186 protein-coding genes, 9 tRNA genes and 1 pseudogene (2 of these 196 running past the window's edge) are annotated in these 226,864 nt (G+C 69.2%); 93 read left to right on the forward strand and 103 right to left on the reverse strand.

Features of this window, described 5'->3' with window-relative positions; genetic code table 11:
• The 4 genes from BHS09_RS06925 to BHS09_RS06940 form a co-directional block, all read right to left on the reverse strand.
• On the reverse strand, nt 1–232 hold the 5' end (the start) of the coding sequence (locus BHS09_RS06925) for an ABC transporter ATP-binding protein (RefSeq protein ID WP_140788375.1). Its footprint begins 590 nt before the window's first position; the window shows 232 of its 822 coding nt (coding positions 1–232); it begins with the start codon at nt 230–232; its stop codon lies off the left edge, out of view.
• 90 nt (nt 233–322) lie between these two features.
• On the reverse strand, nt 323–700 hold the full coding sequence (locus BHS09_RS06930; protein ID WP_140788377.1) for a response regulator: 378 nt from the start codon (nt 698–700) through the stop codon (nt 323–325).
• A gap of 159 nt (nt 701–859) precedes the next feature.
• Entirely contained in the window at nt 860–1,807 is a 948-nt protein-coding gene (locus BHS09_RS06935; RefSeq protein WP_140797489.1) for an amidohydrolase family protein, read from the reverse strand.
• A gap of 14 nt (nt 1,808–1,821) precedes the next feature.
• Nucleotides 1,822–2,049: a hypothetical protein gene (locus BHS09_RS06940; RefSeq protein ID WP_140796366.1), complete on the reverse strand. Its 228-nt coding sequence runs from the start codon at nt 2,047–2,049 to the stop codon at nt 1,822–1,824.
• A 250-nt stretch (nt 2,050–2,299) separates the two neighbouring features.
• Between BHS09_RS06940 and BHS09_RS06945 the strand changes: the two genes are divergently transcribed.
• A complete protein-coding gene (locus tag BHS09_RS06945; RefSeq protein WP_140788381.1) occupies nt 2,300–2,578 on the forward strand; it encodes a hypothetical protein in 279 nt (92 codons plus the stop codon).
• Nucleotides 2,579–2,689: 111 nt separating this feature from the next.
• Here BHS09_RS06945 and BHS09_RS06950 read toward each other — a convergent pair whose 3' ends face one another.
• The 3 genes from BHS09_RS06950 to ggt form a co-directional block, all read right to left on the reverse strand.
• Complete coding sequence (locus BHS09_RS06950) at nt 2,690–4,747, reverse strand: M3 family metallopeptidase (protein ID WP_140797490.1); 2,058 nt, start codon at nt 4,745–4,747, stop codon at nt 2,690–2,692.
• Between the two features lie 177 nt (nt 4,748–4,924).
• Nucleotides 4,925–5,707, reverse strand: a complete 783-nt coding sequence (locus BHS09_RS06955; RefSeq protein ID WP_140788385.1) for a TatD family hydrolase — start codon at nt 5,705–5,707, stop codon at nt 4,925–4,927.
• Nucleotides 5,708–5,710: 3 nt separating this feature from the next.
• Complete coding sequence (ggt, locus tag BHS09_RS06960) at nt 5,711–7,519, reverse strand: gamma-glutamyltransferase (protein ID WP_140797491.1); 1,809 nt, start codon at nt 7,517–7,519, stop codon at nt 5,711–5,713.
• 420 nt (nt 7,520–7,939) lie between these two features.
• On the opposite strand from ggt, the gene glmU reads away from it, so the two are divergent.
• From glmU to BHS09_RS07005, 7 genes are all read left to right on the forward strand, one after another.
• Nucleotides 7,940–9,352 carry a bifunctional UDP-N-acetylglucosamine diphosphorylase/glucosamine-1-phosphate N-acetyltransferase GlmU gene (glmU, locus tag BHS09_RS06970; protein ID WP_418764036.1) on the forward strand — a complete coding sequence of 471 codons (1,413 nt, stop codon included), beginning with the start codon at nt 7,940–7,942 and terminating at the stop codon, nt 9,350–9,352.
• Nucleotides 9,353–9,459: 107 nt separating this feature from the next.
• A complete protein-coding gene (gene glmS / locus BHS09_RS06975) occupies nt 9,460–11,295 on the forward strand; it encodes a glutamine--fructose-6-phosphate transaminase (isomerizing) (RefSeq protein ID WP_140788393.1) in 1,836 nt (611 codons plus the stop codon).
• A 276-nt stretch (nt 11,296–11,571) separates the two neighbouring features.
• Entirely contained in the window at nt 11,572–12,285 is a 714-nt protein-coding gene (locus tag BHS09_RS06985) for a hypothetical protein (RefSeq protein WP_237080218.1), read from the forward strand.
• A 112-nt stretch (nt 12,286–12,397) separates the two neighbouring features.
• Entirely contained in the window at nt 12,398–13,489 is a 1,092-nt protein-coding gene (gene recA / locus BHS09_RS06990; protein WP_140788397.1) for a recombinase RecA, read from the forward strand.
• A 164-nt stretch (nt 13,490–13,653) separates the two neighbouring features.
• Entirely contained in the window at nt 13,654–15,882 is a 2,229-nt protein-coding gene (locus BHS09_RS06995; RefSeq protein WP_140797494.1) for an alkaline phosphatase D family protein, read from the forward strand.
• Between the two features lie 121 nt (nt 15,883–16,003).
• Entirely contained in the window at nt 16,004–16,561 is a 558-nt protein-coding gene (locus BHS09_RS07000; protein WP_140788401.1) for a GNAT family N-acetyltransferase, read from the forward strand.
• A 59-nt stretch (nt 16,562–16,620) separates the two neighbouring features.
• Nucleotides 16,621–18,975, forward strand: a complete 2,355-nt coding sequence (locus BHS09_RS07005) for a Tex family protein (protein WP_140797495.1) — start codon at nt 16,621–16,623, stop codon at nt 18,973–18,975.
• 12 nt (nt 18,976–18,987) lie between these two features.
• Here BHS09_RS07005 and BHS09_RS07010 read toward each other — a convergent pair whose 3' ends face one another.
• Nucleotides 18,988–20,112: a hypothetical protein gene (locus BHS09_RS07010; RefSeq protein WP_140797496.1), complete on the reverse strand. Its 1,125-nt coding sequence runs from the start codon at nt 20,110–20,112 to the stop codon at nt 18,988–18,990.
• A complete protein-coding gene (locus BHS09_RS07015) occupies nt 20,112–21,968 on the reverse strand; it encodes an HSP90 family protein (RefSeq protein ID WP_140797497.1) in 1,857 nt (618 codons plus the stop codon). The genes BHS09_RS07010 and BHS09_RS07015 overlap by 1 nt, the downstream gene beginning before the upstream one ends.
• Nucleotides 21,969–22,154: 186 nt before the next feature.
• Here BHS09_RS07015 and BHS09_RS07020 point away from each other — a divergent pair, with 186 nt between their 5' ends.
• The 3 genes from BHS09_RS07020 to BHS09_RS07030 all read left to right on the forward strand — a co-directional run bounded on the left by BHS09_RS07020 (nt 22,155) and on the right by BHS09_RS07030 (nt 26,870).
• Nucleotides 22,155–22,994: a metal-dependent hydrolase gene (locus BHS09_RS07020; RefSeq protein ID WP_140797498.1), complete on the forward strand. Its 840-nt coding sequence runs from the start codon at nt 22,155–22,157 to the stop codon at nt 22,992–22,994.
• A 166-nt stretch (nt 22,995–23,160) separates the two neighbouring features.
• On the forward strand, nt 23,161–24,537 hold the full coding sequence (locus BHS09_RS07025; RefSeq protein ID WP_174260501.1) for an LETM1/MDM38 family protein: 1,377 nt from the start codon (nt 23,161–23,163) through the stop codon (nt 24,535–24,537).
• A gap of 155 nt (nt 24,538–24,692) precedes the next feature.
• Nucleotides 24,693–26,870 (forward strand): FUSC family protein, encoded by a 2,178-nt coding sequence (locus BHS09_RS07030; RefSeq protein WP_140797500.1) that lies wholly within the window; start codon nt 24,693–24,695, stop codon nt 26,868–26,870.
• Here BHS09_RS07030 and BHS09_RS07035 read toward each other — a convergent pair.
• Nucleotides 26,824–28,419, reverse strand: a complete 1,596-nt coding sequence (locus BHS09_RS07035) for a HEAT repeat domain-containing protein (RefSeq protein ID WP_140797501.1) — start codon at nt 28,417–28,419, stop codon at nt 26,824–26,826. The two genes, BHS09_RS07030 and BHS09_RS07035, sit on opposite strands and share 47 nt — an antisense overlap.
• A gap of 103 nt (nt 28,420–28,522) precedes the next feature.
• On the opposite strand from BHS09_RS07035, the gene BHS09_RS07040 reads away from it, so the two are divergent.
• The 4 genes from BHS09_RS07040 to rsmB are packed head-to-tail and all read left to right on the forward strand — an operon-like array spanning nt 28,523 to nt 32,329.
• Nucleotides 28,523–29,104, forward strand: a complete 582-nt coding sequence (locus BHS09_RS07040; protein ID WP_237080219.1) for a sensor histidine kinase family protein — start codon at nt 28,523–28,525, stop codon at nt 29,102–29,104.
• Nucleotides 29,105–29,133: 29 nt separating this feature from the next.
• A complete protein-coding gene (gene fmt, locus BHS09_RS07045) occupies nt 29,134–30,072 on the forward strand; it encodes a methionyl-tRNA formyltransferase (RefSeq protein WP_140788417.1) in 939 nt (312 codons plus the stop codon).
• Between the two features lie 20 nt (nt 30,073–30,092).
• Nucleotides 30,093–31,016: a type II 3-dehydroquinate dehydratase gene (locus BHS09_RS07050; RefSeq protein ID WP_140788418.1), complete on the forward strand. Its 924-nt coding sequence runs from the start codon at nt 30,093–30,095 to the stop codon at nt 31,014–31,016.
• The gene (gene rsmB / locus BHS09_RS07055) at nt 31,013–32,329 is read left to right on the forward strand and encodes a 16S rRNA (cytosine(967)-C(5))-methyltransferase RsmB (protein ID WP_140788420.1); all 1,317 of its coding nucleotides are present in this window, start codon (nt 31,013–31,015) and stop codon (nt 32,327–32,329) included. The genes BHS09_RS07050 and rsmB overlap by 4 nt, the downstream gene beginning before the upstream one ends.
• Nucleotides 32,330–32,332: 3 nt before the next feature.
• On the opposite strand, the gene BHS09_RS07060 is transcribed toward rsmB, so the two are convergent.
• Together BHS09_RS07060 and BHS09_RS07065 are read right to left on the reverse strand one after the other, a co-directional pair.
• Entirely contained in the window at nt 32,333–33,238 is a 906-nt protein-coding gene (locus BHS09_RS07060; protein ID WP_140788422.1) for a LysR family transcriptional regulator, read from the reverse strand.
• Between the two features lie 136 nt (nt 33,239–33,374).
• A complete protein-coding gene (locus tag BHS09_RS07065; RefSeq protein WP_140788424.1) occupies nt 33,375–33,683 on the reverse strand; it encodes a hypothetical protein in 309 nt (102 codons plus the stop codon).
• 57 nt (nt 33,684–33,740) lie between these two features.
• On the opposite strand from BHS09_RS07065, the gene BHS09_RS07070 reads away from it, so the two are divergent.
• Nucleotides 33,741–34,850 (forward strand): MJ1255/VC2487 family glycosyltransferase, encoded by a 1,110-nt coding sequence (locus BHS09_RS07070; protein WP_140797503.1) that lies wholly within the window; start codon nt 33,741–33,743, stop codon nt 34,848–34,850.
• A gap of 25 nt (nt 34,851–34,875) precedes the next feature.
• Here BHS09_RS07070 and BHS09_RS07075 read toward each other — a convergent pair whose 3' ends face one another.
• Both BHS09_RS07075 and BHS09_RS07080 read right to left on the reverse strand, forming a co-directional pair.
• Nucleotides 34,876–35,922: an SDR family NAD(P)-dependent oxidoreductase gene (locus BHS09_RS07075; protein WP_140788428.1), complete on the reverse strand. Its 1,047-nt coding sequence runs from the start codon at nt 35,920–35,922 to the stop codon at nt 34,876–34,878.
• Between the two features lie 15 nt (nt 35,923–35,937).
• Complete coding sequence (locus BHS09_RS07080; RefSeq protein ID WP_140797504.1) at nt 35,938–36,411, reverse strand: peroxiredoxin family protein; 474 nt, start codon at nt 36,409–36,411, stop codon at nt 35,938–35,940.
• A gap of 112 nt (nt 36,412–36,523) precedes the next feature.
• Between BHS09_RS07080 and BHS09_RS07085 the strand changes: the two genes are divergently transcribed.
• From BHS09_RS07085 to BHS09_RS07095, 3 genes are all read left to right on the forward strand, one after another.
• A complete protein-coding gene (locus BHS09_RS07085; protein ID WP_140797505.1) occupies nt 36,524–37,645 on the forward strand; it encodes an aminotransferase class I/II-fold pyridoxal phosphate-dependent enzyme in 1,122 nt (373 codons plus the stop codon).
• A 184-nt stretch (nt 37,646–37,829) separates the two neighbouring features.
• Nucleotides 37,830–38,717 carry a hypothetical protein gene (locus tag BHS09_RS07090; RefSeq protein ID WP_174260502.1) on the forward strand — a complete coding sequence of 296 codons (888 nt, stop codon included), beginning with the start codon at nt 37,830–37,832 and terminating at the stop codon, nt 38,715–38,717.
• A gap of 24 nt (nt 38,718–38,741) precedes the next feature.
• Entirely contained in the window at nt 38,742–40,034 is a 1,293-nt protein-coding gene (locus tag BHS09_RS07095) for a choice-of-anchor X domain-containing protein (protein WP_140788435.1), read from the forward strand.
• Nucleotides 40,035–40,039: 5 nt separating this feature from the next.
• Here the strand turns inward: BHS09_RS07095 and BHS09_RS07100 are convergent, their stop codons facing one another.
• Nucleotides 40,040–41,185, reverse strand: coding sequence for a hypothetical protein (locus BHS09_RS07100; protein ID WP_140788436.1), 1,146 nt, complete (start codon nt 41,183–41,185; stop codon nt 40,040–40,042).
• Nucleotides 41,186–41,585: 400 nt separating this feature from the next.
• Between BHS09_RS07100 and BHS09_RS07105 the strand changes: the two genes are divergently transcribed.
• Nucleotides 41,586–42,329 carry a PP2C family protein-serine/threonine phosphatase gene (locus tag BHS09_RS07105; protein WP_140788438.1) on the forward strand — a complete coding sequence of 248 codons (744 nt, stop codon included), beginning with the start codon at nt 41,586–41,588 and terminating at the stop codon, nt 42,327–42,329.
• Between the two features lie 6 nt (nt 42,330–42,335).
• Here the strand turns inward: BHS09_RS07105 and BHS09_RS07110 are convergent, their stop codons facing one another.
• Nucleotides 42,336–42,935, reverse strand: coding sequence for a hypothetical protein (locus BHS09_RS07110; protein WP_237078101.1), 600 nt, complete (start codon nt 42,933–42,935; stop codon nt 42,336–42,338).
• Between the two features lie 251 nt (nt 42,936–43,186).
• On the opposite strand from BHS09_RS07110, the gene BHS09_RS07115 reads away from it, so the two are divergent.
• Complete coding sequence (locus tag BHS09_RS07115) at nt 43,187–45,013, forward strand: methyl-accepting chemotaxis protein (protein WP_140788441.1); 1,827 nt, start codon at nt 43,187–43,189, stop codon at nt 45,011–45,013.
• A gap of 5 nt (nt 45,014–45,018) precedes the next feature.
• Here BHS09_RS07115 and BHS09_RS07120 read toward each other — a convergent pair whose 3' ends face one another.
• The 3 genes from BHS09_RS07120 to BHS09_RS07130 all read right to left on the reverse strand — a co-directional run bounded on the left by BHS09_RS07120 (nt 45,019) and on the right by BHS09_RS07130 (nt 48,510).
• Nucleotides 45,019–46,578 (reverse strand): outer membrane protein assembly factor BamB family protein, encoded by a 1,560-nt coding sequence (locus BHS09_RS07120; protein WP_237078102.1) that lies wholly within the window; start codon nt 46,576–46,578, stop codon nt 45,019–45,021.
• A 139-nt stretch (nt 46,579–46,717) separates the two neighbouring features.
• Nucleotides 46,718–47,479: an SDR family NAD(P)-dependent oxidoreductase gene (locus BHS09_RS07125; RefSeq protein WP_140788445.1), complete on the reverse strand. Its 762-nt coding sequence runs from the start codon at nt 47,477–47,479 to the stop codon at nt 46,718–46,720.
• A 137-nt stretch (nt 47,480–47,616) separates the two neighbouring features.
• Nucleotides 47,617–48,510: a DUF2058 family protein gene (locus tag BHS09_RS07130; RefSeq protein ID WP_140788447.1), complete on the reverse strand. Its 894-nt coding sequence runs from the start codon at nt 48,508–48,510 to the stop codon at nt 47,617–47,619.
• Between the two features lie 105 nt (nt 48,511–48,615).
• Here BHS09_RS07130 and BHS09_RS07135 point away from each other — a divergent pair, with 105 nt between their 5' ends.
• Together BHS09_RS07135 and BHS09_RS07140 are read left to right on the forward strand one after the other, a co-directional pair.
• Nucleotides 48,616–49,650, forward strand: coding sequence for a hypothetical protein (locus BHS09_RS07135; protein WP_174260503.1), 1,035 nt, complete (start codon nt 48,616–48,618; stop codon nt 49,648–49,650).
• Nucleotides 49,651–49,875: 225 nt separating this feature from the next.
• Nucleotides 49,876–50,223 carry a hypothetical protein gene (locus tag BHS09_RS07140; RefSeq protein ID WP_020477748.1) on the forward strand — a complete coding sequence of 116 codons (348 nt, stop codon included), beginning with the start codon at nt 49,876–49,878 and terminating at the stop codon, nt 50,221–50,223.
• 18 nt (nt 50,224–50,241) lie between these two features.
• Here the strand turns inward: BHS09_RS07140 and BHS09_RS07145 are convergent, their stop codons facing one another.
• Nucleotides 50,242–51,762, reverse strand: a complete 1,521-nt coding sequence (locus tag BHS09_RS07145) for a gluzincin family metallopeptidase (protein WP_174259211.1) — start codon at nt 51,760–51,762, stop codon at nt 50,242–50,244.
• A gap of 173 nt (nt 51,763–51,935) precedes the next feature.
• Here BHS09_RS07145 and BHS09_RS07150 point away from each other — a divergent pair, with 173 nt between their 5' ends.
• The gene (locus BHS09_RS07150) at nt 51,936–52,880 is read left to right on the forward strand and encodes an RluA family pseudouridine synthase (protein ID WP_140788453.1); all 945 of its coding nucleotides are present in this window, start codon (nt 51,936–51,938) and stop codon (nt 52,878–52,880) included.
• 4 nt (nt 52,881–52,884) lie between these two features.
• Here the strand turns inward: BHS09_RS07150 and BHS09_RS07155 are convergent, their stop codons facing one another.
• The gene (locus tag BHS09_RS07155) at nt 52,885–53,904 is read right to left on the reverse strand and encodes a glycosyltransferase family 2 protein (RefSeq protein ID WP_140788455.1); all 1,020 of its coding nucleotides are present in this window, start codon (nt 53,902–53,904) and stop codon (nt 52,885–52,887) included.
• Nucleotides 53,905–53,928: 24 nt separating this feature from the next.
• Here BHS09_RS07155 and BHS09_RS07160 point away from each other — a divergent pair, with 24 nt between their 5' ends.
• Complete coding sequence (locus BHS09_RS07160) at nt 53,929–58,935, forward strand: hypothetical protein (protein WP_140797508.1); 5,007 nt, start codon at nt 53,929–53,931, stop codon at nt 58,933–58,935.
• A gap of 1 nt (nt 58,936) precedes the next feature.
• Here the strand turns inward: BHS09_RS07160 and BHS09_RS07165 are convergent, their stop codons facing one another.
• Nucleotides 58,937–59,785 carry a PorV/PorQ family protein gene (locus BHS09_RS07165; RefSeq protein WP_140788459.1) on the reverse strand — a complete coding sequence of 283 codons (849 nt, stop codon included), beginning with the start codon at nt 59,783–59,785 and terminating at the stop codon, nt 58,937–58,939.
• A 60-nt stretch (nt 59,786–59,845) separates the two neighbouring features.
• Between BHS09_RS07165 and galU the strand changes: the two genes are divergently transcribed.
• The 6 genes from galU (at nt 59,846) to def (ending at nt 70,901) form a co-directional block, all read left to right on the forward strand.
• Nucleotides 59,846–60,748 (forward strand): UTP--glucose-1-phosphate uridylyltransferase GalU, encoded by a 903-nt coding sequence (gene galU, locus BHS09_RS07170; protein WP_140788461.1) that lies wholly within the window; start codon nt 59,846–59,848, stop codon nt 60,746–60,748.
• On the forward strand, nt 60,745–61,500 hold the full coding sequence (locus BHS09_RS07175; protein ID WP_140788463.1) for a hypothetical protein: 756 nt from the start codon (nt 60,745–60,747) through the stop codon (nt 61,498–61,500). Before galU ends, BHS09_RS07175 begins: the two co-directional genes overlap by 4 nt.
• A 108-nt stretch (nt 61,501–61,608) precedes the next feature.
• Nucleotides 61,609–62,235, forward strand: coding sequence for a glutathione S-transferase family protein (locus BHS09_RS07180; protein ID WP_140797509.1), 627 nt, complete (start codon nt 61,609–61,611; stop codon nt 62,233–62,235).
• 135 nt (nt 62,236–62,370) lie between these two features.
• Nucleotides 62,371–64,758 carry a replication restart helicase PriA gene (gene priA / locus BHS09_RS07185; RefSeq protein WP_140797510.1) on the forward strand — a complete coding sequence of 796 codons (2,388 nt, stop codon included), beginning with the start codon at nt 62,371–62,373 and terminating at the stop codon, nt 64,756–64,758.
• Between the two features lie 15 nt (nt 64,759–64,773).
• Nucleotides 64,774–70,278, forward strand: a complete 5,505-nt coding sequence (locus BHS09_RS07190) for a response regulator receiver protein (protein ID WP_140797511.1) — start codon at nt 64,774–64,776, stop codon at nt 70,276–70,278.
• A gap of 89 nt (nt 70,279–70,367) precedes the next feature.
• The gene (def, locus tag BHS09_RS07195; protein WP_140788471.1) at nt 70,368–70,901 is read left to right on the forward strand and encodes a peptide deformylase; all 534 of its coding nucleotides are present in this window, start codon (nt 70,368–70,370) and stop codon (nt 70,899–70,901) included.
• On the opposite strand, the gene nth is transcribed toward def, so the two are convergent.
• The gene (nth, locus tag BHS09_RS07200; protein ID WP_257792134.1) at nt 70,855–71,571 is read right to left on the reverse strand and encodes an endonuclease III; all 717 of its coding nucleotides are present in this window, start codon (nt 71,569–71,571) and stop codon (nt 70,855–70,857) included. The genes def and nth overlap by 47 nt on opposite strands.
• A gap of 68 nt (nt 71,572–71,639) precedes the next feature.
• Between nth and ltaE the strand changes: the two genes are divergently transcribed.
• Together ltaE and BHS09_RS07210 are read left to right on the forward strand one after the other, a co-directional pair.
• Nucleotides 71,640–72,665: a low-specificity L-threonine aldolase gene (ltaE, locus tag BHS09_RS07205; RefSeq protein WP_140797513.1), complete on the forward strand. Its 1,026-nt coding sequence runs from the start codon at nt 71,640–71,642 to the stop codon at nt 72,663–72,665.
• 101 nt (nt 72,666–72,766) lie between these two features.
• On the forward strand, nt 72,767–73,729 hold the full coding sequence (locus tag BHS09_RS07210) for a M23 family metallopeptidase (protein WP_140788477.1): 963 nt from the start codon (nt 72,767–72,769) through the stop codon (nt 73,727–73,729).
• 66 nt (nt 73,730–73,795) lie between these two features.
• On the opposite strand, the gene BHS09_RS07215 is transcribed toward BHS09_RS07210, so the two are convergent.
• Complete coding sequence (locus tag BHS09_RS07215) at nt 73,796–74,065, reverse strand: HU family DNA-binding protein (RefSeq protein WP_002635502.1); 270 nt, start codon at nt 74,063–74,065, stop codon at nt 73,796–73,798.
• Between the two features lie 325 nt (nt 74,066–74,390).
• Here BHS09_RS07215 and BHS09_RS07220 point away from each other — a divergent pair, with 325 nt between their 5' ends.
• The gene (locus tag BHS09_RS07220) at nt 74,391–76,007 is read left to right on the forward strand and encodes a right-handed parallel beta-helix repeat-containing protein (protein ID WP_237080220.1); all 1,617 of its coding nucleotides are present in this window, start codon (nt 74,391–74,393) and stop codon (nt 76,005–76,007) included.
• Nucleotides 76,008–76,047: 40 nt separating this feature from the next.
• Here the strand turns inward: BHS09_RS07220 and BHS09_RS07225 are convergent, their stop codons facing one another.
• The gene (locus BHS09_RS07225) at nt 76,048–77,211 is read right to left on the reverse strand and encodes an alpha/beta fold hydrolase (RefSeq protein WP_140788480.1); all 1,164 of its coding nucleotides are present in this window, start codon (nt 77,209–77,211) and stop codon (nt 76,048–76,050) included.
• 93 nt (nt 77,212–77,304) lie between these two features.
• Between BHS09_RS07225 and pssA the strand changes: the two genes are divergently transcribed.
• The 4 genes from pssA to BHS09_RS07245 all read left to right on the forward strand — a co-directional run bounded on the left by pssA (nt 77,305) and on the right by BHS09_RS07245 (nt 81,641).
• Entirely contained in the window at nt 77,305–78,171 is an 867-nt protein-coding gene (pssA, locus tag BHS09_RS07230) for a CDP-diacylglycerol--serine O-phosphatidyltransferase (RefSeq protein ID WP_140788481.1), read from the forward strand.
• 111 nt (nt 78,172–78,282) lie between these two features.
• The gene (locus BHS09_RS07235) at nt 78,283–79,548 is read left to right on the forward strand and encodes a CinA family nicotinamide mononucleotide deamidase-related protein (protein WP_140788482.1); all 1,266 of its coding nucleotides are present in this window, start codon (nt 78,283–78,285) and stop codon (nt 79,546–79,548) included.
• Complete coding sequence (locus BHS09_RS07240; protein ID WP_140788484.1) at nt 79,545–81,074, forward strand: hypothetical protein; 1,530 nt, start codon at nt 79,545–79,547, stop codon at nt 81,072–81,074. Before BHS09_RS07235 ends, BHS09_RS07240 begins: the two co-directional genes overlap by 4 nt.
• Before the next feature lie 57 nt (nt 81,075–81,131).
• Nucleotides 81,132–81,641, forward strand: a complete 510-nt coding sequence (locus BHS09_RS07245) for a DUF1285 domain-containing protein (protein WP_174259994.1) — start codon at nt 81,132–81,134, stop codon at nt 81,639–81,641.
• Here the strand turns inward: BHS09_RS07245 and recA (BHS09_RS07250) are convergent.
• Nucleotides 81,638–82,666: a recombinase RecA gene (gene recA / locus BHS09_RS07250; RefSeq protein WP_140788487.1), complete on the reverse strand. Its 1,029-nt coding sequence runs from the start codon at nt 82,664–82,666 to the stop codon at nt 81,638–81,640. The two genes, BHS09_RS07245 and recA (BHS09_RS07250), sit on opposite strands and share 4 nt — an antisense overlap.
• A 292-nt stretch (nt 82,667–82,958) precedes the next feature.
• Here recA (BHS09_RS07250) and BHS09_RS07255 point away from each other — a divergent pair, with 292 nt between their 5' ends.
• Entirely contained in the window at nt 82,959–84,335 is a 1,377-nt protein-coding gene (locus BHS09_RS07255; protein WP_140788488.1) for an NAD(P)/FAD-dependent oxidoreductase, read from the forward strand.
• Nucleotides 84,336–84,350: 15 nt separating this feature from the next.
• On the opposite strand, the gene BHS09_RS07260 is transcribed toward BHS09_RS07255, so the two are convergent.
• Entirely contained in the window at nt 84,351–85,994 is a 1,644-nt protein-coding gene (locus BHS09_RS07260) for a YifB family Mg chelatase-like AAA ATPase (RefSeq protein WP_140788490.1), read from the reverse strand.
• Nucleotides 85,995–86,192: 198 nt separating this feature from the next.
• On the opposite strand from BHS09_RS07260, the gene BHS09_RS07265 reads away from it, so the two are divergent.
• Nucleotides 86,193–86,867, forward strand: coding sequence for a hypothetical protein (locus tag BHS09_RS07265; RefSeq protein ID WP_140788492.1), 675 nt, complete (start codon nt 86,193–86,195; stop codon nt 86,865–86,867).
• Here the strand turns inward: BHS09_RS07265 and BHS09_RS07270 are convergent.
• The 5 genes from BHS09_RS07270 to BHS09_RS07290 form a co-directional block, all read right to left on the reverse strand.
• Nucleotides 86,768–87,391 carry a DUF2378 family protein gene (locus BHS09_RS07270; RefSeq protein ID WP_140788493.1) on the reverse strand — a complete coding sequence of 208 codons (624 nt, stop codon included), beginning with the start codon at nt 87,389–87,391 and terminating at the stop codon, nt 86,768–86,770. The two genes, BHS09_RS07265 and BHS09_RS07270, sit on opposite strands and share 100 nt — an antisense overlap.
• 78 nt (nt 87,392–87,469) lie before the next feature.
• Nucleotides 87,470–87,970, reverse strand: a complete 501-nt coding sequence (locus BHS09_RS07275) for an ExbD/TolR family protein (protein WP_140788495.1) — start codon at nt 87,968–87,970, stop codon at nt 87,470–87,472.
• Nucleotides 87,970–88,386, reverse strand: a complete 417-nt coding sequence (locus tag BHS09_RS07280; RefSeq protein ID WP_140788496.1) for an ExbD/TolR family protein — start codon at nt 88,384–88,386, stop codon at nt 87,970–87,972. Before BHS09_RS07280 ends, BHS09_RS07275 begins: the two co-directional genes overlap by 1 nt.
• 125 nt (nt 88,387–88,511) lie before the next feature.
• Complete coding sequence (locus tag BHS09_RS07285) at nt 88,512–89,195, reverse strand: MotA/TolQ/ExbB proton channel family protein (RefSeq protein WP_140788498.1); 684 nt, start codon at nt 89,193–89,195, stop codon at nt 88,512–88,514.
• Nucleotides 89,196–89,266: 71 nt separating this feature from the next.
• Entirely contained in the window at nt 89,267–90,019 is a 753-nt protein-coding gene (locus BHS09_RS07290; RefSeq protein ID WP_140788500.1) for an energy transducer TonB, read from the reverse strand.
• 234 nt (nt 90,020–90,253) lie between these two features.
• Between BHS09_RS07290 and BHS09_RS07295 the strand changes: the two genes are divergently transcribed.
• The 4 genes from BHS09_RS07295 to BHS09_RS07310 all read left to right on the forward strand — a co-directional run bounded on the left by BHS09_RS07295 (nt 90,254) and on the right by BHS09_RS07310 (nt 96,882).
• Nucleotides 90,254–93,445 (forward strand): TonB-dependent receptor domain-containing protein, encoded by a 3,192-nt coding sequence (locus BHS09_RS07295; protein ID WP_472796507.1) that lies wholly within the window; start codon nt 90,254–90,256, stop codon nt 93,443–93,445.
• 36 nt (nt 93,446–93,481) lie between these two features.
• Nucleotides 93,482–94,192: a hypothetical protein gene (locus BHS09_RS07300; RefSeq protein ID WP_140788504.1), complete on the forward strand. Its 711-nt coding sequence runs from the start codon at nt 93,482–93,484 to the stop codon at nt 94,190–94,192.
• A 131-nt stretch (nt 94,193–94,323) separates the two neighbouring features.
• Nucleotides 94,324–95,868: a radical SAM protein gene (locus BHS09_RS07305; protein ID WP_140788506.1), complete on the forward strand. Its 1,545-nt coding sequence runs from the start codon at nt 94,324–94,326 to the stop codon at nt 95,866–95,868.
• 96 nt (nt 95,869–95,964) lie between these two features.
• Nucleotides 95,965–96,882, forward strand: a complete 918-nt coding sequence (locus BHS09_RS07310; protein ID WP_237078106.1) for a hypothetical protein — start codon at nt 95,965–95,967, stop codon at nt 96,880–96,882.
• Nucleotides 96,883–97,000: 118 nt separating this feature from the next.
• On the opposite strand, the gene BHS09_RS07315 is transcribed toward BHS09_RS07310, so the two are convergent.
• Entirely contained in the window at nt 97,001–97,582 is a 582-nt protein-coding gene (locus BHS09_RS07315; RefSeq protein WP_140788510.1) for a hypothetical protein, read from the reverse strand.
• 6 nt (nt 97,583–97,588) lie between these two features.
• Nucleotides 97,589–98,170 (reverse strand): DUF4920 domain-containing protein, encoded by a 582-nt coding sequence (locus BHS09_RS07320; protein ID WP_174258676.1) that lies wholly within the window; start codon nt 98,168–98,170, stop codon nt 97,589–97,591.
• 88 nt (nt 98,171–98,258) lie between these two features.
• On the opposite strand from BHS09_RS07320, the gene BHS09_RS07325 reads away from it, so the two are divergent.
• Together BHS09_RS07325 and plsY are read left to right on the forward strand one after the other, a co-directional pair.
• On the forward strand, nt 98,259–98,690 hold the full coding sequence (locus tag BHS09_RS07325) for a DUF2752 domain-containing protein (protein ID WP_163884329.1): 432 nt from the start codon (nt 98,259–98,261) through the stop codon (nt 98,688–98,690).
• Nucleotides 98,691–98,700: 10 nt separating this feature from the next.
• Nucleotides 98,701–99,279 (forward strand): glycerol-3-phosphate 1-O-acyltransferase PlsY, encoded by a 579-nt coding sequence (gene plsY / locus BHS09_RS07330; protein ID WP_140788514.1) that lies wholly within the window; start codon nt 98,701–98,703, stop codon nt 99,277–99,279.
• Here plsY and BHS09_RS07335 read toward each other — a convergent pair.
• From BHS09_RS07335 to BHS09_RS07345, 3 genes are all read right to left on the reverse strand, one after another.
• The gene (locus BHS09_RS07335) at nt 99,196–100,497 is read right to left on the reverse strand and encodes a THUMP domain-containing class I SAM-dependent RNA methyltransferase (protein ID WP_140788516.1); all 1,302 of its coding nucleotides are present in this window, start codon (nt 100,495–100,497) and stop codon (nt 99,196–99,198) included. The two genes, plsY and BHS09_RS07335, sit on opposite strands and share 84 nt — an antisense overlap.
• A 6-nt stretch (nt 100,498–100,503) precedes the next feature.
• Complete coding sequence (locus tag BHS09_RS07340) at nt 100,504–100,788, reverse strand: antibiotic biosynthesis monooxygenase family protein (protein WP_163884327.1); 285 nt, start codon at nt 100,786–100,788, stop codon at nt 100,504–100,506.
• A gap of 119 nt (nt 100,789–100,907) precedes the next feature.
• Nucleotides 100,908–103,973, reverse strand: a complete 3,066-nt coding sequence (locus BHS09_RS07345; protein ID WP_174258677.1) for an FtsK/SpoIIIE family DNA translocase — start codon at nt 103,971–103,973, stop codon at nt 100,908–100,910.
• Between the two features lie 214 nt (nt 103,974–104,187).
• Here BHS09_RS07345 and BHS09_RS07350 point away from each other — a divergent pair, with 214 nt between their 5' ends.
• From BHS09_RS07350 to gatB, 4 genes are read left to right on the forward strand one after another with little or no spacing between them, the layout of a single operon-like run.
• Complete coding sequence (locus BHS09_RS07350) at nt 104,188–104,523, forward strand: TFIIB-type zinc ribbon-containing protein (RefSeq protein ID WP_140788520.1); 336 nt, start codon at nt 104,188–104,190, stop codon at nt 104,521–104,523.
• Nucleotides 104,524–104,529: 6 nt separating this feature from the next.
• Nucleotides 104,530–104,817 (forward strand): Asp-tRNA(Asn)/Glu-tRNA(Gln) amidotransferase subunit GatC, encoded by a 288-nt coding sequence (gene gatC / locus BHS09_RS07355; protein WP_140788522.1) that lies wholly within the window; start codon nt 104,530–104,532, stop codon nt 104,815–104,817.
• An 18-nt stretch (nt 104,818–104,835) separates the two neighbouring features.
• A complete protein-coding gene (gene gatA / locus BHS09_RS07360) occupies nt 104,836–106,296 on the forward strand; it encodes an Asp-tRNA(Asn)/Glu-tRNA(Gln) amidotransferase subunit GatA (RefSeq protein WP_140797515.1) in 1,461 nt (486 codons plus the stop codon).
• A 32-nt stretch (nt 106,297–106,328) separates the two neighbouring features.
• Nucleotides 106,329–107,768: an Asp-tRNA(Asn)/Glu-tRNA(Gln) amidotransferase subunit GatB gene (gene gatB / locus BHS09_RS07365; protein ID WP_140788526.1), complete on the forward strand. Its 1,440-nt coding sequence runs from the start codon at nt 106,329–106,331 to the stop codon at nt 107,766–107,768.
• Here the strand turns inward: gatB and BHS09_RS07370 are convergent.
• Nucleotides 107,765–108,799 carry a carbon-nitrogen hydrolase family protein gene (locus tag BHS09_RS07370; RefSeq protein WP_140797516.1) on the reverse strand — a complete coding sequence of 345 codons (1,035 nt, stop codon included), beginning with the start codon at nt 108,797–108,799 and terminating at the stop codon, nt 107,765–107,767. The genes gatB and BHS09_RS07370 overlap by 4 nt on opposite strands.
• Before the next feature lie 6 nt (nt 108,800–108,805).
• Nucleotides 108,806–109,768, reverse strand: a complete 963-nt coding sequence (locus BHS09_RS07375) for an isopenicillin N synthase family dioxygenase (RefSeq protein ID WP_140797517.1) — start codon at nt 109,766–109,768, stop codon at nt 108,806–108,808.
• A gap of 174 nt (nt 109,769–109,942) precedes the next feature.
• On the opposite strand from BHS09_RS07375, the gene BHS09_RS07380 reads away from it, so the two are divergent.
• Complete coding sequence (locus BHS09_RS07380; protein WP_174260504.1) at nt 109,943–112,024, forward strand: serine/threonine-protein kinase; 2,082 nt, start codon at nt 109,943–109,945, stop codon at nt 112,022–112,024.
• A 50-nt stretch (nt 112,025–112,074) separates the two neighbouring features.
• Here BHS09_RS07380 and BHS09_RS07385 read toward each other — a convergent pair whose 3' ends face one another.
• Entirely contained in the window at nt 112,075–112,464 is a 390-nt protein-coding gene (locus BHS09_RS07385) for a hypothetical protein (RefSeq protein ID WP_140788531.1), read from the reverse strand.
• A gap of 254 nt (nt 112,465–112,718) precedes the next feature.
• Between BHS09_RS07385 and rplU the strand changes: the two genes are divergently transcribed.
• From rplU to BHS09_RS07420, 7 genes are all read left to right on the forward strand, one after another.
• Nucleotides 112,719–113,027: a 50S ribosomal protein L21 gene (gene rplU, locus BHS09_RS07390; RefSeq protein WP_026113820.1), complete on the forward strand. Its 309-nt coding sequence runs from the start codon at nt 112,719–112,721 to the stop codon at nt 113,025–113,027.
• A gap of 39 nt (nt 113,028–113,066) precedes the next feature.
• Complete coding sequence (gene rpmA / locus BHS09_RS07395; RefSeq protein WP_140797518.1) at nt 113,067–113,342, forward strand: 50S ribosomal protein L27; 276 nt, start codon at nt 113,067–113,069, stop codon at nt 113,340–113,342.
• Between the two features lie 126 nt (nt 113,343–113,468).
• Nucleotides 113,469–114,989, forward strand: coding sequence for a GTPase ObgE (gene obgE, locus BHS09_RS07400; RefSeq protein ID WP_140788533.1), 1,521 nt, complete (start codon nt 113,469–113,471; stop codon nt 114,987–114,989).
• 4 nt (nt 114,990–114,993) lie between these two features.
• Nucleotides 114,994–115,671, forward strand: a complete 678-nt coding sequence (locus tag BHS09_RS07405; protein WP_090484423.1) for a TrmH family RNA methyltransferase — start codon at nt 114,994–114,996, stop codon at nt 115,669–115,671.
• Nucleotides 115,672–115,718: 47 nt separating this feature from the next.
• Complete coding sequence (gene lolA, locus BHS09_RS07410; RefSeq protein ID WP_140788535.1) at nt 115,719–116,438, forward strand: outer membrane lipoprotein periplasmic chaperone LolA; 720 nt, start codon at nt 115,719–115,721, stop codon at nt 116,436–116,438.
• A gap of 10 nt (nt 116,439–116,448) precedes the next feature.
• Entirely contained in the window at nt 116,449–117,873 is a 1,425-nt protein-coding gene (locus tag BHS09_RS07415) for a hypothetical protein (RefSeq protein WP_237078108.1), read from the forward strand.
• A gap of 22 nt (nt 117,874–117,895) precedes the next feature.
• Nucleotides 117,896–118,885 carry a hypothetical protein gene (locus BHS09_RS07420; protein WP_140788539.1) on the forward strand — a complete coding sequence of 330 codons (990 nt, stop codon included), beginning with the start codon at nt 117,896–117,898 and terminating at the stop codon, nt 118,883–118,885.
• Between the two features lie 30 nt (nt 118,886–118,915).
• Here the strand turns inward: BHS09_RS07420 and rimO are convergent, their stop codons facing one another.
• The 5 genes from rimO to BHS09_RS07445 form a co-directional block, all read right to left on the reverse strand.
• On the reverse strand, nt 118,916–120,313 hold the full coding sequence (gene rimO, locus BHS09_RS07425) for a 30S ribosomal protein S12 methylthiotransferase RimO (RefSeq protein ID WP_418764037.1): 1,398 nt from the start codon (nt 120,311–120,313) through the stop codon (nt 118,916–118,918).
• A 32-nt stretch (nt 120,314–120,345) separates the two neighbouring features.
• Nucleotides 120,346–121,449 carry a hypothetical protein gene (locus BHS09_RS07430; RefSeq protein WP_174259213.1) on the reverse strand — a complete coding sequence of 368 codons (1,104 nt, stop codon included), beginning with the start codon at nt 121,447–121,449 and terminating at the stop codon, nt 120,346–120,348.
• Nucleotides 121,450–121,457: 8 nt separating this feature from the next.
• A complete protein-coding gene (locus BHS09_RS07435) occupies nt 121,458–121,955 on the reverse strand; it encodes a YajQ family cyclic di-GMP-binding protein (protein WP_140788545.1) in 498 nt (165 codons plus the stop codon).
• Between the two features lie 21 nt (nt 121,956–121,976).
• Nucleotides 121,977–123,617 carry a ribonuclease J gene (locus tag BHS09_RS07440; protein WP_140797520.1) on the reverse strand — a complete coding sequence of 547 codons (1,641 nt, stop codon included), beginning with the start codon at nt 123,615–123,617 and terminating at the stop codon, nt 121,977–121,979.
• A gap of 369 nt (nt 123,618–123,986) precedes the next feature.
• Nucleotides 123,987–127,457 carry a serine/threonine-protein kinase gene (locus BHS09_RS07445; protein WP_237080221.1) on the reverse strand — a complete coding sequence of 1,157 codons (3,471 nt, stop codon included), beginning with the start codon at nt 127,455–127,457 and terminating at the stop codon, nt 123,987–123,989.
• A gap of 146 nt (nt 127,458–127,603) precedes the next feature.
• On the opposite strand from BHS09_RS07445, the gene BHS09_RS07450 reads away from it, so the two are divergent.
• Entirely contained in the window at nt 127,604–128,503 is a 900-nt protein-coding gene (locus BHS09_RS07450) for a MaoC/PaaZ C-terminal domain-containing protein (protein WP_140797522.1), read from the forward strand.
• A 28-nt stretch (nt 128,504–128,531) separates the two neighbouring features.
• Here BHS09_RS07450 and BHS09_RS07455 read toward each other — a convergent pair whose 3' ends face one another.
• Complete coding sequence (locus BHS09_RS07455) at nt 128,532–129,746, reverse strand: polysaccharide deacetylase family protein (protein WP_174260505.1); 1,215 nt, start codon at nt 129,744–129,746, stop codon at nt 128,532–128,534.
• A 194-nt stretch (nt 129,747–129,940) separates the two neighbouring features.
• Here BHS09_RS07455 and BHS09_RS07460 point away from each other — a divergent pair, with 194 nt between their 5' ends.
• Nucleotides 129,941–130,513: a hypothetical protein gene (locus BHS09_RS07460; protein ID WP_140788554.1), complete on the forward strand. Its 573-nt coding sequence runs from the start codon at nt 129,941–129,943 to the stop codon at nt 130,511–130,513.
• Between the two features lie 15 nt (nt 130,514–130,528).
• On the opposite strand, the gene BHS09_RS07465 is transcribed toward BHS09_RS07460, so the two are convergent.
• From BHS09_RS07465 to BHS09_RS07515, 12 genes are all read right to left on the reverse strand, one after another.
• Nucleotides 130,529–133,354 carry an AAA family ATPase gene (locus BHS09_RS07465; protein ID WP_140788556.1) on the reverse strand — a complete coding sequence of 942 codons (2,826 nt, stop codon included), beginning with the start codon at nt 133,352–133,354 and terminating at the stop codon, nt 130,529–130,531.
• Between the two features lie 117 nt (nt 133,355–133,471).
• Nucleotides 133,472–134,080, reverse strand: a complete 609-nt coding sequence (locus tag BHS09_RS07470) for a cytochrome C (RefSeq protein ID WP_140797523.1) — start codon at nt 134,078–134,080, stop codon at nt 133,472–133,474.
• A 396-nt stretch (nt 134,081–134,476) separates the two neighbouring features.
• A complete protein-coding gene (locus BHS09_RS07475; RefSeq protein ID WP_090484395.1) occupies nt 134,477–135,019 on the reverse strand; it encodes an HNH endonuclease in 543 nt (180 codons plus the stop codon).
• Between the two features lie 21 nt (nt 135,020–135,040).
• Nucleotides 135,041–135,114, reverse strand: a tRNA-Leu gene (locus BHS09_RS07480).
• A gap of 10 nt (nt 135,115–135,124) precedes the next feature.
• Nucleotides 135,125–135,195 (reverse strand) — tRNA-Ala (locus BHS09_RS07485).
• Nucleotides 135,196–135,328: 133 nt separating this feature from the next.
• A tRNA-Gln gene (locus tag BHS09_RS07490) sits at nt 135,329–135,404 on the reverse strand.
• A gap of 18 nt (nt 135,405–135,422) precedes the next feature.
• Nucleotides 135,423–135,493: transfer RNA gene (locus tag BHS09_RS07495), tRNA-Met, on the reverse strand.
• A gap of 76 nt (nt 135,494–135,569) precedes the next feature.
• Nucleotides 135,570–135,640 (reverse strand) — tRNA-Ile (locus tag BHS09_RS07500).
• A gap of 44 nt (nt 135,641–135,684) precedes the next feature.
• Nucleotides 135,685–135,770: transfer RNA gene (locus tag BHS09_RS38470), tRNA-Tyr, on the reverse strand.
• A 95-nt stretch (nt 135,771–135,865) separates the two neighbouring features.
• The gene (locus BHS09_RS38815; RefSeq protein ID WP_174258681.1) at nt 135,866–136,024 is read right to left on the reverse strand and encodes a hypothetical protein; all 159 of its coding nucleotides are present in this window, start codon (nt 136,022–136,024) and stop codon (nt 135,866–135,868) included.
• A gap of 1,122 nt (nt 136,025–137,146) precedes the next feature.
• Nucleotides 137,147–138,637 (reverse strand): Ig-like domain-containing protein, encoded by a 1,491-nt coding sequence (locus tag BHS09_RS07510; protein ID WP_174260506.1) that lies wholly within the window; start codon nt 138,635–138,637, stop codon nt 137,147–137,149.
• Nucleotides 138,638–138,769: 132 nt separating this feature from the next.
• The gene (locus BHS09_RS07515) at nt 138,770–139,642 is read right to left on the reverse strand and encodes a helix-turn-helix transcriptional regulator (RefSeq protein WP_140797524.1); all 873 of its coding nucleotides are present in this window, start codon (nt 139,640–139,642) and stop codon (nt 138,770–138,772) included.
• A gap of 181 nt (nt 139,643–139,823) precedes the next feature.
• Between BHS09_RS07515 and BHS09_RS07520 the strand changes: the two are divergent.
• Nucleotides 139,824–140,171: pseudogene (locus BHS09_RS07520) on the forward strand (DUF6444 domain-containing protein); the annotation flags it as partial.
• Nucleotides 140,172–140,839: 668 nt separating this feature from the next.
• Here BHS09_RS07520 and BHS09_RS07525 read toward each other — a convergent pair.
• From BHS09_RS07525 to BHS09_RS07555, 7 genes are all read right to left on the reverse strand, one after another.
• A tRNA-Asn gene (locus tag BHS09_RS07525) sits at nt 140,840–140,912 on the reverse strand.
• Nucleotides 140,913–140,918: 6 nt separating this feature from the next.
• Nucleotides 140,919–140,989, reverse strand: a tRNA-Lys gene (locus BHS09_RS07530).
• A gap of 6 nt (nt 140,990–140,995) precedes the next feature.
• Nucleotides 140,996–141,070: transfer RNA gene (locus tag BHS09_RS07535), tRNA-Pro, on the reverse strand.
• A gap of 642 nt (nt 141,071–141,712) precedes the next feature.
• A complete protein-coding gene (locus tag BHS09_RS07540) occupies nt 141,713–142,285 on the reverse strand; it encodes a HesA/MoeB/ThiF family protein (protein ID WP_140797525.1) in 573 nt (190 codons plus the stop codon).
• A gap of 9 nt (nt 142,286–142,294) precedes the next feature.
• Nucleotides 142,295–142,543 (reverse strand): hypothetical protein, encoded by a 249-nt coding sequence (locus tag BHS09_RS07545; protein WP_026113817.1) that lies wholly within the window; start codon nt 142,541–142,543, stop codon nt 142,295–142,297.
• A 162-nt stretch (nt 142,544–142,705) separates the two neighbouring features.
• Nucleotides 142,706–144,013 carry a S8 family peptidase gene (locus tag BHS09_RS07550; protein ID WP_140788568.1) on the reverse strand — a complete coding sequence of 436 codons (1,308 nt, stop codon included), beginning with the start codon at nt 144,011–144,013 and terminating at the stop codon, nt 142,706–142,708.
• A gap of 144 nt (nt 144,014–144,157) precedes the next feature.
• Nucleotides 144,158–145,312 (reverse strand): hypothetical protein, encoded by a 1,155-nt coding sequence (locus BHS09_RS07555; protein WP_237078110.1) that lies wholly within the window; start codon nt 145,310–145,312, stop codon nt 144,158–144,160.
• A gap of 199 nt (nt 145,313–145,511) precedes the next feature.
• Here BHS09_RS07555 and nfi point away from each other — a divergent pair, with 199 nt between their 5' ends.
• The 3 genes from nfi to BHS09_RS07570 all read left to right on the forward strand — a co-directional run bounded on the left by nfi (nt 145,512) and on the right by BHS09_RS07570 (nt 149,376).
• On the forward strand, nt 145,512–146,219 hold the full coding sequence (nfi, locus tag BHS09_RS07560; protein ID WP_140788570.1) for a deoxyribonuclease V: 708 nt from the start codon (nt 145,512–145,514) through the stop codon (nt 146,217–146,219).
• A gap of 197 nt (nt 146,220–146,416) precedes the next feature.
• The gene (locus tag BHS09_RS07565; RefSeq protein ID WP_140797526.1) at nt 146,417–148,762 is read left to right on the forward strand and encodes a GMC oxidoreductase; all 2,346 of its coding nucleotides are present in this window, start codon (nt 146,417–146,419) and stop codon (nt 148,760–148,762) included.
• A 107-nt stretch (nt 148,763–148,869) separates the two neighbouring features.
• Complete coding sequence (locus BHS09_RS07570; protein WP_174259216.1) at nt 148,870–149,376, forward strand: DUF2267 domain-containing protein; 507 nt, start codon at nt 148,870–148,872, stop codon at nt 149,374–149,376.
• A 4-nt stretch (nt 149,377–149,380) separates the two neighbouring features.
• Here the strand turns inward: BHS09_RS07570 and BHS09_RS07575 are convergent, their stop codons facing one another.
• The 4 genes from BHS09_RS07575 to BHS09_RS07590 all read right to left on the reverse strand — a co-directional run bounded on the left by BHS09_RS07575 (nt 149,381) and on the right by BHS09_RS07590 (nt 153,549).
• Nucleotides 149,381–149,752: an MPN domain-containing protein gene (locus BHS09_RS07575; RefSeq protein WP_225888602.1), complete on the reverse strand. Its 372-nt coding sequence runs from the start codon at nt 149,750–149,752 to the stop codon at nt 149,381–149,383.
• Between the two features lie 10 nt (nt 149,753–149,762).
• Nucleotides 149,763–150,752 (reverse strand): hypothetical protein, encoded by a 990-nt coding sequence (locus BHS09_RS07580; RefSeq protein WP_140797528.1) that lies wholly within the window; start codon nt 150,750–150,752, stop codon nt 149,763–149,765.
• A 30-nt stretch (nt 150,753–150,782) separates the two neighbouring features.
• Entirely contained in the window at nt 150,783–152,552 is a 1,770-nt protein-coding gene (locus BHS09_RS07585) for a vWA domain-containing protein (RefSeq protein WP_140797529.1), read from the reverse strand.
• 289 nt (nt 152,553–152,841) lie between these two features.
• Nucleotides 152,842–153,549, reverse strand: coding sequence for a metallophosphoesterase (locus BHS09_RS07590; protein WP_140797530.1), 708 nt, complete (start codon nt 153,547–153,549; stop codon nt 152,842–152,844).
• 432 nt (nt 153,550–153,981) lie between these two features.
• Between BHS09_RS07590 and BHS09_RS07595 the strand changes: the two genes are divergently transcribed.
• Together BHS09_RS07595 and BHS09_RS07600 are read left to right on the forward strand one after the other, a co-directional pair.
• Complete coding sequence (locus BHS09_RS07595; RefSeq protein WP_140788585.1) at nt 153,982–154,650, forward strand: RNA polymerase sigma factor; 669 nt, start codon at nt 153,982–153,984, stop codon at nt 154,648–154,650.
• Between the two features lie 48 nt (nt 154,651–154,698).
• Nucleotides 154,699–155,886 (forward strand): hypothetical protein, encoded by a 1,188-nt coding sequence (locus BHS09_RS07600; RefSeq protein WP_140797531.1) that lies wholly within the window; start codon nt 154,699–154,701, stop codon nt 155,884–155,886.
• A gap of 50 nt (nt 155,887–155,936) precedes the next feature.
• Here BHS09_RS07600 and BHS09_RS07605 read toward each other — a convergent pair whose 3' ends face one another.
• Genes BHS09_RS07605 through BHS09_RS07620 form a run of 4 tightly spaced genes read right to left on the reverse strand, consistent with a single transcriptional unit; the run spans nt 155,937 to nt 158,924 of the window.
• On the reverse strand, nt 155,937–157,109 hold the full coding sequence (locus BHS09_RS07605) for an AraC family transcriptional regulator (RefSeq protein ID WP_140788589.1): 1,173 nt from the start codon (nt 157,107–157,109) through the stop codon (nt 155,937–155,939).
• Between the two features lie 11 nt (nt 157,110–157,120).
• A complete protein-coding gene (locus BHS09_RS07610; protein ID WP_140797532.1) occupies nt 157,121–157,675 on the reverse strand; it encodes an anti-sigma factor in 555 nt (184 codons plus the stop codon).
• Nucleotides 157,668–158,435, reverse strand: coding sequence for an RNA polymerase sigma factor (locus tag BHS09_RS07615; protein ID WP_140788593.1), 768 nt, complete (start codon nt 158,433–158,435; stop codon nt 157,668–157,670). The genes BHS09_RS07610 and BHS09_RS07615 overlap by 8 nt, the downstream gene beginning before the upstream one ends.
• 3 nt (nt 158,436–158,438) lie before the next feature.
• Nucleotides 158,439–158,924, reverse strand: coding sequence for a PaaI family thioesterase (locus tag BHS09_RS07620; RefSeq protein ID WP_140788595.1), 486 nt, complete (start codon nt 158,922–158,924; stop codon nt 158,439–158,441).
• Nucleotides 158,925–159,041: 117 nt separating this feature from the next.
• Here BHS09_RS07620 and BHS09_RS07625 point away from each other — a divergent pair, with 117 nt between their 5' ends.
• Entirely contained in the window at nt 159,042–161,390 is a 2,349-nt protein-coding gene (locus BHS09_RS07625) for an ATP-dependent helicase (RefSeq protein ID WP_140788598.1), read from the forward strand.
• 215 nt (nt 161,391–161,605) lie between these two features.
• Nucleotides 161,606–162,067 (forward strand): hypothetical protein, encoded by a 462-nt coding sequence (locus tag BHS09_RS07630; RefSeq protein ID WP_140797533.1) that lies wholly within the window; start codon nt 161,606–161,608, stop codon nt 162,065–162,067.
• Nucleotides 162,068–162,098: 31 nt separating this feature from the next.
• Here the strand turns inward: BHS09_RS07630 and BHS09_RS07635 are convergent, their stop codons facing one another.
• On the reverse strand, nt 162,099–163,190 hold the full coding sequence (locus BHS09_RS07635) for an outer membrane protein assembly factor BamB family protein (RefSeq protein ID WP_140797534.1): 1,092 nt from the start codon (nt 163,188–163,190) through the stop codon (nt 162,099–162,101).
• 35 nt (nt 163,191–163,225) lie between these two features.
• On the opposite strand from BHS09_RS07635, the gene add reads away from it, so the two are divergent.
• The 4 genes from add to BHS09_RS07655 all read left to right on the forward strand — a co-directional run bounded on the left by add (nt 163,226) and on the right by BHS09_RS07655 (nt 167,404).
• On the forward strand, nt 163,226–164,386 hold the full coding sequence (gene add, locus BHS09_RS07640; RefSeq protein WP_090484346.1) for an adenosine deaminase: 1,161 nt from the start codon (nt 163,226–163,228) through the stop codon (nt 164,384–164,386).
• A gap of 80 nt (nt 164,387–164,466) precedes the next feature.
• On the forward strand, nt 164,467–165,246 hold the full coding sequence (locus BHS09_RS07645; RefSeq protein ID WP_140788604.1) for an SDR family oxidoreductase: 780 nt from the start codon (nt 164,467–164,469) through the stop codon (nt 165,244–165,246).
• 161 nt (nt 165,247–165,407) lie between these two features.
• Entirely contained in the window at nt 165,408–166,832 is a 1,425-nt protein-coding gene (locus BHS09_RS07650) for an RtcB family protein (protein WP_140797535.1), read from the forward strand.
• 122 nt (nt 166,833–166,954) lie between these two features.
• Nucleotides 166,955–167,404, forward strand: coding sequence for a hypothetical protein (locus BHS09_RS07655; protein WP_237078112.1), 450 nt, complete (start codon nt 166,955–166,957; stop codon nt 167,402–167,404).
• Here BHS09_RS07655 and BHS09_RS07660 read toward each other — a convergent pair.
• On the reverse strand, nt 167,401–167,922 hold the full coding sequence (locus tag BHS09_RS07660; protein ID WP_140788610.1) for a GNAT family N-acetyltransferase: 522 nt from the start codon (nt 167,920–167,922) through the stop codon (nt 167,401–167,403). The genes BHS09_RS07655 and BHS09_RS07660 overlap by 4 nt on opposite strands.
• 7 nt (nt 167,923–167,929) lie before the next feature.
• On the reverse strand, nt 167,930–169,159 hold the full coding sequence (gene glgC, locus BHS09_RS07665; protein ID WP_140788611.1) for a glucose-1-phosphate adenylyltransferase: 1,230 nt from the start codon (nt 169,157–169,159) through the stop codon (nt 167,930–167,932).
• 260 nt (nt 169,160–169,419) lie between these two features.
• Between glgC and BHS09_RS07670 the strand changes: the two genes are divergently transcribed.
• On the forward strand, nt 169,420–170,301 hold the full coding sequence (locus BHS09_RS07670) for a GGDEF domain-containing protein (protein ID WP_140788612.1): 882 nt from the start codon (nt 169,420–169,422) through the stop codon (nt 170,299–170,301).
• 3 nt (nt 170,302–170,304) lie between these two features.
• Nucleotides 170,305–170,475: a hypothetical protein gene (locus BHS09_RS38820; protein WP_174258684.1), complete on the forward strand. Its 171-nt coding sequence runs from the start codon at nt 170,305–170,307 to the stop codon at nt 170,473–170,475.
• 198 nt (nt 170,476–170,673) lie between these two features.
• Here BHS09_RS38820 and BHS09_RS07675 read toward each other — a convergent pair whose 3' ends face one another.
• The 5 genes from BHS09_RS07675 to BHS09_RS07695 all read right to left on the reverse strand — a co-directional run bounded on the left by BHS09_RS07675 (nt 170,674) and on the right by BHS09_RS07695 (nt 179,481).
• Entirely contained in the window at nt 170,674–171,702 is a 1,029-nt protein-coding gene (locus BHS09_RS07675; RefSeq protein WP_140788614.1) for an NAD-dependent epimerase/dehydratase family protein, read from the reverse strand.
• A complete protein-coding gene (locus BHS09_RS07680; RefSeq protein WP_140797536.1) occupies nt 171,699–176,111 on the reverse strand; it encodes an AMP-binding protein in 4,413 nt (1,470 codons plus the stop codon). The genes BHS09_RS07675 and BHS09_RS07680 overlap by 4 nt, the downstream gene beginning before the upstream one ends.
• 8 nt (nt 176,112–176,119) lie before the next feature.
• Entirely contained in the window at nt 176,120–177,730 is a 1,611-nt protein-coding gene (larAH, locus tag BHS09_RS07685) for an NPN-dependent hydroxyacid isomerase, LarAH14/15/16 family (RefSeq protein WP_140788616.1), read from the reverse strand.
• Nucleotides 177,731–177,743: 13 nt separating this feature from the next.
• Nucleotides 177,744–178,409 carry an HAD family hydrolase gene (locus BHS09_RS07690; protein WP_011551641.1) on the reverse strand — a complete coding sequence of 222 codons (666 nt, stop codon included), beginning with the start codon at nt 178,407–178,409 and terminating at the stop codon, nt 177,744–177,746.
• Nucleotides 178,410–178,500: 91 nt separating this feature from the next.
• On the reverse strand, nt 178,501–179,481 hold the full coding sequence (locus BHS09_RS07695) for an NAD-dependent epimerase/dehydratase family protein (RefSeq protein WP_140797537.1): 981 nt from the start codon (nt 179,479–179,481) through the stop codon (nt 178,501–178,503).
• A gap of 346 nt (nt 179,482–179,827) precedes the next feature.
• Between BHS09_RS07695 and BHS09_RS07700 the strand changes: the two genes are divergently transcribed.
• The 6 genes from BHS09_RS07700 to hemH all read left to right on the forward strand — a co-directional run bounded on the left by BHS09_RS07700 (nt 179,828) and on the right by hemH (nt 188,173).
• The gene (locus tag BHS09_RS07700; RefSeq protein WP_011551643.1) at nt 179,828–180,145 is read left to right on the forward strand and encodes an SWIB/MDM2 domain-containing protein; all 318 of its coding nucleotides are present in this window, start codon (nt 179,828–179,830) and stop codon (nt 180,143–180,145) included.
• A 165-nt stretch (nt 180,146–180,310) separates the two neighbouring features.
• The gene (gene treY / locus BHS09_RS07705; protein ID WP_140797538.1) at nt 180,311–183,412 is read left to right on the forward strand and encodes a malto-oligosyltrehalose synthase; all 3,102 of its coding nucleotides are present in this window, start codon (nt 180,311–180,313) and stop codon (nt 183,410–183,412) included.
• Nucleotides 183,409–185,550 carry a glycogen debranching protein GlgX gene (gene glgX / locus BHS09_RS07710; protein WP_140797539.1) on the forward strand — a complete coding sequence of 714 codons (2,142 nt, stop codon included), beginning with the start codon at nt 183,409–183,411 and terminating at the stop codon, nt 185,548–185,550. Before treY ends, glgX begins: the two co-directional genes overlap by 4 nt.
• Nucleotides 185,551–185,678: 128 nt before the next feature.
• A complete protein-coding gene (locus BHS09_RS07715) occupies nt 185,679–186,629 on the forward strand; it encodes a TerC family protein (RefSeq protein WP_140788621.1) in 951 nt (316 codons plus the stop codon).
• Between the two features lie 69 nt (nt 186,630–186,698).
• Complete coding sequence (apaG, locus tag BHS09_RS07720; RefSeq protein WP_140788622.1) at nt 186,699–187,085, forward strand: Co2+/Mg2+ efflux protein ApaG; 387 nt, start codon at nt 186,699–186,701, stop codon at nt 187,083–187,085.
• Nucleotides 187,085–188,173 (forward strand): ferrochelatase, encoded by a 1,089-nt coding sequence (gene hemH / locus BHS09_RS07725; protein WP_140797540.1) that lies wholly within the window; start codon nt 187,085–187,087, stop codon nt 188,171–188,173. The genes apaG and hemH overlap by 1 nt, the downstream gene beginning before the upstream one ends.
• Here the strand turns inward: hemH and BHS09_RS07730 are convergent.
• Together BHS09_RS07730 and BHS09_RS07735 are read right to left on the reverse strand one after the other, a co-directional pair.
• On the reverse strand, nt 188,124–189,143 hold the full coding sequence (locus BHS09_RS07730) for a hypothetical protein (RefSeq protein ID WP_140788625.1): 1,020 nt from the start codon (nt 189,141–189,143) through the stop codon (nt 188,124–188,126). The two genes, hemH and BHS09_RS07730, sit on opposite strands and share 50 nt — an antisense overlap.
• 48 nt (nt 189,144–189,191) lie before the next feature.
• On the reverse strand, nt 189,192–189,782 hold the full coding sequence (locus BHS09_RS07735) for a hypothetical protein (protein WP_237078113.1): 591 nt from the start codon (nt 189,780–189,782) through the stop codon (nt 189,192–189,194).
• A gap of 184 nt (nt 189,783–189,966) precedes the next feature.
• Here BHS09_RS07735 and BHS09_RS07740 point away from each other — a divergent pair, with 184 nt between their 5' ends.
• Nucleotides 189,967–193,512 (forward strand): DEAD/DEAH box helicase, encoded by a 3,546-nt coding sequence (locus tag BHS09_RS07740; RefSeq protein WP_174260507.1) that lies wholly within the window; start codon nt 189,967–189,969, stop codon nt 193,510–193,512.
• 75 nt (nt 193,513–193,587) lie between these two features.
• Here BHS09_RS07740 and BHS09_RS07745 read toward each other — a convergent pair whose 3' ends face one another.
• The 4 genes from BHS09_RS07745 to BHS09_RS07760 all read right to left on the reverse strand — a co-directional run bounded on the left by BHS09_RS07745 (nt 193,588) and on the right by BHS09_RS07760 (nt 197,842).
• Nucleotides 193,588–194,019 carry a hypothetical protein gene (locus tag BHS09_RS07745; protein WP_140797542.1) on the reverse strand — a complete coding sequence of 144 codons (432 nt, stop codon included), beginning with the start codon at nt 194,017–194,019 and terminating at the stop codon, nt 193,588–193,590.
• Nucleotides 194,020–194,271: 252 nt separating this feature from the next.
• A complete protein-coding gene (locus BHS09_RS07750) occupies nt 194,272–194,778 on the reverse strand; it encodes a HEAT repeat domain-containing protein (RefSeq protein ID WP_140797543.1) in 507 nt (168 codons plus the stop codon).
• A 660-nt stretch (nt 194,779–195,438) separates the two neighbouring features.
• Nucleotides 195,439–196,182 (reverse strand): SitI6 family double-CXXCG motif immunity protein, encoded by a 744-nt coding sequence (gene sitI6, locus BHS09_RS07755; protein WP_140797544.1) that lies wholly within the window; start codon nt 196,180–196,182, stop codon nt 195,439–195,441.
• Between the two features lie 697 nt (nt 196,183–196,879).
• Nucleotides 196,880–197,842 carry an L-threonylcarbamoyladenylate synthase gene (locus BHS09_RS07760; RefSeq protein ID WP_140797545.1) on the reverse strand — a complete coding sequence of 321 codons (963 nt, stop codon included), beginning with the start codon at nt 197,840–197,842 and terminating at the stop codon, nt 196,880–196,882.
• 31 nt (nt 197,843–197,873) lie between these two features.
• Between BHS09_RS07760 and BHS09_RS07765 the strand changes: the two genes are divergently transcribed.
• The 5 genes from BHS09_RS07765 (at nt 197,874) to BHS09_RS07785 (ending at nt 203,966) form a co-directional block, all read left to right on the forward strand.
• A complete protein-coding gene (locus BHS09_RS07765) occupies nt 197,874–199,295 on the forward strand; it encodes a TIGR01777 family oxidoreductase (RefSeq protein ID WP_140797546.1) in 1,422 nt (473 codons plus the stop codon).
• A gap of 72 nt (nt 199,296–199,367) precedes the next feature.
• On the forward strand, nt 199,368–200,297 hold the full coding sequence (locus tag BHS09_RS07770; RefSeq protein WP_140797547.1) for an ABC transporter ATP-binding protein: 930 nt from the start codon (nt 199,368–199,370) through the stop codon (nt 200,295–200,297).
• On the forward strand, nt 200,294–201,016 hold the full coding sequence (locus BHS09_RS07775) for an ABC transporter permease (RefSeq protein ID WP_140788636.1): 723 nt from the start codon (nt 200,294–200,296) through the stop codon (nt 201,014–201,016). Before BHS09_RS07770 ends, BHS09_RS07775 begins: the two co-directional genes overlap by 4 nt.
• Nucleotides 201,013–202,881 (forward strand): motility-associated ABC transporter substrate-binding family protein, encoded by a 1,869-nt coding sequence (locus BHS09_RS07780; protein WP_140797548.1) that lies wholly within the window; start codon nt 201,013–201,015, stop codon nt 202,879–202,881. Before BHS09_RS07775 ends, BHS09_RS07780 begins: the two co-directional genes overlap by 4 nt.
• A complete protein-coding gene (locus BHS09_RS07785) occupies nt 202,878–203,966 on the forward strand; it encodes a hypothetical protein (protein WP_140797549.1) in 1,089 nt (362 codons plus the stop codon). Before BHS09_RS07780 ends, BHS09_RS07785 begins: the two co-directional genes overlap by 4 nt.
• Before the next feature lie 17 nt (nt 203,967–203,983).
• Here the strand turns inward: BHS09_RS07785 and BHS09_RS07790 are convergent, their stop codons facing one another.
• From BHS09_RS07790 to BHS09_RS07805, 4 genes are read right to left on the reverse strand one after another with little or no spacing between them, the layout of a single operon-like run.
• Complete coding sequence (locus tag BHS09_RS07790; RefSeq protein ID WP_174259218.1) at nt 203,984–204,817, reverse strand: GvpL/GvpF family gas vesicle protein; 834 nt, start codon at nt 204,815–204,817, stop codon at nt 203,984–203,986.
• Nucleotides 204,818–204,825: 8 nt separating this feature from the next.
• Nucleotides 204,826–205,236 (reverse strand): response regulator, encoded by a 411-nt coding sequence (locus BHS09_RS07795; protein WP_140788644.1) that lies wholly within the window; start codon nt 205,234–205,236, stop codon nt 204,826–204,828.
• Nucleotides 205,233–207,338, reverse strand: a complete 2,106-nt coding sequence (locus BHS09_RS07800; RefSeq protein ID WP_174258687.1) for a PAS domain-containing sensor histidine kinase — start codon at nt 207,336–207,338, stop codon at nt 205,233–205,235. The genes BHS09_RS07795 and BHS09_RS07800 overlap by 4 nt, the downstream gene beginning before the upstream one ends.
• Before the next feature lie 4 nt (nt 207,339–207,342).
• Nucleotides 207,343–207,534, reverse strand: coding sequence for a hypothetical protein (locus tag BHS09_RS07805; protein WP_140797552.1), 192 nt, complete (start codon nt 207,532–207,534; stop codon nt 207,343–207,345).
• Between the two features lie 215 nt (nt 207,535–207,749).
• Between BHS09_RS07805 and BHS09_RS07810 the strand changes: the two genes are divergently transcribed.
• The 3 genes from BHS09_RS07810 to BHS09_RS07820 all read left to right on the forward strand — a co-directional run bounded on the left by BHS09_RS07810 (nt 207,750) and on the right by BHS09_RS07820 (nt 210,555).
• Entirely contained in the window at nt 207,750–209,264 is a 1,515-nt protein-coding gene (locus tag BHS09_RS07810; RefSeq protein ID WP_140797553.1) for an FAD-dependent oxidoreductase, read from the forward strand.
• Between the two features lie 57 nt (nt 209,265–209,321).
• Nucleotides 209,322–209,810 (forward strand): hemerythrin domain-containing protein, encoded by a 489-nt coding sequence (locus BHS09_RS07815; protein WP_140788653.1) that lies wholly within the window; start codon nt 209,322–209,324, stop codon nt 209,808–209,810.
• 70 nt (nt 209,811–209,880) lie between these two features.
• Nucleotides 209,881–210,555 carry a DNA-3-methyladenine glycosylase family protein gene (locus BHS09_RS07820; protein WP_140788655.1) on the forward strand — a complete coding sequence of 225 codons (675 nt, stop codon included), beginning with the start codon at nt 209,881–209,883 and terminating at the stop codon, nt 210,553–210,555.
• Nucleotides 210,556–210,576: 21 nt separating this feature from the next.
• Here BHS09_RS07820 and BHS09_RS07825 read toward each other — a convergent pair whose 3' ends face one another.
• Nucleotides 210,577–211,842, reverse strand: coding sequence for an MFS transporter (locus tag BHS09_RS07825; protein ID WP_140797554.1), 1,266 nt, complete (start codon nt 211,840–211,842; stop codon nt 210,577–210,579).
• A gap of 240 nt (nt 211,843–212,082) precedes the next feature.
• Between BHS09_RS07825 and BHS09_RS07830 the strand changes: the two genes are divergently transcribed.
• Nucleotides 212,083–213,480, forward strand: coding sequence for an APC family permease (locus BHS09_RS07830; protein WP_237080222.1), 1,398 nt, complete (start codon nt 212,083–212,085; stop codon nt 213,478–213,480).
• Nucleotides 213,477–214,082: an SAM-dependent methyltransferase gene (locus BHS09_RS07835; RefSeq protein ID WP_140788661.1), complete on the forward strand. Its 606-nt coding sequence runs from the start codon at nt 213,477–213,479 to the stop codon at nt 214,080–214,082. The genes BHS09_RS07830 and BHS09_RS07835 overlap by 4 nt, the downstream gene beginning before the upstream one ends.
• A gap of 59 nt (nt 214,083–214,141) precedes the next feature.
• Here the strand turns inward: BHS09_RS07835 and BHS09_RS07840 are convergent, their stop codons facing one another.
• The 6 genes from BHS09_RS07840 to BHS09_RS07865 form a co-directional block, all read right to left on the reverse strand.
• Complete coding sequence (locus tag BHS09_RS07840; RefSeq protein ID WP_140797556.1) at nt 214,142–215,431, reverse strand: pyridoxal phosphate-dependent aminotransferase; 1,290 nt, start codon at nt 215,429–215,431, stop codon at nt 214,142–214,144.
• Between the two features lie 54 nt (nt 215,432–215,485).
• Complete coding sequence (locus BHS09_RS07845) at nt 215,486–216,292, reverse strand: hypothetical protein (RefSeq protein WP_237080223.1); 807 nt, start codon at nt 216,290–216,292, stop codon at nt 215,486–215,488.
• Between the two features lie 176 nt (nt 216,293–216,468).
• Nucleotides 216,469–216,945, reverse strand: a complete 477-nt coding sequence (dps, locus tag BHS09_RS07850) for a DNA starvation/stationary phase protection protein Dps (RefSeq protein WP_140797558.1) — start codon at nt 216,943–216,945, stop codon at nt 216,469–216,471.
• Nucleotides 216,946–217,076: 131 nt separating this feature from the next.
• Entirely contained in the window at nt 217,077–217,601 is a 525-nt protein-coding gene (locus BHS09_RS07855) for a carboxymuconolactone decarboxylase family protein (protein WP_140788667.1), read from the reverse strand.
• Nucleotides 217,602–217,607: 6 nt separating this feature from the next.
• Entirely contained in the window at nt 217,608–218,162 is a 555-nt protein-coding gene (locus BHS09_RS07860) for a peroxiredoxin (RefSeq protein ID WP_140788669.1), read from the reverse strand.
• Nucleotides 218,163–218,596: 434 nt separating this feature from the next.
• Nucleotides 218,597–218,791 (reverse strand): hypothetical protein, encoded by a 195-nt coding sequence (locus tag BHS09_RS07865; RefSeq protein ID WP_140797559.1) that lies wholly within the window; start codon nt 218,789–218,791, stop codon nt 218,597–218,599.
• Nucleotides 218,792–218,999: 208 nt separating this feature from the next.
• Here BHS09_RS07865 and BHS09_RS07870 point away from each other — a divergent pair, with 208 nt between their 5' ends.
• Nucleotides 219,000–220,595, forward strand: coding sequence for a sigma 54-interacting transcriptional regulator (locus BHS09_RS07870; protein ID WP_140800625.1), 1,596 nt, complete (start codon nt 219,000–219,002; stop codon nt 220,593–220,595).
• A gap of 17 nt (nt 220,596–220,612) precedes the next feature.
• Here BHS09_RS07870 and BHS09_RS07875 read toward each other — a convergent pair whose 3' ends face one another.
• Together BHS09_RS07875 and BHS09_RS07880 are read right to left on the reverse strand one after the other, a co-directional pair.
• Nucleotides 220,613–221,977 (reverse strand): hypothetical protein, encoded by a 1,365-nt coding sequence (locus BHS09_RS07875; RefSeq protein ID WP_140797560.1) that lies wholly within the window; start codon nt 221,975–221,977, stop codon nt 220,613–220,615.
• A 5-nt stretch (nt 221,978–221,982) separates the two neighbouring features.
• Nucleotides 221,983–223,368, reverse strand: coding sequence for a hypothetical protein (locus BHS09_RS07880; protein WP_237078117.1), 1,386 nt, complete (start codon nt 223,366–223,368; stop codon nt 221,983–221,985).
• 169 nt (nt 223,369–223,537) lie between these two features.
• On the opposite strand from BHS09_RS07880, the gene BHS09_RS07885 reads away from it, so the two are divergent.
• A complete protein-coding gene (locus BHS09_RS07885) occupies nt 223,538–224,113 on the forward strand; it encodes a Uma2 family endonuclease (RefSeq protein ID WP_174260508.1) in 576 nt (191 codons plus the stop codon).
• 27 nt (nt 224,114–224,140) lie between these two features.
• Here the strand turns inward: BHS09_RS07885 and BHS09_RS07890 are convergent, their stop codons facing one another.
• The 3 genes from BHS09_RS07890 to BHS09_RS07900 all read right to left on the reverse strand — a co-directional run.
• Nucleotides 224,141–225,019 (reverse strand): 5-oxoprolinase subunit C family protein, encoded by an 879-nt coding sequence (locus tag BHS09_RS07890; protein WP_140797562.1) that lies wholly within the window; start codon nt 225,017–225,019, stop codon nt 224,141–224,143.
• Complete coding sequence (locus BHS09_RS07895; protein WP_174260509.1) at nt 225,016–226,305, reverse strand: LamB/YcsF family protein; 1,290 nt, start codon at nt 226,303–226,305, stop codon at nt 225,016–225,018. The genes BHS09_RS07890 and BHS09_RS07895 overlap by 4 nt, the downstream gene beginning before the upstream one ends.
• A gap of 252 nt (nt 226,306–226,557) precedes the next feature.
• Nucleotides 226,558–226,864: the 3' end of a c-type cytochrome gene (locus BHS09_RS07900; RefSeq protein WP_140797564.1), read on the reverse strand. 1,235 nt of this gene lie beyond the right edge of the window; the window shows 307 of its 1,542 coding nt (coding positions 1,236–1,542); the start codon falls outside the window, past its right edge; the stop codon is at nt 226,558–226,560.

Below are 226,864 nucleotides of genomic sequence, written 5' to 3' on the forward strand. Positions count from 1 at the left end.
GCCTGGCCACCGCGTCCACCCCGAGCATCCGGATGGAGCCCGCGTCGGGGCCGTACACCCCCGTCAGCAAGGCGATGCTGGTGGACTTCCCGGCCCCGTTGGGGCCCAGGTACGCGTAGAAGGCGCCGCGGGGAATCTGCAAGTCCAGGCCGTTGAGCGCGCTGAAGCCGCCAAAGCGCTTCTGCAGTCCGCGGGCGTCGACCGCCAGGTCATCAGTGGGAGAGGGCGTCATGGAATGCCCTCCATCTCACCCGAGCCCGGCACCAGGGGACAATCCCCACCCGTCAACAGGGGGATGCCCGCCGGCTCCTACGGTGCCGTCTCAGTGGACGAACGACATCTCCGGCGGACCGGCAATCTGCTGCACCGTCATCCGCACCTTGTCCAGGTCCACGGGCTTGGAGATGTAGCCCGCGGCGCCCACGAGCTCGGCCTCCCATTCGAAGCCGTAGCCGGAGATGATGATGATGGGCAGACCCCGCGCACGGGGCATCTTCTTGAGTGCGTCGAGCAATCCCCAACCGCTCATGACTGGCATCCTCAAGTCGAGCAGCACGGCGGAGGGCATGTCTCCCTCCAGCAGGTCCAGCGCCTCACGACCGTTGGCCGCTTGAACCGTGGGATAGCCCATTTCCTCGAGGGCATCGCAGATGAGCGTGCGGTGGCTCGCGTCGTCATCGACGACCAGGATGTGGGACATGGCAGGGCCTCGGAAGCTGCGGCTGGGTGTGTCGCCGCGAAATTCTATGGGCAGGATGATGGGAACTCCTCTTCCATTCCGGAAGGGGCCCCGATGCTTTTCAACAGCGAACGGCCCGTGAGGACGAGGCATGCATCCGGGGCCGGATGCCCACGGGGCTCACGCTCCGTAAAGCTGGAGCGCATTCTGCCCCAGGATGCCCGCGAGTACCGCGTCATCCAACTTCATCCCCAGCATCGTCCGCAGCTCACGGTCCCACGCATAGGGGATGTTGGGAAAGTCCGTGCCGTAGAGGATGCGCTCGGGCCGGACCTCCAGCGCGCGGCGGGGGATGGGAACGGGGAAGTAGCCGGCCAGGGCCATGGTGGTGTCCAGCCAGAGGTTGTCGTGCCGCTCGAGCAGCCGCGCATAGGCGTCGAACTCGTCCGCGCCCAGGTGGGGCACGCACAGCTTCAGCGTGGGATGGTCCTTCAGCACACGCTCCACCCGCTCCGCGGCGCAGAGCGCGTAGGTGTCGCAGTTGTAGTGGGGACTGGAGGGCTCCCGTCCCGCGTGCATGACGAGCGGACGGCCCGCCTTCGCGCACGCGGCATACACCTCGTGAAGGTGCGGCGCGTCAGGGGAGAAACATTGGACGTGGCAATGAATCTTCACCCCACGCAGGCCCGCGTCGAACGCCTCTTCCAACACGACCGTGGCATCGGGTTCGCCCGGGAGCACGGTGGCGAGCCCCAGCACACGAGGCTCTTCCCGGGCCACCTCCGCCACGTAGGCGTTGAGCGCGCGGGCCATGCCTGGCCGGTGGGCGTAATGCAGCGCCACCACCCGGTGGACCCCCCGCGACAGGAGGAAGGACACGACCTGCCGCGTGTGCAGCTTGTAGCGGATGGGCCAGCCGTACTGGTCGAACCAGCGCCACACCGCCTCGAACACCCGGTCCGGGAAGAGGTGGACGTGCGCGTCCACCACGGGAGGCAGTCCTTTGGGCAGGCGAGGGCCCTCCGTGTCCTGGAGGGCGGGCATGGGCATGCGGATGCCGGAATCCCGCCACGTGGGCGCGGAGGCCAGACAAGGGACGGGCACGTCAGCGTCGGAGTCGGTGGCCATGGCGAGCCACCCGTCTACGCCTTCTTGACGGTGTCGTCCTCGTCCCCGTCGGTCCGTCGCAGGTAGGTGTTGTGCGGGTACCCCTGGCGGGACAGCCGCTGCGCCTCGATGGCGTCGGCGACCTTGGCGCAGACCTGGCCCAGCATGCGCAGCGACTCGGCGAGGAGCCGCTCGGCATGGTCCTGCGCGTCGGCGGCCTGGATGGTGGTGCGCTCTTTGCGAAACAGCCCGGGCAGCTTCATCTCCCCCAAAGCATAGGTGACGCACTGCTTCCGTGCCACCGCCCCGCGAGGCCGGCCTTAACCACGTTGACGGCCCGCTCAATTTACATTTTTGAGCAGTTGCCCCTGGCTCCTCGCCTGGATGCCTGCCATTTGTGCTTGTAACCCCTTGGACTTCTAGGGTTTTGACGAATTTTCAAGTGGGGGGATGACACGGAGTTAATCCGGCCCTACATTGGATTCCGTTGGATTTACGGCAGAGGAGCTGCGCATGGCTTACGACGGCGAGCTGGTGAAGATGGAGAACGGTCGCTGGGCGCGGTTCCAGCGGTGCCAGGTGTACCGCCCGGGCGTCGAGGACGCGGGCGAGACGATGCTGCTGATCGCCGTGGAGCTCGAGGAGCGCTATCAGCGCCAGCTCGACGAGGCGGCTGACTCCCTGGCCCAGTACCGCTATCAGGGCGTCCCCGTGCAGGTCCGTTTCGATGCGGGCTCCCAGGGCATCACCCTGCAGCCCGAGCAGACGGTGGCCGCACCCTCGGTGCACTGAGCGCTGCCTCCGCGTGAGCGGAGTGTCAACGGGTTGACGGATTCACAACACAAGGGGCCTCGCGATTCACATCGCGGGGCCCTTGGTTTTTACAGGCCCTGACGAGCAGCGTCAGGCGTCGTCCAGCCAACGGGTATACGCCTCGAAGCCGTAGTCCCTGCCCAGGAATGACCGGACCAGGTCCGCCGCGTCGCGAGAGCCGCCCGGACCCAGCACGGTGTCCCGGTAGCGCTGGGCGGTGGAGGCGTCCATCAGCCTGTGCTCCAGGAAGGGTGTGAGCAGGTCCCGGGCGATGACGAGCGACCAGAGGTAGGCGTAGTACGCGGAGGAGTAGTAGCCGTCGAGCTGGACGAAGGAGAGATGGGGGTAAGTGTCGTCCAGTGCGGGGAAGGGCATGTAGCGCTCCTGGAGCGCCTTCACCCGCGCGGTGGTGTCCACGCCGGCGGGGTCGCTCGCGTGGAGCTGGAGGCTGACGGCCGCGTAGAAGAGCTGTTGGCGCAGCCACAGTCCCTTGCCGAAGGCGTCCGCGCGCCGCATCCGGAGGATGGTCTCCGTGGGCAGCGGCTCGCCGGTGACGACGTGCCGGGCGAACGTCTGGAGTGACTCCGGGCGCCAGGCCCACTCCTCCAGCACCTGGGCGGGGGCCTCCACGAAGTCGCGCTCCGTGCGCGAGCCGGACAGGCCGGCCCAGCGCGCCCGGCCGCCGAGGACGTGGTGCAGCAGGTGGCCGAACTCGTGGAAGAACGTCTGCACCTGGGAGTGCTGGAGCAGCGCGGGGTGGGCGCCGGGACGCGGGAAGTTGCCCGTCAGCACGCCCTCGGGAAGCGTCCTCCCCGCGCGGCCGGTGGCCAGGTCCCACTGCGCCGGATGGGCGTACTTGTTCGGGCGCGGGTGCATGTCCAGGTAGAAGCGCCCCAGGCGCGTGGGGCCCTCGTAGATGTCCCAGGCCTCGATGTCTGGGTGCCACACCTGCGCATCCCGGACGCGGCGGTAGGTGAGCCCGAAGAGCCGCGAGGTGATGTCCAGCACGCCCTGCTTCACCCGCGTGTATTCGAAGTAGGGCCGCAGCTCGCGCGAGTCGAAGTGGTAGCGCTCCGCGCGCACCTGTTCCTTGAGGTATGTCTGCTCCCACGGCTCCACGCGGGACGCGCCGGGCACGTCGCGCCGCTTGCGCTCCAGCAGCGCGGCGTAGTCGTCCTGCACGCGCGTGGTGGTGGCGGTGGCGAGCTGTTCGATGAAGTCCTCGGCCACGTGCTGGTGCCGGACCATCTTGTCCTCGGACGCGTAGGCGGCCCAGCTCGGATAGCCCAGGAGCGTGGCCAGGTCGTGACGCGTCTGGAGCAGGCGTGACAGCGTCTCCAGGTTGCGGGGATGGCCGCGCTGCTGGCTCGCGCGCCAGAGCGCCTCGCGGGCGCTGCTGTCGCGCGCGTATGTCAGGACGGGCAGGGCGTCGGAGGCGTCGGTGGTGATGCGCACCCGGCCGTCGGGTCCCGGCGGATGGTCCCGGAGGTAGTCGTCGGGGAGGCCCTCCAGCGCTTCGGGGGCCACGTCCACGTGCCGGACGTCTTCGCGGATGTGCTGGCTGAACGTCTGGCCCAGCCGCGTGAGCGCATCGTTCAGCTCGCGCAGCCGCGCGCGGGTGGCCGCGTCCCGATTCACCCCCGCGCGCCGGAAGTTTCGCAGCACCAGGTCCACCCAGCGCTGGGTGGCGGTGTCCTGTCCGCGCAGGTCCAACGCGGCGAGGGCCGCGTAGACGTGGGGGTTGAGCGACACGTCCGTGCGCATGCCATCCGCGGCCTGGCCGCAGCGCGCCGCCGCCGCGCGGAACGCGGCGTCCGGGTGGGTGTTGGCACCGATGCCCGCGCGGCCGTTGGCATCATCCAGCAACGCGATGGCGTCGTCGTAGGCGGTGAGGGCCGCCTCCACGTTCCGGGGCTCGGGCAGTGACAGCAAGGCGTTGATGCGCGCCGAGGCCCGTTGCACGTCGCACAGGCAGGTCGCCAGGAAGCGCCCGGATGTGGCGGTCAGTTGGCGGCCCGCGTCAGGCTCCAGGGCGCGCGGCGCGCAATGCACCGGCGTTTCGGTGGATGACGCAGGGCGCTGAGCGGAGGACAGGCCAGCGCAGCCCGCGAGCGCGAGGCTGACGACGAAGACGACCAAGCGATGCAAGTGCCACTCCCAGCGCGGGTGATGGGGCAACGTGCGGGGGACCGGCCTATTTCCGCTGCGTGCTCCCGATGGGAATGACGAAGAGCGCGCCGTTTCATCGAAAGATTCCGCCACGGAGGATGGCGGACCCGGGTCAACGGGCGCTGGCCACGGTGGCGGAGCTGCGTCGCGCGAGTGTCAGTTGCCCACCTGGAAGAAGCGGGCGGCGTTCTCGTGGGTGATGCGGCGGACGATGCGCTGGGACAGGCTGGCCTTGGCCAGCAGGTTGGCGGCGCGCGCCAGGCCGAGGATGTCCCCGGCGCCGTCGCCCGCGTCGGAGTTGAGCATCAGCCGCTCACTGCCCAGCCGCCGCACCAGCACCACCGCGCGCTCGGCCTTGAGCGCCTCGGGGTGCAGCGTCAGCCCGGCCCAGTGGCCCACCTCCAGGATGGTGCGCACCGTCCGGGCGTTGGCGTGGTCCACCAGCGCGCGCGAGGGCAGCAGGCCCGACTGCCGCAGGAGCGTGAGGATGCGCCGCGTGTGACGCTCCTTGTCCGTGGTGGGGGTGTGCACCACCACGCGCAGCTTGAGGCTGCGGGCCAGCGCGAGCTGCTCCAGGAAGGCTTCTTCTTCCTCCTCGCCACCCGTGTGCAGGCCCGTCTCGCCCAGTGCCACCACGCGCCCGCCCTGGAAGTAGTCGGGCAGCGCGGACAGCACCTCGCTCAAGCCGCGCCGGGGGATGCAGCGCGGGTGGACGCCCAGGGCCGCGTAGGCGCGGATGCCCAGGCGCTCCAGCCGGGGAAGCTGGCGCTCCACCAGGTCATCGAAGTGCCGCAGCAGCGCCTTGGACGTGGGCTCCGGGAAGTGGTGCGCCACCACCAGCGCCCGCTCCACGCCGAAGAAGCGCATGGACTCCAGATCCTGGTCGCTCAGGCTCTCCGGATGGAGGTGCGCGTCGAAGATGGGCGGTGGGGTGGGCACTGCTCAGTCCTGTCCCAGGGCGGCGCCCTCGTTGCGCGGGTCGCTCGCGGAGAAGCGCAGCCCCGTCTTCGGGTCGCTGTAGACGGCCTCCGCGTCGCCCCACTGCTCCACGCGGCGCACCTTGTGGCCCTTGGCCTCCAGCACGGACAGCGTCGCCGGCTCCAGGCCCCACTTGTCCACCCACAGCTCGTCGGGCAGGTACTGGTGATGCACGCGGCCTTCGTTCACCGCGCGCGCCACGTCCATGCCGTGGTCCACCACGTTGCTGATGACCTGGATGACGGTGGTGGGGATGGTGGAGCCGCCAGGGCTGCCCACCGCGAGCATGACGCGCCGGGGGTCTTCCTTGGAGAACACCAGCGTGGGGGACATGGAGGACAGCGGCACCTTGCCCGGCGCAATCGCGTTGGGCTCGCCCGTCACCAGGCCGTACGCGTTGGGCACGCCCGGCTGCGCGGCGAAGTCATCCATCTCATCGTTGAGCAGCACGCCGGTGCCCGTGGCCACCACGCACGAGCCGAAGCCGTAGTTCACCGTGGTCGTCATCGCCACCGCGTTGCCGTCCTTGTCGATGACGGAGATGTGCGTGGTGTTCTTCTTCTCCGGCTCGGGCGTCAGGGTGGCGGGCTCGTCCGTCAGCGTGGAGCCCCGCACGCCTTCCTTCGGCGCCAGCAGCGACGCGCTGGGCGTGGCCTTCTTCGGGTCGATGGAGCCCGCCAGGTCCGCGACGTGGCCGGGCGACACCAGCCGCGCCAGGGGCACGTCCACGAAGGCCGGGTCCCCCAGGTACTTCGCGCGGTCCACATAGGCCCGCCGCACGGCTTCCGCGTAGAGGTGCAGCGCCTCCGCGTCGCGGAACGTCACCCCCTGGGGACGCAGTTGCTCCATCGCGGTCAGCACCTGGATGACGGCCACGCCCCCCGCGCTCGGCGGCGGCATGGTGAGGATGCGGTGGCCGCGGTACGTGCCCTCCAGGGGCGTGGCGCTCCGCGTCTTATAGGCCGCGAGGTCCTCCTGGGTGAGGATGCCGCCGCCAGCCTGGACCGACGTGGCGATGGCCTTCGCCACCGGCCCCGCATAGAAGGCCTTGGCGCCTCCCTTCGCGATGGAGGACAGCGTGCGGGCCAGGTCGGGCTGGCGGATGACGTGCCCCACGGGCGGGGCTTCCCACTGACCCTGCGCGTTCTTCACCAGGAACACGCGTGAGGCCTCCGCGTCCCGGCTCAGACAGGCCAGCCGGCCCTCCGCCATGGTGCGGTAGCGCGGCGTCACCCACATGCCCTTGCGCGCCGCCGCGATGGCCGGCGCCAGCACCACCGCCGGCTTCAGCTTCCCGTGCGCCTTGAGCAGCTCCAGGTAGCCCGCGACGGCGCCCGGCACCGCCACGCTCAGCGCGCCGTCCGTGGACAGGCCCGGCACCACCTTGCCGTCCTTCACGTACATGTCGCGCGTGGCCGCCTTGGGGGCCACCTCGCGGAAATCCAGCACCTTCGTGTCGCCGCTCTTGGCGTCGTGCACCAGCGCGAAGCCGCCGCCGCCAATGCCGGAGTGGTAGGGACCCACCACCGCCGCCACGAAGGCCGCCGCCACCGCCGCGTCCGTGGCGTTGCCACCCTTCTCCAGCATCTCCAACGCCGCCGCGCTCGCCTGCGGGTAGGCCGTGGCCACCGCGCCACCCCGGTAGGGCCGCGCCGCCTGCGCCACACACGCCACCATCATCACCGCGGCCAGCAGCCCTCGCCTCAGCACCGCACCGCGGAAGCTCGTGTCCTTCACGGGTTCAGCCCTCCTCGCGCTGTCTGAACAGTCCATCGCTGGCTTTCGTCCTGGGTGGTGTGTTACCCGGGCGACAAAAGCCTACCCTCCAGTCCGGCGACGCCAGGGGACCAGACGGACTACATGTGTCCCGGTATGCACGAACCGTGTGGTCAGGACCAGGATTTCAGCCTGACAACATTTTTCCTCTTGGATTGTTCTCCGGTGGCGTGCATCCTGGTCCCATCATGAATCGCGTCCGGGGGAGCGTATGAGCACGCCAGCCATACCCGAGAAAAAGGCCCTACCTGGCGCCGCGCCTACCGCGGCCGAGGTGACGGTCTTCTTGAAGCCCAGCTTCGGCATCACGATTCAGCGCAACACCCTGTGCGTCTCGGTCAGTGCGAAGGCACGGCCGGTGGACACCGTCCCGCCTTCTGATCCGCGCGCGGTTGACGACTCGATTGGCTGTCCCTAATTCTCCGCCGCATGAGCGTTCTGGCGGCGGTGGTGCTGTGCGCGGGCAAGGGCACGCGGATGAAGTCGGAGAAGGCGAAGGTCCTTCACCCCATCCTCGGTCGGCCCATTTGCGCCTATCCCCTCAAGCGGGCCCTTGAACTGGGCGCCACGTCGGTGGTCCCCGTGGTGGGCCACCAGGCGGAAGCGGTGGAGAAGGCCGTCCGAGGCCTCTTCCCGGATGCCCCCCTGCGCTTCGCGCTCCAGCGCGAGCAGCGCGGGACGGCGGACGCGGTGCGCTCCGCCGAGGAGGCCCTGAAGGGGTACTCCGGACGGGTCCTCATTCTTTACGGCGATGTGCCGCTGCTGCGCCGCGAGACGCTGGAGGCGCTGTTGGCCGCCCATGACCAGGCGGGCGGCAAGCTGGCCATGGTGTCCACCACCCTGGAGGACCCCACGGGCTACGGCCGGGTCATCCGCGAGGGTGGCAAGGTGACGCGCATCGTGGAGCACAAGGACTGCACCCCGGAGCAGCGCGCGGTGCGCGAGTGCAACGCCGGCATCTACTCCGTGGACGCGGACTTCCTCTGGAAGGCGCTGGCTGAAATCAAGCCCCAGAACGCCCAGGGCGAGTACTACCTCACCGACCTGGTGGAGATGGCCGCGAAGCGGGGCCCGGTGGGCTCGGTGGAGGCGGACGCCACGGAGACGGCTGGCGTGAATGACCGGGTGGAGCTGGCCGCCCGCGCGCGCGTGCTGCAGCAGCGCATCAACGAGGCGCACATGCGCGCCGGCGTCTCGCTACAGGACCCCGCCACCGCCTACATCGAGGAAGGCGTCACCGTGGGGCCCGACACCGAAATCGGTCCCTCCGTCACGCTGGCCGCCGGCACCGTGGTGGGCAAGGGCTGCACTATTGGTCAGGGCAGCGTGCTGCATGCCTCCACCGTGGCGGACGGCACCATCATCAAGCCTTACTCCGTGCTGGAAGAGGCCCGGGTGGGGGAGCGCAACGTCATTGGCCCCTTCTCGCGGCTGCGCCCCGGGACGGAGCTGGCCGAGGACGTGCATCTGGGCAACTTCGTGGAGACGAAGAAGGCCCGCATCGGAAAAGGTTCGAAGGCCAACCACCTCACGTACCTGGGGGACGCTGTCATTGGTTCCGGGTGCAACGTGGGGGCGGGCACCATCACCTGTAACTATGACGGGGTGAACAAGCACCTCACTGAGCTGGGTGATGGGGTGTTCATCGGCTCCGACACGCAGCTCGTCGCGCCCGTGAAGGTCGGCGACGGCTCGTATGTCGGCGCGGGCACCACGGTGACGAAAAATGTGCCTCCTGGGAGCCTCGCTGTGTCCCGGACGCCACAGGTGACCAAGGAGGGCTGGGTGGCCACCAAGAAGGCGCGGCAGGCGAAAGCGCGGGCGGGATAGGCGGCGCGGCTCTTGCTTGGGTACCAGGCAGAGCGCTGCCCGGCAGGGATGTAGGGGAATCCCGCGGATTGCTCCGGCGGGCGTGGGCGTGAGAGAGAGGTGCAACTATGTGCGGGATTGTTGGTTACGTCGGTGACAAGGAATCAGCCCCCATCCTGGTGTCGGGCCTGAAGCGGCTCGAATACCGTGGCTATGACTCGGCGGGCGTTGCGGTGCTGAATCAGCGCAAGCTCAACGTCGTGCGGGCCACGGGCAAGCTCCGCAACCTGGAGAACCGGGTGGTGGCGGACCAGCCGCCGGGCAACATCGGCATCGGGCACACCCGCTGGGCGACCCACGGGCGGCCCTCCGATGAGAACGCGCACCCGCACACGTACAAGGACGTGGCGGTGGTGCACAACGGCATCATCGAGAACCACCTGGCGCTCAAGGTGCAGCTGCGCTCGCGTGGGCACGTCTTCTCCTCGGAGACGGACTCGGAGGTGTTCGCGCACCTCATCTCCGAAGAGCTGGAGCGCGGCCTGGAGCTGCCGGACGCGGTGCGCGCGGCCATTGCCCAGGTGAAGGGCACCTACGCGCTGGCCGTGCTGACGGCCAGCGACCCCAGCCGCATCGTCTGCACCAAGGACGCCTCGCCCATGGTGCTGGGCCTGGGCCAGGGGCAGAACTTCCTGGCCAGCGACGTGCCGGCGCTGCTCGAGCACACGCGCGACTTCGTCTACATGGAAGAGGGTGACCTGGCCGTCATCACCGCGGCGGCCGTGGACATCTTCAACCGCCAGGGCCAGAAGGTGAACCGGCCCACCCGCCGCATCGACTGGACGCCGATGATGGCGGAGAAGGGCGGCCACAAGCACTTCATGCACAAGGAAATCTGGGAGCAGCCCCGCGCCGTCGCGGACACGCTGCGCGGCCGGATGCTCCTGTCGGAAGGCGATGTCCACTTCGAGGGCTGGAACCTGTCGGCGGAGAAGGTCCGCTCGCTGACCAAGATCACCATCCTCGCGTGCGGCACGTCGTGGCACTCCGGTGTCGCGGGCAAGCACATGATTGAGTCGCTGGCGCGCCTGCCGGTCGAGGTGGAGCTGGCGAGCGAGTTCCGCTACCGCGACCCCATCGTCGACGGCACGCACCTGGCCATCGCCATCAGCCAGTCGGGCGAGACGGCGGACACGCTGGCGGCCTTCAAGGAGGCCAAGGCCCGCGGCGCCACGGCCATGGCCATCTGCAACGTCATTGGCAGCGCGATGACGCGCGAGGCCGACTTCTCCGTGCTCACCAACGCGGGCCCGGAGATTGGCGTGGCGTCCACCAAGGCGTTCACCACGCAGCTGGTGGCCCTGTACCTGCTGGCCGTCAAGCTGGGCCGCATGCGTGGCACCCTGTCCGTGCCGGCGGCACAGGAGCACCTGACGCAGCTGACGAAGGTGCCGAAGATGATTGAGGACGTCCTCAAGTGCGAGCCGGCCGTGACGCGCGTGTCGCGTGAGTACATGGACTCGCAGGACTTCCTCTTCCTCGGCCGCGGCCCCATGCACCCGGTGGCGCTGGAGGGCGCGCTCAAGCTGAAGGAAATCTCGTACATCCACGCGGAGGGCTACGCGGGCGGTGAGATGAAGCACGGCCCCATCGCGCTCATCGACGAGAAGATGCCGGTGGTGGTCATCGCGCCGAAGCAGCCGCACGTCGCGTACGAGAAGATCATCGGCAACATCGAGGAGGTCCGCGCGCGCGGTGGCAAGGTGATTGCCATCATCGACGAGGACGACGAGCACGTGGCCTCGCTGGCCGACCAGGTCATCCGGATTCCGGCGGCCTGCGCGCTGCTGGCGCCGGTGGTGGCCACCATCCCCCTGCAGCTGCTCGCCTACCACGTGGCGGACCTGCGCGGGAACGACGTGGACCAGCCGCGCAACCTGGCCAAGAGCGTGACGGTGGAGTAGCCGCCGCGCGTCTTCGGACCTGAAGCGCCAGAAGCCCGGGCTCCCGCGAAGGGGGCTCGGGCTTCGTCGTTTCCGCGTGAGGCAAAGGCCCGCCGGTCTCCCGCCGCCACCCTCCGCATTGCCTGTGCGTCCGAATCCGCGCCGTCCACTCCGACATCAACCCCGTTGCCCGGTGAAAGTTGCGGGGGCACTTCGCTTTGAACCTCCCCGGGAGCCGTGGCTACAGTTTCCTCCGTGCCCGACGCGCCTCGCATACATCCGCCCACGCAGCGGTCCATGGAGGACGAGGACGAGGCGCCGCCCGAGCCCGTGCTGACGGAAGCCACTCCGGTTCCCCTGCTCCGGGGTAGGCCCACGCCGCCGCTGGACCTCCCCCTGCCGGTGCTGGTGCTGACCGAGCAGGCCCGGCGGGTGCCGGAGGCGGAGCGTCCCCTGGTGGCGGCGCGGCTGAACCTCCAGCTGTCCCGGATGGCCAGGACGGGCGGAGACCGGCTGGTGGCGGACACCTTCCTGCGGCTGCTGGAGAGCGGGCGGCTCACCGGACTGGCGGATGCGAAGGGACGCACCTGCCGCGCGGCCGCGGTGGAGGCCCTGCTGTCCCTGGGCTTTCCCTACGCCCTGGAAGTCCAGCCCGAGGACCTGGCGCACCTGCGCGCCAACACCCTGCAGCGCAAGACGCAGCGCCTGAAGCCAGGTACGTGCATGGCGGTGTTGGTGGGAGGCATTGGGGCGCAAGTCGTCCATGAAGCGCTGTTCCCCAAAGGGGACGCCAGCCTGCTCACCTCGCAGGTGGGGCTGTCCCTGCTGGCGATGGCCGCCTTGTGGCTTGCTCCGCCCCGGACGCCCGTGTACCGCGTGGGGATGGTGATGCTGACCCTGGTCTCCCTGGTCGGGGCGGTGCTGGCGCTCCTGGGCATGGCGCACACGGGGCTGTGGGTGGGATTGGCGGGGCTGGTGGCCGCCTTCCTGGCTGCCCTCCGCGAGGGCTGACCGGCAGGATGCAGCACGGATGTCAGAGGGGTGGACTAGGGTCTACCCATCGCGTACTAAAAGCGCGTTCAGGTGAGCCGGGGTGGCTCGCCAATACAAGGAGCTACGAGCAATGGCCGTGAATCAGGAGAAGGAAAAGGCGATCGAACTGGCGATGTCCGCGGTGGAGCGCCAGTTCGGCAAGGGGTCCATCATGCGGCTCGGCAACGACGAGCCGCTGATGCGAGACGTTCAGGCCATCCCGACGGGCTCCATCTCGCTGGACATCGCCCTGGGCGTGGGTGGCGTGCCCAAGGGCCGCATCATCGAAATCTTCGGGCCGGAGTCGTCCGGTAAGACGACGCTGTGTCTCCACATCGTCGCCGAGGCGCAGAAGCGCGGCGGCATCTGCGGCTACGTGGACGCGGAGCACGCGCTGGACGTGGGCTACGCGCGCAAGCTGGGCGTGCGCACCGATGACCTGCTGCTGAGCCAGCCGGACACCGGTGAGCAGGCGCTGGAAATCGCGGAGATGCTGGTGCGCTCGGGCGCCATCGACGTGCTGGTGGTGGACTCGGTGGCCGCGCTCGTGCCGAAGGCGGAACTCGAGGGTGAGATGGGCGACGCGCACATGGGTGTGCAGGCCCGCCTCATGAGCCAGGCGCTCCGCAAGCTGACGGGCACCATCTCCAAGAGCCAGACGTGCGTCATCTTCATCAACCAGATCCGCATGAAGATTGGCGTGATGTTCGGCAACCCGGAGACGACCACGGGCGGTAACGCGCTGAAGTTCTACGCGTCGCAGCGCCTGGACATCCGCCGCATCGGCGCCATCAAGAATGGCGACAACGTGGTGGGCAGCCGCACCCGCGTGAAGGTGGTGAAGAACAAGGTCGCGCCGCCGTTCAAGGAAGTCGAGTTCGACATCATGTACGGCACGGGCATCTCCCGTGAGGGCGACCTCATCGACCTCGCCTCCAACGAGAACATCGTGGAGAAGAGCGGCAGCTGGTTCTCCTTCAATGGTGAGCGCATCGGCCAGGGCCGGGAGAACGTGAAGGACTACCTGCGCGAGCACCCGGAGATTGCCAAGGACATCGAAGGCCGCGTGCTGGAGAAGTACGGCATCGGCAAGTCGGGTGCGCCCGTCGCCGCGGTGCCGGACGAGTCCGCGCCGGCCGAAGGTGGCAGCGAGAAGCGCGGCCGCGTGAAGGCCGTGAAGTAGTCCGGTCTCCGGGGCGTTTTCCCCGGATGGTGGCAATCCACCATGAAAGTCAGAGGGCCGTCCGCCGCGAGGTGGGCGGCCCTTTTGCTTGGCGTCCGGCGTCCCTCGCGTGGGGTCGCACCGGGCGTGGGTGACACGACGCGTTGTCATTTCATTCCGTGGGGATGTTTCCTGCTGAGTGGAAGAGCGCTCTAGACTCGCGGCCCTGTTACCCAACCCGCGCAACCCGGAGTCCCGCCTTGTTCGACCGATTCAAACGCCGCAGTTTCCTCCAGGCCGTCGTCGCCGTTGCAGCGACCACTGCGTTCGGATGTTCCGACGACGAGACGACGTCGGATGCGGGCGAGAAGTACTTCCCGCAGTCCGTGTGCTCGGGTGATCCGCGTCCGGACAGCGTGGTGCTGTGGGTGCGGGCGGTGGACCCGGACAACGCGAGCGCGAACACGCAGGTGCGGCTGGAGGTCTCCACCAGCGAGTCGTTCAGCAGCCTGGTGCTGGACCAGCAGTTCACCGCGCAGGCGCAGTTCGACCATGCGCTGAAGGTGAAGGTCACCAACCTGTCGGCGCGCACGACGTACTACTACCGCTTCACCATCGACGCGAACGGTCAGAAGCACTCCACGGTGACGGGCCGCACCCGCACCGCGCCGGCCGCGGGCGACGACGTGCCGGTGAAGTTCGTCTTCGCCAGCTGCCAGGACTACATCGGCCGTTACTACAACGCGTGGCAGCACCTGCTGCAGCTCAACGAGGACCTCGACTTCGTCGTGTTCCTGGGCGACTACGTCTACGAGACGACGGGCGACGCGTCGTTCCAGTCCGTGGACGGGCGCGGCATCGTCTTCAGCGAGCCGGAGAAGGCGCTCCGCCAGGGCACGGGCCTGACGGCGTTCTACGCGGCCAACTCGCTGTCCAACTACCGCGACCTCTACAAGACCCTGCGCACGGACAAGGTCATCCAGCAGGTGCACGAGCGCTACCCGTTCATCATCACGTGGGATGACCACGAGTTCTCCGACGACTGCTGGGGCGACGTCGCCACGTACACGGACGAGCGCACCAACGAGAAGCAGACCGAGCGCCGCCGCAACGCGGAGCAGGCCTTCTTCGAGTACATCCCCATGGACCACGGCGCGAGCAACGCGGGCGCCATCGACATCAACGCCGTGGTGTCCCAGCCGACGCGCATCTACCGCGACTTCGAGTTCGGCCGGAACCTGAAGCTGCTGGTGACGGACACGCGTACCTACCGTCCGGACCACCTCATCCCCGAGGACGCGTACCCGGGCAAGGTGGCGGTGCCGGCCGAGCAGCTGGCCATGGTGCTGCCGACGCTGCCGGAGGCCGTCCAGGCGCAGCTGCAGTCCGACATGTTCGCCTACGTGGACATCGACGCCGCGGAGCTGGCGCCCTACAAGCAGATCCTCACGGGCGTGTACGTGCAGCAGGCCGTCGCCGCCGGGCTCACGCCGGAAGAGGCGTCCGTGAAGGCCGCCTCCTGGGTCTCCGGTGGGCTGGCGCTGTTCTACGTCAACCAGGTGCTGAACGCCGTCAACCAGGCGCGCGTGGCGGCGGGTGAGTCGGCCGTGCCGCTCATCCCCGTGACGGGCACGCCGCGCGGCCTGGCCTTCGCGCACATGGGCAAGACGGGCCTCTTCGGCATCCAGGGCTCGCGCTACGTCGTGGTGAAGCCCATCTTCGACCTGTACGCGGCCATCAAGTACATGGGCTCGGCGGGGGCCTCGGAGGGCATCTTCGGCAACGAGCAGCAGGCGTGGCTCCAGGAGTCGGTGGCGGAGGCGACCAACGCGTGGAAGATCATCGTCTCCTCGATTTCGCTCACCTCCATGGTGTTCAAGCTGAGCGACAAGGCGGACGTCCCGGACCCCACGCTGCGCCAGGACTTCTACTTCAACGTCGACCAGTGGGACGGCTTCCCCACGAAGAAGCAGGAGTTCTTGAAGTTCCTGCGCGACAACCAGGTGCGGAACGCGATGTTCATCTCCGGCGACATCCACGCGTCCTTCGCGTCCGTGGAGTCCGGCATCCCCGCGCTGACGACGCCGGCCATCTCCTCCGGCTCCATCAAGGAGCTGGCGGGCCTGGCCGTCATCGGCGCGGGCTTCTCCACCGGCAGCACGGTGTACCGGTACATCGTGGCGGAGCTGGACAAGTCGCTGAAGGAAGCGCACCCCGGCATGGCGTTCGTGGACGGTGATGCCCACGGCTTCGTGGTGCTGGAGGTCGGCGGCACCGAGGCGAAGGCGGCCTTCCACCTCATCCCGGGCACGGAAATCGCCAAGGACTACTCGCTGCGCCAGCCCTCCGAGCTGACGGCGAAGTTCACCCGCCGCGACTTCGTCATCAAGGACGGCACCATCACCTCCGCCTGAGTGGAGAACGCCTCACCTGCCCGGTGAGGAGCGAGGGCCGCGCCGGGAGCCAGGTGCTCCGGGCCGCGGCCCTCGGCCGTTGATTGCTGCGCCGCGGCGTGGGGCGCGCTAGAAGCGAGGCATGTTGCCCGGTGCTCCCGTTTCCGATGTCCGACTCGTTCCCGCCCGGCCGGAGCACGTGGACTTCTGGCTGGACATGCGGGCGGCCCCCGGCGCGCGGCGCTTCGTCGACACGGAGGACGACACGCGGGAGCTGCTCCTGCGGCGCATCCTGGAGGCGGGCGCGCTGGGTGAGCCGCGGGCGCGGAGCTTCCGGTGGTTCGTGGAGTCGGACGGAGAGCTCGTGGGGACGGTGTCCGCGCGGGATTTGTCGCGCGCGCACGGCCGCATCGAGCTGGGCTACATGATGGCGGATTCGCACCACGGCCGGGGCCTAGGCTCACGCGCGGTGGGGCTGATGCTGGAGCAGTTGTTCACGTTGCCCTACCTCCAGCGAGTGTGGCTGCTGACGCTGGCGGAGAACACGGGCTCTCAGGGCGTGGCGCGCAAGCTGGGCTTCACGATGGAAGGCACCCTGCGTGGGCACTGCCTGTTCCAGGGTCAACGCAGGGACCAGCAACTCTGGGGCCTGCTGCGCCCGGAGTGGGACGCCCGGCGCGCCGCGTTCGTCGCGGGCTGAGCGCTTCGGACGGCCGGTCTCTGGGAGCAGTGTGGGGCCCGGGTTATAGAAGCGGCGCCATGCACCCCTACGCCGCTGAGCTTTCCCAGGAGCTGGGCCTCAGGCCCGAGCAGGTGGACCGGACCCTCGCGCTGCAAGAGGACGGAGCCACGGTCCCCTTCATCGCGCGCTACCGCAAGGAGGTCACGGGCGGCCTGGACGAGGTCCAGATTCAAACCATCTTCGACCGGGCCACGGAGCGCGCCGAGCTGGACTCCCGGCGCGACACCATCCTCCGCACCATTGAGGAGCAGGGGAAGCTGACGCCGGAGCTGGCGAAGGCGCTCAAGGGCGCGAAGACACGCACGGAGCTGGAGGACCTCTACCTCCCCTACAAGCCCAAGCGCCGCACGCGCGCCGCCATTGCCCGGGAGCGCGGGCTGGAGCCGCTGGCGGACCTGGTGTGGAAGCAGGACGGCCGCCGCGGCGAGGACGTGGCCGCGCGCGTGCGCCCCTACATCAACTCGGAGAAGGATGTGCCGGACCAGGCCGCGGCGCTCGCGGGCGCGCGAGACATCTGCGCCGAGCGCGTGGCCGAAGATGCCGGTCTGCGCCGTGAGGCCCGTGAGGTGAGCGCGCGCCGGGGCACGCTGTGCTCGAACGTGGTGCCCGCGAAGAAGGGCGAGACGACCAAGTTCGAGAACTACTACGGCCACGAGGAGCCCCTGTCCCAGGCCCCCTCGCACCGCGTGCTGGCGCTGCTGCGCGGCGAGGAAGAGGGCGTGCTGAAGGTGAAGCTCTCCCTGCCCGACGACGAGGTGAAGGGCCTGCTGGCCGGGCGCGTGGTGACGAAGCCGCAGTCCCTGTTCGCGCAGGAGTTGCGCTCCGCCGTGGAGGACAGCTGGGACCGGTTGATGGGCCCCTCGTTGGAGGCGGAGCTGCGCGCGGAGCTGAAGGAGCGCGCGGACCGGCAGGCCATTGGCGTCTTCGGGGAGAACCTGCGCCACCTGCTGCTCACGCCGCCCGCAGGCGCCCGCGCGGTGCTGGCCCTGGACCCGGGCCTGCGCACGGGCACCAAGCTGGCGATGATGGACGTCACTGGCAAGGTGGTGGAGACGGTGACGCTCTACTCGGAGCGCGGCGCGGACGAACGCGCCCGGGCGGCGAAGCTGCTGGCCGCGGTGGTGCAGAAGCACAAGCCGGAGCTCGTGGCCGTGGGCAACGGCACGGGCAGCCGCGAGGCGGAAGTCTTCGTACGCGACACGCTGAAGGCGATGGGCTCGCAGGTCCCCGTGGTGTCGGTGAGCGAGCAGGGTGCGTCCATCTACTCTGCCTCCGAGGTGGCCCGGGACGAGTTCCCGGACCTGGACGTCAGCCTGCGCGGCGCGGTGTCCATTGGCCGGCGCCTCCAGGACCCGCTGGCGGAGCTGGTGAAGATCGACCCCAAGAGCATCGGCGTGGGGCAGTACCAACACGACGTGGACCAGGGGCTGCTCAAGAAGAAGCTGGGCGAGGTGGTGGACTCGTGCGTCAACGCGGTGGGCGTGGACGTCAACACCGCGTCTCCGCAGTTGTTGGAGCACGTGTCCGGCGTGGGGCCGTCCCTGGCGAAGAAGCTGGTGGCGCACCGCGCGTCGAAGGGCCGCTTCACCACGCGGCGCGAACTACTGAAGGTGAGCGGCCTGGGGCCGAAGACGTTCGAACAGGCGGCGGGCTTCCTGCGCGTGCGCGGGACGGAGCCGCTGGACGCCAGCGCCGTCCACCCGGAGCGCTACGGCGTCGTGGAGCGCATGGCCAAGGATTTGGGCGTGGCCGTGAGCGCGCTGGTGGGCAACGCCGAGCTGGTGCGCAAGATTGACCCGAAGCGCTATCTGGGCCCGGACCTGGGCGAGATGACGCTCAAGGACATCCTGGCGGAGCTGGAGAAGCCCAGCCGCGACCCGCGCGGCGACTTCACCGCGCCCCAGCACCGCGAGGACCTGCGCTCGCTGGAGGACGTGAAGGAGGGCATGGTGCTCCAGGGCGTGGTGACGAACGTCACCGCGTTCGGCGCCTTCGTGGACGTGGGCGTGCACCAGGACGGCCTCGTCCACGTGTCGCAAATCTCCACGCGCTTCGTGAAGGACCCCTCCGAGGTGGTGAAGGTGGGGGACCGGCTGACGGTGCGCGTGCTCACCGTGGACCTGGCGCGCAAGCGGCTGGCGCTCTCCGTGCGAGCGGTGCAGGAGGGTGGGGCGCCGCAGCCGTCGGGCCGCCCCCCCGTCGGTGGGGCCACGGGGCCGGGCCGCATGACGGAGCGCGGCGGCGGAAGCGGCGGGCCTCCTCGTCAGGGCGCCCGGCCTGCCTCCGGCCCGGGGCCGAAGCCGCCGTCGGGGCCCGGTGAGAAGAAGGGCCCGGAGCCGTTCAACAACCCGTTCAGCAAGCTCAAGCGCTGACGGGGCGTCGCCTCACTTCGCGTCGATGAGGAAGGGACGGACTTCCCCCGCGAGCACCTGGTTGCGCGCCAGCAGCTTCGCGAACCGGTCCGTCCCATTGCGTGTGTCGAAGCGGGTCGCGATGTCCCGGGCTTGCCCCAGCGTCCAGGCGTGCAGGGCCCGGACGTCGTAGCCGCCATCCGCCTGGTGATTGGGGAACATTTTCGGCAGCCGCAGGCTCACCACGTCCCTGTCTCCGGCGGCCAGCACCCGCTCCAGCAGGAAGGCGGCGGCGGCGTAGAAGGTGAAGCGGTCCCGGTAGCTCGGGTGGTCCAGCGCCCAGCCCAGGTGCTTCTCCAGCAGCGTCAGCCCGCGCGACAGGTTGTCCGTCAGGGCGAGGAACTCCATGTGCTCGCCCACGGTGGAGAGGAACTCGCGGTTCTTCGTCACCATGGCGTAGCCGCGGCGGTGGATTTCGCGCGCCTGCTCCAGCTCACCCAGCTTGAACAGCGGGTAGAGCACCGTGCCCAGCGTCAGGTGCGGAATCTCCGCGCAGGACTTGCGGCCGTCCAGGATGGGCTTCGCCTTGCGCAGCACCTGCTGCCATTCGCCCTTGTCGGCGTGGTGGTCCAGTTCGTCGTCCAGCTCGCACACGCGGCAGTCGGTGAGGTGGTCGCGGCGCGCCTCCAGCCACCCGTTCCACAGCCGCTCCACTTCCTCGGCGGCGTCACCCATCTCCCGCGCGGCCTGGTAGCGCATCTTCAGCACCGCGCGCACCCCGGAGTCCGTGGCCTTGAAGCACTGCTCCACGTCGTCCAGCGCGTCCTGAATCTGCTTGCGGGTGATGTGAGGGAACTCCTTGATGCGCCCCACCACCCACTTCTGCTTCCAGAACATCTCCTCCGGGTCGAAGCGCTTCGGGTCCTTCTTCTGCTGTCCCCGGCACCACGCGAAGGCCACCAGCGCCTTGTCCGGGAAGCCGCCGAAGGTCGCCGCGTCGATGAGGGCGTCCCGCATCCGGTAGCCCAGGCCCACGTCCTTGTGCGTGTCCGCCAGGCGCACCGCCTCTTCCAGCAGCCGCACCTTGCTCTCGCCTTCCGCCAGGCCGTCCGCCTGTTCGAAGAGCGACTCCGCCTGCTCGCGCCAGTCACCGCTCATCAGTGCAGCCCCCGGGGACCCGCGCCGCCGCTGCCTTCGCCGCCGCGCTCGCCATCCCCGCCCAACTGCGCGGAGATGAGGCCCAGCAGGCCCTGGTTCAGCAGCACCATCTCCTGTGCGTTCAACGGATGGTGTCCCAAGAGCAGTGCTTGCACGTAGAGCATCTCCACCGACAGCTTCAGCATGTCCCGGTCCGCCACCGCCGCCAGCCGCCGCACCACCGGGTTGTGGAGGTTGAAGCACAGCTGCGCCGGCTCGCTGCCCGATGCCGCCATGACGCTGTCCAACACTCCGGCGTACAGGTCATCCGACTCCTCGCGGGCCCGCTCGGCGTCGCGCCGGAACGCGCCCTCCGCGTCCGAGCTGTAGAGCGTGGGCACCTCCGCCGGGTAGAACTTCTTCACCACCGCGCCGCAGCGGAACGGCGCCAGCACGCGCTCCGCCATGCGCAGCAGCGGGAAGGTGGCCTCGCGCTCGTCCAGGGTGAGCTCCTCGAAGCTCTGCGGCAGGTCCGCGGAGGAGAAGGGCTCCACCTGCACGTCCGGCACCGCGTGCGGCAGCTTCTCCAGCAGTGACGTGTCGTGCGTGTACGCCGCGTTGATGATGCACAGACCTTGGGCACTGGCCACCTGGGCAATCTGCCGGAAGCCGTCCACTGTGGACGTGTAGCGCACCACGGGGTGCGCGCGCCGGTAGTCCGCCAGCGTCATCATCCCCATCGACGTCTCGAAGGGCAGCCAGTGGATGATGAGGCGGTAGAAGTCATCGTCATCCAGCGCCAGCGCCTTCACGCTCAGCCCGTGCAGGGCAATCAACCGCTGGAGCGCGCGCGGGTCCTCACGCGCCAGCTCCATCAGGTAGCCGCGCAGGGACTGCCCCAGGGACTCGCGCGCCGCGGCGAGTGCGTCGTCCTCGTAGAAGGACTCCCGGCTGGCGGTGGGCCGCAGCGCGTTGGCGTTCACCACGCACTTCACGAAGAAGGCCCAGTCCGGCAGCAGGTTCTCCGCGCTCTCCGACAGCAGCATGTGCTTGAGGTACACGCGGTGCTTCTGCCGTGAGTTGAAGTTCGGCGACGCGGGCAGCACGTAGGCCACCCCGTCCACGTCTCCGGCGGTGGAGCGCAGGGGGATGCAGTCGACGAAGTCCGTGTCGAACAGCTCGCGCCCGTAGGCGAGCAGCGCCTTGCGCCGCTCCGAGGCGCTGTCGTACTGGCGGCGCCAGGGGGCGCCGGAGGTGTCCAGCCGCTCGGTGCCCTGGTCCGTGGTGAGGTGGATGGGGAAGGGCAGCAGGCCGCCGTAGTGGCTGGCGAGGTTTCGCAGCCGCGTGGCGGTGAACCAATGGGCCATGTCCGGGCGGGCCACCAGGAACACCTGGGTGCCGGGCTGGGCGAGCGGGTGCTCGGAGGGCCGCACGGCGTACGTGCCGTCGTGCCGGCCCCGCCATTCCAGGGTGCGCCCGTCGCCGCGCGCCGAGCGCGTCACCACCAGCAGCTCGTCACACACCATGAAACAGGACAGCAGGCCGATGCCGAACTGGCCGATGAAGTCGTTGCGGCGGGCTTCCAGGGCTTCCCGCTTGGAGGACTCACCGATGGTGGCCAGGAAGCGGTGGATTTCGTCCTCGGTCAGCCCCACGCCATCGTCGGTGAAGAGCAGGGTGGGCGGGCTGCCGTCCTGCTTCTCCATCAGCTCCAGCCGGACGGTGCCCGCATGGCCGGGCTCCACGAGCTGGCGGGCGCGGATGGCATCGGTGGCGTTCTGGAGCAGCTCGCGTACGTAGACGCCCGGGGAGCTGTACAGGTGGTGAGACAGGAGGTCGATGACCCCGCGGAGGCTGACTTGAAATCGGTGGTCCACGTGCCGCCGACGTTAGCGCACGCCCCCCGTCGTATCGACAGCCGAATCGAGCTTGAGACGCGGCGCGCACTTGGGCATCCATGGCAGGCCCTTGAATGGCCGCCCGGTCAGTGTCAGGTGGCAATCCGGCCGTGGGGGACGTGTCACCACGGTGGCGGCAGGTCTTCACCTCGAAAGCAGGAGTGGATGGATATGCGGACGAAGCTCATGGCAGTGGTGGCGGGCGCGGCAATGGCCTTCGGCGGAACGGCGGCGGCGCAGGGCACCCCGGCGCCCGCCAAGGTCGCGGCCACCAAGGCCCCGGCGGCGGCCACCCGCGGCAAGACGGAGGTGACGTGGTGGGGGCACGCGGCCTTCGTGATTCGCAGCCCGGGCGGCGCGGTGATTGCCATCGACCCCTGGCTCACCAACCCCAAGGCCCCGCGGGGCGCCGCGCAGCCGGAGGCGCTGGACGCCATCCTCCTCACCCACGGCCACTTCGACCACGTGGGCGAGGCCAAGGCGCTGGCCGAGAAGACGGGCGCGAAGGTCTACGGCTCCTTCGAGCTCATCAACCTGCTGGGCCTTCCGGAGGCCCAGGCCGTGGGCGCCAACGCGGGCGGCACCTTCCAGGTGAAGGACGTCACGCTCCACCTGGTGGAGGCGGTCCACTCCAGCAGCTACGCCGCGGACCCGAAGTCGCCGGCGCAGTACGCGGGCGCGCCCCTGGGCTACGTGCTGGAAATCGACAAGGGCCCTACGTTGTACCACGCGGGTGACACCGGACCCTTCGAGGGCATGTCGCTCATCGCCACCCAGTTCAAGCCCACCGTGGCCCTGCTCCCCATTGGCGGCCACTTCACCATGGGCCCCGCGGAGGCGGCCCAGGCGGTGCGGCTCTTGAAGGTCAAGAGCGTGATTCCCATGCACTACGGCACCTTCCCGCTGCTCCAGGGCACCCCGGACGCGCTGACCGGCGAGCTGAAGAAGCTGCGTAGCACGGCCAAGGTGGTGGTCCCGGAGCCCGGCGCGACGACCGCGCTGTAGGCACCGGGAGCAGATGGTTGGGCCCGGTAGAAGTGGCGGTTCTATGCCCGCTGACTTCCGGGCCTTGACCCTGTCCCGTGGCCGAGTGGCAACCGGGATGCCCCTGGGTTACATCCTGCTCTTTTCTCCGCGTGTGGGTCTTTCCCCGCGGTCCAGGGGTGTTCCGGTGTTGGACTTCACCAAGGCGGGGTGGCTCTTGCCACTCCTGACGGAGACGGTCGCCTTCGAAGCGGGCGCGCCGGTTCCGTCCGCGCCGCCGCTGGGCTCCGGGCGGGCCCGCGCCCGCGCGTACCTGCGGCGGACGCTGCGCGCCAGTGGCCTGCTGTACGGCACGCCCGCGGACGCACCCGCCGCGGCGGACGTGGCCCAGCCCACCGAGTTCCAGGCGCGCGTGCTGGAGGACCAGCTCTTTCACGCCGTGGTGCGGACGCTGGCGCTGATGGCGCTGGAGTTGGGCCGGCTCGTGGGGGCTCCGACGGCCGTTCGCACCGAGCATCTCCTGGTCCTGTTCGCGGTGCTCACCGGAGAGCTGGAGCTGGCGGAGACGGTGGACGCGGCGATTGCCTCGGGGCGTCCGGTGTCCCGGCGGCTGGTGGCGAAGGTGGAAGCGTCGCTGGTGAAGCGCTCGCCCGTGCTGGCGGGGGACCCGGTGTACGGGCTGGTGCTGCACAACGGCGCGCAGTACGCGGACGCGCAGCTGTTCTGCCGACAGGCCATTGACTACTTCTCGCGCGGCGCGCTGCACCGCGAGCGGGCGCAGCGGCGGCTGGACTTCGCGGCGCGGCAGAAGGCGCTGCTGGTGGACGTGCTGACGGGGCTGGCGTGTGTGGACCGGGTGCCGGGCGCGCCCGCGCGCCGCGCCATCCTGCGGCAGGTGGAGTACCTGCGGCTGCCGGCGGCGATGACGTCCGAGCTCAAGGCCGCGGTGAAGCAGTCCTTCGCCCGCCGCCGCCCGGTGCGGGACGTGGTGCGCCAGGTGCGCAGCGTGGACGTGCGCCACTTCCTGCTGGAGCAGACGTTGCTGGCGGCGCTGGTGGATGGCCGCAAGACGCGGCGCGAGCGCGTCTTCATCCGCGAATTGGCGCAGGCGCTCCAGGTCCCGGACGCGGAGCTGCACCGGCTGGAGCTGGAGATGGCGGAGTTCTACGCCCGCCACCGCGCCATCGTGGACGTCTTCACCGTGTCGGACGCCGCGGGCGCCATGGGCGATGACCTGGTGGCCGGCATCCAGGAGACGCTGGAGAAGAACTTCTACCGGCTGATGCAGGAGGTCCGCGAGACGGGCGACCTGGCGGTGCTGCTGACGAAGGCGGCCCGGCGTCAGGCGCTCACGGGCGACGAGCGCCGGCGCATGCGCGCGCAGCTCGTCGACGTGGCCAAGGCGATTCCCGCGCTGGCCATCTTCGCGGCGCCCGGCGGCATCCTGCTGCTCGCGGCGTTGGGGAAGGTGCTGCCCTTCAGCCTGCTGCCCAGCGCCTTCCAGGAGGCCGCGCCCGTCGAGGAGGACTTCGAGTACGTGGGACCGGAGCGCGAGGCCGGCTGACGCGGGCCCCTGGCCGCTCGCCCTCCATCCATCCGGTGGAACGGGCCCGGCCGCGTTCACGCCTGGACATCACCTTCGTGGGGTGGTTCCACGGAAGCGTCGATGCGCGCGCGGACCTGTGACATAGGACGGAGTGGTTTGGGATTGCTCGCGCGATGAGTCGGCTCCGTCATCACCTCCAGGCCTTCCTCCGCGTGGAGCCGGGCCGCCCCGCGTATGGCGCGGGGTTGCGCGCCGCGCTCGCGGTGGGTGGCCCCATGGCCGTCGCGGCCCTGCTGCACCTTCCCGCGGCCACGTGGGTCGGTCTGGCCGCCCTCTTCGTTGCCCTGGTGGACCGGGGCGGCCCCTACCGGGACCGCGCGCTCACCATGGGCGCCATGACGCTCCTGGGCTCCGTGGTGGGCCTGGCCGCGGCGCTGCACCTGCCCGCGTGGGCCGCCGTCATCGCCACGTTGTTCTGGGTGACGGCGTGTGGCTTCGCCCGCTCGTATGGGGACACGCCCGGGTTGATGGGCGTGGTGCTCGCCAACTACTTCGTGGTGTCGCTCGCGCTTCCCGCCAAGGACGTGGCTGACGCATTGCTGCGCTCCGGCCTGTTCCTGGTGGGCGGCGCGTGGGCCATGTTCCTCGCGCTGATGCTGTGGCCGCTGGTGCCCTACCGGCCCGCGCGCCTGGCCATCGCGCTGTGTTACGACGCGCTGGCGGACCACGCGGAAGAGGTGGGGCGCTGGCCGCTCGAAGGGGTGTCGTCCGCCGCCGCGGGTGTCCTGCCGGAGGCGCCCTGGCAGGCCCGCATGCGTCAGCTCATCGAACAGGCGCGCACCGTGCTGGCCTCCACGCGCATGGGCCGGGCGGGGGAGAGCGGCCGGGGCGAACACCTGCTGGTGTTGGCCGAAGGCGCGGATTCAATGATGGTGACGCTCATCGCGCTGACGGAGATGCTGGAGGTGGCGCCCGCCGCGCCCCGCTATCACGCGCTCCGAGCGGAGGTGCAGCGCGCGCTGGCGGAGCTGGCCGCGGACCTGCGCCGCGTCCGGTTGGCCTTGGAGAAGGGGACGGAGGTGAGCGCCCAGCCGGTGTGGAACGCCGAGCGGGTGAAGCGGGCCCTGGAGGCGCTGGACAAGGCGGGCGACGTGCCGGAGCCGGTGCGCGCCGGCTATCAATACGTGCACACGCTGCTGGACCGCCTGCGGGACTATTCCCACGCGACGGTGGAGGTGGCGGCGCGGCTGGAGGGCCGCGCGCCCGTGCCGGACGCCCTGGCGTTGCCCGCGCGGCGGGTGGAGGCGGCGCCGCGACAGGCCCTCCTGGAGCCGCTGCGGGAGAATCTCAACGTCCGCTCCGTCATCTTCCGTCACGCGCTGCGGCTGGGCGTCGCGGCCGCGCTGGCCACCGCGCTCGTCGGGGCGCTGGGACTGAATCACGGCTACTGGGTCATCATCACCGTCACCGTCGTCCTGCAGCCCTACGCGGGCCTCACGTTCCAGCGGAGCCTGCAGCGCATCGCGGGCACGCTGCTGGGTGCGGCGCTGGCCGCGGGACTGGTGGCGTTGGTGAGGGAGCCGGCCATCATCCTGCTGGCCATCGGGGTGCTGTTCGCGGTGGCGATGAGCATCCAGCCGCTCAGCCTGTCCGCGTTCCAGGTGCTGCTGACGCCAGCCCTGGTGCTGCTGGCGGAGCTCCAGACAGGGGACTGGGAGCTGGCAGGGGTGCGCATCGTCAACACGTTGCTGGGGGGGCTGATTGCGCTGACGGTGACGCGGCTGTTGTGGCCCAGCCCGGAGCACCTGCGCCTGCCGGAGCAGGTGGCCTTCGCGTTGCGCGCGGACCGCGAATACCTGATGTCGGTGGCCGCCGCGCACTCGGACGCGGAGCCCGCGGTGCGCGAGGCCCGGCGGAAGATGGGCCTGGCACTGCTGGCGGCGGAGGCGTCCTTCCAGCGGCTGCTGAGTGAGTGGAGCGGACCCGCCAAGGACCTGGAGCCGGTGATGGCGCTGCTCGTCTACGCGCGGCGCTTCACGTCGGCGGTGACGACGCTGGCCGCCAGTCGCGCGGACCCGGCGTCCCCTCGGGAACTCTCCGAGGTGGTGCGCTTCGCCGGGGGCGTGTTGGACGAACTGGCGGCGGCCATGGAGCAACAGCGCCGGCCCGCGCCCATGCCCGCCACGGTTCCGGCGGGTGGGGCGGATGCGCTGTCGCGCGCGCACGTGGAGCGGCTCGTGCGACAGCTCACCGTGCTGCACCACGCGGCGGAGCGTGTCCCGGCGCTGCGGCTCAAGGAGGGCGTCAGGGCCGGTCGAGCGTCGTCACCAGGCGCCGCAGGTCCTCGTTGACGCTGACGAGCCGGGTGTTGCCCTGTTCGTCCGCGAGCTGCTTTCGCATCGTGGGCAGGGAAGCCTCGCGCAGCTTCTTCGCGGCGTCCTGCGAGCCTTCCACCAGCCAGCCCACCGCGAGGACGAGCGCGAGCCGGGCCTCGGTGTCGCGCTCCCCCAGCCGCGAGGCCAGCGCGCCCGCGTGCTCGGCCGCGCCCGAACGGCCGACCTCCAGCGCCGCGCGCTCCATCATCCGCGGCTCCGCCTTCTCCATGCGCTGCACCCAGCAGCCCGCGTTGCCCGCGCACGCCTGCGCGGCCTCCAGCAGCTTGGACTGGCCCGCAATCTGGTCCGCGCGCCGCTTGCCCAGCGCGGCCGCGTCATCACAGCCTTCGTCCTCCGCCTGCTTGCAGTCCGCCGCCGTCCGCGCCGGCTCGGCCGCGGCAAGCTTCTGCAGCAAGGGCAGCTCGCGCGCGTCGCCCAGCATGGCGATGCCCTTCACCGCCGACTCACGCGCGTACCAGTCTCCGGTGCCCGCGGCCTTCTCCAGCGCGGGCAGCGCGTCGCGTCCGCCCAGGCGCACCAGGGCGCTCACGTAGGAATCCCTCACGGTGGCGTCCGTCTCCGACACGAGCCCGGCCAGCGGCTTCACCGCCTCCTGTGAGCGCATGCGCGCTAGCGCGTCCGCGGCCTGCATCCGCACCAGCGCCTGAATCTGCGGGTCCGTGTTGGTGAAGGCCAGCTGCTTCATCAGCGCGGCCACCGCCCGCTTCTCCCGCAGGTCGCCCAGCACCGTCGCCGCCTTCATCGCGTAGCTGGCGGGGTTGACGCCGTTCGACCGCGCCCACTTCAGCAGGTCCGCGTCCTGGCCCTCCAGCGCCTGCAGCAGCGCGTCCGCGGCGGGTGCGCCCAGCTGGTACAGCGCGAAGGAGCTCTCCACGTAGAAGGACTTGCCCTTGCGCTCCTTGGTCAGCATCCGCACCAGCGCGGGCGCCGCGCGGCCGTCACCGATGTCACCCAGGGCCTCAATGGCCTTCTTGTTGAGGAAGGGCTCCACGGTGTCGTCCGTGGCCAGGGTGATGAGCGGCTCCACCGCTTCCTTCGCCTTCATGTCGCCCAGCACCTGTACCGCCTCGATGCGCGTGTAGTTGTCCTTCGCGCGCAGCAGCGGCACCAGCGCGGGGATGGCGCGGCGGTCACCAATGGCCCCCAGCGTCGCGACAATGGCCTTGTTCGCCAGCTGCGCGGGCATGTCGCCCGCCGCCGGGTCCAGGGCCTTCGTCAGCGGCTCCACCGAAGAGGCATGCTTCAAGTCTCCCAACGCGCGGGCCAGCGCGGCGCGCACCTCCGGCTTGCGCTCGGTGTCGAGCTGCCCGTGGAGCATGGGCAGGAAGCGCTCGTCCATCTTCCCGGACGAACGCATGGCCTCCACCATGCGGATGCGGTCCTCCGCTCTGCGGCTCTGCTGAATGCCTGACTCCCAGTACTCCGGGGTCGCTGGGTCCCCCTTGCACCCAGCCAACACCAGGAAAGAGAGCGCAATACACAACGCGGTCAGAGAGCGGGTCATGCGGTCTCCATTGCGTCTGCGAGGTTGTCCTGTCTTCCGTGTAAACCTCACGCGAGGAAGGAAGCAAACCGCCCCCGGCACCTGGGGTACGCTGGTCAACGACATGTCCGATGGGAATCAAAAGACGGTGCGCCCGAGCCACGTCCGCCGGACGTACATCCTGGACCGGCCTTTCCAGCTCAAATACATCCTGCTGCTGGCGGGGATTGGTGCCGGCAGCATCCTCGTGTTCGGGCTGTTGGCGCACCGCGTCCACGTGTCGTCCACGGCCCTGGGGCTGGACGGCGGGCAGACGCTGCTGTGGTTGACGGCGGTGGGCGCGCTGGGCACGGCGGTGGCGATGGGCCTCTTTGGCCTCGTCTTCACCCACCGGGTGGCGGGCCCCGTCCACGTCATGAGCCTGTACGTGGCGTCGCTGGCGGCCGGCCGCTATCCCCGGATGCGACCGCTGCGGCGCGGGGACGAGCTCAAGCAATTCTTCGACCGCTTCACCGAAGCGGTGACGCGCATCCGGGAGCGTGAGGCGGATGAGGCCTACGCGCTGGAGACCGTGCTGGAGGCCCTGCGGCCGGTGGCCACCACGCCCGAGGCACTGGAGGCGCTGGGCACCCTGAGCGCCCTGCACACGCGCAAACGTCAGGCGGTGGACACTCCCACCGGGAGCACCTTCAAGTCCGTGGCCTGAGTCGCCCGGCGCAGGAGAAGCGCAACACCATGAGCAGACCCCGCATCGTTTTCATGGGCACCCCCGAGTTCGCGGTGTCCTCACTGGCCGCCTGCTTCGAACTGGGAGACGTGGTGGCTGTCGTCACCCAGCCCGACAAGCCGAAGGGCCGCGGCAACACGGTGACGGCGCCGCCGGTGAAGGAGCTGGCCCTGTCGCGCGGCGTGCCCGTGCTCCAGCCCACCAAGCTGCGCACGCCGCCCTTCGCGGAGGAGCTGCGCCAGTACGCGCCCGACATCTGCGTGGTGACGGCCTATGGCCGCATCCTCCCCAAGGATTTGCTGGAGCTGCCCACCCACGGCTGCGTCAACGTGCACGGCTCGCTGTTGCCGCGCTTCCGGGGCGCCGCGCCCATCCAGTGGGCCATTGCCCACGGCGACACGGAGACGGGGGTGTCGCTGATGGTGATGGATGAAGGATTGGACACCGGTCCGGTGTTGGCGATGAAGCGCATGGCCATTGCCCCGGACGAGACGAGCGCCTCGCTGTACCCGAAGCTGGCCGCGCTGGGCGGCGAGGTGCTGCGCGAGTTCCTGCCGGCCTACCTGAGCGGGGAGCTGAAGCCGGTGCCGCAGCCTTCCGAGGGCATGGTGCTGGCCCCCATCATCGAGAAGGACCAGGGCCGGTTGGATTTCACGAAGCCCGCCATTGAGCTGGAGCGGCGCCTGCGGGCCTTCACGCCGTGGCCCGGGGCCTTCACCACGCTGGGCGGAAAGCTGCTGAAGGTCCACCGCGCGCAGGCCAGTGGTGGTAGTGGGGCTCCCGGCACGGTGCTGGCGTCCGGTCCGGACGGCATCGAGGTGGCATGCGGCGAAGGCTCGCTGGTGCTGCTGGACCTCCAGCCGGAAGGCAAGCGGGTGATGCGCGCCGCGGACTTCCTGCAGGGGCACAAGCTGGCGCCGGGCAGCCAGCCCTTCGTCGCGGGCTGACGGGAGAACGGGTGATGGTCATGAGATTGCTGGTACTGCACGGACCCAACCTGAACCTGCTGGGCGTGCGGGATGGCTCGTCCGGGGGGCGGCTGGAGGACCTGGACGCGGCGCTGCACGCGCGGGCGGAGGAGCTGGGGCAGGAGCTGACGGTAGTGCAGTCCAACCACGAAGGCGACCTGCTGGACACGCTCGGCGCGGAGCTGGAGGAGCTGGACGGCATCATCATCAACCCGGCCGGGCTGTTCGGCTCCTACTGCCTCAAGGAGGGGCTGGAGGCCGCCGGGCTGCCCGCCATCGAGGTGCTGCTCAAGCCCCCGGCCCGCGAATCCGTGGTGGGGGAGGCCTGCGTGCTCCAGATTCACGGAGGGCCCGGCTTCGAGCCCTACCTGCAGGCCCTGGAGACCTTCGGCAGCGGCGTCTTCACGACGGAGAAGCCGGAGTCGAAGAATGCCCTGGGGAAGAAGAAGGGGAGCAGCCCCAAGGGCGCGAAGGTCACCCCCATCACCGTGCTCAAGCGCGCCGCGCGCAAGGAGGGCTCGTCGGAGACGGCCAGGTCCCTGGCCCGCGCGGTGAAGACGGCGGGGCCCACGAAGACGCTGGGCCGCAAGCTGGCGCCCGTGGAGGACCTGCGCGCGGCCCGTCAGGCGAAGACGCTGGGGCGCGGCGGCGGCAAGGGGCTCACTCCCGCGGCGGACCTGCTCACGCGCGCGCTGGTGCGCCAGAAGATTTCAGACCGGCTTTCCGGAAGGCTTTCCGCCGCCGAGCTGGCCGCCTGGGCGCGTTCCCAGTATCAGGCGGTGCAGCGTGGCGCTCCGGCGGAGAATGGCCACCGTGAGCTGCTGGAGGAGAGCCTCCAGCGCCTCACCCTCTCCAACCTGCCCGCGACGCGGCTCTCGGATGAGCAGCTCGTGGACCTCTTGACCCGGCTCGACGAAGGATGAACGCCCGCGCACTCGCCATCCAGGTCCTCGCGCGTGTCCGCGCGACGGATGCCTACCTCAACGTCGTGTTGGACACGCAGCTGTCCGAGTCGCCGCCGAAGGACCCGCGCGACGCGGCGCTCGTCACCGAGCTGACCTACGGCGCCACCCGGCGGCAGCTCGCGCTGGACTACGCGATTACCCGCTTCGCCGACCGCAAGCTGGACGCGCTGGAGGACAAGGTGCTGGCGGCCCTCCGCATCGGCGCCTACCAGATATTCCACACCCGTGTGCCCGCGCGCGCCGCGGTGGCGGAGACGGTGCAGGCCCTGAAGGAAGTAGGGCTGACGCGCGCGGCGGGCTTCACCAACGCCATCCTCCGCAAGCTGGCGGCCCTGCCCGCGCCGCCGCTGCCGTCCGCGTCCGACGTGGCGCTGCACCTGTCGGTGCGGGAGAGCCATCCCCAGTGGCTGGTGGAGCGTTGGCTGCGCCAGTTCGGCCGCGAGCGCGCCGAAGCCATGTTGGTGGCCGACAACCAGGCGCCCGCGGTGGTGGTGCGCGCCAACACCGCGAAGGTGACGCGCGACGCGCTGCTCGCCCAGCTCCAGGAGATGGGCGTGGACGCGAAGGCGACCACCGTGTCGCCGGTGGGCATCACGCTGCCGTCCGTGGGCCGCGTGGAGGACGTGTACGGCTACGCGGAGGGCCTGTGGCAGGTGCAGGACGAGGCCGCGCAGCTCGTGGGCGTCTACGGGGCGATTCCGGAGACGGCGCGCGTGCTGGACGCGTGCGCCGCGCCGGGCGGCAAGTCCTGCCACCAGGCGCAGTCACATGACGTGGTGGCGGTGGACCTCCACGCGCACAAGCTGCGCAAGATTGACGCGGAGGCCCGGCGCCTGGGCCTGCAGCCGCGCCTGAAGGCCTACGCGCACGACGCCGCGGAGCCCTTCCCGGAGGAGTGGGGAGAGTTCCACGCGTTCCTGGTGGATGCGCCGTGTTCGGGGCTGGGCACGCTGCGCCGCCACCCGGAGCTGCGCTACCGCCGCAAGGAGGAGGACATCTCCCGGCTGGCCACGCTCCAGCGGCGCATCCTGGAGAACTGCCAGGAGGCGGTGCCGCCCGGGGGCCTGCTGGTGTACGCGGTGTGCACCATGGAGCCGCAGGAGGGGCAGGACCAGGTGGAGATGTTCCTGCGCAGCCACCCGGAGTGGACGGCCGAGCCGCCCGTGCTGCCCGGCCTCAAGCTGCCGTTGTCCCAGGCGTACCTGCGCACGCTCCCGGGACCGGAGGGCTTCGACGGGTTCTTCGCCGCGCGCCTCCGGAAGCTCTACTGACGCTCAGGCGTCGTCGGAGGACGGCAGGTTGGCGGCGGCCTTGAACGCCTCCAACACCGCGGCGGACGCGCGGTCCAGGTACTTGCCCTTGCGGATGAGCAGGCCAATGGGGCGCGACACCGGCCCCTCCGCGAAGGGCTTGGCCACCAGGGAGCCACCCTTCACCTCGCCCTGTGCCGTAGACAAGGGGAGGATGGCCACGCCCAGGCCCATCTCCACCGCCCGCTTGATGGTCTCCACGTTGTCCATCTCCATCACCGGGGTGATGTCGATGCTCTTCTCGCGGAAGAGCCGGTCCAGCGCCTTGCGCGTGGGCGCCTCGCGGTCGAACGCGATGAAGGGCACGCCCGACAGCGCGGTGAGGCTCACCTTCTGCTTCGTGGCGAAGGGGTGGCCGGGGGCACAGACGACCGACAGCTTGTCGTCGCGGAAGGGGAGGATGTCCACGCCCGCGCGGGGCTGCGGATAGGCGACGATGCCAATCTCCGCCGCGCCCAGAATCACGTCGTCGTACACCTGGTCGTTGCGCCGGTAGTTCAGGCGCATGTTCACCTTGGGGTGCGACTTGAGCAGCTGCTTCTGCACCGAGTTCAGCTCGTGCAGCCCCACCGAGTAGATGGTGGAGACCGTGGTGGTGCCCGCCACCTCGGTGGCCTGCTCACGAATCTCCTGCTCCACTTCGGAGAAGCGGGCGAGGATCTCCTTGCACCCACGGAACAGCCGCTCCCCGGCCGGCGTCGGCGTCACCTGGCGCGCGCTGCGCGACAGCAGCTTCTGCTCGTACCGGTTCTCCAGCGCGCGAATTTGCTGGCTCACCGCGGATTGCGTGACGTGGTTGAGCTGCGCGGCGCGGGAGAATGAGCCAGTCTCGACCACGTCGCAGAACATCTTCAAGGATTCGAGCTGCATAAGGTCATCTCCTACCCTCAAATCCAATGATTAGGCCAGAGATAATTAGAATGCCTTTCCTTGGCCGCCAAACTACCTAACTCGCCAGGGCGGCCTCCGGCCGCTCATCGGACGACAGGAGGATTGCGGACGGGGCTCAGGACGGCTCAGGCCCCTCGGGTGGGGCCGGAGGGCGCGGGCGGAACAGGACGAAGAGGGAGGCGGCGAGCGCGGTGAGGGCGCCCCCGGCGAGCAGCTGGGTGCGACCGACCTCCCGAGTGGCGTCCGTCAGCAGCTGGCATTCGGGGCCGGTGAGGCCATCGCAGCTCAGGGCGGCGAAGCTGTTGCTCAGGCCCACGGCGAGCAGGCCCAGGCCGCCCAGGAAGAAGCCGCCCAACAGGCCCGTCGCCGCAGAGCGGCCCAGGGACGGCCGCTGGGGTGAAGAGGGCTCCGGAGAGGAGGGCATGCGGGCAGCTATAGCCGCGAGGGTGGGGCGGGCTCAACGGGAGCGTGGCGGGCGCGTATGCTGCCGGGCATGCGAATCCTCTACGGTGTCGTCGGCGAAGGCATGGGCCATGCGACGCGCTCCCGCGTCCTCCTCGAGGAACTGACGAAGGAGCACGAGGTCCACATCGTCGTCTCCGGCCGGGCCCAGGACTACCTGGCCAAACGCTTCCAGAACGTGCACGGCATCTGGGGGCTGACGCTCGCGTACGAGGGCAACTCGGTGAAGAAGTGGCAGACGGTGCTGCAGAACCTCACGGGCGCCGTGAAGGGCTGGCCGCAGAACATCCGCCAGTACTTCGAGCTGGTGGACGACTTCCGCCCGGACGTGGTGGTGAGCGACTTCGAGTCGTTCAGCTACATGTTCGCCCGGAATCACCGGCTGCCCGTCATCAGCGTGGACAACATGCAGGTCATCAACCGGTGCAAGCACGAGCCGGCGTTGCTGGCGGGCCACGAGGACAGCTTCGAGACGTCGCGCGCCATCGTGAAGGCGAAGCTGCCGGGGGCCTTCCACTACCTGGTCACCAGTTTCTTCTACCCGGAGCTCCGCAAGCGGCGCACCACGCTGGCCCCGTCGATTCTGCGCCCCGAAATCCTGGAGGCGAAGTCCGAGCCCGGTGAGCACCTGCTCGTGTACCAGACGTCGACGACGAACACGGCGCTGCCGGACATCCTCAAGGCCGCGGGCATCCCCTGCCGCGTGTACGGGCTGCGCCGCGACATCACCGAGGACCTGGTGGACGGCAACCTCACGTACCGGCCCTTCAGTGAAAAGGGCTTCATCGATGATTTGCGCACCGCGCGAGGCGTGGTGGCCAGCGGCGGCTACACGCTGATGAGCGAGGCGGTGTACCTGCGCAAGCCGGTGCTGAGCGTGCCGCTGGAGGGACAGTTCGAGCAGGTCATCAACGCGCTGTACCTGGAGCAGCTGGGGTACGGCATGTACGTGAAGACGCTGACGGTGGACGCGGTGAAGGAGTTCCTCACGCGCGTGCCCCGCTGCCAGCAGGCGCTCCAGGGCTACGAGCAGGACGGCAACACGCGGATGCTGGCCGCCCTGCGCGAGCAGCTGTCCCTGGCCTACGAGCACCGTGGCCACTGGGCCATGGAGATGGCGCAGGACTAGCGCCCGCGTTCGCCGCCAGGGGCCGTCAGTGCAGCGGCACCCCGGTCTCGTTGTTGCGCTCGGCCGCGCGCCGCGTCAGCTCGGTGAGCCAGGACTGGGTCAGCGGCGTCTCGCTCTGACTGCCGCTGTAGCGGTCCTGGCTGCTGTCCTGGGGCATGAAGCGGTTGGCCCAGGCGGTGAGGGCGGCCGTCAGGCTGGGCGCGAGCGCGCGGACCACGGCGGCCAGCTTCGCCGGTGCGCCCAGCAGCGCCTCGGCGTCGCCTCGCCGGCACGCGTCCAGAATCTTGCGCGCGGACTGCTCGGCGCTCAGCGAGGTGATGGGCAGGGAGTCCCCGGTGGCGAACCACGCGTACTCCGCCTCGTGGTGGCCCTTGAAGTACGCGTTGCGTGGGCTGCCCGTGCGCATCAGTCCCGGGCACACCGTGGTGACGACGATGCCGTCCTGGCGCAGCTCCGCGCGAAGGCCGTCCGACAGGCCCACCAGCGCGAACTTGCTGGCCGAATACGGCACCAGGTGGGGGATGCTCACCTTGCCGCCCACGGAGGCGATGTTGACGATGCGCCCCTTTCCGCGCCGCTTCATCTCCGGCAGCACGGCCAGCGTGGTGTACAGCGGCGCCCACAGGTGTGTGTCGATGGCCTCCTGGAAGTCCTCCAGCGTCATGGACTCCAGCGGCCCCACCTGGATGACGCCGGCGTTGTTGATGAGCACGTCCACCGTGCCCCAGCGCTCGTGGATGGCGGAGACCATGGCCTCCACCTGCACCGGATCTCGCACGTCGCAGGGGATGGCGTAGACCTCGCCGCCGGTGCGCTCCAGTTCCTCGCGGGCCCGCTCCAGCGTCTGTTCGTCCCGGCCGCAGATGGCCACCCGGGCCTCCTCCTTCAGGAGCTGCCGCGCCAGCACCAGTCCCAGGCCGCGAGAGCCGCCGGTGATGAGGACGGTGCTGTCCTTGAATTGGAAGCGGGAGCGGAGGATGCGGCGCAGGCCCAGCGCCGCGCCGATGCCGGCCGCGGCCACGGTGCCGAGCGAGAAGCGGGACGAGTCAGAATCCTTGCGGCGAGCTGGCATGGTGGGCTCCTGGAGTCAGGGGGCGGGAGAGGGGGCCGCGGCGCTGGCCTGGACGAAGCGCTCCAGCACCTGCCGCATGTGGTTGGACGCATTCCTTCCGGAGAAGTGGTGGCGCAGCCGGCCGGAGTCCGCGTCGAACACGAGCCACGCGGGCGTGTCCGCCACGTCGTAGGCCCGCGCCATGGAGCCGTCGTCCACGGCGATGGGGTGGTGGAGCCCGTGCTTTCGCGCGAAGGACTCCACCGCGTTGGTGTCCCGCAGCTCCTTGTCGGAGTGGGTGACATCCACGCTGATGACCTTCAGCCCACGCGAGCCGTACTCCGCGAGGATGCGCTTCACCGCGTCGATGTCCTCGTCAGCGCCGCGCTGCTTGACGGAGAAGAAGTGGAGGAGGACGGGGAGCTCATCCAGCTCCGAGACGTGGACGGGCATGTTGATCCACCCACCGTCCGGGTCCAGCAGGGTGATGGGAATGTCGAGCGTGGGCATAGGGGCTCCAGCAAGGCCTGGGTTCGGAAAGGACGCGACTCAAGCTAGGCACGCGTGGCCGCTTCCGGGCGTCGCTGGACGGCAGGCCGCGAAGCAGGCAGACACTCTCGGCATGCGCATCCCCGACTTCAAGTTGGAGCGGTACTTCGCGCGCTGGGAGTTCGCGGCGCCGTACCTGCTGTGTTCCTCGGACATCGAGGGCTGGCGGATGGGCGACTTGCTGGCGCTCGCCGGCCCGGACGAGCGGGCCCGCTGGGACGGGCTGACGCTGGGCTACACCGAATCCACCGGCCTGCCCGCGCTGCGCGAGGAGATTGCCGCCCTGTACCCCGGGCTCTCTCCGGAGCAGGTGCTCACCTTCGCCGGCGCGGAGGAGGCGCTCTTCGTCCTGGTCAACGTGCTGCTGGGCCCCGGGGACCACGCCGTCGTCACCTGGCCGGGCTACCAGTCCCTGCACGAGGTGGCGCGCGCCACGGGCGCGGACGTGACGCTGCTGCGCCTGCGCGAGGAGGACGGGTGGGCGTTGGATTTGGATGCGCTGCGCCGCGCGCTGACGCCCCAGACGCGGCTGCTGGTGGTGAACTTCCCCCACAACCCCACGGGCGCGTTGTTGGACCGGGCCACCTTCGACGCGCTGTGCGAGCTGTCGCGCGAGCGTGGCATCCACCTGCTGTCCGACGAGGTGTACCGGTTGCTGGAGTACGACACGCGCGACACGTTGCCGCCCGCGGCCAGCCACACGCCGCACGGCATCAGCCTGGGGGTGATGTCCAAGGCCTTCGGACTGGCGGGGCTGCGCGTGGGGTGGCTGGCCTGCCGTGACGTGGAGCTCTTGCGGCGCTGCGCGGCCTACAAGGACTACACGACCATCTGCAACAGCGCGCCCAGCGAGGTGCTGTCACTCATCGCGCTGCGCGCGAAGGCGCGGGTGCTGGCGCGCAGCCGGGAGTTGCTCGCGGCGAACCTCGCCCTGTTGGATGGCTTCTTCGCGCGGCACCCGGACACCTTCCAGTGGGTACGCCCGCGCGCGGGCAGCGTGGCTTTTCCCAGGCTGCTGCGTGAGACGCCCGTGGCCCGCTTCACCGAGGAATTGCGCGAGCGCGAAGGCGTGCTGCTGCTGCCCGGAGACGTCTACGACTTCCCCGGCAACCACTTCCGCCTGGGGCTGGGCCGCACGAATCTGCCCGACGCGCTGGAACGACTGGAGCGCTACGTGGTCGACACATCGCGTTGACGCGGCCGTCTCGAATGTCACCTCCCCGCGGGAATCCACAGGGGTGATGCGTTGCGTCAGTTCTCGCACGCACTTCAAGGTTTCCGTGACCTCGACCTTTTACACACCGCGCCTCTACAGTACGCCCCGCCGCCTGGTCCCCCGCCGGGCTGGTACCCCCTATGCAGCGCTGGAGGCGCTCAACATGAAGAAGCTCTTCTGTACGGTCATTGCCGCCGCAACGATGCTGGCGGGCACGGAGGCCGCCGCAGCCAACTACACGCTGTGGATTCATGGCCGCAACGGCGGCACGACGCAGCCCGGCAACTACAATGACTTCAGTTATTGGGGCTCCGCGAGCGTCGAGGCGGGCGTGAACAAGAAGGCCGTCAACTGGGACGGCCGTCAGCGCATCGGCTCGCAGAACTACCGCATCCGCGACGCGCTGGACTGCTTCTGCACGGGGGACAACTGGTGCTACGTCGCCGCGCACAGCGCGGGGAACCTCCAGATTGGCTACGCGCTGTCGATGTATGGCGGCTCGCAGCGCGAGGTGAAGAACGCGTCCCCCAACGCCAACGGCGTGTGTGGCAACGTGAGCGGCGGCGCGAAGCAGACGGGCTGGAACATCCGCTGGGTGAACGTGGCGTCGGGCGCGGGCGGCGGCAGCGAGCTGGCCGACATTGGCGAGTGGGCGGTGAATGAGCCGCTGGTGCGCGACCTGGTCACCACCACCGCGCGCGCCATGTACAACCACAACACCACGCGCAACGTGTGGTTCTACATGTTCGCGGGTGCCAAGGGCACGCTGTACTCCGGCGTGCTCCCCGGCCAGGACGATGAGGCGGTGTCGTACCACTCGACGGGGGGCGTGTCGGGCAGCGCGGGCAGCTCGCAGTGCAACCCCGGTGACTGGTTCTGTGGCGGCACCCTGAACCTGGGCACGGCCGCGACCAGCGACGGGCGCGCGAAGTGGAGCTACCACACGGTGGAGCTGCGTGACGACCGGGAGGCGTACAACCACTACGCCGGAGGCAACTGGGGTGGCATCATCGCGCCGGTCCGCCAGGACGTGGTCAATTACGCGTACTGAGCCCCCTCCACCGCAAGAAGCGACATGACTCCGACTGGCACCGTTTCCGCCCCCGCGTCCCGGATGCGCCGCGCCCTGTGGGCCATTCCCCTCATCCCGCTGGTACTGGGGGGCGTGGGGTGGTGGTGGATGGAAGCAGGTGCCGGCTCGGAGTCCCCCATCGAGGACGGCGCGTGGCAGGCGTCGTCGCCGTCTGCAATGCCCAGCCCGGCGCCGCGGAAGTCGGGAGGCGGCATGGGCGGGCCGACGGGGAGCGTGCCAGGAGTGGCAGTGCAGGACCCGGCTCGCAGCCCGGAGGAAGCGGAGCGGGACGCGCGGCGCCAGCTGTGGGAGCAGAGGCTGGCGCGCGCGAAGCAGACGCTGGAGTCGTACATGAAGGCGACGCGCTATCCGCCGGAGTCGCGTCCCGCCAGTGAGCACCCGGACCAGATGGAGATGGCGGAACCGGAGCGCACGCGCCCGCTGAACAAGGACGGCTCCGACATCCAGCTCCGGCTGAAGCAGGACCGCATCTTCGTCGTCGGCGACGAGGTGGTGCACTTCTTCGTCGGCTGCGAGGACGCGCGCCGCATGCCCAGGCCCTGCCAGGTGGTGTCCGCCTCCGCGCACGAGGCCGAGCACATGCCCGGCGCGGGTGTCATGCCGGCGGTTCCCCTCGTCTTCTCGGACGACGGCGCCGCGGGCGACGCGCTCTCCGGAGATGGCACCTTCACCGGGCGCTTCCAGCCGTCGAAGCAGGGGTTCCCCATCTACTCGGGCACGCTGCGCGTGGACGTGCAGGTGCGCTCGGGGGGCGAGGAGGGCACCGCGTTCTTCGACATCATGTACACGCCGTCGCCTCCGGCGCTCTTCACGGGCCGGGTGCGGGAGGTGCTGGAGCAAGGCTCGCTTCAGCTCTACCTCGGGATTCAGGTCCAGAAGGCCGGACGGTACGTGGTGGCGGGCCGCGTGGATGATGAGAGCGGCATGCCCTTCGCGCACGTGTCCTTCAACGAGGAGCTGAAGCGCGGCGAGCAGGAGGTGAAGCTCACCATCGCCGGCAACCTGGTGCTGGACGAAGTGCCCACCTTCCCCCTGAAGCTGCGCGACGTGGAGGGCTTCCTCCTCAAGGAGCGGGGGGATCCGGATCGCGAGCTGATGACGAGCTTGCGCGGGTACGTGCACACCACGAATGACTATCCCCCCGCGTCCTTCTCCGCCGCGGAGTGGCAGAGTGCGGAGCGGCGGCGCTATCTGGACGAGCTGAACCGGGACGTCATCGAGGCGCGGACGCACCTCGACGGCATCGACCTGGAAGAAGCGCCGCCCAAGCCGTGAGGGGCTCAGGCCCGCGGATGCTCGGGCGCAGGTGTCTCGGTGGTGCTGGGGTTCGCCTCGGGCCGCAGCTCCGGCTCCAACGCCTCCGCGACCACTTCCACGCCCTGTGAGGCGAAGGTGGCAGCCACCGGCGCGCTGGCCGCCGCGGGGTTGGCGGAGATGGAGCCCAGGACGCCTGCCACGGCGGCGTCGTCCAGGGACGGCTCATCCGGCAGCAGCATGTTCAAGTCATTCGGGTCCGCGAGGAACTCGTCCGGGCCCGCGGGGCTGACCGCCGGGTCCAGCGCCTGCCTCACGGCGAACTGCTGCCCGTAGGTGGCCGCGTAGGCGCTGCCCAGCGCGTAGCCCGCGGGCGCATCATCCACGCGCGCGTCACCGGCCGCGGCCGTCACCAGGTCGGCGGGAACGGCATCGATGCCCGCGGCCTCGGTCGCGAAGTTCACCGGCGCGCCGGAGCGAGCGGCGGCGAGGCCCGGCTGCTGGGTCTCCGTGGCGCCGGAGATGGCCGCTGAAGCGTCATCGGCTCCAGCCATGAAGAGCGCGTCTTCCGCGGCGTGCAGTCGCGGGGCTTCCTCGAAGATGTCCTCGAGTCCCAGCTCCAGCGGCGGCTCCAGGTCGGCCGCGGCGCCGGGGCCATTCAGCATGAACAGCACGTCCTCCGCTTCCATGGGCGTGGGCGCGGTGGAGGTGTCCCGGTTCTGCAGCTCCCACGCGGCGGCCTCCGGTGAGAGCAGGTCGCTGCCCATGTCCTGGGCGCTGGCACCTCGGAATGCGGGCCGGTGCGCCGCGCCGCTCACCGACTCCCGGGGCGCGCCGAGCGCGGTGGGAAGCTGCGAGCCCAGCAGCTGCGAATACCGCGGGGGGGCCGCTTCGAAGGAGCTCTCGCCGGCGAACACGCGCAGGTGTTCGGGCGCTTCCGCATTCGCGGCGTCCACGCCCGCCAGCATCGGCGCATGCGCGGCGAGCGACGTGTCCAGGTCATCCACCTCCGCCTGGAACTCGCTCTCGTCGGCATAGCCACGCCGCACCGCGGGGATCGGCTGCAGCGGCTCGCGGGGCGCGAGCGGTGACACCGACTCCAGACGGGTGTCGAGCCGGGCGCGGGAGATGGCGCTGGAGATGCTCGCGGTGATGCGGCGGATGGACGACATCAAGGGCTCCCTGCGGCGCACACTTCGGGCCGCATCGGAATTGTCGCCTCGTCACCGGAGAAGTTGCCAGGGAACGGGCCCGGGCATGCCGGGTTCCTCGTTTCGTTGTCATGGCATTCGCGCACCCTGACGGGAGCGTCCTGGCGGACAAGCGCCTCCCTCGGGGAGCGGGGCCCGGGTGCCAGGAGGAGGTGTGGGGTCGCGACCCCACGTTCTGGGGGCTGTTGACGGATGGAGGGCACTTGCAGCGTCTGCCAGTGGACGGGTGAGGGGTGGTTGTCACGGCGCCGTGGCGGTCCCTCCCCAGGAATCCCCAGAACCGGAGTATCCGTTCCTTGCGTCCGTCGGGGGGAAGGACGCTGGCCTCCCACTTGCTGGTGGAAGGCCCGAGGAGGCAGTCATGAGAATGGACAGCGCGGGACAGACCCACATCGGTCGGCGGCCGCACAACGAGGATGCGTTCTGCGTCGCGCCGGAGCTGGGGCTGTTCGTCGTGGCGGATGGGCTGGGCGGACAAGAGGGGGGAGAAGTCGCCAGCCGGTGTGTCGTGGACACCTTCGTGGGCTTTGGCCTGCGCCTGGGACAGGACCGGGATTCGACGTGGCCCACGGTGCCGGACCCTCGTCGTACCCGTGAAGAGAACCTGTTGGCGGCGTGCTCGGCGCTGGCGCAGCGCAACCTCCAGGCGCAGCGCGTGGGCCGGCTGCGGGAGATGGCGTCCACCGTGGTGGCGTTGGCGGTGAGCGAGCACGGCGCGGCGGTGGCGCACGTGGGCGACAGCCGCCTGTACCGGCTGCGTGGCGGAAAGCTGGAGTCGCTCACGCGCGACCACTCGCTCATCGAGGAGCTGCGGGACGCGGGCATGGAGCCGCCGGGAGGCTCGGGCAACTTGCGCCACCTCATCACCCGCGCGCTGGGCACGGAGAACGCGGAGCCCACCGTGCAGCGGCTTCAGACGGAGCCGGGCGATGTGTTCCTGCTGTGTTCGGACGGGCTCTATGAGCCGCTGGGCGTGGAGGGTCTGATGAAGCGCCTGACGATGTCCTCCGCGCGCGAGGTCTGCGACGCGCTGGTCGCGGACGCCTACGAGGCGGGCGGCAAGGACAACATCACCGCGGTGGTGCTGCGCGTCGCGGAAGCGTGAGGCGCGTCAGAAGCCCACGCCGAAGGAGAGGCTGGCGGACGGCAGCCACGTGTTCCCGGGCTGGATGAGCTCGGGAGCGTGGGGCATCCACGCCAGGCTGAAGTTGAAGTCGCCCACCAGTTCGAAGCCCGCGGCCAGCGGGCGGAGGAAGCGCAGCCCGAGTCCCCCCTCGGGCCCTGCCGTGGCCACGCGGCGTCGATCGGTCCCCTTGAACTGGAACCCTGGGTCGTCGCGGCCCACCTGCGCCTCCGCGAAGCCCCCGGCGAGGAAGGGCTGGAAGGTGCCCCAGCGCTCCACGTCGAAGCTGGCCAGCCGCAGCTTGGCGCGGAAGTGCGCCACTTCGGGTTCGGGGTCGCCGTGCAGGAAACCACTGCCCGTGCCACAGCTCTCCACGGACAGGAACGCCACGGGGGACAACTCCAGACACAGGTCCGGCCGGCCATTGCCGTTCGCCGTGGAGCCGCCCACGCGCAGGTTGCCGAAGTTGCGCGTCGTGCGAGGCGGCTCGGCCTTCGCGCGCGCCTCTCCGGCGGCCTCCTCCGCGCGAAGTCCGCTGGGCGTGAGGGCAAGCAGGGCCAGTGCCGCTGGAATGGAGGTCGAGCGCATGCCAAGCACGCAATCGCGCCGCTTCCACACCGGTCAATGCAACGCCAGGGTGAGTGTCCATGGCCCCGCGCGCGCCGCCGCCGAGGACGTAGGTGCATGACATCGGTGTAGGTCTCGATTTGTGTCATGTGAGACATGCTGCCGGGTCATTCCTGCCACCTGTTGTTCCTCGCTCAACAGCAGGGCGCTGTCGCGGTAGGCTGGCCATCCCCCACTGGGTTCCCCCCGCCCATCCCCTGGCCTTGTAGCGAATGACGCACAGCCTTGCCGCGCGCCTGACCGCAGCGCTCTCCCTCGTCATCCTCTGCCTCTCCGCGCTGAGCGTCGCGCTCACGGGCGTGTCGCTTCGGACGTGGTCGCACGAAGCCGTCACGTCCCGTCTGGCGCAAGACGAAGCTGCGTGGAGCCGCGTCCAGTCCCAGGAGGTGCGCGCGCTGACGGCCCTGGCACGCGTCGCCGCGGCGGGCACGTCCTTGCAGACCGTGCTGTCGAGCGGCTCCGTGGTCGGGGAGCATCTCGAACCCTCGCTGCGTGCGCAGCAGTCGCTCCTGGGCGTGGACCTGCTGCTCGCGGTGGACACCGCGGCGGGTGTGCGCGTGGGCACGCCACCCGGTGCACTGTCGGGGATGGAGGCCCTGGTGAAGGAGGGCGGCGCGCGCATCATCCTGGTGGATGAGGTGCCCCATCAGGCCGTGGCGCAGCCCGTGACGGCCGAGGGCCGCACCGTGGGGTACGTGGTGTTGGGGCGGGTCCTGGGCGAGGTGGAGCTCCAGGCGCTGCGTGACGAGCGCGGTGTGGAGGGCGTGTTGACCGTGGGCGGGAGGCCGGTGGCGCACGCGCTGAGTGCGGTGCCTGACGATGCCTTGCTCTCGGCACTGGAAGGGAAGGGCCGGCCGGACGAGGTGTCGGTGAATGGCGTGTCGTTGCAGCTGCGCCGGGTGGAGATGGGGCCGGGCGTGGAGCTGCTGCTCACGCGTGATGGTGGGAAGGAAGCGGAGCAGTTCCGCGCGTCGATGCTGCTCGTCGTGCTGCTGGGCATCATCGTCACGGCGGCGGCGGGCACGGCCATCTTCCTGCTGGTGCGGCGGATGATGGAGCCGCTGCGCGAGCTGACCGTGGCCACCACGCGGATGGTGTCGGAGGGTGATTTCCGAGGGGCGCTGGCGGTGCGCTCGAAGGATGAGATTGGTCAGCTGGCCAGTTCGTTCTCGGAGTTGATGTCGCAGCTGCGCGAGCTGTTGATGGCGCTGCGCCATTCGGCCGAGCAGCTCGAGACGGCGTCCACGCACCTCACCGAGTCCGCGTCCGTCCAGAACGAGGCGGTGTCGCAGCAGGCCGTGGCGCTGCATGAGACGCAGATTGCGGCGCAGCAGCTCCAGGAAGCCTCGCGCGCGGCGGCGCGGCGCGTGGAGGTCATCCTGCGTGAGGCGGACAAGGCCAGTGGCTTTGGTGAGGCGGGCGAGGCCGCGGTGTCCGGCAGCGTGGGCGGGCTCACGCACATCCGGTCGCACGTGGAGCAGATTGGCCGCACCGTCGCGGAGCTGCACCAGCGCACGCGGCAGGTGGGCGACATCACCCGCACGGTGAAGGACCTGGCGGACCAGTCGAACGTGCTGGCGCTCAATGCTTCCATCGAGGCGGCGCGCAGTGGTGATTCGGGCCGTTCCTTCGCGGTGGTGGCACGGCAGATGCGGTCGCTGGCGGACCAGTCCGCGGGGGCGACCACGCGCGTGCAGTCCATCCTGAGTGACATCGGCCGGGCCATCTCGCAGACGGTGAGCACGAGTGAGGGCGGGGCGCGCGAGGTGGAAGGTGGCCTGGAGCAGGTGCGCGCGGCGGGCGAGAGCCTCCGCTCGCTGGCGGGCATCATCCAGAGCAACGGCAAGACGGTGCGCAGCATCGCCGATGCCGTGAGCCAGCAGGACGCGGGCATCGCGGAGTTGTTCGCCGCGCTCAGCTCGATGGCCGACCTGGCGGACCAGATTGTCGACCGGATGGCCGCGAGCGAGCAGTCCGCCATCCAGCTCTCCGCGGCGTCCGCCGAGCTGAGCGCTATCGTCGGTCGGTACCAGCTCTAGCGCGCTTATCGGTCCGTGGCTCGCGCCTGAGCCGCCGCGCCAGTGGGCTTCGTCTGGCCCGAGCGGGCATTGCCGCCGCCCGCGCTCACCCAGCCGTTGGAGGCGGGCTCTTCGGGCGCTGTCATGTCGAAGGCGCGGATGCTCATCCGCTGCGTCCAGTCATTGCTGGCATTCCAGTTCGTCCATGCCCCCAGCACCACGCGTCCCCGGTGCAGCGCGGGCGGGGTGATGTACGGCGCCTTTCCCAGCAGCGCGCAGGCGGACAGCTCGTTCCCGTCATGGTCCAGCTCCCGCAGGAATGAACCGAACGCGGCATCATCACCGGTGCAGGCGTGCTCGCCGCACGTCTCGCCCACTGGTCGGTCCACCAGTAGCAGCGAGCCACGCTGGGTGAGGAGCGGTGACATCGGCCAGGTGCCCACGGCCCGGTGCCAGCGCACCGCGCCGCTCGAGGGATCCAGCCCATAGAGGAACGTGCCTCCCGGATGCGTGGTGGTGGGGCAGCCCTCGGTGGTGCACCGCATGTCGGGCAGGACCAGGAGCCGGTCCGCCTGCATCGCCGCGCGGCCGAAGGTCGAGCTGGAATGGCCCAGCGAGTAATAGAAGGACTCAGCGGAAGCAGTCGCCAGCGTGGCAACCGGTGCTCCCGTGGCCGCGTCCACCAGCTCCGCGCGGCCCAGCATCAACGTCCCTCCGTCCACGGCCGTGGGCTCGAGCACGCCCGTGCGCTGCGTCCGCCAGCGGAGCTGCCCATCCGCCGCGTACGAGAAGAGCTCCGTCCGCTGCTCCAGGACGTTGGCTGCGCCGCCATAGACGTTGCCCTCCGTATCCACCACCAGTGGCGCATGGACGGGCGGCACGGGTGCCTTCCACGCCACCGCGCCGGTCTCCGCGTGCACCGCGACGAGCAAGTCCTCGGCGCCCACGTCTCCAAACGTGTCGTGCACCAGCGCGAGCAGATAGGGCGGGCTGAGCACGAGCGATTCGATGCGAAGCGCATGGTGCGCCTGCGGGTCTTCGTCCTTCACGGCCCCCAGCGACACGCTCCAGCGCTCCTGTCCGGTGGCGCTGTCCCGAGCGGAGAGCAGGGCGAGCCGGCCCGTGACGAAGAGCTGTCTCCCCGCCACCGTGTGAACGCCCCAGGCTCCCGGGGGCGGAAGGTCGCGCCGGTAGCGCTCAGTCCCTTCAGACGTGACGGAGACGAGCTGACACGCCAGCTGGCTCGGGTCCTTGTCCACCCAATAGCTGCTCTCGCACTCCGTCCAGTAGGTGTGCCCGTCCGCGTCCATGGTCCCCCGGAAGTCCACCGTGAGGTTCCACGCAGCGTCGTAGCTCCACGCGAGTCGCGCCGTGCCATCCGCTCCGGAGCACGTCGCCGATGTCGCCGGCGGCGGCACCTGAGGCTCCGGTGTGGGCGCCTGCGGAGCGGGCGTCTCACCACCAGGGGTGGGCGTTTGCGTCACATCCGCGGGTGTCTCGACGGTGGGCGCCGCTCCGTCCTCCACAGAGGACGCACAGCCCACCCACAGACACGCGCCCAGCACCATGCTTCGCAGTCCACTCACGCCCACCTCCCGATTGCTGGCCACCGCGCGGCTTGTCACCGGGGTGGTCGCGCACAGTGGGGATGGGATTCCCGGTGCGCAACGCACCCGGCCACGGGTGGCGGCCGGGCAGGCAGTCAGGCGGAATGGGAGTGAAGTCTCAGCCCAGCTCGCCGCCGTCGATGGCGTACGCCGTGCCGGTGATGCCGCCCGCCGCGTCCGACGCGAGGAACAGGCACAGCGCGGCGACTTCCTCCGGCGTGATGATGCGGCCCATGGCGTTCATGGACGCCAGGGCTTCGCGCGCCTGCTCCTCGCTGCGGCCCGTGGAGGCGCTGATGGCCGAGGTCGCGCCGGCGAACATGTCCGTCTCCACCCAGCCCGGATTCACGATGTTCACCGTGACTTGCTTCTTCGCGTACTCCACCGCGAGTGCGCGCGTCAGGCCCAGCAGCGCATGCTTCGACGCGCAATACGCGGACGTGTACTTCACGCCCCGCACCGCGGCCATGGAGCCGATGTTGATGACGCGTCCGCCGCCCGCCTGGGCCATGGCCGGCATCAGCTCGCGGCAGAGGAGGAAGGGCGCCGTCACGTTGACGGCCATGACGCGGGCCAGGTCCTCGGTGCGCGTCTTCGTCAGGGGCGCGGAGACGGTGATGCCCGCGTTGTTCACGAGCACGCGCGGAGGCCCCTCGGCGAGGATTCGCTGGCTCGTGGCAACCAGCGCCGCTTCGTCGGCCACGTCCACCGCGTGCGGCCGGATGCGCTCACCGCCGTCCTGCCGGAGCGACTCCAGCGCTTCCGTCGAACGCGCCAGGGCCCACACGTCATGGCCCGCCTTCGCGAAGGCCAGCGCCACCGCGCGGCCAATGCCTCGGCTCGCGCCCGTTACCACCACCGTCTTGGAGGTCGTCGTCATGAGGCCAGCCTAGCGCCGGGCCCTCATGCTGGCAGCAAGACGTGCCAGGGCCGCGTGGCGCTGCCGGCACGGGCCACATGGCCACCCTCCCCACATCCACGAGGGACGGGGAGGGTGGGAAGACGCCGGTGTCCAGCTCAGCCGTTCTGGGCTTCTTCGTTGCTGGCCTTCGGCTCGGTCGGGGCCGCCTCGCCCTCGGACGCGGTCTCAGCAGAAGCCTCGGCCGAATCCTCCGACGTGGTCTCGGCCGAAGCCTCGGACCCGCCTTCGGGCTCGTCGGGCAGCTCGGGCGCGGTGCCCGCCGCCTCGGCGGCCTGCTGGGCCTTGAGCTCCTCGTCGTTCATGAAGCCGACGGGGTTCTCCTTGCGGTTGAGGAAGCGCACCGACTTCTTCGACAGCGCGAACATCTGCTCCGCCGCCGACGAAGGCACCAGCGAGTGCTCGATTTGCGCGGGCTCGGGGCGCTCGACCACGCCCAGCTCGCCCTCCTCGAGCTGCTTCGCCTGCGCCGGGCTCAGCTCCAACCGGCGCAGCTTGCCCTTGCGGGTCATGAAGTAGAACGCCGTCTCCCCCGCCTCGACGGGCACCTGGGAGCCCAGCACCAGCTCGCGCAGGGCGCGGTCCAGCTCCACCTGCCGCTTGGACTCGGCGCGCTGGTAGGCCTTGGAGCCCGGCATGGGGGGCAGCTTGGGGATGGCCCGCTCCGGCGCCGCCGCGGCCGGCCGCCCGTGCTGGGGACCTCCGCCGTGCCGGGGGGCACCCCCGAAGCCGCCGCCAGGACGTCCGCCGCCCTCACGACGGCCGGCGTCACGGCCGCCACTCGGACGGCCTCCGCCTTCGCCTCGGGGGGGCGGGCCACCTTGTGTCCGGTTGTCATCACGGCGGGGGGGAGGACGGTTGCCGCCTGAACGGCCGCCCTCCTGGGGTCCGGGCCGCCGGGCTTCCGCCTGGCTGGGCTTCGACTCCACCTTCTTGGCCTGGTCCTCGGTGACGAGGCCCGCCTTCAATAGCTTGTCGCGCAGGTTCTGCATGAGTTGGGCGTTCTATCCCTTGCACGGCCGCACGCAAGCCACTGCTTGCTGCTCGTGTATGCCCCACGTAACTTGCCGGCCTTGTCGTACCCTTCCGGAGGAGTCGTGAGCCGTCTGAAGAAGTCCGCCTTCACCCTCGCCGTGGCGTTGGCCGCCGCCGGCTGCTCGGACCCGGTCGACAAGGCGGCCAAGGCACGCATCTTCTCGCCGGAGGACCCGCCCAAGGTGGTGGCGTCCGCGAAGGAAAAGCTGCCCCCCGAGGACGTCGCGGACAACCCCCAGGTGGCGCGCCGCATCCTGGGCATGGACGCCGCCGAGGTGACCGAGCGTCTGGGCCCCCACCGCTACCAGGCGACGCTGGGGTACGAGTGGACCTCCGAGGCCTCCATCCCCGTGAAGCTCACCGAGACGCGCACCTTCCGTGCCGGCCCGGGCGGGGTCAGCGGGGATTTCCACGGCGTGCTGGAGAACTCCCGGGACCAGGGCCTGGAGGTGATGCGTGTGGGTGGGCAGGTGTTCGCCCGCAACCGGTACGGCCCCTTCCGCCAGCGCCTGCGCGACCGAGGCATGGCCGAGCGCACCCGCGCGGAGCTGACCGGCGCCATCCGCGACTTCGACAGCCTCTTCCTGGGGCGCATCAAGCTGACGCCCGAGGGCACCGTCACCCATGAGGGCCGCACGGCCTGGCGCTACGTGGTGACGCTGGCCCCCGCCACCCAGGTGGACGCATCCCGGCCCCTGCCGCCCATGCCCCAGGCCAAGAAGGGGGGCGCGGACGAGACGACGGTCCGCCGGGCCAACTTCTTCGCCCACCGCCTGCCGCGCTCGCTGGACGGTGAGGTGCTGGTGGATTCCGCCACCTCCGTGGTCCTCAAGGCCCGGCTGGACGGGCGCATGGGCGTGCCCGGGGACAAGACGCCCGAGGCGGCCGAGCTGCGCCTGACGTTGGAGGCCGCCCTCACCGAGGTAGGCAAGGACCCACGGCTCCAGCCGCCCGAGGATTTCCTCCCGGACGCGGACAAGCCCCAGGGCATCGCCGACGCGCTCGACACCTTCGGTATCCAGCGCAAGAAGCCCTCGGACTCGGATTCGGCCAGCCCGGAGGCGGTCCCGGAGCCCGAGGACGAAGAGGGCACCTGACGTGGTTCCGGCGCCCTTTCCGGGCGCCGTTTCCCGGTGAACAGCTGGCCGGGACTCCAGGGTATCCCGGACGGGGGTGGAGGGGGCTGCGCTACATCTCGGCAGCGAGATGTTGGAAGAAAATTTGCGCTGACTCTTGCGTCCTCTACAATCCTCGACGGTTGCGGCCCGGACGCGTCCGACATGCTCGGATGTTCAGCGGGGCTTCACAGCAAGGGAGCGGCGATGGAGCGCAAGGTCGGAAGTAGCACGGTGACGGCCAAGGAGGTCAAAGCGGCGCTGGAGAAGGCGCGTACGCTGTCGGCCGAAGAGGAGAAGGTTCTGCGCATGCGCCACGGTGCTGGCGCTTCCAGCACCCGTGCACCGCTGCCCCGTGCCGCCGGTGACAACCAGGAGCTGGGCGACGAGCTGCTCCTCATCGAGATGCAGCTGATGAAGGCGATGCGCGCTCGCGCGGGTGGCAAGCCCGCGGCCACCGCCAGCAGCAAGCCCGTCGCCGCCACGCGCGCGCGGGATGCCGCCGCCAATCCCACCAAGGACAAGATTGTCCGGGCGCTCCGCAAGAAGAAGTAGTCGTCTCGCGGGTGTCCCCTACCGGTTGAGGATGGCCACGAGGCGCTCCCCGGCCTCGGGCAACGCCAACGGCGTGCCTGACGTCTCCGTGGCCAGTCCTTCCGCATCGTCAGTGCCCCCACGCGCGTACAGCCCCTTCAACCAGGCGGCGGCCGCGGGGTTCCTCCAATAGTCCTCGTTGAACCGCTCCGTGAGGCGCGCGGTGAGCTGGGTCTCCAGGGCCCAGGACCGCAGGTAGTGCGCCACGTACAGCTGCGGGTCCACGTCGTGGAGGAAGAAGCCAGGGTGTGGCTCGACGAAGAGCGCATGGCGCTGCCCGTCGGCGTATTCGTCCGCGCGTTCCGTGGAGGCGCCCCGCTGCGTCAGGGACAGCTCGTAGGTCAGCTTGGCCGCGTGACGCCGCAGCAGCGTGAGGGCCTGGAAGGCGGCCAGTCGCACCGTGTCCCGCGCGGCCACGGTGGGCAGTCCCAGGTAGCGCTTGAGCCACTCGGGGGACAGGAGCAGCCGTTCGAAGACGGCGGCGTGGGCCTCCGTCACGGACGCGTCGCCCAGCCGGCGCAGCTCCATGGGCAGCGTGTCGGAGACGTGGGCGCGGTGCTGCGCGTGGCCCATCTCATGGAGCAGGCTGGCCAGCCCGTCGATGCCGCCGCGAGGCTGGAGCACCAGGCGGATGTCGTCCGGCACGCGCACCACGGCGACGAAGGGGCGCGGTGACTTGCCGGGCCGGGCCTCGTCGTCGATGCGGATGCGGCCTCCGGCGTTGGGCGTCAGGCCCCACTCGCCCAGCCAGCGCACCACGGCGGGGAAGGCGTCCTCGCGCCGGAAGAGGCCGTCCATCCACGGGGCCTGGAGCGCGGCCTGCAAGTCATGCCTGCGGGCCTCTCCGCCGGGCAATGGACGCAGCAGCGGGTCCACCTTCTTGAGGACGTAGGCGAGCACGTCGCGGTAGGCGTCCTCCGTGCGCGCGAGCAGCTTCGCGGCGGACTCGGCCAGCTTGGCGAAGTCGATGCCGGTGACGTCCTGGCGCAGGGCGGGGTAGTTCTTCGCGCCCAACTGCTCCGCGGTGTGCAGGGCCGCATCGCGCCGGTCGCCGTAACGGGTGCGGTTCTGCCAGAGGAACTCGCCGGTGGCACGCTCCAGCAGGGCGCGGCGGCCCCGGGCGGACTCGTGGGGAATGCGGCCCAGCGCCTCGCCGAAGGAGTAGGTCTGGTCGTCCACCATCAGCCGAGCCTGGGCCTCCAGCGAGGCAATGGCCTCCACGTGACGGCCGGCGAGCGCGTCCTCGACGTGCGAGGCCACCAGCTCACGCACCAGTCGGATGCGGCGGACGGTGAGGGGCTCGTTCTTCGATTGGGCCTTGGCGAGCGCCTCGTTGGCGGCGGCGAAGGTGTCCGGAGACGACAGCTCGGGGAAGGAGGCGTGGAGCTGGCTGGGGGAAACATCCAGCGCGAGCCCGGCGCCTTGCCGGTAGTTCAGCGTGGCGAGCTCGGCGAGGAAGTCGTCCAGCCGCGTACGGACGGAGTGCAGGGGACGGTCCATGGGGGCGCGGAAGGTAACAGGAAGCGGGCGGCGCGAAAGGGCGATGCGCGCGTAGAGTGCCGCCGCATGACATCTGCGGTGGACACAGGGATGGGGGGCGGCGTGCCGGAGCACGTGGCGCATGGCGCGGGCTCGTACGCTGAGGCTGTCCGCCCGGTGGGCGAGGTGGCGGCATGAAGCGCCGGACGTTCCGGGTGGAAGGGGCGCTGGTGGGGAAGGCCGTGGCCCGCGCGGTCGCGGATGAATTGGGGCTGCCCGAGCCGGGGGCCCGGGGGCTGGTGGAGGTGGGCGCCGTCTACGTGGCGGGCAAGCGGAGCCGGGATGCGAATGCGCGGCTGACGGCCGGGCAGGTGGTGACGGTGGTGCTGGAGGAGGGCGGGCAGAGCCCTCTATCCGAGGCGCCCCCCGCGCCCGAGCTGCGTGTGCTGTATGAGGACGCGGACGTCATCGCCGTGGACAAGCCGGCCGGTGTGTCCGCGCAGCCCACCGAGGGGCGCGTGGGAGACAGCCTGGTGGACCTGGTGGGGGCGAAGCTGGGACGCCCCGCGGGGTTGGTGCACCGCCTGGACCGGGAGACGTCCGGCGTGACGGTGTTCGGGAAGACGGCGGAGGCCACGTCGGCGCTGGCGGCCGAGTTCCGGGAGGGACGGGCGCGAAAGCGCTACGTCGCGGCCACCGGGCCGGGTTTGCCCCCGTCGGGCACGGTGGACCTGCCGTTGTCCAAGGACCCGTCGCGCCCTGGCCGCTGGCGGGCGACTCGGGCGGCCAATGGCGTGCCCGCGCTGACGGACTTCCACACGCTGTCTTCGGGGCCTGCGTTCTGTGTCGTCGAGCTGCTGCCGCACACGGGCCGCACGCATCAGCTCCGCGCGCACCTGACGGCGCTGGGCGCTCCGATTCTGGGGGACGCGCGCTACGGCGGCGCGGCCCGGGCGGAAGGCGTGGAGGCCGCGCGGTGCTTGCTGCATGCCCAGGCGCTGGAGCTGGGACATCCGCGCACGGGCACGCTGCTGCGCATCGAGGCGCCGGTGCCGGAGGACTTGATGCGGTTCTTCCTGGCCGCCGGCGTCCTGGCGCCCTCGGGAGCCATTCGCGGCGCGGGCTCCAGGGCGGAGTGAGTTCTCACGCCGCGCAGGTGAAGTCGCGGCCCTCCACCCAGCCCCAGCCGATGAGGTCCTCGCGAATCTCCGCGCGGGCCCAGCGGACGCCCACGCACACCAGCAGGTGTCCATCTCCAGGAGCGCCGAGCTCCTGGGGAGAGATGACCGGGATGCCATGGATGTGCGTGCCCACCTTGCGAGGGTGGACCTCCACGTAGCGCCGCACGCGGGCGCCTTCCTGGTGGAGGAAGTACGTCAGCGTCTTGCCGCTCGGGCCCGCGCCCCACACCGTGCAGGGGCGCCCGTCCGCCAGGGGACCGCGGCCTCGTGTCAGGTAGCGGGCCTTCGTCCACATGAAGCGCTTGCGGGCATAGCGCGGGTCCGTGCGCGTCATCCGTCCGTCGCTGTCGCGCCATCGGAGCAATACCTCGGGCAGGTTGCGCAGGGCGAAGCCTTGGTCCAGCAGCTCCAGCCACAGCGCGTAGTCCTCCGGGAAGTCGCCGTCCTTCCAGCCTCCCGCGGCCATCAGGGCGTCCCGGCGCAGGCAGACGGAGGGGTGGCACAGGGGGCTTTCGATGAAGCGCTCCCGGTCGAGTTGCTCGGCGGAGGTCAGCCCGTTGATCCACGTGGCGTAGGTCTGGAGCGAGGGGCTCACGGGGTGGTCATCCCGGAACACCTCCACGGCCGTGCCCACGCCGGCCAGCTTGGGTTCCGCCTCCAGGGTGGTGAGGCTCGCCTCCAGGCGTTGGGGCAGGGCTTCGTCATCCGCGTCCATCCGGGCCACGTAGGGAGAGGTGGCTTCCCCCAGCGCCAGGTTCAGCGCCGCCACCAGGCCTCGGCCCCGGCCGTCAAGGACTTCCACGCGGGAGTCGCTCGCCGCCAGGTCGGTCAGCACTTCGCGCGTACCGTCCGTGGAGCCGTCATCCACCGCGAGCACACGGAGGTCGCGGAAGGTGCCCGTCAAGAGGCTGCGGACGGCGCGGGCCACGGTGGCTTCGGCGTTTCGCGCGGGGAGGAGGACAGTAACAGCCGGAACGGGCATCGTTGTGTGTAGACTGCCGCACCCATGGGTGGCGTGAGAAACGGCAAGAACGCCGGCACGCCGGAGCCCGCAGCGGTCCGACAGGAGGCGCTGCAGCCCGGCGCGTCCGACGTCAAGCCCGCGGAGGATGTCAGCGACGTGGTGGACCGGCACTTCCGGTCCGCGGCCCGGCAGTTGCGAGAGGGCTCCGCCGCGCGCGCGTTCGGAGAGCTTGCGCGCGCCAGCCGGACCCTCCCGATGACGCCGCGCCTGGCCGCCGGGATTGTGCGCATGGCGCTGCTGGCGGGCACCGAGGCGGCGGCCATCACCCTGCTGGAGGTGGCGCCTACGGTGGTCTCCAGCAGGCGCGCGGTCCGGCGTCAGCTCGCGCGGGTACTGCGACGGGTGGACCAACTGCCGCGTGCCGCCGCCGCGCTCGAAGCCCTCCTGGTGGAATGGCCCGAGGACCGGCGTGCCCAGCGCGTGCTCCAGGTGCTGCGTGCGCGCATCGAGGGCAAGGTGTTGCCCGACGCTGGTGCGAGCGCCCCGAAGGTTGATGAGGACGAGCAGGGTGTGCTGGCACAGCTCCCCGCGCGGAAGGAAGGCGCGCAGGCCGCGGCCTCTTGGGAGAACGACGACGGCGTCTACCTCATCGAAACGGTGGTGGGGCCGCCGCTTTCTGCCAGGACGGCCTCGGCGTCGGCTTCCACGGTAGGTGCGACGGAGGCACGTTCGCAGTCGTTGGCGTCGCAGCGCCCGGAGACTGGTGGAGGAGCGCCAGCGGCCGCGTCACCCGAGCGCGGCGCGGAAGGGCTTCAGGCGGAGGTTCCGCCCGTCTCGGAACAACGTGGGCCCGTGTCGAGTTCGGTCCCGCCGCCTGGGCCTGACGTGAGCGCGACGACTTCGTCCAAGGTGGGCGAGGCGCCGCCCGATGCCGATGCGCGTATGCCTCAAATAGCCACGATGGATGCCGAGGCGCCTGTCGCGTCTGTCGTGAGCTCGCTCTCGCACGTGGCGGAGTTGTCCCCCGTGGTGCCTGCCGCGAGCCCGCAGAAGCGCGCGGCGGAGCTGCCTGCAACAGCCCCGTCGCCAGTGGCGCCCCGTACCAAGGGGCGCAAGAGCGCGACGGAACTGCCCGCAGTGACGTCACCCGTGAAGACGCCACCCACTGAATCGCTCAAGACGGTGTTGGAGATGCCGGCGGTGGAGTTGCCAGCGGTGACTCCTCGCGGTGCCTCTGCTCCCGAAGCACCCAGGACCGTCGTGGAAATGCCGGCGGTGGTTGTGCCACCGGGGGGATTTGACTTCGAGGCGCGCAAGACAGAAGTGGAGATGCCCGCCCTGGGGGACGCCGCCGTGCCCCCGTCTTCAGGTGCGGTCAAAACGTTCGTCCCGGGGCGCGCGCCACTGTCCGTGCCTTGGGCCGATGCCCCAGACGACGACGCTGCCGCACCCGCGTCGGTCGCCCGCGAAGTACCGCCGGCACCGCGTCCTGCCAGAGCCACCTTCGACGACGCCGACGAAAGTGAAGTCACTTCGGAGGCACAGCCCTTTCTCGGCGGCGCTGCCGCATCGAGTCCGCCACCGCGCCAGCAGGCTCCTGCCTCCTCGAAGAGCGAGCGACGGAAGCCCCCGCCTCCGTCAGAGGTTCTGCCACCTCCAGCCCCCCCCAGTGCCGCACCCGCGCCGGATGCCCGCTCCGGCACCATGGAGGTGTCGTTGGCGGAGCTGGAGGCCGCGCTCGCCTCGGCTTCTGGCGATGCACCGAACAAGAAAGGCCGCGCTTTCGAGGCGAGCGCGGGGCTTCCTGGAGAAGACACCGAGGAGCTGACCCGCTCGCAGAAGGTCGAGGCCCAGCTCATCGCTCGACGGGCCTGGGCCGAACTGGCTCAGCTCTACCTCAAGCGGGCGGACCGGGCGAAGGACGCGTCCCTGCGCGCCGATGCGTTGGCGCGTCTCGCGGAGCTGATGGAGAACGAGCTCCACGACCCCGCGGGCGCCGCGCGCATGTACCGGGAAATCGTGGAGCTGACGGGGGACCGCGCCGCGCTTCGAGATCAGGTGCGGTTGCTCGCCGCGAGAGGGGACGCGTCCCTTGTGCGCCGTGCGTTGGACGAGGCCATCCGGCGCGCGCCCGCTGGCCGCGCACGCGCGGGGGCTCTGCTCACGCGGGGCGAGCGCTGGCTCCACATGGGCGAGCTGAAGAAGGCTCGCGCGGACTTCGAGGCGGCGGAGTCCTCCTCGCCAGGCCTGCTTCCCGTGCTCGCGGGGATGCTCTGCTGCGTGTCGGACGCGGAACGGCCCGCCATCGCGGAACGGCTCCGGGTGGCACTGGCGGGGGCACCTCGCCGCGCGCCGGACCGTGTGGAAGCGCTGCGCGTCCTGGCCCAGGTCGCGGAGGAGTCGCTGAGCGATTTGCGGCTCGCGCAGTGGGCCTGGAGTGAGGTGCTCACGGAGAGTCCCGACAGTGAGCAGGCACGCGTACAGCTCACGATACTGACGCGAAAGCTCGGCGACACGACGGTGCTCAGCCGGCTTCTGCGTGCTCAGCTCGCCCGCGAATCCCGAGGGCCCGCCGCGCGTCAGGCCCGGCTGGAGCTGGTCGCCACGTTGGATGCCCAGGGCGACGCCGATGCCGCGCTCGATGAGTTGCGTCAGGCCGTGCGCTACGAGCCGGGCCACAAGGAAGCGTGGCTGATGCTCGTGGAGCGTCTCCTCGAACGCGACCACTTGGGCGAGGCGGCTTGGGCCCTGGAGCACGCGGCCACCGCCATGGACGACGAGGCGGAGCGGGAGCGCACCTGGGACCGGCTCGCGCGTTTGTGGCGCGAGGTGATGGGCAATCCCGAGCGCGCGCAAGTCTACGCCCGTCGGGCGGAGGGAATCCGGCAGGCACGAGCAGAGCGTGAAGAGCCGCCTCCCGAGCCGCCGCGCTCCGCGGTCCCTCGCCGTGAGTCGAGCGGCCCCCGTGCGCCACTCATCGCGGCGCCCCCGGTGCTGACGCAAGCATCCGCGAACCTCCAGAGCCTGGCCAAGGAGGAGACGCCCACCACGGACATCGGGGTTGCCCCATCCGCGCCTGAAAGCGTGGTGCCGGCCCTCGATGAAGCTGGGAGAGATTCTCCGGGCGCCGCGGTGGAGCAGGGCCGCAAGGCCTCGCCGGAGCCCGTTTCTTCGAAGCGGAAGGGGAAGCGGGAGGCCCGTTCCGACCGCGAGGCCCTGTCTGGAATGGACGCCGGGGCGCAAGGCGAGCGGTCCACGGAAGCGCCAGTGCGAGGTGAGTCGCGTGCGCTGGCCCCGGATGCATCGCTTCCCAAGGGCGCGGCGCGCACTGCCGCAGCTTCCGTGCGAGGGGAGGGACGTTCCGCGGCCTCACCCTCGCGGGGGTCCCCCGCTTTGGCGGATGCTTCCTCGGCTCCCCAGCCCAAGGCGGCGGCCCGCGCCGCTGTGGCCCCGGCGGATGCTTCCGCTGCGCCTCAGCCCAGGGGTGACGCTCGCGCCGCTGCAACCTCCGCTGACGTGCTTCCCAAGGGCGAGGCACGCGCCACCGTCTCGCCAGCGCAAAGTGAACCGCGCGTTCCAGTGGAAGCCTTCGCCGCATCGCCACCCAAGGCAGAAGCACGTGCGCCCGCGTCGTCCCCCAGGGGCGAGGCCCGTAACCCGCCTTCATCCCCGGGCAACACAGCGGCCCCGCAGCCACGCGCTCCCGCTGAGTCCGCGGACGCCGCCGTCTCCCCCAAGGCGCCGGCTGCTCAACGCTCCCCCGCGTCCTCGCGCGGAGACAAGGCCGCGCCACGCGTCGCCGCGTCCGGAAGCGAAGCGGAGCAAGGGCCCGCTTCTCGCGACGCGGAGGCCCGAGCACGTCGTCCGCGGGCCACCGACCTCATCACGGGCGAGGTCGTGGACCTCGGTGACGCTCCCGTTCCGGAGACCCGCGTCATCTCCTGGGAAGCGCCACCCGGCCGGATGGACCCGGTGCGCCGCGTCGTCCGCGCGCGTCCGGAGGGCACGGTTTCCGCCCCGGCGCCGGGCCGCACGTTCATCGCGAAGCCTCCCGCGGCGCCCGAGCCTCCTCGGCCTGTCCCCGGCGTCATGGACCCGCGCGAATCACCCGCGCCCGCCTATGCGCCATCACCGGACACCGAGCCCGATGCCTTCCGGCACATCCGAGAGCGCCCACTCGACGCGCAGCCCTATCGACTCCTCGCCGAGTACTTCGACCAGCGAGGAGACCCGGCGCGTGCCTCGCTCATGCGCGAAATCGCCGACGCGCTCGATGGGCTCGAAACTCCCGCGCCGCGCGGCCAGCGTCCACCGCTGACCTCCGACGAGCGCGCCGGCCTGCGTCACCCCGGTCTGCGCACGCCCTCGGGCGAGCTGCTGGCCTGCACCGGAATCGCGCTCTGCCGCCTGTTCCCAGCGGAGGGCCGCGCCGCTGGTTCCTCGGAGCTGCTGCGCGCCACCGCGGGCCCCTGTGCGCCCTCCGTGCTCGACGCGCTGCACACCGCCGCGCGGATGCTGGACGTCCACCTGCCCGAGCTCGTGCTCGCCGAGGACGACGGCCCGCCCTTCACCGCCGTGCACGCGGGCCATCCGCGCCTCCTCGTGGGCCGGCTCCTGCTGCGTGAGCCCATGCCGCTCCCGGAGCTGCGCTTCCACGTGGGCCGCGCCTTGCTGTCCCTGTCGCCGGACCTGCTCGCGCTCCGGGCCCTCAAGGGGGGCCAGCTCCTCCGCGCCCTGGCGCTGCTGGCCACCGTGCTGAAGGACCCGCGTGCCTCCGGAGCCGAGGCCCGCGTGGTGCGCGAGTCCCTCTCGCCGCGCGCCCTGGAGCGCGCCATGGCCTTGCTGGAGCCCGGCACCCAGAACTTCAAGGCTTCGGCGCTCGCAGATGCCGCGCGGGATTCCGCCAACCGCGCGGGCCTGGTGGCCTGCGGAAGCATTGGCCCCGCGCTGTCCGTCCTGCGGACCCGCCGGGGCAACGAGGCGGAGCTGGTGGAGCTGCTGCGCTTCGCCGCGTCGGAGCGCTACCTGCCGCTCCGGGCGCCGCGCTGACTCAGTTCGTGTTCAGCTTGATGGTGAGCGCCAGCATGCGCCCCTTGGGGCCGCCCAGGTCGTGGCGGTAGCCGAAGTCCAGGCCGCCTCCGCCCTCGGACATGAAGCCGAGCCCCGTGCTGATTTGCGACGTCCGCGTGAAGCCGTCGTAGGAGTAGCCCGCGCGCACCGGGAACAGCTCGCCCAGGATGTACTCCAGACCGCCGTGGTACGTGAACGTCTTGGTGTCGTTTGTCGTGAAGTCCGCGCGCACGTCGCCTGCGAGCGTCAGCAGCCCCGTCATCACCCCGACGTGCGCCGAGTAGTAGCGCGTCAGCTCCTCATTGCCAGTGTCCACGATGTTGTGCGCGGAGAAGCCCGCCATCAGTGACGGCGATAGCCGGAGTATCAGGCCCGCGTCGCCGGTGACGGAGTTGGCGAACCGCGACTGGCCGCTCATGCGCAGATAACGCACCGTGGCGCCGAGCATGAGCGCCTGACTGATGGGCAGTCCCACGCCCATCGAGCTGAGGTGGGCGCTGGCACGCGCGCCGCCGCGCCCCACGCTCACCCAGTGGTAGTCCACGCCCATCCCCAGGCGGCTCGTGGCGGCGTCGATGACGGAGACGCCCAGCAACCCTTCCTTCTGCCGCGTATCCCACGCGCCGGTGCCTTCAACCCGGTAGGACGGGTAGAGGACCATCGCCGCTGGATTGCCCATGATGGCATCCGTGCCCAGCCCCAGGGCCCGGTAGGCGCCGCCCATGCCATAGGCGCGTGCGCTCATGACATCGCGAAGGTCCTCGGCGGGCTGCGCCAGAGCGGTAGTGGACACACAAAGGGCAATCAGCACCAGGGCGCGGAGCAACATGACAAGTCCATCCTATCCGGCTTGATGGGGTCAGGGGCCATCAATAGATTCCCAGCCCTCATGGCCTCCAAAACCTCGAAGGTAGAGCCCCTCATCCGCAAGTGTGTCATCCCGGCAGCCGGCTTGGGCACGCGCTTCCTGCCGGCGACCAAGGCGGTTCCCAAGGAGATGCTGCCTATCGTCGATACTCCGACGCTCCAGTACATCGTGGAAGAGGCGGTATCCGCCGGCATCGAGGATGTCGTCCTCATCAATGGCCGCGGCAAGAGCGCCATCGAGGACCACTTCGACATCGGCTTCGAACTGGAGACGACGCTGCGTGCGCGCGGCAAGGAGTCCGAGGCCGACAAGCTGCGCGCCATCGCGGACCTCGTGCGCGTCGTCAGCATCCGTCAGAAGGAGCCCAAGGGACTGGGCCACGCGGTGCTGTGCGCCAAGAGCGTCATCGGCGACGAGCCCTTCGGCGTGTTGCTGGGCGACGACATGATTGACGCCGAGGAGCCGGGAATCCGCCAGCTCGCTCGCGTGTACCGCCAGTACAACCAGGCGGTCATCGCGCTCATGGAAGTGCCGGAGAGTGAGACGCACATGTACGGCATCGCCGCGGGCACGGACCTGGGTGATGGCGTCATGCGCATCGACCGCATCGTGGAGAAGCCGAAGAAGGGCACCGCGCCCTCCAACCTCGCCGTCATCGGCCGCTACGTGCTGCCGCCCGACATCTTCCCCATCCTGGAGAACCAGACGCCGGGTGTGGGCGGCGAAATCCAGCTCACCGACGGCCTGGCCACGCTCCAGCAGTCGAAGGGGCTGCTCGGCTACCGCTTCAAGGGTCAGCGCTATGACGCGGGCGACAAGGTGGGGTACCTGAAGGCCAACATCGCCTACGCGCTCAAGCGTCCGGACCTGCGTGCCGGGCTGCTCGAGTACATGCGTGAAGTCGTGAAGACGGAGAAGCCGTGAAGCGCACCGTTGCACTCCTCGCTGTCCTGGTCTCCTTCGCCGCGGCGGCCTACGTGCTGCCCGGCAGCTCCATCATCCGCCGCATGTCGGCGGAGCGCGCCGAGCTGAGGCTGTCCACGTTGCGCGTGGAAGGCTCCCTCAGCTTCGGAGGCCCGGCCGTCAAGGAGGCCGGCGCCGCGCTGGGGACGCCCACGGACCGCCCGGAGGTGCAGGGTGACGGCGTGCTGTCCATCCGCGTTCCCGGCCGCTGCCGCTTCGAGGCCTCCGTGCCCGACGGCAACGCCCAGTCCGCGGTGGTCCAGTCGGGTGGCCGCCGTCGCGTGCAGGGGACCGAGATTCCCTCCATGTCGGCGCTCGTCTCGCAGGTGTGCCCGCTGCTCGCCACGGGCAGCGGCAACGTGCAGGAGCTGAAGGAGGCGGTGATTCGCCACCTCCAGAACCTGGGCATCGAGACGGGGCGCACCGGACTGGCGCGCTTCGGCGGCGAGGTGGCCTACGTCATCGGCGACATGGCCGAGGGCCGCCCTCAGTTCTGGGTCTACAAGGATTCCTTCCGCCCGGCCCGGTTGCGTTACTCGGACGCGTCGGGGACGGCTTGGGATGTCCGCTTCCTGGACTACAACTCGCCCGCCACGGGGGAGTGGCTGCCCCGCACCATCGAGGTGTGGCGCGGCGGTCAGCGCAACCTGCGCTTCACCGCCTTGAAGGGGGACAACCGGGCCAACCTGCCCGACTCGCTCTTCGCCCTGTAGTCAAAGCCGGCACTTTCCTGAAGTCCTTGCGGCGCTGGCGGCGGCCATGAAGAGTCTGGCCCCGCCTGGCCGGGACTTTCCCCGGCCCGCCACGCAGAGGAATGTCCCATGAAGGTGTACGGCCTCCCGATGAGCACTGCCACGCGTTCGGTCCTCACCACCCTGGCGGAGAAGGGCCAGGAGGCGGAGCTCGTCCTCGTCGACCTCACGAAGGGGGAGCAGAAGAGCCCCGCGCACATGGAGCGCCACCCCTTCGGCGTCATCCCCGCCTTCGAGGACGATGACGGCTTCCGGCTCTACGAGTCGCGCGCCATCATCCGCTATCTGGACCGCAAGCTGCCGGGGACCTCGCTGACGCCGTCCGACGTGCATGCGTACGCGCGCATGGAGCAGTTCATCAGCGTGGAGCAGTGTTACTTCTCGCCCTCCGCGATGAAGGTCATCTGGGAGCGCCTCTTCAAGAAGTTGATGGGCGGCGGCGCGCCGGACGAGGCGCGCATCAGCGACGGCCTGCAGGGCGTCGAGCGCGTCTTCGGCATCATCGAGCCGGTGCTGGGCAAGCAGCAGTACCTGGCGGGAGACGGCTTCTCGCTCGCCGAGGTGACGTGGATGCCCTACATGGACTTCTTCGTCGCCGCGGGCGGCGCGGAGCTCGTCGGCAAGTACCCGAACGTGGCGGCCTGGTGGGAGCGCGTCCGGAGCCGTCCTTCGTGGAAGAAGGTCACCGGGGCCTGAGCCCCGAAGTGGCCTGCTGACACCCCCGGGTTTCCGTCCCACGGCGGGACCCGGCGGGGAATGTCAGACCCTTCGCGCACTGTGGACCCCGGTAGCAGGACGGATGGGGCCGGGGTGGTGGTTGAAGGGAGTGTCATGGAACAGCGACCCTTGTGGAGCGGGGCGGACGCGGCGCCCGCGAAGGCCCCCACGACGCGGGGTTCCAGGGCGGTGCGCACCTCCGGTGTGAAAAGCCGCCGGGAACTGTCCGAGCCCGCCGCCGCCGCTACAGTGCGCGCCGAAGTGAGCACTCCCGTCCTGGCCTCCATCGCCGTTGGCCGCCCCGTCCGGGGCGAGTTCACCTACACCCTGCCGGACGAGCTGGCGGGCCGCCTGGAGCCGGGGCAGCGCGTGCTGGTGCCCTTCGGCCGGGGCACGGCGCTGGGCTTCTACCTGGGGCCCGCGTCTCCGCCGACTGGCGAGAAGGTGAGGCTCAAGGCCGTCCAGCGCGTGCTGGAGGACTCGCCGTCGCTGCCCAAGGACCTCATCGCGCTGCTGCGCTTCGCGGCCGTGCACTACCGCTACCCGCTGGGTGAGGTGATTCGCGGCGCGCTGCCGCCCGGCCTGTCGAAGGCCGTGGATGAGAAGGAAGCCAGGCCGGAGGTGCAGCACTTCGCGGTGGCGCTCGTCAACGAGGTGCCGCCGGAGCTGTCGCGCGCGCCCGCCCAGTCCGCCGCGCTCGCGTACCTGCTGGCGGTGGGAGGCCGCGCGCCGCTGGAAGAGGTCGCCCACGCGATTCCGGGCGCGCGAGAGACGCTGAAGAAGCTGGCCACGCGCGGCTTCGCCCGTCTGGAGGAGAAGACGGTGGAGGCCAGCGTGAAGGAGGGTCTGATTCAGGGCCGTCCGGACCACCTCACGCCGGAGCAGGACGCGGCGGGCGTGGTGCTGCGCGCGGCCCTGGACGCGGCGGCCTTCCAACCCTTCCTCCTGCACGGCGTCACCGGCAGCGGGAAGACGGAGGTGTACCTGCGCGCGGCCGAGCATGCGCTGTCGCTGGGGAAGGGCAGCCTCATCCTGGTGCCGGAAATCGCGCTGACGCCGCAGCTGGTGGGCCGCTTCCGCAGCCGCTTCGGCGCGGAGGTGGCGGTGCTGCACTCGGCGCTGAAGGACCGGGAGCGGCTCTTCCACTGGCAGGCGCTGCGCCGGGGCGACGTGAAGATCGCCGTGGGCGTGCGCTCGGCGGTGTTCGCGCCGGTGGACAACCTGGGGCTCATCGTCGTGGACGAGGAGCACGACCCGTCCTTCAAGCAGGAGGAGAAGCTGCGCTACCAGGCGCGCGACCTGGCCGTCGTGCGCGGCAAGCAGGCCGGCGCGGTGGTGGTGCTGGGCTCGGCCACGCCCGCGCTGGAGACGCTGGAGAACGTGAAGCGCGGGCGCTACCAGCTGCTGGAGCTGAAGCGCCGCGTGGATGACCGGCCCATGCCCACCATCGAGCTGGTGGACCTGCGCGTGGAGCGTCCGCGCGAGGGCGTGGTGACGGAAGAGGCGCCCATCCTCAGCCCGCCGCTGTTGGAGGCGATGGCGGAGACGATTGGCCGCGGCCAGCAGGTCATCCTCTTCCTCAACCGCCGGGGCCACAGCACCGTCCTCCTGTGCGAGGTGTGCGGCCTGTCGCTCAAGTGCAGCGAGTGTGACGTGTGCCTCACGCACCACCGCTCGCAGAACCGGGTGGTGTGCCACTACTGCGGCTTGGCCATGCCGGTGCCGGAGCAGTGCCTGGAGTGCACGGGCCCCCTGCTCAAGCTGGGCATCGGCACCGAGCGCGTGGAAGCGGAGGTGCTGGAGCGCATCCCCACCGCGCGTGTCGCCCGGTTGGACCGGGACTCGGCCAGCAGCGCCGAGCGGCTGACGGAGATGCTGGCCTCGTTCGCGCGCCGGGAGCTGGACGTCCTGGTAGGCACGCAGATGGTGGCCAAGGGGCACGACTTCCCGGGCGTGACGTTGGTGTGTGTCGTCATGGCGGACACGTCGCTGTCCATTCCGGACTTCCGTGCCGCCGAGCGCACCTTCCATTTGCTCACCCAGGTGTCCGGCCGCGCGGGCCGGGGCAAGGACCCGGGGCGGGTGCTGGTGCAGACCTACAATCCGGACGCGGAGCCGGTGCGGCGCGTGCTGGCCCATGACTTCGACGGCTTCGCCAATCAAGAACTGGAGTGGCGCAAGGCGCTGGCCTACCCTCCCTATTCGCGCATGGCCGCCGTCCGCCTGGAGGGGGAGCATCCCGAACAGACGGCCAGTGTGGCGCGCTCCCTGGGGAACATCGTCTCCCGGCACATGCCCCCTGCGTCCGCCGGGGTCCGCATGCTGGGGCCAGCCTTGGCGCCCATCTCCCGCATCCGTGGCAAGACGCGCTGGCAACTCCTCTTGAAGGGGCCAACGCATACGGCGCTCGCCCCGCTGCTCGCCCGGGTGGAAGCGGCCCTGGTCGATGTTCCTTCCGCGGTGAAGGTCGTGATCGACGTGGATCCGGGGGCCATGCTGTAGACTCGGTGCCCCCCCATGGGCGCACCGGTCCTTCTCGTCCACGACGACATCGCCAATATCGCCGCCGTGCGGCGCCTGCTCACGCGTGAAGGGTACGAGGTCATCCTCGCCACCTCCGCCGCGGATGCCCTCATTGCGTACGGGCACCACCTGCCCGTGCTGCTCGTGCTCGCGCCCGGCGTGGAGAGTGGCCGGGGCCACCTCGTGCTGGAGGAGTTGCTCCAGCACCCGGATGGCAAGTCGGCCCGGGTGTTGCTCCTGGGCGAGTCCATCCCCGGCTTCAGCGCCCCCGTGGCCCAGCTGCCCCTGGAAGGGGCGGCCTTCGTCGAACTGGTGGATTCGCTGGTCAAGGCCCCCGCGGATGCGGACGCCTGGCACGTGGTGGAGAACCGGGAGCTGCCTCCGTCTGGTGGTGGTGTCTCGGCGGCCACGGGTGTGGAGTCGGAGTCCTGGCACGCAACCCCGCCGCCCTCGGTGGCGGGCGACCCCGCGCTGGCGAATGCGCTCTTCGGGGACCTGGCGCCGCTGCACCAGACGGACTGGGAGCTGGCGGCCATGACGGACGCGGAGCGCTCCGCCCACGAGGCGGCGCAGCAACGCGAGCGTCAGAGCACGCGCGACTTGGACACCGCCATGGAGCGGGCGCACCTGGAGGTGGAAGCCCAGGCGATGGCCTCCATCGACTCGGCACTTGCTCCGGACGCGGCGGATGGGTGGGGCGAGCCTTCGCAGGGGCAGGACTGGGGCTCGGCGGTGGACGCTGAGACGGCCGCCGAGGTGCCCGGAGACGACGCGCAGGGAGCGTCCGTGGGGCTTGAGGGAGAGGACGCCGCGCCGGCTGAGGATGCGCCGCCGGTGGGACAGCTGGCATGGACGGAGGAGGCTGTTTCTCAGCCTTCGATGCGCACGGCGGCCCTGGCGCCTCGGTTGGGCGATGAGGGGTTCTTCGACGTCGACACGCCGGAGGGCCCGACGGGAGACGCCCTCTCCGCGGCGGAGGCGGAGCTGGCCGCCATGCGTGGGGGGCCTTCTTTCGACTCCGTGAGCGCGGAGGGCTCGCCCTGGACGGAGCTGCCTCCGGACCCCGAGATGGCGCACGCTGGGCGTGTGGGCCCGAGGGGGGATGGGGCGGGCGATGTACCCGGTGAGGCGCCGTCCACGGAGCCCGAGCCCGAGCAGGCGGTGGACGCCGAGCCGCAATCGCCGTCATCGGAGACGGAAGACACGTGGGGCACGGAGGCGGCGCTCGGTGAGCCCGCGGGCACGCCGGAGCCGGAACAGGCCGCTGAGGAGCCGGACGCGGCGGCGGTCTCCGCGTCCAACTGGGAGTTGCTGGAGGCGGAGCTGCAATCCGCGTCAGCCCAGTCCCAGGATGACGAGGCGCCGCAGGCGTCGGGCGTGGGGGATGACTGGTTCGACGGGGAGTCCACCGAGACGCCGAAGGAGGAGCCTCGCAGCATCGGGGAGGATTGGTTCGACTCGGATGCGGAGGCGTCGAGCCCCGCGCCAGAGGCGCCGCCCGTCGCCGAGACGCCCGCCCCGGGCGCCGGTGGTTTCGCGGTCCCCGCGCTGATGGCGCAGTGGCAGGCTCAGCAGGAGGAGGCGGAGCGCCAGCTCGAGGAAGCTCACGCGCGTGTGAGCGCCGTCACCGAGGCGCTGGAGCGGGAAGCCGCGCTGCGCCGCGAACTCGCGCAGCAGGTCCAGGGGCTCCAGGAGCGGCTCGCGGCGGAAGAAGAGGAGCACTCGCGGGAGTCCTTGCTGCGGGCGGAAGCCGAGGCGGAGCTGGAAGGGCTCCGTCAGCGGGAGTCGCCTTCGTCCATGGACGCCGCCACAAGGGCGGCCCTGGCGCGCGACGCGCAGGAGACTGGCGACCTGTCGGCGCTGCGCGAGGAGCTGGAAGCGCAAGTCCGGCTCCGTGAGGAAGCGGAGACGCTCACCGCCGAGGTCGAGGCCCAGGTCCGCCAGTTCGAGGATGCCTGCGCGGAGGCGGAGCTGCGGGCCATCGACGCGGAGGCCCGCGCGGAGGCCGAGACGCAGGCCCGTGAGGCAGCGGAGCTTCGCGCAGCGGCGAGCACGCAGGCGTTGCAGGCGCTCGAAGCGCGCCTGGAGTCAGAGGCCGCGGGGCGTGTCGTTTCGGAGGCCCGCGCCGAGTCGGAGTCCAAGGCCCGTCAGGCCGCGGAGAGCCGGGTCGAGTCCGCCGAGGACCTGACCTCGGTGTCGGAAGCGCGTATCGACGCGGAAGCCCGTGCCCGCGAGGCCGCGGAGGCCCGTGCTGATGTGGAAGCACAGGCCCGGCTCGAAGCGGATACGCGTGCGCGGAGCCTGTCGCGAGCCCTTGAGGAAGCAGAGACGCGTGCGGAGCTGGCGGCGCGTGCACAGGCGGAGGCCGAGGCGCGCGCGGAGCTGGCTGCGCGTGCGTTGGCGGAAGCGGAAGCCCAATCGGAACTGGTTGCTCGGGCCCTGGCGGACGCCGAGGCGCGTGTGCAGGCGGAAGTCGGTGCGGACGCCCGTGTGGAGTCCGTGGCCACTGCGCTAGCCGAAGCGGAGGCCCGAGCGGAGATTGAATCCACGGCCCGCGTGGATGCCGAAGCACGGCTTGCGTCCGCGGAGGCAGCGCGTGCCGAAGCCTCGGCGCGGTCGGAGATTGAGGCCACGGCGCGCGCCGAGGCCGACGCCCGGGTTGAATCGGTCGCGACGGCCCTGGCTGAGGCGGATGCGCGGGCAGAGATTGAGTCCGCGGCCCGTGTGGATGCTGAGGCGCGTCTGGAGTCCATTGCCACGGCGCGTGCGGAGGCAGAGGCGCGAGCCGAGATTGAGGCAACGGCGCGAGTGGAAGCTGAGGCGCGTGCTGAAGCCGAGGCGCTGGCTCGCCAGGCGGCGGATGCCCGAGCCGACGCCGAGGCACGCGCACGTGAGGAAGTGGAAGCCCGCGTCACCTCCGAGTCTGATGCGCGCACCGGACAGGAAGCGGAGGCCCGTGCGAACGAGGAGGCTCGCGCGAAGAAGGCGGAAGCCCGGGCTCAGCAAGAAGCGGAGCGACGTGCAAACGCGGAGGCCCAGGCTAACAGCGAGGCTGCGGCCCGGACGGAGGCCGAAGCCCGTGCGGAGCAAGAAGCCGCTGCACGACTTGAGGCCGAAGCCCGCGCTGAGCGAGCGACAGCTGCGCTGAAAGACGCCGAGGCCCGAGCCGAGACTGCGGCAGCCGCACTGAAGGACGCCGAGGCCCGAGCCGAGAGCGCATCGGCCGCGTTGCATGAAGCGGAGGCCCGAACCGAGAGTGCTGTCGCTGCGCAGCAAGCGGCCGAAGCCCGAGTTGAGAGCACAGTAGCCGCATTGCAAGCCGCGGAGGCCCGCGCCGAGGCAGCGGCGGTCGCAAGACAAGCCGCGGAGGCCCAAACCGAAATTGAGGCCGTCGCGCGACGCGAAGCCGAAGCCCGCGCGGAAATCGAGGCCGAGGCCCGAGCCGCAGCCGAGACCCGAGCAGAAGCCGAGGTGGCCGCACGGTCCGAAATCGAGGCCCGCGCCGAGCGCGAGGCGAAGCTGCGTGCGGCAATCGAGGTCCGTGCGGAAAGCGAGGCGTCCTCGCGAACCGATGCGGACACGCGTGCTTCCCGTGAGGCCGAGGCTCGAGCAGAAGCCGAGGCACGTGCCGAGCACGAAGCCACGTTGCGCGCCGAAGCCGAGGTGCTAGCGAAGGCGGAGACCCAGGCACGCGCGGAGGCTGAAGCCCAGGCCACCGCGGAGGCGGAGCGGCGCGCGGAAGCCGAAGCCCGTGCCGAACGTGAAGCGCAGGCCCGTGCCGAAGCCGAAGCCCGCGCCGAACGCGAAGCGCAGGCCCGTGCCGAAGCGGAAGCTCGCGCCGAGCAGGAGGCCCAGCAGCGCGCCGAAGCGGAAGCACAGGCCAGGCGAGAAGGAGAGTCCCTCGCCGCCGAGAAGGCACGCGCCCGAACGGAAGAAGAACACCGCGTCACCCAGGCCGAAGCCGAGTCCCAGGCCCGTGCCGAAGCGGAAGCCCGCGCCGATGCCGAGGCGAAGCGCCGTGCCGAGGCCGAAGCCCGCGTCCAGCAGTCCGCCCAGGCCGAAGCCGAAGCGACCGCCCGTGCGAAGGCCGAAGGCCGCCACCGAACGGCCCTCGAAGTCCGCCTGGACGCGGAGGCAAAGCAGCGCACGACGCTGGAATCCAGGCTCGAAGAAGAGTCCCGTGCCCGCAACCAATCCGAGTCCCGGCTCCTCGCGGAGAACGCCAGAATCTCCGAGGAACTCGCCGCGCTCCGCCTCGAGCACCAGCAGTCCCGAGAGAACCTGGCGAAGGAGCGCGAAGCACGCGAGTCCCTCGAGCAAGCCTTGGAGACACTGCGCACCGAGTCCGCCGAACAGCGGGCCCGCTCCGAGCGCGAGCGCCTGGAACTGGAGGAGCGCGCGCTCCGAGACGCGGAGGAGGCCGCCGCACAGGCCCGAGCATCCATGCTTCCCCTGGAAGCACCTCCCGGCAGACCCGAGCTGGCCGTGGCCCGCAGTGGCAGCGTCACCCAGGATGGCCTGACGAAGCTGGTGCTCCGGCTCTGCGAGGCCCGCATGGAGATGCGGCTGGAGCTGAAGGTGATGAACGCCCTGCGCGTCCTCTGGCTGCGGGATGGAGCGCTCGTGGGAGCCGTCTCCTCCGCGCAGGGGGAGTCGTTGGTCGACCGGGCCCGCGCGGACGGACTCATCGACGCGCGACAGGAAGGGGAGCTGCGGCTGGTGCGCAGCGCCACCACGGCCGCGCTGCTGGACGCGCTGCGGGGCCGGGGCTACCTGCGGGAATCCGAAGCCGTGCCCCTGGTCCAGCGCTACACCGAGCAGGTCTTCCTGGACGCGCTGGCGGAGCCCTCGACGCTCTACCGCCTGGTGCCGGAGCCAGCGCCGCACGAGGTGGCGCTCGCCGCCGCCACGCGTCCGCCGCTGCACCTGTTGGCCGAGGCACTGCGCAACACCCTCACCTCCGAATCCCTGCTGGAGGCCGCCGGAAGCCTGCGCGCGCGCGTCACTCGCGGCGACATCCACCTGGCCCCGGATGACTTCGGCCTGCCTTCGCGGGACCTCCAGCTCCTGTCCCAGGTGGATGGAGAGCACACGCTGGAGGCGCTGCTCCTGGGGGCGGGGCTGCCGCAGGACTCGGCCTTGAAGTCGCTCGCGGTGGCGCGGACGCTGGGGCTCGTCTCGCTGGCGCCCGCCACGGACGAAGACGCCGGGGACCTGCCGCCGGAGCTGGACGTCCGGCGCCTGGAATCCAAGTTCGAGGAGATCCAGGACGCGGACTACTTCACGGTGCTGGGGCTGGCCCGCTCGGCGGGGGGCGAGGAGGTCAAACGCGCCTACGAGCTGCTGGCCGCCGAGTTCCACCCGCTGCGCTTCGCGGGGCACCCCGACCCGGCGCTCCAGCACCGCGCGCAGCAGATTCGCACCGTGCTCGCCGAGGCCGCTCAGGCCCTGGGAGACGACCGGCTGCGCGCGGAGTACGCCCGAAGCCTGCTCGACTGACGCCCGTCGGACGGACGGCCTCCCGGGAGTGCAGGGAGGCCCACCCGGAGCGGTTGCCCGTCCGCTCCGGGGAGATTAAGACGGCGTCCATGGTCCGCGAGATCCTCATCTGGCCCGACCCTGTCCTGAAGCAGAAGGCCAAGCCGGTGGCGAAGGTGGATGACTCCACCCGCACGCTGGTGAAGGACATGTTCGAAACGATGTACTCCGCTGAAGGCGTGGGCCTGGCCGCCCCGCAAATCGGCGTGCTCCAGCGCGTCATCGTGCTGGACACCACGCACAGCCAGCCGGAGCTGAAGCCCATTGCGATGATCAATCCGGAGATCATCGCCATGGAAGGCGACACGACCTACAACGAAGGCTGCCTGTCCATCCCCGGCGAGGCCGCGGATGTCGACCGGGCCGCCGTGGTCACCGTGAAGTTCCTGGACCCGGACGGCCAGGAGCAGACGCTGCGCTGTGACGGGCTGCTGTCCATCGCGGTGCAGCACGAGACGGACCACCTCGACGGCACCGTCTTCGTGGACCACATCTCGTCCCTGAAGCGCGAGTTCATCCGCAAGCGGATGAAGCGCCTCAAGACTTCGCGCGAGCGCGAGGCGAGCGCGCCGGCGTCTCCGTAGCGCCCGCGTCCTTCTGGACCTTCACGCCCTTCTTCGGGCACAGGTCCGCGACGACGCAGCGCTCACACGCGGGCGAGCGGGCAAAGCAGGTCCGCCGCCCGTGCCACACCAGGAGCTGGTGGCCCAGGGTCCACCGCTCCGACGGCAGCACGACCTGCATGTCGGCTTCCACCTTGTCCGGGTCCGCCTTCGTGGTGAACCCGAGCCGGAAGGCGAGCCGCTTCACGTGCGTATCCACGGGGAAGGCCGCGTCGCCTCCCAGGTGGATGCACACCACGCCCGCTGTCTTGCGGCCCACGCCTGGCAGCTTCTCCAGCGCGTCCCGCTGCAAGGGAATCTGCCCGGCGTGCTCCTGCACCAGCGACCGGGCGGCCGCGACGATGTTCTTCGCCTTGGCGCGGTACAGGCCGCAGGTGCGGATGAAGGGCTCCACGTCCGACGGTTCTGCTTCCGCATAGGCCTGGGCGTCGGAGAAGCGCTGGAAGAGGGCAGGCGTCACCATGTTGACGCGCTTGTCCGTGCACTGCGCGGAGAGGATGACGGCCACCAGCAATTCCAGGGGCGTCCGGTAGTCCAGCTCGATGCGGGCATCCGGCATGTCCGCGGCCAGGCGGTCCATCACCAGCAACGCGCGCTTTCGCTTCTCCGCGACCGTCTCACGTCCAGGCACGGCGCCGTTGTATGTCACACCGGCTGCGAGCCCAAGCACCGGTTGGACGCACCCATTCGGGGAGATTCATGAAGCGCATCGACTTCCGTTCCGACACCGTCACCCAGCCCACGGCCGCCATGCGGCGCGCCATCGCCGAAGCGGAAGTGGGGGATGACGTCTATGGCGAAGACCCCACCGTGCTCCGTCTGGAGGCACTGGTGGCCGAGCGGCTCGGCTTGGAGGCCGCCGTCTTCGTGCCCTCGGGTACGCAGGCCAACCAGCTGGCCATCGGCGCGCATTGCCGGGCGGGCGACGAGGTGCTCACCGAAGCAGGCAGCCACATCCTCCACTACGAAGGAGGCGCGGTGCCCGCCTTGTGGGGCGTGCAGCCGCAGCCGCTGCCAGGACAGCGCGGTCTGCTGTCGCCGGAGGACGTGAGCGCGGCCGTGCGCGAGGACAACATCCACAACCCGCGCACGCGCCTGCTGTCGCTGGAGAACACGCACAACCGGGGGGGTGGTTCGGTATGGCCGGTGGAGCGCTTCCGAGCCGTCGTGGAAGCGGCGCGCAAGGCGGGGCTGGCCGTCCACCTGGATGGCGCCAGGCTCTTCAACGCCGGTGTCGCCCTGGGCGTGCCGGTGTCCGCCTGGGCCGCGCTGACGGACACGACGTCCGTGTGTTTCTCGAAGGGCCTGGGCGCTCCGGTGGGCTCGGCCCTGGCGGGGCGCGCGGACGTCATTCGCGAGGCGCGCCGGCTGCGCAAGCGGCTGGGCGGTGGCATGCGGCAGGCAGGCATCCTGGCGGCGGCCGCGCTGCATGCACTGGAGCACCATGTGGAGCGGCTGGCGGACGACCATGCGAACGCCCGCAGGCTGGCCGCAGGGCTGGCGGAGCTGCCTGGCGTGAAGGTGGACACTTCGCGGGTGGAGACCAACATGGTCTTCGCGGAGTTCTCCCGGTCCGCTCTGGAGATGGTGGCGCAACTGGAGCAGCACGGGGTCTTGACGAACCCCGCGGGCGCTCCGCGGACGCTGCGCCTCGTCACCCACCTGGATGTGTCCGCTGCCGACATCGACGAAGCCCTGCAGCGCATCCGCCGCGCCGTGGGCTGAGCACGGCCTTGGGGTGAAACGCGCGCCCGTGGACATCCCTGGGCGCGCACACGGGGTGGGGAAGGAGCGCTCCGGGCGGGCCATGGTAGGCTCGCGCCGCCGTGCGCCGCCTCAGCCTCCTCGCCTTCGCTACAGCTTGTGCCTGCGCTACCCGTGGCGCGGAGCCGAAGATGAGTTTCGAGGAACTCTACGCCACCTCGGCTTCACGGTCGCGCGCGCCAGATGCAGCGCCAGCGCCCCTCCGAGTGCGACCGCCCGCGCCTGAGACTGCTCCGGAGCTGCATGCCGTGCTCGCCGCCTTCGCGTCGCGAGCACAGGGCCTTCGTCAGCAGGTGGCGCGAGGCGGGACGATGCCCGCCGCCCAGGTGGAGAACTGGGAGCAGGTGACCTTCGCATTGGACGGCTTCCTGTCGCGTCCCTCGGCGCCGCGCGTCGGCTCGGGTGATTTGCTGCAGGCCCAGAGCGTCCTGGAAGCCGAGCTGGAGCGGGACGGCTTCACCTATGGCGACATGCCGGCCCCGCTGGCCGAGGCGGTGGTGTTGCGCGTGGGCCGACTGGCGCTGCGCACCGCCGAGCTGCGCCGCCTGGAGCAGCCGCCCGAGCCGGCCGAGGATGCGCTTCCGCGCTTCTCCTGGCCGGTGGCGCCGGTGTCCGTCACCAGCCTCTTCGGCTACCGCTGGCACCCCGTGACAGGCGTGCACCGGCGCCACCTGGGCGTCGACCTGGCCGCGACGCAAGGCCAGCCCATCTACACGGCGGACAAGGGCGTGGTGCTGCGTGCGGGCCACAATGGCGACCATGGCCTCCAGGTGGAGGTCCAGCATGAGGGTCGCTGGGTGACGCGCTACAGCCACTTGTCCCGCGTGCTGGTGGACCCTGGCGAGGTGCTGGAGCGAGGCAACGCCGTGGGGCTGGCCGGGGAGACAGGGCTGGCCACCGGCGTCCACCTCCACTTCGAGCTGTGGCGTGACGGCCAGCCCATGGACCCGCTGGAGGCGCTGGGTGACGCGGAGCCGCCTCCGGAGCCCGTGCCGTCGGTAGCCCGTGGGCCCGTAAGCCGCTAGCCCGCAATGCAACAGGGGCGCCCCCTTTCGGGTGAGCGCCCCTGCGCGAAATCCCTCAGCGGTGGCCTAGAGGGAGTTCTTCAACTCCTTGGCGGGCCGGAAGCCGATCGTCTTCGACGCCTTGAGCTTCATCATCTCGTTGGTCTGGGGGTTGCGAATCTTGCGAGCCTTGCGCGACCGAACCGACCAGGTTCCAAAGCCGGGGTAGCTGAAGCGGGCGTCCTTCTTCACCGCCTTACCGATATTGGTGAAGACGATGTCGAGGATCTGCGCCGCCGACTTCTTGGTGAGACGTGTCTGCGCCGCCACCACCTCGACGAGTTCTGCCTTGGTCATTACGCCCCTCCGTCCGTTGTCTGGCCTTGAAGTGCTTTAACCCGGCCGGTGGTAACAAATCGCTCTTTTCCCTGTCAATGCCGGCCGCGGTTTGGAGCCGGAAAATCGGCCTCCAGACGAAAAGTTGGCCCTCTGAAACACCGGGCGTAGGAAGAGCGTGGAGAGTCGATTCCGATACATCAGCGCGACCCACTCGCGGTGAATTGGAAAAAAGCTGTGTGTGATCGTGTTTTGAAGAAAGTCTTTGGAATATTGATCACTTGCGAAGGGGGTCTGATCGCGTTCGCGTGAGCCCCGGCGGGAAGGCGCTAGGATGCTTGCTTGCGTGCGTTTTCGAACCTTCCTGCCCTTGATCCTGCTGCTCGCCAGCGCCTGTCGGATCCCTTCGCATCGCGAGGCGCAACCAACCGCGTCGTCCACGGCCCCCGGCACCCTCTGGGTGGACGCGGCTGGCGCGGAGCCTGGCGACGGCTCGCGTGAGCGCCCGCTGCGCCAGCTCGGCGAGGCACTGGCGCGGCCCGGAGCCCTGACCGTGCGGGTAGCCCCTGGGCGCTACACAGGGCCGTTCCTGATCCCACCCGGAGTTCGGGTGGAGGGGCAGGGGCCGGGGGTGGTGCTGCAAGCGGAGGGCGCTGCCCGCACGGTCATTCAGGTGAGTGAGGGTGCGGATCTGTCGGATTTTGTCGTCCGAGGTGGGCTCTGGGGGTTGGAGCTCACGGACGGCGGCCATGTCCGGCTGGCGCGAGTGGGCTTCAGCGGGCAGGTGACGGGAGCGGTGCGAGTGGAGGCCGGGCGGCTGGACGTGGAGGACAGCCGGTTCGAGGCGGCGCCAGCAGCCACGGTGGGGGTGCTGCTCGAAAGCGGACGGGCCGCGTCTCCGGATAGCGGCGAGCAATCGTCCCCACACGACGCCTCGTCCAAGCCCGAGGTGCTGTCGAACACGGACGGATCCATGCAGGCGCCTCACGACAGCGAGGCCGCCACGGGCGCTGGAGGGCAGCAGGAAGGCCCGAAACATGCCGGAGCCATCGTGGAGGCCCACATCCGAGCGAGCACCTTCACCGGCCCCTATCGTCGAGCCGTGCGGCTGCGCGGCGCGGACGTGCGGGCCACGTTGGAGGACCTCCAGTTCACTGGTGCCGCGACAGCGGTCGGCGTGGACGGTGCGTACGCTGAGGTGCGGCGCTCCACCGCGGAAGGTGGGCAGGCGGCGGCTTTCTCGGTGATGGACGGCACCCTCATCCTGGATGACGTCTCCGTGACGGGGCACGAGTACGGCGTGTCCTCCATGCAAGCACGCAGGCTCGACGTGCACCGCTTCACGTCGGTGCGGGCCATTCGGGCCGGAATGGGACTGCTGATGTCACGCGTCCGGCTCCGGGACATCGTGGTGCGGGACAGCGGCGCCTATGGCGGGCTTCAGTTCTCGGGAGGGGACCTGGACGTCCAGGGCGTTCGGGTGGACGGCGCCGCCGAGTACGGGGTGATGGCGCTGCGTGGGAAGCTGCGGCTCCGTGACGTGGACATCCGCCGGGTGCACACAGCGGACGGTGTCACCGGGGATGGCCTGCACCTTCGCCAGGTCGAAGCGGACGTGGAGGGCGTCGTGGTGCGCGATGCGCAGGGCGCGTGTGTCCTCGCGGCGCAGAATGCCCGCGTGTCACTGCGGGGCGCGAAGCTGGAGACCTGCGGGTACGTGGGCCTGCTGACGGACACCCTGGCGCGCATGAACGCCGCCAACGTGGACATTCAAGGGGCGGCGACGGCGCTGGGCGCTCTGGGAAACGGTGAGCTGCGTGTGGAATCCCTCTCCGCGAGTGGCCTGGAGACGGGGTTCGTCCATGCGGAGTGCGAGGGTGCCACTCAGGTGCACCTGAAGGCGTTCCGCTCCGAGGACACGCGGGGCCTGTCGGCGCGCTGTGTCCACGCCAGTCCGAAGTGAACCGGCACGACAGCAACGGTTGCTCCATCCCGCTGGATGCTCAGGGGACGGAGCGCTCCGGCTCGCGAGGCTCCTCTTCCACTGGGTCGGGAGCGGGGTCGGTGATGGCGGCGGGCAGGGCGGAGGCATGTCGCTCCAGCCACTCGCGGATGACGGGGTAGACTTCGGTCGGCGCGCCGGTGCCGAAGATGAGGTCCCCGTGCCCGTAGTTCATCTTGTCGCCGTGGTCCGTGCCGAAGATGTGGAGCGTGCGGTCGGGCGCGGTGGCGAGCGCGAACTGCGACTCCACGTTGGTCGGCGTGGCCAGTCGGTCCGAACTGCCGCCCATGACGAGCAGCGGAAGCTGGAGCTGTGCGATACCGGCGCGCCAGTCCTTCGTGCGGTCGAAGGAGCGGAACATGTCGTGCTCAATCCAGTCCTGGAACTGAAGCAGCACCTTGCGGCTCATCGACGACATCATGTTCGCGTAGACCTGCCGCTGGATGCGCGGAGGGATGTGCTCGGGGTTCACCAGCAGGTCCGACAGGGGCAGGGTGACGTAGCCCAGGAAGGGCGCGAGGCTGGCGCTCATCCACTCCTGCCGGAAGCGTGCGGGCCAGGCGGCACGGACGCCCATGGAGATGAGCGTGCGCAGGAAGGGCTCCGACTTGAAGTGCACGGGAGCGCCCAGCGCGAGCAACCCCGCAAGCTTCTCCCCGTGCGGGCCTTGCGCGACGCCGTAGCCCACCAGCCCGCCCAGGGAATGGCCGAGCCAGAAGGCGCGTTTCGCACCCGTCTCCTTCAACGCCAGCTCCAACAGCGCGGGTCCATCCTGGAGGATGTGGTCGTCGATGGTGAAGTCCGTGTACCTCCGGCCTCGAGGCGGCCGGCGTGAGTGCCCGGTGCCGCGCCACTCGACGCTGAAGCAGTCGAAACCCGCTTCGGTCAGGTAGTGCGCGACGGAGTAGGGGGGCTCGAAGTCGAAGGTGAACCGGTTCGCCGCGAGCCCGTGGCACAGCAGCACGGGTTCCTCGAACCGGCGCACGGCCGCGCGTCGCGCGTGAATCACCAGCTCCCATCCGTCCTCGCAGCGGGCGCGGAGGACCTGGGGCAACTCCGCCCTGGGTCGGTACCATCGTCGCACGGCCACGACCCAAAGGACGTTCCACAGAACGAGTGCGACCCCAGCGACCAGTACCCACACCACCCACTGCGAAGAGTCCATGCATCCTCCTTTTCAAAAATAAAACCCTGCTAAGGTCGGTTCACCCGCCGTCCTGCCGCCGGGAAGTCACGGCCATCAGAGGAAGTCGAGGGAATGATGAAGTTGCGGAAACTGATGTTCGTGCTGCCGAATCTCTTCACCGTCACGTCCATTTTCTGCGGCTTCTACGCCATCACCTTGTGCACGGGGGACGCCGAACCGGTGCAGCTGTACCAGGCGGCCCTGGCCATCTTCTTCGCCATGTTCTTCGACGGCTTCGATGGCCGGGTGGCCCGGTTGACGAAGACGCAGAGCGACTTCGGCGTGCAGCTCGACAGTCTGGCGGACGTCATCTCCTTCGGGGCGGCGCCCTCCCTCCTGGTGTACAAGTGGGCGCTCGAGCCCCTGGGCTTCATGGGGCTGTTCATCGCGTTCTCCTTCGCGGCCTGTGGCGCATTGCGTCTGGCGCGCTTCAACGTGCTGGCGGCGCGCAACCCGCACGGAGGCGGTGGCAGCTTCTTCGTGGGCCTGCCCATCCCCGTAGCGGCCGGAATGCTGGTCTCCGTCATCATCTCCCACCATGCGGCGACGCAGGGGGAGCCCCTGGCCGAGAGCGCCGTGGTGCCCATGGCGGTGGCGGTGGCGGGCCTGGCGCTGCTGATGGTGTCGACGGTGCGCTACCGCACCTTCAAGGACACGCGGCCCAACCGGAAGAGCGCGCTGGCCTTCATGCTCGTGGTGGTGGGCGGCACGGTGATCGCCACGCAGCTGCACCCGGCCTGGGTGCTGGTGGCGTGCTGCGGCGCCTACCTCGCGCTGGGGCTGGTGGAGTCGGCGGTGCTGGTCCGCAGCCGGCTGGTCGCTCGCAAGGTGGCGGACCCCTGCGCGGTGGCCGCGGTCGCGGTGGCCACGGTCATCGACGACGAGGAAGAAGAGGACGCGGAGTCCACCCAGGGCAACGACGGGCCCGCGTACCTCTGACCTGGAGGACGCTGTTTCCCGCTCGGCCCCCTTCCAGACCAGGGGGCGTTGCGGCTTGGGTGCGCTTCGGTCCGTGCCCAGCCGTCCGGCTGCCGCTAGGATGCGCGGCCCATGCGCGTCGAGCTGCTGTGCACCGGTGACGAGCTCGTCACCGGCCTCATTACGGACACGAACAGCACGTACCTGGAGGCCCGCCTCTTCGACCTTGGCGTCAAGGTGGAGCGCGTGGTCCTGGTGGGAGACGTGCGGCCGGACATCACCCAGGCGCTGAAGGAAGCCGCTTCGCGCGCGGACGTGGTGGTGGTGTCGGGAGGACTGGGGCCCACGGCGGACGACTTCACCCTCGAATGTGCCGCGGAGGCCGCGGGTGTGCCGCTGGAGGAGGATGCCCAGGTCCTCGACTGGCTGCACCAGCGCTACGCCGCGCGAGGTCTGTCTCCCAACCCGAGCGCCCTGCGCATGGCCCGCGTCCCCCGGGGCTCCGAACCCGTGAGGAACCCCGAGGGCTCCGCCCCGCTCGTCGTGATGAAGCTGGGTGGCGCCCAGTTGTTCTTCCTTCCAGGGGTGCCCCGTGAGTTCAAGGCGCTCCTGGAGGGCGAGGTGCTGCCGCGAATCCGCGCGACGCTGGACGCCCGCCCCGAGCGCACCTACCGGGCCTTCCGGCTGCTGCGCACGGTGGGTATCCCGGAGTCGGAGCTCGACATGGCGGTTGCCCCCATGGGACCCCGGCATCCCCGCATCGTGTTCGGCTTCCGCACCCACGCCCCCGAAAACCACCTGAAGCTGATGGCGGAGGCCTCCTCCCAGTCGGAGGCGGATGCCGCGCTCGCCGCCGTGGAGGTGGAGTGCCGCCAGATGCTGGGCACGAAGCTCTTCGGTGTGGACTCGGAAGCGTACGCCGCGGTGGTCCTCGAAACGCTTCGTCGGGCGGGCGCCACGCTGGCGGTGGCGGAGAGCTGCACCGGCGGCCTCATCGCCCAGCAGCTCACGGCCGTGCCGGGCTCCAGCGAGGTCTTCGTCGGCGGCGCGGTGGTGTATTCGGAGAAGATGAAATCCGCATGGGTGGGCGTTCCTCCCGACGTGCTCGCACGGCACACGGCTGTCTCGCGCGAGACGGCCGAAGCCATGGCGGAGGGCGTGCGCGATGCCTGCGGCACGACCTACGGCCTGTCGGTGACGGGATACGCGGGCCCTGGTGGCGGCACGCCGGAGGACCCCGTCGGCACCGTGTACTGCGCGCTGTCGGCGCCTGGCGTGCCCACCCGCTGTGAGCGCATCTCTGTCACCGGCGACCGCGACCGCGTGCGCCTGTTCGCCGCTTCCCACACGCTTGAAATGCTGCGGCAGCACCTGCTCGCCGCGCCCGCCACCCCATGAGCCGTTCCAAGTCCAAGCGCCCCCGTCCGTCCTCCTCCGAACCGGGAGCTTCCAATCCGGCCACGTCAGGAGCGGTCGCGCCCATCGCTCCGCACCAGGAGGCGGGGCTCGCAGCCGCCAGCGCGCCAGCCCCTTCCGCCGAGCCTGACGCCGCCTCGCCTTCGGTGTCACCCGAGCCCGCGTCCGCACCGGGCACCCCCGTGTCGGGAGGCCTGCCGCTGAACGTCGCGCGCGTGTGGCTGTCCGCCTACCGCGTCGAGGTGGTGCTGTTCGTGGTCGCCTTCGTGGTGCTCGCCAGCTTCAGCTCCCAGCGCTTCCTGCGCCAGAGCGCCGCGCCTCACTTCGTCTACCAGGCCCAGGCGTGGATGGAGGGACGGCTGGATGTGGACCCGCAGGTGCTGCCCAACATGGAGGACTGGGCCTGCGTCCGCATGGTGAACGGCGACAAGGTCCGTTGCACCGGACGCCCGCTCCCAACGGACCGCTGGTTCGTGAGCTTCCCGTCCTTCCCCGCGGTGGCGATGTTGCCCTTCGTCGCACTGCACGGCTACCAGTTCAACGACACTTCGTTCGGCGTCATCGTCGGTGCGCTGGCGGTGGCGCTCTTCTTCTCGCTGCTGCGCTTCCTGGCGAAGGAAGGGGAGACGGAGCGCAACCGCAATGAGAACGTGGCCCTGGCGCTCATCCTCGCCTTCGGCACCCTGTTCTTCTACTGCGCCATCCGGGGAGAGGTCTGGTTCAGCGCCGAGGTGATGGGCGTGGCGCTCACCTGTCTCTACGTGCGCAACTCCGTCCGGGCGCATCGTCCGCTGCTCGCGGGCCTGTTCTTCTCCATGGCGACGCTCACGCGGACGCCCTTGCTCTTCACGGGGCTCTTCTTCGTGCTGGAGGCGCTGTGTCCCGGGCCGGAGCCTCGCCTGGCGCAGCTCAAGGCCCTGGCGCGGAACTGGAAGCCCGCCGCGAAGAAGCTGGGCCTCTTCACGTTGGGCGCCGCGCCGCTGGCGGGGCTCGCGGCCGCGTACAACGTCTACCGCTACGGCCGGCTGAGCGAGTTCGGGCACGCGTATCTCTTCAACAACCGCGTCAACGCGGACATCGACCGCACGGGGCTCTTCAATTGGGAGTACCTGCCACGAAACCTGGAGGCGGCCTTCTTCAAGCTGCCCTCGGTGTCCTTGTCTCCGCTGAAGCTGGGATATGACCCGCACGGGCTGACGCTGCTGCTGACGCTGCCGCTGCTCGTCTTCCTGTTGGTGCCGAAGACGCGCCCGCGCCTGCATTGGCCGGTGTGGCTCACCGTGGCGGTGTGTGCGCTGCCTGGGCTCTTCTATCAGAACACCGGTTACATGCAGTTCGGCTTCCGGTTCAGCCTCGACTACACGCCCTACCTCCTCCTGCTCTTCGCATTGGGTGGTTGGTCCCTGCGGAATCGGGCGGTGCTGGCCGCGGTGGCGCTTGGCGTGCTGGTGAACTTCTGGGGGGCCGTGGCCTTCCGCGGCTACACGGAACTTGTCCGGAACTGGTAGCGCCCCACGCTTCATGAGCTTGAATCCTTCGCGCTCCACGCGCAGATGAGAGACGTCATGCAACCACCCACTGGACAGCCGCCCCCCGGCAAGCGCTGGCATACCCGTGAGGACAGCGGCATCCGCCTCGACGCCAGGATGCGCTGGTGGCACGACGACGAGCCCATCCTCCATCCCAAGATCATCGAGCTCTTCAACGCCTCGCTCGTGCTGGACGACACGGACCGCTACCAGCTCCGCATTGGCAACGACTGGTGCTTCATCCAGGTGGAAGGCGCCGCCTACGAGGTTCGGACGGTGGACGTCACCCCCGACGAGCGGGTGTCTGTGCGTCTGAGCGACCGCACCGCCGAGGCGCTGGACGTCGCCAGCCTGTATCTGGACGCGGACGGCGTGTTGTCCTGCCGAGTGAAGCAGGGGCGGGCCCAGGCGCGCCTCTCGCGCGACGCGCAGTACCAGCTCGGACAGCTCCTGGAGGAAGGGCCCGACGGCGGGCTCGTGCTGAATGTCGGTCAGCGCAAGCTCGCCGTCCCGGTCGAGTTGGACGCGTTGGCGTCCTCCGTCTAGGCCGCGACCTCCACAGGCGCGGGCGAGGAGGGCAGGGCGGAAGTCCCCGTAATCTCCTTGCCCAGCGCTTCCAGCACGTCTGGATGTTCGCGCAGCCACTCGGCGGCGCGCTCCCGGCCCTGGCCGATGCGCTCTCCGCGCAGGCTGAAGTGGCTCCCCGACTTCTCGATGAGGCCCGTGGCCACGCCGAGGTCGAGCACTTCCCCCACGCGGTGGATGCCGCTGCCGTACATGAGGTCGAACTCCGCTTCCTGGAAGGGCGGGGCGACCTTGTTCTTCACCACCTTCACTCGGGCCTTCGAGCCCACGACGGCATCACCGTCCTTGATGTTGCCCGTGCGGCGAATCTCCATCCGCACGGATGCGTAGAACTTCAGCGCATTGCCACCGGTGGTGGTTTCCGGATTGCCGAACATCACGCCAATCTTCATCCGAATCTGGTTGATGAAGATGATGCACGTGCCCGAGCGGCTCACCGCGCCTGTCAGCTTGCGCAGCGCCTGACTCATCAGCCTCGCCTGGACGCCCATGTGCGCGTCCCCCATCTCGCCCTCGATTTCGGCCCGCGGCACCAGGGCCGCCACCGAGTCGACGACGATGAGGTCCACCGCGCCGGAGCGCACCAGGTGCTCGGTGATTTCCAGCGCCTGTTCGCCGGTGTCGGGCTGCGACACGAGCAATTCCTCCACACGGACGCCCAGCTTTCGCGCGTAGGACACGTCCAGCGCGTGCTCCGCGTCGATGAAGGCCGCCACGCCTCCCGCCGCCTGCACCTGGGCAATCGCATGCAGGGTGAGCGTCGTCTTGCCCGAGGACTCGTTCCCGAAGACCTCCACCACGCGGCCCCGCGGATAGCCGCCCACGCCCAGCGCGCGGTCCACTCCCACCGAGCCGGAGGGGATGACGGCGACCTTTTGTTCGCGCGCTTCCCCGCCCAACGTCATCACCGAGCCTCGTCCGAACTGCTTCTCGATGCTCGCTACCGCCGCCGCCACCGCCTTCAGCTTCTCCGCCAGCTTGCTCATCGCGTCTGTCACTCCCTCGCCGCCCTTGCTGTGTTGGGTGCCGCATCCAGGGACGCCGTCATGGCGCCGTCAGCGCGGCGGGCAGACAGGTGAGCAACGCCTGTGCCGCCCGCTCCTCCCTGAGAGACGGGAGTTCAGGCGTCCGGGTACGTGGCTGTGTGTCCAGTAGTGTGGAGTGTGCGCACGCCATCCCGGGAGTCGCATGAGAAACAAGTATGGGAGCCCACGCTTGGCGGCATAGCGGATGGCGCTTTGCGTTGAAGATGGGCTGGGCAGGCATGACCTTCCCTGCGTGAGCCCGAAATCAAAGCGCGAAGACCTGCCCCACGTGGTCATCCTCGGCGGTGGTTTTGCCGGCCTCTACGCCGCCCGCCATCTCTACAAGGCACCCGTGCGTGTCACGATGGTGGACCGGCAGAATCATCACCTGTTCCAGCCCCTGCTCTACCAGGTGGCCACGGCGACGCTGAGTCCCAGCGAGATTGCGGCGCCGCTCCGGGCGGTGGTGGGGCCCCATCAGGTGGCGGTGGTGCTGGCGGAAGTGACGGGGGTGGATACCGCCGGCAAGCGCGTGCTGCTCTCTGACGGAGAGCTGAAGTACGACTACCTCATCATCGCCACGGGAGCCACGCACTCCTACTTCGGCAATGACGCCTGGGCTCAGTTCGCCCCCGGCCTGAAGTCCATTGAGGACGCGGTGGAGATTCGCCGGCGGATCCTGGTGGCTTTCGAGCTGGCGGAGCGGGAGACGGACCCGGAGATTCGCCGCTCGCTGCTCAACTTCGTCATCATCGGAGCCGGCCCCACGGGGGTGGAGCTCGCGGGCTCGTTGGCGGAAATCAGCCGGCATTCGCTTCCAGGCGACTTCCGGAACATCGACCCGCGGGATGCGCGCATCATCCTCATCGAGGGCGTGGACAGGGTCCTCCCCGTCTATCCGGATGACCTGTCACAGAAGGCCTGCCGCACGCTCGAGAAGCTGGGGGTGGAGGTCCGCACGGGGGCTCGGGTCACGAACATCACCGAGCAAGGGGTCTTCATCGGCAAGGAGTTCATCCCCGCGCGGACGGTGTTGTGGGCCGCGGGCGTGGCGGCGTCGCCGGTGGCACGGTCGCTGGGTGTCGAACTCGACCGAGCTGGGCGCGTCCTGGTCACGCCCGAGCTGACCGTGCCGGGCCACAACGACGTCTTCGTCGTAGGCGACCTGGCGTCGCTCAATGATGCGGAGGGCAAGCCGGTGCCAGGCCTTGCTCCCGTGGCCATGCAGGAAGGCAAGCAGGCCGCCCACAACATCCGCCGCCAGTTGCAGGGCAAGCCGATGGAGCCCTTCTCGTACTGGGACCGTGGCTCCTACGCGGTGATTGGCCGAGGCCACGCGGTGGGCATTGCCTTCCGTCGCTTCAAGCAAACGGGCTTCGTCGCCTGGCTGGCCTGGCTGCTCATCCACATCACCTTCCTCATCGGCTTCCGCAGCAGGCTGGCGGTGCTGCTCAACTGGGCCTACTCGTACCTGACGTTTGGCAAGTCGGCGCGCATCATCACCGGCCCTGCGCCTCGCCTGGACCGGCTCCAGCCCGCTCACGCGTTGCCGGAGGGTGGAGAGACACCGTCCATTCCGGAGACCCACTTCCAGACGACGGCGTCTCATGCGACGCCCGTGACGCACTGACGCGCGCGGTGGCCCTCAGCCATCCAGGTCCTCCAGCGGGCTGGCCCTGCCGGAGGGCCCGGTGTTCCGCCAGGCGGCGTCCTCGGGCGGAGGGGCAGGGCGGGCTCCGTGAAGCTTGCCTTGCATCGCCCCTCGCCGGTCCAGCATGCGGCAATTGATGGCGAGCTGCATGTCGGTCTGGTCGATGCGGTCGCGTCCCTCGAGGTCTGCCCGCGTGAGCGCCAGTTTCATGATGCGGTCATGGGCTCGCGCGGACAGGCCGAACATTCGCACCGCTTGCTGCAGCATGTGCTCGGCCCGTTCGCTCATGGCGCAGTACCGGCGCAGCAGGTGCGCGGGAAGCTGCGCGTTGCAGTGGATTCCCGGCTCATCGCGATAGCGGGCGCGTTGACGCTCGCGCGCGACCTGGGCCCGCTCGCGGTAGTAGCGGCTCGAGGGCTCTTGGACCGTCGAGCGGGCCATGTGGTGATACTCCACCGGGCGCGTCTGCAGGCTGATGTCGATGCGGTCCAACAGGGGCCCGCTCACGCGCGTCATGTAGTCGAAGACGCGCTGCTCGCCGCAAGTGCAGGAGCGGCTGGGGACGTTGTAGTAGCCGCAGGGGCAGGGGTTCATCGCGGCCACCAACATGACCCGGCAGGGATAGGTGATGTTCTGGTTGGCGCGTGCCAGGTGGATGACGCCTTCCTCCATGGGCTGGCGCAGAACCTCCAGCACGTTCTTCCGGAACTCCGGAAGCTCGTCGAGGAAGAGCACGCCATTGTGCGCCAACGAGAGTTCGCCAGGCCTCGCCGAGAGGCCGCCGCCCACCAGGCCCGCGTCGGAGAGGGTGTGGTGGGGCGCGCGGAAGGGGCGCTCGCGCATCAATGCGTGGCCTTCGCCCAGCAAACCCAGCACCGAGTAGACCTTCGTCACCTCCATGGCCTCGGTGAACGTCATCTCCGGAAGGATGCCGGGCAGGCGCCGCGCCAGCATCGTCTTCCCCGAGCCCGGTGGCCCGGACATCAAGACGTTGTGGCCTCCCGCCGCGGCGATTTCGAGGGCGAGCTTCAGGTCGGCCTGCCCACGGACATCGGACATGTCAGGTGCCTGGCCCGTGGGCGCCTGAAGACTGGGTTCACGCTGCCGCGTGTACGGCGTGATGCTGCAGGCCCCCGTCAGGTGGTCCACCGCCTCCCGCAGGGTCTTCACGGGAAAGACGCGCAGTTCTTCGACGAGCGCGGCCTCCGCGGCATTGGCCCAGGGCACCATGACGCCTTCGAAGCCGCCGTTGAGCGCCGCCACCGCCAACGGAAGCACTCCTTTGATGGGGCGGAGCGTGCCGTCCAGGGACAGCTCGCCTCCGAAGAGAAGCCGTCCCAGCGGGGCTTCATCCATCAGCTTCGCCGCCGCTAGGACGCCCAATGCAATCGGCAGCTCGAACGCCGCGCCTTCCTTCTTCAAATCCGCGGGCGCCAGATTCACGGTGATTCGCTTCTGAGGAAGCTCGAAGCCCGTGTTCTTCAGCGCGGAGATGACGCGCACTTTCGATTCCCGGACCGCGCCCTCCGCCTGCCCCACGACGTTGAAGTAGGGGAGGCCGAGCGCCATGTCGACCTCACACTCCACCACCACCACGTCGATACCCATCAACGCCCCCGACCGCACCCTCGCCAACATGACCCGTCCTCTCGCCGTTCCGCGCGGAGTCCTTCAGCAACGCACGTACCGAGAGCCACCCCAGGCGTAGACCCGCGCTCGCCAATCCGCGGCGGCGGATGCCCATCCCAGCCTCGGGAGGTTTGAGTTTCAGTGTCCTGGTATTTGTGAAGCCGGGACTAGCCATGCCCTGATGAGTCCGGTAGCGTTTCACCCACCTTGGGGGACGCGATGGGGGCAAAGGCCGCAGTGGAATCGGGGGTCGTTCGTCAGCGCCGGCAGGTTCGTATCCGCAGGGCGGACATCAAGCGGGGCCAACGGATGAAGGTGGCGTTCGGGGTGTTCCGCTTCTGCCTCTACGGCATGGTGGGGCTCAGCGCCGAAATCTTCTTCTACAACCTGGTGCGGATTGCCCAGCACGTGCCGCTGCTGGAGGCGCTCTTCCGCTTCCAATGGCGCGTGGACGACCGGTTGGGACTCAACGCCATCTGGGATACGCCCATCTCCACGGCGTATGGACAGTGCTCGTTGTGGATGTTCGTCATCTATGGCGTGGCGTGCTTCTGTTTCATCGAGCCGCTCTACCGCTGGATGCTGTACCAGCACACGGGCCTGCGAGCCGCTGTGTACGGCGTGGTCATCCTGCTCTTTGAAGGCTTCTCCGGGGTCCTGCTGGAGCGGCTCACGGGATACCGCATCTGGTACTACGCGGATGCCGGCGCCATTCTCTGGCAGATGACCTCGCTCTACATCCTGCCCATCTGGATGGTGACGGGCCTGCTGGCGGAGTTCATCTACAGGGAGCTGATGGACCCCGACCTCCTGGCGGCCTTGGAGTCTCCGCTGCCCGCCACGCCGGAAGAGACCGAGGCCTCGTTCCAGTTGATTCGGTAGACGCAGGCGTGGCCGTCGTAGCCGGACATCTCGATGACGATGTCCTGCGCACCGGCCACCCGCAGCCCCGCGTGGATGATGCCCGCGGTGAAGGCAGGGTAGGGGCCTACCTCGTTCATCCAGAGCTCGAACTGGGTGGGCCCCAGCTCACGCAGCTTGGATTCCGTGTAGTTGTTGCCAGCCCGGAAGTTCTGCGTGGCCCGCATCAGCGTCCTGCGGGGCCCCAGCACGCGAAGCAATGAGAGGACGGCGCGTCCCAGCATCGTCTCGCGGAAGCCTTCGATATAGGCCTCACCCAGCTTCCAGGTTCCCTGCTCGAGCGAGAGTTGGGGAAAGAGCTCCTCCGACGTGATGCGAAGGAACGTCATCCACGCATCGAAGGTGTAGGCTGGCCGGAGCTTCTGGTCCACATCGAGCCCTGCCTGACGCAGGCGTGCCTTGCACTCAGGCGTCAGGCGCCCGTGCAGTGCCCGCAGGAACAGGGCTTCGATGGTCTGCTCGAAAATGAGAAGCTCGTCGGCCATGAGGAGTGAACTCTAGCCGACGAGCTTCTCGATGTGAACCACGTACCCACCCGGAGCGTAGGCTCCGGAAGAGGAGTCTCAGGGCGTGGGTGCGGGGGGCGGGGTCGGCGTATCGACCGAGGTGCCCTGGATGATGGCGTTCTGCGGCAGCTCCGTGGCCATGCCCAGCACCTTCGCGCCAGCGGCCTTCGCGCCGTCCAGCGCGGTGATGAGCCGCCCGTAGTTGGTGGCGTCATCCGCCATGAAGAAGACGACCTTGTCGTCCGCCTTCTTGGCCGCCAGCATGCGCTTGAGCCGCGTCACGTAGTCGGCGGGGGCAATCTTCTCCGTGTTGATGGAGTAGCCACCGTCCTTGTCGAGCTGGACCACCAACTGCTGGTCGTTCGGGTCGGGAGGCGTCGGCTCCTGTTCGACCTCGGTGTCCGGCACGCGCACCACGATGTCCTTCTCGAGGAGCGGCGTGACGACCATGAAGATGATGAGGAGCACCAGCACCACGTCGACCAGCGGCGTGACGTTGATCTCCGAGTTCGGCTGCGCCTGGGGCTTGACCCACTGTCGTTGCTTGCGGCCGGCCATTACTTCTTCTCCTCGACGCCCAGGGAGATCTGCTTGGCCTTGGACTTGCGGGCCACGTCCAGCACCTTGCGCACGTCACCGACGCTGAGCGCGTTGTCGCCCTTGAGCAGGATCTTCTTGCCTGGATCCTTCAACATCTCCTCGGTGAGCTTCTCCTGGAGCCCCTTCTCATCCACCTGGTCATTCTCCACGAACACCTTCTTGTCCGGGGTGATGGAGAGGATGAGCGGGTCGGCTTCCTTCCCTTTTCCTTCCTTCTCGATCTCGGTGGCCTTCGGGAGCTCCACGGACTTGCCACGCTGGAGCATCGGGGTGACGACCATGAAGATGATGAGGAGCACGAGCACCACGTCGACCAGCGGCGTGACGTTGATGTCGCTCTTGACGCCCCCCTTGGGGCCTGCTGACATTCCCATGTCTTTACCTGTTTCCTGGTAAGGAGGTGCCCGCCTTCACGGTGGGCCTCCAGCTCCCCGAAGAAGAGCTGGAGACAGAGTCACCGTGAAGGGCATCGGGTCGTCCCCGGCTCGCCCGGGACGTCTCAGGCGGCGTTCGAGGAGTGCGCGCCACCACCCAGGTGGCGGGCAACCACGTCCAGGAACTCGTTGGACGACTCGGAGATGTCCACCGAGCGCGCGTCCACCCAGCCCTGCAGGAAGTTGTACGCCATCACCGCGGGGATGGCCACGAGCAGACCGAAGGCCGTGGTGATGAGCGCCTCGGCGATACCGGCGGAGATGGTGCCGAGACCGCCGGAGCCCGCCTGCGCCATCAGCTGGAAGGCGTTGACGATACCCATCGTGGTGCCGAGCAGACCGACGAACGGCGCCGTGGAGCCGACCGTGGCCAGCAGGCCCAGACCGCGCTTCATGCTCTGGACCTCACGCTGCGCCTGACGCTCCAGCGCGCGCGCCACCGACTCCACCGCCACGTCCTTGTTGTTCGGGCTGATCCGGTACGCCGTCAGTCCGGAGTTGATCACCCGGCCCAGGTGGCCCACGTCCTTGCCCAGGTTGGTGTTGGCGGCCGTGTTCAGGTCGCCTTTGGCCAGGATGGCACCCATCTTCGCGGCGAAGTTGCGGCTGTCGGACCGCGTCTTGCGGAAGACGATCATGCGCTCCGCCATCACGACCAGCGAGGCGATGGACATGATGCCCAAGGTGAAGATGATCATTCGGGCGAAGAGGCCCGTGTGCGCCCAGATTTCTGCGAGAGTGAATTGCATGGTTGGGTTGAGCGCTCCTCCTCACGAGCGCGGGGTAGTCGGCAATACGCCTCTAAACGACGCGCCCTGACTCAGCGCGGCAGCTTGAAGTTCAGGGTGAAGGTGTAGTCCACCTGCACAGGACGGCCCTGGAACGTGACCGGCTTGTAGCGCGACGATGCCAGCGCGTCCAGGACGGCCCGGTCCATGTGGGGCAGGGGCTTGATGATCCGGCAGTTCTCCACTCGACCTTCCACGGTGACGATGCACTTCACGATCATCGTTCCCTGGACGCGAGCCTCGAGCGCCTCACGAGAGTACTCGGGCTGAGGACCGGAAAGCTTCTCTGGACGCGTCATGCCCGCGCCGAACGGAAGCACGTCGGTTCCCGTCCCGCCCAACTGGCCGCCGACCACGCCGCCAATCACACCACCGACCACGCCACCGACGACGCCGCCGACCACGCCACCCTCCACGCCGCCCTCGACGACTTCTTCGCTCGCCTCTTCTTCAGCGGGAGGCTCGTCGGAGGGCTCCACTTCCTTCGGGACCTCCTTCGGAATCTCCTTCGGCTGGACGATGGCGTCCGGCTTCTTGGGCTTCTTCGGCTCCGTCTTCGGCTTGCTCGAAGAGGCAGGAGGAGGCGGAGGCGGAGGGGGCGGCGGAGGCGGTGCCATGGTCGCCTTCAGCGTGACCTCAATCTCCTTCTCCTCTTCGACGGGCGGCCGCGTCGACAGCCAGACGGCGAGGCCGAACAGCGCCACATGGAGGATAACCGAGACAGTAGCCCCGACGCCGAATCGCGACTTGGGCCCCTGACCACGGTCAAGGACTGAATCGAACATGCACTAGACTCCTCTTCACCAATGGACACCCATCGGCGACGCTCCGCCCGGATGAAAGGGCGCGCTACCATACAGAAACGCGTTCCGGGTTCAAGCAAGCATGGTCGACGGTTGTGGCGTGATCGGGCAATTGCCCCACTGGTTACCAAAAAGCAACGGTCTATTGACAACTGCTCGACCTCGGATATTTTCCCGGGTCATTTTCACTTGCAGCCCACCTTGGAGGGGTCTGGTATGCACTTGAACCGAGTGCTCCGGGAAACCGGAGTTGTTGTCGCCGCAGGTCTGCTGTACGGATCCGCGGCTTTCGCACAGTCGAGCACGATCATCGGTACGGTGATCGACGCTCAGAGTCGGCAGCCTGCCGCTGACGTCGTTGTGACCGCCACCTCGCCCAACCTTCAGGGTGAGCAGACGGTCGTCACCGACGCGCAGGGTAACTACCGCATCCCCCAGTTGCCCCCCGGCGACTATACCCTGCGGTTCGAGAAGGAGCAGTTCAAGCCGTACGCTCGTTCGGCCATCCAGCTGCGCCTCAACCGCACCATCCGTGTCAACGTGGAGCTGCTCCCCGAGGCGCTCGGTGAGGTGGTGGAGATCGTCGGCGCGCCCCCGACCATCGACGTGGGTTCCACGACGATGGGCGTGAACGTCGATCAGGAGTTCATCAAGCGCATCGCCGTTGCGCGTCCGGGTGGTAAGGGCGGCGCAACCCGCTCCTTCGAGTCCCTGGCCGAGCTCGCGCCTGGCGCCCAGAACGACAACTACGGCGTGTCCATCAACGGCTCGACCTCGCCTGAGAACGGCTACGTGGTGGACGGCCTGTCCACGAACGACCCGGCCTTCGGCGTGAACGCCAGCCCGTTGAGCATCGAGTTCGTGCAGGACGTGAACATCATCACCGGCGGTTACATGCCGGAGTTCGGCCGGTCCACCGGCGGCGTCATCAACGCGGTCACCCGGTCGGGCTCCAACGAGTTCCACGGCTCCGTGTTCGCGAACTGGACGCCGGGCACCCTCGAGGGCACCCGCAAGCAGGTTCGTGAAGAGGGCACGGTCATCACCGGCCTGAACCAGCTGCGGAACCTGGGCGACTTCGGCGCCACCCTCGGTGGTCCGATCCTCAAGGACAAGCTGTGGTTCTTCGCCGGCTTCGCGCCGTCGTTCACCCGCTACCAGCACACCCGCACGCTCAATGCGCTGCGCGTCGATGACGAAGGCAACACCATCAAGGACGAGACCGACTTCACGGTCGCGGACGCGATCCCCGGTTCCGCCAGGAACTACTACGCCGACTCGCGTACCATTCAGTACATGGGTAAGTTGACGTACCTCATCAACCAGGACCACAACGTGTCGTTCGCCCTGAACGGCACGCCGACGTCGACGGGTGGCCTTGGGAAGCTGAGCGTCAATCCCCAGTCGGGTGGTCTGCCGGGCGTGCTGGCTACCCGTCCGGGTGACTTCGGTCTCACGGAGACGAAGGCCAACACGACGTCGCTGGCTCTGAAGTACGCCGGTGCCTTCGCGGACAAGAAGGTCCTCGTTGATGCGAACCTCGGCTGGTTCCACCAGACCGCGTCCACCCTGCCGGGTGACGGCAGCAACCTGGGCGATCGCACGGGCTTGGCCGGCTACTCGCGGATGGTGTACACCACCCCGCGCGCGCTGACCCTGTTCGAAGCCCTGCCCGAAGGGCAGGAGGGTGCCTGCGGCAGCACGCCTGCAGAGCAGCTGCTCCGCTGCCCGGTGACGGGCTACGGGGTGGGCGGCCCTGGCTTCATGAGCGACCAGACGCTGGATCGCTACCAGGCCAACGCGAAGGCCACCTACCTGCTGAACGCGCTGGGTACCCACGTGTTCAAGGCAGGCGTGGACGTCGAGTTGCTGTCGTTCGACCAGGTGAAGGCGTACGGCGGCGGCGTGTTCTTCCAGGAGGGTGGGAACTACGGGGTTGCTGGCCAGGGCCCCGCCGTGCACGATGCGCGTCGCTACGGGTATCAGACCGGTCCTGACTCTGCGGTGACGCAGTTCACCCAGGTTGCCAAGACGACCAGCACCACGGTCGGTGGCTTCCTCCAGGACTCCTGGTCCATCGCGAACCGGGTGACCCTGAACCTGGGCGTCCGCTACGACGTGCAGGCGCTCTACGGCGGCAACGGCGACCTCTCTCTGCTGCTCGGCAATCAGTGGTCGCCGCGTATCGGCGCGATCGTCGACCCGTTCGCCAACGGCCGCGCGAAGGTGTTCGTGAACTTCGCTCGTTACTACGAGCAGGTCCCGCTCAACCTGATGGACCGCGCGTTCCCGGGTGAGAACCGCATCTCCGCGCGTCGCTCCCTCGCGGAGCCGGGCCAGGGCACGACGACCTCGTGCGACCCGTCCAGCTTCGAGAGCCAGCAGGCTACGTGCAACTCCGACTCGAACCTGCTTGCCATTCCGGAGAGCAGCCGCAACGTGAACCGCTTCTACACGGGCGGCACGGTTGGCGGGACGCCGGTCGACCCGGACATCAAGGCCCAGTCCTCTGACGAAATCGTGGTCGGCGCCGAGTACGAAGTGCTGGCGAACACCCGCCTGGGTGCGAGCTACACGCACAAGGACATGAACTCGGTCATCGAGGACATGAGCCGCGACGACGGCAACACGTACTTCCTCGGTAACCCCGGCAGCGGCTTCGCCGGTGAGTTCCCGACGCCGGTTCGTAACTACGACAACGTCACCGTCTACCTGAACCGTACGTTCGCCGACGGCTGGCTCGCCCAGGCCAACTACACCTGGTCGCGCCTGTACGGTAACTACCCTGGTCTGTTCCGTCCTGAGACGGGCCAGCTCGACCCGAACATCCTCTCGGACTTCGATCTCATCGAGCTCCTGGAGAACCGCACGGGTCTGCTGCCGTTCGACCGCACGCACCAGATCAAGGTCTTCGGTGCGAAGGAGTTCAACATCTCGAACGCCCTGTCGGCGAGCGTGGGTGTCTCCTATCGCGGTAGCTCTGGTACGCCGATCAACTACTGGGGTAGCCACTGGGCCTACCTCCAGGACGAGTCCTTCGTCCTCCCCCGTGGCGCTGGCGGCCGTACGCCGTGGATCAACACCATCGACTCCAACATTGGCGTGAACTACCGCGTCAGCAAGGACAGCGTGGTGTCGTTCACCCTGGACGTGTTCAACCTCTTCAACTTCCAGGGCGTGAACACGGTCGACCAGACGTATACCGTGCGCGACATCAAGCCCATCCCGGGTGGAACGCCTGCCGACCTCGAGCCGGGTAACCTGCCGGGTCGCGTGGAGTTCCAGGACCAAGCGCCGCGTGATGAGCCCTTCGGCAGTGTCGACGGCGACGTGAACAAGAACTTCAAGAACCCGCTCTCGTACCAGGCGCCCCGTCAGGTCCGCTTCGGCATCCGGTACACGTTCTAATCCCAGGCCCAGTCACGGAATCGGAACATCAGTCACATGACCAAGAACATCGTCAATACTGCGTTGGTTCTCGTGGGCGCGGGAAGCCTGCTGACGGGCTGCAGCTTCGAACAACCTGAGACCAACTGCTTCGTGCAAGAGTCTCCCAGCTGGGCGGTGAAGTACGACGTCGTGGATTCCCCCAAGGACGCGAATGGCGACGCGTGCACCACGACTGCGCCGCTCGTGGAGTTGATGGGTGTCTACAAGTACGTGAACCCGGAGACGGGGGCCGCGCAGCTCGCACTTCGTCCCGCGACTCTGGCGAGCCGCGCGATTGCTGATACGACGACCACGTCGGCGGATCAGACTTCGCTCGGTTCTCTGGACACCGAACCCAAGGACCATGGCTTCTGCCACGCGAACGACTTCGCTCCTGCGTTCGTCAACGTGGCGGCCTCGGATACTGCGGCGGCGAACACCATCCGCTACGAGTTCTCTAATGTTCGCGTGTACTCGGCGGCTGTGGCGCCGGGAACCCAGTTCACGGGCGAGGTCAAGTACACCAGCAATGGTTGCACTTCGTCCTACGTGATGCGCGCTGTGTGGCCGCCCGCACCGTGCGATACCGCCTCGACGGAGCCCGCAGAGAACTGCGGTGTGGGGTCCGGCCTGAACCCGGAATTCGCCGTGGTGTGCCAGCCGACCAGCGCGACTGGAACCACGGGCTACTGCGTGCCGGCGGGTGACATCCCGTCGTTCAAGTAGTCGAACAAGTCGTCTGCTGAACCGCGCCACCCCACCTGGGTGGCGCACCTCGGCCCCGGCGGTCTCTCCCCACATGGGAGTGGCTGACCGGGGCCGCGGTGTTTAAAAGGCTGGACCTGTACTGGAGGCACATGGAGGGCCGTTACTCACTCTTCGAGCGCGTTCGCAGCTTGCTGGCGGACGAACAGGGCACGCTGCACAAGGCGGCGCCCTACCGGGTGGCCCTCTGCTACCCCAGCCCCTACCACGTGGGCATGAGCTCGCTTGGCTACCAGGCCATCTACCGTGAAATCCACGAGCACTCCGGAGCGACGGCCGAGCGCGTCTTCCTTCCGGATGACGTGGACGCCTTCAAGCGCACCCGGACGCCGCTCTTCACCTGGGAGTCCCAGGCCCCTGTCGCTGACTTCGACATGCTGGCCTTCTCCGTGGCCTATGAGCTGGAGCTGACGGGGCTCTTCTCCATGTTGGAGCTGACGGGCATCCCGCTCCTGGCAGAGGAGCGCCAGGATGGCCGCTATCCGCTCGTGGTGGGCGGCGGGCCGTTGACGTTCTCCAACCCGGATCCGCTGGAGCCCTTCGTGGACGTGCTCGTCCAGGGCGAGGCGGAGGATTTGATCCACCTGCTGGTGGAGGCCGCGGCGACCATGGACCGCGAGGCCCTCCTGGCGCACCTGGCGCGCATCCCGGGCTTCCGCGTGCCCGGGCGGGGCGGGGCGCGATACCACGTGGCCAAGGCAACGGATTCACGGCTGCCTGCCCGGTCACAAATCGTGACACCGCACACCGAGCTGCGCTCGATGTTCCTCATCGAGCCGGAGCGGGGCTGCTCCCGGGGCTGCCATTACTGCGTCATGCGGCGCACCACGAATGGGGGCATGCGCACGGTTCCGCCGGAGCGGATCCTGTCCCTGATTCCGGAGCATGCCCGCCGGGTCGGGCTGGTGGGCGCGGCGGTGACGGACCATCCGCGCATCGTCGAATTGCTCCGGACGATTGTGGACTCCGGCCGTGAGGTGGGGGTGTCCTCCCTGCGCGCGGACCGGCTGACCCAGGAACTGGTGGATCATCTCCGGCGGGGAGGGGCCACGAACCTCACGGTGGCGGCGGACGGTCCATCACAGCGCCTGCGGGACATGGTCGACCGGAAGCACTCGGAGGAACAGATTGTCCGGGCCGCGACCTTCGCTCGTACGGCGGGGATGAAGCAGCTCAAGGTGTACAACGTCGTGGGTCTGCCGACCGAAGAGGACGCGGACATCGACGAGCTCATTCGCTTCACCAGCGAGCTGTCCCGCATCCTCCCGGTGGCATTGGGCGTGGCGCCCTTCGTGGCCAAGCGCAACACGCCCTTGGATGGCGCTCCTTTCGCGGGCATTCGCGAGGTGGAGGGGCGGCTGGAGCGCCTGCGCAAGGGGCTTCGGGGGCGCGCCGAGGTGCGCCCGACGTCCGCGCGCTGGGCCTGGGTGGAGTACATGTTGGCCCAGTGCGGTCCGGAGGCTGGGCTGGCGGCAATGGATGCCTGGAAGGCGGGAGGGAACTTCGCGGCGTGGAAGCGGGCCTTCGACGCCCGGGACTGTGAGCCGTACCTGGCCCGGCGGGTGGCGGACGGCCGGCGCAACCCCGTCCTGTGGCCCACCGTGCCGAGGACAGCGCCCCCGGCGTCCGCCGCCTGACGCGGGAGTGCACGTGGTGGTGCACGTCCGCCCCGGCTTCCGCTAGAAGGCCGCTTGGCGCGCCGATGGCCGGCGTCCAGGGCAGCGGAGAACCAGGTGAGCACGCAGCGAGTGGACAAGTCGTGGCAGCAGAAGGGCCTGAAGGAGTACTCGACGGAAGCCCTGCTCGGGACGCTCGGCCACTACGGCATTGCCGTGGGCGAGGACGACTTCCGCAAGCTGGCGGAGTCGGCCTTCCCGATTGGCATTGCCCAGCAGTGGCGGCCGCAGTGGAAGGGCACCGGCCCCTTCAAGGACTTCGCGGTGGCGGCGGCGGTGGAGCTGTGGAGCCGCTGGCTGCCGGACCGCGTGGCGCCCATGGAGATGGCCGACACGCTTGCGAACCTGATGCAGCAACTGTCGTTCCTGTTGGGTGGGCGGCAGGACGCGGCGGTGGACGCCGCCTTCGAGAAGATGAACGCGGTGCGCGCGAAGATGCCGCTCGACGAGAAGGGGGCGCCGCAGGAGCGCTTCATGCGCGAGGCGCTGGCGCCCTTCACGGAGAAGCAGGCCGAAATCTTCGACAGCCTCGCGGAGGCGCTGGCGTCCTCGGGCCACGTGGGCCACGCGGAGTCCTTTGCGGACCTGGAGGAGTTCCTCCTGCCGGACCGCCGTGGAATCTCGCGCGCCATCGTCCGTGCGGCGAAGGGCGAGCTTGGACCCGCCACCGAGGACATGGTGAAGCTCACCGAGGACACCGAGCGCTCGCCCATCGCGCGCCTGCTGGCGGTGGACGGCCTCATCCACATCAAGGCGCACGGTCAGGCGGCGGCGGCGGCCCGCACGCTGCTCGCGGCGGCGGAGCAGGGTGGGGATTTGCACCTCGCGCTGGACCTCGTTCCCCGCCTGGAGCACGTCTACAAGGCGCAGAACGACCGCGAGTCGCTGCTGGAGCTGATGGGCATCTCCGAGCGCCTGGAGGCGGCCCACGACAAGATTCACCCCGGCCACCGCCGTCACCGTCACGGTCGCTGAGGCACGCGCGTGACAGGGGGCCTGCGTGGCCTCCTGTCACAGCCCGTGGGAAGTGGGGCCGTTCGCCGGCTCCGCCAAGGAAGAGGGCGCCAGGGAGCCGCGCTTCCGCCCCTCCGTCCTAGCTGTTCGTCTCCTGTCCTTGAGGAGATTCGGAGGCGGGCGGCACCTCTTCCGGCACGTCCTTCGCGCCGCCCCTGCGCTTCAGCGGAACGCGAAGCACGCCGGGGACACCTTCGGCCACGTCTCGTACGGAAACCACGGCGCCCACGGTGGTGTAGCGGATGGCGCCCGTCTGCGTGAAGGCGTGCTTGAGCGGGTACTCCTTCGCCCGGGGGAGGAACCACTCGCGCGCCGCCTTCATGGGCACGACGTGCAGCTCTCCCTGCGAGAGGAAGACGTACACCAGCAGGTCCGCGCCGCTGTAGAGGAAGCAGCCCGGGGTGTCCTTCTCCAGGTTGGACACCAGCTCGAAGAAGTAGCGGCGGCGGGTGGCGTTGCGGTCGCCTTTCACCTCGATGCCGCGCACCTCTCCCGAGGGGAGCTCCCAGAGCAGGTCCACACCCCGGTGCTGGAAGCGCGGGTCCAACTGCACGTCATGCACGCGCGAGCCCGGCTCCGTCTCCAACATCCATGCGCGGGCGTGCTGCACGGCGCGGTCCGCCGCGCTCTGCACGCCGCGCATGCTGAAGCTTCGTGCCATGTCGTCTCAGCGGCGCAGTTCGACGCCCGTGGCCACCAACTGCACCTCACGCGGCTTGCCGTCGGCGCCGCGGGGGACGATGGCGCCCTCCGACTCGTAGTGCTGGGCGCGGCTGTCGGTCAGCTCGGCCACCTTCAGGACGCCTTCCACACGCGCCTGCGCGCCCGCGGAGTCCAGGGGGACGAAGAAGCCGTAATCCTTGAACGTCACGCGCACGCCCGGGCCCTTGTCCTGGCCGTTCGCCGCCAACTCCATCCAGCAGCCCTTGCGCTCACACGCCTTGCGCACCTGGCCCTCGAGCAGCACCGTCTTGCCGTCGTGAGCCTGCGGCTTGGCCAGCACGTCCGCGAGCTTCACCGCCTTGGCGCCCTTGAGGGGATCGCCGCGGGTGAGCTTCCAGCCATCGTTCGCGGGGGCCGCCGCAGCGGGCGCGCCTTCGGCCTTGGGCGCGGTCTGCGCCTGCGGGGCGGGCGGGTGGTGGCAGTCGGCCTCGGCGGCCTTGCCCGCCTTGGCGGACGACTTGTCGCCCGCGAGGGCAACCAGGGGAACGGCGACCAGCAGCATCAGGGACGTGCGGAGCGTGTTCATACCCCGTCCGCTTAGCCAAAAGTCTTTGCTCCGGCAAGGCGACCCCCGTACTAAAGTCCATCCATCCGCACATGCTGACGAGGTGCGCTTGAAGGTCGTCATCCCTCCCCGCAACCGCCGTTTCAGCACCGTGGACGCCATGGGCCTCGCCGGCGTGGTGGGGCTGCTCGTGGCGCGCTACATCCCGGTGGCCCGCATCATCCCCTTCTGGGGCTGTGTGCTCAGAGAGCAGACAGGGTGGCCCTGCCTTGGCTGCGGTCTGACGCGCGTGGCCGACCGGGTATCGCACCTCAACTTCGCTGGCGCCTGGGAGGCCAACCCCCTGGGAACGGTGGCGGCCATCGTGTTCGCCCTGGCGGCGGTGGTCATGGTGCTGCACCTGGTGTTCGCGATGCCCATCCCCCAGGTGGAGCTCTCCCCCCGCGAGTGGAGCGTCCTGGGCGTCCTGACGCCCATCATCATCCTGGTCAACTACGCCTACGTGGTGGTGAAGACGCGCTTCCCCCACCTGCTGCTGTAGCCTCTGCGTCGTGACTTCCGCGCTCGTCCTGCTGGGCTACCTCGCCGGCTCCATTCCCTTCGGTGTGTTGCTGACGCGGTGGCTGCGCGGGGTGGACGTGCGCAAGGGCGGGAGCGGGAACATCGGCGCCACCAACGTCACGCGCGTGGCGGGCAAGAAGCTGGGCGCGGTGGTGTTGCTGCTGGATGCCATCAAGGGCGCGTTGCCCGTGGTCCTGGCGGTGCGCCTGCTGCCGGATGCGCCCACCGTGCACGTGGCGGTGGGGCTGGCCGCGGTGCTGGGCCACATCTACCCGGTGTGGCTCAAGCTCCAGGGTGGCAAGGGCGTGGCCACCGCGCTGGGCGTGCTGCTGGTGCTGGTGCCCCAGGCCGCGCTGGCGGGCGCGCTGGCGTACGTCGCCGTCTTCGCCGTGTCGCGCGTGAGCTCGCTGGGCTCGCTGGCGGCGGGGGCCACGGCGGTGGGCACGTCGGCACTCACCGCGCGGGCCGTGGAGTACGCGGGACTCTCAGCCTTCCTCTTCGCCCTCATGCTGTGGACGCACAGGGGCAACATCCTCCGGCTGGCGCGGCGCACCGAGCGGCGCTTCTGAGCCGTCCCCGGTGTCACCCCGAGCGCTGCCACCGTCTGGCGGCCGGTAGCCCAGCAGCGAGCAGGCGATGGGGCCGTTCCAGAGGTCCCGCTTCGCGGAGGGGCGCGCGTGGAAGGCGCTCTCGAAGCCGGGGTTGCCGCAGATGACCCACACACGCCAGCCTGGCACGCGGAGCGACTCCCCCAGCTTGAAGTAGAAGCTCTTCATTCCCTTCTGGCCGCCCGTGCCGAGCCGGTCGCCGTAGGGCGGGTTGGTGACGAGCAATCCGCCTGTTTCCGGCAACGGCGGCAGCCGGGTCGCATCACCTTCGGCCAACTGGATTTCCTCCGTCAGTCGCGCGGCGCGCACGTTGCGGCTGGCGGCCTCCAGCGCCTCCGGGTCCTTGTCGAAGCCGAGCAGCGGTACTTCCACCTTCCGCTCGTTGCGGCGGGCATCCGCGCGCATGTCCGCGAGCAGCTCGCGGGCCCGGGCGCCCAGCTCCGGCCAGCGCTCCACCGCGAAGTCCCGGTTGAGCCCGGGCGCGCGTCGGCGGGCGATGAGGCCTGCCTCGATGAGCAACGTGCCGGAGCCGCACATCGGGTCCACCAGGCCCTCGGTCCCGGTGTAATTCGCCGCGCGCAGCACCGCCGCGGCGAGCGTCTCCTTCAGGGGGGCGGGCGTGGGGCGCACGCGGTAGCCCCGGCGGTGCAGCGGCTCGCCGCACAAATCCAGGGAGAGGGACAGCGTTTCACGGGAGAGGTGCGCCACCACGCGGATGTCCGGGTCCCTCGTATTCACGTCCGGCCGGGCGCCCTTCGTATCGCGCATCCGGTCGACGATGGCGTCTTTCACCTTGAGGGCCACGAACCCGGAGTGGCTGTGCTCGCTGTCCTTCAGCGTGGCATCCACCGCGAAGGTGTGTTCGGGGGTGAGGTGCTCCTCCCAGGGGACGCTGGCGGCGGCTTCGTACAGGCCTTCCGCGCCCCGGGCCTCGAAGGCGCCCAGCGGGTAGAGCACGCGCATGGCGATGCGGGACCAGAGCGCCACCATGAGCGCCTCGTCGAGCGTGGCCATGAAGCGGACACCGCCGCGGTCCTGGCGGATGCGGCGGGCGCCGAGCTCCTTCAGCTCGTCGGCCAGGAGGTCCTCGGTGCCGCGAGCGGCGGTGGCGAAAAGGGCAATGCGTTCAGCCATGGGATTCCGCCCATAGACGACACCGGGCCGCTTGGGAACCGGCATCGCGTTTCATGTGCCCACCACCTCGTAGAGGGCGAAGGTGGCGTCCTCTTGCTGGGCGCTCGCCTCCCGGGCCCGCTGGAAGTCCTCAGACTGGAAATAGGCCCGCATGGAGGCCTTGTCCCGCCAGCGCGTCACCAGCATCAGCTCCGGCGGCCGCTCGAAGGAGCGCAGCACCTCCAGCCCCAGGAAGCCCGGGTAGCCGTCCACCGCCCGCGTGCGCGCCTGGAAGCGGGCGACCAGGCGGTCCGCTTCCTCGGGGGCCGGCCGGAAGCGGGAGATGGCGACAATCATGGGCACGCCTCGGTGGAAAACAGCGAGGGCGTCCGGGCCGAGCCAGGACGCCCCCGTGAAGTGGAACCGCCAGCGCCACCGCCTCCCATCCAATCCGGGAGAAGGCGGCCACGCGGGCCTTACATGGCCCCGGCGCCGGGCATGTCGCCGAGGCCCCGGATGAGCACCTCGCGGGGCTTGGCACCATCCGCCGCGCCCACCACGCCGTCGCGCTCCATCCGCTCAATCATGCGCGCCGCGCGGTTGTAGCCGATGCGCATCTTGCGCTGGAGCATGGAGATGGAGACGGCGCGCATCTCGCTGACCGTCGCGAGCGCCTGGTCGTACAGCTCGTCGGACAGCTCGTCCTCCTCGCCGCCACCTTCCACGTCCTCGTCGCGCGGCTTGAGGATGGAATCGTCGTAGACGGGCTTGCCCTGGGCCTTGAGGTGGTCCACCGCCTTCTTGATTTCGTTCTCCGAAACGAAGGCGCCGTGCACGCGCTGCAGGTGCGCGCTGGTGGGCGGCATGATGAGCATGTCGCCCATGCCCAGCAGGGCCTCGGCGCCCACCGTGCCCAGAATCGTCATCGAGTCCGGCTTCGAGCGCAGCATGAAGCTGACGCGCGTGGGGAAGTTGGCCTTGATGACGCCGGTGACGACGTCCGTGGACGGGCGCTGCGTGGCGACCATCAGGTGGATGCCGGCCGCGCGGGCCATCTGCGCCAGGCGAGCGACGTAGGTCTCCACCTCGCGGCTGGCCACCATCATCAGGTCGGCGAGCTCGTCGATGATGACCACGATGTAGGGCAGCTTCTTGAGCTGCTTCTTCTCCGGCTCGGTGGACTCGCTGGCCTCCAGCGCCTCGGTGTCCTCGGACTCTGCCTCCAACTCCGGAGCCTCGGCGTCCTCGGACGCCTGCGCGTCGAGCACGTCGTCCTCGTCGTCCCGGGGTGCGGCGACGCCCAGGCTCTCGCCGCCCGCGGGCATGGAGGACTTGGGGCTCTCGCCGTCGAGCACGAGCACGTTCTTCGGCTTCGCCTTCTTCTTCGGCGCGGACTCGGTGGTCGTCTTCACCTCCACCGCGGTGCTCTCCACCAGCTTGTTGAAGCCGGCGATGTTGCGCACGCCCGCCTCGGACAGCATCTGGTAGCGGCGCTCCATCTCCTCCACGGCCCAGCGCAGCGCGAGCGCCGCCTTCTTCGGGTCCGTCACCACCGGCAGCAGCAGGTGGGGGATGCCCTCGTAGACGGAGAGCTCCAACATCTTCGGATCCACCATGATGAAGCGGACCTCCTCGGGCGTGGCCTTGAGGAGGATGCTCATGATCATGGAGTTCACCGCCACCGACTTACCGGAGCCGGTGGTGCCTGCGATGAGCAGGTGGGGCGCCTTGGCCAGGTCGAGGACGTACGGCATGCCCTCGATGTCCTTGCCCACGCACATGGTCAGCTTGCTGGCGCCCTTGTTGAAGGCGTCCTGCTCGGCGATCTCCTTGAGGTAGACGGTCTCGCGGTCCCTGTTCGGCACCTCGATGCCCACCACGCCCTTGCCGGGGATGGGGGCGACGATGCGCACGCGCATGGCCTCCATGGCCATGGCGAGGTCGTCCGCGAGCGCGGCAATCTTGCTCACCTTGATGCCGGGCCCCGGGAGGAACTCGTACATGGTGACGACGGGGCCGGGGCGAATCTCCACCACCTCGCCGACGATGCCGAAGTCCGCCAGCTTCGCGCGCAGCTTCTCCGCCGTGGACAGGTACACGTCCTTGTCCAGCGCGGAGCGCTCCGTCTTGTCGCACTCGAGCACGTCGAGCGGCGGCAGCGAGAAGCTCTTGCGGTCGCCGACGAACTCGAACTGGTCCTGGCTCTTCTTGACGGTGGGCTTGGGCGGGGCCTTGGGCTCCACGATGAGCGGCATGCGCGCCAGCGCGGACGGCTGCGCGGGAACGATGTCGGCCGGCGCGGCGGGGGCGGGCGCCACCGGCGCCACGGGGGCGGCGATGACGGGCGCGACAGGCTCGGTCTCCACGTCGGCCATGGGGACCGGCGCCGGGCCGGTGACGATGTTCGGCTTGCGGCGGGCGCGCGGCGTTTCGGTGGCGTCGGCGCCGTCGGCGGGAATGATGAGGTTGGGCGAGGGCGGCAGGAAGGACGCGGCCCAGGCCGGGTCGGCACCCAGGGCCGGGCGCTTCTCCGCCTTCGCCGGAGCCTTCTCGGGAAGGGCCAGCACGGGCGCGGGGGCGGGCGGCAGCGAGTCGGCCTCGCGGGTCGGCGGGAGCAGCTTCTTCTCCAGCTTCTCCGCCTTCTCGCGCTCGCGAGACTCCTTGAGCGCCAGCTTCGCGGCGACGGCCTGCTCCTTCTCCTGCTGCTTCGACAGCCGGAAGGCCTCCTCCGCCATGGCCTCGGCCTCGGCGGCCTCGGCCTCTTCGGCCAGGCGCTCGGCTTCGGCGAGCTCTTCCTCGTCAGCCTCGAGCTGCGCGAGGAAGGCGGCCTCCTCCAGCTTCTCCTCGGCGGCGCGCTCCTGGCGCTCCTGGTAGGCCACCTTCTGCGCTTCCCAGAACACGCTGGCGGATTCCTGGACGCGGCGGCCCACCACGCACAGCCCGGCCCAGGCCAGCGAGCACAGCTTGAGGAAGGTGTATTGGGTGCCCACGATGAGGGCGGCCGCGCTGATGGCCGTCACCAGGATGACGGTGCCCACCGTGGAGAACAGGCCGGACATGACGCCGCCCAGGCTGGCGCCCAGCGCGCCACCCGGCGGGTGTGCCCAGCCCTTGTCACCGGCGAACATCAGCTGCGCCAGGACGGACACGCTGACCGTCAGCAGCGCCAGGCTGATGATTTGCGGTCCTCGCTTCCGGTCCCGGCTGCCCACGAAGAGCACCATGGCCGTGTAGATGCCGCCCACCGGGATGAGGTAGGCGCACACGCCCAACAGGCCGCGCAGCGACTCCGCGATGAGGTGCCCCATGGGGCCCACCGCGTTGTTGAAGCCCGGGCCCACCCGGTCCTTCGCATCGAAAGTGGCCACCGCCAGCAGGGCAATCAACGACGCCGCCAGCAGGAACACGCCGATGATGGCTCGGGTGGCGACGTCTCCGCCCTTGCCGGCCTTCATCCGCTTGTCCGCCAGCGCCCTGCGGCGCGTCGCGATTTCCTGCCGGGACAGGACCGCCTTCTCCGCCCGACCCTTCTTCGCCGTCATGTCCGTCTTCCCTCTGCGCGTCTCAGCCGCGTAGCGGGCTGTAGCAATGCCCGCAGCGAGTGTAGGGAGGGCGGGGGACCGGTCAATTTTCCAGCCCCGGACGGGGGACCTACATTTCGGCTGCACCCCTCCGCAGAGGGGGTATGGTGCCGCCCAACATCGCCGTCCGGGCGCGCATGCCGCGCGGCGGCGGGACTTCGTGGAGGAACATCACATGGCCGACGCTCGTACCGACAAGCCGTCATCCACCGAGGAGGAGTACTTCGCCCGGGAGGAGATTGAGAAGAAGCGCAAGCTGGCCCTGGAGCAGGCCGCGGCGAACGCGGCGCAGCAGCGCGAGGAGCTCAAGAAGCTCCACTGGATGAAGTGCCCCAAGTGCGGCATGGACCTCCAGACGCTGAAGCAGGGGAATGTCGAAATCGAGACCTGCTTCAACTGCCACGGCATCTTCCTGGACGCCGGGGAGCTGGACCAGCTGGTCGCCCAGCACGGCCACGAGGGCAGTGGCAAGGTGATGGGGGCCATCCTCAACCTCTTCAAGAAGAAGTAGGCCGCCGTGGCGCTCACGCTCGAGCAGGTGCGCCATGTGGCCACACTGGCGCGGCTGTCGCTGACTCCGGAAGAGGAGCAGCGCTTCACCACCCAGCTGTCCGCGGTGCTGGACGCGGTGGAGCAGCTCCAGTCGCTCGACGTGGAGTCCGTGGAGCCCACTTCCCACGCCACGCTCACGTCCTCACGGTTGCGTGAGGACGTGACGCGGCCGTCCCTGCCACCAGAGAAGTCCCTGGCCAACGCGCCGGCGAAGTCGGACACGTCCTTCGCCGTGCCGAAAATCATCGAGTAGTCCCGGAGATTCCACGCCATGCAGCTCACGGACCTCACGATGCTGGAGCTGGCCGCGAAGCTGGCCGCGGGAGAGGTCTCCTCCGAGGAGGCCACCCGCGCGAGCCTGGCGCGCATCCAGCAGGTGGATCCGAAGGTGCGCGCCTTCTTGCGCGTGGATGAAGCCGGTGCCCTGGCCGCCGCTCGCGCCAGTGACGTGCGCCGCAAGTCGGGCAGTCCCGCCAGTGCCCTGGACGGCGTGCCGTTGGGGCTCAAGGACATCTTCCTCACCGAGGGCGTGGAGACCACCGCCGGCTCGCGCATCCTGGAGGGCTTCGTTCCGCCCTATGACGCCACGGTGGTGCGCCTGCTGAAGGAGGCGGGCCTGCCGCTGGTGGGCAAGCTGAACATGGATGAGTTCGCGATGGGCTCGTCCAACGAATCCAGCGCCTTCTTCCCCTGCCACAACCCGTGGGATGTGTCGCGCACGCCGGGCGGTTCGTCAGGTGGCTCGGCGGCGGCGGTGGCCGCGCGCGAGGTGTTCGGCGCGCTGGGAACGGACACGGGCGGCTCCATCCGCCAGCCCGCGGCGCTCACCAACACCGTGGGGCTGAAGCCCACCTACGGCCGGGTGTCGCGTTTTGGCGTCATCGCCTTCGCTTCGTCGCTGGACCAGCCGGGCCCGATGACGCGCACGGTGGCGGACGCGGCGGCGCTGCTCCAGGTGATTGCGCGGCCGGACGCACGGGACGCCACGTCCGCGGACGCGCCCGTGCCGGATTATTCGGCGGACCTGGAGGCTGGCGTGCGGGGCCTGAAGCTGGGCGTTCCGCGCGAGTACTTCACCGAGGGCATGGACCCGGAGGTGGAGGCCGCGGTGCGCGAGGCCCTGCGCGAGTACGAGCGTCTGGGCGCGACGCTGGTGGACGTGTCGCTGCCCCACACGAAGTACGCGCTGGCGACGTACTACCTCATCGCGCCCGCGGAGGCGTCCAGCAACCTGGCTCGTTACGATGGCGTGCGCTTCGGCCTGCGGGCGAAGGACGCGCGCAGCCTGCGGGATGTGTACGCGCTGACGCGGGAGCAGGGCTTCGGCGCGGAGGTGAAGCGCCGCATCATGCTGGGGACCTTCGCGCTGTCCTCCGGCTACTACGACGCTCACTACCTGCGCGCGCAGAAGGTCCGCACGCTCATCCGCGAGGACTTCACGCGGGCGTTCCAGCAAGTGGACGCGCTGCTGTCACCCACCTCGCCGGTGCCGGCCTTCAAGCTGGGTGAGAAGGTGGAGGACCCGCTGTCCATGTACCTCATGGACATCTACACGCTGCCTTGCAACCTGGCGGGCCTGCCCGGCCTGTCGGTGCCCTGCGGCTTCACGAAGGCGGGCCTGCCCGTGGGCCTGCAGATTCTGGGACGGCCCTTCGACGAGGCTGGCCTGCTGCGAATCGCCCGCGCGTACGAGCGCGAGCACGACTTCTTCCGTCGCTCCGCGCCCCTGTAGGGCCCGCGAGCGTCCGCCCTGGTGACACCGCCATGCCCGTGAGCGATTTCCAGCCCGTCATCGGCCTCGAGGTCCACGCGCAGCTCCTCACGCAGTCCAAGATTTTCTGTGGCTGCTCCACCGCGTTCGGCGCCGAGCCCAACCGCAACACCTGTCCGGTGTGCCTGGGCATGCCCGGTGTGCTGCCGGTGCTCAACCAGCGCGTGGCGGAGTTCGCCGTGCGCACGGGCCTGGCGTTGGAGTGCACCATCCGCCCGACGAGCGTGTGGAGCCGGAAGAACTACTTCTATCCGGACCTGCCCAAGGGCTACCAGATTACGCAGTTCGACCAGCCCATCTGTGAGCACGGTCGGCTCGTCATCGACACGCCGCAGGGCGAGAAGACCATCCGCATCCTCCGCATCCACATGGAAGAGGACGCGGGCAAGAGCGTGCATGACGCCGGTGGGGGCCAGAGCCTGGTGGACCTCAACCGCGCGGGGGTGCCGCTGCTCGAAATCGTCAGCCAGCCGGACCTGCGCGACGCGGACGAGGCGGTGGAGTACCTCAAGTCGATGCGGGACGTGCTCGTCTACCTGGGCGTCAACGACGGCAACCTGGAGGAGGGCAGCTTCCGCTGTGACGCCAACGTGTCGGTGATGCCGAAGGGCTCCACCACGTTCGGCCAGCGCTGCGAGCTGAAGAACCTCAACTCGTTCCGCTTCCTCAAGCAGGCCATCGAGTACGAGATTGCCCGGCAGGTGGACGTCATCGAGTCGGGCGGCAAGGTGGTGCAGGAGACGCGCCTATGGGACGTGAACAAGGGCGTCACCCGCTCCATGCGCAGCAAGGAGGAGGCGCACGACTACCGGTACTTCCCGGAGCCGGACCTGCCGCCGCTGCACGTGAGCGCGGAGGCCATCGACGCCGCGGCGAAGGCGCTGCCGGAGCTGCCTCGCGCGAAGCTCCAGCGCTTCATCAGCCAGTACGGGCTGCCCGCGTATGACGCCCGCATCCTCACCGCCGAGCGTCCGCTGGCCGACTACTTCGAGGCCTGCGCCGGGCACTACAAGGACTACAAGAAGCTCTCCAACTGGTTCCTCGGCGAGCTGATGCGCCTGCTGAAGGAGGAGGGCACGCCACTGTCCGCGCTGCGCTTCACGCCGGCGCAGCTGGGGGCGCTGCTGGGCGCCGTCGACCAGGGCACGGTGTCCGCCAACGCGGGCAAGGATGTGCTCGGGGAGATGTTCCGCACGGGCAAGGCCCCCGCGGACATCATCGCGGAGAAGGGCCTGGCCCAGGTGAGCGACACCGGCGCCATCGAGGCGGTGGTGGACGACATCCTCGCGAAGAACGCGGGGGAGATTGAGAAGTACCGCGCTGGCAAGAAGCAGGTGTTCGGCTTCTTCGTGGGCCAGGTGATGCGGGCCATGAAGGGCAAGGGCAACCCCGCCCTGGTCAACGAACTGCTGAAGAAGAAGCTCGGCGACTAAGGCGTGCCTGGTGCCGTGGTGGGCACGGTGGCGTGCACCACGTCCTCCTCTTGCGTCGTCTGGGCCTGGGCGAGCACTCGCACGTCGCCGGAGGCCGTGCGCTCCAGGATGTGCGAGGTGGCCTCGAAGGTGCCGCCGAGCAGACTGCCCACCTGCTGCGCGCTCACCACGTAGCGCACGTTCCGGAGCGTGCGCAGCTGCGCGGGCAGGCCTTCGTGTCGCCAGCGCTCGCCTTGGGCAGGGCGTGTCCACGGCCCGGCGTGGAGGTCGGGATGGGCGAGGACGTCCACTCGCATGGCGTCGAGGTATTGCGCGCAGGGGACGAACCAGGGCTCGTCGCGGGTATGCGGCTGGGCGAAGCCGTCATAGCCGATGAGGGTCGCCAGCTTGCCGAAGGGCGTCTGGAGCACGGGCAGGTCCTCCGGGCGGCCAGGGCTGAGGTGCAGCCCGTCCTCCCAGGAGGGCACCAGATTGGCCTTGCGCGAGGCCGCGACGCAGTTGCCTTCGGGGGAGAAGGTGTAGCTGGTGTTGTAGGTGCGAGCGCTGAAGGGCTCGAAGTCTGGCGAGTCCTCCCCCCGGCGGCTGGCGGGCAGCAGCGCACTGCCCGCCACCACCCACAGGCCGAAATCCCGCGCGATGCCAGAGAAGGTGTTCCACAGCGTCCGGTGCACGAGGGGCGCTCGCGCGGCGTAGAGGCACTCCGTCAGCGACGGCGGCCGGAAGTCGCTCCAGGCATTCCACACGCCCCAGACCTCGGAGAGGACCACGCGTTTCAGTGCACCCTGGAGTGAGGTGCTTCGTCGCACGCGGTGCACGTGGCCCAGGAACAGCAGCGGTGCCCCCACCGACTCCGGCCACACGACGAGCGCCGGGTAGCGCGGCTGGCCTGCCGCATCCCGGGCGCGCAGGGCATCCACCTTCGCCGCCAGCGCACGGTGTCGCGCGGCGAAGGCGGCCGGAGAGGCGTAGTCCTCCAGCGAGACGCGGGGCTGGAGGGCGAACAGTTCGACGATGTCGGTGGCCGTGTCCACGGTGCGTTACTTCAGGAGGCCATTCTCGCGCAGCCGCTGCTTGAGGAAGGCATCCGCGGTGATGGGCGCGTGGCGCGCCGGGGTGTCCGCCGTCTGGGTGCAGGGCAGCGCTTGGAGCACGCAGTCCGCGTAGGGATGGACGAAGAAGGGCATCGAGTAGCGCACCGTGTCCTCTTCCTTGCTGCGCGGGTTCACCACCCGGTGCGTGGTGGCGGGGATGATTTCGTTCGTCACGCGGCTGAGCATGTCGCCCGAGTCGACGACAATCTGTCCGCGCAGCGTGTCCACCGGCAGCCATTCCCCGTCGCGGGTGAGCAGCTCCAGGCCGGACGCGGTGCCCTCGCAGAGCAGGGTGATGAGGTTGATGTCCTCATGCTCGGCGGCGCGCACGCCCCCCGGGATGAAGCGCTCCTTCAGCGGCGGGTAGTGGATGAGCCGCAGCACGGAGTTGCCGTCCGTGGCCATGCCGCTGAAGGTGTCGCGCGCCACGCCAAAGTACTCGGCGAGCGCCTGGAGCATGACGCCCGCCGCGCCATCCAGCGCGTTGAAGAGCGACAGCGTGTGCTCGCGGAAGGTGGACACCTCGGTGGGCCACACGTTGGGACCGTAGAGCGCGTGGTACTGGTGGTCAGGCGGCAGCTCGCGGCCCACGTGCCAGAACTCCTTCAGGTCCCCCACCTGGCGGTTCTTCGCGTGCTCCTGGCCATAGCCGATGTAGCCGCGCTGGCCGCCGTGCCCCGCTTGGGCGTACTGGGCCTTGGTGGCCTCGGGCAGGGCGAAGAAGCGCTCCACGTCCGTGTACGTGCGGCGGATGAGGCCGTCGTCGATGCCGTGGCCTTCCACCGTGACGAAGCCGAACTCCTTGATGCCGTCGCCGAACACCTGAACGAAGCGGGCGCGCTCCTGGGGCGTGCCCGTGCGGTAATGGGACAGGTTGACGACGGGGATGCGGCGCTGGGTTGGCGACATGGCGCCGCACTCTAACCACCGTGATGGATTGTCGGCACGCACAGCGTCCGCCAGAGGACCCTGTTCTCCGACTGTGGCTTCGAGGGTGCGGCACCATCGGACATCCGCCCTCATCCTCTGTGGAAGTCAGTGCTCCCGGAGTCCATGTTGGGCGAGCAGGTTGGGGGGAGGCGGATGCCCGAGGTGAGCAGCGGTGGTGGGTGTGGGGCGTGTGGCCGGCGGCATGGGGCGGATGCCTCGTGTTCGACGCTGGTGCGCGCGGACGTGGGGGCCGGGGGAACGGCGCGTCCCAGGTGTGCCCCCGTGGTGGAGGCGCAGGACCCCCTGGTGGGCGTCCGGTGCGGCAGCTTCCGGCTGGTGCGGCGCCTGGGCCGGGGTGGCATGGGGGCCGTCTACCTGGGCGAGCACGTCTCCATTGGCAGCCGGGTCGCGGTGAAGGTGCTGCACGCGCACCTGACGATGTACCCGGAGCTGGTCCAGCGCTTCCATGCGGAGGCGCGGGCGGTGAACCTCATCGGCCACGAGAACATCGTCAGCATCTTCGACATGGATGCCACGCCGCCGCGCCCCTACCTCATCATGGAGTTCCTGGATGGGGCGCCGTTGTCCGCGTGGGTGGGGACGCCCCTGGCCGCGGGCGCGGTCGTCTCGGTGCTGTCGCAGGTGTGCGACGCGCTCCATGCCGCGCATGCGCGAGGCATCGTCCACCGCGACCTGAAGCCGGACAACATCTTCCTGGTCCGGCGCAAGCGCAACGCGCCCTTCGTCAAGGTGCTGGACTTCGGCATCGCCAAGCTGGCGGACGCGCACATGCCCCAGACGCACGCGGGCATCATCGTGGGGACGCCCGAGTACATGGCCCCCGAGCAGTCCATGGGGCGCGGCGTGGATGGCCGCGCGGACCTGTATGCGCTGGGTGTCATCGCCTACCAGCTCCTCACCGGCCGGCTTCCCTTCAACGATGAGGGACTGGCCGCGCAGCTGGTGGCCCATCAGCTGCGGCCACCGCCGCCCCCCCGCTCCGTGTACCCGGCCGTGTCCGCCGCGTTGGAGCACGTCATCCTGCGCGCCCTGGCCAAGAAGCCCGAGGACCGATACGCCTCCATCGCATCGTTCCGGAACGCGCTGCAGGTGGCGCTCGCCGAGCACGTGCGCGTGTCGGCGCGGAAGACGAGTCCCGGAGGACTCGCGGTGCTCGAGCGGGCGCCCGTCGCGCCAGGAATGCCCACCGAAGGCCAGGCGCGGGGGCGGCTTGCCGTGGGCGCGCGGGCGGGGCAGGTGCCTTCCTTGCTCGCGAGCACGTCCCAGCGGCGTCTTGCCCCCGCCGTGCCGACGGCGCCCCGCGCCTCCACCGTGGAAGTGCCGGTGCAGGTCGTGCTGCGGCCAGGGGAAAGCCCTGTGCGGCTCAGGGGCAGTGGCCTGTCCCGGGGTGGCTTGTTCCTTCACGGTGGGCGCGTACTGCCGCCGCTGTGCTCGCGGCTGCCCGTGGTGCTGGAGCTGGCGTCCGGGCCCCTGTCGGTCATGTGTGAAGTGGTGCGGCTCGTTCCGCCCGCGCAAGCGCGCGTCTGGGGGATGCCCACTGGCTTCGGCGTCCAGTTCGTGGAGGCCACCGCCGTGCTCAAGGCCGCGGTGGATGCGCTCCTCCAGGGCGAGCCGGTACGTGCTGTCCCGCAAGTTCCGCCCACGGAAGACCCGGCCGTGGCGCGCCTGCTGGAGGCCTGGCGTCAGCGCTCGGCGGGAGACGCGTATGCGGTGCTGGCGCTGGAGCCGGACTCGGACATGGGCACGGTGCGCCTGCGGACCCGCGAGGCCTGGCGCTCGCTGGAGTCCCTGGAACAGCACTCGCTGACGCCTCCCCAACGCGCGCAGGTGGACGCGTTGCGCGTACGCGTCCGCGAGGCGGCCGAGGCGTTGGGCGCCACGGTGCAGCGGGCCCTCTACGATGCCTGGCGCGGCAATCACCGCGGGGTGGCGAAGTGCCTGGAAGCCGGGCTGACCGCCGAGCAACTGGAGTCCCTGCGGCGCGAGTTCCTGGCGCGCAGGCCCCAGGCCATGGGCACGGCGCGGATCCACTTCCAGTCTGGTGGCGCGCTGGAGCGCGACGGCCAGCTCTCCCAGGCGCTGGAGCAGTACGAACGGGGGCTGAAGCTCGCGCCGCTGGAGGTGGACATGCTCCAGCGCTACCGGCGGCTCCGCCGGGTGCTGGGCGGGCGGGCGACAGCGGCGGCCGGACATGACAGGGCCCGGTCACCTTGAAGAAGGAGCCGGGCCCTGGACCATTTCCTGGGATGGAAGGTCGCTCGAAATTACGGCTCTTCGTCCAGGTCTTCCACGGTAACAGCGGCCCGGCAGGCCTCGCTGATCCCGGAGAGCTGTGCCGCACAGCCGATCAGTTCGCCAAAGTACTGCATCTCGTTGCCCTCGGAGCAGGTGTTGACCCCGTCGAGGCACTTGACGGCTCGCTCGATCTTCTCCTTGTCGCTATCGGTGCACTTGTCGAGGCCGCTCTTGCATTGCTGGATGGCGGCGTCCATCTCGTTATCCGATAGTCCAGTAACTCCGCAGGCACGGCCCTTTTTGTCAACCTCGTTGCTGCTGTTGTACAGGTCTTCGCAAAGGTCATCATCGCCACCGCCACAGCCGGTGCCGAAGGCAAGGGCGCTGCTGGCCACGAGGCCGATCAGGAGCTTCTTCATAGTGTCCCCCTCTGGACGAGGTTAAGAGGCCGGGTTGCGGAAGGGCGGCCGAAAGCCCGGTTTCCGAGTTAGCATTGACCCAGGGGTCGAGTAAACGGCCGGGGAGTCGCGTTCTGATCCTTCAACCGCCTTGACTCCCCAGGGTATCTCCCGTAAATCCCGCCGCCTTTGGCGCGATTGGATGGTCCACCCGTCCGAAATGCGCGGTCGATTCCACGGGTTGACCCAACCCGACAGATGACAGGGGTTTGACGATGTACGCAGTGATTCGCACGGGCGGGAAGCAGTACCGCGTCGCCGAGGGCGATGTGGTCCGGATCGAGAAGATCGCGGGCGACGTCGGGGCCGAAGTGACCTTCACGGAGATTCTGCTGGTCGGTGGTTCGGAGAGCCCGAAGGTGGGCCAGCCGACCGTCGCCGGCGCGAAGGTCGTGGGCAAGGTCCTGGCTCAGGACAAGCACCGCCGCGTCCTCCACTTCCGGAAGGAGAAGGAGGGCTGGACCCGCCGCCGCGGTCACCGTCAGCCGTACACCGAGGTGAAGGTCACCTCCATCGCCGGCTAGTCTGGGCGGTTTCACCTCAAACTTCAGGAGCACGGTGTCATGGCTCATAAAAAAGGACAGGGTTCTTCGCGCAACGGTCGCGATTCCAACCCGCAGTATCGTGGCGTGAAGGTGTACGGCGGTGAGACGGTGTCGGCGGGCAGCATCCTCGTTCGCCAGGTCGGCACGGTCATCCACGCCGGCGCCAACGTGAAGCTCGGCCGCGACTTCACCCTCTACTCGGTGGTGGACGGCGTGGTGAAGTACGAGCGCCTGGGCCGCGACCGGAAGAAGGTTTCGGTCTACCCGGCCGCCGCTGAGCAGGCGATCGCCTGACGGCTGGCCGGCCCTTGAGGCCGGCAACCGTGCGGCACCCACGAGCGGGTCGCTTCTCCAGTCCACGCGCCCTTCCGGCAGCGGGATGCGAGGGCGGCCCGCTCTTCGTTTATCCAGGAGTTCCAGATGAAGTTCGTCGACGAGGTCCGCATCTTCGTGAAGGCGGGGGATGGCGGCAACGGCTCCGTCTCGTTCCGGCGGGAGAAGTACATCGAGCGCGGTGGCCCCAATGGCGGGGACGGTGGCAACGGCGGCTCCGTCGTCTTCGTGGCGGATCCTCAGCTCACGACGCTGCTCGACTACCGCTACCAGCAGCACCACCGCGCCAAGAATGGCGAGCACGGCATGGGCAGCGACTGTAACGGTCGCGCCGCCGAGGACATGGTGCTCAAGGTGCCCGTGGGCACGCTGGTGAAGGACGCCCACACCGAGGAGCTGCTGGTCGACCTGAGCGAGGACGGCCAGCGCTGGGTGGCGGCGAAGGGCGGGCGCGGCGGCCTGGGCAACATGAACTTCGCCACCTCCACCCGGCAGACGCCGCGCTTCGCCCAGGATGGGACGAAGGGCGAGGAGCTGACGCTCCGGCTGGAGCTGAAGCTGCTGGCGGACGTGGGACTGCTGGGCTTCCCCAACGCGGGCAAGAGCACGTTCATCTCCCGCGTGAGCCGGGCTCGGCCGAAGGTTGCCGACTATCCCTTCACCACGCTGGTCCCCAACCTGGGCATGGTCCAGTACAAGGACGGCCTGTCCTTCGTGATGGCGGACATCCCCGGCATCATCGAGGGCGCCAGCGAGGGCGTGGGCCTGGGGCACCAGTTCCTGCGCCACGTGGAGCGGTGCAAGGTGCTGATCCACCTCATCGACATGGGGGCGGAGGGCGAGGGCCGCGCGCCGCTGCACGACTTCGACGTGCTCAACGCGGAGCTGGGCAAGTACAGCCCGGAGCTGGCGTCCAAGCCGCAGGTGGTGGCGGCCAACAAGTTGGATCTGCCCGACGCGCAGGCCCGGCTGGAGGGCTTCACGGAGGCGCTGCGTGCGCGCGGCATCCGTGTGTATCCCGTGTCCTGCGCCACCGGCGAGGGCATGCAGCCGCTGATGGACTCCGTGGCGGAGGTGCTGTTCACGGGGCGCACCGAGAAGCTCCACGTGGAGATTCCCGCCAAGGCGGCTCGGGCGGGGAAGGCCAAGGCGAAGGCCGCGGAGAAGAAGGCTCCGGCTCGCAAGGCGGGCGCAGCTGCGGCGACGAGGTCTGCGACGAAGACGTCTGCGGCTGCGAAGAAGGCCGTGACGAAGAAGGCTCCGGCTCGCAAGGCGGGCGCAGCTACGAAGACCTCTGCCGCTGCGAAGAAGGCTCCGGCTCGCAAGGCGGGCGCAGCTGCGAAGACGTCTGCAGTGCGCAAGGTGGGCACTGCTGCGGCGAAGAAGGCCGCGACGAAGACGGCCCCAGCTCGCAAGTCAGGCACCGCGCCGGTGAAGAAGTCCGCCGCGAAGAAGGCATCCGCGAGCAAGAGTGGCGCGTCGGGCAAGGCCACCGCGAAGAAGGCATCCGCGAGCAAGCGCGGCTCGTCGGGCAAGGCCGGGGGGAAGAAGTCATCCGCGGCCACGAAGCGTGCTCCGGCGCGCAAGTCGGGCGGCGGGAGGAGCTGAGTCCATGTCGGGTGGTGGTGCGCGCTACGAGCGCTACGAGCGGGAGCAGTTCGAGCCGGAGCAGTTCCTGCTCGACGTGCGCAAGGAGAAGATTGATCGCGTCGTCAGTCACCGGACGCGCAACTTCACGGTGGTCCTGGACCGGCTGGAGGACAGCTTCAACATGGCCGCGGTGCTGCGCACCTGCGAGTCCATGGGCGTGCAGGAAGTCCACATCATCATCAACCCGGAAGCGCCCTTCGTTCCCAACTCGAGGGTGGCGCAGGGCTGCGACAAGTGGCTGGACGTGAAGCTGTACAAGACGTTCGCCGAGTGCCGCGAGCACCTGAAGTCCCGTGGCTTCTCGCTGTACGCCTCCGCCATCCAGGAGGGGGCCACCAGCCTCTACACCCTGCGCTTCGACGGGAAGATGGCGCTGGTGTTCGGCAACGAGCGGCGTGGCGTGAGCGAGGACGTGCTGGCCGGCGTGGACGGCACGTTCTGGGTCCCCATGAAGGGCTTCAGCCAGAGCCTGAACATCTCCGCGGCGGCGTCCGCCTGCATCAGCCGGGCGATTGCCTGGCGGGACGAGCACCTGGGGCAGTCGGGAGACCTGTCTCCCGAGGATGCCCAGGCCCTGCGTGAGCGCTTCTACGTGCTGGCCATCAAACAGAGGAAGCGCCTGTTCAAGAAGGCCCCATGAATGCCGGGGCCCAGGCCCCGTCGGGATGGTTTAGATGGAGGTACGCCATGTTCTTCGAAGCCCTGCTCGCTACGCTCCTGTCCGCCCCTGCCACCCCTGCCGCCACCCCGGTGAAGCCCGCTCCGACGGTCCAGGCCGCGCCCGCGGCCCCCGCCGCCGCGAAGCCCATGACGCCGGAAGTGAAGTCCTTGGTGGACCGGATGCAGTCCTTCTACGAGAAGACCGGTGACTTCCGCGCGGGCTTCCGCCAGGACTACAAGTACAAGACCTTCCGGCGCACGCAGACGTCCGAAGGCACCGTCACGTACAAGAAGCCCGGCCTGATGCGTTGGGAGTACCAGAAGCCCTCGCCGCGCACCTTCGTGCTGGCGGGCAACAAGGTGTACGCGTACGACCCGGCGGCGCAGAGCCTCACCGTGGCCAACGTGGACACCAGCCAGCTCTCCGCGTCGGTGACGTTCCTCTTCGGCCAGGGAAAGCTCGCGGACGAGTTCAACATCACCAAGGGCGCCTGCAAGGACTGCAAAGGCACGCTGCTGGTGTTGGATCCGCTGAAGAACGAGCCGCGCTTCCGCCAGGTGCGCCTGGAGGTGGATCCGTCCACGGCCCAGGTGCTCAAGAGCACGGTGGTGGACCCGGACGGCAGCGAGAACACCATCTCCTTCCTCAACCTGAAGACGAACGTGGGCCTCGACGCGGACAGCTTCAAGCTGGACGTGCCGGACGACACCCGCGTGGATGACTTCACGAAGGCGAAGAAGCAGTAACCTGCGGAGCGTGCGTCGCGCGTTCCTGCTGATGGGGTGGATGGGGCTGGCCGGGACCGGGTGCCATCGGGAACCGGCCGCCAGCGCCGAGCGTACGCAAGGCTTCCATGGTCAGACGCTGCCGCTGCTGGCCTCGCCCGCGCTGCGGCTCACCGTGGCGGGCCAGCTGGGGACGCGGCCAGTGCCGGTGGTGTTGGACGTGGCGCGGCCACTCTCGCTCGTGTCGCGAGGCTGCTTCGACGGCGCGCTTCCCACCCCCGAAGGCACCATCCGCGCGCCCGAGCCCGCGGGAGGTTTCCGCTCCTGGCCCGTGGTGCCATTGCCCGCCTTCTCGGTGGGCCCGGTGCGGTCGCCTGTGCGCACCGCGGGCTTGTCCGGTGAGAAGGTCTGCGCCGTGACGCTGGGCGCGGACGTCCTGGAGTTCTACGCGCTCACCGTGGACCCACTGCGGCGGGAAGTCACCTTCACGGCCTCTCGTCCACGCGCCGACTACGCGGCGGAAGCGACCGCCACGGAGGCCTCGCGCGAGGTGCACGTGGTGGAGCTCAGCCGCGAGCCGCTGGGCGACTGGCCCCTGCTGGCCGCGCGGATGACGCAGGGCGGAGCGGAGCTCACGGGCCCCTTCGTCCTTGGCTCGCGTGAGCCCTTCTCGCGAGTGTCCGTGCGGCTCGCCGAGGCACAGGGGCTTCAGCCGCTCGAAACGGCCGCGAACCTGCCGCCGAGAACCTTCGCGCTGGACGCAGTCGAGGTGGCCGAGGGCCTGGGTGTCCGCCCGCTGGTGGTGGAGGCCGCCGGGCGCTGGGACTCGCCGAGCAGCCTGGGCCGCCTGGGGCCGGATGTCTGGGGCCGCTTCACGGCAACGCTGGACGCAAAGGGCGGTGCCCTGGTGCTGCGGCGTCCCCGCGTCCGTACGTCAGAAGGCTCCGCCACCAGCCATTGCGCCGCGCCCGATGGCACCTTCCGTGAGGAGGCTTGCTACGGCCTGCATGTGCGGCGTGAGCCGGATGGCAGCGTCTCGATCAGCGGCGCCGTGTACCGGGACCTGCCAGAAGGAGGGCGGCTTCACCTGGAGCCGCTAGGGCCGGACGGGCAGAAGCTGGTGAGTGGCTGTGGCGTGGGGCTGAGCTTCCCCGCCACCAGCAGGGGTCTGACGACGCAGCACCGCGTGCCCTGGCGCTCCCTGGCGCAGACGCTGCCTGCCTGCCATGCGGCGCTGTCCACCGCGCGAGACTTCACGCTGGGCCTGTTCGAGGACGGCCGCCAGCCCGAGTGCCCCACGGCCTGTGCCTTCGTCACGGAGACGGCTTCTCGCCGCACCGTGTGTGAGTGCCAGCCCACGCCGCTGGGCGAGGGCGTGGCCATGCCGGCGCGAGGCGCTCCCTCGCGTGAGCCCCCACCTGAGGAGCGGGAGCTGGAGCCAGAAGACCCCCGTTAGCGTTACCTGGACAGGGGCGGGGGTGCTGCGCTCTCCTCTGGCGCACATGCGCCCGTCTCCCACCGAGTTCGACCGTCAGTACACCGAACAGCGCCGCTCCATCGAGTTGGCCCGCCGCTACCTGGAAAAGGAGGGCGTCTCGCGGATGTACGACGCCCTCTCCAAGGAAGTGGAGCGGGGCCGGTTGTCCGTGCAGGACGCAAGTGGCGCCATCCGCTTCGGATTGCTGGCCGTCATCGAACGCGTCGCGGAGCGCGTGGGCCACACGCACTACGTCGACATGTTGAAGGACGAGGAGATGCTGAATGCGCTTCGCTCCACGCTGGACGACATCTGCCGGCGCAAGGGCGTGGACACCTACGAGTTCCGCCAGCAGTGGGCCCACACCAACCTCCAGGCCGTGCTGCGGGACTGGCACCTGGTGGTGCACGAGGAGCGGGGCCGGCAGCGCTACGAGGTGGCGGCGGACCTGGCCCGGCGCCTGGTGAAGGAGACGCCGGGAACGGTGCTGGCGCAGACGCTGAAGCTGCCCGTGGATGCGTTCGTGTTGCTCGTGTCGCCCGAGGCGGGGCTCGTGGGCCTCGGGCCGGATGGTGCGCCCGCGCCCGTCACCGAAATCTACGCGGTGGAGTCGCCCGCGCCTGAGGGCAAGGCGTGGTTCCTGTGGCTCAACATGCGGGACGCGGGGAACCGCGCGGCCCGGGCGCTCATCAATGTCTACCTGCAGGACGGGAAGACGTTGGATGACGCCATCGCCTTCACCCGCGAGCAGGGCGGCCCTCAGCAGGACGCGGGCTGGGAGGACTGCTGCCGGTTGCTCGCGGGGGTGACGCGGCACATGGCCGAGGGTGGGCCCGTGCGCGAGGTCTGGTACGACGCCACGGCGCGCGACCTCCACGAGAAGCTGGCGGCGACGCCGAAGTCGGCGAAGGCGGACCGGGAGAAGCTGCGCGAACGCCTGCGCGCCGTCAGCCCGGGACGCACCCTGGTGCTGGAGGAGCCCTCGCGCTGAGGGCTCCCGCGGCGTCCGGGGCCTTCGCGCCTACTCCGCGCGAGGGGCCGGACGCTGCGTCACCGACACCGGCAGCGGGGCCGGGTGCGCGTCGCGCGCGGTGTGCTCGCGCTGCTTCGGGTCCGGGCGCTCCACCACGCGGGCGACCAGGTCGTAGTCGTGGGCTTCCGTCACCTCCACGGTGACAATCTCCCCCGGGTACGCCAGGCCGTCGTTGATGTAGACCATGCCGTCGATGTCCGGCGCCTGGCCCTGGTGGCGGCCCACCAGCAGGTGCTCCGTCTCCGGCGCGGGGCCTTCCACCAGCACCTCCAGGCGCTTGCCCACGAGCTTCTTGTTCTGCTCGCGGTTGATGCGCTTCTGGATGGCCATGACCTCACGCCAGCGGCGCTCGATGAGCTTCTGCGGCACCTTGTCCGGCAGGTCGTAGGCGGCGGTGCCCTCTTCGTCGGAGTACTGGAAGACGCCCAGGCGCTCGAAGCGCTGCGTCTTCACGAACTCCTTCAGCATCTCGAAGTCCTCTTCCGTCTCACCCGGCAGGCCGACGATGAGCGAGGTGCGCATCACCAGGCCGGGCACGCGGTCGCGCAGCTTGGTCAGCAGGCCCTTGAGGAACTCCGAGTTGCGGCCGCGCTTCATGGACAGCAGCAGCTTGTCGCTGACGTGCTGCACGGGCATGTCCAGGTAGCGGGCAATCTTCGGCTCCGAGGCCATCACCTCGATGAGCTCGTCCGGGAAGATGCGCGGGTAGGCGTAGTGGAGGCGAATCCACTTCACGTCGACCTGCACCAGCGCCTTGAGCAAATCGTGCAGCTTCGGACGGCCCGGCAGGTCATGCCCATACGCCGTCAAGTCCTGCGCGACGAGGTTCAGCTCCTGCACGCCGCTGTCGGCCAGCTGCTTCGCCTCGGCGACGATGTCGTCGATGGGCCGCGAGCGCTGACCGCCGCGCAGGGTGGGGATGATGCAGAAGGCGCAGGCGTTGTCGCAGCCCTCGGAAATCTTGAGGTACGCCGTGTACTTCGGCATCGAGTTGATGCGCGGCGTATTGGCGTCGTGGATGTAGTCCGGGTCCGGAATCACCTGACGCGGCGAGGCCTCGGCGGCCAGCAGGTCACCAATCTGGGCGTAGGCGCTGGTGCCCAGGAAGTGGTCGACCTCCGGCATCTCCTTCGACAACTCCTCGCCGTAGCGCTGGGACAGACAGCCCGTCACCACCAGCGTCTTGCAGGCGCCGGACTTCTTCAGCTCGGCCATCTCCAGGATGGAGTCCACCGACTCCTGCTTGGCGGGACCGATGAAGGCGCACGTGTTGACGACGATGACCTGAGCGTCGGACGCCTCCTGCACCAGCGTGTAGCCGCGGTGGCGCAGCGTGCCCAGCATCACCTCGGAGTCCACCCGGTTCTTCGGGCAGCCGAGGGTCATCATGTACAGGCTCTTGGTGGTTTCCACTGCGTCTACCGCTTTCCGAGTTCGGTTCGCGAGAAGTGGGTCCCACTCCAGGCGAAGTTCATGGACGTGCCGTTCGAGTAACGGATGGACAGCACGCCCTCTTCATCCAGTTCCACCGACGACGTGCGCCCCAGCGCGCAGGTAGCGGCCGGCCACTCGAGCACCCGCCGCGCTGTCTTCCCGGTCACCAGGTAGAGACCCAACCGCAGCTCGTCATCGGCGTCACATTGACCGGCGACGGCATACGGATTCTTCCCGGTCACCACCGTGACGATGCGTCCGCCGTCCTCCAGGGTGAGCGTATCCGGCACGTTCAGGTCGACGGACGAGGGAACGACGGCGTCCGGCGCCACCAGGCTGCGCAACGAGGCAGGGGTCAGCTCGTCGTCCGCCTGGGCCCAGGCCGGGTAGCTCATGTAGTCCCAGCCGAGCCACCCGTCCTCCCGGGGCTCGAGCGAGGTGACGTTCTCCGGCAGCTTCAGCTTGAGGCCCTTGCGAGTCTCGTCTGGCAGGCGCAGCGCGTCACCCACCATGGTGCCGCTCTGGCAGTTGGAGATGGACGTGGCCTTGCCGTCCGCGCTGTCCCGGTCCTCGTAGGTGAGGCACACGTCCATCACCATCGGGTCCACGGCGGGGAGGCGGGGGAAGGCGCGCACCGGCACCGACGCCATCAGCAGCAGCGTGTTGCCCTGGCGCTGCACGGCGGCCGTCACCAGGTCCTGCGCGAACTGCGGCGTGCCGCTCTCCGCCCCGGACGCGCGCTTGCCGTCGAAGGCGAAGCGCCACGTGTAGCCGGTGGCGGTGGGGCCGGTGCCCGGGAAGTAGAGGGACAGGGTGAGCAGGTCCCCGGCCTGGAGCTGGTCGTCGGTGGCTTCCACGCCGACGTACAGCGTGTCCTTGCGCGCGCCCACCTTGGCGGTGAAGGAGGCGGTGGCGCCCTCCACGGCGACGGGCTTGAGCACCAGCGGCGACGCGAAGGCCTTGAGCCCGCCCTGGATGCGCGGGGGCTTGGTGAGGGAGGGAACCGGCTTGGAAGGACGGTCCGCCTGGGCGGACGCCACGCCCGGGGCGCAGAACAGGAGGCAGAAGGACAGGGCGGTCGCGCGCATGGGCCTCTTCAATCGCGGAAGTTGGTGAACTGCATGTCCAGCTTCAGCCGGTCCTGCTCCTTGCGGAACAGGGCGATGGCCGCCTGGAGGTCGTCCCGGTTCTTGCCCGTGACGCGAAGCTGGTCGGCTTGGATGGAGCCCTGGACCTTCATCTTTGAGTCCTTCAGCAGCTTCACCAGCTCCTTGGACTTCTCCACCGGGATGCCCTGCTGGAGCTTGATGGACTGCTTCACGTTGTGAAGGCCCGTCTTCTCGATGTCGCCGTACTCCAGCGCGAACAGGCTGATGTTCCGCTTGGCCAGCTTCACCAGGAGGACTTCCTTGGCGGCCTGGACGCGGTCTTCGCTGTTGGCCTTCACGGTGATGGCGGTATGGTCCGGGGCCAGCACCACGTCGGCATGGGTGCCCTGGAAGTCGTACCGCGTGCTGATCTCCTTCTTGGTCTGGTTGACCGCGTTGTCGAGCTCAGCGAGGTCGATTTTCGAGACGACGTCGAAGGATGGCATGGGCAGCGGCCCTTACCATACCTACACCCGGACGACCAAGGGCACCACCAGGGCGCGCTTGGACGTGTGCGCCTTGAAGGCCCGGCGCACGGCCCGGGTGAGTTCCTCTCTCACCAGGGCGTCATCGCCTCGCAGGACGGGGGACAGTTCCTCGAAGAGCACTCGCGCGTCCTGGGCCACCCGGGAGAGCAGGACCTGTTCGTCCACGGACAGCCCCTGGCCGGACAGCTGCGGCCCCGCCACCAGCTTCTGGGAGCCCCGCTGGAGGACCACCACCGCGGCCACCATGCCCGTCTCCGACAGCCGGACGCGCTCCTGGAGCGTGTCCGGCGTCACCAGGCCGGGGCCGAACCGGTCCTTGAGGATGCGTCCGGACGGGACGCTGCCGGTGAAGCGCCCCCGGCCTTCCTCGAAGGTGACGACGTCGCCGTCCTGCGCCAGCAGGCACTGGGCGGGCTCCAGTCCGGCCTCGCGCGCGGTGAGCAGGTGCTTGTGCAGGTGGCGGCCCTCGCCGTGGACGGGGATGAAGTGGGCCGGGCGCACCAGGTCCAGCACGCGCCGCTGCTGGGGCTGGCTGGCGTGGCCGGAGACGTGGATGCCCGGCTCCACCTGGGCGTAGGCCACCTTCGCCCCGCGCCACTGGAGCGCGTCGATGAGCGCGCCCACGGCGCGCTCGTTGCCGGGGATGGGCCGCGAGCTGAGCACCACCAGGTCGCCGGGATTCAGCCGCACGGGGCCATCCCCCGACGCGAGCTGGGACAGCCCGGCCCGGGGCTCGCCCTGGGCTCCGGTGGTCAGCACCAGCACCCGCTGCGCGGGCAGCGCCGGCACCGTGTCCAGGTGGACGAAGAGCGAGTCGGGTACGTCCAGGTAGCCCAGCTCGCGCGCCATCTCCACGTTGCGCAGCATGCTGCGGCCCTGCAGGGCCACCTTGCGCCCCAGCCGCTCCGCCAGCGCCAGCAGATGCCGCACCCGGTGGAGGTTGGAGGAGAAGAGGGCGACGACGATGCGGCCGGTGGCGCCCTGGAAGAGGCGCTCGAAGGTCTGCTCCACCACGCGCTCGCTGCCCGTCTCCTCCGTCACCTCGGAGTTGGTGGAGTCGGAGAGGAGGCACAGCACGCCTTCCTCGCCGGCCTCGCCCCAGCGCTCCAGGTCCGTGCGCAGCCCGTCGATGGGGTCCGGGTCCAGCTTGAAGTCCCCGGTGTGGATGAGGGTGCCTTCGGGCGTGCGCAGGATGAAGCCCACCGCGTCCGGCACGGTGTGCGTGACGCGGCTGGCCTCCACGCGGAAGGCCGTGCCCACGAGGAAGGGCTCGCGCGGCTCGATTTCGCGCAGGTCCGCCTCGATGCCCAGCTCCTCCAGCCGGTGGCGCGCCATGGCCAGCGTGAAGCGCGTGCCGTAGACGGGGACGGGCACCTCATTGAGCAGGTAGGGCAGGGCGCCCAGGTGGTCCTCATGGCCATGCGTGAGCAGCACGCCCTTGAGCTGCGCGGCGTTCTGCTTCAGGTGGCTGAAGTCCGGAATGATGATGTCCACGCCGGGCATCCCCGAGGAGGGGAACATCAGCCCGGCGTCGATGAGCAGCATCTCCCCACGGCAGGCGATGACCATGGAGTTGAGGCCGATTTCGCCCAGGCCGCCCAGGGGAATGACGTGAAGCATTGGGCGGAGTCTAACGAATGGGACGTGAGCCGCGCCCATCTGTCTGCGGCCCTCGGGGTGACTTCATCAGATGCGGATGGGAACGCCGCGCCCGGACTCGACCTGGAAGGCGCTGTCCGAGGAAGGCTTGTACGTCCCCTCACGGCCCTGTGGGGCCGGCGTGCGAGGGCTTTCCCGTCCTGGCGCGGACGTGCCATGGCGCGAGGGCGTGGCACTGACAGGCCGAAGGGCAGGGGACGGCAGGCGCATGACTGGCTCCGGACGGGCACGGCGGGCCCATGTTGGACCGCTCCCTGGAGTTATCGCGTCCCCACCTGAGAATGTGTGTGCAGGGGCGCTGTTTCGGCAGATGTGGGCCTTGGCTGTGGCTCAGCGCCTCCGGCGCCGGAGGTCCTGGAGCCAGTTGCGGACGGAGCTGGCCTCCACGGCGTAGGTGGGCTCCTCGGCTGTGTAGAAGTGCAGGGCCTGGTTGGCCAGCCCCCGGGCGCGGGGCCCGTCCTGCTTCACCAGCGTTTGGGCCAGGGCGAAGCGGGTGCTCGCGAGGTCCTCGGCGGGGCCCGGATGGGCGGTGCGAAGCGCCAACGCGCGCTCCAGCATGGCGCGGGCCTCGTGGCTCTTGCCCAGGGCGTGCAGGGCCAGGCCCAGCGTGGTGAGCGGAGCGGCCGTGTCCAGGTGGTCCTTCTGGAAGGCCTCGTAGGCCGCGATGCTCCGGCGGGCGTAGTCCAGTGCGTCGCGTGGCTTTCCCTCGCGCAGGGCCAGCGCGCCGAGCAGGGCCAGGTCGGTGGCGGTCTCCGGATGCTCGGGGCCGTAGGCCTTCAGGTCCACCGCGAGCGCGCGCTCGCGCAGGGGGCGGGCCTCTGCGTTGCGGCCAAGCGCTTCCAGGGCCTCGGCGAGGTTGTTGAGCGGATAGCTCAGCGTGGCGCTGTCGCGCCCCAGTGACTGCTCCTCCAGGTGGATGGCGCGCTGGAGGTAGGGGATGGCTTCCTCGACGCGGCGGACGATGACCAGGTGGTAGCCCATGGCGTTGGCCGCCATGGCCGTTTGGGGATGGTCCGGGCCGAGCACGCGCTCCGTCGTCTCCAGCACGCGGTGCAGCAGGCCCATGGCGCGCTCCGTCTCGGGCGTGCGGGACAGGGCCGCGGCCTGGTTGCGGAGCGACTCCAACGTGAGCAGGTGCTCGGGACCCAGCTCCTGCTCGCGCAGCGTCGCGGAGCGGCCAAAGGCTTCCGCTGCCTGGGCGTACTGGCCTCGGAGGAAGGCGTTGCGGCCCAGGCTCGTCTGGAGCAAGGCCTCCGATTCAGAGGCGCCGCCCGCGCGCTGGATGGACGAGCGAGCCTGCTCCACCGTCCAGGACTCCAGGGTGGGGTCGGAGGAGACGGCGGTCACCAACCGCGCCGACGCGCGTGCCGCCAGGTGGTCATGGCGGTGCGCCTGCGCGGTGAAGAGGGATTCCCGCAGGGCCGCGGCGGCGCGAGCGTCATCCCCCGCGACGAGCTCGAGCCGGCCCTCCAGCTCCAGCGCCTCGGCCAGCACCGGCCCGTAGCCGAGCTGCCGCGCCTCGGCCAGCACCGCCTTCGCTTCTTCCTGCGCCTGGGGGTAGCGGCCGGCGTCGACCAGGGCCGTGGCCCGGTCCACCCGGGCGCGCAGGGTCTCCACCTGCTGCCGCTGCCCCTCGGGCTCCGACAGGCCCCGCCAGAGCGCGTCCACGTCCGCGCAGGCGGCGATGGGAGGCAGGCGCTGGGCCGCGTCCGGTGCGGCGTTCAGCGCCTCCGCATCCGTCTGTGCGAGCACGCCCGTCAAGGCCACCAGGGCCGAGTGGCGCCGGTCCAGGCACGCCATGCGCAGCGCGAGCTCGTGGTCCGACTGGTGGCCCTGCACCCGGGTGGCCTCGCAGGCCTCGCGGTGCATGCGCGTCCAATCGTGCGCGAAGCCATCCAGGGTCGTCGCCACGCGTTCGAAAGCGGCGGAGGCGTGGACCTTGCCCGTGGCGGCGAAGGCCTTCTGGATTTCCGCCCGGCGTGCCGTGTCCCAGACGCCGGTGAGCCGGGCCTCGGCATCCGGACACGGGCCGTCCCGCTGCGAGCCCACCAGCAGCCAGGTGACGGCGACCACGCTGTTGAGCAGCATGGACGCGGCGGCCACCGCGCCACGGCGGCGCCAGGCCGCCAGCGGGTCTGCGCCCAGTGCATCCAACAGCACGCCCATGGACGGGAAGCGCGCTTCGGGAGCCGGGGACAGGCCCCGCGTCACGGCGCGCAGCACCCACGTGGGGACGCGGCTGCCCCGAGGAGGCGGGCGCACGCGGCCGGCGCGGGCTTCCTCCAAGTACTCATCCGGGCGCTTGCCGTTGAAGGGAAGCTGTCCGTAGAGGGCTTCGTAGAGGGACGCGCAGAAGCTGAACTGGTCCCCTCGCGCGTCGATGCGCCCATCTTCGTGCTGTTCGGGCGGCATGTACGCGGGCGTGCCCATGACGAGCCCGGCCTCGGTGAGCGCCGTCTGGAGCAGGTCTTCCGGGGCGAGGCGCGGCAGCACGGGCGTGGTGCCCCGGCCCGCCTCGGCCGCGTCGAGGTCCGCGGTGGTGCGGGCCAGCCCGAAGTCCGTCACCTGCGCCCGGCCGTCCTTGCTGACCAGCACGTTGGCGGGCTTGAAGTCCCGGTGGACCAGCCCAGCGGCATGTGCGGCGGCGAGCCCTCGGCCCGCTTGGCGGAAGATGTCGAGCACCTCTCGCCAGGTGCGGTGTTCGGCGCGGAGCCAGTGGCGCAGGGACAGGCCGTCCACCCGCTCCATGGCGATGAAGACGCGCCCCGCGAACGTGCCCGCGTCGTAGACGGAGACCACGTTCGGGTGAGACAGCCGCGCCATCGCCTGGGCTTCGCGAAGCAGCCGGGACGCGCCGTCCGAGCGCGCCGCCGGGTTGGCGTCCGGGTGCAGCAGCTTGATGGCCACGCGCCGGTGCAGCTCCGGGTCATAGGCGCTGTAGACAGCGCCCATGCCGCCCGCGCCCAGGGTGTCCAGGATGTGGTAGCGGCCCACGCGAATTTGGGCCGAATCCCGGGGCTCGGTGTCCTCGACATCCCTGCGCGCGGGGGGGCGGCCCGACTTTCCACCCCCGGGGCTCGCCAGAAGCGGCTTGGCCGGCGAGGGCGCCAGGGGCATGGACAGGGTGACTCGAGAGCCGCGTCCCTCCGCCGCGTCCGGGGCGGAGAGCAGCCGGCCGCCATGCGGGAGCACATGGGCGCCCGCGAAGTTCTTGGGGCTCGCGCTGGGACCGGGCGCGGCGTCTGCGTTGGGCAGGATGCGCGCGCTCAGGTCCTGAGGCGGCGCGGGTGGCGGAATCGAGAGGATTGCCGGTGGAGGCGGGGCGGGTGGCGCGGCGAGCCCCGCGGGGGCTGGAATCGACACCGGCGCGGCGGGACGGTGGGGGGCGACCGGCTCCGGGGGGCGGGCCTCAGCGGTCGGCACCGTCGCCTTGGGAGGCACGTCCAGGTGGGGGGCGTGCCCGGTCTGGCGGATGGCGGGGCGGGCGGGCCGTTCGGAAGGCTTGGCGCCCGATGGCGACGACGATGATGGCGCACGGGCCGTGGGCCGGTTCCCCACCCGGATGAGCTCGGTGGGGAGCGTGTCGTCATCACCGCGACCCGCCGTCAGGGTGGACGTGTCCGTCGAGATTTCCTGCGCGACGGCGGTGCGCTGCGCCGCCGCGCCAGGCGGCGTCACCCGCGCCAGCAACTGTGCGCACTTGCGGCAACCTTCCGCATGTCTGCGCAATGGATTGGATTCCGAAGCATGAAGCTGTCCAGCGGCGAGCGCACGCGCGGTGATTTCGTCAAAGCAGGACACGGAGGCAACGTTCTCCCACGCTCCGTGTTCCCGAGAAAGGGGGGCTTTACATTCCAAACGGTCCTTTCTTGGACTCTCTGCTTCACGCCGGGGGCCGCGCGTGCTGCGATGCGGTACGTCCGGCTGCGTCATCCTGGAGTCCCAACGTGTCCCACACTTCGCCCTCGCTCGAGCTCTCCCAGCCTCCGCTGCTCGCCAAGGAGCTGCTGCGTGCCGCCGTGGCACGCCGGCCCTCGCGGCCCGGAGAGGTGCCCCGCCTGGATGTGCGGGTGAAAGGCTTCACCCCGGACGCCAGGCAACTGGCTCGCTACCGGGAGGTGTGTGGGTTTCCCGAGGATGGCTACCTGCCGCTGCCTTTCCCTCAGGTGCTCGCGACGTCGCTGCACCTCACGCTGCTCAACCACCCGGCGTTCCCCTATCGGTTGCTGGGCATGGTGCACGTGCGCAATCACATCCAGCAGCATCACCGCCTGCACGCCGGGGCCATGCTCTCCGTTCATGCCTGGGTCGAAGGCCAGCGTGAGGCACGGCAGGGGCGCGAGCTGGATTTGCACACCGTGGTGGAGTCGGACGGCGCGCAGGTGTGGATCGCCGTCACCACCATGCTCCGCCGCCTGCCTGGAATGGGGGAGCGGCCGCGTGAGGCGGGGCGTCCTCCCTCCACCGACGAGGCGCAAGTCTTCGCCAACAGTCGTCCGGCCAGTTGGTCCGTTCCGGAGAACGCGGGCCGCCGTTACGCCCGGGCCTCGGGCGACTACAACCCCATCCATCTGTATGGCTTCACGGCGCGCCCCTTCGGCTTTCCCCGCGCCATCGTCCATGGAATGTGGACCGTGGGCCGCTGCGTGGCGGAGATGGGCGAGGCCGCCGAGGCCCCCGCGCTCACGCTGTCCTCGGAGTTCCGCCGTCCGCTCCTGCTGCCCTCCCGGGTCATCTTCCAGACCGCCCCGCAGCCAGAGGGTGCCGTTGCCTACCGGGTGATGGCGGAGGACGGCCAGCTCCACTTGCTGGGCCACCTGTCGCCGGGCGCGTCGCTGGCGCGGTGACGATGCGCCTGCCGCGGGACTGAGGACGTCACTGCGGCAGGAGCACCACGTCATCCAGGTACATCACCGGCTGGTCCGTGCCGGAGTCGTCCTGGAAGTAGATGTCCCGCAGCGTGCCCGTGGTGGCCCCGATGCTGGAGAGGGAAATCGTCACCTGCTGCCAGACCCCCGGGGCGATGGGCGCCCCCAGCGCGGTGTCCAGGCGCGTGGTGCCAAGCATCTGGGTGCCATCGTGGAGCACCAGCCGCACCGCTTGTCCTCCCGCGGTTCCGCCGTGGACCCAGAAGCGGATGGACTGGTACTGCGCCAGGTTCAGCCCGTGGTGGTGGAAGAGCAGGCCATTCCACGTGTCCGGCTCGAAGCGGATGGCGGCCGAGCCCGCATGGACCACCCCTGTCTCGTCGAGCGAGTGGTCCGCCCAACTCCAGTTGGCGAAGCCGTTCTGCAGCGCGTCGGTGTAGACGAACAGGCCCGCTGTCAGGTCGGGTTCGGTGCGCCCCTCCGTCAGTGCCAGTCCTTCGGCCAGCGTCACGGTGCGCACGCCGCGCGTCTGCACGTAGTCGAGGATGTCCGCGAAGTGGGACGTCTCGTACTGGGTGTCACGGGTCGGCGTGCCGTTGACGAACTCGTGGAAGACGAGGATGAGCCAACTCTTCTCCGCGATGGCCTGGTCCACCCAGCCCTGGACGGTGCTGACCGGAACGGTGCGGGCCACGTCATTGGCGCGGAGCTCGTAGACGACGGTGTCGCGGAAGTTGCGGCCGGCGTTCACCGTGCGGCCGCTGGCGTAATGCTGGCGGATGACGTCGAGCACCGGGCCGTTCTGCAGGCCATACGGCACCACGAGATTGGGGACGGCGGGCAGGCCCAGCGCGCTCTCCAGCCAGGCGCGCGAGTCCTGCAGTTCGGCCACGAGCTGCGTCGGGGACAGCGACGTCAGGTCCGGGTGTGTCAGCGTGTGGCTGGCGATGTCATTGCCCTCGGAGACGAGCGTCTGGGCTTGCGTCAGCGACATGTAGCCACCCCAGCCTTCGTGGATGGCCAGGGTGACGAGACCGTAGGTGGCGGGGATGTTCCGCGCGTTGAGCTCGGGGCGGGCCAGCGAGAACTGCGTGGCCCAGCCGTCGTCCAGGGTGATGGTGACCATTCCCTCGGTGAAGGGCGCCGCGGCGAACGCGGGCGGCGCCAGCGACAGGAGGAGCAGCGAGACGAACCTTCGAAACACCCCGTGCGGTCTGGACATGGATTTCCCCCCACCGAGGCGAGTCAGCCTCGTGCGGCATGATGAATCCGATACCAGACGGAACGGACGCCAGGCAACCGGCCGGGCCCCCTGGGCAAGCGGCGTGGACCTGGCAGGTGCGGGGAAGGGATTCGAATAGCGGTGCCCCGTGTTCGTCCGAGCCACCGTAGGCCCTTGGAAAAGGAACTCGCTGCATGAAGCAAGTCGCCGCGCTCGCATGTCTGTTGGCCCTGTTGGGAGCGATTCCCTCTCAGGCCGCCGAGCTGAAGGACGTATTCGGCCGTGAGGTTCCCGTCGGCAAGGGGCGGCCCACCCTGGTGCTGTACGCCAACCGGGGCTCTCGGGACGAGCTGCGCCAGCACGCCTACTCGTTCATCTACGACCTGCGCGAGGAGCGGCCCATCGTCCTGATTCACGTGGACCTGCGGGATGTCCCCGGCCTCTTCAAGGGCATGGCGCGGGGTGAAATCAAGAAGAGCCACCGCGAGTCCATCGAACACATGCGGAACATCTTCCGTCAGCACGGCGAGGCGCCGCCTCCCGAGCTGGAGTCGTCGCTCTTCATGGTGGCGGACGCCAAGGGCGAGCCGCACCAGGCCATGGGGCTGAAGAAGGGGTTCGGCCAGGTCGTCGCCAAGGTGCTGAGCCCGTCGGGGCAGGAGCTGGCACGGGGCCCCTTCCCCGAGAGCGCCCGCAAGCTCGGCCAGACGATGGCCTCGGCCTCGGAGAGCCTTTCGACGCTCCGAGTCGTGGACATGTCCCGCTGACGCCTCGCGCCCAGCTCAGCTGCCGGGCGCCTGGGGCTCGGTGGGTGGCCGTGTAATCCACGCGGCGATGAAGACGTCCAGCTCGCCGCGCAGGACGTCCTTCACGCGCGGGGTGCCGGCGCCAGTGCGCGGGTCCTCCACGCGGGCGCCCCGCCCCAGGTAGTAACGCCGTGCCTCGTCTGTGTTGCTTTCCTGGCCGTAGACGACACGCGCGGCGATGTCCTTCAGCTCGTCGATCTCCGTGGCGCCAGTGAGCGTGAGCACGCGTCCGGAGGACTCGTCCTTCACCGTCACCTCGGTGCGGACGCGCTGGAGGTAGGCGCCCTCGTGGCTCTTCATGGGCCGGCCCTGGACCTCCAGGTAGGCCAGCTCCTCCTCGGAGAGCGAGCCGCCGCGGTGGACGCGCACGTAGGCGCGCTGGCGCTTCTCGTCCTCCAGCCGCCGGTGCATGCCCGCTTCGCCCGCGAGGAAGCCATAGGCTCCCGGGCCGGCGATTCGCACGACGACGCGCGAGGGCTCCTCCGCCTCGGCGACCGCGACCGCCTCGTAGCCGCGCCGCTGGGCCCAGCCCAGGTACATGGTGGCCAGCTCCTGCACCCAGGTCGCCTGGGCCTCCGCTGAGTCACTGGCGCAGATGTCCACCAGTGCCTCGGTGTCCTGGGTGGTGGCTCCGGAGGCGTGCAGGGCCTCCGCCATCTGGACCTCGCGCGCCACGTCCTCCACCTGCCGCGCCGCGGAGCCGAGCTGCACCTCGTTCTTCGCCTCCCGCACCAGCCGCCGCGCGAACAGGCCCGCGGCCTCCAGCCGCTCCAGTTCGTTGAGTTGCGCCTCCACGGTGCGGAAGGCGCGGATGACCTCGGCGGCACGCGTGGGGTCGTCCCAGAGGTTGGGCGCCTGCGTCTCCGCCAGCAGCTCCGCGCGGCGCTGCTCCAACTGCGGCCGACCGGCGGAGTCCGCCAGGGCGCGTGCCTTGCCCACCAGGCGGTCCATCTCGAACAGGAGTGACTTGCGGTCCAGCCGCCGCTTCACCGGCGCCGCGCGAGCGGCGGACGGCAGCAGCAGCTGCGCGGTGGGGGAGGGCGGCGGCGCGGCGGGCTCCGCCACGGCGGTGACGCGGCCGCCCAGACGGGCCTCGACGCGGACGGGCGTGCCCGGCGGCAGCGGCCTGCGCGCAATCTCCACGGCCAGCGCCGCGGTGAGCGTCTTCTCGATTTCACGCTGCAGGTATCGCGCGCCGAACTGAGGCGAGTAGCCCCGCTCCACGAGCAGGTCCACCACGGCGGGTGTCACCTCCACGTCCAGGGCGCGCGCGCGGATGCCTTCGCGCTCCAGCACTCGGCCGACCTCTCGCTGCGCAATCTTCCGGATGTCCACCTTGGACAGGGGCCGGAAGTGGCAGATGGCGTCGAAGCGGTTGAGGAACTCCGGACGGAACGCCTCTCCGATGCGCCGGTCGACCTCGGGGACCATCTCCTCCGCGCGGCGCGCGCCCGTGAAGCCCATGCCGGACTCGCGATACACCTCCGCGCCCACGTTGGACGTGGCGACGATGAGCGTGTTGTTGCACGACACCGTCTCGCCGGCCCCGTTGACGAAGGTGCCCTCGTCGAAGAGTTGGAGGAAGCGGTCGTGGACGCTGCGCGCCGCCTTCTCGAACTCGTCGAGCAGCAGCACGGTGAACACCTTGCCGTCCAGCAGCGCGCTCAGCTCTCCCCGCCGTGTCTCCAGTGCGGGGGCCCAGGTGGCGCCGAAGGGGACGCTCTCGTCACCGTCGTTGGGGTAGTCCGCCATGTTGAGGCGCACCAGCCTGTCCGCCGAGCCGAACAGGTACTCCGCCAGCAGCTTGGCCAGCTGCGTCTTTCCCACGCCCGTGGGGCCCGCGAAGAGGAACACGCCCAGGGGGCGGCGCGGGTCGTTGAGGCCGGCCTTGAGCAGCGCCACTGAGCGCAGCACCGCGCCCACCGCGTCCGTCTGTCCCAGCAGCCGCTCGCCGAAGAAGCGCTCCGTCTCCTCCAGGTCCAAAGGCATCGCGTCGTCGACGACGAAGCGAGGCAGTCGCGTGGCCGCGCAGAAGCGGGTGAGTACGTCTTCGGGACCCACATGGTCCTTGGCCGCGCTCGCCGCCTCCGCCGCCGTCTCCTTCAGCAGCTCGATGGCCTTGCGCGGCATGCGCTGCGCGAGCAGGAACTTGGACGACAGGCGCAGCGCCAGGTCGCACGCCGCCGGGTCGATGGGCAGCCGCAGCTCGCGCTCCAGCTCCTCCGCCACGCGGCCCAGCACCCAGCGGGCCTTCTCCGTTGGAGGCTCGTGCAGGGGCAGCAGGTGGAGCCGCTCGGCCAGCGCCTCGTCGGAGCGAAGCAGCTCCTGCACGCGCTTGGGCTCTGTCTCGAAGATGAAGCGCAGGCCTCCGGTGCGCAGCCCGCGCACGGCGACGGGCGCCAGCGGGCCGCCGAGGGCCGCGGGCAGGTCCCGGATGTAGACGATGGGGCAGGGGTGCCGGGAGAGGTAGGCCAGCAGCTCCTCGAAGCTCTCCGCCGCCTGGCGCTGGGTGCTGCGGGCCAGGATATTGGCGACGGACACCTCCACCACCCGTGCGTTCGCCAGCTCGGCGTCCACACGGCCTTCGGCGATGCGCCGGGCCACCTCCTGCACCAGGGCGCTCTTTCCCACGCCGGGCTCACCGGCCAGCAGGGGATGCTTGCCGCCCCGCGTGAGCAGGCCCAGCACTTCCGTCACCGCGGCGTCCACTCCGTGCGCGGCCGGCAACTTGTTCTCCCGTGCCAGCGCGGTGAGGTCGCGGTCGATGAGCCGCTCCTGGTCCTCGCTTTTCCTCGTCGCCATGTCTTTTCAGCCGCCCCCTCGCCGGGAGCGCACTCTAACCCCCTTGAACCGCGGGGGTGAGCGCGCAATCCCGGTCAAATCCGTGCCCCGAAGGAGACGCGGCCGTGACGGCCCCGCTCACGGGGCTGGCGGCGGGGCCATTCCTGGCTGGGCCGGGGGGATGGCCCGGAGATATTCGTAGACGGCCTTCAGGTCCTGGTCGCGCATCTTCGCGTAGGTGGGCCAGGGCATCACCGGGATGATGGCTCCGTGTTCACGGCCTGTCCGCATCAGCGCCAGGAACGCCTCGAAGGTCATGCCGCCTGGGAGACCCTGCACATCCGGGGTGATGTTGGAGGAGACGAGGCCTGGACCGAACGGCTTTCCTCCCGCGAGGAAGTTCGTGGTGTTGATCTGCTCGGGTTCGCCCTGATACGGGTCGCCTCCGGGGAGATAGCCCGGCTGGGTGTGACAGTCGCTACAGCCGGCCTGGGCATTGAGGATGTAGCTCCCCAATCCCACCAGGTTCCGGTCCAGGCCTTCCAGCTTCAACGGCACGGGCGAGATTCGAAGCCCGATGTCGATGCGCTCCTGGTCCTCGGCGCCCACGGGAATCTGGGCCTGCTCTCCTCCAGGAGGCCCCTCCTGGGCGGAGCCATCCGATCCGCAGCCAACGCCGATACCTCCCGCGACGCCCAGGAGGACCCAGCCCGCCGTCACCCACCGTCCCATCCGCGCATGCATCATGTGTCCGTCCCCTTGTTTGGCCGGGGGGCCCCGGTGGCGGGATCGTAGGGACGCTCGGGGGGACTGCCATGCTGCGTGCCGGTGTCGCATCACGTCACGCTGCATACAGTCCCGTGTGGCCCGAGGACCGGCGGGGCATGCGCAGCGGAAGCCGGAGGACTCGAACCTCGGGCCGAAGAGCGGCTCGCACCCGTTAGCAGCGGGGCCTGGCGCCATCGCCAGTTCAGCTTCCAGAAAAACCGCCAGCAGCGACATCCCGCCTGCTGGCGCGCGGGGCGGCTGTCGGGGTGGGAGCCGCCTCTGGCGGACTCCCGGACCTCCGAGTGCATCCACCGCCGGGGCGGAACACTCAGGAGGCGGAAGCCACCTCGGGTGGCTCCCCTTTCCCCCACGGCCTTACTCCTGCAGTTCCACGTGCCAGTAGGCGACGTCCCTGAGGAACTTCGCCCAGGACATGGGCATGCCCTTCTCGAACAGGAACGTCAGGTGCATCGCCTCGGGCACCTTCTTCGGCTTCATGGGCGCCGTGCGCAGGGCCATGCGGGCCTGCTCCGGCGTCCGGTTGCCCTTCTTCTGATTGCAGGGCACGCACGCGATGACGATGTTCTCCCAGCTCGTCTTGCCACCCTGTGCGCGCGGCAGGACGTGGTCATACGTGGCCTCCGGGCGCGTCACCTTGATGCCGCAGTACTGGCAGCGGCAGTGGTCCCGCAGGTAGACGTTCTCCCGGCTGAACTTCACGCCTTTGGGCCGCCGGCGCAGGCCTCGGATGAAGCGGATGACGGAGGGCATGCGAATCTCCACCGTCACCGAGCGCACGACGCGGTCCTCGTACTCCTCGACCACCTCGACCTTGCCCTGGAAGATGAGCATCACCGCGCGTTGCCAGGGAACACGTGCGACAGGTTCGAAAGACTGACTCAGGACCAGCGTCTCCATGACACGATGCCTCGTGGGTTATGCCGGAAGCGGGAGTCGAACCCGCACCCTCCAGGCTCTCGACCTGGTGCCTCTGCCAATTGGGCTACTCCGGCGTTGGTGAAGTGGATTCGCCGGGATTCGAACCCGGATCCCTCGGGTGCAAGCCGAGTGCTCTCCCCTTGAGCTACGTACCCATGTGCTGCGAGAGCAGGCCGCCAGGGAATCGAACCCTGCATGCGCGGATTTGGAGTCCAAGCTGCTCCCAAAGCGCGGCCTATGACGAACTGCTCCCCAAGGAGCGCGCAAACGCTCTGAGGGGTGGAAAGGTGGAACCGGAGGCAGGCTTTGCACCTGCACCTGCGGAGTCAGAGTCCGCCATCCTTGCTGGTTGGACGACTCCGGTATGTGCTGCTGCTTCAGATACCTCCGGAGGGATTCGAACCCTCGCCGTCCGCATATGAGGCAGATGCTCTACCAATGAGCTACGGAGGTGTGTTGTGTGCCGCCCCAGGAAAGAGCAGACGGCATGCATTCATCACGACGATTCAGTTGTCAGATAGCCTGTCTGTCGGGGTACTCGGACTCGAACCGAGATTTCTCGCGTATCAGACGAGTGCCCTGCCCTTGAGCGATACCCCGTGAGGTGTGTGCGACTGGGCGTGGCGGGCCACGCTCGTGCTGCATGGGGACGCTGGGAGTTGAACCCAGCGGGCCCTGTCAGGCTCGGGCTCTACAGGCCCGCGCGTCTCCCCTAACGCTCTACGTCCCCGGAGGAGCGGGGGCCCTGAAAGCCAAGAGGCCGGGTCCCCTGGATGGGAGCCCGGCCTCTGCGTGGCTTGGCGCGCCGGTGATGGGGCGCGAGCGTCAGCAGGGTACGGGCGGATGGCCGCCAATCCGGTCAAATCCCACGATGCACTTCGAATCGAAGCTCACAAGGGAGCAGGAGGCGGCGTCGAGCTGGGACCAGAGGTTGTTGCGATAGCTGCGCTTCATCGGGTTCGTCTGCATCGTCAACGTCGTCATGGTCGCCGCTCCTTTCGAGGAGACTCTACGTCCGGTGATTTTCGTTCCTGACAAGGCTCGATGGTTCGGGCTTCACTGTGGCGCTTTATGTCCCCGTGGCAGGTGGTGTCGCCGAGACAAGGCATGCGGGTCGTCGCGCGGCCGTGCGCGGTCCTGGAGATAGGCGGGATGCTCGGGTACGTGGCGGTGACGGGCTGGGGGCGGTGGCACTGAGTGTGTCGCATGGTGCTTGCGATAGGGCCCGGTGCGCCTTCATGCTTCCGACGCAGAACCCCATTGTCGGTTCTCAACCAGAAAGGTCGCCCTCCATGCGTGGTGCATTTGGCAAATCCTCGTGGGCCGGCGGTGTCGTCTTGTTGGCGGGTGCGCTCGCCTCGTGCACGGAGCAGGCTCCACCGACATCAATGAACCTTCGAGAATTGAACATTGTCGACGCGCAAGGACAGACACGTGTCCGCATCGGGGCCCCCCTCCCGGGGCCACGTGCCGCGCCCGGTTATGGACTTCAGTTCCTGGGCCCGTCGGGCCAGGAAATGGGAGGGATTGGAATGCTGGACGAGCGAGGCTTCCACGGACTGTGTTTCGACAGCGCGGAGGGCTATGAGGCCGTGTGTGTCTCAACCATCCACGGGAGGCCCTCGATTCAACTTCGCTCGAACGATGGGAACTCCCCCCAAGAGCGCATCACTCTCGGTGTCAACGAGAGCGGCGTCGCGACCGTGGAGATCCGCGACGCCGCTGGCAAGACGCAAGTCCGATTGGAGGTCGGAAAGGACGGTCATACGCGCATCGAGGGTGTCAGCCCGCCCCTGACAAGCCATGCCCCCTAGACTCCGCGCTGACGGCCCTCATGCCGGTCGAGTCCCGAGTCGTGTGTAGTCGGTGAAGAGCCCCCCTGTGTCAGGGAGTTTGTCGCCGCTGCGGTGCGCGCCTCGCTCGCTTTGGCGCACGGTTCGACGCGGCCTTGACGCCCCCATGTCGCAGCGACCGAATTTTGGATAGGCACAGGGAGTTGAGCGAAGCAGATTCCAGACTCGTTGCCGCCACAGAAAGGCGGTGGCGGCAACGAGCGAGGGACGGAGACCGTCATCCGGTCCCACGCCCCACCTCACACCTCAGGGCTCAAGGGCCGCACTGCGCGGGGCCTGAGTTATCAGAGAACACGTTCCCCAGGCTCGGCGCGGTGAAATCCGTGGTGAAGGTGTCATAGTTGGGGGTCTTCGCACGAGTGATTCCGCACCCCATGGAGTGACGGAGCGTGGTCTGGGTAATGATGGGACCCTTGTCAACGATTACCCTGACGTTCGCGTCTGGGTTCCCATCGCTCGCGCGCGAGCCGCCGTACTCGACCACGGCCCGCGTCAGCTTGCTAGCAGCCGTCGCCATCTCGCCGAACACAAGGCCCTGCCAATGGCCAGACATGGGGAACTCCGCGTCGGCCGTCAGCGTGATGGGGGCCTCGGCCGTTCCCTCGGCGCGCAGATTTCCACCCTCTCCCGTGCCAATCTCGAAGTAGCTCAGGCGACCGAAGCGCAGCGTGACTCCCGGGCTCAACGTCAGCGTCGGAGTGGTTGCGCCATCGACATAGACGGAGTCCTCCATGGCGTAGGGGACGCCAACGTTGACCCAGGTCTGCGAGCGGTCCACCTGCCCGCCCGGCGACCGGATGACGTTGCGTCCGTTGGACATGAAAACACTGTCACCCGGGAGGCTTCCGAGCTGGTTGACTCCCATGTAGATGGGGGCATTCGCCACGTCCGTCACCGTCAGCCCCATTGAGTTCGAGCCGAAGGCACCTTCGTGCATGAACGTGATGCCCTGGGACGCGCTGTGCTGAATCGTCACGTCCTGAAAGTTGGGACGCACGGTGCTTCCACTCACGATGATGCAGGCATCGTTCGCGGTGCCGTAGCCCGAATTCGAACCACAGTACTCAACGACGGCGTGGGAGATGCTGCTGGAGGTGGCCCCTTCCAAGAAGTACACGCCCTGCCACTGGCCCGGAGCCGGCGAGTCGGCATTCGTCGTGAAAGTCACCGGCTTCTCCGCTGTCCCCTGGACCCGGAGCGTCCCGCCCTCGCTGCCGTAGCCGATCTCGATTGATGCGCCATGCTCAAAGCGGATGATGCACCCCGCCTCGATGGTGAGCACCGGGGTGCCGGAACCCGCAACGACAATGTCATCAAGGACGATATGCGGGTTGTCCACCTCGCGCCACGTCTCGCTGGTCAAGATGCTTCCGTTTGAGTGAATGGCCCCCCGAACCGTTAGCGTCAGGTTCCCGCTCTTGTTCCCCGACGCAGCGGTGACCGTCGCAGTCCCAGCCCCCATTCCCGTCACCCTCCCGTCCCGCTCCACACGCACGACGGAGGGTTCGCTCGAACTCCAGGTAACGTCGTCAAGCATCACCGGCTGGCCACGGCTGTCCCGCCCCGCGGCGGTCAACGCGAGCACTTCATTGACAGCGAGAGTGCTCTTGCTCCCCGCGACGGTGATGGTGGTGTCCGTAGGCGTGGGCCTGGGAGGGGGCGGATCATCTCCCTTGCCAGGGTCGGCGCCACAGCCAGCAATGAAGAGGGAAACGAGCAAACAACGCATACGCGAAGCGCGCATGGCACTTCCTCCAAAGGGTGAGTATTGCGCGCCTCTGTATCGGTGCGGGCTACGTGGAGACTCAAGCCCTATCCGGCCTTCCAGGCGGAGAGTGGAAAGGTGGCTAGTGGTTTTCCACGAGGCGCAACGCTCTCAGTCCTGCGCCCCCCAGAACGCGGCGATCAACTGGGCTCGGCTCTGATTGCCAGACTTCTTGAGGATGTCCGTGATGTGCACCTCCACCGTGCGCTCGGCGCACCGGAGGCGGTTCGCGATGTCCCGGTTCGAGATTCCCTGAACGACAAGCTCCAGGACCTCGGCCTGGCGGGCCGTGAGCGCCCCGTGCCAGGCAGGGAACCGTCTGCGAGCCCCCGTGGCGCTCTTTCCTCGAGGCATTCTCAGGAGCGCACTGACCTCCGCCTGGAGATGGGAGATTCGTTCCAGCATCAGCAGGTGGGCCTGGCTGGCCACCTCGCTTCCGAGAGCGAAGGCCGTTCGGGAGGGCGGGAGCAGGAACCGATAGACGGCTCGACGTGGCGCGAGCTCCAACTCCACCTGAGCCCGGGGCAGGCCGATGAGCCGTGGCGAGTTCGCGAGCGAGGCGCTGCAGATGCGGAAGAACGCCGGCGAATCGCGCCAATCATCCGGCAGCGAAAGTTCGAGCTGGAGCCGATCCGGCCCGAGCAGCTTGCTCCGGACCATTATCCGAGGATGCGCCCAGCTCCCGACGGAAATCACCAACCGGAGGAGCTGAAGAGGCGAAAGCACCCGTCGGGCCACCGCCAGTATCTCGGGGATTTGCTCGTTCACCGCCAGGGCGAACTGCTCGACGCCCCCCAGCGGACTCCATGCTTGTTCGATCCGGTCGTTGAATTCGCAGAAGGCATCCCAACTGATTCTACGAAGCGGTCCGGTCAGCTCGCGCTCCTCGACGGACGGCCTACCCAGGAGCGTCGCGCGAGGGACTCCATGGCGTTCGGAGACGTACAGCCCAGCCTTGATGACAGAGATAGGGACGTGATTCAAGACGAAGAGCTGAGTGTCAGTCTCGGTTCAGAGAAACGGGGGCACCCTATTACTCCCCGAGGGACTCTACAAATTTGTGCGCCCCCAGTGCCCGAGATAGGTAAGCGTTCAGGGGGGGCTGGGCGGTTGAAGAAGGAGCAGGCCATCAGCCGGCGGGAGGCTTGTCGCTCGCTGACGCGGCGTGGGACATGAGACACGGCCTGTCGTGGCCGAGGTCGACCCCAAGGATGCGCGCATCGCGGAGCTCGAGCGTCAGGTCGAGGAGCTGACTCGACTGGTGCGGGAGCTCAGGGAACAGTTGCGGCGGAACTCGGGCAACTCGAACCGGCCACCGTCGAGCGACACGCTGGGGCAGCGGACCGAGCGGCGCAGGCAGTGCGGGAGTGGGAAGAAGCGCGGCGGTCAGCCGGGACACAAAGGCCTGACACGCGCGCTTGTTGCCGAGGAGAAGGTGAGCGAGTTCAAGCACCTCTTCCCGTCCGAGTGTGAGAATTGCTGGGTTCCCCTCTCACGCGATGGCGGCACGCGGGGGCTGACGAAGAAATGCAGCTCGCGGCTTGTCTCGGTGCCGTTCGGCGTAACGACAGAACGCTCTCGAGCCAGCGCCAACACACTCCTGGCGTGCGGCAGGTAGTGCTGCACGCCAGGGAAGTGCTTCACGTCAAATGCCCAACCGCGTCGTTGCTCTTCTCGGACATGGCCTGCTTCCTCCCCACTGTCCGTGCGCGAATCGCACAAGGGCTCTGCCCGCGCCTCATCCAGCACGTCTTTGCTACCCACGACGCACAGCCTCTCGCACACCGCGGCGTGCGAGGGCCCCCGGTTGCCCGTGAGGGGCAGGGCATGGCGCATCCCCCGGCCTTCACGATGCCGTCGGCCAGTGCGCCCGTCAGGAGGTTCGCGTCGCCTGTTACCACGGTGTCGGTCAACTCCAGCAGGCTCAGCAGGTCCGCGGCTGCGTCGATGACCAGAATCCCGCGTTCTTTGATGCTCCCAACACGACTCAGGTCCACCCCGCCGACCCCATCCTTTGGTGCTTGAGAATGCCTCCAAGCACAAGTTCCGTTCGTCATTAAGCCTTCCGGCACGACGCCCACCGGACGGTTACGAAGGAAGAGGGACAGATGTCTGCTGCCCAGCCGAGGCGACATCTTTCCTGACACAGGGGGCTACCGGTTGGTAGGGCCCTTCGTTCAGCTCCCCGGGAGGGATTCGAACCCTCGACCCCGCGGTTAACAGCCGCGTGCTCTGCCAGTTGAGCTGCCGGGGAATGCGATACCTCCGGAGGGATTCGAACCCTCGCCACCCGCTTAAGAGGCGGGTGCTCTACCGATGAGCTACGGAGGCGTGGTGTCTGAGTGGCAGGATTTGAACCTGCGGCCTCACGGATCCGAACCGTGCGCTCTGGCCAGACTGAGCTACACCCAGAAGTGAAGTTGGCTGTGATTGGGAACGCTGGGGGTCGAACCCAGCAGGGCCGGAACGACAAAAGGCCGGGTTCCCTGATGGGAGCCCGGCCTCCGCGGCGCATGCCGCGTCCGTATCAGGTACGCGTGCGTCAGCGGGAGTCGGGCGGACTCTTGGAATTCGCGCGGAGACCGCCAGAAAGAGACGGGGCCGCGTCGATGTTGAGCCACGGGCTGCTGGGATACTGGGCGCTCTTCAAGAACTTCTGCGAAGTCATCGTCATGGCATCACGCCCCTTTCTTGGGTGAAATGACGCGCTGAAAATTCACTCCTGACAGCCCGCGGCGCTGCATCTTGTGAGAGACACGGGGCCGCTCAGTCCTGCGTCGGCTCGGAGTCGAGGCGTGCACGCTCGAGCGCTCTTCCGATATACGCCGGGGCGCTCCCCGCGGAATCACACGAATGCGCGACTGAACGACCGACCTACCTCCCGGCCGCGAGGACTCTCTCACTCTTCAACTGGTCCGAAAATTGGAGAGCAGACCACGTCGGCTATGAGACGGAGCGCGCGTTCACAGCGCGCGTTCACCAAGGTCTTCAAGCGTCACTTCAGCGAGACGCCAGGCGCGTATCGGCGCCGAGTCCGGCGCATGCGACCGTGAGTCACTGGGACAGGACCGAACTCAGGTTCACCAGCGAATCACGGCGGGTGCCGTGCTTCACGAAGTCCTGAATAGCGCGGGCCAGTGTCGCGGAGAGCAGCCCCAGCAAGGGGAGGTGTGCGCCTCCTTCGCAGGTGGCCTGGCCCTGGGCGTCCTCGGCATCCGGGGTGAAGCGCTCATCCCATCGCACCAGCCCGAAGGTGCCATCGGCGCTCACCGCGCCGTGGACAAGCGGCTTTCCCGTCTGGTGCGCGTAGTCGATGAGCACCTGCCGGCTGTGCTGGTTGTCCATGCAGTCCACCAGCAGGTCCGCGCCACCGCAGAGAGCCTCCGCGTTGTCTCGGGTGAGCCGCACGCCGTGGGACTCCGCCTTCACCCCGTGCAGGTTGAGGAGTTGGAGCTTGAGCGCCTCAGCCTTGTTCTTCCCGACGGAGGGCTTCACGTAGGCCTGGGCGAGCAGGTTCTTGGACTCGACCCGGTCGAAGTCGACGAAGACCAGGGTGGCCTCCAGGTTGCGGCACAGCACCGCCGCGGTGGAGCCGATGGCGCCCACGCCACAGAAGAGGATTCGCATGGCGGTGTCTCACCGGGCCCCGAAGGGGACCTTGGGGCGCAGGTAGATGCGCTCCTCACCCCGCGCGCCCCGGAACCGGTCGACGACGAAGTGGGCGAACGCGTCGTCGCGAAGCTGGCTCAGGTGAAGGCCGGGCACTCCGCCCGAACGAACCAGCTCCGTCGCGATGCGGCGGATGTCGGTGTCCGGAACGGGGCCGTCCAGCTCCACCGGGACGTCCGCGGACATGCCGTCGTAGGTGATGTTGAGCGTGGCCATCGTCGTGTGCGCCTCCTCACGCGCCCGGCGGAGCGCGAGGGTGCGCCCGGTGGGACTCACGCCGGGACGGCGATGGGGGCAGGCGCCTGACGATATCGGCCGGCGGCGTTGCCAACAGGGCCCGGCTCCTCTCACGGGAAGCCGGGCTGCCAGGGAAGACGCCTACCGCGGCTCGCTGCTGCTGACCACTGCGGGCTTGGGAAGGAAGTCCTTGAGCTGCACGACGGGCAACCCCGGGAGCGCGGTGATGAAGCCCGAGTACGCCATCAGGTTGGGCGAGCACCAGCCCGGGTTGGACACCGTGTTCTCGGTGGCGTTGGTGAACACCGCATTGGCGACCGCCTCGGGCTTCGCCATGGGGTTTACCTCGAGGAACAGCGCGGCCAGTCCCGTCACGTGAGGGGTTGCCATGGAGGTGCCGCTCAGCTCCCGGCTCTCGCGGTCGCCGTAGTGCCAGGAGGACTTGATCTTGTTCCCCGGCGCGAAGACGTCCACGCAGTCCCCCCAGTTGGAGAACGTGGCGCGCTTGTCCTTGCTGTCGGTGGCGGCAACGGTGATGGCCTCTGGCGCACGGGCGGGGGAGTGCTTGCAGGCGTCGTTGTCCTCGTTGCCCGCGGCGACGACGTAGGTGACCCCCGCGGCGATGGAGCGGCGGACCGCGTCGTCGAGCGCCGGGTCCTCGTCGCTGCCCAGGCTCATGTTCGCGACGGCGGGCGAGACGTGATTCCGGGTCACCCAGTCGATGCCCTCAATGACGCCAGAGGTGGCGCCGGAGCCGTCACAGCCCAGCACGCGGACGGAATGGACAATCGCGTTGCGGGCCAGGCCGTAGGATGCGCCCGCCGCCGTGCCCGCGACGTGTGTCCCGTGGCCGTTGCAGTCATTGCCCCGCATGCTGTCGCCAATGGCGTCGTAGCCGATGGAGGCCCGGCCACCGAATTCCCGGTGCGAGAAGCGCACACCGGTGTCCAGGATGTAGATGTGCACGCCCTGGCCCGTCGCGGTGAAGGTGTAGACCTTGTCCAGCGGGAGCTTGCGCTGGTCCATCCGGTCGATGCCCCACGTGGGCCCCTGCTGGCTTTCGGCGATTTTGACCACGCCATTCTCTTGCACGTAGTCCACTGCGGGGTCGTTCGCCATGGCCCGCGCCTGGGCTTCCGTCATCTTGGCCGCGAAACCACGCAACGCATTCTCATACATCGCGAATGCGGTGCCACCGTACGCCGTGGTGAGGCTCGTCGTGGCTTGCTGGACCTCGACCTGTTCGAGGCTTTGTGCGGGTGACTTCAGGACGACAATGTACTCACCCGGAATCTTCTTTCGGACGGTGATGAACTTGCCGGTCTGCTTCTGGCCCATCGTGGGCCTGCTGGCCGTGCGGTCCTTGCAGGGCACCTGCCGCGATGCGCATGCCCCCATCAGCAACATCATGCCCACGGAGACGAACAGCTTCAGTGTGTGTCGATTCATGTTTTACCCAGAGGAAATTGGTTGTGATGGGTAAAACGGGTGTACATCAAAAACGGCTTATTCATGAATCAACCCGGAGGGATGAGCCAGCGGTCCGTGATTGAACATGCCATGGCGCTCCAAGGCGCGATGTCTGGCCATGACCTACCACGGACGAATGGTGGTTCCCCATACGTACAAGACTGTTTCCAGTGGACGTTTCCCGGGGCGCGACAGGATGTCGTTGATGCCCATCTCTCGTGCCGCGTTCACCAGGTGGGCATGCCACGTGCCATGCGTGTCGGAGAGTCGCGTCGCGGCGATGGCCAGCGCGCTCGCGCCCACGGAGTAGCCGCCAAAGACGAGCGGACCGCTGGCGGAGTCCTCCTTCCCCTTCACTCCGCGAGGCCACTCCCGGCAGGCCGCCAGCGGTAGGAGCGAGCCCGCGGGCCGAGCGCAGTAGTCCCGCACCAGGGTGGCGGTGAAGGTTCCCGCGGCGGGATGCTCGGCCATGGCGAGGAAGGCGCCCGTCCACGCGAGCGTGGTGGCCCGTTGCGTACGTTCCACGACGAGTCCCTTCGCGTCGACCTGAGTGGGAAAGCCCGAGGGCAGGGCGGACAGTTCCACCAGTCGCGCGATGAGCCGCTCTGCCGCGGCCTCGGAGGGCGCATGGCCTCGCAGCCGGCCATGGAGCAGCAGGGCCGCGGCGGCCGGCGCGCTGTCACACGGCCAGATGGAGGTACTGAAGCTGGGCAGTAGCAACTGGTGTTCGAGCGCCTTCACGACCTGGCTGGCCAGGGCATCGAAGAGCGCCGTGGACGCAGCGTCCTGCATGCCCGCGCGTTCGATGCCCGCGAGCATCAGCAGCACGTAGCCCCGGTAGAGGATGCTCCGTGGCAGGGCGTGGCCCAGGACGACGTCCGTCCCACCGCGCATGAAGGGGGCCCTGGCCCGTCCCAGCGCGTCCGCGAGGAGCGCATGCAGTCGTCGCTGCGTGTCTGGCAGGGGATGGCCGTCCAGCGCCGCCTGAACGAGGATGAAGGACAGGTGGCCATCGCAGAGGAGCTGTGACTCGACGAAGCGGCGCTTCGCATCACCGAGCAACGTCGTCTCGCACCCCTCGCCGAGGATGCGCTGTTCCAGTGCGTCCAGCGCGGGTGCGGAGAGCTGTCCGTGTCCCTGGGATGCGGAAGGAGGACGGGGCGGCGCATGGTCGCTACCTGCCGGGCCCTCCGTTCTTGCGCTGCCGGCCAGGCATGCACAGAGCGCCAGAAGGGGAAGGCCCGTCCGGCGGAAGCGGGCGTAGGTGGGTCGTGGCATGGGCGGAGAGCTGAGCACGCACGCGTCCGCCAAGGTCATCCGGTGGGCTCGGTGGTCGCCAGGACAGGCCCAGCGGTTTCTATTCGCGCGTGGAGGGTCGCGGGTTCCAGAGGGGCGCGGCCAGTTCACCAGTCCACGCTGAAGGGACGTCATGGGTTGCCCTTGAGGTCAGAGCCTTCAGATTGGCAGTGGAGGTTGCGTGTGCATGGCGCTTCAGCCCGAGGTGAGCCGGTGGGAGGTCACGCCTTCGGAGGCGGTGGAGCTGCAGCGCCGGCTGCGTGAGCAACTGGTGCTCCGGCCGCCCCCTGGGCTGAAGGTGGAGCGCATCGCGGGCGCGGACATCTCCACGGAGAAGGGGAAGGACACCGGCTTTGGTGGGTTCGTCGTCCTGGACGTGGAGACGTTGGCGCCGGTGGCCCAGTCTGGGGCCGCGGTGACGTTGCACTTTCCCTACGTGCCGGGCCTGCTGTCCTTTCGCGAGCTGCCCATCATCGCCGCTGCCTGGGAGCGGCTCACGGTGCGCCCCGATGTGGTCATCTTCGATGGACAAGGCACCGCCCATCCCCGGCGCATGGGGATTGCGTGTCACGGAGGGTTGCTGTTCGGCGTGCCCTCCATCGGCTGCGCCAAGTCCCTGCTGGTGGGGACGCACGGACCGCTGGGCGAGGCGAGAGGCTCCACCGCGCCCCTCATGCACCGGGGCGAGGTCGTGGGCATGGCGGTGCGCACGCGCAAGGGCGTGCAGCCCGTCTACGTGTCCCCGGGCCACCTGATGGACCTGCCCACGGCGGTGGAGCTGGTGCTCAAGGTGAGCCCGAAGTACCGCGAGCCGGAGACCACGCGGCATGCGCACCGGCTGGTCAACGCACTCCGTCGCGCGGACGGAGAGGCCGCCGAACTGGAGTAGGTGCCCGGCCCCTGATTTTGACCGCCGTCCCAACCGACTCTATGTCCGGAGGTGGCTCCATCGCTTGGGGCCTCAAGGAACGGCGGCTCGGGCGTCTGTCTCCCTGGCCGTCCTTCCCGCCAGCCCGTACTGGCGGTAGCACCTCAGGCCGCGAAAAGGGGCTGGGGTCAGGGCGGGAGATGTCATTGGGAGCGCCAATGCGGAGGTTGTCGTCACCTTGGAGTGAGCTGGCGTCGCATTACGCCGTGGTGGTGGTGGGCTCGGGGTATGGAGGGGCCATCACCGCCAGCCGGTTGGCACGCGCGGGCCAGCAGGTCTGTGTCCTGGAGCGAGGCCGGGAGCTCCTGCCCGGTGACTACCCACGCACGGACGCCGAGTTCATGTCCGAGTTCCAGGTTCACTTCGACCCCGAGGCCGCCGCCGACGTGGGCAGTCCGACGGCCTTGTTCGAGCTCCACCGGGGCGGGGACGTCTCCGTCGTCACGGGCTGCGGCCTGGGTGGGACGTCGCTCATCAATGCCAACGTGGCCATGCGGCCGGACCCTCGGGTGTTTCTGGACGCACGTTGGCCGGACGCGTTCCGCGCCGACGTGGATGGCTTGCTGGAGGACGGCTTCGCCTGGGCCGAGCACATGCTGCGGCCGTTGCCCTATCCGGAGTCCGCGCCGCCGCTGGCCACGTTGTCGGCGCTGGCGAAATCGGCGGAGAAGCTGGGCGGCACCTTCCGCCGGCCGCCCCTGGCCGTCACCTTCGAGGAGGGCGTCAACGCCGCGGGGGTGCGTCAGGGCGCTTGCACGTTGTGCGGTGACTGCATGACGGGCTGCAACTTCGGCGCGAAGAACTCCGTGCTGATGAACTACCTGCCAGACGCGCACCGCCATGGGGCGAAGCTCTTCACCGAGGTGGGCGTGCGCTACCTGGCGCGCGAAGGTGCCCGGTGGCGCGTGTACTACCGGCCGATGAACGCCGGCCGCGAGCGCTTCGATGCGCCAGACCTGTGGTTGACCGCCGACCGCGTCATCCTCGCGGCGGGGACCATGGGCACCGCGGAGCTCCTGCTTCGCTCGAAGGCGCTGGGGCTGTCCCTCTCCGGGCGTCTGGGCCAGCGTTTCAGCAACAACGGGGACGTGATGGCGTTCGGCTACAACACGGACGTCCCTGTCCATGGCGTGGGTCTGGGCGAGGCGCCCTCCGCGGGGCGCGAGCCCGTGGGCCCCACCATCAGCGGTATCATCGATGACCGGGCCACGCTGCGGCAGGAAGACGGGATGATCATCGAGAACGGCGCGATTCCCGCCGCGCTCGCGCGTCCCGTGACGGCGCTGCTCGCCGCTGCGTCGGCCATCGCCGGGCAGGACACGGACCGGGGCGTCATCGACCGGGTTGGGGAACTGGCGCGCATCGCGGACAGTGCCGTGCGCGGGCCGTACCACGGGGCCATGCGCAACACGCAGACGTTCCTCGTGATGTCCCATGATGACGGCGCGGGTGAACTGCGCCTGTCGGGCGACCGGGTCCGCGTCCACTGGCCGGGCGCGGGGCGGCAGGCCGTCTTCACGCGGGTGGATGAACGCCTGCGCCGCGCCACGGAGGCGCTGGGCGGAACCTTCGTGCGCAACCCGCTCTGGAACAAGCTCACCGGCCACGAGCTTCTGTGTACCCATCCCCTGGGCGGGTGCGCCATGGGCGAGCGCGCGGAGGAGGGCGTGGTGGACCACGAGGGCCGCGTCTTCGCGGGGCCCGAGGGCACGGAGGTCCACGAGGGCCTCTACGTCAGCGACGGCTCCGTGATTCCGAGGCCACTGGGCATCAACCCGCTGCTCACCATCTCCGCGGTGGCGGAGCGCACCGTGGCGCTGATGGCCCGGCGGCACGGTTGGAGCGTGGACTACTCGCCGGTTCCGGAGGCCCCGGGGCCGCAGCCCACGCAGCCCCTGGCCGTGCAGTTCACCGAGACCATGTACGGCTACATCTCCGCGGGGGCCGACGAGGACTTCCTGCGAGCCGGGGACCCCGCGCGCAGGGACACGTCGCCGTTTCGCTTCATCGTCACGGTGGACTCACGGGACTTGGAGGAGACGCTCGCGCATCCGCTGCACCCCATGCAGCTGTCGGGTTGCGTGGTGGCGCCCGTGTTGTCCTCCCGTCCGATGACGGTGGAGCAGGGCGTGCTGCACCTGATGACCCACGAGGGCGCTCGTCCTGGCGGACGGCGGATGCGCTACCAACTTCCGCTGGTCTCAGAGTCCGGCGAGCGCTTCTTTGTCGACGGCTACAAGGACGTCCATGACGACGACGGTCCGGACCTGTGGGTGGATACCACGCGGCTCCTGGTGTCCATCTACCGTGGCGAGAACGCCTCGGGGCCCTGCATCTCCCGGGGTTACCTGCGGCTGAACGCCAAGGATTTCGCCGTGCAGCTCTCCACCCTGCGGGTGCTCCATGCCCAGGGCACGGTGCAGCGGCTGGCCGCGCTCGCCCGCTTCGGACGTTTCTTCTTCGGGGAACTCTTCGAGACGTACGTGCGCAGCAAGGCTGCGTAGCGAGCGGGGAGGCGGCGGCACGGACTTCGTGCCGCTGCGTCGTGCTCCTTATGGATGGCGTGGGCACCGTGAGGCGCACACGCCATTTCATGAAGGAAGGACAGCCCATGCCCAATGACCGTGAGCAGGGAAAGGGCGCTCCGCAGGGCAGCGAGCGTCAGACCAGCCGCCGGGATACACCCATCGAGGTCCGCAGGCGGCTGCGGCACGAGTCACGCACCAGCCAGACGTACACGGCCTTCATCAATCATCTGTGCGAGCGAGGCGGCATGTCACCCGCCGTGGCCGAGAAGGCCGCGGTGTCCGTCCTCTGCGCTTTGGAGCAGCGAATCCTCAGTGAGGAGGCAAGCGACCTGGAGGACCAGCTTCCTCGCAAGCTGACCCTGCTGCTGCACCGCTGTGAGAAGCACGAGGAAGAGCTGCCTCCCAAGTTCCACCGCGAGCACCTTCTGCGTCGGGTCGGGGAGGACCTGAGCCTTCACCCAGACGCGGTGGAGCCGGTGGTGCGCGCGGTGATGGATGCCGTCCGCCACCAGATAACCGAAGGGGAGTCCGAGGACGTCATGGGCCAGCTTCCGCCGGACATCCGCGACCTCTGGACGCGCACCGTCTGAAGACTCAAGCGAGGCCGCTGGGGGTATGGCGGATGCCAGAGGCGCTGCGAAGCGCCTCCGCCCACCATGGCTCGGCCGCCACCAGGACGTCCCGGCCTCGCAGCCGCGCCACCATGCCCTCGGGCGCCACGACGGAGAAGCGCAGGGGCTTCCCGAGCGCGGAGGTGAGCGCGGCCATGGTGCTCTCATCCTCGGCGGAGAAGCCGAGCGGACCGTCGGGGTGGCTGTGCGCCACCTCTTCAAGGACGTCACGCAGCCGCCAGATGGCTTCCCAGCGGGCGCGTGAGTCGGGCAGTTGATTCGGGCTGTCGGACGCGTCGCACCACAGCACTTCGCCGCCGTGGCCGATGAGCAGGCAGACCTCTCGTGTGGACATGGCCGTCTCCTCAGGCATGCCGGGTCACCACCAGGACATCCGTTTCAATGGCCTCGCGAATGACGGACGGTAGGCTCTCCAGCGTGACATCTCCGTCCGCACCGGCCAGGCAGATGCCTGCGTCCAGGACCTGGAGCGAGTCCGCCGCGACGATGGAGACGAAGCGCTCCCCCATGAAGGCATACGTCACCTCCAGCCGCTGGCCCGCCAGCCGCCGCAAGTCCAGCGGACGCGCGCCCGCGTTCATCAACGCCTGCTGCGCGCGCTGCATGCCATCCTCCCTCGGATTCCCGCGGACGCCCCGCGACTCCAGACGGGCGATGCGCCGCTGGGCTTCCGCAATCAATTCCGCGGACCGGGCCCGTCGCTCGGCGTACTCTCGCTCCTGTTGCGTCCGTGCCGTCTGGGCTTCACGTTCATGGTGCAGACGACGCAGGCAATCCTCCGCCGGAACGCGGCCGCCCTCCGCCACCGCGAGTATCCGGCCTCGGACCTCGGCGGGTGCGAAGCGGATGCCCAGGTCGCGCGAGACACGCTCCAGCAGGGCGTAGCCAAACGCGGCCCGCAGGGGGGCGCTCACGCCCCGAATGTGGGCGAGGGGTTGGTTCTGCTCCAGCGCGAGGCGTGCCGCGCCCTCGGCTTCGCTTTCGAAATCCTCGCCTTCGAAGAGCAGGGCGCCGTCAAACCATCGGCGCGCACTCACCGGCGCCAGGCGCGGCGGCTCCTCCTCCGGCATCAACTCCAGGGGCTCCGCCACGGCGCCTTCTCGCACCAGCCGGCGTCCCCAGGCATGTCCCCGCACGCGCGGCAGCGCCTCCATGCACTCAGGCTCGGAGGGTTCACGCGGCGTGGCGTCTCGTCCCTTCACATCGAAGCGCCACCACCCCGGGGTGACCGGGGTGGTGACACGGAGGCGTCGCGAGGCGGAATCGACGGTGCCACCGCCCAGATACGGCAGCACCACCGACTCCACCTTCCCGAGGAACTTCCGGTAGTCCACGACGCCTCCTCTTTCCTCACTGCGTTGGCTTCACGCCACCTTCAGCAGCGGCGTGCGCATCACCCGCTCCACCCAGCCGGACTGGGCGGTTCCGGGCAGCGTGGGCGCATCCATCAGCGCCTTGAGCACCCGGGGGACCTGGTACGGGTCCTCGAACTGGTCCACGTTCACTTCGCTGAAGGGCACTCGCAGCTGCGCGGCGCAGGTTCGAACCGTCGAGCCCCGCGCATGTGCCACCGACACCAGCAGGGCCATCGCCGACACCGGGATGCGGAGGTCACGGAATGCCCGGGCGAACTGGTCGCCTGCCTCTCCGGCCTCGTCTCCCACCACGATGACCACCAGCTTCGCGTCCTCCGGCACGCGAACGCCGTCACGATGCAACGCGTGCAGCGCGGACGCGTGCACCGTTCCTCCCGACGCCCGCAGCCCCGCCAGCATGTGCTGGACGGCGATGCGGTTGGCGGCCTTTGGACGCAGCACCGTGCCCAGGGTGTCGAACGCGGCGATGTGCAGCTTGTCCATCGGGAAGCCCGCGAGGATGCGCGACAGCGCCTCCTTCGAACTCTCGATGGCCCCCTCCATGGAGCCCGACTTGTCGATGAGGAACATCACCCGCACGTCGGTCTCCGCCGTCGCCTCCGCCACTGCCTGCCGTGCCGCGTTGTCGCTGGCCTCCTCCAGCTTGCGTCGCAGCACCTCGCTGCGGACGTTCTTCGCGATGTTCAGCGCCCGCTGGTCCGTGGCCGTGTGCACTGCCTTCTCCCAACGCGCGCGGATGGCCGGGTCCGTCAGCAGGCCCAGCTCCTCGAGCGTGGGCGTCATCAGCCGCAGGTCACGGTCCGACAGCGAGGGCAACAGCGCCGCCATGATGGCCGGCGTGAGACCCACGTCCTTCGGCAGCCGGCCCACGACCTCCTTGTAGGAGAGGCGCTCCAGGTCGATCCACTCGCAGATTTCCGCCTCCGACAGGCCGTCGAAGCGCTCGCGCTTGACCAGCGTCAGCCCATTCAGGCCCACCTCGCGGTGGCCCTGCGCGGACTGCTTCTGCTTCCAGCCAAGCACCTCGAAGAAGCCCTGCGCGCGCGGCTTGTAGCCGGCCTTGCGCGCCAGCTTCTTCAGCGTCTCCTTGTAGCCCGCCTTCACCAGACCCTGGAGCATGGGCATGTTGGCCTCACGCGCCGCCAGCCACTTCGACGCCACGCGCTTCCAGCGGCCCAGCGGCGCCTTTCGGGACGCTGGGTCACCAAAGCCCGCCTCGCGGTTGAGTTGAGCGATCTCCGGATGCTCCAGCAGCTCCGCCACGCGCAGCACCGCCTTGGGCGTGAGCATGCGCATCGACTTGCGCTCGTAGTGGAGCACCATCGCCTCGCCGATGGCTCGCCAGTCGTCGTCGTGGAAGGCCACGCCGCCGTGCTCATCGCGCACGGGCTGGCCCGCGTGCTCCTGCACCAGCATGAGCGCGCACGTCGCGACCTTGAGGTCGCGCCAGTCCGTCTGGGTCAGCGCGTACGACGCGAAGTGAGCCATCAACTCGGCGTTGAGCCGGTAGATGTCCAGGAGCTGCCGGTAGAGCTTCACTGCGGCGGGAACGAAGAGGCCCGGCTTCACCGGGCGCCCCTTTTCACGCTGGAACGGCGTGGCGTGCGCCGCCGCGTGCCAGGTGCCATTCACATCCAGGCCAGGCCGGTTGTGCCACAGGTGGGCGGAGCCTCCGAGCACCAGGTCCAGCAGGCGCTCGGCGGGACCGCGCTGCGACTCGGGCAGCAGCGCGTTCGGGTTCTGCGTCTGGGTCGTCATGGTGTCTCCCTTGGGACGTGCCGCGGGTCAGGCGCGGGGCGGACCACTCGCGACGAGGCGAGCGGAGTGCACCGCGCGTGGACGCACGGGTGCCTTGCGCTTCAGCGAAGGCGGCCCATGCGAAGTCAGAATGTGGAGGAAAGGGTGCGCCCGAGTGACGAGGCCATTCTTGGATTAACGGTCCCAGTGCTCTACCGCTGAGCTACGGAGCCACGAATGGCTCCGGCGGGATTCGAACCCGCGACAGCTGTATGGCGTGTTGGGCCCCGTCGGCCGGGCGCGAAATTGATTACGAGAAGACGGACACGTCGCCGTGGACCGGAATCCGGGCCACGTCCTTGCCGCCCCGGTATGTACTCCGGGCCGGCACCGAGACGAGCTCCCAGGTAGGGAGTACCACCGCTGTCAGCGACCGTCCGTAGACGCACCCGGTGTCGATACCCACCGCGTGCTCGGTGACGAGCGGCGCGTCGAAGACGGTGTGGCCGAAGATGACCCGCTCCGGCCCCTTCCAGTGGTGCGTCCAGAAGGTCCAGCCTTCAGGCGCCTTGGATGGCCAGTAGCTCTTGGCCGCTGGGGGCCGGATGCACTGGGCATGGAGCAGGTGGTACGGGTCCTGTTTCTCGACAGGGATGTCCGGCAGCATGCCGGCGTGCACCACGATGGCGTTGTGCTCCGGCAGCCGCAGGTAGCGAGGCAGTTGTGCCATCCAGTCATAGTGCCCGGGTTCGAGCACCCGGCGCGTCTCGAGGTGGTCGGGATGCAACCGCTCGTCCGCCCGGTGGCGCTGCTGGAGGTGCTTCTCCTCGTGGTTGCCGAGGATGGCCTCGTGCCACATGGCCAGCTCCACGCACTCGCGGCGCTTCGGGCCGCGGTCCACCAGGTCACCCGCGAAGATGATCCGGTCGCTGGAGGTCGCGCCCACCTTGTCGAGCAGCTCCACGGCTTCGTCGTAACAGCCGTGAAGGTCTCCGATGACGATGGTGCGGCGGGACATGACGCGAATCCTCAAGAAGGGAAAGTTGAGCGCCCGAGTGAAGAAGCCAGTTGGCTGATTCCAGGATCAGTGACGGACCACCCGTCGGCACATGCCCATGGGGCATATGTGTGGAGTCGAACCACGGCTTGTAGGGCCGCTTCGGCCGGGCGCTCGAAAGCGATGGGGGCGAAGACGCAGGCCCCCGCTGTTCCTGACAGGTGATTTTCCGGGGCCCGGTTCCTGACGCCTGCTCTATAAATCCCGTCAGGAACGCCACGCGGCTTTCGTCCGACTTCGCGGGTGCCAATTGTCCGGTGATTCCGCCTGGTTGGCGCTCCCTGCTTGTCTCGGAGGCTGCCTGCGGATGCCAACGTGGTACCTTGCCGCGCCACATCCCCGTAACCCAACATCCCGGGGCGACTTCCCCGGCGCAGCCCCCAGGTCCTTCCGGTGTACGAGCAGCTCACGGATGACGAATTGTTCGCGGAGGTGGTCCGCCGCCGCGCCACTGGCGAGCCCGTTGGAGGCCCGCTCGGGGCGTTGGTGCAGCGGTGGGCCCGACCCTCGCGGTACGTCATCAGCAAGATTCAGGCGAGCTACGGCCGTGGTTCCCCAGCGGACGCGGACGAGCTCTTCCAGGACGCGGTCGGGAAGTTCATCGACCGGGGTCTGGACCAGTTCCGCGGCGTGTCGGAGCAGATGCCCGGCCGGAGCGCGTCTCCCAAGACGTTCTTCCTGCGCATCGTCAAGCACGTGGCCATCGACTTCTACCGGAAGCACCGCGAGGAGCTCGCGGCGCCTCCTTCGGACCCCGATGACGCCATGGAAGAGCCACCCTCCGAGGTGGCTCGCGCCGTCGAGTTCGGGAAGCGGCGTGAAGAGCGCGCCGAAGCCCAGGAGCTGTATTGGGCGGCATTTGCCCGCCTCCAGCAGGAGCACCCGAAGGAAGCTTCGGCTTGGGACCTGTACCACCACGAAGACGTCGAGGATCACGAAGAATGTGCCCGGCGCCTGAACATCACCGTGGTGAACAGCTACAAGCGCGTCAGCCGGGCCCAGGCCTACCTCAAGCTCTACCTGCTGGACCTTCATCGCGAGTCGCATGGGGAGGAAGCGTGAGCCGCCTCCTTCCCCGCCACACCCGGGGTACCCAGGAGGAATGAACCCATGATTGTTGGAGATACGCTGTCCCGCTATTCCGCCCGCCGCTCGCAGCTTCTGTCGGGCACGGCTTCTCCCGGTGAAGTTCTCGAGGCGGCGGGTGACCTGCTGCGCCGCCGCTCCCGGTTGGAGACCGAAGGTGTGGACGCCGCCCTGCGGGGCCTGGGTCGACCTCAGGTGGAAGCCTGGTTGAAGTCGCAGAAGCCGCAGTCGCTGCAACCGGTGCTGCTGAGGGCCGCGGAAGAAGCTGTCGAGGTGGCGCTCGACGGCGGCGAAGAGGCGGACATGTGGCGGGCCTCCGCGCTGGAGGGACTTTCCGCTCGCGACCGGGCCTCCTCCGCCGCACACGCCCTGGCCGTCTGGGAGGGCTTTCACGGGGCCCTCGACGGCGAGTCCGCGCAGCTTCGAGACCGCTTTCTCGCCGCGCTCCAGAGTCTGGACTCAGCACTCCGTCCCCGAGCGCGTTGGTTCATCCCACTCAATCCGCAGCGCCGGCAGGAGCGCGACCTCCTCGAGCCCGCCGAGCAGGACGCCGCCTGGTGGTTCTCCGCGCGCGCCGGCTGCGATGACCTGGTCGCCACCTGGACGGCCACTCCCCAGACGCTGACGGCCCACCTTCAGGAATGCGACGCATGCCGCGCGGACATGGCGGATGCCGCGCCCGTGGACATGCCTCCCCGCCGGCACCTCACCGCGGACGACCTCTGGCGCCTCGACATGGGGCTGCTGTCCGAGGACGAGCGGACCCGGCTGGATGCGCACACGGCGCGCTGCGGCGAGTGTGCCCAGGCCGTGCTGGCGCTGGACGAGGGCGAGGCGGCCATCGAAGAGGCGCTGGACATGGAGGAGGACGGGACGGTAGCCCGCTCCGCGCGCACCTCGCGCGCGCCTGTCTCCCACCGCGCTCACGCCGCCCGCCTGCCGGAGCAGCGCGAGGTGCTGGATGAGCGCCGCGACTTTCGCGTGGTGCTGGTGCGTGAGCGTCAGCGCGTGCGCCTGCTGGTGCAGCCCCTGACTGGACGGACCGTGACGGCGGCGGTGTTCCTGAGCCCCGGCCGTCCCTCGCTCAAGCCGGCCCATGGGCCGGAGGGCATCGCCTTTGATTTGACGTCCGCGTCGTCCACCGGCGCGCGCTCTGCCCACCTGTCCGTGCAGGCGGGGAGCGAAACCCTGGAGCGCGACTTCGCCTTCTGACGGGAGGTCCCCGTTTCACGCCGGGGCCCGTGGTCACGGGCCCTCCGCGCTCACGGTGACATGGGGATTGCGGTCCGCTGCGTGTCGAGCGCCTGACGGCTGCGCACGGGGGGCTGCGGAATGGGAATGCTCCCCGCCGGCAACGTGGGGCTGAAGCCATTCACCAGGAGGGCGATGATGAGCTGCGCGTTGGGTGGGCGGGTGCCGAGCGCCGCGCCGCAGATGTCCAATTGGTCCAGCACCCGGGGGCCCTCGGTGCGCTGGTAGCGGTTGCACGTGGCGCCCACCTGCGGGTCCAGGTGTCGCGCCATCTCGCGCATGTTGCGGCCCCAGCGCATGGTGAGCTTCTCTGGCGTGAGCTGGATGTTGACGGGCTCCTCACCCCACGTCCCCTCGATGAGGGTGCGCCGTCCACCGGCCTTCAGCTTCAGCTCGAGCGCGCGCTGTCCCAGCGTGCCCGTCACCGCGATGCCGTGCTCGTAGACCTCCTCGCCGAGGATGCTCACCCAGACGCCGTCCTTGCGCCGGGTGTACGGCTTGTCCGCGGCGATGCGGCCGTGGTTGAACCAGACGTCGCCCACGCGGCCCAGTGGCAGTTGGTCGTTCTTCGCCACCGGCGCGGGTTCGTCCTCCAGTCCTGAAGGCCCGGCCGCGGCCACCACCGGCCGTGAGGCCAGCAGGTCCGTCACCGGCACGGACGTGTCGACGATCTCGAAGCGCACGCCGTCCAGCCAGGCCTGTCCCGTGCCGCTCATGATGAGGCCGGCCATGATGGTGGTGGCTTCCTTCGGGACGTCCAGCACCACGTCGTAGCGCTTGCAGCCCGCGGTGCCCACCAGGGCGCGCGACTGCATGTTGTCGAAGGCCAGGGGCTGCTTCGGGTCGGGCCCTTCCACGCGCATCCACAGGCCAGCCCAGCCCTCCACGTCCTTGATGCGGAGCGCGCCGGAGAAGCGCAGCCGCTTGCCCCGAAAGTCGTGCGCGCCGAAGGCCTGCATGAAGGTGCCGTAGCCATTCTCATCCGGCGACAGCGAGCGGAGGTAGGCGCTGCGGTTGCCTTCGCACGTGGCGCTGCTGTCCACGCCGGCCTCGTAGCGCTTGGGGGCGCTCTCCGTCACATACCAGCCGACTGGCAACTTCTGGGCGCCTTCCGACGGCTGCGCACCGGCCCCGGTGGAGGCCAGCGCGAGCAGAAGGGCGGCGAGTTTCTTCCGGAAGTCCATGACGGGAATCCTCACAGCGACACGGGGCGGCGCGCGCTCAGCGCACCCTCGGGGAGGCCAGTGCGGGCCTCATAGCGCGGGACTTCACCCGTGCCCCAGGGATATTGGACGAGCAGCCCACGCTCCTCGGCCGCCTGGGTGCAGGAAGCCTGTGTGGCCAGGTCCGGGCACGCCACGACGATGGACTGAGGCTCGGCGACCTCCGTCTCCAATTCCACCGAGGGCGGCTCGACATGAAGGGCCAGCGTCCTGGGCGCGTCGGAAGTTTGCCGTCCACCGGGCAACACGACGAAGGCCCAGGCCGCCGCCGCGGCCAGTGCGGCACCGGCCAGGCCGGCCGTGAGACGTCGAGTCTCCCAGCGGGCCGGGCGGAGGACGTGGACGGCGGGCGCATAGGTGTTGGCGACTTCGTGGAGTTGCTCCGACAGCAGGGCTTCTTCCTGGAGCAGGCGGGCGCACGGATCACATTCCAGCGTGTGCGCCTCAAGGCTCGCGGCCTTCTCTGGTGCCAGCGCCCCCAGGATGTACTGCTCCGCGGAGTCGCGGGTGAGGTGGGGCTTAAGCATGGGTTTCCTCCTCGAGCGCGGTGCGCAGCTTCTTGCGGACCTCGCACAGGATTTGCCGCACGCGCTGGACCGACAGGCCAACGCGTGAGGCGACTTCGGCATGAGGGAGTTCCTGGCCGTCACAGGCCAGGAGGAAGACGTTTCGTGCGCTGGGAGACACCTGCGCCAGCGCGGCATGGGCACGGGAGAGTTGCTCCTCGGACAGCAGGCGCCGCTCGGCGGACACCGACGGGTCCACCGGGTGGTGACGCTCCGGCAGTTCATCCACCGCCCCGGCAATGGACTCGCGACGGGCCCGTCGTGCGTCGTCCGCGGCCAGGAAGGCCGCCTGGGTGAGGGCGAGGTTGGGCAGGCGAAGCTCCGTCAGCAGCCCGCGCTGCTGTTGCTGGATGAGCCGCGCCCAGGTCTCCTGGGCCAGCTCTTGCGCCCGGTCCACCCGGACGCCACGTGCGAGCAGCGATACCACGACCCGCCGGTGATGGCGTGCGACCAGCGCGTCCCAGGCCGCCCTCTCACCCGCCAGGGCGCGCCGCGCGAGGAGGGCTTCGTCCTCCCCGGGTGCCGTCGCCTCGGCCGGCTCGTCGGCTTCCTTTGACAATCGCAGCGTCGTCATCCGCAGGCCCTGCACGGCTGCACTCATGCCGTCTTCCCGTCGCTCAGAGGCGTCCGGGGAGCACGCCTGCTCCCCAGTGTCCCCAGAACGTGTGTCCGGCGCGGACATATCGATGGGGGCAGGGAAGATGTGGGGCGGGGTGGGCAAGGGTCAGTTGACGGCGGGACTGTCTCCCGACGCCCAGCGGAGGTTGGAGAGCTTCACCACGCCCTGGCAGCGGCCGCACACACGGCCTTCACCGTCGTACACCCGGGCGGTGGCGAAGAGGAGGGACACCGTCTGGCTGTCGATTTCAGACTCCACGCGCAGACTGTCGCCGGTGACAGCGCGCTCGAAGCTCATGGACAACTGCACGGTGGCGCAGCGCCGGCCTGGGTCCACCAGGGCGCCGGTGCAGCCCACGGCGTAGTCGAAGAGGGCGGCGAGGATGCCTCCGTTGACGGCGCTGGCACTGCCGGCGCCGCCCCGGTGTTCGGGCCGAAGTTCGGGGATGGTGACGACCACCTTCCGGCCTTCCGGGAAGCTGAGTTGCGCGCCGAAGAGGCGCAGGGTGAGGCTCTGGGAGAACTGCTCGGCGTAACGGTCCAGGTCAGCCTGGGAAGGCCTCGTAGGGGCGCCGGACGTGGAGTCGGACATGGAGGCGCACCATTATATAAGCGCACCACATGCCTTGGGGGCCGGGCGGCCGGGCGGGACTGCGGAAGGGCGCCCATTGGTGGGGGAAAGACGTTAGAAGCATGGGTTCCCTCCCGAATGTCTCCCGCGAACCCACACGAATCCGCCCTCCTCGAAGACCTCAATGCGCCACAGCGCGAGGCCGTGTTGCATGGTGACGGCCCCCTGCTCGTCCTGTCAGGGGCGGGCAGCGGCAAGACGCGCGTCATCACCCGGCGCGTGGCGTATCTGGTGAAGGTCCACAACGTCTACCCGTGGCGCATCCTGGCCGTCACCTTCACCAACAAGGCGGCGCGGGAGATGCGCGAGCGCCTGGTGCACTTGCTGGGGGCCCAGGCGAACGAGCTGGTGGTGAGCACCTTCCACTCGGCGGCGGCGCAGATTCTCCGCCGCGAGGCGGAGCACGTGGGGCTCACCCGCTCCTTCGTCATCTACGACGACTCGGACCAGCTCAACGTGGTGAAGCGCGCCATGCGCGAGGCGGGCATCGAGTCCATGCAGCCGCGCGAAATCCTCCACCGCATCGACCAGGAGAAGAACGCGGCCCGGCTGCCGGAGCACATGCAGGTCGCGCCCGGCGACGAGCGGGGCCAACTGGTGCGCAAGGTGTACGCGGCCTACCAGGAGCGGCTGCGCGCGGCCAACGCGGTGGACTTCGGAGACCTGCTGCTCCTGCTGGTGACGCTGTTCCGCACCCGGCCGGACGTGCTGGAGAACTACCGGCGCCGCTTCCATCACGTGATGGTGGATGAGTTCCAGGACACCAACCCGGTGCAGTACGCGCTGCTGAAGCAGCTGGCGCCGCCCCCTTCCGCCAACCTGGTGGTGGTGGGAGACGACGACCAGTCCATCTACCGGTGGCGTGGCGCGGACGTGGACAACATCCTCGGCTTCCCGCGGCAGTACCCCGGCGCGAAGGTGGTGAAGCTGGAGCAGAACTACCGCTCCGACCAGAACATCCTGGACGCGGCGCACGAGGTCATCCGAAAGAACACGCGGCGCATGGAGAAGAAGCTCTGGTCCGAGCGCCAGCGGGGCCAGACGCTCAACCTGATGCTCAACCGCGATGAGCGGGCCGAGGGGCAGGAGGTGGCGCGGCAGATTCTGGCGCTGCAGCGGGAGGGCTTCATCAAGCTCTCCAGCATGGCGGTGTTCTACCGGGCCAATGCGCAGAGCCGCGTGCTGGAAGAGGCGCTGCGCCTGGCGCGCGTCCCGTACACCCTGGTGAGCGGACGCAGCTTCTACGACCGGGCGGAAGTGCGGGATGCCTCCGCGTATCTGCGGCTGATGGTGAACCCGCGCTCGGACGCGGACCTGCTGCGCATCATCAACATCCCGGCGCGTGGCATCGGCGATACCACGGTGGAGCGGGTGACGGACTTCGCCAATTCGCGCGGCGTGAGCCTCTACGAGGCCTTGTCCCAGCCGGAGCAGATTCCCGCGCTCAATGGTGCCGCGGTGAAGCGGCTCAAGGGCTTCCGCAACCTGCTGGAGTCCCTGACGGCCTTCGCCCAGACGAACGAGGAAGCAGCGGGCGCGGTGGACCAGATGCTGCGCGAGACGAAGCTGGTGGAGACGCTTCAGGCCGAGGGCAGCGACGAGTCTCAGACGCGCGCGGAGAACCTCCGCGAGTTCCTGGGCGCGGCGCAGGAGTTCGACCTGAACCGGGCCGCCGCGGCGGTGGCGGCCGCGGCGAATCCCCCCAGCGACGTTCCTCCCGAAGTGGACGCGGCCCCGCTGACGGCGGACGTGCCGGCGCTGCAGGCTTTCCTGGAGCAGATTTCGCTGGTGGGCGAGGCGGACGCGGAGGTGGGCGAGGGCCGGGTGGCGCTGATGACGCTGCACGCGGCCAAGGGCCTGGAGTTCGACGCCGTCTTCCTCACCGGCATGGAGGAGAACGTCTTCCCGCACTCGCGCGCGGTGAAGTCGGAGTCCACGTTCCTGAACGAGGTCGCCTCGACGGATGGGGAGCCCTCGGAGGAGATGGCCGAGGAGCGGCGCCTCTGCTACGTGGGCTTCACGCGTGCGCGAAAGCGGCTCTTCGTGAGCCTGGCGCAGTGCCGCTCGCTGTTCGGTGAGCTGCGCTACAACGCGCCCAGCCGCTTCCTGCGGGACGTGCCGCCGGCGCTGTTCGGCATCAGCGAGCAGGAAGTCCCCGAAGCGCCTCGACCCATGGTGCCCTCGACGCCGCGCAAGCGGACCTGGGATGAGGACGACGGGCCGCGCATCGACCGCTCGTACTCGCAGGCGTCGGACATGGACGGCGTGGGCGGGGACGTGCGCGGCATGCGCGTGCGCCACGAGCAGTTCGGCGTGGGCCGCGTGGTGTCCGCGGACGGCAACGGCCCCAACGCGAAGGTGACGGTGGAGTTCGGCGGAGGCGTGGGCCTCAAGCGCATCATCGCCCGTTTCCTGATACCGGGCTGAGAAGGGGTCACCCGAGTGGACAAGCCGGTTTGGAGACTTGTCAGCTTGAAGGCTGGTGCCGTCGACCACTTGGCTACCCCTCCTCGCGGAGGGGGCTGGATTCGAACCAGCGAAGTCCTAAGCGTGTAGGGCCTGTCCGGCCGGGTGTGGTGGGAGTGACGAAAGAAAGCCCGCGCGCCTGACAGGGCGAATGCGCTGGTGGCAGAGTCCGGCGCGTGAGACTCGCCTCGCTGACCTGGTGCCTCCTGCTGGTGTGGTGTGGCTTCGGCTGTTCGCGAAGCTTCTCCTCGCAGGACCTCGGTGTGCAGTACGAGCCGCCCTCGGGCATGGGCCTGCGCTCTGTGGCGGCCGGGCCCCCGGCGCTGGCCCGCTTTGACGGGGGATTGGAGCTGCGCTCGGTGCGCGGCGCGGCGCCCGCCCTGGATGCGGGGCCGGAGGCCGTGCTGGCGGCGGGGTTGAAGGCGCCCGGAAAGTTGCTCCAGGACACGGAGGGCACGCTCCCGGCGGGGCCCGTGGCGCGCTACGAATTCTCACAGACGGGCGGCTCGCGCACGCTGGTGTACTTTGTGCCCAGGAAGGACGGCTTCGTGCTGGTCACCTTCTCCGCGCCCGAGCGTGACTACGGCGCGCTGTCCGCCCGCGTGGAGCGCTCGCTGTCGACGCTGCGGACGTGGTGAGTCCCGCGACGGTGTCCTGACGGAGGGCGGCTCAAGGGTCGGTCTTGCGCAGCCGCCATGACAGCACGCGTCCGTCCAGGCCCAGGACGATGACCTGGTCACCCAGCACCACGGGGCGGGTGCGCAGCGGCGTATCCGCGCGGACCGAGAAGGCCTGTGCCCAGGTCGCCGAGTTCAACGCGATGAGCCGTCCCTGACGCCCGCTGGTGGGCACCAGAAGCAGGTCCTCCCGCACCGGTGTCACCTCCGAGACGAGCGGGTCGGGCAGCGTGACGCGCGCCACCTCCTTTCCGTCCGAAGGGGACAGGCCGACGAGCGCGGAGGCCTCCCCAGCCGTGCCGACCCACACCGTTCCCAGCGCCAGCGACGGGGGACTGCTCAGGGCCTCCGCGGGGGCCTGCTCCCACAGGGACGTGCCGTCCCCGAGCCGCAGCGCCAGGACGTGGCCCTGGCGGGTGCTCACGTAGAGTGTGTCCTGCCACAACGTCATCCCCAGCACGTCCTGGATGTTCCGCTGCCAGCGCTTCGCCCCATCCTGGGTGGCCAGGGCCATCAGCCCGGCGTCACCGAGCGCCACCACCAGCAAGCCGTCCTGGAGGACCGGCACGGGATATCCGCGGGGCGCGGCCGTCGGCTCGGGCATTCCGGGTGGGGGGCGCTCCCAGTCCGTCTTTCCCGTGTCCGTGAAGAGGGAGCGGACGGCCCCATCCGGCGCGACGAGGAAGACGAATTTCCCCTCCGCATCCGCCACAGGTGCGGTAAGGACGGGGGGCTCTCCGGTGAGGCGCCATTGTACCGCGCCATCCGCGAGAGTCAGCCGGACCAGGTCTCCGCCCACCGTCCCGGCGATGACGCTGTCTCCCAGCAGGGCAGGGCGTGTGGCCACCTCCCGGTCCATGGCGGCCCGCCAGGCGACTCGGCCGCTCCGCTCCAGGCGGACGACGGTGCCGGCCTCATTGGCGGTGAGGACGCCGTCCGGCAGGGCCACCAGCCCCGCTCGAGACGAGGCGTCCGTGGAATGGCGGAAGTCGCTCGTCGCGGGTTCCCGGCACCCCATGACGGCCACCAGTGTCAGCGCCAGGGCGGGCAGCAAGGGCGTGCATGGACAGGCGCGAGACGACATGGTTTGGAGGATGGCGCAAGGAAGGAACTTGGACCATGCCTACCATTCGTGATGACGAGATTCCCAGCGCCACCGGCATTCCCTCGTCCGCCCGGCGGACGGACTTCGTGCCACCGCCCACCCTGGCGGTGACGGAAGAGCTGCTGCGCGCGCTGCCCAAGACGGACCTCCACTGCCACCTGGACGGGTCCATGCGCCTGAAGACCATCCTGGAGCTGGCCGAGCAGCAGAAAATCAAGCTGCTCGCCGACACCGAGGATGGCTTGGCCAAGGCCATCCACATGGGCGAGGTGTGCGAGAGCCTGGAGGAGTACCTCGTCGCCTTCGACGTGACGCTCTCCGTGCTCCAGACGGCCGAGTCCCTCTACCGCGCCGCCTACGAGCTGGCCGTGGACGCCGCCGCGGAGAACGTGCGCTGGCTGGAGGTCCGCTATTCGCCCGCGCTGCACCTGCAGAAGGGGCTGAAGATGACCACGGTCATCGACTCCGTGCTGGAGGGCCTGCGCGCCGCGAAGCGGGAGACGGGCATCAAGTGCGGCGTCATCGTCTGCGGCATCCGCCACATCAACCCGCAGACGTCCATGCGGCTGGCGGAGCTGGCGGTGGCCTACAAGAACCGCGGCGTCATCGGCTTCGACCTGGCCGGCGCGGAGGCGAGCTTCCCGGCGAAGGACCACCGGGACGCCTTCCAGCTCATCCTCAAGAACAACGTCAACTGCACCGCGCACGCGGGCGAGGCCTACGGACCCGAGTCCATCTCCCAGGCCATCCACAACCTGGGCGCGCACCGCATCGGCCACGGCACGCGGCTGCGCGAGGACGGGGACCTGCTCAACTACGTCAACGACCACCGCATCCCGCTGGAGGTGTGCCCCACCTCCAACGTGCAGACGGGCGCCGTGACGAGCCTGTCAGCGCACCCGCTGAAGTTCTACTTCGACTACGGCCTGCGGGTGACCATCAACACGGACAACCGCCTCATCACCGACACCACGGTGACCAAGGAGCTGTGGACGGCGCACTCCGCGCTGGGCCTGTCGCTGGAGGACCTGACCACCATCCTCGTCTCCGGCTTCAAGAGCGCCTTCCTCCCGTTCCGGGAGAAGCAGGACATGCTGCGGGCGGTGAACGAGGAGATCGCCCAGACGCTGGCGGCCTTCGACCAGAAGCGGCACCTGGTGAAGCAGCCCGCTTGATGACGTGACGTCCGGCGTCCCGGCCCCGTGCGAGGTGCAGTCGCCTCGCGGGGCCGGCGCCGGCCGCGAGGAGGTGGCACGTGGACCTGGAACTGGGTGGCAAGGTGGTACTGGTGACGGGTGGCTCGGAGGGGCTGGGGGCTGCGGTGGCCCGGCGGCTCGTCCGGGAGGGCGCGAAGGTGGCGCTCTGTGCCCGCGGGGCGGAGCGGCTGGAGGCCACCGCCGCGGCCCTGCGCGCCGAGGGTGGGGATGTGCTCACCGTCCAGGCCGACGTGTCACGTGCGTGGGAAGTGGAGCACTTCGTGGATGCCGCCCACGCGCGCTTCGGACGCATCGACGGGCTGGTGAACAACGCGGGCACCGCGGCGGGCCGGCCCTTCGCCTCGGTGAGTGACGCGGAGTGGGAGGCCGACCTCCAGCTCAAGGTCTTCGCGGCGATTCGTGCCTCGCGGCAGGCGCTGCCCTTCCTGAAGGAGTCGGGGAGCGGCGCCATCGTCAACGTGCTGGCCATCGCGGCGAAGACGCCGGGCGCAAACTCCACGCCGTCGTCGGTGTCTCGCGCGGCGGGGCTCGCCTTGACGAAGGCGCTGTCCAAGGAGTTGGGCCCCCACGCCATCCGGGTGAACGCGGTGCTGGTGGGCATCATCGAAAGTGGCCAGTGGGCGCGTCGTGCCAAGGAGGTGGGCAAGCCCGTGGAGTCCTTCCAGCAGGAGATGGCGCGTCACGCCGGAATTCCGCTGGGCCGGGTGGGGAAGGCGGAGGAGTTCGCGGACACCGTGGCCTTCTTGCTGTCACCCCGCGGTGGCTACATCAGCGGCGCGGCCATCAACGTGGATGGCGGCCTGTCCGCGGCCGTCTGATGTCCCTTCGTCAGGAACGGGCCGGGTGCCCGTGTGTGGACGGTGAAGACGGCTTCGCGCCGTCTGGCGACCGCGGCTGCTGACCCCAGGTCCCTCATCTCTCCGTCACGTCCCCCTGGCAGGTCCACGCAAAGGACCCCGGGGCATTCCTGAGTTGGGTCATGCAGCCGAAACTGAACCGGCTTCTCCGGGCGCTCGCCCGCGAGGGGCTCGAGGTCGCCTATGACGGCCGCCTCTATTCCGTCCGCCTCCTGGGTGACGCTCACGCGCCGCCCGCCGAAGTCCTCCTCCCGCCGGACCTGCCCGTGGAGGGCAAGGCCTTCCAACAACTCGCCCAGCTCGCGGCCCTGAGACACCCCGGTGGTGGCGAGGTGCTGCGGGTACGTGCCACGCCAGACTTCCACCCGGGAGACTCCGGGGTGGCCATTGGCTCGGTGCTCCACACGCGCGGGCTGGTGGTGCCCGGCGCCATTGGCACCGACATCAACTGCGGCATGCGGCTGCACGTCGCGGACCTCTCCGTGGAGGACTTCCTGGCGAAGCGGTCGGCCTTCGTCGAGCGGATGAAGGGCCACTACTTCTTCGGCACGCGTGACGTCACCATGGGCTCGCGGGCCTCCGAGGCGCTGCTGCGCGACGGCGTGCAGGGCTGGCTCCTGGAGACGCTGGAGCAGCCGCTGGGGTGCGCGGGACGGGCCGACCTGGCCCAACTCGACGCGGAGGTGTCGCGCATCCACCTGGGCGGCGGGCTGAAGGGCCATCCGCGCTGGGCGCCCGAGTCCTTCACGCGCGAAGGGCTGGTGCGCGACGCGGGCCTGGCCACCATTGGCGGCGGCAACCACTTCGTGGAGGTGCAGCGCGTGGAGGCCGTGGAGGACCGGGCTCGGGCGTGGGACTGGGGCGTGCGTGAGGGGCAGCTCGCGTTCATGATTCACTCCGGCAGCCGGGACGTGGGCAAGCATGTGGGCGTGGCCTGGCAGGACCGCGCGCGCCAGGCGTGGCCCGCGGGAACGCCGCTTCCGGCCAGCGGCATCCTCCCCCTGGGAGATGCGCGGCTCGTCACCGAATACCTGGAGGCGGAGGCGACAGCGGCCAACTACGCCTTCCTCAACCGCCTGCTGCTGGCGGAGTTGCTGCGCCAGACGCTCCGGGAGCTCTTCGGGGACGTGGAGGCTCCGCTCGTCTACGACGTGCCTCACAACCTGACGCTGCCCTACGAGGGCGGCTGGCTGGCGCGCAAGGGCGCATGCCCGGCGGGGGCGGAGCAACCCGTCATCATCCCCGGCTCCATGGGGGCCACGTCCTTCCTCATGGTGGGGTGTGGGGATGCGCGGGCGCTGGAGTCCGCGTCGCACGGCGCGGGCCGCGCGCGCTCCCGCTTCTCCCTGTCGCGGGGCGGCGCGGACCAGAGCGAGGCCGCCCTGGGGCTGACCGGCGTGGACTGCATCACCCTTCGCGCGGAGCGCCGCGTCGAAGAAGCGCCCGTGGCGTACAAGCCCATCCGCCCGGTGGTGGATGCGCAGGTGGAGGCCGGCATCGTCCGGGAGGTAGCCCGGCTCTCCCCCCTGCTCACCTTCAAGGCCTGAGCAGGGGGGAAGGGGGCACGTCATTTCACTTGGCGTGCTCCCCCGTCTCCGAGTGGAATGGCCGCGCGGCGGGCCCACTGCCCGCACGGCATTTCACGCGGCATCGAGGGGAACTGGGGACCATGGAGAACACCTACGGAGCGATGAACTCTCCCGGCGGAGCGGGCGCGAAGGAGGCCGTGTCGCTGCCGGCCATCTTGCTGATGGTCCTGTCCGCCATCACCGTGCTGCTGGGGCTCATCAACGTGCTCCAGGCCTTCGGTGGAGCGGACCCCGCAGTCGCGGAGGCGCTCAACAACCCCGACCTGCCCGAAGGCGCCCGGGAGATGCTGTCGGGGATGACGAGCACGGGCGGACAGCTGCTGCTCGCGCTGCCCACGCTGGTGCTCAACGGCATCGTCTTCTTCGGCGCGCTGAAGATGAAGAACCTGCAGAGCTACGGGCTGGCAATGGCCGCCGCCATCATCGCCGTCATCCCCTGCTGCGGCCCCTGCGCCTGTCTGGGCATCCCCGTGGGCATCTGGGCCCTGGTGGTGCTCAACAAGCCCGAGGTGAAGGCGGCCTTCACCTAGCCGCGGCGCCAGGCCGGCCATCGCCCCAGGGCCGTGGTCGGCCGCTGCTTCTGCATCCGCACGCACTCCAACTGGACGTCGACCGTGAGAGGGCGCCGGGCGGAGTGGACGGAGGCATAACCGTGCCGCTGATAGAAGTGTTCGGCGTTCAGGCTGGCATCCAGCCCCAGCAGCGCCGCGCTGCCCCGCCAGACGGCGGACTCCAGGGCCGACAGCAGGGCGGGGCCCACGCCATGGCCCGCCTCGTCTGGCACCACGTAGAGCGCTTCCAACTCACCTAGCGCCGCGTCCACCTGGCCGAAGCCCACCGCGCGCCGGCCGCGTTCCGCCACCAGCACCGTGCGCGGACGCTCCGGCCGCAGGTAGCCCTCCGGTTTCAAGAGCCGCACCCAGGTGCTCACCTCGTGCGGCGCGTACGCGCGCGGGCACAGGGCTTCCACGGCCAGGGTGTGGATGCGCCACAGCGTGCGGCGGTCGGACTCCTTCGCGGGCCTCAGGAGGAGTCCGTCCGCGCCCATGGCCGTCTCAGGTCACCTTCATGCCCTTGGGAATCACCACGACGCCCCCGGGCGTGACGTGGAAGCGCCGCCGGTCCTCCACCGGGTCGAACCCGATGGTCATCCCCGGCGGAATCTCCACGTTCTTGTCGATGATGGCCCGGCGGATGCGGCAGCGCCGGCCGATGGTGACGTTCTCGAACAGGAGGGAGTCCTCCACCTCCGAGTACGAATTGACGCGCACCTTCGGTGACAGCACCGAGCGCCGCACGCTGCCGCCGGAGATGATGCAGCCCTCCGCCACCAGCGTGTCCATGGCGTGGCCCACGCGGCTGTTCTGCTCGTCCGCGAAGACGAACTTCGCCGGCGGGTAGTTGTTGGGCTGGGTGTGGATGGGCCAGCGGTCGTTGTAGAGGTTGAACGTGGGGTCCACCTCCACCAGATCCATGTTGGACTGGTAGTAGACGTCGATGTTCCCCACGTCCCGCCAGTAGCCGCGCTCCTTGGCCTCCTGGCCTGGGACCTCGTTCTGGGCGAAGTCGTACACGTACACCGGCGCGCGCTTGTACAGCTCGCTGATGATGGACTTGCCGAAGTCGTGCGCGCTCGTCTCGTTCGCCGCGTCCCGCACCACCTCCTGCACCAGCACGTCGGTGGAGAAGAGGTAATTGCCCATGGAGGCCAGGCACATCTTGGGGTTGCCCGGCATGGGCGGCGGGTCCTTGGGCTTCTCCAGGAACTGCCGCATCCGCCCGTCCGGCCCCACGTCGATGATGCCGAACTCGCGTCCCTGCTCAATCGGGACGGGAATCGCGGCCACCGTGCACGCGGCCTTCTTCGCGCAGTGGAAGTCCAGCATCTGGCGCGTGTCCATCCGGTACACGTGGTCCGCGCCGAAGACGAAGATGTAGTCCGGCTCCTCGTCGGTGATGATGTTGAGGTTCTGGTAGATGGCGTCCGCGCTGCCCTTGTACCAGTCCAGCCCGGTGCGCATCTGCGCGGGCACGGGCTCCACGTAGTGGCCCAGGAACGCCGTCATCCGCCAGGCGCGGGACAGGTGGTTGTTGAGCGAGTCGCTCTTGTACTGCGTCAACACCTTCATCCGGTACACGCCGGAGTTGGCGAAGTTCGAGAGAACGAAATCGATGATGCGGTAGCGGCCGCCGAAGGGGACAGCGGGCTTCGCGCGCTCGCGCGTCAGGGGCTCCAGGCGCGTGCCAGCGCCTCCAGCCAGAATCATCGCCAGGACTTTGGACATAGGTGTTCCGGACGTTAGTCGTCCCCGGAGGGCCGGCAAGGGCACGTGTGCCTGCCTGCCAGCCATCGTTGAGTGCCGAACCGCCTGTTCAGGTGTCCTGACCGGCGCTGGACGTCCCGACGCCTCGGGTTTCCGGGCCTCGCCGCGCCTGGAGGACTCCCCCGGGCGGCATGTGGGAGAAACGCCGCCAAGGGCCGAAGAACCGGCCCCGGCTGCGTTGCATGGCGTCTGCCGAGGCTATCGTGCTAGCCTCGTTTCCGATGGCCGGCGACGAAACCCGCGTCACCAAGATCTCAACGCTCAACGTGCATGCCCACCGCAGCACGGAGTGTTGTCTCGTGCAGATTCACGGCCCGGAGCTCGGCAAGAAGTACCTCATCGAGGATGCCGAACTCACCATCGGGCGGGATCAGCACAACCACATCGTAGTGGACCTGGACAACGTGTCCCGCCGCCACGCCCGGATTCTGGGGCGTGGGGGGAAGATGCTCGTTGAAGACCTGGGCTCCACCAACGGTACCTTCCTCAATGACCAGGAAGTGCTTCAGGCCTCGCCGCTGCGCAGCGGGGACCTGGTCAAGGTCGGAGGCTCCATCTTCAAGTTCCTCGATGGCGACAACATCGAGACCCAGTACCACGAGACCATCTACACGCTGACCATCGCGGACGGCCTCACCGGCATCAACAACAAGAGGTACTTCCTGGAGTACCTCGAGAAGGAGATGGGCCGGTCGACCCGCTATCAGCGCACCCTCACGCTGATGATGTTCGACATCGACCACTTCAAGCAGATCAACGACGTCCACGGCCACCTCGCCGGGGACTACGTGCTGCGGGAGCTGGCCCAGTCCATCAAGCGCCTGGTGCGCCGCGAGCAGTGCTTCGCCCGCTACGGCGGCGAGGAGTTCGCCGTCGTCCTCCCCGAGGACGGCCCGGACAAGGCGCGCCTGTTCGCGGAGAAGATTCGCCGGCTCATCGCGGAGAAGTCCTTCGTCTACGACGAGAAGGAAATCCCCGTCACCATCTCCATTGGCGTGGCCGAGCAGACGCCGGACATGCTGGAGCCCACGCACTTCATCAAGGTGGCGGACGCCAACCTGTACAAGGCGAAGAAGTCGGGCCGAAACCGCGTGGTGGGCTAGGCCGTGGCCGCCAGCGCAAGCGAAGCGGGCCCGTCCTTCCTCGCGCGGTTGGTGCTCGTGCTCCTGGGCTGCGTCTTCCTCGGCGCGGCCTGGGTGTGGAGCCACCGCGCGGAGCCCTGGGCGGCGCGCCTGGTGGACAACGCCCGGCGCACGGTGGGTGTGCCGCAGCGGTAGTCGCGATGTGATGCGCCTGGCTCCGTGCCGTCGAAGCCAGGCGGTGTCGTCCGGGCGGTTTCGGTCAATGCGGGACGTCGGGCTGCCGTGCGCTCGCCCAGTCGTCTCCGGTAGCGGCGCGACGGCGGGCCACGGTGCGCACCGCGGCCCAGCCGGGGGCGGGATTTCGGTGCCCGGAAGCTCCCGCCAGAATCCCGCTCAGGTGTTCTCGCGCAGCTCCGCCAGCCGGCCCTTGGTGCCCGGCAGGCTCTGGGGCGGCATCTTCCCGTAGATGTGTTGCACCGTCTCGGAGAGCGTCTCCTGGATGTCGCGCGCGCGGAAGCCGAGCTCGGCCTCCGCCTTGGACGCGTCCAGCCAGAACCAGTGCTCGCCGATGTCGATTTCCTGCGGGTCCAGCGTCGGCGTGGTGCCGCGCACCTTGGCCCAGCGCTCCAGCAGCTTCCCGCCGAGCACGTTGACCTTGGAGGGCAGCTTCAGCTTCGGCGCGGGCACGCCGGACAGGCGCTCCAGCCGCTGGAAGAAATCCTTCATGGACAGATTCACGCCCATGAGGTGACGGCCGTACACCTCGCCCCGGGTGAGCGCCTGGACGAAGGCGTCCGCCGCGTCGCGCGCGTCCACGAAGGAGATGCCGCCGCCCGGCATGGCCGGAATCTCGCGGTTGAGGAACTTCACCACCGTCCACGTGGAGGACAGCCGGTCATCCCCGGGCCCCATCAGCAGGCTGGGGTTGAGCACCACCAGGGGAATGTCGTGCTTGCGGCAGTACGCGAGCGCCAGCTTCTCCTCGTAGATTTTCGACAGGTAGTAGGGCCACTGGCCCACCACCGTAATCGGGTAGTCGGCGCTCTCGTCGCGGACGTGCGCCTCCTTCGACACCGCGATGGTGCCGGAGGTGGAGGCCAGCACCACGCGCTTCACGCCGGCCTCGCGCACGTCCCGCAGCAGCTCGCGGGTGCTGTCCACGTGCAGCTCGAACATCTTCCGCGCGTCCTTCGGCTGGAAGGAGACGAGCCCCGCCAGGTGGTAGACGGCGTCCACGCCCTCCAGCGCGCGGCGCACCGCGTCCCGGTTCTTCAAGTCACCGGGGACGAACTCCGTGCCCGCGTAGGGCGCGCCCGAAGGCTGCGAGCGGCCGATGAGCCGCACCTCGTGGCCCGCCGCCACCAGCCTGGGCACCAGGTGCGTGCCCAGAAAGCCCGTGCCTCCCGTCACCAGCAGCTTCACGAGTCCTTCCCTTCCGTGGACGTGGACGCGCGGGGACTGGCCCCGGCCAGAGGCAGGTCCACGCGCTCCAGGTTCAGCACCCGGCCGTCGCGCAGCGCCCGCATCGAGTCCTCCGCGATGCGGGTGACGTAGCGGTAGCCCTCCGAGCGCGCCATGCCCTGCACCCGCGTGCGCAGGTCCGCGTGGCCCAGCACCGGACCGATGTTCACCCGCAGGGGCGTCTTCGTCTTGGGCAGCACGCTGCCCTTGGGCAGCGCGTCGAAGGCGCCGCCGATGTACAGCGGCAGCACGTCCATGTTGAAGGTGAGCGCCAGGTAGCCCAGCGTGGACTTGAACTCCATCAGCTCGCCGGTGGTGGAGCGCGTGCCCTCCGGGAAGATGAGGACGTTGAAGCCCTGTCGCAGCGCCTCGCCCGCCATCCGCAGCGACTCGCGCAGCGAGCCCTGCCGTTCGATGGGCACCAGGTTGGTGAAGTTCTCGAACCAGGCGCGCTTGAGCGGCGTGTTGAAGAAGTAGTCGCGCGCCGCCAGGGACACCAGCCGCTCGCCCTGGTCACCCAGCGCCACTCGAACCAGGCCCGCGTCCAGGTGGCTGGAGTGGTTGGCGATGACGAGGAAGTTGCGGTTCTGCGGGATGAAGGACTTGCCCGTCACCTTCACGTCGAACACGCCGCCGTAGAGCACCTTCTGCCCGAAGGACAAGAGCTGCCGGCCGACGTCCGCGACCACGTCGGGCACCGGAATCTCCACCTCTTCCGCGCGCTCGTTCTCCTTGGAGATCTCCTTCGCGCGCGTCTCCACCGTGGGGCGCTTGCCGGAGGACGCCACCACCTTGCGCAGGTCCTCCACCGTCTGCACCTGCGTCAGGTCCTCCACCGCGGGCAGCGGCACGCCGGCCGCCTCCAGCGCGGAGGACAGCTCGGTGAGCATCAGCGAGTCGAAGCCGAGGTCGCCGCTGAGCAGCGCGTCCGGACGCACGTCGGACACCGGCCGGTGGCTGACGTCAGCGATGAGCGGGAAGAGCCAGTCCGCGATGCCGCCCGTGGCGGGGTTGGCCGCCTTCTCGCGCGCCTTGCTGGCGCTGGCCGCCATGCGCTCCTGGCGCTTGAGCTCCTCCACCACCTGCTTGCGCTTCACGCTGCGCTTGGCAGTGCGGGGCAGCTCGCCGTCCCACAGGCGCAACACCTTCACGCGCCGGTAGAAGGGCATGCCCGCGCTCACCTTGCGGAAGTGCTCCTCCAACTCGCGGCGCACTTCCTCACGCAGGCGGTCTGCGTAGTCGGGCACGCACAGGCACGCCACCTTCTCGCCGCCCGCGTCGTCGGGCAGGCCGACGATGGACAGCTCCTTGATGTGCGTGTGGTCCTGGTACAGCTCCTCCAACTCGTCCGGGTAGATGTTCTTCCCGTTGTGGTCGATGATGACGTCCTTCGCGCGGCCCACCAGGTACAGGTGGCCCTCCGCGTCCAGACGTCCCAAGTCGCCCGTGTGGAGCCAGCCGTCCTTGAGCACCGCCTCGGTGGCCTCACGGTCGCCGAAGTAGCCGGGCATGACGTTGGGGCCCTTGGCCAGCACTTCTCCCAACCCGTCGTTGTCCGGATTGAGGATGCGCAGCTCGATACCGGGCAGCGCGCGGCCCACCGTTCCAGGCTGGCGCTTGTTGCCGGGCTTCGTCACCGCCAGCACCGGCGCGGCCTCCGTCAGGCCGTAGCCCTCCGTGATGTTGAAGCCCAGCTCGTGGAAGGCCTTGTGCACGTCGTCCGGCAGCGCCGAGCCGCCCGACACGATGACCTTGATGCGCCCGCCGAACTTGCGGTGCACCGGCCAGAACAGCAGCTTGCCCAGGTTGATGTTGTTGCGGTTGCGCAGCTCGCCGTGGGTGGCCATCAGCGCCTTGAGCGCCTGCTCGATGAACGGCGGGCGGCTGGCGAACTCCTGCGTAATCTTGCGGTGCAAGAGCTGCCACAGCGCTGGCACGCCCACCATGGCGGTGATGCGGCCCGTCTCGAACACCTCGCCCAGCCGGTCCGACGTCAGCTCGTCGATGTACGTGATTTCCGCCCCGCGCCAGAACGGGGTGAGGAAGCCAGCGGCGAACTCGAAGGTGTGGTGCAGCGGCAGCACGGACAGCACGCCGTCGCCCACGCCGATGTCGAAGGTCCCCGCCAGCTTCGCCACCAGCGCGGCGAAGTTCCGGTGGGTGAGCATGACGCCCTTGGGCGTGCCCGTGGTGCCAGAGGTGAAGATGATGCTGGCCAGGTCGTCCGCCGCGGCGGACTTGCGCACGGGACCGATGCGGTCCGGGTACGCCGGGTCGCCCGTCATCGCCTCCGCGAGGCTGGCCACGGTGACGCCGTCACCCAGCGCGGCGAAGAGGCCGGGGAAGTCCCGGGCCGCATCCTCGGAGACGAGGCACGCGCGCGCTTCCGCCCGGCGGGCGATGTTGACGAGCTCCGCCTCGCTCAAGCCCGGGTCCACCGGAACGACGGTGGCGCCCGCGCGCAGGATGCCGAAGTAGTTGATGCCCCACTCGGGCCGGTTCTCCGACACCAGCAGCACGCGGTCGCCGTGCTTGATGCCCGCGGCCAGCAGGAAGCTGCCCACGCGCTCGGCGTAGCGGTGCACCTCGCCGTAGGTGAAGCGCTCCTCCTTCTCGCCCGCCACCATGCGGAAGGCCACACGGTGCCGGTACGCGTGCACCGTGGCTTCCATCAGCTCCAGCAGGTCGCGGTGCGCGGGGATGACGGTGCGCTTCTCGCGCTCCGACTCCATGCCTGGGAACACCCACTTCTCCAGGCCGGGGAGGTGGGTCCCCAGGAAGTACTCGCGCCAGTCGATGTGCTCCGGGTCCCAGGGCACCTTCAACCGGTCCGCGTGCGCCATGCGCGCGTAGACGGAGCGCGTGTTGTCGCAGCGGAAGACGTAGCGGTTCTCGTAGAGGAAGGGGAGGAACAGCTCCGTCAGGGCGATGATGCCCTGGGCGTTGTCGTCCACCTCGTCCAGCGACACCTTCGCCTTGTCCAGCATGGCCTGGACGGCCGGAGCGCCCCACGCGGGACGCACCTCGTCGATGGCCTTCTTCAGGAAGCGCGCGCCGCGCAGCAGCATGGGCGCGCTGAACAGCTCGAACTCCTTCTTGCTGACCGGCTGCGGCTCGACGCGCGAGCGCAGCTTGTTCATCAGCGCATTGCCGGACTCGCGGTTGCGGTAGTAGCGCCGCCGGTACAGGCCCACCAGCTCCACCGAGCGGCCGGCGTAGAAGGGGTTCTCGTCGCCGGAGGCGAGCTGGTAGATGCGCCGCTCCTCCACGTCCATGGCATGCGCGGTGATGCCGATGGTGGCGCCCGCCACCTGGTCCACCGGGATGATGTCCAGGATGGTGTTTTCGCCCGCGGGGATGCCGCCGGGGCCCTTGATGCCCGCGAAGGCCAGGGGCGCGGAGGTGGTGAAGCCCTCGTTCCAGCCGGGGAAGGGGAAGTGCCGCGCGCTCTCCACGATGGAGGGCCGGACGATGGAGTAGCGCAGGCCCGGGGTGGCCGCGAGCACCTGCTCGCCCAGGGACTTGGTGTACGTGTACGTGTTGGGCCAGCCCCAGTGGGCGGCGCGCTCCATGCCGGCGCGAACCAGCTCGCCGCTGAGCCACAGCTTGCGCTCACGGCCCACCGCCAGCCGCAGCGTCTTCTCGTCGTTGGTGTCGCGGCCTTCTTCTTCCAGCCGGTCCAGCGCCTTCTTGCGGAAGGTGGACGTGAGGGCCCGGTCCTCGGCCTGCTCGCGCAGCCGCGCGACGATGCGCGCCGCGTCCTGCAGCTCCTGCTCCAGGCTGAAGTCGCGGCCGTCCATCTCCTCCCGCTTGGGGAAGTAGCCGCGAACCTCCTCGTCCTCGAAGACGAGCCCGCTGCGGTTGCCGGCCACGAAGGCCGTGGACATGTGAATCAGCGGGACGGACCAGCGCAGCGCCAGCGCCGCGGCGAACTTCAGGCCGTGGGTGTTGACGTTGAGGCCCACCTCCAGCGACGGGTTGAAGGACACCAGACCGGCGCAGTTGATGAACGCGTGCACCTTCCCGGTGAGCGCCTCCACCTGGGGCTCTTCCAGGCCCATCCACGGGTCGGTGATGTCGCCGTCCAGCACCTCCACCTTCTGACGGATGAAGGCCAGCGCGCCTTCGTCCCCCAGGCTGTCGCGCAGCGGCTGGAAGGGCTCGCTGGTGGCGACCTTGTCGAAGAAGCGGCGCTCGGCGGACGCGGCGCTGCCCTTGCGGACCAGCACGTACACCTTGTCCAGGTCCTGCCCGTAGCGGGTCAGCAGCATGGACAGCGTCACCTTGCCCACGAAGCCGGTGGCGCCCGCGAAGAGCAGGCGCTTGCCGGTGAAGGTCTGGGTGACGTTCAGCTCGGGAAGGGCGGCCATGGGCGTCCTCACTTCACATCCACCATCACCGTGGGCGCGATGCGCAGCAGGCTGATGGTGGCCGAGCGGCCCATGAACCCGCGGGCTTCTTCAATGGCCTCGGTGAGCGTGTCGGTGCGGTCCCAGCCCATCAGAGCGGGGACGTGGTTGTTCTCCGCGCCCGCGACAATGACCTTGCCCACGTGCTGGCGGCCATTCTCGCCCCAGTACCACATGTAGAAGGGGTGCACGCCGTGGTAGGCGTTGCCCTTGCGGTACAGGTGCACGTAGCTGGGGTTCTCCGCGAACTCGCGCTCGTACTTGTGCTCCAGCTTCATGGAGTCCCGCGTCTCCGGCAGCAGCCGGTGGAAGAACTCGATGTAGCTGGGGTGGTGCTCCGGGTCGAACTCGTCGTAGGCCGGGTGCAGGAGGATGAGCACGCCGCCCTTCTTCACGAGCGGCACGCCGCGGTTCAGGTTGTAGAAGTAGCCCAGCCCCATCACCTGCACCAGGAGCGGGTTGAGGATGGAGTTGACGCTGTACGGGGAGATGAACGGGATGGGGAAGATGACGATGTCGCTCTGTCCCTCCACCGGCACCACGTACTGCTTGTAGCTCGTCTCCAGCGTCTTCTGATGCGTGGGCTCCGTGGCGCCGGCATAGACGCCCGTGACATCATAGGGCGCGGGGACGGAGTTGAGCACCTTGCGCGCGGCGGCGCGCGGCAGCTTGGACAGCGCGAAGCGCATGGCCTGGAACTTCAGCCGGTCCGCCTCCGTGTAGTCCTCTTCCTTCTTCGCCAGGAAGTCGGTGGGGCCGCCGAACATGCGGTTGTTCAGCGCCGTCTCGATGTGGAAGACCTTCAGGTGCTTGTCGATGTTGCGCCCGATGCGCTCGTTGCTCTTGTAGAGCGCGCTCGTCTTGGGCTCCATGTAGCTGTCGGAGGCGCGGATGGTCTTCGGGTTGTGGTGGTGGCGCAGCGACGCGTAGTTGGACACGCCGGTGCCCATGGACTTGTGCCCGCCGTTCATGGGCACGAAGTTCACATTCACGTAGACGATGAGGTCGCTCTCCGCCACGCGGCGGTTCACCGACACCTCTTCACCGTGGGACGTGCGCTCCAGCGCGACCATCCCGTCCGGGTCCTCGGCGTCGTGGTTGTAGTAGCGGTCCGGGTAGTAGGCGTCGAAGATCTTCTCGCCCACCATGCGCTTCATCTCGCCTTCCGTCATGCGGCGGTGCAGGGCGTTGGCGATGATGAGGTGCACGTCGTCCACGCCGCTGTCGGCGGCCAGCTCCAGGACGATTTCCAGGATGGTCTGCCGCACGTCCGGCGTGACCATGGGCGGCAGCGGCACGCTGATGTCGTCGATGACGCACGTCAGGCGCATGCCCGGCTTGAGGAGCGCGTGCAGCGGCTCCATGCCCTCCGGGTTGTTGATGGCGTAGCGGATGGCGGCCTTGACGTTGGGCACGCCGGCCAGGGGCGGGCGCGGGAAGATGACGCGCGTGCCGACCGGAAGGTCTTCTTGCAGGAAGTTCTCACCGTGGAACAGCACGCGCGGGGGGCTGCCCTTCTCGGTGATGACGACCTGGCTTTCCTCGTCGTACAGCTTCTGGAGCGTCTTGAACGGGCGCATGGCGTGGGGGCTCTTACTTGAGGTCGAGGATGGGCCAGTTGTAGGCGCGCGCGATGGAGCGCAGCCGCAGGTCCGGGTTCACCGCGGTGGGACGGCCCACCACCGCGAGCATCGCGTAGTCAGAGGCGCTGTCGGAGTAGCCGTGGCACTTGTCCAGCGACAGGCCTTCCTTGGTGCAGTAGGCGCGGATGGCGTTCGCCTTGTTCGCGCCTTCGATGATGGGCGGAATCACCTTGCCCGTCGCCTTGCCGCCCACGAACTGCATCTTGTTGGCGATCATGTCGTCGGCGCCCAGGTGGCGCGCCAGCGGGCGCATGGTGAAGTCCAGCGCGCCCGTGACGAGGACAATCTTGCAGCCGCTGCGGCGGGCCTGGTCGATGAGGTCCTGCGTCTGCTCGAAGAGGGCGGGCTGCAGCACGTCCTCGAACATGTCCTCGGCGATGGTGACCAGGCGGTCTTCGCTCAGGCCCGCGTAGTAGCGGTAGAAGAACTCGTTGAACGTCTTGCGGTCCACCGCGTCCATGACACCGAAGAGCGGCACGCTGAGGGCGGTGCTCAGGGTCCGTCCCGCGATGCCCAGGACGGAGCCGCGGTTCATCGCGTAGTACGCGTAGACGTGGACGACGTTCGTCTTCACGAGCGTCCCGTCGACATCGAAGAAGGCAGCTTTCGAGGACATGGGGCTGCGGGCTTCCTGACACTTCGAGGGGGGGGAGGTCAATGATGCCGGGAGTTTGGCGCGCCTCCCGGCGGCTCGGGGAGAGAAGGGGCTACAGCCAGCCCTGTTCCTGGTACCACCGCACGCTGCGACGGATGGAGTCCGCTAGGTCGCGCCGGGGGTGAAAGCCGAGCAGCCGCTCGGCCTTGGCCCCGGAGCACGTCCAGGCAGGCGCCAACAGCTGCTTCGCCATCTTCCGGCTCAGGGCCAGCTTGCGGCCCGTCAGCTGCGACACCCCGTCCGCCGCCGTGGCCAGGGCCCGGAGCACCGCGGGGTGCACGCGCACCGTGCGGGGTGTGAGTCCCAGGGCTTGCGCCCCCATGTCCTGCACCTTCTCCAGGGACAGGGGTTCGCCGGGGCCCGCGCAGAAGAAGGCCTCACCAATCGCCGCGGGGTGGGTGGCTTGCAGCAAGAGGATGTCCACCACGTCCTCCACATCCACCATGGTCAGCGGGCGGGGGCCGCCGGACAGTTCCAGCCGGATGCCGCGCTGGGCCATCTTGAAGAAGGGGAGGTTCTCCCTGTCCCCGGGGCCCAGGATGCGCGGCGGCCGGGACACCGTGATGGGCAGCCGGTCTCCATAGGAGAAGGCGATGCGCTCGGCCTCCGCCTTGCTCTCCCCGTACCATTCGTGGGGGTGGAAGGCGTCTTCCTCCACGTGCGGCCGGGTGGGCGTGGACGGACCGCAGGCGGCCAGCGAACCCGTGAGCACCATCCGGGGGCGGTGGCCCGCGGCCACCATGGCCTCGCACAGGTGGCGGGTGCCCTCCGCGTTGACGCGCATGAAGTCGTCGCGTGTCGCGCCGCGGCGAGCGCCGGCGAGATGGAAGACGACGTCCTGCCCCGCCACCGCGGCGGCCAGTGTGGAGGGCGCCGTCACGTCGCCGTCCACCCGCGTACAGGTCACTCCCGCGAGCCCCGAGGCGTCTCCTCCCGGGCGCAACAGGCATGTGACGGTGTCTCCGCGCGCGGCCAGGGCCTTGGCCAGCCATGTTCCCAGGAAGCCGCCTGCACCAGTGATGAGGGCTCGCATGACGGGGTTTCATCCAAAAAAACACACCACGTCCGCAAGGAGAATCCGGCGGCTGCTTCGGTGCTGATCCACGCCGGTAAGGGGTTTCCCGAGGGCAGATATCGTTCCGGAGCCTGATTTTCGGGCTCCGGACGCGTTTCAAAGCGAAGGCGCGAGAGGGGGCCGAGCGCTCCGGAGGCTGATTCTCGGGCTCCAGCCGCGTTCGCAGAGGGGCGCTCAGAGGGAAAAACGCAGGAGAGGGCTGTTTTTCGGGCTTGGGCGTGCTACTTCTACGCCGCATCGGCTCTCGCTTCACATAAGCAAAGCCGTACAACGTCCCCTTCGGAGGGGAGGAGACTCAAGACGAATGGCCGCCAAGAAAGCTGCTGCGAAGAAGGCTCCCGCCGCGAAGAAGGCTCCCGCTGCGAAGAAGCGCACGCCGAACGCGTCGTTCATGAAGGAGATGACGCCGTCTGCCGCGCTCGCTGAGATCGTCGGCGCGAAGCCGCTGCCGCGCACGGAGGTTGTCAAGAAGCTCTGGGCCTACATCAAGAAGCAGGGCCTGCAGGACGCGAAGAACAAGCGGCAGATCAACGCCGACGACAAGCTCAAGCCCATCTTTGGTGGCAAGAAGAGCGTCACCATGTTCGAGATGACGGCGCTGGTGAACAAGCAGCTGAGCTGAGCATTGGCCGGGGTCTCCCGGTCGCCGTACTCGGGGCTCGCCGCGACAAGCGGCGGGCCCTTTGCATTTCCAGGGGTTGGCGTGTCGCCGCGGAGCGTTGGATAGAGGGCGGACGCGTTTCTGCGTGCTGGCGGTCGGCGCGCGGGCGGCCTACCTCTGGGCCACATGTTGCTCGACGCCTTGGAAGAAGAGGGGTCCGCCTCGAATGGGGCGGGTGGCGCCACGATGACGGCGGAGGCCCTGGCCGAAGGGCTCTATGCACGCGTCCAGGCCGAGCTGGATGCGCGTCCGCACACGCCCCTGTCCACGTACCGAGTGCAGTTCCACAAGGGCTTCACCTTCGAGGACGCGCGGCAGGTGGTGCCGTACCTGGCCCGCCTGGGGGTGAGTGACCTTTACGCCTCGCCCTATCTGAAGGCCACGCCCGGAAGCACGCACGGCTACGACTGCGTGGACCACCAACAGTTGAATCCCGAAGTCGGGACGCCCGAATCGCACGCGGCGCTCTGCGCGGCGCTGCGTGAGCAGGGCATGGGGCAGGTATTGGACGTGGTGCCCAACCACATGGGCATCGAGCGGGACAACCGCCTGTGGTTCGACGTGCTGGAGAACGGCCCGTCCTCCGTCTACGCGAAGTTCTTCGACATCGACTGGTCGCCGGTGAAGGAGGAGCTGCGGGACAGGGTGTTGCTGCCGATTCTGGGGGACCAGTACGGCATCGTCCTGGAGCGAGGGGAGCTGAAGCTGTCCTTCCGCGACGGCGCCTTCTTCCTCCATTACTACGACCACCTGCTGCCGGTGGCGCCGCGTCAGTACTCCCGCATCCTCCGCCATGGTCTGGAGCGGCTGGAGTCGCGGCTGGGGGGGGAGCACCCCGGCATGTTGGAGTTCCTGTCCATCCTCACCGCCATCGACTACCTGCCCTCGCGCACGGAGGTGGAGCGGCCGAAGGTGGTGGAGCGCCACCGGGAGAAGGAGGTCATCAAGCGCAGGCTGGCCGCGGTGACGGCGGAGTTCCCGGAGATGCTGGCCTACATCGAGGACAACGTCCGCGTCTTCAATGGCGAGCAGGGCAACCCGCGCTCATACGACCTGCTGGACTCGGTGCTGGCGGCGTGCAGCTACCGGTTGGCGCACTGGCGGGTGGCGGGCGAGGAAATCAATTACCGGCGCTTCTTCGACATCAACGGCCTGGCCGCGCTGCGCGAGGAGGACCCGGACGTCTTCCAGGAGGCGCACGCGCTCATCTTCCGCTGGCTGCGCGAGGGGCTCGTCACGGGGCTGCGCATCGACCACCCGGACGGCCTCTTCGACCCGACCGCCTACTTCCTGGACCTGCAGGAGGCGTACTTCGTGGAGCGGGCCCACGCGCTGTTCCTCCAGACGCATGCGGAGGATGACACGCGCTGGCCGGCGGTGGAGTCCACGCTGCGCGAGCGCTGGCGCGCGGAGGTGACGCAGCAGCCGAACAGCCGGCTGCGCAAGGCGTTGTACGTGGTGGTGGAGAAGATTCAGGGCGGCCGCGAGCGCATGCCCGAATCCTGGGCCGTGCACGGCACCACGGGCTACCGCTACGCCAACGCGGTGAGCGGCCTGTTCGTCCAGCCGGACGCGGAGAAGGCGCTGACGGAGACGTACGAGCGCTTCGTGGGAGGGCAGGCGGACTTCGCCGAGCTCGTCTACCAGAAGAAGCTGCTCATCATGCGCGTGTCCATGGCCAGCGAAATCAACGTGTTGGCACACGCGCTCAACCGCATCTCGGAGATGAACCGGCGCACGCGTGACTTCACGCTCAACTCGCTGCGGCGGGCGCTGGTGGAGTTCATCGCCCTGTTCCCCGTGTACCGCACCTATGTGGATGGCTGGCGCCCGGAGCTGGATGGGCGTGACGTGCAGTACATCGAGTGGACCATCCAGCGCGCCAAGGCGCGCAACGCCACCACCAACGCGTCCATCTTCGACTTCCTTCGCGACGTCCTCCTGCGCCGCTACCCGGAGCACACCGACGCGCGCGAGCGGGCGGACATGCTGCGCTTCGCCATGAAGCTGCAGCAGGTGACGGGGCCCGTCATGGCCAAGGGGCTGGAGGACACCGTCTTCTACATCTACAACCGGCTGGTGAGCCTCAACGAGGTGGGCGGCGAACCGGAGCGCTTCGGCGTCCACGCCAACACCTTCCACCTGCGCAACCAGGAGCGCGCGGAGCGGTGGCCGGCCAGCCAGCTCACCTCCAGCACCCATGACACCAAGCGCAGCGAGGACGTGCGCGCGCGCGTCAACGTGCTGACCGAGGTGCCGGAGGAGTGGCGCAAGCGGGTGAAGAAGTGGGCCCGCCAGACGGAGAAGGCGGTATCCCAACTGCCGTCCGGCCCGGCGCCCACGGCCAATGACACGTATCTCTTCTTCCAGACTGTGGTGGGGGCGTGGCCCATGGGCGACTCCCACTCCGAGGAGGAGATGGCGGACTTCCAGCGTCGGGTGCGCGAGTACATGGGCAAGGCCATCAAGGAGGCCAAGGTCCGCACCTCGTGGACCAACCCCGACAGCGCCTATGACGACGCGGTGGCGCGCTACGTGGACGCTTGCTTCGACTCGAAGGGGGCGGGCTCCTTCCTGGCGGACGCGCGGGACTTCAAGCGCTCCATCGAGCGCGCGGGCCAGTACAACGCACTGGGGCAACTGCTGCTGAAGATGGCCTCGCCCGGCGTAGTGGACACCTACCAGGGCTGCGAGCTGTGGGACTTGTCGCTGGTGGACCCGGACAACCGGCGCCCGGTGGACTTCGCGCTGCGCGCGCGGCTGCTGGAGGCGCTGGACGCCGAGGCGGAGAAGGACCGTGCCGCGCTGAGCGCACGGCTGGCGGCGAACCTCGAGGACGGGCAGGTGAAGCTCTACGTCCTGGCGGAGTCCTTGCGGCTGCGTCAGCGGCAGGCAGCCCTCTTCCGGGGGGGCGGCTACCGGGCGCTCGAGCTGACCGGCGCCCGGGCGAAAGCGGCGGTGGCCTTCGCCCGCGAGCACGGCGACACAGTGGTGGTGGCCTGCGCGCCGCGTTACACCCTGTCCGCCCTGCAGGCCCCCGAAGGGCTGGCGGGCGCTTACGGCAGCACGTTCCTGGACCTTCCGGAGGCATATGCGGGCATGATGTTCCGCGATGTGTTCACCGGACGTCAGGTGCGGCCCGAGCGTGGACCGGGTGGCGCGATGTTGCCCCTGGGGCCGCTCCTGGCGGAGTTTCCGGTGATTCTGCTGGAGAGGAGCGCCGGATGAGGAGGGCCGAGGTGCTTCCAGGGAAGCCGTATCCCCTGGGCGCCACGTTCGATGGGCACGGCGTCAACTTCGCCGTTTTCAGCGAGCACGCGAAGAAGGTCGAAGTCTGTCTCTTCGACCCGGAGGACCCCGCGAAGGAGACGCGCCGCTTTCCCTTGCTGGAGATGACGCACCAGGTGTGGCACGGCTACGTGCCTGACCTGGCCGCGGGCACCCTCTACGGGCTGCGCGTGCACGGGCCCTACGAGCCGAAGAAGGGGCTGCGCTTCAACCCCCACAAGCTGCTGGTGGACCCGTACGCCCGGGCCATCCACGGCCAGGTGGACTACCAGGCCCCCATCTATGCCTATACGCCGGGCACCAAGGAGGACGACCTCGCGTTCGACACGCGCGATGACGCGGCCGCCGTGCCCAAGGGCGTGGTGATGGGCGCGGACACCTTCGACTGGGCGGGAGATGCCCCGCCTCGCGTGCCGTGGCACGACACGCTCATCTATGAAGTCCACGTGAAGGGCTTCACCAAGCTGCACCCGCGCATCCCAGAGGCGCTGCGGGGCACCTACGCGGGGCTGGCGCACCCGGCCAGCATCGAGCACCTGAAGAAGGTGGGCGTCACCGCGGTGGAGCTCTTGCCCATCCAGCACATCGTCGACGAGCCCTTCCTCATCCAGCGCGAGAAGGTCAATTACTGGGGCTACAACACCCTGGGGTACTTCGCGCCGGACGCGCGCTACAGCGGCTCGGGTTCGCTGGGCGGGCAGGTGGACGAGTTCAAGCGCATGGTGAAGCAGTTGCACCGCGCCGGCATCGAGGTGCTGCTCGACGTCGTCTACAACCACACGTGCGAAGGCAACCAGCTGGGCCCCACGCTGTCCTTCAAGGGCCTGGACAACGCGGCGTACTACCGGCTCACGGAGAAGGACCCGCGCTACTACATGGACGTCACCGGGTGCGGGAACTCGTGGAACGCCACGCACCCGTACGCGCTGAAGCTCATCGCCGACTCCCTGCGCTACTGGGTGGAGGAGATGCACGTGGACGGGTTCCGCTTCGACCTGGCCACCGCGCTGGGGCGGGACCGGTACGGCTACGACACCCGCGCCGCCTTCTTCCAAATCATCCACCAGGACCCGGTGCTCAGCCGGGTGAAGCTCATCTCCGAGCCCTGGGACGTGGGCGACTTCGGCTACCAGGTGGGCAACTTCCCGGTGCTGTGGAGCGAGTGGAACGGCAAGTACCGCGACACCATCCGCCGCTACTGGAAGGGCGATGACCGGCAGGCGGCGGAGATTGGCTACCGCCTCACCGGCAGCTCGGACCTGTTCTCACTGTCCGGCCGCATGCCCGCCGCGAGCGTGAACTTCGTCACCGCGCACGACGGCTTCACGCTGCACGACCTCGTCACGTACAACGACAAGCACAACGAGGCGAACGGCGAGGAGAACCGCGACGGCGCCAACGACAACCACTCCTGGAACTGCGGGGTGGAGGGCGAGACGACCGACGCCAAGATCAACGCCCTGCGCGAACAGCAGAAGCGCAACTTCCTGGCCACGCTCTTCCTGTCCCAGGGCGTGCCCATGCTGGTGGCCGGCGACGAGATGGGCCGGACGCAGAAGGGCAACAACAACGCCTACTGCCAGGACAACGAACTGTCGTGGGTGGACTGGGAGCTGAACGACACGCAGCGCGCGCTGCTGGACTTCACGTGCGCCCTGACCAAGCTGCGGCGCGAACAGCCGGTGTTGCACAAGCGGCGCTTCTTCCGCGGCGCCCATATGTGGGACAGCGAGCTGAAGGACCTGGCGTGGTTTCGGCCCGACGGCAAGGAGATGCGCAAGGACGACTGGGAGAAGCCCTACGTGCGCTCCCTGGGATTCCTGCTGGGCGGTGACGCCATCACCGCGCCGGACGATGAAGGGAACCGGATTGTGGGGGACACCATCCTGGTGCTGATGAACGCCCACCACGAGCCCATCACCTTCATGCTGCCCGCTGTCGAATGGGGCGCGGACTGGGAGCTGGTGGTGGACACGGCGTTGGCGGGGGAGTCGCCTCGCACGCACACGCCGGCGGGGGGCACCGTGCAGGTGGTGGGCCGCTCCCTGGCCGTGCTGCGCCGCCCGGCGACGGAGTAGCCCCCCGCGGGGCCGGAGGGGGCCCGCTGGACGAAAGTCGGAGGTTCAGCGGGTTTCACGCGGGGGTCGACGCCCAGGCATCCCGCCGGTAGGGTGCGCCCCGTCGTACCCTGCAACAGGATTGCTACGTGAACACGCAAGTCGCGCTCTGGGTGGGTTTCAACGTCTTCGTCCTCGCGATGCTCGCGATGGACCTCGGGCTGTTCCATCGCAAGGACCATGCGGTGACGCCGAAGGAGGCGGGCCTCTGGACGCTGGTGTGGATTACCCTCAGCCTGATTTTCTGCGCGGGCATCTGGCACTACCAGGGGCCCACCGTGGGGCTCCAGTGGTTGACGGCGTACGTGGTGGAGTACGCGCTCTCCGTCGACAACCTCTTCGTCTTCCTGATGGTGTTCAGCTACTTCCGGGTGGCGCCCGAGCACCAGCACCGGGTGCTCTTCTGGGGCATCCTGGGCGCGTTCGTCATGCGCGCTGGCCTCATCATCGCCGGCACGGCGCTGGTGAAGCAGTTCCACTGGCTCATCTACCTGTTCGGCGCGTTCCTCGTCTTCACCGCGGTGAAGATGCTGGTGTCCAAGGACGAGGAGATTGACCCGGAGCAGAAGGGCATCGTGAAGTTCGCGCGCCGGGTGCTGCCGGTGGCCCGGCTGGGTGAAGGCAGCCGCTTCCGGGTGACGGAGGACGGCCGGCGCAAGTTCACGCCGCTCTTCATCGTGCTGCTGGTGGTGGAGGCCACGGACCTGCTCTTCGCGCTGGACTCCATCCCCGCGGTGCTGGGCATCAGCCAGGACGCCTTCATCATCTACACGTCCAACGTGTGCGCGATTCTGGGCCTGCGTTCACTGTTCTTCGTCGTGGCCAGCCTGATGGAGAAGTTCCACTTCCTGAAGGTGGGCCTGAGCGCCATCCTGGGCTTCGTGGGCGTGAAGATGCTCATCACCTTCTTCGACATCCACGTCCCCATCGGCATCTCCCTGGGCGTGATTGCCGGCGTGCTGGTGGCGGCCATCATCGCCTCGCTGGTCTGGCCGAAGCAGCCCGAGCCCGGACAGGACCGGGAAAGCGCCAAGACGTAGCAGGGCGCTGGGGCTTCCAACCCAGCGTTTTCCTTGCAAGTGGCTGCCGTTGCCGCCAAATCTGGGGGCATGTCCTCCAGCGCCACCACCGACGGCATCCGCATCACCGTGAAGCCCGCCTATTGGCCGGAGCGCAGCGCTCCGGAGTCCGGGCAGTTCGCCTTCATGTACACGGTGGAGATTGCCAACGAGGGCGACGCGCCGGCGCAGCTCAAGGCGCGCCATTGGGTCATCACCGATGCCACGGGCAAGGTGGAAGAGGTGCGGGGCGAGGGGGTGGTGGGCCGCCAGCCCCACCTGGGGCCCGGAGAGCGGTTCGAGTACACGAGCTGGGCCATGCTGCGCACGCCCTTCGGCACCATGCGCGGCACCTATGACATGGTGCGGCCGGACGGCACGCACTTCGATGCGCGCATCGCCGAGTTCGCGCTCACCCTCCCCAACTCCCTGCACTGATGCCAACGCCCACTTCGAAGCGAGGGCTGCTGCTCGTCAACCTGGGGACGCCGGATGCTCCGCAGACGGGGCCGGTGCGCCGCTACCTGCGCGAATTCCTCAATGACCCGCGCGTCATCGACATCCACCCGCTGGGCCGCTGGGCGCTGCTCAACTTCATCATTCTCCCGGTGCGTCCGGCGAAGAGCGCGGAGGCGTACCGCAAAATCTGGATGAAGGAGGGCTCGCCGCTGCTCGTGTACAGCCAGGCCCTGGCGGCCCAGGTGGCCGAGCGGCTGGCGGGGGAGTACGAGGTGGTGCTGGCCATGCGGTATGGCTCGCCCTCCATCCCCGACGGCATCGCGGCGCTCAAGGCGCGCGGCGTGTCGGAGTTCACCGTGCTGCCGCTGTACCCGCAGGAGGCCGCGTCCTCCACCGCGTCCTCGCTGGCGCGCACCTACGAGGTGCTGGCCCAGTCGTGGGACGTGCCCTTCGTGCGCGCGGTGCCGGCCTTCTTTGAGCACCCAGGCTTCCTGGATGCCTTCACCGCCGTGGCGCGGCCGGTGATTGACGACGCGCGCGCCGACTACGTCCTCTTCAGCTTCCATGGCCTGCCGGAGCGGCACATGCGCAAGAGCGACCCCACGGGGACGCACTGCCTGTCCACCGCCTCGTGCTGCGACGCCATGACGGACGCCAACCGCCACTGCTACCGCGCGCAGAGCTACGCGACGGCGCGGGGGCTGGCCCAGCGGCTGGGACTGCCGGCGGATGGGTGGAGTGTGTCCTTCCAGTCGCGGCTGGGCCGCACGCCGTGGGTGAAGCCGTACACGGACGTGGTGTTGCCGGAGCTGGCGAAGAAGGGCGTGAAGCGCCTGGCGGTGATGTGCCCGGCCTTCGTGGCGGACTGCCTGGAGACGCTGGAGGAGATTGGCCTCCGCGCGCGGGAGCAGTTCCTGGAGGCGGGAGGGGAGTCGCTGACGCTGGTCCCCTCCCTCAACGCCCACCCGGCCTGGGTGGACGCCGTGGTGCGCATGGTGCGCGAGTCGGACGGGCCGCCTACTGCTGTGGCTGGGCCGTCGGCGCCGGCGCCGATTCCACAGCGGTGAGGCGCAGCTTCAGGGCGCCGGTGGGCACCTGGAGCGCGGCGGTGGGGAAGCCGCCCTTCGTCACCGAGGTGACGGTGCCTTCCCAGGAGCGCCACCGCCCGGCCTTCACCAGGAACTCGCCGCGGCCGGTGATGCTCACCTCGGCGCTGGCGCTGGTTTCGGGCGTGGCCCGGGGCCGGGGGCCTCCCGAGTCGTCCGCCTCCGCGTCTTCCTCTGCGGCGCGCGCGGGCGAGGTGGGGGGCTCGTCCTTCCCGCGGACCTTGCCGGACAGCTTCTCGGAGATGTCGTACTCCAGCGTGGCCACCTGCTCGCCCCCGTCGGCGGGCGTCAGGCTGGCGAGCTTCACGCGGTTGCTCCGCTCGGGCTGGCCGGCCTGGAACTGGGGCCCCAGCGCCTCCATGAGGATGAGCTCGGTGCCGAGCGACCACGCGTCACCGGTGCCCACCGGATCTCTCGGCAGCTCCAGCACCAGGGTGGCGGTGTTGCGGGTGGCGCCCTGCAGGCCGTCGAGCACGAAGCCGCGCTCGCTCAGCGTGGCCGTGTCCGCGTCGGCGTTGCTGCCCACGGGGACGACGCGGAGGCGGTAGTCACCCGAGTCGGTCCGCTCCATGAAGTAGGTGACGGGACCGGGCAGGGCCGCGGGGGCCGCGGCGACGGCGGCGGGCTTCTCCTTGCCCTTGCCCTTGGCGCTCTTGGAGGGCGTGACTTCCTCGGTGCTGGCGGGCGCGCCGCCGGTGCGCTCGACGTCGAGCCGGTACGACGTGGGCGCGCCCTGGGCAATCTTCCACCGGAGGACCACCTTCGAGGGGTCCACGGGCGGCTCCGCGGCAGCAGCGGGAGCGGCCTCCGCGGGAGGCGGAGCGTCCTTCATCCCCGGCGGGCGGGGAATGGGCTCCATCTTCCCACGGGGCTCTTCCTTGCAGGCGGTCAGTGACAGGGCGACGACCAGACCAAACACGCTTTGCTTCACGCGGGGACGCTCCTTGGCAGCCCTCGCGGGATATCGAAGCAGGCGAGGTCATTCAAGTACGTCACCCGGCCGCTTCGAGGACGACTGGGCGAGATACACGTCGACCTGCGTCTTGACGCGTCCGGCGAAGTCTGGGTCGAGCCGCTCCATGATGGCCCATTCGAGCTCGAGGTCCCTGCGGAGGTTGGGCCTGGCGGAGCGCACCAGCACGGGCTCGGTGGAGAGCAGGACCGTGGGCATGATGTTCTGCTTCTCCTCGGGGGCCGTCATGGTCGTCGTCTCCGGCGTCGGCAGCGACTGCGTCCGGGCGGGCATGTTGGCGGCCATATGGTACGCGCGCACGGTGAACCGGCCGTCGGGACGCTTGCGCCCCTCGACGTAGACGCGGGACCAGTGGGTGAAGACGTCGTAGTTGCCGGAGACCTTCCACGGCGTGATGAGGAACATTGGGTCCGTGCTGGGTAGCAGGGCATAGCCGCGCTCACTCAGGACCGCCTCGGCGGCCTTCATGACCTGCCGTGCGGGCATGTCGTACACCACATAGCTGCTCGTGCGCTCCAGCAGCGTCTGGCGTTGGTTCGTGCAACCCACCAGTGCGAGCAGCGTGAGGATGCTTACGAACGCGGGGTTCATCGTCATCGGCGGGCCTCCGTGCGGGACGCGGTACGCGTGTCGTTGGGTGAAAACGCCACGGCCAGGGGGGCCATATCGGCAGGGACATACGGAAAGTGGAGCGGGGCCGTGCAGGGGCAGCCAGCCGTCTTGCGTCCTCGTGTCACGGGTCTGCTTGCGTTTCGTGCGTGCTTTGCGAAGAAGCGGGTGCATGTCCGAGCCGCCTGAGAAGCCCGTGACTCCCTTGTTCGATACGACCCGTGACGCGCTGGCGTGGCTGCGGGCGCAGGGGCTCGAGCACTTGTCGCGGCTGAGCCTGGCGGTGCTGATGCCGCTGGTGGAAGCGGCCTGGCTGCCCCAGGCGCGTCCCGTGCTCGCCCGCCGAAGGCTCGTGGAGTTGCTGAGCACGGACTCGCTGTCGCGTTGGATGACGGAGGCGATGCCGTCTCCCCGGATGAAGGAGTTGTTGCCCACGCTCGCCTGGCGCTTCGTGGAGGCGGAGCGGCTAGGGGCGGAGGCGTCGCGGGCTTCGCTCGAGGAGCGGCTCGCTCCGCCCGCCGAGTCCCGCACGCACCGCGTCCATGGCCTGCTGCTGGCGCTGCGTGCGCGCGTTCCGGCGTCCGTCGCTCCCCGGCCCATGCACGCGCTGGTGCCGGACCTGATGCAGTATGACGCTCCGCTCCCGGGCTTCCGTCTCCGCGAGACGCGCATCTCCGAGCTGCCTGTGGGGGCGCATGCGGGCTTCATTCTTCCCGAGGCCCGGCTGATTTTCGCTCCCACCGAGGTGACGGGGGACTGCTCCTGTGGCGCGACATTCTGCGTCCACCTGCTGGCGGCCATCGACACGGCGTTGCTGTGGTTGCGCCAGCCCTGGTCCGAGTCCTTTGGAGAGGAGTTGGAGGAACTGGTCCGTCCCGGTTGGGAGCGCGCGCTGCGGGCGCTGGAGCGGGCCGTCGATGACAGTCCCGGTGGGCCCGGAGGCGGCGAGGTCTCCTGGCGGCTGGACGTCATCAACGGGTACGGCGTGGAGCTCGCGGCCTACGTGCACAAGCGCAGCAAGAAGGGCCAGCGCAGCACGGGCGCGAAGGTGAGCCGGCGCAAGCTGCTGCAGGACCATGGCTCGCAGTTGTCGGCGGCGGACGCGCGCCTGGCGGCGTTGCTGCCGGAGTCGGAAGCCCCCGCGTCGCGCGCGCTGCTCTTCGAACTGGTGGGGCATCCCCGCATCCACCTGGATGAGAATCCGGACCTGCTGGTGCGCATCGAGCGCGCGAAGGTCGGGCTCGTCGCCGAGGACCGGGATGGGGTGGTCATCGTGAGCGCGGGGGTGGATGGCGCGATGCTGCCCACGGCGATGCTGGAGCGGGTGCGCAAGGCTCAGCCGGAGGAGGGGCTCTACATCTGGGATGACAGCCAGCGGGTGCTCACGGTGCTGGACGCGGGCCCCGAGGTCCGCGCGCTGCTGACGGCGCTGAACCGCCACGGCAATGCGTTTCCGCCGGAGAGCCACGTCGCGCTGCTGGACCAGCTGTCGAAGCTGTCCCTGCGCGTGCCGGTGGCGCTGCCTCGGAGCGTCTTGGGGGAGTCGGTGCCGCTTCGCTACGCCCCCGTGGTGCGCATGGAGGCGCATGCGAGCGGGACGGTCCGTGTGGAGCTGCGCACGCGCCCGTTGCCGGACAGTCCCACGTTCATTCCGGGCGAGGGGGCGCGCGACGTCCACGTCCGGCGGGGGACGGGGGCCGTGCACGCGGTGCGTGACTTCGTTCAGGAGCGCGACGCGGCGGAGTTGCTTCAGTCCCGGTTGCCGCTCGATACGGCGGAGCCCGAGGAGCTGCCCTTCACCTTCCGCTTCACCAGCGCGCAGGGCGGCCTCGCGGTGCTCTCGGCCTGTGTGGAGCTGGAGCCGAAGCCGGAGCTCGAGTGGGTGGGGGCGCCGGTGCGGCTGTTCCATGCCGCCGCGCCTCCGGCGCTGAAGGTCATCCTGGAGCGGAAGCGGGACTGGTTTGGCGTGCTGGGTGGGCTCTCCGTGGAAGGCGAGCGGGTGGAGCTGGCGCGGCTGCTCGATGCCGCGCGGCGGAAGGAACGTTTCGTCCAGGTGGACTCGACGTCCTACGTGGAGATTGAAGGGGCGCTGCGGGAGCACCTGGAGCGGCTGGCGGACCATGCGCATGCCACGCGTCATGGCCTGGAGGTGGGGCCTTCCGCGGTGGAGACGCTCACGGCGCTGCAGGACGCGGGCGCCGAGGTGGAGGCGGACAAGACGTGGCAGTCCCTGGTGGAGCGCATCTTCGCGGCGAAGGAGCTGAAGCCCCGTGTGCCCACGGGTTTGAAGACGGAGCTGCGGGACTACCAGTTGGAGGGCTTCCGCTGGCTGACGCGGCTGGCTTCGTGGGGCGCGGGTGGGGTGCTCGCGGACGACATGGGCTTGGGCAAGACGGTGCAGGCGCTGACGGTGCTCCTGGACCGGAGCAAGCGGGGGCCCGCGCTGGTGCTGGCGCCGACGTCGGTGGCCTTCAACTGGATGGACGAGGCGAAGCGCTTCGCGCCGTCGCTGCGGATGACGCTGTTCTCGGACGCTGCGGACCGGGGCCGGACGTTGGAGAAATTGGGGCCCAAGGACGTGTTGGTGTTGAGCTATGGCCTGCTCACGCGGGACATCGAGCGGCTGTCGAAGCTGCGCTTCTCCACCATCATCTTCGACGAAGCGCAGACGTTGAAGAACGCGACGACGCACCGCTTCCGGGCGGCGCGGGCGCTCCAGGGGGACTTCAAGTTCGCGCTGTCGGGCACGCCGCTGGAGAACCACCTGGGCGAGCTGTGGAGCCTCTTCGCCGTCGTCTTCTCGGGGTTGCTCGGGAGCTGGGAGGCGTTCCGTTCGCGCTTCGCCGCGCCGATTGAGCGGGGCGTGGACCCGACGGCCGCGCCCGCGCTGGCTCGGGTGCTCCAGCCCTTCCTGCTGCGCCGGACGAAGGCGCAGGTGGAGGCGCAGCTTCCGCCTCGGACGGACATCCGGGTGTCCATTGTCCTCTCGTCGGAGGAGTGGGCGCTCTACGAGGACGCGCGGCTGGCTGCGCTCTCTGATTTGGAGACGCGCAAGCCGAAGATGAAGGAGCAGGAGCGGCGCATCGAGATTCTGGCGGCGCTCACGCGGCTGCGGCTCCTAGCTTCACATCCGCGGCTGTATGACGCGGGGTCGAAGCTGGAGTCGGCCAAGCTGGAGCGGTTCATGGAGTTGGTGCGGGAGCTCCGAGCGGAGGGGCATCGCGCGCTCGTGTTCAGTCAGTTCACGTCCCACCTGGCGCTGGTGCGCGAGGTGCTGGACGCAGAGGGGATTGATTACGAGTACCTGGATGGGCAGACGCCCGCGGGGGCTCGGGCGGAGCGGGTGCGCGCGTTTCAGGAGGGAGACGTGCCGCTGTTCCTGATCTCGCTCAAGGCCGGTGGCTTCGGGCTCAATCTCACGGCGGCGACCACGGTGATTCACCTGGACCCGTGGTGGAACCCCGCCGTGGAGGACCAGGCCTCCGACCGCGCGCACCGGATTGGGCAGGAACGGCCGGTGACGGTGTACCGCCTGGTGACGCGGGGGACCATCGAGGAGCAGATGCTGTCGCTGCACGAGCACAAGCGCGCGCTGGTGGCGGGGGTGCTGGAAGGAAAGGACGCGGCGGGACGGCTGTCGACACAGGAGTTGCTGGGGCTGTTGTCTCAGCGGCTGGCTCCACCTGGGGAAGAGGAGGAGCCCCGGACTCGGCACTGATTCAAGGGGGATGCAGGGGCCGACCCTGGTTCTCGTGCTCCGACGTCGAACACCCGTCCATCACATCGAGGGCGTCTAATGAAAAGGGCGACTCTCACGGGGTTCGAGCATGATCAAAAGGCTATCGGTTCTCCATGGGAGCGCGGCATTGAAGGAGAGCTCCCTGTTCAACAGGCTTAAAGCCCCGAGGAGCGTGAGGCTTGCGAGCAGCGACACGGCCAGCGAACTCTGTCGGTCTTGCTTCAGGCAGAGCCAGATGACGGCCACGGCTGAAATGATGCCTCTTAATGGCCACCAGAAAAGGGTGGAGCGAAGCAACGTCTCAAAATCGGGCGGGGGCGAAGCACTGGACCACGCGATGAGGGCGGCGGTAGGGACGAAGCGGATGAATTCAGTGGTGACGATGCCAGTCCAGAATGCTCTCGGCCCCGTTCTTCCAATCATGAAAACAGCCACAAGTTGCGCAAGGCCTGTCATGATGTCTGAGACCCCGTCGCCGAAGTACATGCAGTCCCCTTGCCCGCCCGTCATGGAGTAATGCCACTCGTCCGATACCCGTCTGCTCGCGAATTCGAAGACCTGGACTGCGAAGAGCGCCGCCCAGGTCCATCCGAAGATTCGAAGCCATTCAGGACGGGGCCTTGCCAGCGCAGCGCTCGCAGTCGCAGAAGGTTCCATTTCAAGAGCGTACTGTATTTCTCCCGTCGATGTGGAGCGGAGGCCTTTCGGCGGCTGGCGTCAGGCCGGATTCAAGGCGCGTCACGACGACTTGCTCCAAGTCAGCCGTTCAATCGCATCGGCGGCCTTCTTCCCGATGGTGTCATCCCAGCCGGGCACCGGAGTCGAATCGCCGAGCAGTGCTTCGAGTGCCGGGATGAGCGGGGGATGTTTCGTCGCGCCGATTGCGAAAATCGCATTGTAGCGGACCTCAAGCGACGGGTCTGAGAGCGCCTTCAGTAGCGTCTTGACTGCGAGTTCGAACTCCGGCGAATCGGCTTTCACCAGGTCGAACATGTAGGCGAGTCCCTCCGCGGCCTGTCCTCGTACTTTGGGGTCCTCCCTGTCGTCGGCGAGGATTCGCACCATGAGGCCCCATGTTCTGAGGTCACCGTGCCAGGAGAGCGCATGGAGGATTCCCTGTCGCGGCTCGGCCCTGTCTTCGACCTTGAGTAACTCCAGCAGTTCCCCCGTCGTCGTTGGGTCCCCCGAAAGGAGTGTGCCCGCGTTGACGATGGCGCACGGGTCGGAACCCACGATGTCCTTCATCGCGGCTCTACGTTGCTCGCTGGAGAGTGGCTCTTTCTTGTTCTTGCTCAGTGTGGAGGTCCTTGTAGGGCCAGTTGCAAGAGGAGGTCAGTTCTCCATGGGAGGATGAAATTGACGGGGAAGTCGTCCCACCGCAGGCTCAGGAGCGCTAGCAGTGTGACACTCGAGAGCCCCGAGACGACCATGTCACGCGGGCCGGGACCTTCTCGCTTCACGCAGAGCCAGATGGCGGCCCCCGTCGCGATGAGTGCCCTCGACGTCCACCAGAAGATTGCGGAGTGGTGCAGTATGCCCATTTGGATGGGAGTGACCGCGATGACCCACGCCATCAGCGCGGCTGAGGGGACGTACCGAACGAATTCGGTGGTCACGACGCCAGTCCAGAAGGCGCTTGGGCCTTTTCTGCCGAACAGGACTACGGCCAAGACTGGCGTCATGCCAAGGACGACATCGGAAGTTGCCGACCCGATGGAAATGCAATCGCCCTGTCCGCCGGACGTCGTGTAGCTCCCTCCGAATGAGGTCACCGCCGAGAGTACAAAATTCACCACGACCGCGACGACGGTCCAACCGACCCAGCGGCCCCATTCCAGGTAGCGTGTCCTCGGTGAGGACGCTGCGCTCGGTGAATACTCCATTCGCGGAGCATATCGCCTTTCTCTATGTGACGGAGATGGACGGTCCTTGGCGGGTCGCGAGTTCGCTGAAGCGAATGCCACGTAAGCAGAGCTGCTGCACTGCGGCCACCATGCGTTCGCTCGCCACGATGAGAGTGGGCCAGTTGTAAAGCCGGAAAAGATCTTGAGGAACGGGCGTCGAATGAACGTCGAGAATTGGCGGCCGAGGTAACTCGTGTCGGGACACCCCGCATGTCAGGCAGGCTGGGCTCTCTTCTGGAGGCACGCCATCAATGTGCAGTCGGCCATGGAGTTCCAACTGCATGGCGAGCAGCTCGGGCGGGTTCTTTCCTCGGAACCGCACGTTCAGCGGGCAGCCTGACAGGCCATGAATGCCCGCGCCCTGAAGGCACTCCACGGCTTCACGGCGGATGAAGAGCGACCATGGGTTCTGCAGGAAGAGGTCGCCAAAAGTGCCGCTGCCCGTACCGGTGGGCGGACCGAAATCGGCGCCTGGTTCCAGCCGAGCCCAGTCGGGCGCGAATGGACGAACCAAGTCCCTCAATCGGGAGAATTCCTCGAAGCTGACCTGCCGGCCTGGGTTTTCGAGCGCATTGCGCTCCTGGAGGCCCGACAGGTCGACACACGGGTACTGGAGGCCAGCCCAGCCGCCTGCGGCTCCACATGCATTGCAGGGACCGACGCCTGGAAGCCCCCAGGGGGGAAGGGCGCGTAGGTTTCCGGTGAACCCAGCGCTCTTGTCTTCCTCGACCAAGTAGAACTTCAAGAGCCCAGCCTTCTCGACGTGAACGTACCGGTGGACCTTCTCGGGAACCGTTATGAACCTTGATGTCAGCTCATTGTGCGAGCAGTCCCCAAGGGATCTGGAATCTCCATAAGAAAGAGGGTCCGACGAGAGGCCCTGGCCCCCACTGCAAGAGCATCTCCAGTAGAACGATGCTCGTGATCCCCGAGAGAGCTATATTGCCCCAACTTGGTCTCGTTCGTTTCATGCACAGCCATCCGAGCGCCGCGACAGCGATGATGGCTCTCAAACTCCACCAGAGGTACGCGGAGTAGAGCAGAGTGACAACTTCGACCGACGTGGACGTGCCAAACCACACGAGCATCGCGGCAGCAGGGATGTACCGAACGAATTGGGTGATGACGATGCCTACCCAAAAGGCTCTCCGCTCCGAGCCTTCGTACCTGAATATGGACAGGCACAGCACAATGGCGTTGGTTGCGTCTGCAACGATGGTGCCAAGGTAATAAGAGTGTTCACGAGTCGAGCCAGTCAGACTGTAGGCTGTCGCAGCTCCAAACCCTCCGGAAACGTACTCAAGCAAGACGCTCACAACGACTGCGACGCAGGTCCATGCGCCCCAGCGGACCCATTCCATTCCAACGGCCGGATTGGGGGATGTGCTGTGGCTTGTCTCCATTCGCTCACGATACTGGATGCAGGCTCTGCCGCGTAATCGCTACCCGCGCGGAGCGGCGGCACGCGACAGCCGGTCCCGGACTGCGATTCCCAGACCGCTCTCAGCCGGGAGGCATGCCACCAGCACATCGTGTCCCTGGGCATCCGCCTCACGCAGCCGGGCGTACAGCACGCGAGCGGCACCAGCGGGCTCATCCGGCACATCGAAGCGCGACACGTCGGGTGGCAGCGCAAGGCTCGCCGGTCCCAGCACCCCCACTCGCAATCCCTGTCCGCGGAGTTCCTGGACGCGCGCTACAGCCTGCGCGGGCTCGGTCAGCACCACGCCGGCACGCGGCGCGTAGTGTGACTCCAGCGAGCCTGACACGCGCACCTTGGACGAAGTCCTCACCGGCACCTTGTGCCCCAGCACCCGCTCCACGTCCTCCACCGCCAGACCTCCGGGCCGCAGAATCGCGGGCTCATCCGAGCTCAAGTCCACGATGGTCGACTCCACGCCCACCGTGCACGGGCCTCCATCCAGGACGAGGTCCACGTCTCCGCCCAGGTCCTCCCTCACGTGTTCCGCCGTGGTGGGGCTCACCTTGCCGAACCGGTTCGCGCTCGGCGCGGCCAGCCCTCCACCCAGCTTCTGGAGCACCGCGAGCGCCACTGGGTGATTCGGCACGCGCAGGGCAACGGTGTCCTGCCCACCCGTGACGGCATCCGTGGCCCGTGCCGTGCGCGGCAGCACCAGCGTCAACGGCCCGGGCCAGAAGGCCTCGGCCAGCTTCCGTGCGGCCTCCGGGACCTCGCGTGCCCAGGTGTCCAGGTGCTCGACGCCCGGGATGTGGACGATGAGCGGGTGGGTGGCGGGGCGGCCCTTGATGGCGAAGACGCGGCGCACGGCCAGCTCGTCCTCCGCGTTGGCGGACAGACCGTAGACGGTTTCCGTCGGCAGGGCGACGACACCGCCGTGCCGCAGCAATTCCACCGCGCGTTCAAGGGACTCTGGAGCAATCATGCGCCGCCGCACTGTCGCCCCAGGAGGGAACATGGGCAAGTCGCACGTCTTCGATGCTCGCAGTCGGATGCCGGTCCCGGCCGTTGAACTCTTCGCCTGGCATGCCCGGGAAGGGGCGTTCGAGCGCCTGTCGCCTCCCTGGGAACGGCTGGAGGTCCTGGAGCGCACCGGTGATGGCATCCGCACCGGTGCCCGCGTCGTCGTCCGAATGCGCGTGGGTCCCGTCCCTCAACGCCTGGTGGCCGAGCACACCGCCTACTCCGAAGGCGCCATGTTCCAGGACACGCAGGTGTCCGGCCCCTTCTCGAAGTGGGTCCACACCCACCGGATGTGGCCCGAGCCCACCACGGGCACCTCCATCCTGGATGACGAAGTGGAATACGTCCTCCCCGTAGGCCCCCTGGGCAGCCTCTTCGGCGGAGGCTTCGCCCGGCGCACCCTGGAGCGGATGTTCGCGTACCGCCACCGCGTCACGTTCGAAGACCTGAAGCGTCACGCCGCCTTCGCGGGGCAGGGGCCGCTCACCATCGCCGTCACCGGAGCCTCGGGGCTGGTGGGCTCGTCGCTGGTGCCCTTTCTCACCACGGGCGGCCACACAGTGAAGCGCCTGGTGCGCGGCAAGGCGGACTCCTCGCGGAACGAGGTCGCCTGGGTGCCTGACAAGGGCGAGGTAGACACCGACGCGCTCGAAGGCGTGGACGCCGTGGTGCACCTCGCGGGCGTCAACGTGGCCGGCCAGCGTTGGACTCCCGAGTACAAGGACGCCATCCTCAAGAGCCGCACCCAGGGCACCCGCACCCTGGCCGAAGCCCTGGCGCGGATGAAGCGCAAGCCGAAGGTGCTCGTCTCCGCGGGCGGCAGCAGCATCTACGGGGACCGCGGCAACGAGGTCCTCACCGAGGAGAGCAGCACGGACGGGAAGGGCTTTCTCTCCCAGGTATCACGCGAGTGGGAAGCCGCCGCCGCGCCCGCCGAGGCCGCGGGCATCCGCGTGGTGCACCTGCGCATCGGCCCCGTCCTGGACGCGCGCGAGGGTGCCCTGGCGAAGATGCTGCCAGCGTTCCTCGCGGGAGGCGGCGGGCCCATCGGCTCCGGGCAACAGTGGATGAGCTGGGTGTCGCTGGAGGACCTGCTCGGGCTCATCCACTTCTCTGTCTTCACCGACGCCGCGCGCGGCGCCATCAACGCCGTGGCGCCGGGGGCGGTGCGGCAGGCGGACTTCGCCCGGACGCTGGGCAAGGTGCTGCGGCGTCCGGCCGTCTTCCCGGTCCCCGCGCCCGTCGTGCGGACCCTCTTCGGACAGATGGGGCAGGAGGCGCTGCTGGATGGCGCGCGAATCGTGCCTCAGGCAGCCCAGCGGCTGGGGTTCGCCTTCCTCCTTCCCGACCTGGAAAGCGCGCTGCGCTTCACGCTGGGGCGCACGACGAAGGGCCCTGAATACCGCCATTCTTAGCGAGTCCGGCGCTTGACAATCCCCTCCGCTGCGACAGAAGGAACGACGCTTTCGAAGGGGAGAGGACTCCTGATGATTCAGGTCGAAGGGCTGACCAAATACTACGGTGAGCACGCGGCGATCCGGGACCTGGCCTTCACCATCAGCCAGGGAGAAGTCATTGGCTTCCTGGGCCTCAATGGCGCTGGAAAATCGACGACGCTGAAGGTCCTGGGGTGCGTGCTGCTGCCGACCTCGGGGCGTGTCGTCATCGACGGCCATGACGTGGTGAGCAATGCCCACGAGGTCCGCCAGCGCATCGGCTACCTGCCGGACGTGCCTCCGCTCTACGACGAGATGACAGTGAGTGAGTACTTGACCTACGTCGCGCAGCTTCGCGGCGTCACGTCCCGGGACACCGCCAGCCGCGTGGGCGAGGCCGAGGAGAAGACGGGCCTGCGTGACGTCCACGGTGAGCTCATCTCCACGCTCAGTCACGGCTACCGCCAGCGCGTGGGCGTGGCGCAGGCGCTGGTGCACAAGCCCGCCCTCCTCATCCTCGATGAGCCCACCAGCGGGCTCGACCCCCGGCAAATCGTGGAGATGCGCGACGTCATCCGCGGGTTGAAGGGCGCGCACACGGTGCTCGTCTCCAGCCACATCCTCCCGGAAATCTCCCAGACGTGTGACCGGCTGCTCATCATCCACAAGGGGATGTTGGTGGCGCAGGGCACGGAGGAGGAACTGGCGGCGAAGATGGGCGGCCGGGGCACCATCGAGCTGGAGGTGCGCGGCGACAAGGCGCGCGCGGTGGAGGTGCTCCAGCGCTTTGGCACGGTGGAGGTGGACCGCGCGTCGGACGGCCTGGTGGCGCTGACGGTGCGGGCCTCTCCCGACCAGCGGCCCCTGGTGGCGCAGGCGGTGGTGGGCGCGGGCCTGGACTTGTTGCGGCTGGACCAGGGCGCCGGTCAGCTCGAATCCATCTTCCTGCGGCTGACACACGGCCAGGAGGTGCGCGCGTGAAGGCGCTGCTCATCGCCCGCCGCGAGCTGTCCGCGTACCTGCGCACGCTCAGCGGTTACGTCATCATCGCGGTCATCCTCGCGTTGAACGGCTTGTTCTTCAACGCGTATGCCCTGGGCGGCGCCAGCAAGCGCTCCGCCGAGGTGCTGTCTCAGTTCTTCTATTACTCGAGCGGCTTCACCGTCGTCGCCTCGGTCTTCATCTCCATGCGTCTGCTGGCGGAGGAGCGCCAGACGGGCACGCTGTCGTTGCTGTACTCGTCACCGCTACGCGACCGGGACATCGTCCTGGGCAAGTTCCTCGCGGGATTGGCCTTCCTCGCGCTGTACCTCCTGTGCACCGTCTACATGCCGCTGCTGGTGCTGGTGAACGGCAAGGTGTCCTTCGGGCACGTGGCTGCGGGGTACTTCGGCCTGCTGCTGCTGGGCAGCGCGTCGCTGGCGGTGGGGACGTTCGGCTCGGCGCTGGCGCGCAACCAGTTGCTCGCGGCGATTACGTCCGCAGTGATGCTGGTGGCCCTCATCCTGTGCTGGCTGCTGGCGCGCATCACCGAGCAGCCGCTGGCGGATGTCTTCAGTGCGATGTCGCTGTGGAATCAGCACTTCCCGCCGTTCCAGGCGGGGCTCATCCACGTGCGTGACGTCGTCTACTACCTCGTGGTCACCTACGTGGCGCTGTTCGCGGCCACGCGGGTGCTCGAGGCGCGGAGGTGGCGATGAGCGCGCGTCCTTCGAGCGGGGGGCTCCCCGTGACGCTGGCCTTCGTCTCGGGCCTGCTGGCGGTCTTCCTCGGTGAGCGGCTCTTTGGCATCGGCATGGGCCGCACCGTCCTGTCTGGCCTGGGCGTCGCGGTGGCGGTGGGCGCTCTGGTCTGGCGCTTCGCGCGCATGCGGTCGGCCAGCGCGGACCGGCGTGCAGTCGAGGCGTGGGTGTCAGGCCTCTACGGCGTGGGCCTCCTGGCCCTGGTGCTCTACTTCGTCCAGGCGGACGTGGGCACCGGACTCTTCGGTAGCCCCCTGTCCCAGAAGGCGCCTCGGCTGGCGGTGTCGCTGGCGGCGCTCTTCCCGGCGTTGCTCGCGTGCTGCTTGCTGCCGCTGGCGATGATGGAGGTCGCCGCCGCGGCGATGACGCGCGCGCCGGTGCTGGAGACGGGCCGTGTCCGCAGCGCGTTGTACTCCGGGCTGGGGTTGGCCTTCGTGCTCGTCTTCGCCTTCGCGTCCATGTTCGTCGCCACCCAGGCAGACGTGACGTGGGACCTGTCCTACTTCCGCACCGCGAAGCCAGGCGACGGCACGCGCAAGGTGATTCGCGGGCTCAATGAGCCGCTCCAGGTGACGCTCTTCTTCCCACCCGCGAACGAGGTGGGCGAAGCGGTGGGGCAGTACTTCCGCGACCTGGCGGTGGAGAGTCCGGGCCTGCTCAACGTGGTGCGGCTGGACCAGGCGGTGGAGCCGACTCGGGCGAAGTCGCTGGGCGTCCACAACAACGGCACCGTCGTCCTGGCTCGCGGCGACCGGAAGGAGCCGCTCACGGTGGGCCTGGAAATCGAGCGGGCGCGCGGCCAGCTCCAGCGGTTGGACCAGGAGGTCCAGCGCCGCCTGCTGACGGTGGCCAGGCCCCGCCGGGTCGTCTACTTCACGTCCGGCCACGGTGAGCGCGCCGAGTCGCGAGCGGTGCCGGGCGAGACGACCCGCCCGTCCGTGGAGAAGCTGAAGGAGTTGCTGCGCGCGCAGAACGTGGACGTGCGGCCGCTCGGTGTCTCCGAGGGGCTGGGCACCGAGGTGCCGCGTGACGCCTCCGTGGTGGTGGTGGCGGGCCCGACGCAGGCGTTCCTCCCCGAGGAGCTGAATGCCCTGCGCGAGTACTCCGCGCGCGGCGGCCGGCTGTGGCTGGCGCTGGAGCCAGAGGGGCCGGACTTCCAGCCGCTGCTGGAGCCCCTGGGCCTGAAGTACCTCAAGACGCCGCTGGCCAATGACCAGGTGTACTTCCGCACGTCGCGGCAGCAGAGCGACCGCGGCAACCTGGGCACGGCGACGTTCTCCTCGCACCCGTCCGTCACGTCGCTGTCGTCGTTGGCGGGACAGGCGCCGGCTGTCTTCCTGAGCGCGGGCGCCCTGGAGCAACTTCAGCCGTTGCCGGGAGGCCTGGCGCAGGACGTGTCGGTGCGCGCGCACGGCGCCACCTTCGCGGACGCCAATGGCAACTTCACGTTGGACGCGGGCGAGACGCGGCGGCCCTGGCCCCTGGTCATCGCGGTGGAGAAGCCCGCGCCGGCCGGCCAGGAGTCGATGCGCGCCGTGGTGATGGCGGACGCGGACGCGGTGAGTGACTTGCTGATGGGCAACATGGGCAACGCGTACCTCGCGGTGGACACGCTGCGGTGGCTCACCGGTGAGGAGTCCATCTCCGGCGCCGTGTCCTCGGAGGAAGACACGCCCATCCAGCACACGCGGGAGCAGGACGTCCTCTGGTTCTACGCGACGGTGTTCCTGGGGCCAGCCCTGGTGCTGGCGGTGGGCTTCGTGACGACGCGCCGGCGGGGACGCCGCGCGCCTCGCCCCGCGGTGGCGGGAGGTGAGCGATGAAGGTTCGGGACCTGGCCCTCCAAGGGGCCCTGGCGGCAGCCGCGTTGCTCGCGGCGTTCGTCGTCTGGCAGCGTGAGCCCTCCGCGGGCCCGGGTGAAGTCACGGTGGTGGATGTCCCGGCGCGCGCGCTGGACAGCATCCGCTACGAGGACGACTCCCGCTTCGTGGACGTGTTCCGCGATGCCAGTGGGCGGGACCGGCTCTGGGTGCGTCTGGGCTACAAGGCCTCCAGGGCGGCCTCCGGCGGTGCGAATGCGGGCGCCACCGACGCGGGCGTGGCCACCGCGGCGGTGGGCACGGACGCGGGTACCGGCGCCGCCGGGGGACAGCCGCCGGTGGCCGTGCGCGAGGAACCTCCCCCGCCGCGCGAGCTGCGCGCCAACGAGGTGGCGGACAAGCTGTTCTCCCGCTTCGCGCCCATGCGCGCCATGCGGGCGCTGGGTGAGCTGGACGCGAAGAAGCTGGAGGAGGTCGGCCTGGCCACGTCTCCGCGCAAGCTGACGCTGACGGTGGGCGGCAAGGCGCGTGTGTTCGCCCTGGCGTCGCCTCCGGGCGGATGGGGGACGCCGTACCTGCGCAGCGAGGAGGACGGCCGCGTGTACCTGCTGGGCCCGGCGATGCTGCCGGACCTGGAGAACGCGAACAGCCGTCTGGTGGACCGCCGGCTGCACACCTTCGACCTGGGAGACTTCGACGCGGTGACCATCAGCGCGGGTGGCGCCACCCGTGCCTTCCGGGCCACGGGCAAGGCGCCCGGCCCGGTGGTCCTCGCGCCGGAGGAAGCGCCGGAGCGGCCGGACGACTTCGCGCGCAACTGGCATGACCGCGTGTGGCGGATGATGCCGGTGGACCTGCTCGGCCGCGACGAGCCGCTCCCTGGGGGCGAGCCGCAGGAGGCCTTCCGCGTGGACTACCTGCGCGCGGGGCGGGCCGTTGGCCACGTCATGGTGGCGAAGGGCGAGGGTGGCTTCTACGCCCGGACCGAGCACACCTCGGGCTGGGCCCGGCTCCACGCCGGGATTGACGCGTTGGCGGAAGAGGCGGCGAGGGTGACGGCGCCCGTGTCCGCCGCTTCAGGGAAGTGACGCGCGGGGACCTGGACTCAGGTCCCCACCGCGCCCTCGTCACGCAGGCCCAGGTGCACGTCCACGAAGCTGTACGGCGCCCAGGGACCGGTGAAGCGGAACGAGTACGTGTCCGAGCGCGCGGCCAGGGAGCGGACCTTCTCCTCGAAGGACTCCAGCCGTGCCCGCTCGACGAGGAAGGCAGCGTTGAGCAGCATCCGCTCTCCTACGAGGGGAAGCTCGCGCGTGGCGGCGGCACGGGGGCGCAGGCCTTCCAGCAGTGCCCGCATGTCACGCCCGGCGCGGTCCTCGACGGCGGCCTCCAAGCGGCGCTCGTGCTCGGCCTCCGGCTCATCATCGCGCCGGTGAAGCTGGGCGTCTTCCAGCACCAACCGCTGGGCGAGGTGCTCGCGGTGCCAGAGCACCTTCAGGCCCAGCTCCACCTTGCCCTCCAGCGCGTCCAGCACGCCGGACAGTTCGCCATGGGCCGTGCGCAGGACAGCGCGTACCTGGGCCTCGGACGCCATGACGGTGCCGAAGGCCACGGGGAGCACGGTGTGCTCACGGAGCAGGGTTTCGGTGACGCGCTGGTGCCCGAGCAGGTTCGCCCGCGTCGGGTCCACCACGCGGCCGGGGGCCACGGACACCATGGCGGCAAGGCCGGCCTCACTCACCGCGTACACCTGTGATGGAACGGCGCCCAAGCCGATACGCCCGACGTCCAGGGACGCGGTGGCACGGACGATGCCGTAGAGATACCGGAGCCCGTCGGGCGTCACCGTCTCCGCCGTGGGAGGCGAAGGCCGGGCGACCTGGGCCGTGCGGCTGTCGCCGTGAGCCGCCCCCTTCCGGGGCCGTGTCGTCCGGGACATGGTGCGCTTCACCTCGCCGATGCGCCTCCGTGGGTGGCGAGCACGCGGCGGACTTCATCCACCAGCGCGTCCGGCAGGCAGGGCTTGGTGACGAAGGAGTCGCAGCCCGCGCCCTTGGCTTCGTCGGACTGCCCCGTCATCGCATGGCCCGTGAGCGCCACTACGGGGATGGCGCGCGTGCGGTCGTCGCCCTTCAGCCGCCGTGTCGCCTCCCAGCCGTCCATGATGGGCAGCGACAGGTCCATGAGGATGATGTCGGGCCGCAGCTCGAAGGCCTTGTCCAGCGCCTCCTGGCCGTTCTTCGCCTCGGCGACGCGAAAGCCCGAGAACTCCAGGTACTCGGCGTACATCTCCCGGGCATCTTGATAGTCGTCTACGACGAGCACGAGGGGCTTCGGGGTCTCAGATGGGTTCGTCATGCGCGCCTCGCGCGTCGGGGGAAGTGCAGGGTGAATGTCGAACCCTCGCCCTGGGTGCTCTGGAGGGTGACGCGTCCCCCCAGCATGGCCGCCAGGCGCCGGCAGATGGAGAGCCCCAGCCCGGTGCCTCCATAGGCCCGGGTCGGAGAGCTGTCCACCTGCTGGAAGTCCTCGAAGATTTTTTCCTGGTTCGCTGGGTCGATGCCAATGCCCGTGTCCGTCACGGAGATGGTGAGCGTGGACGTAGCAGCCACGTACTCTGCCTGCACCTGCACTGAACCTTCGTGCGTGAACTTCAACGCATTCGACAGGAGGTTGAGGACGATTTGTTTCACCTTCTGCCGGTCACTGTACACAGCCGGCACGCGCGGGCCGAGGTGGGCGCTCACCGTCAGCTTGCTGCGCGCGATGATGGGGTCCATCTCCGCCATCACCTCCTGGAGCAGCTCCGGGATGCCGAAGTCCGACAGGTTCAAGGGCATGCGGCCCGCTTCGATGCGGGTGATGTCCAGAATCTCGTTGATGACCTCCAGCAGGTGTCTGCCGTTGGAGTCGATGCGCGTGAGGTTCCGTTTCTGCGCCGGGTTCAGTTCGCCGGACACGCCCTGCAGCAGCATGTTCGTGTAGCCAAGGATGGCGTTGAGCGGCGTGCGGAACTCGTGGGACATGTTGGCCAGGAACTGGGACTTGGCCGCGCTGGCCTGCTCCACCTGGATGGCCTGCCGGCGCAGCATCTCGTTCTGTTCGGCCAGCTCCGCGGTGGCGGCCTGCACGCGCGCCTCCAGGTGGACGGAGCCTTCCTTCACCCGCTCCAACAGGCGCGCCTTCTCCAGCGCCTCGCTGCGGTCGTGGAAGAGGGTGACGATGCCCGTCAGCTCACCGGAGTCGCCCAGGACCTTGCTGGCCACGGCCTCCATGGGGAGCGTGGCGCCCGTGGCCGGGTCCAACAGCCCGAGCTGCCCGCGCCAGCGGGGCCGGCCCTCCGCGTCCAGCAGGTTGGCGAGGAACGACGAGAAGCTCGCGTTGTTGGAGCGCAGCCGCCGCAGCGCCGCCTCCCCACTGTCGGGGTGCGTGGCGAAGAGCTTCTCCGCCGGGCCGTTCATCATCACCATGCCGCCCGCCGGGTCGGACAGGATGAGGGGGTCCGGCACGGAGTCCAGCACGCGGTCCAGCCGGTGGCGCTCGCTGCGGGCCTCCCGCTCCGTGGCGCGCAGGCGCCGGTAGCTCTCCCCCAGCGCCTGGGTGGCGCGGCCCAGGTCCGTCACGTTGCGCAGCACGCTCACCAGGGCCTCGCGGCCATCCGGCTCGAGCACGGGCGTGCTGACGACCTCGAAGAGCAGGTCGATTCCCTCCACCGGGTCCACCAGCGGGACTTCCCGGCGGCGTACGGTGGATGTGTCACCGCTGGCGAAGCTGGCCAGCGCGGAGGAGAACACCTGCCGGTTGAGCTCCGTCGCCCGGCGGCGGCCTTCGCTCGCATCCGGCCCCGCCACCAGCAGCACCTCCGCGCGGGCGTTGGCGATGTGGGGCCGCCCCTCCAGGTCCGTCAGCAGCACGGGGTCCGCCACGGTGTCGATGATGCGACGGAGCAGCTCGCCGCCCGCCACCTCGCGGCGCTCCGTGGGCAGCATGGCGGCCAGCCGGGGGCCGACGTGCGCGCTCACCCAGGCGGCGTCCGGCGTCAGCGTGGGGCCGTCCGCGGACAGCAGCAGCAGGCCCGCAGCGGGCGCTCCGGGACGGCCCAGGGGCACCGCGATGCACCCCACGGCCGGAAGTGGGGCCCAGGGGGTGGCGAAGAAGCGAGGTGCCCCCTGCGTCAGGGTCTCCGCCAGGGGATGGGAGGCCTCACCGGGCTGGAACGCCAGGGCGTCGCGCTGGGCCTCGGAGAGGTTGCGGGCCGCGAGGCAGACCCACCCTCCCGTGCCGCTGTCGCGCGCGAGGCAGGCGGCGACGTCCGACGGCCGCTCGCGGGTGAGCCACGCCACCACGTGCCGCGCGCACAGACGTGGCTCGTCGCAGGCGAGCAGCTGCTCGGCCAGGGCGAGCCGTGCTTCGACGTCTGGCTCGGGCGTTGGGGTGGGCAGTGCGGCGGGGGGGGCCACTGCGTCAGGCTCCGCGGGAATGAGGGGTGGGCGTTCGCACCTCCACGAACTTCACCACGATGGTGCGTGTGGACGCGGGTGGCCAGTCCTGGAGCGCCTGCTTGTGGACGTTCGTGTCCCAGCGCAGACCCCGGCCCAGCACCCGGTCCAGGACGTCGACGAGGCTGGCGCTTCCAGCCAATCTTTCCACGGGCATCGTCGAAGCTCCTCGGCTCCTGGGGCCGGGTTTTTGTAACGCGCGTCGGCGAGCCGCCCCAGAACAGGCTTGCCCGCACCGTGATTTGCGAACACGAGAGGGCCGGCAGTGTTCGCTCGTGTACATCTGCAACGTCTCGAAGCTGGGTAGGCAGCCAGCCATGAGGTCCGCTCCCGTGGCTTATCGCTCCGGGGCGCCGTTCCTAGCCTTGGGCCATGGACGACGAGCAGCGGGCGCACAGGTCGCTTTGGACGGTGACGGCCCCCCCGCGCGACTTCCCGGCGCTGCCGGGTGACGTGACGGTGGACGTGGCCATCATCGGCGGGGGGATGGCCGGGCTGACCACGGCGTGGCTCCTGAAGCGCGCTGGCAAGCGCGTGGCGGTGCTGGACATGCACCGCATCCTGTCGGGGCAGACGGGCCAGACGACCGCGCACCTCACCGAGGTGCTCGACACGCCCTACGCCACGCTGCGGCGCGACTTCGGTGAGAAGGGGGCCCAGCTCGCGGCGTCCTCCAGCCGCGCGGCCATCGAGCAGATTGCCGCGCTGGTCGACGAGCTCGGCATCGACTGTGACTTCCAGCGCATGCCCATGTACCGCTACGCGGAGACGGAGCGCGAGCTGGCCGACCTGCACCACGAAGTCACCGCCGCGCGCGAGGCCGGCTTGCTGGCCACCTTCACCCACGACGTGCCCTTGCCGTATCCCGTGAAGGGCGCCCTGCGGGTGGAGGACCAGGCGCTCTTCCATCCTCGCAAGTACCTGCTGGCGCTGGCGGACCGGATTCCCGGCGATGGCAGCCACCTCTTCGAGAACACGCGGGTGACGGAGGTCCACGACGGCGCGCCCTGCCGCGTCGTCACCGACCGGGGCACCGTCACCGCCGCGGCCGTGGTGGAGGCCACCACCACGCCGCTCAACCGCGTGGCCATGCACACCAAGCTCTACCCCTACCGCACCTACGCGGTGGCGGGGCCGCTCAACGGGCCGCTGGAGCCGGGCCAGTACTACGACAGCCAGGAGCCCTATCACTACATCCGCACGCAGCAGGTGAACGGGCGCACCTACGTCATCGTGGGCGGCGAGGACCACAAGGTCGGCACCGACGAGGACACCGCCCGGCGCTACGCCGCGCTGGAGGCCTACACGCTGCGGCGCTTCCCGGTGACGGACATCACCCACCGCTGGTCCGGCCAGGTCATCGAGCCCGCGGACGGGCTGGCGTACATCGGCCGCAACACGGCCAGCCGCCACGTGTACGTGGCCACCGGCTTCTCCGGCACGGGCATGACGTTCGGCACGCTGGCGGGGATGATTCTCTCCGACGCCATCCTCGACAGGCAGAACCCCTTCGCCGCGCTCTACTCGGCGACGCGGGTGAAGCCTCAGGCGGGCGCGAAGGACTTCCTCCAGGAGAACGCGGAGGTCGCCTTCCACTTCGTCGCGGACCGCCTGTCACGGCCGGACGGGCACCGGCTGGCGGACGTGGCGCCCGGCGAGGGCAAGGTCCTGGAGGTCGCGGGACAGAAGGTCGCGGTGTACCGCGCGGAGGACGGCACCACGCACGCGGTGTCCCCGGTGTGCACGCACCTGGGCTGCCACGTGCACTGGAACGGCGCGGAGCGCTCCTGGGACTGTCCCTGTCACGGGGGGCGCTTCAGTCCCACCGGCAAGGTGCTCAACGGCCCCGCCGTGAAGGACCTGCCGGCGAAGAAGCTGCTGACCTGAGCCACACGTCTTCACACCTCAACACGACACACATCATCCACACGGGAGAGGGCGCGCATGGACGCTATCGAACTGTTGACGCAGCAGCACGACGAGGTGAAGAAGCTGTTCAAGAAATACGAGAAGCTCTCGGAGGGAGCGGAGGCGAAACGCCAGGAACTCTTCGAGATGATTTCCGACCGCTTGAGCGCGCACGCCTCCATCGAGGAGCAGTACTTCTATCCCGCGGCCAAGGCCCAGGACACGGAAGACCTGCTGCGCGAGGCCGCCGAGGAACACCTGTCCGCCAAGCGCCTCATCGCCGACCTGCTGGACCTGGAGCCGGCGGACGAGGAGTTCGACGCGAAGATGCAGGTGCTCCAGGAACAGATTGAGCACCACGTCGAAGAGGAAGAGGGCGAGCTCTTCAAGAAGGTCCGCAAGCACATGTCCAAGGAGCAGCTCGTGGACCTGGGCGTCCAGATGCAGCAGGAGTTCGAGGAGCTCATGGAGGGCGAGCCTCGCACCCAGGTTCCCGCCGAGACGGAGCACGCCGCGCCGATTTGAGCGGCGGCGGCTTGCCGCAAGAATCGGGTTGCGTGAAGGGGGCTGGGCGGCGGCATCATGGCTGCCGCCCATGCCGCGTCCTCCTCCCGACGTCATTCGATACCCCAGTTACTACACGCCCTCGGTCCGCCGTGCCCTGTCGCGCGCGGACCCGACGCTGGGCGCATTGATGAAGCAGGTCGGTCCCTTCCGCCTCCAGGTGCGTCCGCTGCACAGCCCGTTCGGCGCGCTGGCGGAGTCCATCGTCTACCAGCAGCTCCACGGCAAGGCGGCCGCTACCATCTTCGGTCGCGTGTGCGAGCGCGTGGGCTCGGGACGGAAGTTCACGCCCCAGGCGCTGCTCGCGGTTCCGGACACGTCGCTGCGCGAAGCGGGCCTGTCCGCCAACAAGCTGGCCGCGCTCCAGGACCTGGCGCGCAAGACACTGGACGGCACCGTGCCGCCGCTGGCCAAGGTCCGGCGCATGGATGACGCCGAGCTCATCGAGCACTTCACCCAGGTGCGCGGCATTGGCCAGTGGACGGTGGAGATGCTGCTCATGTTCCAGCTCGAGCGACCCGACGTGCTGCCCGTGGACGACTACGGCGTGCGCAAGGGCTTCATGAAAGCCTATGGCCTGCCGGAGATGCCCAAGCCCAAGGCGCTGCTCGCTTACGGCGAGCGCTGGAGGCCCTGGCGCTCGGTGGCCAGCTGGTACATGTGGCGCTCGGCGGAGCTCCCCGACGCGCCGCCCGTGGAGGGCTGACGGCGTTCCTGGGCTGTGGCCTCAGGCGGTGTTGAGCGCGGTGCTCGGGGCATGCCGCTGGCGCCGCATGGGCACCAGCAGCACCAGGAAGGCCACGGACAGGGCGATGCCCAGCAGGAAGACGGGCGCGTAGCCCAGGTTGAGCCCGTGTTTCGGGTCCGCGAGCCAGCCCGCGAGCGGGCCCGCGGGCGCCTTGCCCCAGACCTCCAGGCTGGCGAGCAGCGTGTAGTGCGTGGCGCCGATGCGGCGGTCCACGCGCGACATCATGAAGGCGAACATCACCGTGGTGAGGGCGCCGCCGAAGAACTCCTCGGCCATGGTGACGCCGATGACGCCCGCGTCGGTGACGCCTCCCGTGGCCAGCAGCCACCGTCCCACCAGGGGAATCACCCGCAGGGACGCGGTGAGCCCCACAGCGCCCAGCAGCGGCATGCGGGAGGCCAGCAGTCCTCCGGCCAGTGAGCCGGCAATGGACGCGCCCGTGCCCCACGTGCCCACCCACAGGCCAATCTGCGCGGCGGTGAAGCCCGCGTCGACGAGGAACGGCTTGAAGAGCACGTCGGACATGCTCTCGCCCAGCTTGTACGTGGTGATGAAGAGCAGCAGCCAGCCCGCGCCCGGCAGCAGGAGCGCCTTCTTGAGCCGCTGGAACAGCTCGCGCCAATCCGGCTCCTGCCGGGCGGTGGGCGTGGACGGCGTGGCATGCGCCTCGGGGGGAGACTCCCGGACGAAGAGCATCACCGTGAAGACGGCCAGACACAGCAGCGCCATGGCGACGAAGAGGCCGGACCAGCCGATGCGCGCGCTGGCCCACACCAGGAGCCCGCCGCCCGTCAGCATTCCCAGTTTGTAGCCCACCACCTGCGCGGTGTTGCCCAGGCCCAGCTCACTGGGGCGCAGGGTGTCCACGGCGAAGCCATCCACCGCGATGTCCTGCGTGGCGGCGAACAGGTTCATCAGGAAGACGAGCGCCAGCAGGGCGGGGAGCGCGTCCCGTGAAGCCGCGACCGCCGCCGCGGCGCAGCTGGCCGCGAGCCCCGCCTGCATCGGCAGAATCCACGACTTGCGCCGGCCGATGCGCGCCGAGCCATACCGGTCCACCAGGGGCGCCCAGAGCGCCTTGAGGGCCCAGGGCAACCACAGCGCGCCGAGCAGTCCAATGGTGGTCAGCGAGACGCCCTGCGAGCGCAGGTACACCGGCAGGGCGGTGGCCTGGAAGCCGAAGGGCAGGCCCTGCACGAAGTAGAGCATGCACAGCAGGGCGAGCCGGGACGACGGGAGTCTCATTGATACCCAGCATAGAGCCACCATGTCGGGAACGAGGAAGTGTCCGCTCGCCAGTCCGGATGTGGAGCCCTGTCCACGGCAGTGCAGAGGAGCCCTCCGTCTCATGGACGGGGAGGGGGCGGTCTCTAGGCTCATCCTCCCCACGGCCGGAACCCGGCCTCATTTTGCGCCGGACGGCGGAGGCTGCCGAGGCGCGTGGAGCATGTGACCATGCAGGAGCAGCAAGCAGGATTCGAAGCCTTGAAGCGTGGTGAGTCCGCGCCGTCTCCGTCATTGCGCGTGCTGGATGTGATGGCCCTTACAGTGGGCATCGTCCTGGGGGCAGGCATCTTCAAGGCGCCCTCGCTGGTGGCCGCGCAGTCCGCCAGTGGTGAGGCCATGCTGCTCACGTGGCTGCTGGGCGGTGTCGCGTCGCTGGTGGGGGCGCTGTGTTACGCGGAGCTGGCCAGCGCCTGGCCTCACCCGGGCGGGGACTACCACTACCTGTACCGCGCCCTGGGCAAGGGGCCCGCCTTCCTCTTCGCGTGGGCGCGGCTGACCGTCATCCCCACCGGCTCCATCGCACTGCTGGCCTTCGTCTTCGGGGACTACGCCACGCAGCTCTTCCCCCTGGGACCGTATTCGTCGCCCGTCTACGCGGCCATGCTGGTGGTGGGGCTGACGGCGGTGAATATCGCCGGACTTCGGCAGGGGACCCGTACGCAGAACCTGCTCACGGCCCTGGAGGTTCTGGGAGTGGGGGCTGTCGTCATCGTGGGGCTGCTGTTCACGCCCGCTCTGGTGCCCGCGGAGGTGGCGCCGACACCGGCCGCGTCGTCGGGGACCGCCTGGGGCCTGGCCATGGTGTTCGTGCTGCTGACGTACGGCGGCTGGAACGAGGTGGCGTACCTGTCCTCGGAGGTGCGGGGTTCGCGGCGCGCCATTGCGTGGTCTCTGCTGGCGAGCATCGGGCTGGTGACGGCGCTGTACCTGCTGGTCAACGTGGCGTACCTGCGCGGCCTGGGGCTCGAAGGCATGGCGCGTTCGGAGGCGGTGGCCGCGGACCTGATGCAGCGCGCGGTGGGCAGCGGGGGCGCGCTGGTGCTGAGCGTCATCATCGCCATCTCCGCGCTGACGTCCGCCAACGCCACGGTGCTGACGGGGGCCCGGACCCACTATGCCTTCGGGCGGGACAGCGTGCTGTTCAATGGGCTGGGGCAGTGGCGCGCGAAGTCCAATGGCCCGTCCCGCGCGCTGCTGGTGCAGGGGGCCATCTCCCTGGCGTTGGTGGGGCTGGGGACGCTGACGCGTCAGGGCTTCGAGACGATGGTGGAGTACACCGCGCCCGTCTTCTGGCTCTTCTTCCTGCTGACGGGCGTGTCGCTGATGGTGCTGCGCGTGCGCGAGCCGGATGCGCCACGGCCGTTCCGCGTGCCGCTGTATCCGCTCACGCCGCTGCTCTTCATCGGCATCTGCGCCTACGTCCTCTATTCCAGCCTGGCCTTCACCGGGCTGGGCGCGCTCGCGGGGCTGGCCGTGCTGGGCACGGGCGGCGTGCTGCTCGCCGTGGAGACGGCGCGGACCCGCAGGGGCTCGCAGGGTGCCTCCCCCAAGGCCTCTTCTTCTCCCAGATTGCAACGAACGAAGGAGGCGACATGAAGCGAAGGATGATGGTTCTCGCGTCCATGGTGGGGATGGCCGCGAACGCCGCGAGTGTCTCGACGGCGCAGCAGACGGTGACGGTGCAGGTTCGCGGCCCATCAGGCGGCGCGATTCAGGCACCCGACGTTCCCTTCGTCCCCACACCGGAAGGTGCCGTGGATGGGATGCTGGCATTGGCTGGCGTGAAGCCCGGGGACACTGTCTATGATTTGGGCAGCGGAGACGGCCGCATCGTCATCTCCGCTGTCCAGAAGCACGGGGCGAAGCACGCCGTGGGCGTGGACATCAACCCGGAGCGCATCGCCGAGGCCAACCAGAACGCGAGCCAGGCGGGCGTGAAGAACAAGGTGGAGTTCCGCCAGGGAGACCTCTTCGACGCGGACATCAGTGACGCGTCGGTGGTGACGCTCTACCTGCTGCCCTCCGTCAACGAGCGGCTCAAGTCCAAGCTGCTCTCGGAGCTGAAGCCAGGCACGCGCATCGTGTCGCACAGCTTCGACATGGGGGACTGGGCGCCGACCAAGACGGTGCAGAGCGAGGGACGGACGCTCTACCTCTGGGTCGTCCCCGAGCGCGGCACGGGCGGCGCGCCCCGCTGAGCACGGCTCGAGGCGCCCTGGCCCGGCACCCTCGCGTGGAGGGGCCGGGCCATTTCGCGTCAGGGCGCCGGCGGCGGCTGACCCGGCGTGCGCGAGTAGTGGAGCACCATGGCCTCCAACCGCGACAAGGCCTTCTCCAGCGTCTCCATGGACGGGCCGAAGGACAGGCGTACGTAGCCGCGGAAGCGCGAGGGGCGCGCGCGGCGCTTGCCGGGATTCACGTCGAAGAACTCACCCGGCACGGCGATGATTTTCTGGTCCAGCGCGGCGCGGAAGAAGCCCATGCCGTCGTTGAGCGGCGGCGGCAGTCCAGACACGTTGCCCCAGACATAGAAGGTGCCGTCCGGCGCGCGGTCCGTGCGGATGCCGATGCGCTCCAGCCGGGAGTGGAAGCGGTCCCGCTTCTCCCGGAAGGCGTTGTGGATGGCCATCGTCTCCGCCACCACGGGTTCCTCCTGGAGGAGTTGAATCGCCGCGCGCTGGAGCGGCCGGCTGCCACCGCCATCCAGGAAGCTGCCCGCGCTGGAGACGGCCTCGATGACCTGACGCGGCCCCACCGTCCACGTCATGCGCCAGCCCGGGTAGCGCCAGTTCTTCGTGAAGCCGTCGAACAAGACCACCGGGTCCTTGTTCACGTCCTCCACGTAGCGGGCGGCGCTCTCCACCGGCAGGTGCCCGGGGCGGCCCGTCCAGATGTAGTGTGAATAGAACTCGTCGACGAGCAACGAGCACTCGTGCTCGCGGGCCACGCTCACCCAGCGCGCCATCTCCTCGCCGTGCACCAGCTTGCCGGTGGGGTTGCAGGGGTTGGAGAAGAGCAGCGCCGACAGGCCGCGGCCCTGCACCTCGCGCCGCAAGTCCTCCGCGGTGAAGGCATAGCCGCGCTCACCCTCCAGGAGGATGGGGATGGCGGTGAACGCCTTGAAGACGTCCAGCAGCTCCTCGTAGGCCGTGTAGTCCGGCAGGAAGTGGCCCAGGTTGACGGCGCCCAGGCTGGCCGCGGCGCGGGTGAGCGCCGCGCGGCCACCGCCGGACAGGCTCACGTTCTCCGCGCTGTACTGGCTGGGCATGCCCCGGCGGTAGAGCCGGTTGTAGAGGCTGGCGATGGACTCGCGCACCTCCCAGAGACCGGCGACGGGGGCGTACTCCATGTCGGCCACGTCGATGGTGACCTGGTTCAGCCGGGGCGGCGCGCGGGGGAGGTCTCCCGTCTCCGGCTGGCCCTGGCCCAGGTTGCACCACTCCGGGTCGCTGGAGCGGTAGCCGCGGCGGGAGGCCTCGGCGGTGACGAAGATGACGCCGGTGCGGGGCACGGCGCGGAATGCCGGAAGGGGAACGTCGTCGCTCACGGCGTCACACCCTAGCGGAAGTCCGCGCCGTGCGCGCTGCCTCCGCGCGCCCGCTCAGCGGACGATGGGCACCGTCACCGGCTCCAGGTCGTCGACCGTCACCTCGGCCTTGCCCAGGCGCCACAGGACGGGCTGGAAGCGGGCTTCCACGCGCCGCCCGTCCGCCGTCTCCAGCACCGCGGTGCCTTCCTTCGGCAGGTATTCGCCCACCTCGTAGTGCAGCCCCGTCAGCGTGAGGCGGTCGGTGCCATGAGGGCCCGTCAGCTCGCCCGGACCATCCAGCACCAGCGACGTGCCACCAATCACGGGCATGCCGGCTCGCATGCCCACACGGCCATCGACGCGGAACGTGTGGCCCTGCCGTCCAGGGACGCCGCCTTGCACGTTCGCCCACAGGCGCGTCTCGTCGCCGCAGGTGCCGTAGCCCACCTCCGCCTGGAGCGGGTGTCCGTCCACCGTCAGTCCGCGCAGGTCCGCCTCCACCTCCATGAGGTCCTCGCCGCCGCGGTAGAGGAACGCGGCCTGGCCGGCGAAGCGCAGGCCGTGCACGTCACAGCCGCCTTCATCGAAGGTGAGCACCACGCGGTCCGTTACGCTGTCATGGGGCTCCACCGCGGCGCGGGCGCAGGCCCACCGCTTGCGCACGTCATGCGCGGCGGTGCTGAGGAAGGCGCGCCGAGGCTCACCGCAGGTGTACACGGGCAGCACGCCCAGGGCTTCCAGCGCGCCGCGCACCTGATGCGAGGCCGCCACCACGCGCTCCACGCGCTGACGGGCGGCGTCCACTTCTTCCTGCGTGGGGGCGCCGCCGCCACAGGCAGTGACGAGGACGGTGAGGGCAAGACAGGTGATGCGTCGCATGGGCGCTTCTCCAGGGGTTGCACGGCACCGCGGCTTCGCGGTGAGACATACCCCGTGGAGAGCAACCCTCATGCCCAGCGCAACCTCGCGAGAACACGAGGCGCGGCCGGGACAGGGCCCGGGATGTGCGTGCAGCGTGGTGCACAGCCCCGGCGGGCCCGTCCGGGTAAGGCGGTTCAGCCTTCGAGCGAAGCGCGCAGGAACCACGCATGCTTCTCGAATTCGGTGATGATGTCCGTGGTGAGGCCCTCGGAGTCCGAGTCCCCGTTCTCGATGAAGAGCGCGCGGCTCTTCCGCAGGCCATCCAGGTAGATTTCGATGCGCTCGGCCAGCAGCTTCACGTGCTCCATGTCGCGCGTCGTCTCCTGCGGATACTCCGGCAGGTGGCTCGCCTTGCCCACGTGGCGGCTGGTGCCGTAGGCCTTGCCACCCAGCGTCACCGCGCGCTCGGCGATGGAGTCGTTGTGCGTGGCCAGGCTCACCGCGAACGTCTCGAACAGCGGGTGGAGCGAGGCGAACTGCGGACCCTTGATGTTCCAGTGCGCGACCTTGATTTGCGAGTGCAGGTCGAGCCCGTCCGCGAGCCGCTCGTTGAGCGATTCAGCGATGGCGGCGCGGGTCTTCTCGGGCAGGGGGCTGGGGCTGCGGTACATGGTGTCTTCCTTTCGGCTGTGTGTTGGTCGGTGTCGGCAGGTTGGATGCGTGGCGGGCAAAAAGGGAGCGCCCCCCGGTGTTTCCACCGGAGGGCGCTTGAAACTTCGGCGATGCCTCGCGACAGAGGGGCTTAAGACTCCAGCCCCACCGCCGCCGCGTTGATGACCGACGCGATGCGAACCGCGTCGTGCACCTGGTCCTCGGAGAGACCGCCTTCAAGGACGATCTTCTCGTGGGACTGCATGCACATCTCGCAGCCGTTGATGGCGCTGACGGCGAGGCAGACCAGCTCGAAGTCCACCTTGTTCGTCAGCACCTGCGCGAGCCGGTTCATCCGCAGTCCGGCGCGCTTGGTCGAGTAGGACTCCTTCCCGATCATGTGCCGGAAGCGGTAGTACACATTGTTCATCGCCATCAACGACGCCGCCGCACGCGCGTCCTCGATGACAGGCTCGGGATTCGCGAGGGCCTTCTTCGCCTCGTTGAGCATGGCCTCCTTCAGCCGCTCATTCCGAGCGGCGAAGGCGCATGCCACGGCAACACCCCAACGCTGCTCCGCGGTGAGGCTGCCACCTTCCAGGACACCCTGGAGGTTGAGGCGGGTGTCCTTGTGGGAGTCCGCGAGTTCAGAGCGGACGACTTCGAGCGAGGCCATGGTGGATTACCCCGCCTTCGACAGCTTCTGGGTGAGGGTCTCCTCACCCTTGGTCCAGTTGCAGGGGCACAGCTCGTCCGTCTGGAGCGCGTCCAGCGTGCGAACCGTCTCGGAGACGTTGCGGCCCACGGACAGGTCGTTGACCGTCACGTGGCGGATGATGCCCTCGGGGTCCGCGATGAACGTCGCGCGGAGGGCCACGCCCTCCTCCTTGTGGAGGATGCCCAGCGCGTTGCACAGCTCGTGCTTCAGGTCCGCCAGCATCGGGAAGGGCAGGTTCTTCAGGTCCGGGTGGTGCGTGCGCCACGCGTGGTGCACGAACTCGCTGTCGGTGCTCAGGCCGAGGACCTGCGCGTCACGGTCAGCGAAGTCCTTGTTCTTCTTGCCGAACTCCGCGATCTCCGTGGGGCAGATGAAGGTGAAGTCCTTCGGCCACGCGAACAGGACCAGCCACTTGCCCTTGTAGGTCTCGTTCGTGATGTCCTGGAACTCCTTGCCCTTCTCCAGGGACACGGTGGCCTTCACCTTGAAGTTCGGGATCTTGTCGCCAACGGTCAGCATTACGGCTCCTTGGGATGGGGGCCCGGCGGTGAGCCGACCCCAGTGAATGGGTTCTGTCCTACCGCTTAGCAGTTACCGTGCCAGAACATCGAATCAATGATTCCAAGGGGTTGGATTTCACCCCTGCTGGGTCGGTGCCGCTGGGCCGGTGTCTAACGAAATCTCGGTGCGTCTCGCCACTGCAATTTCGGTGGATCGACGAGCCGGGTGGAGACTGGCCGCTCGTGACCCTCACGAGCGGGCGGAAAATACGAGAAGCTTCAGGTGGTTGCATCCTCTGCGGCCGGGCAACGGCTCGAATGTGCGGCCGCGAACGCGTGCTCCGTTCACCTACAACAGGCGACTGAGTGTTGACGCGGTGCGTTATGTTCGAACCCCGGCTTGCCTCGGCGGCAGGGTGACGGAGGACGGGGTGCTTAAAGGTGAGGAGAACCTCAGCGTGGTGACGCGCGCCTCGCCGTCGGAGGGATTCCGGTGGTGGCCTCGGCGCCATTCGTCAGCAGGGCCACGCCGCCGCTGGCGACGGTGTCATCGCCCGCGACAATCGTCTGGCTGCTCCAGCCTGTCTGGGCCTGTGCGAAGTACTCCAGGTTGGGAGCGCCCAACGGGTGATGAAGAAGTTGCGGCAATGACTCGCAGCCAGTGCATGGCGCGATGCGCTCGGGGTGCCGGTGGGAAACGGCCGAGCGGGCCTCCCCCGAATGTTCAAAAGAATCTCTTTGTATTCCGGGGGTTGCGACGGATCTTCTGGCCTGGAGCGGTTGCTTGGACGGTGGGCCACGAAATCTCGGTGCCTGCCGCACTGCAATTTCGGTGGAACGCTATTATTTCGTAGGCATGCAGGACGACTTTTCAGGCGCCATCGACGGCGCGAAGGACGCTCGGGACCTCCTTGAGCTGGCAACGGCGGAGGATTCCGTCGGAGATTTGCTGCGCCGTGGGCTCGACTGGCTGACGCGGGTGGTGCGCTTCGACCTGGCCACGGTGTTCCTCCTGAAGGAGGGCCGGCTGGTGTCGGTGGCCGCGCGAGGGCCGTTGGCCAACGCGAAGGTGCGGCAGCACTCGTTGCAGCTGTCGGAATTCCCCTCGCTGCGGCAGGCCCTGGAGACGCGGCGAGCGAAGGCCTTCACGGAAGAGGACCATGCCCACGGGGATGGAGACCCTTTCGACGGCGTGCTGGATTTGCCGCCGGGGCATTCGTGCATGGTGGTGCCGCTGTGCGCGGGTGAGCGCTGCTACGGCGTGCTCTCCTTGGACCGCGCCGAGTGTGAGACGTACCCCCAGCCGGTGGTGGACCTGGTGGAGGTGTACGGGCAGATGCTGGCCACGGCCATCCAGTCGGCCGAGCAGCGCGCCACCTTCGAGCGTCTCCACCGTCAGGACCACGAGCACGCGAAGTTGCTGGAGGCGCAGCTCGGCGGAGACTCGGAGGGCATCCTCGAGACGTCGAAGAGCCCGGTGATGCGAGACCTGGCGCGGCGGGCGCGGCAGGTGGCGGAGACGGACACGCCGGTGCTGATTACCGGTGAGACGGGCACGGGCAAGGAGCGGCTGGCCCGCGCCATCCACCGTTGGAGCGCCCGCGCGGACCAGCCCTTCGTCACGCTCAACTGCGCTGCCATTCCGGCGGGCTTGCTGGAGAGCGAGCTGTTTGGCCACGTGAAGGGCGCCTTCACCGGCGCCACGAAGGACCGGGCCGGACGCTTCCAGATGGCGCATGGCGGCACGCTGCTGCTGGATGAAGTGGGCGAGCTGCCCTTCGATCTCCAGGCGAAGCTGCTGCGGGCGCTGCAGGAGAAGACATTCGAGCCGGTGGGCAGCGACAAGACGGTGCGCGCGGACGTGCGCATCCTGGCGGCCACGCACGTGGACCTCCAGCAAGCCATTGCCCAGAAGCGCTTCCGCGAGGACCTCTACTACCGCTTGAGCGTGTTCCCCCTGCGCCTGCCGCCGCTGCGCGAGCGCCGCGAGGACCTGCCGCAGTTGTGCGCCTTCCTCCTGGAGGAACAGGCGCGCCGGACGGGACGGCGGGGCATGCGGGTGACGCCAGAGGGCCTGGTGCGGTTGGAGGCCTACGAGTGGCCGGGCAACCTGCGCGAGCTGGCCAATGCGCTGGAGCGGGCCACCATCCTCACGCGAGGGACGGAGCTGGGGCCGGAGGCCTTCGACGTGCCCACGCGCGGCGCGGCCATGGTGGCGGCCCTGCCGGAGGAGCCGGCGCCCGCGGCGGGAGGGCCGAAGCTGGCCCCCGTGCTGACGCTGGCGGCCGTGCAGCGCGAGCACATCATGCGAGTGCTCACGCTCACGCGGGGCCGCGTCTACGGCGCCAATGGGGCCGCGGCGCTGCTGGGGCTCAAGCCGTCCACGCTCCAGAGCCGGATGAAGAAGCTGGGCATCGCCCGGCTGGAGCAGTTCGTCGTCGACGAGGCGTGAGCCTTGGAGCCGCGCGCCTAGGAGACGCGCGGTGCCGAGGGCGCCACCGGGTAGGTGCCCCGCTGACCGAACGGCGGGTCGAACAGCGCCGGGTCCGACTGCCGCGAGCGGAAGAGGTCGACGATGTAGTTCATCCGCTGGTCCAGCTTGCTCCAGTCCTTCGCCCCGGAGCCCTTGAGGCTGTCCTGGCTCTTGTCGAGCTGGCCCAGCAGCGCGCGCAGCTCGGGGTTTTCGACGGAGCGCAGGTGCGGCGGGAAGAGCGTCGACTCCATGCCCGGAGGCGGCGGCAAATCATTGCCCAGCTTCAGCGCGCTTCCAGGAACGGCCAGCTTCATCATGTGCTCGGTGGCGACGCGGCGGAACACGTTCGCCACACCATCCACCACGGGGTTCAGCGCCGCGTCCACCAGGCCCGTCTTCAAGGCCGCCTTGCCCGCGAGGTTGGCGGGGAAGGGGAGCGCATTGATTTGCGCCTCGACGGTCTGCTTGAGGATGTCGCGGAAGGTGTCCTTCACCGGCGAGTTGAGCGCCTTCTCGACGTAGGGCTGGAGCTGCGTCTGCTCGTGCAGACCCACCTTGTCGTTGGCCAGGAGCATCAGCTCGGCCTTCTTGTTCGGGTCCTTCTCGAACATGGCCTGGGCGTAGTGGCCGAAGGACTCCTTCAGCAGCGGCTTGTCCGCGGGGAAGCCGCTCAGGTACTGCTCCACCTTGGCGGCGTCGTATTGGGTGTCGCCCTGGAAGGTCTCCACGAAGCGGGCGAACTCCTGGCCCACCTCCTCGAACACCAGCTTGTTGCCGTCGGCGATGGCCTTGCTGACGTTCTGGAGCGCCTGATTGCCCGCCGAGGCGATGTCAGCCAGCGGCAGCGAGGGGAGGCCCAGCTTGCGCAGCAGGTCGTCCACCTTGGACATCGGCCCCATGACGCCGTCGGCGCCCTTGAGCGCGTCCGTGAAGAACTTGGGCATGTCCTCGCCACGGATGCTCACGCCGGCTTGCTTCGAGGCCCAGGTCGCGAAGGTGGACCAGTTGGCGTTCTCCGTGCCCAGCAGCTGCCCCATGGCGTTGGACAGGTCCGAATAGCCCTGGGTAATCGCATGGTTGCGCGCCACCGGGTCCTGCATGGCGGCGATGTTCCGCACGTCCGCGGCGGTGGGATAGCTGCCCGGCGCGACGCTCGGGCCGCGCGCCAGGGCCGCGGGGGCATTCAGCGCCACGGGCTGTTGCCGGGTGGGCGGGGACTCGAACTGGGACACCCCGGACATGCCGGGCCGGGTCACCTGGGCCTTGGCCTGGGGTTTGACCTCGTTGCGAGCGGGGCGGGGCGGCTCGCGGAGCTCGGTGGGACGGGCGGGGGCGCGGGAACCGATTCTTGGGGGACTCATCTTCTCTAGTATCGGTTGAAACCGGAAAAAGTTGCGTCCCCTGGATGATGGAACTCAGGGGGTGAGGTCGACCTTCCAGGCTCACCCGTTCCACCGGGCGGTGGCCATCGGGCGCCGCGCAGGCCGAACGGCGGGTCGAACAGGGCCGGGTCCGACTGGCGCGAACGGAAGAGGTCGATGATGTAGTTCATCCGTTGGTCCAAGCGGCTCCAGTCTTCCGCTCCGGTGCCCTTGAGGCTGTCCGGGCTCTTGTCGAGCTGGCCCAGGAGCTTTCGCAGCTCGCGGTTCTCGATGGAGCGCAGGTGCGGTGGGAAGAGCGTCGACTCCATGCCTGGAGGTGGCGGCAACTCATTGCCCAGCTTCAGCGCGCTTCCAGGAACGGCCAGCTTCATCATGTGCTCGGTGGCGAAGCGGCGGAACGCACCGGCCATGGTCTCCACCACGGGGCGGAGCGCGGCGTCCATCACGCCCGACTTGAGCGCTGCCTTGCCCGCGAGGTTGGCGGGGAAGAGCAGGGCGTTGATGTTCGCCTCGATGGCCTGCATCAGGATGCCGTGGAAGGTCTCCTTCATGGGGGCATTGAGTGCCTGCTCGATTTGTGGCTGGAGCCTTCGCTGCTCATGCTGGCCCACCTTGTTGTTGGCCAGGAGCATCAGCTCGGCCTTCTTGTTCGGGTCGGTCTCGAACATGGCCTGGGCATAGTGGCCGAAGGCTTCCTCCAGCACCGGCTTGTCGGCGGGGAACTCGCTCAGGTACTGCGCGACTTTCGCCGCGTCGTACTGGGTGTCACCTTGGAAGGTCGTCACGAAGCGGGAGAGCTCCTGGCCCACTTCCTCGAACACCCGTGTGTTGCCCTCGGAGATGACCAGGCTGACGTTCTTGAGCGCGTCATTGCCGGCCGAGCCGATGTCAGCCAGGGGGAGCGCGGGCAGGCCCAGCTTGCGCAGCAGGTCGTCCACCTTGGAGAGCGGCCGGGTGACGCCGTCGAGCCCCTTGAGCACGTCGGTGAAGAACTTGGGCATGTCCTCGCCGCGGATGCTCACGCCGGCTTGCTTCGAGGCCCAGGTCGCGAAGGTGGACCAGTTGGCGTTCTCCGTGCCCAGGAGCTGACCCACGGCGTTGGACAGGTCGGAGTAGCTCTGCGTCACCGCGTAGTTGCGGACCGCCAGGTCCTGCATGGCGCAGATGGCTCGCACGTCCGCGGGGGAGGGGTAGGTACCCTGCTCGACATACGGTCCTCGGAGTGGGGCCGCTTGCGCCAGGTTCGCGGCTTGCTGCTGGCGTGTGACCGCGGGCTCTGAGGGCTTCAGCTCGTTGCGGACAGGACGCGTTGACTCCCCGGACTCCGTGGGGCGCTCGGGGGCACGGGGATTGGGGTGGGGAGTCTTCATTCCCGTATTATCGGTGGAAATCGGGAAAAGATTTACGCCCTGCCCCCGAGGGCATTTCAGACCCCTGAGGTAGGAATCCCTAGACACGCTGTTTCAGGTGGGGTTCCACTTGGGGGAGGCAAGGCGGATGATAGAGGGGTGGGGGGCAGCTGGCCTGGGGAGTCCCGAGATGGGGAATGAGACGAAGCGTCCCGCGACCTATGAAGATCTGGTGGCGCTGCCCGAGAACATGGTCGGGCAAATCATCGACGGTGAGCTCATCGCATTGCCGAGGCCCGCGAGCCCGCATGCGGTGGCGCACTCCGTCCTGGGCGGGCTGCTCGTCTCCCGGTTCCAGGTCGGGCAACGAGCGCCGGGAGGGTGGTGGATTGTTACCGAGCCCGAACTGCACTTCGGTCAGGACGTCCTCGTGCCGGATATCGCGGGATGGCGCCGCGAGCGCATGCCGGTGATGCGGCGAGTCCCCTTCTTCACGCTGGCGCCGGACTGGGTCTGTGAGGTGCTATCTCCGTCGACCCGGAAGCTGGACAGGAACCGCAAGCGGGAAATCTACGCGCGCGAAGGCGTGGGGCACGTGTGGCTGGTGGACCCCACAGCGAAGGCCCTGGAGGTCTTCGCTCGACGGGAAGGCGAATGGGTCGCGCGCGGGCAGTACTCGGGGGATGCGTGCGTGCGCGCCAAGCCGTTCGAGGACCTGGAGCTGGACCTGGGCGCGCTATGGCCCCCGGAGCTGGAAGCGCCCTGAGCCCTGGCGCCGCGGCTTACGGCTTCGTCAGGTGCGTCCCGATACCGAGTGCTCCGCGTGTTGTCGCCACGCCTCCCGTGCCTCTTCGAGGCTTACCTCCTGGAACCGGACAGCGGCTCCTGGACGGCGGGCGCACAGCCGTCCCCAATCGGCGCGAATGACTGTCGCGATGAGTGGATAGCCACCTGTCGTCGGATGGTCGGGGCCCAGCACGATGGGCGTTCCTGAAAGCGTCACCTGGATGGCCCCACGAACCATGGGGCGCGACGTGCCCGTGCCTTCATCGCCATGGGTGAGCGATGGCCCTTGGAGCCGCATCCCCACGCGGTCGGTGGCGGCGGACACGGTGAAAGCGCCCGACAGCAGGGTGGCCACGGTTGCTGGTTCGAAGCGGCGGTTGTCCGGTCCGAGCGTCACGCGGATGGGGGCCGCTGCATCCAGTGACGCACCGGGCGCTCGTGTCTCAGCGTGCTCGCTCGCGTCACCCAGGGGCAGGCTGTCTCCCGGGCGCAGCAGGCGGCCTTCGTGTCCGCCCAGGCGTGCAACCAGCAGTGTGCCGCGTCCTCCCAGCACTTCCGGCACCTCGAGCCCGCCGTCCACCGCGACATAGCGCACGCTCGTCGACTCGGGCGCGGGGACGGTGAGGCTTTCTCCGTCCGCCACCGTGAAGGCGCGTCCGTCCATGGATACACGGACGCTTCGGCCCCGGGCGCGCAGCTCCAACCGGCCGAAGGCTTCCAGGGCCGCCGTTCCGCTCGCGTTGCCCACGGCGAGATTGGCCAGGGCGAGCAGCTCCGGGACCAGCGGCCCCCCCGGAGGCACGCCGTGGTGCATCTTCCCCGGCCGTCCCGCGTCCTGCACCGTGACGGGCGCACCCACGCCCGTGATGTCCAGCCAGCCCGTCATCGGTCCACCCGCTTGAAGCGCACCCGGTCCCCGAGCTGAAGCACCGAGCCCTCCTCGGGTGTGAAGGCGGTGAAGTCCAGCGCGGTGCCGATGAGGTTCCAGCCTCCAGGCGATGCGAAGGGATACACCCCCGTGCGCCCACCCGCGATTCCCACCGCGAGGGCAGGCACTCGCGTGCGGGGCGTGGCCAGCCTGGGGACCGCGATGCTTGGGTCGACTTCGCCCAGATAGGCGAACCCGGGAAGGAAGCCCACGCAGCGTACCGTGTACTCGCGCGCCGTGTGGCGCCGCGCCACTTCGTCCTCGGTGAGGCCCGCGCGTTCCGCAACCGCGCGCAAGTCCTGCCCGTCGTAGCGCACGGAGATGGTCGTGAGGGGCCGGCCGACCACTGGGGCTGGGATGCGCAGCAACCGCGCCAGCGCGAGCCGAGGCTCCTCGGGTGGTGCATCCGGGGCGAAGTACACGCAGGCGTGCTCCTCGGTGATGACGGCGTCGAGGACGCCGGGCATGGCGCAGAGGGCCTCGCGCGTGGCGCGTCGCTCCAATCCCTCGGGAAGGACCAGTCGCAGGGCGCCTTCACCCAGAGGCTCGGAGCGAAGTGCGAGCGCGTCCAAGGTGGCGCGGACCTCGCGCGCCAGCTCCACCGCGCCGGGCGTGTCGCCGTGAACGCAGACGGTGTCCACGCTGCCGCTGGTGGCCAGTTGCACGGTGTTGGCCCGCGCCTGGGCGTGGTCGGTCAGCACCGCGCCGGGCTGTCCTCGGGGAATCAGCGAGCCGTCTGGCCGGGTGCCTCGGTCCGCGAAGCCTTCGCGGGCGTAGGCCAGTCCCGCCGCCAGGGCCGCGTCGTGCAGCGCGCCCGTGCCGGGGCCAATGAAGGTGACGGCGGTCCCCAGCGCTTCCACGATGCCCGCCACCACCGCGCGGGCCAGGGCCGGTGTTTCATGGGCCGCGTGGTACAGGGCGCCGTGGGGCTTGGCGTACGCCACGGGCAGATGACGGTCAGCCGCCAGCTTCGCGAGCCGGCCGCACTGCGCGGCCACTTGCGCCCGGAGGTGCTCCGGCGTGACGTCGAGCGCGCGGCGGCCGAAGCCCTCTCGGTCCTCGTAGGACGGGTGCGCGCCCACGCCCGTGCCGTGCCGCTCGCACAGCTCCAGCGCCCGGCGCATGGAGGCATCATCCCCAGCATGCCCGCCGCAAGCGATGTTCGCCACATGGGCTAGCGCGTAGAGCTGTTCGTCTTCACCAGGAAGCTCGCCCAGGTCGACGTTGAGGAGGCACTCCGTCATGCGGCGCACCGTACGCGAGCGGCGGCGCGGGTGCAGCCGTCCCTGTAGCCGGAGACGCTGGCGTGCCAGCCGACGGTGCGGTGGGAAGTCTCACGCACCACCCCGGGGCTGGGGCCGGTTGGCACCGGGGTGGTACGCGCCCAGCGAGTGCCTCGACGAGGTGCCCGCTGAGAACTTCCAAGCGGGATACGCCAGCAGGGGTTTTCCTCGGTCATTCCCGGGACGATTTTCCGCGTGCCTCAGGGGGGCGGCTCAGCGCGAGGTGGAGGGCAGCGTGCCCGGGCCTCCCGCCTTCACCCAGCGCACCAGCGCACGCGCGGTCTTCTCGTCAATCAACTCCGCGTAGGTGGGCATGGGCGTGCCGGGGAGGAACTGCTCGGGGTTTCGCACCCAGCGGACCAGCTCGGCCTCGCTGCGCGAGGCGACCTTGGCGAGCCGGTCGTGATACCGCGCGCCAGGGGCGTGGCAGCTCGCGCAGCCGAGCTTCACGAAGAGGGCGGGGGCGTCCACCTTGGGCGCAGCGGGGCGCGGCTTACGGGTGGGGGCGGGCTTGCTGGCC

Origin of the sequence: Myxococcus xanthus (assembly GCF_006402735.1) — a bacterium.
Taxonomy (GTDB): Bacteria; Myxococcota; Myxococcia; order Myxococcales; family Myxococcaceae; genus Myxococcus; species Myxococcus xanthus_A.

What these genes read in the sequence shown, in the direction of transcription:
- BHS09_RS07650 (WP_140797535.1), top strand. Translation starts at nt 165,408, where the DNA reads ATGCAGCCGAAACTGAACCGGCTTCTCCGGGCGCTCGCCCGCGAGGGG.
- BHS09_RS07155 (WP_140788455.1), bottom strand. Translation starts at nt 53,904, where the DNA reads ATGCCCGTTCCGGCTGTTACTGTCCTCCTCCCCGCGCGAAACGCCGAA.
- dps (WP_140797558.1), bottom strand. Translation starts at nt 216,945, where the DNA reads ATGTACCGCAGCCCCAGCCCCCTGCCCGAGAAGACCCGCGCCGCCATC.
- treY (WP_140797538.1), top strand. Translation starts at nt 180,311, where the DNA reads ATGTTGCTCGACGCCTTGGAAGAAGAGGGGTCCGCCTCGAATGGGGCG.
- BHS09_RS07280 (WP_140788496.1), bottom strand. Translation starts at nt 88,386, where the DNA reads ATGGGAATGTCAGCAGGCCCCAAGGGGGGCGTCAAGAGCGACATCAAC.
- ltaE (WP_140797513.1), top strand. Translation starts at nt 71,640, where the DNA reads ATGAAGCGCATCGACTTCCGTTCCGACACCGTCACCCAGCCCACGGCC.
- BHS09_RS07435 (WP_140788545.1), bottom strand. Translation starts at nt 121,955, where the DNA reads ATGCCATCCTTCGACGTCGTCTCGAAAATCGACCTCGCTGAGCTCGAC.
- BHS09_RS07510 (WP_174260506.1), bottom strand. Translation starts at nt 138,637, where the DNA reads ATGCGCGCTTCGCGTATGCGTTGTTTGCTCGTTTCCCTCTTCATTGCT.
- BHS09_RS06985 (WP_237080218.1), top strand. Translation starts at nt 11,572, where the DNA reads ATGGAGGACGAGGACGAGGCGCCGCCCGAGCCCGTGCTGACGGAAGCC.
- BHS09_RS07770 (WP_140797547.1), top strand. Translation starts at nt 199,368, where the DNA reads ATGATTCAGGTCGAAGGGCTGACCAAATACTACGGTGAGCACGCGGCG.
- BHS09_RS07790 (WP_174259218.1), bottom strand. Translation starts at nt 204,817, where the DNA reads ATGTCCCGGACGACACGGCCCCGGAAGGGGGCGGCTCACGGCGACAGC.
- glgC (WP_140788611.1), bottom strand. Translation starts at nt 169,159, where the DNA reads ATGTCCAAAGTCCTGGCGATGATTCTGGCTGGAGGCGCTGGCACGCGC.
- BHS09_RS07095 (WP_140788435.1), top strand. Translation starts at nt 38,742, where the DNA reads ATGACTCCGACTGGCACCGTTTCCGCCCCCGCGTCCCGGATGCGCCGC.
- rpmA (WP_140797518.1), top strand. Translation starts at nt 113,067, where the DNA reads ATGGCTCATAAAAAAGGACAGGGTTCTTCGCGCAACGGTCGCGATTCC.
- BHS09_RS07795 (WP_140788644.1), bottom strand. Translation starts at nt 205,236, where the DNA reads ATGACGAACCCATCTGAGACCCCGAAGCCCCTCGTGCTCGTCGTAGAC.
- BHS09_RS07805 (WP_140797552.1), bottom strand. Translation starts at nt 207,534, where the DNA reads ATGCCCGTGGAAAGATTGGCTGGAAGCGCCAGCCTCGTCGACGTCCTG.
- BHS09_RS07060 (WP_140788422.1), bottom strand. Translation starts at nt 33,238, where the DNA reads ATGCAGCTCGAATCCTTGAAGATGTTCTGCGACGTGGTCGAGACTGGC.
- BHS09_RS07240 (WP_140788484.1), top strand. Translation starts at nt 79,545, where the DNA reads ATGAGCCGTTCCAAGTCCAAGCGCCCCCGTCCGTCCTCCTCCGAACCG.
- BHS09_RS38815 (WP_174258681.1), bottom strand. Translation starts at nt 136,024, where the DNA reads ATGACGACGTTGACGATGCAGACGAACCCGATGAAGCGCAGCTATCGC.
- BHS09_RS07695 (WP_140797537.1), bottom strand. Translation starts at nt 179,481, where the DNA reads ATGCGAGCCCTCATCACTGGTGCAGGCGGCTTCCTGGGAACATGGCTG.
- def (WP_140788471.1), top strand. Translation starts at nt 70,368, where the DNA reads ATGGTCCGCGAGATCCTCATCTGGCCCGACCCTGTCCTGAAGCAGAAG.
- BHS09_RS07215 (WP_002635502.1), bottom strand. Translation starts at nt 74,065, where the DNA reads ATGACCAAGGCAGAACTCGTCGAGGTGGTGGCGGCGCAGACACGTCTC.
- BHS09_RS06995 (WP_140797494.1), top strand. Translation starts at nt 13,654, where the DNA reads ATGTTTCCTGCTGAGTGGAAGAGCGCTCTAGACTCGCGGCCCTGTTAC.
- BHS09_RS07885 (WP_174260508.1), top strand. Translation starts at nt 223,538, where the DNA reads ATGGGGAATGAGACGAAGCGTCCCGCGACCTATGAAGATCTGGTGGCG.
- BHS09_RS07835 (WP_140788661.1), top strand. Translation starts at nt 213,477, where the DNA reads ATGAAGCGAAGGATGATGGTTCTCGCGTCCATGGTGGGGATGGCCGCG.
- BHS09_RS07570 (WP_174259216.1), top strand. Translation starts at nt 148,870, where the DNA reads ATGCCCAATGACCGTGAGCAGGGAAAGGGCGCTCCGCAGGGCAGCGAG.
- rplU (WP_026113820.1), top strand. Translation starts at nt 112,719, where the DNA reads ATGTACGCAGTGATTCGCACGGGCGGGAAGCAGTACCGCGTCGCCGAG.
- BHS09_RS07375 (WP_140797517.1), bottom strand. Translation starts at nt 109,768, where the DNA reads ATGTCGCCAACCCAGCGCCGCATCCCCGTCGTCAACCTGTCCCATTAC.
- BHS09_RS07555 (WP_237078110.1), bottom strand. Translation starts at nt 145,312, where the DNA reads ATGCCACGACCCACCTACGCCCGCTTCCGCCGGACGGGCCTTCCCCTT.
- BHS09_RS07075 (WP_140788428.1), bottom strand. Translation starts at nt 35,922, where the DNA reads ATGCCAGCTCGCCGCAAGGATTCTGACTCGTCCCGCTTCTCGCTCGGC.
- BHS09_RS07300 (WP_140788504.1), top strand. Translation starts at nt 93,482, where the DNA reads ATGACCAAGAACATCGTCAATACTGCGTTGGTTCTCGTGGGCGCGGGA.
- ggt (WP_140797491.1), bottom strand. Translation starts at nt 7,519, where the DNA reads ATGGACTGTTCAGACAGCGCGAGGAGGGCTGAACCCGTGAAGGACACG.
- BHS09_RS07140 (WP_020477748.1), top strand. Translation starts at nt 49,876, where the DNA reads ATGGAGCGCAAGGTCGGAAGTAGCACGGTGACGGCCAAGGAGGTCAAA.
- glmS (WP_140788393.1), top strand. Translation starts at nt 9,460, where the DNA reads ATGTGCGGGATTGTTGGTTACGTCGGTGACAAGGAATCAGCCCCCATC.
- BHS09_RS07700 (WP_011551643.1), top strand. Translation starts at nt 179,828, where the DNA reads ATGGCCGCCAAGAAAGCTGCTGCGAAGAAGGCTCCCGCCGCGAAGAAG.
- BHS09_RS07740 (WP_174260507.1), top strand. Translation starts at nt 189,967, where the DNA reads ATGTCCGAGCCGCCTGAGAAGCCCGTGACTCCCTTGTTCGATACGACC.
- lolA (WP_140788535.1), top strand. Translation starts at nt 115,719, where the DNA reads ATGTTCTTCGAAGCCCTGCTCGCTACGCTCCTGTCCGCCCCTGCCACC.
- BHS09_RS07340 (WP_163884327.1), bottom strand. Translation starts at nt 100,788, where the DNA reads ATGATTGTCGCCATCTCCCGCTTCCGGCCGGCCCCCGAGGAAGCGGAC.
- BHS09_RS07550 (WP_140788568.1), bottom strand. Translation starts at nt 144,013, where the DNA reads ATGAATCGACACACACTGAAGCTGTTCGTCTCCGTGGGCATGATGTTG.
- BHS09_RS07470 (WP_140797523.1), bottom strand. Translation starts at nt 134,080, where the DNA reads ATGATGCATGCGCGGATGGGACGGTGGGTGACGGCGGGCTGGGTCCTC.
- add (WP_090484346.1), top strand. Translation starts at nt 163,226, where the DNA reads ATGCCTACCATTCGTGATGACGAGATTCCCAGCGCCACCGGCATTCCC.
- BHS09_RS07160 (WP_140797508.1), top strand. Translation starts at nt 53,929, where the DNA reads ATGGGTGGCGTGAGAAACGGCAAGAACGCCGGCACGCCGGAGCCCGCA.
- gatB (WP_140788526.1), top strand. Translation starts at nt 106,329, where the DNA reads ATGCCCGTGAGCGATTTCCAGCCCGTCATCGGCCTCGAGGTCCACGCG.
- BHS09_RS07035 (WP_140797501.1), bottom strand. Translation starts at nt 28,419, where the DNA reads ATGACCCGCTCTCTGACCGCGTTGTGTATTGCGCTCTCTTTCCTGGTG.
- BHS09_RS07350 (WP_140788520.1), top strand. Translation starts at nt 104,188, where the DNA reads ATGGCCGACGCTCGTACCGACAAGCCGTCATCCACCGAGGAGGAGTAC.
- BHS09_RS07335 (WP_140788516.1), bottom strand. Translation starts at nt 100,497, where the DNA reads ATGCCGGTTCCCAAGCGGCCCGGTGTCGTCTATGGGCGGAATCCCATG.
- BHS09_RS07655 (WP_237078112.1), top strand. Translation starts at nt 166,955, where the DNA reads ATGGAGAACACCTACGGAGCGATGAACTCTCCCGGCGGAGCGGGCGCG.
- BHS09_RS06945 (WP_140788381.1), top strand. Translation starts at nt 2,300, where the DNA reads ATGGCTTACGACGGCGAGCTGGTGAAGATGGAGAACGGTCGCTGGGCG.
- BHS09_RS07145 (WP_174259211.1), bottom strand. Translation starts at nt 51,762, where the DNA reads ATGGACCGTCCCCTGCACTCCGTCCGTACGCGGCTGGACGACTTCCTC.
- BHS09_RS07565 (WP_140797526.1), top strand. Translation starts at nt 146,417, where the DNA reads ATGCGGAGGTTGTCGTCACCTTGGAGTGAGCTGGCGTCGCATTACGCC.
- BHS09_RS07295 (WP_472796507.1), top strand. Translation starts at nt 90,254, where the DNA reads ATGCACTTGAACCGAGTGCTCCGGGAAACCGGAGTTGTTGTCGCCGCA.
- BHS09_RS06935 (WP_140797489.1), bottom strand. Translation starts at nt 1,807, where the DNA reads ATGGCCACCGACTCCGACGCTGACGTGCCCGTCCCTTGTCTGGCCTCC.
- BHS09_RS07320 (WP_174258676.1), bottom strand. Translation starts at nt 98,170, where the DNA reads ATGAACACGCTCCGCACGTCCCTGATGCTGCTGGTCGCCGTTCCCCTG.
- BHS09_RS07745 (WP_140797542.1), bottom strand. Translation starts at nt 194,019, where the DNA reads ATGTACTTCGGCGACGGGGTCTCAGACATCATGACAGGCCTTGCGCAA.
- hemH (WP_140797540.1), top strand. Translation starts at nt 187,085, where the DNA reads ATGCCAACGCCCACTTCGAAGCGAGGGCTGCTGCTCGTCAACCTGGGG.
- BHS09_RS07345 (WP_174258677.1), bottom strand. Translation starts at nt 103,973, where the DNA reads ATGACGGCGAAGAAGGGTCGGGCGGAGAAGGCGGTCCTGTCCCGGCAG.
- larAH (WP_140788616.1), bottom strand. Translation starts at nt 177,730, where the DNA reads ATGCGCCCGTTCAAGACGCTCCAGAAGCTGTACGACGAGGAAAGCCAG.
- BHS09_RS07020 (WP_140797498.1), top strand. Translation starts at nt 22,155, where the DNA reads ATGGATATGCGGACGAAGCTCATGGCAGTGGTGGCGGGCGCGGCAATG.
- apaG (WP_140788622.1), top strand. Translation starts at nt 186,699, where the DNA reads ATGTCCTCCAGCGCCACCACCGACGGCATCCGCATCACCGTGAAGCCC.
- BHS09_RS07460 (WP_140788554.1), top strand. Translation starts at nt 129,941, where the DNA reads ATGAAGCAAGTCGCCGCGCTCGCATGTCTGTTGGCCCTGTTGGGAGCG.
- BHS09_RS07810 (WP_140797553.1), top strand. Translation starts at nt 207,750, where the DNA reads ATGGACGACGAGCAGCGGGCGCACAGGTCGCTTTGGACGGTGACGGCC.
- BHS09_RS07625 (WP_140788598.1), top strand. Translation starts at nt 159,042, where the DNA reads ATGTCTCCCGCGAACCCACACGAATCCGCCCTCCTCGAAGACCTCAAT.
- BHS09_RS07890 (WP_140797562.1), bottom strand. Translation starts at nt 225,019, where the DNA reads ATGACGGGCTGGCTGGACATCACGGGCGTGGGTGCGCCCGTCACGGTG.
- BHS09_RS07380 (WP_174260504.1), top strand. Translation starts at nt 109,943, where the DNA reads ATGCCCGAGGTGAGCAGCGGTGGTGGGTGTGGGGCGTGTGGCCGGCGG.
- obgE (WP_140788533.1), top strand. Translation starts at nt 113,469, where the DNA reads ATGAAGTTCGTCGACGAGGTCCGCATCTTCGTGAAGGCGGGGGATGGC.
- BHS09_RS07115 (WP_140788441.1), top strand. Translation starts at nt 43,187, where the DNA reads ATGACGCACAGCCTTGCCGCGCGCCTGACCGCAGCGCTCTCCCTCGTC.
- BHS09_RS07845 (WP_237080223.1), bottom strand. Translation starts at nt 216,292, where the DNA reads ATGCGACGCATCACCTGTCTTGCCCTCACCGTCCTCGTCACTGCCTGT.
- BHS09_RS07690 (WP_011551641.1), bottom strand. Translation starts at nt 178,409, where the DNA reads ATGTCCTCGAAAGCTGCCTTCTTCGATGTCGACGGGACGCTCGTGAAG.
- BHS09_RS07270 (WP_140788493.1), bottom strand. Translation starts at nt 87,391, where the DNA reads ATGGCCGACGAGCTTCTCATTTTCGAGCAGACCATCGAAGCCCTGTTC.
- BHS09_RS07880 (WP_237078117.1), bottom strand. Translation starts at nt 223,368, where the DNA reads ATGAAGACTCCCCACCCCAATCCCCGTGCCCCCGAGCGCCCCACGGAG.
- BHS09_RS07545 (WP_026113817.1), bottom strand. Translation starts at nt 142,543, where the DNA reads ATGGCCACGCTCAACATCACCTACGACGGCATGTCCGCGGACGTCCCG.
- recA (WP_140788487.1), bottom strand. Translation starts at nt 82,666, where the DNA reads ATGAGCAAGCTGGCGGAGAAGCTGAAGGCGGTGGCGGCGGCGGTAGCG.
- BHS09_RS07190 (WP_140797511.1), top strand. Translation starts at nt 64,774, where the DNA reads ATGGGCGCACCGGTCCTTCTCGTCCACGACGACATCGCCAATATCGCC.
- BHS09_RS07130 (WP_140788447.1), bottom strand. Translation starts at nt 48,510, where the DNA reads ATGCAGAACCTGCGCGACAAGCTATTGAAGGCGGGCCTCGTCACCGAG.
- BHS09_RS06930 (WP_140788377.1), bottom strand. Translation starts at nt 700, where the DNA reads ATGTCCCACATCCTGGTCGTCGATGACGACGCGAGCCACCGCACGCTC.
- BHS09_RS07065 (WP_140788424.1), bottom strand. Translation starts at nt 33,683, where the DNA reads ATGCCCTCCTCTCCGGAGCCCTCTTCACCCCAGCGGCCGTCCCTGGGC.
- BHS09_RS07385 (WP_140788531.1), bottom strand. Translation starts at nt 112,464, where the DNA reads ATGAAGAAGCTCCTGATCGGCCTCGTGGCCAGCAGCGCCCTTGCCTTC.
- BHS09_RS07235 (WP_140788482.1), top strand. Translation starts at nt 78,283, where the DNA reads ATGCGCGTCGAGCTGCTGTGCACCGGTGACGAGCTCGTCACCGGCCTC.
- BHS09_RS07165 (WP_140788459.1), bottom strand. Translation starts at nt 59,785, where the DNA reads ATGTTGCTCCGCGCCCTGGTGCTGATTGCCCTTTGTGTGTCCACTACC.
- BHS09_RS07405 (WP_090484423.1), top strand. Translation starts at nt 114,994, where the DNA reads ATGTCGGGTGGTGGTGCGCGCTACGAGCGCTACGAGCGGGAGCAGTTC.
- BHS09_RS07090 (WP_174260502.1), top strand. Translation starts at nt 37,830, where the DNA reads ATGAAGAAGCTCTTCTGTACGGTCATTGCCGCCGCAACGATGCTGGCG.
- BHS09_RS07455 (WP_174260505.1), bottom strand. Translation starts at nt 129,746, where the DNA reads ATGTCCAGACCGCACGGGGTGTTTCGAAGGTTCGTCTCGCTGCTCCTC.
- rsmB (WP_140788420.1), top strand. Translation starts at nt 31,013, where the DNA reads ATGAACGCCCGCGCACTCGCCATCCAGGTCCTCGCGCGTGTCCGCGCG.
- BHS09_RS07440 (WP_140797520.1), bottom strand. Translation starts at nt 123,617, where the DNA reads ATGCTTCACGTCATTCCCCTGGGCGGCCTGGGCGAAATCGGCCTCAAC.
- BHS09_RS07070 (WP_140797503.1), top strand. Translation starts at nt 33,741, where the DNA reads ATGCTGCCGGGCATGCGAATCCTCTACGGTGTCGTCGGCGAAGGCATG.
- BHS09_RS07855 (WP_140788667.1), bottom strand. Translation starts at nt 217,601, where the DNA reads ATGGCCTCGCTCGAAGTCGTCCGCTCTGAACTCGCGGACTCCCACAAG.
- BHS09_RS07780 (WP_140797548.1), top strand. Translation starts at nt 201,013, where the DNA reads ATGAGCGCGCGTCCTTCGAGCGGGGGGCTCCCCGTGACGCTGGCCTTC.
- BHS09_RS07080 (WP_140797504.1), bottom strand. Translation starts at nt 36,411, where the DNA reads ATGCCCACGCTCGACATTCCCATCACCCTGCTGGACCCGGACGGTGGG.
- BHS09_RS07225 (WP_140788480.1), bottom strand. Translation starts at nt 77,211, where the DNA reads ATGGACTCTTCGCAGTGGGTGGTGTGGGTACTGGTCGCTGGGGTCGCA.
- BHS09_RS07815 (WP_140788653.1), top strand. Translation starts at nt 209,322, where the DNA reads ATGGACGCTATCGAACTGTTGACGCAGCAGCACGACGAGGTGAAGAAG.
- priA (WP_140797510.1), top strand. Translation starts at nt 62,371, where the DNA reads ATGGAACAGCGACCCTTGTGGAGCGGGGCGGACGCGGCGCCCGCGAAG.
- BHS09_RS07000 (WP_140788401.1), top strand. Translation starts at nt 16,004, where the DNA reads ATGTTGCCCGGTGCTCCCGTTTCCGATGTCCGACTCGTTCCCGCCCGG.
- BHS09_RS07765 (WP_140797546.1), top strand. Translation starts at nt 197,874, where the DNA reads ATGGGCAAGTCGCACGTCTTCGATGCTCGCAGTCGGATGCCGGTCCCG.
- BHS09_RS07600 (WP_140797531.1), top strand. Translation starts at nt 154,699, where the DNA reads ATGATTGTTGGAGATACGCTGTCCCGCTATTCCGCCCGCCGCTCGCAG.
- BHS09_RS07860 (WP_140788669.1), bottom strand. Translation starts at nt 218,162, where the DNA reads ATGCTGACCGTTGGCGACAAGATCCCGAACTTCAAGGTGAAGGCCACC.
- BHS09_RS07670 (WP_140788612.1), top strand. Translation starts at nt 169,420, where the DNA reads ATGGCCGGCGACGAAACCCGCGTCACCAAGATCTCAACGCTCAACGTG.
- BHS09_RS07475 (WP_090484395.1), bottom strand. Translation starts at nt 135,019, where the DNA reads ATGGAGACGCTGGTCCTGAGTCAGTCTTTCGAACCTGTCGCACGTGTT.
- BHS09_RS07610 (WP_140797532.1), bottom strand. Translation starts at nt 157,675, where the DNA reads ATGCTTAAGCCCCACCTCACCCGCGACTCCGCGGAGCAGTACATCCTG.
- BHS09_RS07040 (WP_237080219.1), top strand. Translation starts at nt 28,523, where the DNA reads ATGTCCGATGGGAATCAAAAGACGGTGCGCCCGAGCCACGTCCGCCGG.
- pssA (WP_140788481.1), top strand. Translation starts at nt 77,305, where the DNA reads ATGATGAAGTTGCGGAAACTGATGTTCGTGCTGCCGAATCTCTTCACC.
- BHS09_RS07150 (WP_140788453.1), top strand. Translation starts at nt 51,936, where the DNA reads ATGAAGCGCCGGACGTTCCGGGTGGAAGGGGCGCTGGTGGGGAAGGCC.
- BHS09_RS07125 (WP_140788445.1), bottom strand. Translation starts at nt 47,479, where the DNA reads ATGACGACGACCTCCAAGACGGTGGTGGTAACGGGCGCGAGCCGAGGC.
- BHS09_RS07315 (WP_140788510.1), bottom strand. Translation starts at nt 97,582, where the DNA reads ATGGCACGAAGCTTCAGCATGCGCGGCGTGCAGAGCGCGGCGGACCGC.
- BHS09_RS07575 (WP_225888602.1), bottom strand. Translation starts at nt 149,752, where the DNA reads ATGTCCACACGAGAGGTCTGCCTGCTCATCGGCCACGGCGGCGAAGTG.
- BHS09_RS07605 (WP_140788589.1), bottom strand. Translation starts at nt 157,109, where the DNA reads ATGGACTTCCGGAAGAAACTCGCCGCCCTTCTGCTCGCGCTGGCCTCC.
- BHS09_RS07285 (WP_140788498.1), bottom strand. Translation starts at nt 89,195, where the DNA reads ATGCAATTCACTCTCGCAGAAATCTGGGCGCACACGGGCCTCTTCGCC.
- BHS09_RS07005 (WP_140797495.1), top strand. Translation starts at nt 16,621, where the DNA reads ATGCACCCCTACGCCGCTGAGCTTTCCCAGGAGCTGGGCCTCAGGCCC.
- fmt (WP_140788417.1), top strand. Translation starts at nt 29,134, where the DNA reads ATGAGCAGACCCCGCATCGTTTTCATGGGCACCCCCGAGTTCGCGGTG.
- BHS09_RS07275 (WP_140788495.1), bottom strand. Translation starts at nt 87,970, where the DNA reads ATGGCCGGCCGCAAGCAACGACAGTGGGTCAAGCCCCAGGCGCAGCCG.
- BHS09_RS07105 (WP_140788438.1), top strand. Translation starts at nt 41,586, where the DNA reads ATGAGAATGGACAGCGCGGGACAGACCCACATCGGTCGGCGGCCGCAC.
- BHS09_RS07895 (WP_174260509.1), bottom strand. Translation starts at nt 226,305, where the DNA reads ATGACGGAGTGCCTCCTCAACGTCGACCTGGGCGAGCTTCCTGGTGAA.
- BHS09_RS07875 (WP_140797560.1), bottom strand. Translation starts at nt 221,977, where the DNA reads ATGAGTCCCCCAAGAATCGGTTCCCGCGCCCCCGCCCGTCCCACCGAG.
- BHS09_RS07620 (WP_140788595.1), bottom strand. Translation starts at nt 158,924, where the DNA reads ATGTCCGACTCCACGTCCGGCGCCCCTACGAGGCCTTCCCAGGCTGAC.
- BHS09_RS06940 (WP_140796366.1), bottom strand. Translation starts at nt 2,049, where the DNA reads ATGAAGCTGCCCGGGCTGTTTCGCAAAGAGCGCACCACCATCCAGGCC.
- BHS09_RS07585 (WP_140797529.1), bottom strand. Translation starts at nt 152,552, where the DNA reads ATGACGACCCAGACGCAGAACCCGAACGCGCTGCTGCCCGAGTCGCAG.
- BHS09_RS07590 (WP_140797530.1), bottom strand. Translation starts at nt 153,549, where the DNA reads ATGTCCCGCCGCACCATCGTCATCGGAGACCTTCACGGCTGTTACGAC.
- recA (WP_140788397.1), top strand. Translation starts at nt 12,398, where the DNA reads ATGGCCGTGAATCAGGAGAAGGAAAAGGCGATCGAACTGGCGATGTCC.
- BHS09_RS07635 (WP_140797534.1), bottom strand. Translation starts at nt 163,190, where the DNA reads ATGTCGTCTCGCGCCTGTCCATGCACGCCCTTGCTGCCCGCCCTGGCG.
- gatA (WP_140797515.1), top strand. Translation starts at nt 104,836, where the DNA reads ATGCAGCTCACGGACCTCACGATGCTGGAGCTGGCCGCGAAGCTGGCC.
- BHS09_RS07030 (WP_140797500.1), top strand. Translation starts at nt 24,693, where the DNA reads ATGAGTCGGCTCCGTCATCACCTCCAGGCCTTCCTCCGCGTGGAGCCG.
- BHS09_RS07760 (WP_140797545.1), bottom strand. Translation starts at nt 197,842, where the DNA reads ATGATTGCTCCAGAGTCCCTTGAACGCGCGGTGGAATTGCTGCGGCAC.
- BHS09_RS07750 (WP_140797543.1), bottom strand. Translation starts at nt 194,778, where the DNA reads ATGAAGGACATCGTGGGTTCCGACCCGTGCGCCATCGTCAACGCGGGC.
- BHS09_RS07785 (WP_140797549.1), top strand. Translation starts at nt 202,878, where the DNA reads ATGAAGGTTCGGGACCTGGCCCTCCAAGGGGCCCTGGCGGCAGCCGCG.
- BHS09_RS07305 (WP_140788506.1), top strand. Translation starts at nt 94,324, where the DNA reads ATGGAGGGCCGTTACTCACTCTTCGAGCGCGTTCGCAGCTTGCTGGCG.
- BHS09_RS07260 (WP_140788490.1), bottom strand. Translation starts at nt 85,994, where the DNA reads ATGTTGGCGAGGGTGCGGTCGGGGGCGTTGATGGGTATCGACGTGGTG.
- BHS09_RS07735 (WP_237078113.1), bottom strand. Translation starts at nt 189,782, where the DNA reads ATGACGATGAACCCCGCGTTCGTAAGCATCCTCACGCTGCTCGCACTG.
- BHS09_RS07010 (WP_140797496.1), bottom strand. Translation starts at nt 20,112, where the DNA reads ATGAGCGGTGACTGGCGCGAGCAGGCGGAGTCGCTCTTCGAACAGGCG.
- BHS09_RS07290 (WP_140788500.1), bottom strand. Translation starts at nt 90,019, where the DNA reads ATGTTCGATTCAGTCCTTGACCGTGGTCAGGGGCCCAAGTCGCGATTC.
- BHS09_RS07540 (WP_140797525.1), bottom strand. Translation starts at nt 142,285, where the DNA reads ATGCGAATCCTCTTCTGTGGCGTGGGCGCCATCGGCTCCACCGCGGCG.
- BHS09_RS07110 (WP_237078101.1), bottom strand. Translation starts at nt 42,935, where the DNA reads ATGCGCTCGACCTCCATTCCAGCGGCACTGGCCCTGCTTGCCCTCACG.
- BHS09_RS07820 (WP_140788655.1), top strand. Translation starts at nt 209,881, where the DNA reads ATGCCGCGTCCTCCTCCCGACGTCATTCGATACCCCAGTTACTACACG.
- BHS09_RS07085 (WP_140797505.1), top strand. Translation starts at nt 36,524, where the DNA reads ATGCGCATCCCCGACTTCAAGTTGGAGCGGTACTTCGCGCGCTGGGAG.
- BHS09_RS07680 (WP_140797536.1), bottom strand. Translation starts at nt 176,111, where the DNA reads ATGGCCGCCCTTCCCGAGCTGAACGTCACCCAGACCTTCACCGGCAAG.
- BHS09_RS07050 (WP_140788418.1), top strand. Translation starts at nt 30,093, where the DNA reads ATGAGATTGCTGGTACTGCACGGACCCAACCTGAACCTGCTGGGCGTG.
- BHS09_RS07430 (WP_174259213.1), bottom strand. Translation starts at nt 121,449, where the DNA reads ATGCGCGCGACCGCCCTGTCCTTCTGCCTCCTGTTCTGCGCCCCGGGC.
- rimO (WP_418764037.1), bottom strand. Translation starts at nt 120,313, where the DNA reads ATGACCCTCGGCTGCCCGAAGAACCGGGTGGACTCCGAGGTGATGCTG.
- BHS09_RS07660 (WP_140788610.1), bottom strand. Translation starts at nt 167,922, where the DNA reads ATGGGCGCGGACGGACTCCTCCTGAGGCCCGCGAAGGAGTCCGACCGC.
- glgX (WP_140797539.1), top strand. Translation starts at nt 183,409, where the DNA reads ATGAGGAGGGCCGAGGTGCTTCCAGGGAAGCCGTATCCCCTGGGCGCC.
- BHS09_RS07100 (WP_140788436.1), bottom strand. Translation starts at nt 41,185, where the DNA reads ATGTCGTCCATCCGCCGCATCACCGCGAGCATCTCCAGCGCCATCTCC.
- galU (WP_140788461.1), top strand. Translation starts at nt 59,846, where the DNA reads ATGGCCTCCAAAACCTCGAAGGTAGAGCCCCTCATCCGCAAGTGTGTC.
- BHS09_RS07180 (WP_140797509.1), top strand. Translation starts at nt 61,609, where the DNA reads ATGAAGGTGTACGGCCTCCCGATGAGCACTGCCACGCGTTCGGTCCTC.
- BHS09_RS07465 (WP_140788556.1), bottom strand. Translation starts at nt 133,354, where the DNA reads ATGGCGACGAGGAAAAGCGAGGACCAGGAGCGGCTCATCGACCGCGAC.
- BHS09_RS07245 (WP_174259994.1), top strand. Translation starts at nt 81,132, where the DNA reads ATGCAACCACCCACTGGACAGCCGCCCCCCGGCAAGCGCTGGCATACC.
- BHS09_RS07870 (WP_140800625.1), top strand. Translation starts at nt 219,000, where the DNA reads ATGCAGGACGACTTTTCAGGCGCCATCGACGGCGCGAAGGACGCTCGG.
- BHS09_RS07825 (WP_140797554.1), bottom strand. Translation starts at nt 211,842, where the DNA reads ATGAGACTCCCGTCGTCCCGGCTCGCCCTGCTGTGCATGCTCTACTTC.